This is a genomic window from Duganella sp. AC237 (assembly GCF_979254035.1).
The window spans coordinates 6237719-6468404 of sequence record NZ_CEEDEW010000003.1; the positions used below are offsets into that span (position 1 = coordinate 6237719).

The window sequence follows — 230686 nt, forward strand, 5'->3', positions numbered from 1 at the left end:
GCGATGAAGCGGCGCTCGCCAAGGCCGCCGGCATCGACCCGGACGAGGACGACGACGAACCGCCGTCGGCCTTCGCCATCATCTGGTCGCTGCTGCGCGATCCGGCCATCTGCCTGCTGGCGCTCGCCAACCTGCTGCTGGCCGGCGCCAGCTACGCGCTGGCGCACTGGGCGCCGGCGCTGATGCAGCGCTGGGGCGCGGGCGGCCCGCTGGAATCCGGCCTGCTGGCGGCGATACCCGGCATCGTCGGCATCGTCGGCATGATCGCCATCGGCTACGACTCGGACCGCCGGCGCGAACGGCGCGGCCACTTCATCGCTTGCATGGTGCTGGCCGCCGGCGGCCTCGGTCTGGCCATCGCCGCCGACAACGGCCTGGCGTGGTCGCTGGCCGGCATGTCGCTGGCGTCGCTGGGCATCTCGGCGGCGCTGCCGCTGCTGGCGGCCATCCTCACCGACCTGCTCAACCGCCAACGCGCCGCCATCGGCATCGCGCTGGTGGGCGGCCTGGCCATGATGGGCGGCGCCTTCGGCCCGGCCCTGAGCGCCCGCCTGCTGGCGTGGGGCGACAGCGCCGCCATGCTCGCCGCGCTGATCGGCATGTACCTGGCGACGGGGCTGCTCCTGATGCTGGCGCTGCGCATGGCGCCACGGCGCGGCGGCCCGGACGCCAAGGACGGCCTCAGAGACAAGATAGCCCGCAACTGACTGTTCGGCTAGCGTTGGGGTCCACTATAATCGTGGACGCGCCGCAATCCGGCGCTCCCGTTCACCCAACTTCAAAGCGAACTATCCATGCGTTTTGTCCTGCCTCTTTCCACCGCCATCGCCGCCGCGATCACCACCTTCGCGGCCCATGCGGCCAACGTAGCCACTCCCACACCGATCACGCTGGACCAGGCCATGGCCAATCCCGACTGGATCGGCAACCCGGTCGAATCGGCATGGTGGGGCTGGGACAGCCGCCAGGTCTACTTCAAGCAAAAACGCGCCGGCTCGCCGCTGCGCGACACTTTCCAGATCGCCGCCGGCGGTCCGAAGCTGGTGGACGACAAACAGCTGGCAAACCTCGACAGCGCCGACCCGGTCTACAACCGCGACCACACGCGCGCGATCTTGCTGCGCAACGGCGACCTGTTCGAACGTGACTTGAAAAGCGGCGCGCTGACACAAATCGTGCGCGGCACCTCCCCGGCCGCCGATCCGCAATACACCGCCGACGGCGCCGGCGTGCAGTTCCGCGTGGGCAGCGACTGGTTCAGCTGGAACCGCGCCGAGCGCCTGGTGTCGCCGGTGGCCGTGCTGCGCACCGCCAAGGACCCCGACGCCGCGCCGGAAGCCAGCGCGCGGCGCGACCTGCAACTGCGCCTGCTCTCGACCCTGGCGCGGCAAAAGGAGGAGCGCGACGCGTTGCGCGAGCGCCGCAACCAGGAACGCGGCGCCGACGCCACGCGCGCGCCGCAGCCGGTCTACCTGGGCGAGAAGGTCGTCATCGACACCAGCGCGCTGTCGCCGGACGGCCGCTACCTGCTGGTGGTCACCAGCGCCAAGGACGGCGACAAGCGCCGCGTCGGCAAGATGCCGAAGTACGTGACCGAATCGGGCTACGAGGAGACCGACGACGAGCGCAAACGTGTCAGCGACGAAGGCCCGCAGCCGCAGCAACTCAAACTGATCGAACTGGCCACGCGCAAGGTCACCGAGCTGTCGTTCGACGCCCTGCCCGGCATCAATGTCGATCCGCTGGCCGAAATGCGCGCCGCGCGCAAGCTCGATGCGCTCAAGGGCAATCGCGGCGTGCGCTTTGAAGGCCGCGACGAATCGATCCGCTGGAGCGACAACGGCAAGCAGGTGGCCGTGATGGCGCAGGCGATCGACAACAAGGACCGCTGGATCGCCACCGTCGACCTGGCGGGCGCCAAACTGCAACCGGTGCATCGTTTGAGCGACACGGCCTGGGTCAACAACCGCGGCAACGGCTTCGGCTGGCAACCGGACAACAGCACCTTGTGGTATCAGTCTGAGGAAAGCGGCTACGCCCACATCTACCTGCAGCCCGCCGCCGCGAACGGCGCAGCGCGCGCGCTGACCTCCGGCAAATGGGAAGCGAGCAACGTCGAATGGTCGGCCGACGGCAAGACCGCCTACTTCATGTGCAACCCCAAGCTGCCGGGCACCTACGAGGTGTGCTCCAGCGGCACCACGGGCGGCACAAGCAGCGGCGCGCCGAAGGAACTGACGTCGCTGGGCGGCGTGGAGAGCTTCACCTTGTCGCCGGACGGCCGCAAGCTGCTGGTGCGCTACTCGACCGCCTACATGCCGGCGCAAATCGCCACGGTGGACAGCAACGGCGGCGCCGCCAAACAACTGACCGACACCCGCAACGCCGACTACAAAGCGCGCCAGTGGATCACGCCGCAAATCGTCGCGGTGCCGTCGACGCACGGCGCCGATCCGGTATGGGCCAAGCTGTATCGCCCGGCCACCCTGGAGCCGGGCAAAAAATATCCGGTCGTGATGTTCGTGCACGGCGCCGGCTATCTGCAAAACGTCACGCAGCGCTTCCCGGTCTACTTCCGCGAGCAGATGTTCCACAACCTGCTGGTTGAAAAGGGCTACATCGTGCTGGACATGGACTACCGCGCATCGCTCGGCTACGGCCGCAACTGGCGCACCGCGATCTACCGCCAGATGGGCCATCCGGAACTGGAAGACTACATCGACGGCTTGAACTGGATGGTGGCCAACCACCAGGGCGACGCCAAAAATGTCGGCATCTACGGCGGCAGCTACGGCGGCTTCATGACCTTCATGGCGCTGCTGCGGGCGCCGGACCAGTTCAAGGCCGGCGCCGCGCTGCGTCCCGTCACCGACTGGACCACCTACAACCACGAGTACACCGCCAACATCCTCAATACGCCGGAGCTGGATCCGGAAGCGTACAAGGTGTCGTCGCCGATCGAATACGCCGACAAGCTCAAAGGCCACCTGCTGATCGCGCACGGCATGATCGACGATAACGTGTTTTATCAGGACTCGGTGCGCATGGCGCAGCGCTTCATCGAACTGAAAAAGGACAACTGGGAACTGGCTTCCTACCCGCTGGAGCGCCACGCCTACGTGCACGCCGAAAGCTGGTACGACCAATACCGCCGCATCTACCAGCTGTTTGAACGCACGCTTAAAAAGGAGTGACATTGAGCTAGCCGACGACGAAGGCCAGGCCGTCATCAAACCCCGGCGCTGGCGCATCATCGTCTCGCAGTAGTTCCCAACTTCAACTCCAGGGTCAGGTCCACCATTTCTACACGAGCTGAACGCTATCGGCTTTTACGGCCGAGGCCGTGTAGAAATGGTGGACCTGACCCCGGATTTTTACCACATCAAATCGTCGGGGATCTGGAACGCGGCGTATGGGTCGTCCTCGTCGACTTGCGTGCTGGATTTGTTCACCCGCACCACCAGCGAGGCGTCGCGCTCGGCGATCTTGTCGGCGATCACGCGCGGCACCAGCTCCACCGCGCCGTTCATCACCACGATCACCAGCCGGCCTGCGACCAGGTGCTCGCGCACCGCCGGCGAGACGAAGATGCGCTCGATCTTGGTGCCATGCGTGAAGTTGTAGGGGATGTCGCCCTTGCCCTTGTCCTGGCGGTTTTGCCGCACCATCTGCGCGATCTGCGCGACGATCGCCTTCTGGTTGGCGGCGGCGTCGCGCTGCGCGTTCGCTTCGCGCGCGCGCTCGGCGTTCTTGCGCTGCACTTCCAGCGCGGCGATGCGCGCTTCATCGACGGTCTGCTCGCCGGTGCGGCGTTCCACCTTCTTTTGCTTGCTCTTTTCCTGGTTGGCCAGTTTGACCTTGGTCTTGTCGACCAAACCGGCTTTCAAAAACTGCTCTTGTAACGAGACCATATCGGCTACTCCGTAAATAGGCTCCGCCGCCAGCGCTGCGGCACCGGAACGGGGAAAGACGCTAGCATAGCAAATATGCCGGGGCCACCGACCTTTTCGCCACGGCCCGATACGTCCTTCAGGAGAATCAGATGGTCAACCCCAAAAAAGTCGCCTTCGCGCTGGCCGGCCTGCTGGCCCTGCCCGGCGCGTCGGCCAAGGCGCCGCTGGAACACTATGGCATGTGCGACGCTTCGGCCGGCATCGCCGTCGACGACGAACATTTCGTCGTCGCCAACGACGAGGACAACATCCTGCGCATCTATCGCAGCGACCGCTCCGGCGCGCCGGTACAAACCTTCGACCTGTCGGACCAGCTGCGCGTCCCCGGCGCGAAACAAGGCGACAAGCAGCGCGAGGCCGACATCGAAGGCGCGGCCCTGATCGGCCGCCGGATCTACTGGATCGCCTCGCACGGCGCCAACAAGAAGGCGCGCGCGCGGCCGGAACGGCGCCAGCTCTTCGCCACCGACATCGGCGGCAAGGGCGACGACCTGACTTTGACGGTCGCCGGCAAACCCTTCACCGACCTGCTCGACGCCATCGCCGGGTATCGGCCGTTCGAAAAATACCGGCTGCACGAAGCGGCGCAAATCTCGCCCGAGGATGACGGCGGCCTGAATATCGAAGGCCTGGCGGCGACGCCCGAGGGCTATCTCTTGATCGGCCTGCGCAGCCCCGTGGTCGACGGCAAGGCGCTGATACTGACATTGAAAAATCCGAACGAGGTGCTGGCGATCGGCGCGGCGGCCAAGGCGCCGGTGTTCGGGCCGCCCATCGAACTGGCGCTCGACGGCCTGGGCATCCGCAGCATCGACTACGCCGACAAGCTCAAGGCGTTTCTGATCGTCGCCGGGCCGCAGGATTCCGAGGGCGTCTTCAAACTTTACAAGTGGTCGGCCGGCACGCTGCCAACCGCGCTGGCGACCAGCATCGGCAAAGGCCTGAGGCCCGAAGGCCTGTTCTCGCTGGCCGACGGCAAATCGTTCCAGCTGTTGAGCGACGACGGCGACGAAAAGACCGGCGGCGTGCCGTGCAAGGAGGCGCCGCCGGAAAAGCGCAAGTTCCGCAGCGTCACCGTCAGCCTCTAAACGCTACTCCGTGGCCAGCCGCTTGGCCAGGCGGTACAGGTATTCCTGGCCGTCGTACAGCGACTTGACGCGGATATGCTCATTGAGGCCATGCGCGCCCGAGCCCTCCGGCCCGTGGAACATGCCGCTGACGCCATAGGTCCAGATGCCGGCGTTGTTGAGGAAGCGGCCGTCGGTGCCGCCGGTCGCCATCGTCGGTATCACGGGCACGCCCGGCCACATGTCGTTGCTGATCTCCTCGACCGCCTTCATCAGGGCAGGCGTCAGCGGCGGCATCGGACTGGCCACGCCTTCGCCGATGCGGGTGATCTTGATCTTATCGTCGGCCAGCACGCGCTGCAGGGTGGCCTGCACCTCGTCGATCGGCTCGCCCGGCAGGATGCGGCAATTGACGGTTGCACGGGCGCGCTGTGGCAAGGCGTTGTCGGCGTGGCCGGCGTCGACCCGGGTCGCGACGCAGGTGGTGCGCACGGTGGAATTGTGGCCCGGATGCACCGCGTACAGGCGCTCCAGCGCCGCCGCGTCGGGCGGATCGCTCAGGATCGCCTTCATGTCGGCGCCGACCTGGCCCTTCTCGATGGTCGACATGCGTTCATAGTAAGCGCGCGTGACGTTGGACAGCTTGAACGGGAACGAGAATTGTCCCAGGCGCGACAAGCCGTCGGCCAAATGGTAGATGGCGTTGTCGCGGTACGGCGCCGAGCTGTGGCCGCCCGGATTGGTGACCTCCAGCTGGAAGCTCTGATACACCTTCTCGCCGGCCTGGATGCCGTGACGGACCGGCGTGCCGTCCTTGTCCAGCATGCCGCCACCGCCCTCGTTGAGCGCCAGCTCGGCGTCGATCAACGGGCGGTGGTGCGTGAGCAGGTATTCGACGCCGTCGAATTTGCTCGGCACCTTCTCCTCGTCGCAGGTCAGCGCCATGACCAGGTCGCGCTTGAAGGCCGGCTTTTCCTTTTTGTAGCGGATCATGTTGGCGACGAAGGCCGCCGCCATCGCCTTGTCGTCGGAGGCGCCGCGCGCGTAAAACATGCCATCCTCTTCGACCAGCTTGAACGGATCGCGGGTCCAGTCCTCGCGCTTGGCCTCGACCACGTCGACGTGGGCCAGCAACAGCAAGGGCCTGGCGCTGCCGTCGCCCTTCAGGCGCGCGACCAGGTTGCCCTTGGCCGGCCCGCCCGGCGGCACGACGATGCGCAGATCGGCGTCCTTGTAGCCGGCCGCCTTGAGGCGCTTGGCCACCTTCGTCACGGCCACGGTGCATGAGCCGACCGAGTCCGTGGTGTTGGTCTCGACCAGCTCCTGATAAATCTCGCGCAGTTGCTTTTGCACCGTCGACAGCTCCGCCGCCTGCGCCGCACCCGTTACCGTGATTGCTAATCCCGCCGTCGCCAACAACCATGCCGCTCGTCTCATACCGCTCCCGTCCAGTGGATTGCAAAATAGATAGCTCAGCAATGAAATTTATACCCCGACATTACTAGTGTCAAGAAAAGTATCCGACGTTCAAGGCTGCGCCGAGGTGCGATTTTCTTGTCCATACTTGTTGTCAGTTCGACTATTCACCAACGCTATGACTACCACCAACAACGCGCCTCCGTCCGGACACCTGGAGTTATGGGGAGGCCTGGAAGCGACCGTCAACCGGGTACGCGACAACTACTTCAGCCAGATGGAACAAAACGGCCACGACGCCAGAATTAGCGACCTCGACCGCTTCGCGTCGCTCGGCATCACCGCCCTGCGCTATCCGGTGCTGTGGGAGCTGGTCGCGCCGGACGGTCTCGACAAGGCCGACTGGTCGTGGACGGACGAGCGCCTGCCGGCGCTGCGCAGCCTCGGCATCGCTCCCATCGCCGGCCTGGTCCACCACGGCAGCGGCCCGCGCGACACCAGCCTGCTCGATCCGGCCTTCCCGGAGAAGCTGGCCGCCTACGCCGGCGCCGTCGCCCGCCGCTATCCGTGGCTTGAGCACTACACGCCCGTCAACGAACCGTGCACCACCGCGCGCTTCTGCGCCCTGTACGGGCTGTGGTATCCGCACGAACGCAGCGACCGCGCCTTCGTGCGTGCGCTGCTGAACCAATGCAAGGGCACGGTGCTGGCGATGCAGGCGATCCGCGCCGTCAACCCGCGCGCCCGGCTGATCCAGACCGACGACCTCGGCAAAACCTACAGCACGCCGGAGATGGCATGGCAGGCCGAGTTCTACAACGAGCGCCGCTGGCTGCCGTGGGACCTGCTGTGCGGCATGGTCGGACCGGAGCACGCACTGTGGGACTATCTGCGGGAAAGCGGCGCCTCCGCAGACGAGCTGCAATGGTTCCGGGACAACCAATGCCCGCCGGACGTCCTCGGCATCAATTACTACATCACCAGCGAGCGCTGGCTCGACCATCGGGCCGAGCACTACCCGCCGCAGGACGTCGGCCCGGACGGCTACGCCGACGTCGTCGCCGCCCGCGTGCTGGAAACGCCGCGACCCGGCATCGGCCCGCTGCTGCAGGAGGCGTGGGAGCGCTACGGCCTGCCGCTGGCCGTCACCGAGGCCCATATCGACGCCAACCGCGAAGACCAGCTGCGCTGGCTGCTGGAGATCTGGCAGGCCGCGCAGCAAGTGCGACGGGACGGCGTCGACATGCGCGCCGTCACCGTCTGGTCGCTGCTCGGCTCGTTCGACTGGAACTGCCTGGTCACTGAGCGCAAGGGCTATTACGAAAATGGCCCCTACGACCTGCGCGGCCCCGAACCGAGGCCGACCGCGCTAGCCACCTTGATGCGCGAGCTGGCGACCGGGCGCACACCGTCGAGCCCGGTGCTGCAGGGGCTGGGCTGGTGGCGCCGGCCGCAGCGCCTGGTGTGTCCGCCGATGCCGTTCGGGCCGGCGGTGGTGGCGGAACTGGTCACGCCCGCCGAGCCGGGACGGCCGATCCTCATCAGCGGCGCCAGCGGCACCCTGGGCGGCGCCTTCGCCCGCCTGTGCGCCGAGCGCCACCTGGCCTGCCACGTGCTCACGCGGCAGGAAATGGACATCGCCGACCCCGCCTCGGTGGACGCCGCCATCCGCCGCTACCGGCCGTGGGCCATCGTCAACGCCGGCGGCTATGTCCGCGTGCAGCGGGCCGAGCAGGACGCCGAACGCTGCCTGCGCGAAAACGCCCAGGGGCCGGTGATCCTGGCGACCGCCTGCGCCCGCCACGCGATCGAGCTGCTGAGTTTTTCCAGCGACCTGGTGTTCGACGGCAGCAAGGGCAGCCCGTACGTGGAAAGCGACCCGGTCGCCCCGCTCAACGTATACGGCCAGAGCAAGGCCGAGGCCGAGCAGCGCGTGCTGGCGGTCCACCCGCGCGCGCTGATGGTGCGTACCAGCGCCTTCTTCGGCCCGTGGGACCGGCACAATTTCGTCACGCGGGCGCTACGGACCTTGGCGGCCGGCCAGCCGTTCACCGCCGCGAGCGACCTGATCGTCTCGCCGACGTACGTGCCGGACCTGGTCGACACCTGCCTCGACCTGCTGATCGACGGCGAGGCCGGTATCTGGCATCTGAGCAGCGGCAGCGCGTTGAGCTGGGCGGAACTGGCGCAGCGGGCAGCCGCCTTGGCCGGGGTGTCGACCGAGCGGCTACTGGCGCGGCCCGCCACCGCGCTGGACATGGGCGCCGTCCAACCGCTGTTCAGTGCGCTGGGCAGCGAACGGGGCCAGCTGATGCCGCCGCTGGACGACGCGCTGGGGCGCTATCTGGCGGCGCTGGACGGGGGGCTTGGCGAATCCAGGCAGGACTGCTACAATAGCGCGCCTTGGCCTGGTAGCTCAGTTGGTAGAGCAGAGGATTGAAAATCCTTGTGTCGGTGGTTCGATTCCGCCCCGGGCCACCAAGAACATACCTCACGAAACGCCAACCCATACGGGTTGGCGTTTTTGTTTACGGCATCCACAGTCCTTGTGTCCGGTCTATTTCCGGATTGCGGACCACATCAAAATTCGCCCTCAATCCCCCCGCCTTTTCTCTCAACCGACCTCGTATATCGCCGATTTCTAGGATGGCCCCCTTCCAAATGTTGCCCCGAAACGCGAGATTTCCGACATTACCTTGCGCAATGCCAAGGCGACGACCAAGCCAAGCAATAGATAGCACCATCACATCGAACACTCGATTACCGCACGTCACGGTGATAAAATACAATCTTTACTATTTAAATCGACTTAATACGACTTGAACCCATTATGTCGAAATGCAACCATGACTTCTGAGCCTTGGGTGTCTGTCGAACAGATTGCCCAGCATCTGGGCGTGACGCGAGATTCAATCTACCGCTGGATTGACCGCAAGGGCCTACCCGCACACCGCGTCGGACGGTTGTGGAAGTTCCAGGTGTCTGAGGTGGATGACTGGGTACGGGTGGGTGGCGCTGACGAAGAAAAAGAGCATCAGTAACAGGGAGTGCACGGCATGGACAAATACCAGCTCAGTGAGCGCGATATCTGCACCAAGTTCATTACCCCTGCCATTGTGCAGGCGGGCTGGCAGCAGCATCAGTTTCGCGAGGAAGTAAATCTCACCGACGGTCGTGTCATGGTGCGAGGCAAGCTAGCTGCACGTATCAAGAATCCAGATGCCAAAGGCGGCCCCAAGCGTGCCGATTTTGTGCTCTACGCCAGACCGAATATTCCAATTGCGGTAGTCGAGGCCAAGCAAGCCAAGTTCTCCGTGGGGCATGGCATGCAGCAGGCCTTGGCCTATGCCGAAATGTTGGATGCCCCCTTTGCCATCAGCAGCAATGGCGATGGCTTCCTGATTCACGACCGCACGGGCATCACTCAACCTGTCGAGCGAGAGTTACAGCTCAGCGAATTTCCGTCATTGGACTATCTTTGGCCGCTTTACCAACAGTGGAAAGGTCTGGCGGCACCCGAAGCCGTCAAACTCATCGAGCAACCGTTCTACACTGACGGTAGTGGCCGTGAGCCGCGCTACTACCAGCGCGTGGCTATTAACCGGTCCGTCGAAGCTATCGCCAAAGGTCAGCAACGTGTGCTGTTGGTCATGGCCACTGGCACCGGCAAGACTTACACCGCCTTCCAGATCATCTGGCGTATGTGGAAAGCCAAGGCAAAAAAGCGCATTTTGTTTTTGGCCGACCGCAACATCCTCGTCGACCAAACCATGCAGCAAGACTTCGCCCCCTTCGGCGAGGTAATGCATAAGGTCAGCAATCGTGAAATCAAGAAGAACTACGAGATCTACCTGGCCCTTTATCAGGCAGTCACCGGCAACGAAGAATGGAAGCAAGTCTACAAACAGTTCCCAGCAGATTTCTTCGATCTGGTTGTCGTCGATGAGTGCCACCGAGGCAGTGCAGCAGATAATTCTGCCTGGCGCGACGTACTCGAATACTTCAGCAGCGCCACACACATTGGCCTGACAGCCACACCGAAAGAGACCAAAGAAGTCAGCAACGCCACTTACTTTGGCGATCCTATTTACACCTATTCGCTCAAACAAGGCATCGAAGACGGCTTCCTCGCCCCCTACAAGGTCATTCGCATCGCGACCGATGTCGATGCCGTGGGCTACACACCCGAAAAAGGCAAGGTCGACAAACTTGGCCAGACGATTGAGCAACGCCAGTACAACACCAAGGATTTCGACCGCAGCCTGGTGTTGGAAAAGCGCACCAAGCTCGTCGCCAGCAAGGTTTGGGAATACCTCCAAGCTACCGACCCGCTGGCCAAAACCATCGTCTTTTGCGACGATCAGGACCATGCAGAACGCATGCGGCAAGAGTTGGTGAAGCTCATCCCCGCCGCCGCCAGCAATCGCCGCTACGTGATGCGCATCACCGGCGACGACAATGAAGGCAAGGCGCAGCTCTCCTACTTCATTGACAACGACGAGCCGTACCCAGTAATTGCCACCACCTCCAAGCTGCTGACCACTGGGGTCGATGCCAAGACTTGCAAGCTCATCGTGTTAGACCAAAACATCAACTCGATGACTGAATTTAAGCAGATCATTGGCCGTGGCACGCGCCTGCGTGAGGATTATCAAAAGCTGTACTTCAGCATCATGGACTTCAAAGGAGCCACGCGCCTTTTCGCCGATCCTGATTTCGATGGCGAACCGGTGGTGATCTACGAACCCAAGCCAGATGAACCTGTGGTGCCTCCAGAAGACACGAACCCACCGGGTGTTAGCGAACCTGAGCCGCCACCGTATGGCCCTCGCGCGAACGGTGGCGAAGACGACGGTGGCAATACTGGCGGTGGAGGTGGCGGCGACGTCCGCACCAAATACGTGATCGACGACGTCAACGTGCGCGTGGCTGTTGAGCGCTCACAATACCTGGATGCCGACGGCAAGCTCATTACTGAGGACTACCGCGTTTTGCTTAAGGATGACATCAAGAAAGCGCTGCAAGCCGAGTTCGGCACTATGGTCGATTTCCTGCGCCGTTGGAATAGTGCTGAGCGCAAGCAGGCTGTACTGGAAGAACTCGCCGAGCACGGCGTGCCGCTCGAAATATTGCAGCAGGCCGTGGCCAACGGCAGCGAACTCGATGCCTTCGATCTTGTCGCCCACGTGGCCTTCGACCAGAAACCGCTCACCCGCCGCGAGCGCGCCAACAACGTCAAAAAGCGTGATGTGTTCGGCAAATACGGCGAGCAAGCCCGCGCCGTGCTTGAAGCCCTGCTAGACAAGTTCGCCGACCACGGCGTTCAAGACATTGAAGACGCCAAAGTGCTAGAACTACCGCCGTTTGATCAATTCGGCAGCAAAACCCAAATCCGGCGCGGCATCTTCGGCAGCGTCGAACAATACACCCAAGCTGTACACGAGCTTGAAAAAGCGCTCTACGATCTACCTGAACAGAAGCAGGCTTGAGCATCGCTCAAGCCGAACAATACGAGAAGAATTCAATGAATCTAAGCAGCACTATAAAATCCATCCAGGACATCATGCGCAAGGACGATGGCGTCGACGGTGATGCCCAACGCCTCGGCCAGCTTACCTGGATGCTCTTCCTCAAAGTATTCGACCAGCGCGAGGAAGAATGGGAAGACGACAACGCTGCCTATCAATCGCCTTTGCCCGAGCGCTTCCGCTGGCGCAACTGGGCGGCCTACAAGGCGGATGCCGAAGGCAAGAAGAAACCGCAAATCGCGGGCAGCGAGCTGGTCAGTTTCGTCAACAACGAACTATTCCCAACGCTCAAAGACCAGATCGACGCAAGCCAAAGCCCGCAGCACAAGGTCATCAAACAGGTTTTTGAGGACGCGAACAACTACATGAAATCCGGCCCACAGATGCTGGCCGTGATCGAAAAGCTGGAAGATGCCATCAACTTCCACGACTTCAAAACGCGCGCCAGCCTGGGCGATGTGTATGAGCAAATGCTTAACGACCTGCGGGGCGCAGGCAACGCCGGTGAGTTCTACACCCCACGCGCAATCACCGCCTTCATGGCAACCCAAGTTAACCCGCGCTTGGACAAGCGCGAAACCGTGATGGACCCGGCCTGCGGCACTGGCGGTTTCTTAACAGCCGCTATCGACCACTTCCGCAACCAACTCAGTACCAAATCCAGCGCTGAAGATAAGCGCGCCATTGAAGAGCTGATCCACGGCATCGAGAAAAAGCAGCTGCCTCATTTACTGTGCACCACCAACATGCTGTTGCACGGCATCGACGTACCGAGCCAGATCGAGCACCGCAACACCCTCGGCATCGGCTGGAACGAATGGAGCGCTAACGACAAGGTCGACTGCATCATCACCAACCCGCCGTTTGGTGGATATGAAGATGATGGCGTCGGCAGTGACTACCCAACCAATCTGCGCACCCGCGAAACCGCAGACATGTTCATGGCGCTCATCATTAAGAAGCTGCTGAAAGAAAACGGCCGCGCTGCCGTGGTGCTGCCCGATGGATTTTTGTTCGGTGATGGCATCAAGGGCACTTTGAAAGAACTGTTGCTGCGCGACTGCAAGCTGCACACCATCATCCGCCTGCCCAAGGGTGTGTTCGCACCGTACACCACCATCAAAACCAACCTGCTGTTCTTCACAAAAGGCACAACGGTGGGCGACGGCACCGAGCACTTCCACACCGATACCATTTGGTTTTACGAACACCCTTACCCGGCGAGCTACAAGAGCTACTCCAAAACCAAGCCCATCCGCCTTGAAGAGTTCAAGCAAGAGCAGGAATGGTGGGGCAGTGAAGCCAACGACTTTTCCGATCGTATCGAAAACAAATTCGCCTGGAAAGTCGATTTCAAAACTAAACGCGAGCAAGCCGATGCCGCCGCAAAACCACACTGGCAACGCGCCGAAGACCTGAACAATCAGGCGACCGCACTGGAAGGCGAGGCCGCTGATCTGCGCAAGAGCCTGGTTGGCACTACCAATGCCACCTATCGCGAAAAAATCGACACACGGATTATCGAACTGCGCACCAAAGCTGAACCGCTGCGCCTGCAAGCACGTGATGCCCAGGCGGCGGGCGACCGTATCTACTGGCCGATCTTTAACCTAGACATTAAGAACCCCAACGCACCGGAAGAGGAAACCCACGATCCGGATGTGCTGCTAGAGAAATACAAAAAGCTGCTGGGCGAAATCGAAGAAACCGAAAACCAGCTCAAAAGTGAACTGGCCACTGCATTGGCGCATCACTTTGTCGGCGAGGACGCCTGATGGACGCGCAGCAGTTTTTGGCCGAGTTTGGGCATATTGCGAACGCGCCGGGCGGCGTGGCGCGGTTGCGGGAACTAATTCTTCAATTGGCTATTAGGGGCGATCTGATAGCTACATCCGAGAATGCTACCAATGCCCGAGCTCTGCTCTTGGAAATTAACAGATTTCGCACGGAACTGGTTAGCGCTGGGAAACTTCGCAGATCAACGCCGCAGCCTGAGATTGAAGATTCTGAGCTTCTGTTCTCCATCCCGAAAAACTGGGCCTTTGAACGTTTAGGTAACGTTTGTGAAATTGTCCGAGGCGTCACATTTCCATCGTCTCGAAAGCAGACTAGTCGATCTTCCGGCACGGTAGCTTGTCTCCGCACTAGCAATGTTCAGGCTGAAATAGACTGGGATGATTTGATTTTCATCGAACCGGAAATGGTTGGCAGGGAAGATCAATGGGTCGAAAAGGGCGACACCATGATCTCAATGGCAAATAGCTATGAACTCGTTGGCAAAGTGGCGCTAGTGAGAGAAGTCAAAGAGCGTGCGACGTTCGGTGGATTCATCGCTGCGGTGCGTCCGCACGTCCTGGAGCCTAACTACCTCTATCTCGTGCTGCGCAGCCCATACATGCAGACGAGGATGCGCGCCACTGCTAGCCAGACAACAAATATTGCAAATATTTCACTCAGCGGAATGCGGCCAATCCCAACGCCGATTCCTCCGAAGGAGGAACAAATCCGCATTGTCGCTAAAGTTGATGAGCTGATGGCCTTGTGTGACGCGCTTGCGGCACAGCAACAGGCCCGCCGCAAACTGCAAAACAACCTGCGCCAATCCACCCTACAAGCCATCGCCAGCGCTACCAGCCCGCTTGAATTGCAAACCACTTGGGCACGCTTGTCCAACAACTTCGAGTGCCTGTTTCATGCGGGAGAGGATGTTATTGCGTTCAAGGGTTTGATTCTTGATTTAGCCGTGTCTGGCAAGTTACTGAACATCAAACATCGTCACGCTGAAACTGGTTCCGGTTTGCTCGAAGTAATTGCAGCGAAGCGCGTTGAATGGTCAAGGGAGTCAGTGGAGCAGGAGCAAAAAGAAGCATTGGCGATGCTGAAGAAGCTCCGTACTCAACAAGTACCTATTCCCGACGCCGTAATACCCGAACATTGGGCCTGGGCGTCACTGCTGCAAGTGTCACAAGCCGTTGTTGATTGTCACAATAAGACCGCGCCATACGTCAGCGAAGGCATCCATCTCGTTCGTACGACTGACATTCGTAATGGCCGGATGGATTTGTCCAGTACAAGGAAGATTACAGAAGAAACTTATGCCTATTGGGCTAGGCGTATGCCGCCGAAAGGAGGCGACATCTTCTTCACGCGTGAGGCCCCGATGGGAGAGGCTGCCATTGTCCCTGACGGCGAAAAAGTGTGCCTCGGACAACGCTCAATGCTGATCCGACTCTTTCCCGAGTTATTCAGTAATCGCTTTCTCCTATGCGTAATTCAGAGCCCAAGTTTTCAAGCCAGAATGATCGAAGTTGCCATTGGCATGACCGTCAAACATCTGCGGGTAGGTGGCGTCGAAGATCTGGCTATTCCGGTTCCTCCCAAGGCCGAGCAAGAACAAATTGTCACCATAGTTAACGAGCTTTTTCGCATATGCGACCACTACGCGGATCAACTTTCCCGAAAGCAGCGCATTGCAGCCAATCTTTCTGCCAGCGCCATGTCCAGCCTCACCGGCATCGCCATCGAACAAGAAGAGGAACTCATGAAAACCCCACAAACCGAACTAATTGCCCCAGTGCGCTTGGGTAGCGCACCCGATATCAAGGCCCAAGCTGCACTGGCCACTATCTTGGCTCGACACAACGGAGAAATGAGCGCCAAAGATTTGTGGCAACGTTTCGGTGGCGAAATCGACGCGTTTTACGCGCAGCTCAAAACCGAAGTGGCCCATGGTTGGATTCTGGAGCCTACTGTTGCCGAAATGCGCGAGCAGCCAACCAATGCGGTGAGCGCCTGATATGCAACTGCAGCGCATCCTCATCCCGGCCTTTCGCAATCTACGCGACCTTGACATTGCTTTCGATTCACACTTGCAGCTTGCGGCGGGCGCGCCAGCAGGTGCGCAGTCCAAGCCGATTCGCAGCCATGCGCTGATTGGTCAGAACGGCGCCGGCAAGTCCAACCTGATCGAAGCGCTGATCACGATCTTCCGCGATGTGGATTTGGACCGCGAAGCGGCATTTGATTACACGTTGGAATACAGCATTCGTGGCCACGTGGTGCGTATTGAGGCGGAGACCCGCAAACAGAAACGACCCTTTGTGTGGGTGGACGACAAAGTCGAATCGCAGGGCTATTTGCTTAAGAACCGCGAGCTGCTGCCCGCACACATTTTTGCCTATTACTCCGGCCGCAATGAGCGTATCGAGGCCTTATTTCAGGAGCATCAGCGCCGTTTCAATCAGCGCCAGGAAATCACCACCGACGAGGTGTTATCCGAGCGACTGTTGGAGAACTTCACGGGCTCTGAGACTGATATCCGTGCAGTGGAAGAGGCCAAACGCCGTCGCGAGTCGCGGCTGAAGCAAGCGGGCGACGACCGCTTGCGCCGCCTGTTCTATTGCCGTGGCGGGCACAGCCAGTTAGTTCTGCTGGCCTGTTTGCTGTCCGATGACCCGGTGTTCCAAAAGGTGCTGAAGAACCTGCACATTGAATCGCTGGAATCTGCGCTGTTTGTGTTGAAAGAACCGCACCGCCTGCGGGAAAAACGTCGTAGCGGAAAATTCGACGAGCAGGAACTGAACGAGGGCGACCCGCGCTTCTGGTATGCCCGAGGGAATGTGGTGAGCGAGTTTCTCGACAAGCTTTGGCAAGTGGCCTGGGCACCGATCGAGCAGGAAGCGACCAAACAAATAGACTTCCGTGGCCGCAGCGAGAAGCAGAAGCAGCTTTACTTGTTTGTGCCGAACCAGAACAAGCTCAAACAGCTGGGAGAGTTGGTGGGTGGCACCGACAGTTTCTTCCGCTATGCCGAAGGCGCTTATATCGGCGACCTGATCGACGAAGTGCGCATCACCGTCAAGAAGCGCGACGAACATGGTGGCAAAGTGATTTTCACCCTGCTGTCCGAAGGCGAGCTGCAAATGCTGACCGTGCTGGGCCTAATGCGCATTACCCGCGAAAATCATTGCCTGTTCTTGCTCGATGAGCCAGACACCCACCTGAACCCGATTTGGAAGCTGCGATATTTCGATGACATTGAAGGCGTGTTAGGAGATATCCACGACGGTGGATTCGACAGTGGCACATTTGATACAGGCTCCTTTGATACATCAGCCGGGCAATCTCAGATCCTAATCACCACCCACGACCCCATGATGGTGGGCAGCCTCAAGCGCGAGCAGGTGCATATCCTACGTCGCGATGGCAATCGCACGGTGGTGGATACTCCGGATGAACACCCGCAAGGCATGGGTGTGACCGGCCTGCTGAAAAGCGAGCTCTTCGGCTTGTCGTCCACGCTGGATATCGAAACCGAGCGTCGACTATTCAGGCGCAATGAGTTGTTTGTGAAAGCGCCGCGCTCGCCGGAGGAAGATGCCGAGTTGAGCCGCCTGTCTGCCGAGTTAGCCGATCTTGGTTTTTCAACCGCTGATTTTCGTGACCCTGATTACGCATTATTCGTACGCAAAATGGCGCAACACCGCCGCTTCCGAAAACCCGTTCTGACGCCCGAGGAGCAAGCCGAGCAGGACGCTATCGCCGACTCAGTCATCGACGAAATCCTGGGTGAGGAGGATGGCGAGTGATTTTCATCGATCTTGAAAACAAACTTCCCACCGATGCAAGCCTGCCTGCTCATATTCGCTGGTCCCAAGCAGATTGGGATGCATGGCTGGCTGAGACATCAAGCTTGGTTGCAGCACTTGCGAAGCTCAATGCAGCAGGGCAGATCAAAGAGCGCAATGAACTGATCGACAAGCGTAGCGACCATTGGGGAAAGCTGAAACCTTGGTTGCTGGCCTTATCTGGCGGCAAGTGCTGGTTCACCGAAGCTCGGGACATTGCATCGCATTTGGATGTTGAACACTTCCGCCCAAAGAAGACTGCTCGCAATGTCAAGGGACCCGAGCGAGACGGCTATTGGTGGCTGGCTTTCGACTTCATGAACTTCCGTATCGCCGGAACGGTACCCAATCGAAAAAAGGGGGTTTGGTTTCCGCTCCGATATGGATCTCAATGTTCGACGTACATCCGTCGTTGCGAAGGGGATGAAGTTCCTCACTTTCTCGATCCGACGAATGCCTATGACGTCACGCTGCTGGCGTTTGACGAAGAAGGCAAAGCCATTCCTGCACCAGGGATTACACGCTGGGAATACGTGCGGGTGAAGCGGACAGTGGAGCGGCTGAAACTCACTGAGCACCAAGCGTTGGCTGAGGAGCGCCGGAAGGTTTGGCAGAACACTACGAAGCTAATCAACAAGTATCTGCAGGCACTCTCAGAGTCACGAACTTCTGGTGCGGCACGAGAGCGACTAAAGGCAGCAGCGCGCGAAATAGTCTGCCTCACCAAGGCGGATGCCGAACTTTCGGCTGTCGCGAAATGGTGCGTCCGCTTGCGCAACAATTCGCAACTTTCGCGCCTGGTGGGATAAGGCAGTGATATGACCGAAATTCAAGCCCGCCTGCCTAGTGGGCTCCTGCTCTACGAAACAAATGATGCGTATGCCCGAGTGGAATGCCGACTCACGGAAGAAAGGGCTAGCGACGCCAAACGAAAGCAAGAAGAAGCCGCTTATTGGCAGGAATGAAAATCCCCGCGTTGGAATAGGCAGCTAACCGTCACAGTCGGGACCTGCCCGGTATCGACCGCGCTTTCCCGAATATATGATTTTATTGGTTGAACTCAACCAAAGCCCGAAGCCCTATACAGGCCTTCGGGCTTTTTCATTCCATCGAAAAAAAAGGCAATCATGAATCGTCTGAAATTTGGCATCATCTGTAGTAGTTCCTGTCAGCAGCGGTTGTAAACTGATACAAGCAGCGATTGAAAACTGATACACCGTTTTGAGATGATGGCTGCTTTGCGGAGCGGCCTTGAAACCCAACGAGGTATACGTGGAAATTCAGTTATTGAGTAAGCATGGGTTGAGTCTGCGGCGCATCGCCGCCGAGGTGGGCTGCGCGGTGAACACGGTGCGGCGGCACTTGGCACTAGAGGCAGTCCCGAAGTACGAGCGCAAGGTCAAGCGCCCTACGAAGCTGGCGGCGCACGAGAGCTATCTGCGCGAGCGCCAGACGGCAGCGCAGCCGAATTGGATACCGGCCAGCGTCTTGCACCGCGAGATTGTCGAGCGTGGCTACCAAGGTGGTCTCAGCCAGTTGCGTACGTTCATGCGCTCGTTGCGTCCGGCGCTGCCGGTCGAGCCCGAGGTGCGCTTCGAGACGGCGATGGGCGAGCAGTTGCAGGTCGACTGGGTCGAGTTCCGCAAAGGCAGCGCGCCGCTGCACGCGTTCTGCGCCACGATGGGCTACAGCCGCGCCAGCTACGTCGAATTCGTCAGCGACATGAAGGTGGCCACGCTGATCGGTTGCCACGAGCGCGCCTTTGCCGCGTTCGGCGGCGTGCCGCGCAAGGTCCTGTACGACAACATGAAGACGGTGGTGATCGAGCGCGACGTGTACGGCGACGGCCAGCACCGCTACCATGCCGGGTTCCTGGACTTTGCCAAGCACAGCGGCTTCATCATCAAGCTGTGCCAGCCGTACCGGGCCAAAACCAAGGGCAAGGTCGAGCGCTTCAACGGCTACCTGCGCCGTTCGTTTTACGTGCCGTTGGCGAGCCGCCTTGCCCAGAGCGGTTTGCAGCTCGACGTCGTGACGGCGAACGCCGAGGTGGCGCGGTGGCTGCGCGAGGTGGCCAACGCGCGGGTGCACGGCACGACGCAGGAGCAGCCGGTGGTGCGGATGGCGTTGGAAGTGCCGCACTTGCAGCAACTGGCGCCGCCGTGGCGTGGCGACGTGGCCGCCGCGCGGCCGCAGCTGGCCGAACCGGAGACGCCGCTACCGCGACCTGCCATCGTGGCCGAGCGGATCGCCGAAGCAGCGCCGGCGCAGCACCCGTTGGCGGTCTATGAGCAGTTGCTGATGAACGTCAAGCAAGGGGTGGCGGCATGAACCTGCAATATGAACGGATCGCCCAGATGTGCGAAGCGCTCAAGCTGTCTTTTGTCGCACAGGGCTACGGCGCAGCGGCCCAGCAGGCGGCCAAGGACGAGATAGCCTACAGCGACTTCCTGGAGGGACTGCTGCGCGAGGAAATGGCGGGACGGACGGTGCGCAAGCAGAGCATGATGACGCGCTTGGCCGGCTTCCCGGCGATCAAAACGCTGGAGCAGTTCAACTACGACTTCGCCAAGGGCGTCAAGCGCAGCCAGGTCGAGGAACTGGCCGGATTGGGCTTCATCGAGCGCAACGAAAACGTGGTGCTCGTCGGCCCCAGCGGCGTTGGCAAGACACACCTGGCGATGGCGTTGGGGTACAAGGCCACGCAGGCCGGCATCAAGACGCGCTTCATGACGGCGTCCGATTTGCTCCTGACGCTAACGACGGCGCACGCGCAAAACAGCTTGAAGACGGTGATGCACCGGGCCATCAAGACGTACAGGCTGCTGATTATTGACGAAATCGGCTACCTGCCGATGAACCGCGAACAAGCCAACCTGTTCTTCCAGGTGATCGCGGCGCTGTACGAAAAAGGCAGCCTGATCGTGACAAGCAATCTGCCGTTCGGGCAATGGGACGCGACGTTTGCGCAGGACGCAACGCTGACGGCAGCGCTGCTGGACCGCTTGCTGCACCACGCCCATATCGTGCCCATAGCTGGCGAAAGTTACCGGCTGAAGCATCAGCGACAAGCAGGAATTGTGCAGAGTATCAGGGGCGACCAGGCTGCTTGACCGGGCTACGAAAAGAGGAAAAATCCAGCGCGTGCTGGTGAAGGAGGTGTATCAGTTTTAAATCGCTGCGAGCGCCAAAACTGTATCAGTTTTCAATCGCTGTTGACAGTTCCGACTTGATCTGACAGTAAGGCCTTGCCAAGGGTGGGGTTACCCGGTTTGATAGAGGTGCGAATCTTTATTAAACCAGCGCGTAAGCGCCAAGGAGTAACCCCATGAGCAGTGTTCCTCAAAGCGTCATCAAACACAAGGTCGGTCTGTTAAATCTGGCAACCGGGCTTGGCAACGTCTCCCGCGCCTGCAAGGTGATGGGCTTTTCCCGCGACACTTTTTATCGCTACCAGTCGGCCGTCGAGGCCGGCGGAGTCGACGCCTTGATCGACGCGAATCGTAAGAAACCCAACCTCAAGAACCGCGTCGAAGAAGCCACGGAAACCGCCGTTGCAGCCTTCTCGCTGGAGCAGCCGGCCTTCGGGCAGGTTCGTGCGTCCAACGAGCTGCGCAAGCGTGGGATCTTCATTTCTCCGTCTGGTGTGCGCTCGGTTTGGCTTCGGCGCGATCTGGAGTCGTTCAAGAAGCGCCTGAAAGCGCTCGAAGCCCATGTGGCAGCGACCGGCGAAGTGCTGACCGAAGCCCAGGTCGTTGCGCTTGAACACAAGCAGGACGACGACGTCGCCCATGGCGAAATCGAGACTGCCCATCCCGGCTACCTTGGAAGCCAGGACACGTTTTACGTCGGCACGATTAAGGGTGCCGGCCGCATCTACCAGCAGACCTACGTTGACACTTATTCCAAGTGGGCTGCAGCCAAGCTGTACAACACGAAGACACCGATCACAGCGGCCGACCTCCTCAACGACCGTGTTCTTCCATTCATGGAAGAACACGGAATGGGTGTCATCCGCGTGCTGACCGATCGTGGTACGGAGTTTTGTGGCAAGGCCGAGTCGCACGACTATCAACTGTATCTGGCGCTAAACGACATCGAGCACACGAAGACCAAGGTAAGGCACCCGCAAACCAATGGCATTTGCGAGCGCTTCCACAAGACGATCTTGCAGGAGTTCTACCAAGTGGCGTTCCGTCGGAAAATCTATCGCAGCATCGAAGAACTCCAGGTCGACCTGGACGACTGGATCGCCTACTACAACAATGAGCGGACGCACCAGGGCAAGATGTGCTGTGGCCGGACGCCGGTGCAAACACTAATTGACGGAAAGGAGGTGTGGCACGATAAAATCACCACATTGAATAGCTGAATTTGACCTGACAGTCGCAGGCTTCAAACCGGGTAGCTGTCAGATCAGGTCGCGTTTACTACACATTACAGCTGCCGGCTAGCTGACATCATACGTCCCCTTCATCTTCCCAACCCGAGTCCGCTCGTTTCTTGATTTCGGAAAAGCCAAGATAATCCTTCAGACTCCATCGCTTTAGAGCGAACTTGGTCAGCCGCTCCTCAGCATAATCGTTTATTTTCCCATGAAGCTTGAGATAATAATTCTTGCTACGCGTCGCGTCTTTCATTTCCTTCAGAACTGATTCCGCGTCCCTCACCATCTTTCTAACCTGCTGCAAATCCGTCTGAGGCTCCTCGTCCTTACCCATATAATGGGCCAGCTTCTCTTCCAAGCTCGCATTGCTGGCCTGAATGTTAAGGCGCAACTCAAGTAGGACGAAATTACCAAGCCTGCGCTTTTCGAACCCATCGATCGCTCTGTTATTCTCCCCTTGCACGTTCCGGTTTTCGACTGCCCATACATGCTCGACTGAAAGATAATCTGCTGACTTACCTTCCTTACGAGATAAGGTTATCTTATCAATCTGAATCGTCTTATGTGGCTGCAACGCCTGCTCGTAGTTCATTAAGAAGTATCGCAACCCACCCCAATTATAGAAATCGTCTCTGGAATCCTGCTCCAGTTTCAATGAATTTTCCAACTTACTATCGGGACAGTACGCGAGCGCGAATTCTACCAATCTGTATTCCAAGGCCTGCTGGTCATCCTGTAGCACCTGCTTCTTAAGCTTGCGCTCCTCCACCGGAATACCGGCTAAAAGGTCACCGTGGTAATACGCTGCAGCGTAGCCATAGAGCCCACCCTGTCCCGTGTCATTTCGTACAGTCATGCCACGCGCCATATAGACACGGAAATTCATCCGCTCCAGGAGCTCTAACAAGCACTGAAGTGGGAGTCCCTGTCCTTCATGGCGAATTACTAGCGCCAAGAAGATCGGCATAATCGACGCATGCCTGTCCTGGCTGCGGATCTGATCTAATATCGGAATCAGGCCGTTGGGGACACCAGAGTGCTGCCGACCATATAAACGGGCATACCAAAGAGCCGCAAGTTTCATAAAATTCAAAAATGTGGCAATTTCCTGCACCTCTGCTTTGCTCTCAACGTCGTCTTTCATAACGCCATCTAAAATTATTCGCTTTTTCAGTTCGTCGTAACCATATTGACTATCAGTCTTATTGAGCCTGAAATGCACCACCATACAATAGCGCAGGAAGGCGCTTTCATCGTTGGGACTGGTCTTCTTGGCAGCGTTTAAATCGCGCAAAATAGACGACCAGTTCTCATCAATGCTTTCGCGCAAAGTAGGAGCGCCTAGCTTGACGCAACAATAGATGAGGTAATTCTTAACCTTCTCCAGCTCGCTGAGCGGTTTTCCACGGTTATTGATCACCTCGAACATGATGCCAGTTTCGGCATTTTCTCTTGGCGCATACACCAGAAAGCCAAGTTTATGCTCGATCACTCTACGCAGACTATCCGCAGCCGTACCTGCATCGAGCCGTTCTTGCATCCATTTTGCAATCAACTTCCTCGCTTTTAATAAGCGGTCGTGCGCCTCAAGATACATCGGTTCATTATTCGCGTTGCCCCCACCCATGATTACACGCTCGAAAAACTGCCGGGTATCCGAGTTGAGCCTCAAAACCGAACGATCCGCACCGACCGGCCCCCTGCGCAGGTACAACGAGTCGAAGTCTGCGCGATCGCTGGCCGGCAGATGCTCCGCCAGTACCCGCAAGAGAGTAATTAAGGTAGTAAGTCGCTGCTGGCCATCCACTACGTGATAGTCGGCCTCGCTATTCGACGGGTCTATCCGGCTTACTACCAGCGTACCGGCGTAATGGCGATGAGCCGCACTGTCGGCCATTAAGTGGTTCAGGTCTTTCAGCAGTTCTTCAACTTGCCTATCGTCCCACGCATATGCCCGTTGATAGTCTGGTACGGTAAATAACCGATTTTGAAAGATTTGTGGCAAACACATCAATTGGGCACCGAAAGCCGACTCGTCCGCAGGAGCCGGGTGAAGTTCTGTCAAATTACGAATCATGCTGGGCCACCAATTTCTATGTCAATACAGTCAAAGGCAAAGGTTGCAAGGGAGCTGCAAACTTCAGGTGATTTTACTCTGAAAAACATTTCACGATGAATGTAACCATGATGATTAGACAGGGCGACCTTGGTACGCATTCCTTACCTGGTATCTCTTCAGACATCAAGACTGAAAATCCTTGTTTCGGTCGTTCGATTTCGCCCTAAGCTACCAAGAATAAGCAATAGAATCATAGAGTTACGCGCATCAACCCGTAATTCTTTTTTACGTCCATGAAAAAATTAGCCCATAAGTAGGATACCTACCAATATGGTACGGTCAAGCGTAAATAAGGGCGTGTACGTCTGCCCTCACCCCGACCAAGAGACCGCTCCCTTCTATTTCTCGCACCGTCCGGCCGGCCGGTGACGTAAAATCCATGTGGCGTATTTGGGCTGAGAAGTTTTCCGCGTTCGAACATTTTGATTTCTCGTCATTGGGCGTTGCCATGCAAAATAAAAACCGGCCGGAGGAAGCACTTGCTCATCAAAATACCTGCTAGACATTGGATCGGACTCGTCATCCATTGCGCGGTGTTGTCGCCGTTGGCCGCCTCCGCCGCTCCCGCTGCAGCACCGCCGACGGCGCAAGAGCTGCTGGCCGCGCAAGACCAGGAACTCGTCAGCGGCATGCTTGTGTGGGCCAAGTCTATTTTCGCCTTGTCAAACGAGCTGGTGTTGGACCCGTCCTTGCGCCAGGCCGCAAACCAGATCGCACAGGAGCATTTGGCACGCATGCGAACGCTCGGGCCTGAGTGGATTGCGCACGAGCGGGCCGCGTCGGGGAATCCGAACCTGCCTGGCCGCGCGCTGACGCAGGCGCTCTACGCGCGTTCGATCAACGAATTAGCGATCTGGTCGGTGGAGAGCGGCGGGCCGGCGCAGGACGCGGCATGGCTGAAAGCCGCGCTGGCGCCGGCGTCTTGCTACACGCCTTCTTCGGCCTACTTTGCCCAGCGGATCGGGATGATCCAGGCCGCGCCCCTTGAGAGCCGACCGGCGCTCTTGGCGGGGGAACGGGAATTGCTGTCCCGTTGGGGAACCAGGCGCCAGCACTTGCCACCCCGTCCCACCCCGCAGGAGCTCAACGCTGCCGATCAAGCCATCGCGCGGATGCGCACCGGCATGCCGGTCGTCGCCGAGCCCATGGCGCCTGGCTTGGCGGGGTGGCTTTTCGACCTGGACCGCAAACCGGGCCAGTCGGACGGGGCGCAGCAGTGGGACAGGTGGAGCAGGTGCGTCAAAAGCCAATGGTGGCTCGCTTCTCAATTGGCAGAGGGCAAGGTCGACAAGACGACGGCACTCAGCATCTATCGCTATTCCACGATGGTCAACGCCGGTGAGTACGCGCCGGCGTCCGCGTCCCGCATGGCTGCCGTAGCGCGCCCAGGCGAAGGAACGCCGGCCTATCCACCCGTTGCCGCCTTTTTCGGCGCGCAAGGATCGACCACCGTCGAGGCGCTCACCGACGGGCAGGGCAAGTTCATCAAGGCCCATGTGGTGGCGCGCAAGATCGCGGTCCCGGGCGTGCACGACAACGCCCCCATCGCCTTCGATACGCTGTTGGACGCCGCCGCGTTGGACTACGCCGGGAAGCGGCAAAAATATGCGCCGGGCACCGACCCGGTTGTGCGCTTTGAACTGTTGTGGAAATTGAGCGAGGCTAACAATGAAGTTCCCTAATTTTTCGCGCGCGCTGTGCGCGATGACGCTCGCGGCGTTGGCCGTCATGCCGGCGAAGGCCCAGGATCGGGTCGCGCCCAACGTGGTCGAGCTGGTCGAGACGGCCTATCGGCAGGGCGACTTTGCCGAACTCGAGCGCTTGTACGCGATCTACGGCAAGGCGGGGGTGCGGTCCGAAGTCACTGGCACTCCGCGCGTAACCCATTTCTGGATGGGAATTGGCAAGATCAACGACGCCAGCCTCCGGGTCACCGACGCGCATTACCAGCAACTCGACGCGCTGACGAAGCAATGGGCCGGCAAATACCCGCAGTCGGTGCTGGCACAACTGCTCTACGCCAGCGCCCTGCTCACACATGCTTCGGCCCAGCGCGGCAGCGGGTATTCAAATACCGTCTCGCCGGCGGCGTGGGCCGGTTTTCAGAAATACCTCGACCTGGCCAACGAGCAATTACAAAAAACCGAGGCGCTCGCCGCCAAGGACAGCAGCTGGAACCGCAGCATGCTGGTGACCGGCCGCCTGCTGGGCTGGAACGGTGAAGGTCTGATGCGGATATTCGAGGCCGGCATTGCCAAAAATCCCGATGACGATGATCTCTACTTCCTGATGGAGGAGGCCCTGCTGCCGAAGTGGGGCGGCGATCTCAAATCGGCGCAACGCTTCATCGCGTGGGTGGACAAACACACCCGCGACCAGCGCGGCCTGGAAATGTATGCAAGGCTTTACGCGGGCCTGAGCTATAGCGAGTTGAACCAGACGCTGTTCACCAGCACCAACGCATCCTGGACCAGCATGAAGATCGGCTTTGAAGATCGGTTGAAGCGCTACCCGCATACCGACCATCGGAACATGTATGCCTATTTCGCCTGCATGGCCAATGACCGCCCTTCGTTGCAAGAACAGCTTGAACTGATTGGTGACAAGTTCAACCCCATCTTTTGGGGCACCAATCCCGAACGCACTTTCGAGGCATGCAAGAAGCTGGCGCAACAAGTATAGGCGCGGGTGGCCCGCTTCCTGGCGCAAAAAGTGGGAGCGGGACTGGGATCGGGTCACGTACTGCTCGGAACGCTGCCGGCGCACCGCCGCGCCGGCGAAAAGCCTTCCGGTATAAGATCAGCGCGCTAGCGCAGCACCACCAGCTTGGCTTTTTTGCCGGCGCGGTAGGTGGAAACGCTCAGCGCGCCATCGCGGATATCGCCGTTGGCGTCGAAGCGGATCGTGCCGGTCAGGCCGGGATACTGGATTTGGCGCAGCACCGGCAGGAACTTGACCGGGTCCGTGGAGCCGGCTTGCCGCATGGCCGCCGCCACCGTCATCGTGGCGTCGTAGGCATGCGGGGCATAGGTCTGGATGTCGCTGTGGAAGCGCGCATGGAAGCGGGCCACGAAATCGGCGACGGCTTTTTCGTGCGCCGCATCGATGCCGCCGGCCTCGGCGCAGTAGACCGCGCCGTCGCGCAAAGTCCCACCGGCGAGCGTGGGCAGCGCTTCGGTGCAGATGCCGTCGCCGCCCATGAAAGGCAGCGCCATGCCGAGCGCCTTCATCTGGCGCAGCACGCCCCCGGCGGTGGCGTCCATGCCGCCGAAGAACACCAGGTCCGGCTTCTTGGCGCGGATTCGGGTCAGGATGGCGCTGAAATCGCTGGCCTTGGCGGTGGTGAATTCGCGGCCGATGATTTTCAGACCCGGCACGCTAGCCTCTGCGCTTTTGATGAACTCGTCCGCCACGCCCTGCCCGTAGGCGGAGCGGTCGTCGATCACGGCGATCCGGCGCGCGCCCAGGTCGTTGACCGCGTAGCGGCCCAGCGAGCGTCCCAGCATGTTGTCGTTGGCAACCACGCGAAACGCGCCGGCGAATTTCTGCCGGGTGTACGCGGGGGTGGTGGCGGACGGCGAGATCTGCACCACGCCGGCGGCGTTGTAGATGCGCGAGGCCGGCACGGTGGTGCCGGAGTTGGCGTGGCCGATGACCGCCTTCACGCCCGCGTCGACCAGTTTCTGCGCCACGGCCGTGCCCTGTTTCGGATCGGCCGCGTCATCCTCGCTTTGCATGACAAAGACCGCCTTGCGCCCGCCGATGGTGACGCCGCGCGCATTCAAATCCTCGATCGCCAGCGCCACGCCATTTTCCATCGCCTTGCCCAGGTGCGCGATCTCGCCGGACAGCGGCCCGGCCACGCCGATCTTGACCACGTCCTGCGCCATGACGGCGCCGCTCCACAGGCCAGCCAGCAAAAGGGAAAGAATGCGCGTCATTGCGGCTCCAAAGGTTGAGTAATGCCGCATTCTAACAACCTGACAACCATCAGGCCGATCGTCTCCGACCGAAGTTATTCCCCGGCCTGGCCTTTGCTCTAGAATGATGACATTTCCATCACTATACGGGCGAGCTATGAAACGGGTGATCTTCAATCAAAAAGGTGGCGTGGGCAAATCGACGATCGCCGTCAACCTCGCCGCCATCGCGGCAAGCCAGGGAAAGCGGACGCTGCTGATCGACATCGACCCGCAGTGCAATGCCAGCCGCTACGTGCTGGGCGCGGCGGCGCGCGAGGTGTCGCCGACCTTGGGCGCCTACTTCGAACAAGTGCTCAGCTTCAGCCAGTTCGCCCAGCCGGCCGGCCATTACGTCCACCCGACGCCGTTCGACAACCTGTCCGTCATCGTGGCCCACCCCGAACTGGGCGACCTACAATCGAAGCTCGAATCGCGCAACAAAATCTACAAGCTGCGCGATTTGCTGCGCGAACTGGACAAGGAGTACGACGAAATCTTTGTCGACACGCCGCCCGCCTACAACTTCTTCAGCCAGTCCGCCCTGATCGGCGCCGACAGCTGCCTGATTCCCTTCGACTGCGACGATTTTTCGCGCCAGGCGCTGTACACCCTGATCAACAACATCAAGGAGATCAGGGCCGACCACAACGCCGACCTGGTCATCGAGGACATCGTCGTCAACCAGTTTCAACCACGGGCATTGCTGCCGCAGCGCATGGTCGAACAGTTGAAGGAGGAAGGCTTGCCCGTGTTCGACAACAAGCTGTCGAGCTCGATCCGCATCCGCGAATCGCACGAGCGCAATTTGCCGATGATCCACCTCGACCGCAACCACAAGCTCAGCCAGGAGTACCTGGCGCTGTATGGCGAGTTGCGGACCGCATAGGCGGGCCGACGGTGTCAGCGCCCGCGCCCATACGCGGCGGGCGTTTGGCCGAAGGTCCGCTTGAACAGGCTGATGAAGGCGCTCGCGCTGGAGTAGCCCAGATCGAACGCGACCGCCTGCACCGGCATGCCTTCGGCAAGCATTTGCAGCGACCGCATCAACCTGGCCCGTTGCCGCCATGCAGTGAAGTTGAATCCGGTCTCGGCGACAAAACGCCGGCTCAAGGTGCGCGCGCCGATGGCCGCCCAGCCGGCCCAGCTGTCCAGATCGCGATCGTCGGCCGGATCGGCGATCAGCGCCTGGGCGATCTTTTGCAGGCGGGCATCCGTTGGTAGCGGCAAGCCGAAGGGCTCGACGGGCAGGGTCCTGATCTCGTCGAGGATGACGTCGGCGATGCGCTGTTTTTGCTCGCTCCACTCCCCCTCCGGCCACGTACTCGCACGCAGCACCGCCTCCCGCAGCAGGCCGGAAGTACGGATAGTGCAGGGTTGCCGGGGCAAATCATGGCAAGCCTCCTCCGCAACGTAGGCGCTCCAGCCACGAAACGGTCCGTGCGACCGGCCCGAGTGCAGTTGATGCGGCGGCAGCCAGACCGCATGGATCGCCGGCACGATCCACACGCCGTCTTCCACGCCGACGGACAGCAGCCCTTGCATCGACGCGAACAACTGTCCCCGCGAATGCCGGTGCGCCGCGGTGACCAGCTCCTCCTCCTGGCTGCCCTCGGCGACGAACACCACCGGGCCTTCCGAGGAATTGCTGGCATGGCGATTGATGGATATTTTGCCCATGGCCGCATTTTGACATTGAATGGCGTGGATGGCGTACAGCCGCCACAAAAATCGCATTAATCTGAGGGCTTGAACAAGCAAGGAGCCAGACCATGCGCGCAACCCGCGATTTACCAGAGACCACAGACAAGACAGCCGCCAGCGAGGGAACCGTCGATCTCGACGCACTGTACGCCCCGCCCTCCGAGATGATCCAGAAAGCGGTGCTGGACCACCTGGTCGATTTCCACCTGGAGTATCTGCACGCGGCGACGTTCTTCTGTCTGGCGACGGGCAGCGAACAAGGGCTGGACGCGTCGCCGCGCGGCGGCCCCGCCGGCTTCGTGCAGGCGCTCGACGCGCACACGGTGGCCTTTGCCGATTGGCCGGGCAACAACCGCATCGAATCGCTGCGCAACCTCCAGCAGGACGGTCGCCTGGGCATGCTGTTCATCTTCCCCGGACTGGAGATCTTCATGCGCATCAACGGCCGCGGCGAGCTATCGACCGATCCGGCATTGCTGGCGCGGCTGGCCGAAGGCGATCGGCTGCCGAAGACGGCAACCGTGGTCCGCATCAATCAAGTGCTGCTCCACTGCGGCAAGGCCGTCAACCGCGCCAAGCTATGGCGCACCGAGTCGCAACTGGCGCCGGCCGCATTACCGAGTGTGGGCAAGATCATCGCCGCGCTCGGCAAACGCGAGCATCCCCAAGCGTCGATGGACGACGCGCAGATCGAACAGATCAACCAGCACTACGAGCATTCGGTACGGCACGATCTGTACTAGCAGCCGCTACGATATCCATTTCGATATCGGGTAGACAACAAACTTCATTGGACCGCCGCGCGGTATCGGCCTACCGTCGGCGGACAAACCCGTTCCCGACGAGAGAATAACAATGAAGAGACTACTCACCGCTCTGAGCCTCGCGGCCGGCGCGCAGCTGTGCATGGCGGCGCCGCCCGCCCCCTCCCCCGCTCCGGTCAAACTGACGGTCGACGCGGCCAAGGTCCAGGGGCCGATGACGCCGATCTGGGCCTGGTTCGGTTACGACGAACCCAACTACACCACCGCGCCCAACGGCAAGAAGCTGCTCAGCGATATCGCCGCGCTGAGCCCGGTCCCGGTGTATGTGCGCGCGCACAACCTGATGACCTCGGGCGACGGCAGCTACGCGCTCAAATGGGGTTCGACCGACATGTACAGCGAGGACAAGGACGGCAAGCCGGTCTACAACTGGACCATCGTCGACCAGATCTTCGACACCTATATTGAGCGCGGCATGAAACCGCTGGCGCAGATCGGCTTCATGCCGCAAGCGCTGTCTCAGCGCCCGCATCCCTACCAGCACCAATGGAAGCCGGGCACGCGCTACGAGGAGATCATGACCGGCTGGGCCACGCCGCCCAACGACTACGACAAGTGGGCCGAGCTGATCTACCAGTGGGTCCGGCACAGCGTGGCGCGCTACGGGCAAAAAGAAGTTGAGAGCTGGTACTGGGAAGTGTGGAACGAGCCCGACGGCCACTACCTGATCGCATCGGACACCAAGCTGGAGTATTTCAAGATGTACGACTACGCGGCCGACGCCGTCAAGCGCGCGCTGCCGACGGCGCGCATGGGCGGACCGCACACGGCCGGCGCTGGAAGCTTCATGGACGCCTTCCTCGAGCACGTCCTGCGCGGCAAGAATTATGCGACCGGCAAGACCGGCTCGCCGCTCGACTTCGTGGCCTTCCACGCCAAGGGCTTGCCCAAGCTGGTCGACGGCGTGGTGCGCATGGGCATGGATACCCATTTCAAACGGCTCGACGAAGGCTTCGCGCTGGTCGAGAAATATCCCGAGCTCAAGGGCGTTCCGGTGATCATCGGCGAATCCGATCCGGAAGGCTGCGCCGCCTGCGGCATGCAGACCAACCCGGAAAACGCCTACCGCAACGGCACCCTGTATTCGAGCTATACGGCGGCCTCGATCGCGCGCGAGTTCGAGCTGGCCGCCAAGCGCGGCGTCAACCTGATCGGCGCCGTCAACTGGTCGTTCGAGTTCGAGGACCAGCCCTGGTTCGCCGGTTTCCGCGACCTCGCCACCAACGGCGTCAACAAACCGGTGCTGAACGTGTTCCGCATGTTCGGCATGATGCAAGGCGACCGGGTGGCGGTCGGCGGCGACCAGGCCTACGACGCGGCGCGCATCATGGCCGACGGCGTGCGCGGCCCGCGCACCGACATCAACGCACTGGCGACCCGGGATAAAAACAGCATCGCGGTGATGGTGTGGAACTACCACGACGACGACGTCATCGACGCCGGCGCGCCGGTGGAACTGCGCATCGCCGGCATCCCGGCCAAACAGGTGCAACTGCGCCACTTCCGGGTCGACGACAACACCAGCAACTCGTACACCGCATGGAAGCGCATGGGCGCGCCGGCCAATCCGACCAGGGCGCAAATTGCCGCGCTCCAGAAAGCCAGCGAACTGGCACAAGTGGGGGCCACGTCGACGCTCAAAACGCAAAACGGCAACGCGCTGGTGAAGATGCAACTGCCGCGCCAGGCGGTATCACTTGTCATCCTGAGCTACAAGTAAGACCGCCTCGATGGAAGTCATACACTGATTGGCGCCCGCCACCCCAACGCGCGGCGAGCGCCACGATTTTTTAGCCGCGCCTATACTGGTTTTGCAGCGCCATGCATCAATTGACGATCGTTATTATTGAAAGGAGCCAGCATGCAAACCACGTGGATTCTCGCCGCCAATGCGGGCAGGGCAAGGTTGTTTGCCGAGTCGGACCCGGCCAAGCCCTTGCAGGAAATCGAAGACATGATCAACCCGGCCGTGCGCTTACGCGTGCTGGAGACGGAGTCGGACAAAATAGGCCCCACCGCCGCCACTAACAGCGGCCACAACATCGGAGGCACCCAGGGCGTCGGCTTCGCGCACAACGGCAAGGTCGGCGCGCCCAACAAGGCCTACCAGCCCGCGCATACGCCGGCCGAGCAGGAGGCCGAGCAGTTCGCCAAAGATATTTCCAACTACCTGTTGAAAGCGCATCAGGAAGGCCGCTTCGACCAACTGGTCGTGTCCGCCTCACCGCAGTTTCTCGGGGCGCTGCGGTCCTTTATGGACCCGCACGTCAAGGCGCTGATCAAGAACGAGTTCCACAAGGACTACACCCATTCGACCGCACACCAGCTGCGCGAGCAACTGCAAGCACAGCAGGCCAGCGCGGGATGAGTACGCGGCCGGCGCCGACCGTGGCGGCGGCCCGGCTTGCGGCCGCCGCCATCGTAACAAGTCAGCCCACCACTGCACCGCCTAATTCGCGATCACGAACGGCCACCCATCGGCCGTGAAGCCGAGCGGGTTGATGCCCAGCGTGGCCGCGCCGCCGTTGTTGCCATCGTAATAGTGATAAACGAACGTTGGCCGGTTGTTGTTGCCCGCATCGGTGAACACGCTGCCGCCGCCCGGGCCGATCACATTGCCATGGGTGCTGAGCAGGATCGTGCCGCCGCCGGAGGTCAGCGGCACGCCGCCGCGGTCCACATACGGCCCGGTCACGCTGGTCGAGCGGCCGACGATCGTACGGTACGGCGAGTCAGCCCTGCAGCAGGGATTGATCGGCGCGAAGAAATAGTAATAGCCGTTGTAGTAATAGATGAACGGTCCCTCGACGGCCGACGTCGGCGAGCCGCGCCGCGCGATCGTATAGACGGTGGTGTTGGTGGTCGATTGCAGGCCGGTGGCCGGATTCAGTTGCATCAGATGCAGGCCGTCGGTCCACGAGCCCCACGTCATCCACCAGTTGCCGCTGGCGTCGCGGAACGGCGCCGGATCGATCGCGTTGTCGGTGGTCTTCTTGAAACCGGCCGGCGGCGTGTCGTTGCTGGTCCAGGACCGGGTGACGACGCCCTTGTCGGTCCATGGTCCTTGCGGCGCGGAACTGGTGGCGACGCCGATCAGCGCCTTGGCCTCCGTGCTCGGCAAGTACGGGATCGAGTAGTACTGGTAATAGGTGCCGTTCACCACCATCAGGCTGGGCGCCCAGATGTCCGTGTTGGCGCCGTTGTTCCATCCCTTCGGCGTCTGCAGGCCGCTCCATGAAGGGAAATCCGGCCCGATCGACGGGCACGTCGCATAGCCGCCCTTTTGCGCCGTGGTGCAGTTGGTGTACGGCGTGAAGGTGTTGAGGTCGGTCGAAGTGGCCAGGGTCTGGTGGCTGCCGTAGAGCCAGTAAGTCCCGCCCGAATCCCTCAGCATGTAGGGATCATGGACGAAACGGCCGTTGCCGCTGACGGCGCGCGGCAGCGGGTACGGACGCACCTGCGTGTTCACCAGTTGCCATTCCTGGCAGGCGCAGCCGGTCAAGCCCCATTGGTCGATGGTGGCGGTGTTCAGGTTACTGGCCTGGAACACCTCCAGATACTTGCCGCTGTTGACGTTCTGGATCAGGAAGTTGCCGCTGGCGGCCTGAGTGACGGTCCACAAGTGATCGCGCGTGCCGCTGTCGGCCCACTGGACGATTTGCGCGCCGTCCGCCGTCGAGGCGCTGGATACCCCCAGCACCTGGTGCGTCAGCATGTTCTCGATGTTGTATTCGCCATTGCCCATCGGCATAAAGTGCCACAGGTGGTCGGTGGTGCCGTTGTCGGCCCACTGGACCACTTTGGCGCCGGCGGCCTGGCTGGCGCCGTCGATGCCCAGCACCAGCCCGCTGGCGGCGTTCTTGATCTTGTATTGCACGCTGGTGTTCATCGTGATCGCGGCGTGCGCGGAAAAGGCGGAGCCGGCCAAGCAGGCCAGCATCGCCAACCATAGAAGTATGCGTTTCATTATTGTCTCCAAGGATAGTGATCAGGTCGTCCGGAGCAATGCATGAACCGTTCTTATCGGGAGGACCCCGGCTCCGAACCGCGTGTGTCGATTTATTATTATTGCCAGCCCATGCTACTGGGCGCCCGCCTATCCCTCCAATCACATTTTTTCCGGCGCCGATACGGGTTTCGGTATGCGCGCCGCCGCCGCGCAGCGTCCAAGCGCCCGTATTACTCAGCAGCTGAAAACGCGTTTCACATCGCGGGATCGCGCCGCAATCAGCGCCGACACAGCCATATCATTTTTTGAAAGTTGGTTTCACATGCCAAAATTCATAAATCAAGTCATTGAAATTAAACGGATAAATTTATGTCCTATGTCTTATATAAGACCTTGATGCAACGCACCAAAATACCCTACTATTTAGTCATGGAGTTCGCCATTGAAAACCCAGCGGAACTCGACGATTTCCCTAACGCGCTTTTTTCTTTCAGGAGATTCACATGTCCCAATACCAAGACGACATCAAGGCAGTTGCCGGTTTAAAAGAACAACAAGGCAGCGCCTGGAACGCGATCAACCCCGAGTCGGCCGCCCGCATGCGCGCGCAGAACAAGTTCAAGACCGGCCTGGACATCGCTAAATACACCGCCAAGATCATGCGCGCCGACATGGCCGCCTACGACGCCGACTCGTCCAAGTACACCCAGTCGCTCGGTTGCTGGCACGGTTTCATCGGCCAGCAGAAGATGATCTCGATCAAGAAGCACTTCAACAGCACCGACCGCCGCTACCTCTACCTGTCGGGCTGGATGGTCGCCGCGCTGCGCTCCGAGTTCGGCCCGCTGCCGGACCAGTCGATGCACGAGAAAACCGCCGTCACCGCGCTGATCAAGGAGCTCTACACCTTCCTGCGCCAGGCCGATGCCCGCGAGCTGGGCGGCCTGTTCCGTGAACTGGACGCCGCCGAAGGTTCGGCCAAGGCCGCCATCCAGGAGAAAATCGACAACCACATCACCCACGTGGTGCCGATCATCGCCGACATCGACGCCGGCTTCGGCAACGCCGAGGCGACCTACCTGCTGGCCAAGCAATTCATCGAGGCGGGCGCCTGCTGCATCCAGATCGAAAACCAGGTGTCCGACGAGAAGCAATGCGGCCACCAGGACGGCAAGGTCACCGTGCCGCACGAGGACTTCCTGGCCAAGATCCGCGCCATCCGCTACGCCTTCCTGGAACTGGGCGTGGACGACGGCGTCATCGTCGCCCGCACCGACTCGCTCGGCGCCGGCCTGACCAAGCAGATCGCCGTGACCGCCAAGCCGGGCGACCTGGGCGACCAGTACAACGCCTTCCTCGACTGCGAGGAAGTGTCGGCCGACGCGCTGGGCAACGGCGACGTCATCATCAAGCGCGACGGCAAGTTGCTGCGTCCGAAGCGCCTGCCGAGCAACCTGTTCCAGTTCCGCGCCGGCACCGGCGAGGCGCGCTGCGTGCTCGACTGCATCACCTCGCTGCAGAACGGCGCCGACCTGCTGTGGATCGAAACCGAAAAACCGCACATCTCGCAGATCGGCGGCATGGTCAGCGAAATCCGCAAGGTCATCCCTAACGCCAAGCTGGTCTACAACAACAGCCCGTCGTTCAACTGGACCCTGAACTTCCGCCAGCAGGTGTACGACGCGATGAAGGAAGCGGGCAAGGATGTGTCGTCCTACGAGCGCAGCAAGCTGATGAGCGTGGAATACGACCAGAGCGAACTGGCGATCACCGCCGACGAAAAGATCCGCACCTTCCAGGCCGACGCGGCCCGCGAAGCCGGCATCTTCCACCACCTGATCACCTTGCCGACCTACCACACCGCCGCGCTGTCGACCGACAACCTGGCCAAGGAGTACTTCGGCGAGCAAGGCATGCTGGGCTACGTGGCCGGCGTGCAGCGCAAGGAAATCCGCCAGGGCATCGCCTGCGTCAAGCACCAGAACATGTCCGGCTCGGATATCGGCGACGACCACAAGGATTACTTCAGTGGCGAAGCGGCATTGAAGGCCGCCGGTAAAGACAACACCATGAACCAGTTCTAAGATCCACAAGATCCAATGACTACCTCAAAAGCTCGCTACGGCGGGCTTTTTTTTTCGCCGGGATGGCGGATAATCGGCAAGCGACCAGCAACCCCAACCAAGGAGCACATCATGGCACGCCACCGTTTCGATGACGCATGGGCCGCTTCGATATGGAGAAAAGTCCCGAGGCCGTCGAGGCGCTGGTGGACGAGTTTTTGGCGCGCGACTACACCAATCCGCTGGCGGAAGCGGAAGTCAAAGGCGGCCGCTTCGACTTCCTGAAGTGCATGGACCTGTACCACAGCAAGGCGCTCGACAAGCTGGTCAAGCGCCTGGTGATCCATCCGCAGCGCAGCTATCGGCAGGAAAGCCGCGCCCGCCGCTAGCGCGCATGCTGCTTTAAAACTCTTCCCACTCGTCGTTCTTGCCGGCCGTGGAGGCTGCGGGAATCTTCCTGGCCGGCGCGCCGATGCGTGCGGGCGTACGCGGCGCCGCCGCAGCGACTCGGCGCGCCGGCGCGGCCCGGACGGCGGGCGCCTTGGCCGGGCGCGCGAGGGCCGGAACCGCCGGTCCCGCCGCGCTCGCCGCCAGCTTGAACACGCTGACCACGTCGGCCAGCCGCGCCGCCTGCTCCTGCATCGCCTCCGACGCGGCGGCCGCCTCCTCCACCAGCGCGGCGTTTTGCTGCGTCACGTCGTCCATCTGCACGATCGCCTGGTTGATCTGCTCGATGCCGGAGGTCTGCTCGGCGCTGGCCGATGTGATCTCGGCCATGATGTCGGTGACGCGCCGCACGCTCTCGACCAGTTCGGTCATGGTGCCGCCGGCCTGGCGCACCAGCGCGCTGCCGGCGCTGACCTTCAGGCTCGAATCGTCGATCAGCGCCTTGATCTCCTTGGCCGCGCCCGCCGAGCGCTGCGCCAGGTTGCGCACCTCGGTGGCGACCACGGCAAAGCCGCGCCCCTGCTCGCCGGCACGGGCGGCCTCGACGGCGGCGTTCAGCGCCAGGATGTTGGTCTGGAAGGCGATGCCGTCGATGACGCCGATGATGTCGGAGATCTTGCTCGACGAATTGTCGATCTCGCCCATGGTGTCGACCACCTGGCCGATGACGTCGCCGCCGCGGCGGGCCACCGTCGATGCCGCCTCGGCCAGGGCGTTGGCCTGGCGCGCGTTGTCGGCGTTTTGCTTGACGGTCGAGGTCAACTCTTCCATCGACGATGCCGTCTCCTCCAGCGAGCTGGCCTGCTGCTCGGTGCGCGACGACAGGTCCTGGCTGCCGGCGGCGACCTGGGCCGAGGCCGAGGCGATGGTTTCCGTACCGCTGCGCACCGTGCTGACGGTCTCGACCAGGCTGTCGTTCATGGCCTTGAGCGCCTGCAGCAACTGGCCCAGCTCGTCGCGACGGTCGACCTCGATACGGCTGGTGAGGTCACCGGCGGCAACGGTGTTGGCCACGTGCAGCGCCTGCGCCACCGGGCGCGTGATCGAGACGGTGATCACATAGCCGAGCCAGCCGGCCAGTGCCAGGATCCCGACGCCCAGGGCGATCATGATGTTGCGCGTGCTCACATAGGCCGCCTGGGCGTCGGTCGCCACCTGCCTGGCCGATTGCGATTGCACCGCGATCTGGTCGGCAATCGCTTTCTTGTAGGCGCCCAGAACCGGCCTGAGCTGGTCCGACAGATACGCGCGCGACTCCTCGTGTTTGTTATCGGCAATCAGTTTGAGCAAATCGTCCTGGCCCTTGACGTACTTGGCGTTCGATTCGACCATCGTGGCCAGCACCGTGCGCGCCTGCGGCAGGCGCAGCGTGCGGTCCAGCTTGTCGAGGTTTTTCTGCGACTCCTGGCGCAGCGTCGCGATGCGCTCGGCCTGGCCCTGGCGGTCGGCCGCCACGTCGGTGAGCATCATGTTGCGCAGGGAAATGGCGATATTGCTGATGTTTTGATCGAGCGCGTTGGCCGTTTCGATCTTGGGCATCCGGTCGTTGGCGATCAGATCGGTGGTGTCGTTGACCTGGCTGAGCACCTTCAACCCGAAGACGGTCACCACCGCCAGCATCAAACAGATGGCGCCGAAGGCCAGCGCGAGCCGCTTGCCGATGTTGAGATTCGAGATTTTCATGAGTCACCTTGCGGAATTATGGACGTGGTCGGCGAAGATTTGTATTTCGGTACAGCAAGATACTATGTCCAATTTGGTGCATTTCCGATGGCTAAACGTTAAAGGCGCCGTGATTTTGTAAACTTTCGCACCGTTATGGTTCGAAAATACAACAATCACCGCGCCGTTCCGGGCTGCACGTTGAATTGCTGGATGGCCTTGATGTGCCGCATCGGCGGCGCGCCGAACATGCGGCGGTATTCGCGGCTGAACTGGGTGGGGCTTTCATAGCCGACGCGGAAGGCGGCGGTGGCCGCATCGGCCGCCTCGCTGAGCATCAACTCGCGCGCATGATGCAGGCGCAAGTGTTTTTGATACTGGAGCGGGCTCATCGCGGTCATGGCGCGGAAGTGGTGGTGCAACGTCGACACGCCCATGCGCGCGATCTCGGCCAGTTGCTCGACGCGCAGCGGCGCCATGTAATTTTCCTTGAGCCAGGCAATCGTCGCCGCCACCCGGTTGGTCTGCGTGCCCGACAGCGCGATGCGCCGCAGATAGGCGCCCTGCTCCCCGCTCAGCAGCCGGTACAGGATCTCCTCGTGGATATGCATGGCGAGAAAGGGGATATCGCGCGGCGTGTCCATCAGCCCGATCAGGCGCGCCAGCGCGTCGAACAGCCCGCTGGTGGCCGTCCCTACCGCGATGGCCATCTCCCCGCGCTGGGGCTCGTCGGCGCGCACATCGTGCTGCACGATGATGCGGCGCAGGCATTCCAGGTCCAGCCGCAGCAAGGCCGCGTAGTAGGGCTCGGCGTCGCTGGCGTCGAGAATCTGCACCGTCGTCGGCAGATCGATCGCCGTCAGCAGGAAGTTCGATTCGTCATAGTCCAGGACCGCCGCGCCGACCACCACCCGCTTGCGGCCACGAATGATCAAGGACACGCTGGGTTCATAGATGCTCGAAAACGGCGCCGACGGTTCGGTCAGGCGATACAGGGTCAGGCCAGGAATGCCGGTCTCCAACACTGAAGAGCACCAGTCCAGGCGCTCGCAATCGGCCAAGATGCGCTGTCGCACGGGCAAAGTGTGCTCGCTGGCCGGCCGGTCTTTCAACTCTGATGCTTTCACAGGCGCTCCCGAAATCTCACCCTGCCAGTCTAGCCGTTCGCGCGTGGATTTCACCAGCACATTACTTCACGGCGACAGGATTGGGCAAGAGTTGGACAGGATCGAGCTAGCGCATCGGCTATTTTTCCATCGGGGGAAACACCGAGAAGTCGGGCAGCGGATGGCGTTTGAGTTCAGCCTCGTTACCGATCCGCATCACCGACGCGTTGGTGCCATCGTAGGCGGGCCAGGCCGGCAAATCTTTGCCCTCCGGGCTGCCGGTGGCGGCGAAATTGACCCAGGTCCGGGCCAGCCGCCCGGCCAGCTCGCGGTCCGACGCCGTCCACCTACGACCATCCTTGTCGAGATTGTCGAACACGTACGGGATCTCGGCCCCATGCCCGGCGCCGCAGCCATAACCGCACGGCGTCGACGGCTCGGCCGGCTGGTGCGCAAAATAGTAGGCATACGATTTGGAACGGGCATGTCGCGCGTGCAAATCGGCCCAGGACAGGATGCCCCATGCCCACCAGTCGTTGGTCAGCTGATCGATCGACGCTTTCGCCTGTGCGTCGGTGGCCCCGCGATAACGGGCCAGCAATGTTGCCGACGGTGCGTAGCCGAGCAAGGTCGTGACCAGCTCGCGGTGCCTGGCGGCAGTGAACTCGGCGGTGTCCAGGATCTCAGGCGCCAGGTCCTTGCCCTCCTCCGCATTCCAGCCGACCAGCAGCGGGACGTCGTTGTGGCGGCGCTGGCGGTAGCTGGTGATCAAATCTTCGCGCAACACGTAGCCGTCGACAATCGCCCGCGCCGACCAGGCCGGCTTCTGCAATTGGGCGACGCCCATCGTCCGCAGCCGTGCCAGGTTGGTCGCGCCGAGGCCCTTTGCGAAGGCCAGTCCTTCGGCTTCTGCGCCGCGGCGGTCCAAGCGGGCCTGGTCGTCCGCGTTGAGCGGCAAGGCGTAGCCGCTTTCGGCGACGGCGCTGTGGAACAAGCCTTTGGCCAGTGGCGAGCCGATCAGCACGCCAACCGACGTACCGCCGGCCGACTCGCCGGCGATCATCACGCGGTTCGGATCGCCACCGAAGGCGGCGATATTGCTTTTGACCCAGCGCAGCGCCGCGATCTGGTCTTGCAAGCCCTGGTTGCCGGAGGCGCGCGCCGGCGACTCGGCCGACAGTTCCGGGTGAGAGAAGAAGCCGAAGATGCCGAGGCGGTAGTTCAGCGTCACGACGATGGCGCCGTGCCGGGCCAGGTTGGCGCCGTCGAAGCCGGCTTGCGCGGCGGTACCGCCGTAGTAGCCGCCGCCGTAGATCCACACGATCACCGGCAGCTTGTCGGCCTTCTCCGGCGCCCAGACGTTGAGGTACAGGCAGTCCTCGCTTTTCGGGTGGGTCACCCACACGGCGGTCTGCGCGCACGCGGCGGCAAAGCGGTCGGCCTGCTTGACGCCCTTCCACGGCACCACCGCCTGCGGCGACCGCCAGCGCAGCGCGCCGACCGGCGGCGCGGCAAATGGCACGCCCAGGTAAGTGCGCATCGCGCCGGCGCGGGTGCCGGCGATCTGGCCTCCGGTAACGTTGACGGTGGCGGTCGGCCCGGCGTGATCGGCCGCAACAGCCGTGCCGGCCGCCAGGCCCCCGAGGTGCAACGCGACCAGGGTGGCCGCACGTAAAAGTCTCATTATTATATTCTCCGATAATGGTCGGAATGCTACTCGCTTTATTGCTTGGCAATAGTGTGAATTTGCGCAGCACCGTTTTCGAAATTCACCAGCGGCTTGCCGCAAAAAAACGCGCCGGGGACCGAAGTCCGCGACGCGCAAATGAAATCGCCCCCTTGCGGCGACTACTACATCGTTACATCTTCCAGCGCAGGCCAACCGCGACCGAACGTCCGATCTGCAGCGTACCGAAACTGGTCGTCTGCGGATTACCCGCACTGCCGAAGTGGTAATACTGCTGCTGCATTTCGTTGGTCAGGTTGACACCGCTGATATCGACCGACATGTTGTCGTTGATCTTGTACGACACTTGCATGTCCACACTCTTTTCCGGACGACGCCAGATACCGAGCGGATTGGCAAACTGGGCGGCTTCGTTGGTGGACAGGAAGGCGGAGCGCCACACATACGACAAGCGCGCGCTGACCGGGCCCTTTTCGTAAGCCAACGTGGCATTGTAGGACCTGTTGGACACGCCGAAGAACGGTGTCTTGAGCTGGGCGACGATGTCGCCGGCATCATTGACTTCGGGCACGTTCTGCGACGACGTCAGTTTCGTAAAGCTGCCCTGGAACCCCAGGCCGTCCAGCACGCTAGGCAGCCATTTCGGGAAGTAGACCAGCCCGAGCTCGACGCCACTGATCGTGCCGTCGGAAGCGTTGACCGGCGAATTGATGACGTAGTCATAGCCATTCGTATGGTCGCCGCCCGAAGTCGAGTTGCGGAACGGGTCGTTGGCCGGATCGACGTGCACCCTGCGGCGCAAGTCGACCACCAGGCCTTCGATCTTGCGCTTGAACGCAGTACCGTAGAGCGCGCTGTCCTTCTGGAAATACCACTCGGCCGTCAGATCCAGGTTCTTCGAGCGCGTCGGTTCCAGGTCCGGATTGCCGCCGCTGCCATTGCCATAACCCACCCGGGTGACGTCGTCGCCGAGTTGCAGGACAGGATTCAAACTACCGAAGTTCGGGCGGCGCAGGGTTTGACCGTAGTTGGCGCGCAGCACGACGTCCTTGGCTGCATCGTAAATCAAGGTCGCGCTGGGCAGGAATTTGCTGGTCGACTTGCTGGCACTGGACGGCGTGACCGCCTTGGTGGTGGCGTCGACCTTGTAGAAGGTCATGTCGGTATCGACCTTGACGTAGCGCATACCGAAATTGCCGCGCAGGCGATTGCCAAACAGCTCGTTTTGGGTATTCCCCATCAGGAACAGGTTGCTGGTCTTTTCATCGACCTGGAAGGTCTTTTGCAGCCTTAGTTGGTCCGTTGTCAGGAAGTTCGCGTCGGTCGAGCTGAACATCTTGCGCCAGTCGTCGATATGGTCGCGGATGTAGTAGGCGTTGGGCTCGACCCATGCGCGCGGAACGTTCGAGATGTCCGTGCCGAAGTTCGAGTTGGTGGAGGAATACTCCGGACCCAGCGAGGCAAGGTTGCGGTTCAAGGTGCCCGACTGGTTGCGGTTGGCCTCCGACGCCTTGCGCTCGTCGAGGCGGGCGCCGAAGTGGATCGTCTGCAGCGGGCCCCAGTCGGCATCGTAGACGCCCGACAGATTGGCCGTCGCCGCGCTGCCCTTGTTGCGGTTGGCGGTATCGTAGAACTGCGCGACATTCCACTTGGTCGGGTCGGTCAGGTCGGCATTGTTGTTGTTGAAACCGAACGCCGTGTTGCCGCCGCCGGCATTGAAGTCGACGTTGATGGAGGGTGCGACGCGATCGATCCGGGTGGCGGTGAATTCCGAGTGGAAGCTGCTCGATTGGTAGGACAGATCGCCGTCCAGCCTCAGCCTGTCGCCGATATCCCACTTGCCGTTCAGGGCATACACGCGGGAATCGGTCGCCGAGGTGGTGTAGTCGCCGCTGTTGAAGCCGTAGACGTTATTGACATTGCGGCTCTTGATGATGTTCGTTCCCGGGAACGTCGTAATCGTCCCCGCAGGGTTGCTGCCGAGATCGCCCCACCAGTCGACAAAGCTGAACAGCAACTGGTTGAAGGCCTTGTCGCGATAACCGCTGTACATCGATTCGAAGGTGTAGACCGAACTGCTGTTCGGCTTCCACTGCAAGGCGAGATTGGCGGCCGGACGCTCGCGCTTGCCCTGCAGGTCGCTCTGGAAAACGGCGTCGCGCGCCAGGTAGTAAGGAAAGGCTTTGCCGTTGAAATCGAGCGTTGAACCGGCTGCCGTCGGCAAGCCGGTACGGGTGCCCGGCGTCCAGATGCTGGTGTCGGTGATGCGCTGCAAGGGCGTGTAACCGGCGGGGACTTCGGCGGCGTTGGGGCTGGTAAACGGCACCATCGCGCCCGGCGTCACGCTTTCATTACGGTACTTGGTCCGGCTGGCCGATAGATTGACCAGGGCGCCGACTTCGCCGATGCCGGTTTCCCAGCGGTTGCTGAACAAGGCGCTGACCTGGGGGTTGTATTTTTTCGCGGGATCGAGATAGGTCTCACGCGCCAAAAGCGACACTTTCGGCCCCTTGAAATCGAACGGCCGCAGCGACTTGACGTCAACCTGGCCGGCGATGCCGATCTCCAACTGGCTGGCGTCGCGCGTCTTGTAGACGTCGATCTGGCGCACCAGGTTCGAGGGAATGTCCTGCAGCGCGACCTGCGTGCCGGACGCGGTAAAAATAGTGCGGCCGTTCCAGGTGGTTTGGACGTCGGGCAGGCCACGGATGGACAAGGTGCCGACTTCGCCGCCCGAGCGGTTGGTGACCTGGATCCCCGTCACGCGCTGCAGCGCTTCGACGACGTTGTTATCAGGCAGCTTGCCGATGTCTTCGGCAACGATCGATTCCACGACCTGGTCGTTGGTGCGCTTGATCGCCAGGCTCTTGATCAGCGATGCCTTGACGCCGGTCACGACAACGGTGTCGATCGGCGCAGCCTGTTCGGCGGCCGCTTGTGCCCAGACCGAGGCGCTGGTCAGGATGCCGGCGCCGGCCAGGACCGCGACCGACAGCTTGATTTTCAGGTGGTGTGGGGATACCGCGCGGCTCCCGGTGGCAGGTACGCTCATGTCTGTCTCTCCGTAGTTATAGTTTTTTAGTGTGCGTGCACGAATTCTTGTGCTGCGAAACTATCTTAGGGACGGGACAACCAGCAAACCAATCAAATTTTTCCGGGTTGTGATATCGAAACCGTTATGACGGCCGCGCAAAAGTCACAATATTGATCCACGGCGTGGAGAGGCCGAACGGGGCCGCGCGGGGCGTGGCGGCTTGAAAAGCGACGTAATCGATGCAAGCCGCATGGACGGGCAAGGCTATCCTTGCGAAGAGCTCGCCAAGCGCCTGCGGACAACAAAAAAACCACGGGCGCCGCGTCAAAGCGTTGCGCCAATGACACGCCACGCCGGGCCCGCCCGCCGCTAGTCGGTCTTGCGCGACGCCAGCCGCGCCCGCAACTCCTTGATCTCGGCGGCGTAACTGTCGCGCGCCGTGACCGCGCCGACCAGCTCCATCTCGGCTTTGAGCCGGGCGTCGGACAACGCGGCGGCGGCCGCCACGTTGCGCTCGATCTGCGCGCGCAGGTCGGCCAGCTGGCTGTCCTTGCCCTCGATGGCCAACTGGTCCTTCGCCTTGCCCACCAGCGCGTCGGTGGCGATGTGGCGCGCGTTGCGCAGCTCGGCCTGCAACTGGTCGATCTCCTCGCCGCGCTCGACCAGCGTGGCCAGCGCCTCGTCGCGCGCCGCCGTCAGGTTGGCGATCTGGGCCAGCAGCTCCTCGCGCTCGGCCTCGAACTGCTCGCCGGACTTGAGCAGGACTTCCATATCCTCCTCGGACTGGGCCAGCGCGTCGCGCGCGCCGACGCCGGCCTCCTCGGCCAGCTGCTGCGCCCACTTGCCCAGCGCGATGGCGATCGGCTCCGGGATATCGAGCTTGGGCGCCTCGGCCGGCTTGGCGTTGCGGGCGCGCCACGCCGTCAGATGCTTGTGCACGGCGTTGACGGAGGCCCCGTCCAGCGCCGCGCTGACCGCCTCGATTGTCACCCGCTGGCCGTCGCGCTGTATCCCATCGGCCGCGGAGGCGACCTGTTCGGCTGTGACTTCTTGACGTGACATTGCGGGCTCCAGGGAAATTTAACAAATACGATCCCCACAAGATACAGATGTTGTTACGCGGCGGCAAGAGTATTCCGGAGAACGTGCGCGCCGCATACACCGTTGCTTAGTTGGTCACCACCTTGATTTGCTTGACGTCCAGGGTCGATTCGCCGAACGTTTCCTTGTCGAATTCACCGGTCAGCTCCACCAGGGTGTTCTGGTCGATCTTGGCGCCGTCCGGGAAGCGCTTGGCGTCGATCTCGACCGTCATCTTGCCGCTCTGGTCGGCGAACTCGTATTCCTCGCCGCCCTTGTGGTTGACCAGCTTGCCCTTGAGCTTGGCGTACTGGTCGTCCTTGCCCTTGGCCAGCAGATCCTTGGCGGTCATCAGCTGCACGGTCGACGGCCCGGAGTAGCCGGCCGGCGCGGCGTTGGAAGACGGTCCGGTGTAGCCGCCCGACTGCGCGACGGCAACGGCCGAACCGGCCAGCAAAGCGGTGACGAAGGAGAGTTGGAGTATGCGTTTCATGGTGTTGTCCTTTGTGGTGGTAAGTCGTTATCGGGACCTGCTGTTCGCTGCAGGCACAGACGCATTACACCGATTGGACATTAACCGTATCTTAAAGAACACACCGGCCCACCTTAGCGGGACGGCAGCTTCAGCGTGACACCCAAGCCCCGGCCGTCGAGGCCTGTGCCGAAGACGATATCGATCCCGTGCAAATCGGCGATGCGTTTGACGATCGACAAACCCAGTCCGCTGCCGCCCCGCCCCTGCCCCAGCACGCGGAAGAACCGCTCCGTCAGCCGCTGCCGGCTCGCATCGTCGACGCCGGGGCCGTCGTCGCGCACGACGATGCGGCCGCTGCCGGCGATGCGGTCCGCCGCGATCTCGACCCGGCTGCCGGCCGGGCAATAGCGCAGCGCATTGTCGATCAGGTTGCGCAGCATGATCTCCAGCATCTGCGGGTTGGCGTCCACCTGATCCAGCTCGCAGCGTGCGGCCAGGGTGATGCCGCGCTGTTCGGCCACGCCCGCATGCTCGTCGAGCAAGCGCTCGAACAGCGGCGCCAACGCCACCGGCTGGCGCACCAGTTGTTCGCGCGCCAGCGGATCGAGTCGCGCCAGCGCCAGCAGGCTGTCGACCAGCCCGGTCATGCGCGCGATATCCTGGCGCAGCTTCTGGAACGACGCGGCCAGCTCCGGATGCTGCCGCTGCAGCAACTGCACGTGCATGTGCAGCCCGGCCAGCGGCGTGCGCAGCTCGTGCGCGGCATCGGCGGTGAAGCGGCGCTCGGCTTGCAGCGCCGCGTCAAGGCGGCCCAGCACGCCGTTCAGCGCCAGCACGATCGGCAACAGCTCGCGCGGCTGACCGGCGCTCGGCACCAGCGCCAGATCGTCGGGCGTCTTGGCCGCGATGGCCGACGCGGTGCGGTGCAAGGGCTTGAGCACGCGCCCGGTCAAGACCCAGCACACCAGCGCCAGCAGCGCCAGGAAACCCAGCACCGGCAACCACAGCGACTCGGCAAGTTCCTCCAGGATATCGAAGCGCTTCTTGTATTTCTGCCCGACCTGCACCTCGAAGCGGCGCGCGTCGTCGCGCACCAGGAACACGCGCCAGCGGCGCTCGTCGACCTCGGGATCGGCAAAGCCGTGGCTGTCGTCGAAGCCGGTGACAAACGGCCGCGCCGGCGCCCCGCTGGTGCGCTGGATGACCCGGCCGTCGACGACGATCTGGTATTGCATGTCGACCTTGCGGCCGTTGGCGCCACCGGGCCGCGCCGACGCCAGCAAGCCGCGCTCGTTCCACTCGGTGGTGGCGGCCATGATCATGTAGCCGGACTCCTCCAGCGCGTCGTCGAACACCTCGTTGGTCTCGTGCCATGCGATGACGGTCACGATGCCCAGGCTGGCCAGCCACAGCACGGTGCTGGCCGCGACGATCACCGCCAGCAGGCGCCGCCGCAGCGACCACGGCGTGCGGTGCGCATCGGCCGGTTTAGTCGTCATTGTTTTTCAGCCGGTAGCCGAGGCCGCGCACGGTGACGATGCTGTCGGCGCCCAGTTTCTTGCGCAGGTTGTGGATGTACACCTCGATGGCGTTGCTTTCCACCTCGTCGCCCCAGCCGTAGAGGGTTTCCTCGATCTGGGCACGGGTGACAATGCTGTTCTTGCGCAGCAGCAGCGCGTACAGCACATGGTATTCGCGCGCGGTCAGCGCCACCGGCTGGCCGCCCAGGCTGGCCTGCTTGGTGTCGAGGTTGAGCGCGATGCCGGCGTGCACCAGATCATTGCTCACCTGATCGGCGCCGCGCCGCACCGCCGCCCGGATGCGCGCCGACATTTCCTCCAGCTCGAACGGCTTGACCAGGTAATCGTCGGCGCCAAGGTCCAGCCCCTCGACCCGGTCAGCCAGCGCGTTGAAGGCGGTGATCAGGATGACCGGCACGGCGTTGCCGGCGGCGCGCAGCTCGGCCAGCAAGGCGTCGCCAGACAGGCCGGGCAAGCCACGGTCGAGCAGCACGCAATCGTAGCGGTGGGTCATCAGCGCGGTCTGGGCCGAATCGCCGCGTTGGACCCAATCGACCGCGTGCTGGTCCAGCCGCAGCCAGGCGAGGATGGTTTCGCCCAGGGAGGTGTCGTCTTCGACTAACAGAATGCGCATAAGGGGACTCGGGCAGGAAATTGCCGCCAGTATGGCGGAAAAACGCTGTCGAGTTTGGCCCGGCAAGATGAAACGAATCTTAAAGCATGTCGTTTCTCCTCAATACGAGACGACCCCGCACGGAACCGTTGTTAGCACTGCGACGGGCAAATCGAAGGCGACAGGTTGTTACCTCTTTTAGGAATGAGTCTAATCCCGTCTAATTGAAGCCCTCCGAGTCTAATGGAGACTGAACTACGGTGGCCCGGGTCTAAAACAGGCCATGAAATCGGCAAGAGAATCTAATTTGATCTAGCCCGTCGATACAAAAATCTAAAACGAACGATATTTTTATTCCATGCTCTAATTTTTAGACCATTTTCGAAGGGGCTAATCATGGAATTTGAAGCGAAGCAAGCGATATACATCCCAGTGATTGATTACTTGAATCTAGAATTCTTTTTGATGGATACCCGTCCCGGCGTCAAGCCCGGTCCTTTTGTGGTTGAACTTGTGAAGCGCTGGCTGGCGACTGAAACTGCGCGACTAGCCCTGCGGAACGGGCAAGCGATACGCGGTTTTCAATGGAAAAATGTCTTCTTGCCGGAAGGGACGACGCTACGAACCAGCCATTGCGACGTCGTCGAATTCGCTAAAGTAGTGGGCGATCGGATCGTTTCCGAAGACGATATGTGGTTGACTCCATCCATGTTCGCCAACCGACACGCAAAAGGACGCAATGCCTGGCGCTTTGTATGGCTGCGCTTTCCCGGCAACGACCACTGGGTCCGTGCCGCAAATTACAGAAGGCATTCCGAGGATGTGGCACAAAGGCGGTCTAAAACGATGGTGGCGGCGGTCTAATGCGGTCCATTCCAACAAGGCGGTCGTCTAATCGCGTCCAGAGCTTTCAATGCAAAGACGATTTCGGTCTAATGAAGCGGACCCCGCAAGTTTTTTTGGACGCGATTAGACCGAACGAGTGCGACTTCGACCGAATTAGACTGCGTGCGCGAAGGCCCCCGGGGAGGCCCCCGGGCGAGGGCCCGGAATACCTTGTTAAAACGGCCTACTCGGAGGCGCTGTCCTCGCTCCACTTCTCAAGATTTAAGTTCGGATCCGCCTAGCGACCACCGGTCCCACAAGATCGACCATTCGTCGGATCAGCGTCGCCGAGGCGGCGGCAACAGCGTACGCTGCCCTCATCATTCAAACCAGGGAGCTCAGATGAAATTACCGACCGTCACCGCTTATGTGCTTACCTCGCTGCTTGCCACCGTTCTCGCCTCGCCCGTTATGGCCGCCGAACAGCCCGACCTGCGCGCCGAGATCCTGGCGGCGGACGCCCGCCTGTTCGGCGCCATCGACCAGCGCGATATCGCGGCCATGAAACAAGGCTTCAGCCCCCGGCTGGAGTTCTATCACGACCGCACCGGCTTGACGGGCTACGCCGACAACATCCGCATCTTCGAAAACAAATTCAAGGAACCGGGCACGTTGCGCCGCGAGGCGATGAACGACACGGCCGAGGTTTTCCCCGCTGGCCCGCACCGGGCGATGCACATCGGCAGCCACCGCTTCTGCTCAGCGGAGGCGCCCGGCGCGAAGGAAGGCTGCGGCGTCTACCGCTTCTCGATGGTCTGGGAAAAAGAAGCAGGCACCTGGAAACTGCTGCGCGTGCTGAGCTACGCCCACTGACCAAAAGCATACTAGATTGAACCGCTAGTGAACCGCATAATTCCGCGCACAGTACGACAACAAGCGGACAACATTGATATTCAGCTATATATTGTGTCCATGCCGGTTGCAAAAACGGTTCACTCAAAGGAGATCTACATGAAGAAGTTCTTGATGGCAGCAGCTTTCACCATGGCTTTCGGCGCAGCAAACGCGGCGGACATCGTCGATACCGCGAAATCGGCCGGCTCGTTCAACACACTGGTCACGGCGGTGCAAGCGGCCGGCCTGGTCGACACCCTCAAAGGTCCGGGCCCGTTCACCGTCTTCGCGCCCACCGACGAGGCCTTCGCGAAGATTCCAAAGGCCAAGCTCGACGCCCTGCTGAAGGACAAAGCCGCGCTGACCAAGGTGCTGACCTACCACGTAGTGCCGGGCAAAGTGATGGCCGCCGACGTCAAGCCGGGCAAGGTCAAGACCGTACAAGGTGAATCGCTGACCGTGACCGCCAAAGACGGCAAAGTCATGGTCGACAAGGCCCACGTCACCAAGACCGACATCGCCGCAGACAACGGCGTGATCCACGTCATCGACACGGTCGTCATGCCTAAATAAGCTTTAAAGTCTTAACGATTGCGACGGGCTGGGTTTTGCGGATGCGGAACCCAGCCCTTTTCCGTTGCGCGTTACGTGGACAAGGTCTCCAGCGCCGCCTGCTGGATCGCCTGCGTGGCCGGATGGCTGATGCGCCGCTCGGTCGTGATCGCATAGACCTGCTCGCGCAACGTAGGAATCGTGCCCACCAACACCACGCCATATTGCGAGCAAATGGTGTCGGCGATCGCCGCCGGCGCGAAGAACAGCCCGGCGCCCGACTGCCCGAACGCCTTGATCATGGCGCTGTCGTCGAACTCGCCGATCACGCGCAAACGCGGCACGTGCGTGTGCAGCCACTGCATCAGCCTGGCGTGCACGGCAAAATCCTCTCCCGGCAACAGCAGCGGCACGTTATTCAGACATTCCGGGAACGCCCCGCTCAATGTCGCCACCAAGGCCGGCGCGCCGAACACGCCCAACTCGCTTTCGCCCAGCAAGTGGTTATAGCCGCGCACGCTCAGATGACTGGGCATGGCGCGGTCGGTGATGATCAGGTCGAGCTTGTGCACGGCCATGTCTGCCAGCAACGCGGCCAGCCGCCCTTCCCTGCAGATCAGCCGCGTCGGCTCGGCCAGCGACAGCGCCGGCGCCACCAGCCGGCAGGCCACCGCCTTCGACACCGAATCGGAAACCCCGACCCGGAACGTGGTAGCTTGTGTAGCGGACTGGTCCTTAACGACTTCCAGCAAGGCGTCGCCGGCGCTGAAGATGTCCTCCGCGTGGCGCAACACGCGGTTGCCGGTCTCGGTCAGCTCCAGGCGCCGCCCGACCCGCCGGAACAGCTCGACGCCCAGGGTATCGGCGAATTCGGTGAGCTGGCCGGAGATCGATTGCGGCGTCAAATGCAGCTGCTCGGCGGCCTTGGCGATGCTGCCGCTGCGCGCCACCATCCAGAAGTAGCGCAGGTGTTTGTAGTTCAAAGTGGCCATTGGCTATCCCTCAATACATCGGTTAAATCGATGAATTAACCAAGTATATTCGAATTGTACGAATGATTGAGCGGCCCTATCATGAGTCTTGTCATCCACCAAGAAAGGAACTGATCATGAACATCGCAATCCAATCGAACGGCCTGGTCCTTACCGAGAGCCTGCGCGCCTATGTGTACCGCCGCCTGGAAACGTCGCTGGGCTGGGCACTGACCCGCCGCCTGGCCGTGTGGCTGTCGGACATCAACGGTCCGCGTGGCGGCCGCGACAAGCGCTGCAAGATTCAGATCAGCCTCGACAACGGCAAGACCGTCGTCATCGAGGACACCGAGGAAGACATGTACGCGGCGATCGACCGCGCCGCCGAACGCGCCGACCGCGCGCTGGCGCGCCAATTGTCGCGCAGCCGCGAATTCACCCACGACAAAGTGGCCACCCTGGCGCCGGCGGACGAGGACGCCGACGGCAAAGACGGGCGATAACGTAACAATCAAGCGGAGAGCGCTATATGACTGGAATCGAGAACATCGCCACCGCCCCCATGTGGGCGGGCTTCGTGGCCTTTGTGTTGCTGATGCTGGCCGTCGACCTGTGGGTCTTCGGCGGCAACAAGGCACACAAGGTCACGCTGCGCGAGGCGGGCGCATGGTCGCTGGGCTGGTTCAGCCTGGCGCTGGCGTTTAACGGCGGCCTGTGGTGGTATTTGAACGGCACCGTCGGCGCGGAAATCGCAGAACAAAAATCGCTGGAGTTCCTGTCCGGCTACCTGATCGAGAAAGCCCTGTCGGTCGACAACGTCTTCGTCTTCCTGCTGATCTTCACGGCGTTCCAGGTCAAGGCCGAGTACCAGCGGCGCGTGCTGATCTACGGCGTGCTGGGCGCGATCGTCATGCGTGCCGTCATGATTTTGGCCGGCGCGTGGGTGGTGAAGGAGTTCAGCTGGGTGCTGTACCTGTTCGGCGCGTTCCTGCTGTACACCGGCGTGCAGATGATCCGGGCCGTCGACGACGAACCGGACGTCAAGAACAACCCGGTGCTGAAGTTTGCCCGCCGCCACCTGCCGGTGTCGGAAGGCGATCACGGCGAGAAGTTCTTCGTGAAGAAAGATGGCAAGCGCTATGTGACCATGCTGTTCCTGGTGCTGATCCTGATCGAGGTGACCGACCTGGTGTTCGCGGTCGATTCGATCCCGGCTATTTTCGCCATCACGTCGGACCCGTTCATCGTGTTCACCTCGAACATGTTCGCGATCCTTGGTTTGCGGGCGCTGTACTTCCTGCTGGCCGATATCGCAGACCGGTTCCACCTGCTCAAATATGGCCTCGCACTGGTGCTGTGCTTCATCGGCTTGAAGATGCTGTTGCTGCCGTGGATACACATCCCGGTCCACATCTCGCTGTCGGTGGTGGCTTTGCTGATCGCGGGTAGCGTCGTCGCCAGCCTGTATGCGACGCGCAAGAAATAAGTTAATTGGACTATTTGAAGGAGTAACGCAATGAGACATTACGACACCGATAGCGCCAGCGCCGCTGGCCGACTCGTGGCCCTGTGCATGGTGGTTGACGGCAACATGGCGCCGTCCGAGCTGCAGGCGCTGCAACGTTCGCGGCTGCTGGAATACATCGACATCGATATCGACAACTTCCACGACCTGGTCGACGACCTGTGCAAGGACATGCTGACCACCTCCGTCAAGCACGAGCACGTGGTGCTGGACGAGCCCACCATCGACGCCCTGCTCGGCGAGATCCAGGACCCGGCGTTGCGCCGCCAGCTGCTGCGCGCCATGTGGAACATCGCAGACGCCGACGGCGTGCTGGCCGACGCCGAGGCCAAGCTGCTGTCCCGGGCCTGCGCCGTCTGGTCGGCGGAGTCGCACTTCGTCAAGGAGGAAGTCAGGCAGCTGACGCTCCGCTAAGCTGAACTGACGAACCAGGGAGCCGCCACCGCCGAAAAGCAGTGGCGGCTTTTCTCATTTTGGGAGCGGCAGCACGCCGACCGACTTGAGCGCGCCGCCCGGCTGCGCCAGCGCGACCACCATCTCGCCCTGCGCCAGGCTCTCGCCGACCAGCACGCGGATGTTGATGTCGTGCGTCACCAGCACCAGGTTGCCCGCCTCTTTTTGCGTGGACAGATAGCTCCGCAGCGCGCGCACCTTGGTCTGGCGCGCGGCGTCATCGTCGTTGAACATCGAATCGACCATCGGCTCCGATTGCACGCGTCCGAACGCCAGCTGCGCCGTATCGATGCAGCGGCACCACCGGCTCGACAGCACCTGCGACACCGGCACCTGCCGCTCGCGGAAGGCCGCGCCGATGCGGCGCGCATCCTCCCGCCCGCGATCGGACAAATTACGTTGGGTAGCGCACGCTCCGAGCTTAAAGTTTTCCGGATCGCCAACGCCCGGCACCGTCGCCGCGTGCCGCATCAGCACCACGTACCCGCCTTCGCGCAGGCGGCGCCAAAGGGCCGCGCTATCCGTCTCGCCAGCACCGGCGGGGCTTGCGCCCAGCAGCGCCAGCATTCCCATAAATGAACGACGCAGCATGACACCTCCTGAATTAGCCGATTTGGACAGTATGAGGCACAGCTCGACCGTGTGACGCGCTCTTCGCATGTGGCGTATGCTGAATGTTCATCCAATCCACTTGAGGAGCCCTCCCATGTCAGGCACATCGAAGACCTTGCGCGCCGTCGCGGCAACCTTGATGCTCACCACCGCCTTCGCCGCCTCGGCCCAGGACAGCAAGGGCAACAAGACAGAAGTGCAATGGCTGGGGCAAGCGGCCTTCAAGATCACCACGCCGGGCGGCAAGGTCATCGTCGTCGATCCGTGGCTGACCTCCAATCCCAAAACGCCGCCGGCCTATAAAAACCTGGAAGCCCTGGGCAAGGTCGACCTGATCCTCGTCACGCACGGCCACAACGACCACTTCGCCGACGCCCCGGCGCTGGCCAAGTTGAACAACGTGCCCGTCTACGGCCCGGCCGGACTGATGCAATCGGTGGCGGCGCTGGAGATCCTGCCGGCCACGCAAGCGGTACGCTTCGGCAAGAGCGGCACCGTCACGCCGCTCGGCCCCGACATCAAGATCACCGCCGTGCACGCCGAGCACAGCTCGGAGCTGGGCTGGAAGAATCCGGCCACCGGCAAGGACGAAGTGCACGTCGGCGGCGAACCGGTCGGCTACATCATCGAGCTGGAAAACGGCTTCAAGATTTATCACATGGGCGACACCGGCCTGTTCGGCGACATGAAATTCATCGGCGACTACTACAAGCCGGACCTGGCGCTGATGCCGATCGGCGGCCACTTCGTCATGAGCCCGAAGGACGCGGCGATGGCGACACGCGAATGGCTGCATCCGCGCTACGTCATCCCGATGCACTACGGCACCACGCCGCAGCTGAAAGGCACGCCGGCCGAATACAGCGCGGCGCTGGGCCACAGCAAGATCAAGGTCATGGCCATCAATCCCGGCGACAAGCTGGACTTTTAATCCCTACAAAGGAAACACATGAACATTCTTATGGTACTGACTTCGCACGACCAACTGGGCGACACCGGCAAGAAAACCGGCTTCTGGCTGGAGGAATTCGCCGCGCCGTACTACAAGCTCAAGGAGGCGGGCGCCAAGCTGACCCTGGTGTCCCCAAAGGGCGGCCAGCCGCCGCTCGATCCGAAGAGCGACGAAGCCGACGCCCAAACCGAAGCCACCGCGCGCTTCAAGGCCGATCCGGAGGCTCAGGCGGCGCTGGCCAATACCGGAAAATTGTCCGACGTGTCGGCCAACGATTTCGACGCCGTCTTCTATCCGGGCGGCCACGGTCCGCTGTGGGACCTGGCCGAAGACCGCGACTCGATCGCGCTGATCGAAGCGATGATCGCCGCCGGCAAGCCGGTCGCGGCCGTCTGCCACGCCCCGGGCGTGCTGCGCCACGTGAACGGCCCGGACGGCAAGCCGCTGGTCAACAGCAAGAAGGTGACGGGCTTCACCAACACCGAGGAAGAGGCGGTCGGCCTGACCAAGGTGGTGCCGTTCCTGGTCGAGGACATGCTGCGCGAACGCGGCGGCATGTATTCCAAGCTGGGCGACTGGCAGCCGTACGCGGTCACGGACGGCTTGCTGGTCACCGGACAGAATCCGGCGTCGTCCGAAGTCGCCGCCGAAGAACTGCTGAAACTGCTGAAGTAACTGTTGAAATAGATAAAGGACCGCCCCATGGACAACACCGTCACTTCCCTCAGCGCGCAGCAATGGGCGTTCGGCTACGGCGCCGCGCTGCTGGCATTGCTTGCGATCGACGCGCTGTGGCTGACGTTCTACATGGGGCCGGCCTACAAGGCCGCGCTCGGCGACCTGCTGCTGGCGCAGCCCAGACTGGCGTCGGCCGCCGCCTTCTACCTGCTGTTCGCCGTCGGCGTGGTGGTCTTCGCGGTGGCGCCGGCCCTGCGCGCCCACAGCTGGCGAACCGCCGCCATATTCGGTGGCCTGCTCGGGCTGGTCGCCTACGGCACCTACGACCTGACCAATTACTCGGTCCTGAAAGCCTGGCCGCTGGGGCTGACGTTGATCGACATCGTCTGGGGTGGCCTGTTGTCGGCCGCTGCCGGCGTTGCCGGCTACGCGGCCGCCAACCGTTTCGGCTGATCGGAGCAGCTTGCGGTCGGCAGCTTCCTCGTGGAGAAACGTAGGGCGGATTAGCGTAGCGTAATCCGCCATGCACGCGCCGTCGGCGGCTCAAAGATGGCGGATTACGGAGTGCCGCCTAATCCGCCCTACGTATCTTCAGAAATAGATACCGTTGAGCGTCCGCGCTTAGCCGCCCGCCTTTGCCAATGACGCCCGCAACGTCATCGTCACCGGATACTGGTGGGTCACCGGCCGCGCCAGATCATAGCAACCGTTCAACAACGCGTTAAGCCCGTTCTGCGTCATTTCGCGCCACGGCATGTGCACCGTCGTCAGGCGCGGCGCCGAGAACTCCGCGCTCGGCGTATCGTCATACCCGATCACCGACAACTCGCTCGGCACATGTATCCCCGCCTCCTGGAAATACGACAGCGCCCCGACCGCCATCTCGTCATTGGCGCAAAACATCGCCGTGCATGCGTAGCCCGACTCCACCAGCTCCTTGGCCGCCGACCAGCCGCCGGCCGGCGAAAAGTCGCGCTCGACCAGCCACACCTTGCCGGTATCGATGCCATGGGCCGCCAGCTCGTACATGAAAGCGTCGATACGCACCACGTTATCCGGCAAGCTCGAGGGACCCGAGACCACGGCGATGCGCCGGTGCCCATGCTCGAGCAGGGTGCGCGCCGCCAGTCGGCCCCCCAGCTGATGGTCGACCGTGAAGCACTGCCCGGCAATGCTGTCGAAGTGATGATTGAGCACCACCACCTGGTGCTGCTTGGCGCCCAAGGCGGCGATGTCCTCCTCCAGCAACACGTTGGTCATCAGGATCAGGCCGTCGCAGCCCCGCTCGATGAGAAACTCGATGCCCTCGATCGCCTGCTGGCGCGCCCCGCCCAGCCCGACGCCGAACGCCACCACCATGTGCAGGCCGGCCGTGCGCAGCTCGGTGTCGATGATCTGCAGGATCGGCGTGTAAAACGTCCCGCTGAGCACGGGGATGTAGACGCCGATCATGCGGCTGCTGCCCGACAGCAGCGAGCGCGCCGCGTGCGACGGCCGGAAGTCGAGCGCCTCGATCGCCGCCCGCACCTTGGCCACCGTCGCCGGCGATACCGAACCCTTGCCGCTGACCACCCGCGAAGCGGTTCCCAATCCCACGCCGGCGAGGCGGGCTACGTCTTTGATGGTGGCCACGTGCGCGTCAATTTTGCTTGAAAAATAGGTGGATGGTCATCCCGAGTGTCTCATTTTGGAAACGTTCCCATATGGTGCACGCCTTGATTTGCCCTGTCAACGAAAACCTCCGGCGTTTACCCGCGATACCAAATTGACTTTAAAAAACGAACGATGCTATATTTGCCAGCATCGAATGGAAACCTTTCCAAGCTGTTTGGCATAATGGCGAAGGTTGGCGATGTGGAACAGCAGGGCGGCGCGCGAGCGGTTTATAAAAACAGAGGAGACAACATGCATTATCCAAACACACGACAAAAACTGATCACCCTGGCCGTGGCCGGCGCATTCGTGGCCACCGCCCTGCCGGCGCTGGCGCAAACCCCGGCGGCGGTGCAAGCGGCGCCGGTCGACATGGCCGGCGAGGCGCCGGTGGTGCAAAGCGTGGTGGTGACGGGCCTGCGCCAGGCGCTGATCTCGTCGATGAACCTGAAGCGCAATTCCGACGGCGTGGTCGACGGCATCGTCGCCGAGGACATCGGCAAGTTCCCCGACACCAACCTGGCCGAGTCGCTGCAGCGCATCTCCGGCGTGTCGATCGACCGCTCGATCGGCGAGGGTTCGAAGATCACCGTGCGCGGCGTCGGCCCCGACTTCAACATGGTGCTGCTCAACGGGCGCCAGATGCCGACCTCCAACCTTGGCGACCTCAACGGGCGCGCCTTCGACTTCGCCAACCTGGCGTCGGAAGCGATCTCGCAGCTGCAAGTGTATAAAACCAGCCGCGCCGACACCCCGACCGGCGGCATCGGCGCCACCGTCAACGTGATGACGGCGCGTCCGTTCGACCGGCCCGGCCTGCACGCCAGCTTCGGCGTCAAGGGCGTCTACGACACCTCGAACGACAACCTGCCGGCCGACGTCAAGGCCAGCAACTCGACCACGCCCGAACTGTCCGGCATCTACAGCAACACCTTCGCCGACGGCAAGTTCGGCATCGCCCTCACCGGCAGCTACCAGGAACGCAACCTGGGCTACAACAGCGCCGCCGTCTCCAGCGGCTGGCACGGCCCGGTGCGCGGCGACGAGAACAGCTGGGGTTCTATCCCGCAACCGGGCGCCGCCGGTTCGGAAAACATCACCAACCGTCCCGGCCCCAACGACGTCTACATGGTGCCGCAGAACCTGAACTACAACTTCAACGGCGTCAAGCGCCAGCGTACCAACGGCCAGTTGACCCTGCAGTTCAAGCCGGTCAAGGAACTGGTCACGACCCTGGACTACACCTACTCGGAAAACAAGATACAGACCAAGCGCAACGACATCAGCGCCTGGTTCAACTTCGGCCCGTCGGCCAGTTCGTGGACCAAGGGTCCGGTATCGAGCCCGCTGAGCTACACCGAAATCATCCCGCGCAACGCCAACGATCCGACCATCGGCACCTCGGACGTGGCCATGGGCGGCGCCGACTTCGCCACCAAAACGCAAAACAAGTCGCTCGGCTTCAACGCCGTCTGGAAGCCGACCAACGACCTGCGCCTTGAACTGGACGCGCACCGCTCGACGGCCACCTCCGGCGCCGACAGCCCGTTCGGCTCGAGCAACACGCTCGGCACGGCCAGCTTCAGCCGTGGCACCACCACGGCCAACTTCAGCCAGGACTTCCCGGTGCTGAGCATGGACGGCGTGGACTTCACCAAGGCCGGCCAGCAAGTGACCGGTTCGAACTTCACCAATTCGTACATGCGCGGCGAAGTCGAGCAGGCGCAGGTCAAGGGCGCGTTGAAAGTGTTCGAAGCGTCCGAACTGAAATTCGGCGCCGGCAGCACCAAGGTCGACAACCGCTCGGCCTTCTCCAACAACCAGCGCGACACCTGGGGCGGCGCCACCAAGGCGGCCGACTATCCAAGCAACGTCTGGCACAAGGACACCATCCGCCAGTACTTCGACAAGATCGACGGCAGCGACAACCCGGCGCTGTTCAACCAGTTCTACACCTTCAACTTCGACCAAGTGCGCAAACTGGCGGCCAGCGCCTCCGGCCTGCCGGCGCTGTACCTGCCGAAGACCACCTTCGACAACGACTCACGCGTCGAGGAAAAATCGAAGTCGGCCTACATCCAGTTCAACACGGATTGGGACACGGCGTTGCCGATCCGCACCGCGCTCGGCGTGCGCTACGAGAAGACCGACGTCGTCTCGACCGCGCTGGTGCCGGCCGCCACCAGCATCAGCTGGGTGTCGCAGAACGAGTTGCCGGTCGCCTTCGGCGCGCCGACCTTCACCACACTGACCGGCAAGTACCACAACATCCTGCCGAGCCTGGATTCCGACATCGAACTGACGCCGACCCAGAAGCTGCGCCTGAGCTACGGCCAAAGCATCGGCCGGCCGCGCTACGACCAGATCCAGGGCGGCACCACCCTCAACTCGCTGGCGCGGGTCGATGGCGGCAGCGGCAACCAGGGCAATCCAGCCCTGAAACCGGTCAAGTCGAAGAACCTGGACCTGTCCTACGAGTGGTATTACGGCCAGCAGAACTTCTTCTCGCTGGGCTACTTCCGCAAGGACCTGACCAACTACGCCGGCCAGTCGACCTTCAACGCCACACCGTTCAACCTGCACACGCCGGTCGGCGGCGCCCTGTGGAACGAGGCGCTTGCCAACGGTTGCGCCACGGCCGACACCACCTGCATCCGCAACTACATCTTCCGCAACCACCCGACCGCCCCGGGCGTGACGCGCGGACCGGACGACGCCGGCACAGGCAACGCCACCGGCACCATCGTCGGCCAGCCGAGCGATCCGATCGCGAACTTCAAGATCAACTCCTTCGCCAACCAGAAGAAGGCCAGCCTGGACGGCATCGAGGTGAACCTGCAGCACATGTTCGGCAGCAGCGGCTTCGGCATCTCGACCAATTACACGTATGTGAACTCGGGCCTGAAGTACGACAACGCCAGGCTGGGCGAGCAGTTCGCGCTGGTGGGGCTGAGCAACTCGTCCAACGTCGTCGGCATCTTCGAAAACGACAAGTGGACCGCGCGCCTGGCCTACAACTGGCGCGGCGAGTTCCTGTCGTCGACCTTCGACGCCTACGGCCCGAACCCGCAATACACCGAGGCCTACGGCCAGATCGACCTGAGCGTTGGCTGGAACTACAACAAAAACATCAGCCTGCAATTCGAGGTGATCAACGCCGGCAACTCGATCCAGCGGGTGCACGGGCGCACCAAACAGGCGGTGGAATCGGTCACCCAGGCCGGGCCGCGCTACATGCTGGGGGCGCGCTACAAGTTCTGATGTAGTGTAATTACAACCCCCGAAGGACAAGGCCGCTGCCCGACAGCGGCCTTGTCGGTTATACTTTCCGCAATAATCTGGGACATCGAATGGCCAATGAGCTGATCCGACGGATAGTGATAGTGGGTGGCGGATCGGCCGGTTGGCTCACCGCCGGCCTGATCGCGGCCGAACACCGCGCAACCTCGCCCGAGGGACTGCAGGTCACGCTGATCGAATCGCCCGATGTCGCCCCGATCGGCGTCGGCGAAGGCACCTGGCCGAGCATGCGCGACACCTTGCGCCGCATTGGCGTGTCCGAATCCGACTTTTTCCGCGAATGCGACGCCTCGTTCAAGCAGGGCTCGCGCTTCAACCGCTGGTGCACCGGCGCCGACAACGACTATTACTTCCACCCGTTCGTGTTGCCGCAAGGCTACGGCGAGGCGAACATGCCGGAACACTGGCTGGCGCAGCATCCGGGCGTGCCGTTCGCCGACCTGGTCAGCTACCAGCCGCACCTGTGCGCGCGCGGCAAGGCGCCCAAGCAGGCCGCCACGCCGGAATTTGCCGCCGTCGCCAACTACGGCTACCATCTGGACGCCGGCAAGTTCGGCCTGTTCCTGCGCAAGCATTGCCTGGAGAACCTGGGCGTGCGCTACGTGCCGGACCATGTCACCGGCATCCACTCCGCCGCCAACGGCGACATCGCCTCGCTGCAAACGCAGCGCCACGGCGTGCTCGAAGGCGACCTGTTCATCGACTGCACCGGCATGCAATCGCTGCTGCTGGGCAAGCACTACGACATCGACTTCATTTCGCAAAAGCACGTGCTGTACAACGACTCGGCGCTGGCGGTGCAAATCCCCTACCCCGCCGACAACTATCCGATCGCCTCGCAAACCTCGTCGACCGCGCAAAGCGCCGGCTGGATCTGGGACATCGGCCTGCCGACGCGGCGCGGCGTCGGCCACGTCTACTCCGGCGCGTACATCGGCGACGACCAGGCCGAGGCGGAATTGCGCGCCTATATCGTCGCGACCGGCGGACCGGCGGACATCCCGACGCCGCGCAAGCTGACCTTCGAGCCCGGCTACCGCGCCAAATTCTGGCATCGCAACTGCGTCGCCATCGGTTTGTCGGCCGGCTTCATCGAGCCGCTGGAAGCGTCGGCCCTGGCGCTGGTGGAAATGTCGGCAGCCATGGTCAGCGACGACATGCCGGCCACGCGCGCGGCGATGGACATCGTCGCCAAACGCTTCAACGAGCACTTCACCTACCGCTGGGAGCGGGTGATCGACTTCCTCAAGCTGCACTACGTGCTGAGCAAGCGCCGCGACAGCGCCTACTGGCGCGACAACACCTCGGCAGAAGGCGTGCCGGAGCGGCTGGGCGAGCTGCTGACCCTGTGGCGCCACCGCGCGCCCTCGCGCAGCGACTTCCACCGCATCGAGGAAGTGTTCCCGTCGGCCAGCTATCAGTACATCCTGTACGGCATGGGCCGCACCACCGAATTCACCAAGCAGCATCCGCACGAAGCGGCGATGGCCGACGGCTATTTCCGCGAAGCGGCCAACCTGACACAGAAGATGCTGGACGCACTTCCCACCAACCGCGAGCTGATAGAGCACATCAAACGCCACGGCCTTCGCACATAATTATCATTCGAGACAAGTCATGCCAAAACCAGTATTACTCAACAACGTCGAACACAAGAACCTGCGCGTGATCACCCGTCGCGGCGCGCGCTTCGGCGACGCCCAGATGGCAGCGCCCACCTTCCCCGCCGAATTCCGCAACATCCAGGCGTGCTACCCGATCGTGTTCCGCCAGACCACCGACGGCGTGGGCTTCGAGCCGATCGCGCTGCTCGGCTTCCAGGAAGGCGAGAACCTGTTCCTGCAGGGCGAACGCTGGGACGCGGTCTACATCCCCATGCTGGTCGAGCGCCAGCCCTTCCTGATCGGCATGGGCGGCCCCGATGGCCAGGACATGACGATCCACATCGATATCGAGAACCCGCGCGTCAGCGACAGCGAAGGCGAGGAAGTCTTCAAGCCGCACGGCGGCACCACCGATTACCTGGAGCGCGTCAACTCGCTGCTGGCGGCGATCCACAACGGCATGCAGGACATGCCGCTGTTCCTGGCCACCTTGGTGGAGCACGAGCTGCTGGAGAGCTTCGTGCTCGACGTGGGCCTGGACGACGGCTCGCAAAACCGCCTGGCCGGCTTCTACACGATCAACGAGGACCGGCTGGCAAGCTTGAGCGGCGACGTCATCGCCAAGCTGCACGCGGGCGGCCACCTGCATCCGATCTACATGGTGCTCGCGTCGCTGTCGAACTTCCGCGCGCTGATCGACCGCAAGAACGCGCTCCATGCCTAAAGCGATACGCGAAATCGCCGGCGTCGGCCCGAACGGGCTGACCGACGACATCCTGACCGCCACCCAGCCGATCGTGCTGCGCGGCGTGGCCGCCGGCTGGCCGATGGTGCGGGCGGCGCGCGAATCGCACGAACAGGGCGACGCCTACCTGCGCCGCTTCTACGGCGACGCCGCCAGCGGCGCCACGGTGGGCGCGATGCTGGGACCACCGGAGGCCGAGGGCCGCTTCTTCTACAACGAAGACATGAGCGGCTTCAATTTCTATCCGGTGCACGCCAAGCTGACCGGCGTGCTCGATGAAATCCGCGTCAAGCGCGACATGGAGAAGCCGCCGACCGTGTACGTGGGCTCGACCAGCGTCGAAACCTGCCTGCCCGGCTTCCGCGACCACAACGACCTCGATCTGGGCGGCCGCGACGCCTTGATGAGCATCTGGATCGGCAACCGCACCCGCATCGCCGCCCACTACGACGTGCCGGACAACCTGGCGGTGGTGGCGGCGGGCCACCGGCGCTTCATGCTGTTCCCGCCGGAGCAGTTGAAGAACCTGTATATCGGCCCGCTCGACTTCACGCCGGCCGGCCAGGCCATCAGCCTGGTGGACATGCTGAAGCCGGACTTCGTCAAATACCCGCGCTACGCCGAGGCGCTGGAACATGCGCAAAGCGCGGTGCTCGGGCCGGGCGACGCCCTGTTCATCCCCAGCATGTGGTGGCACCACATCGAAGCGCTCGACGCCTTCAATGTGCTGGTCAACTACTGGTGGCAGCGCACGCCGGAATTCATGGACACGCCGACCAACGCCCTGATGACGGCCTTCCTGACGATGCGCGGGCTGCCGCCGGAACAACGCAAGGCGTGGCAGGAAGTCTTCCGCCACTACATATTCGAAGCCGACGAAGAAACGGCGCAACATATACCCGAAGCGGCCCGCCACGTGCTGGCGCCACTGACGGCCGACGGCGCGCGCGCGTTGCGCGCCCAAATACAAAAAAAGCTGAACCGCTAAGGAGACCGGCAAATGCAAGACCAAAACAAAGAGTCGAACAAACGACAAGCGGTGCGCCGCGTCGTCATCTGCGGCGGCGGCACCGCCGGCTGGATGGTCGCCGCAGGCATCGCCAAGGTGCTGGGCAAGCGCCTCGACATCAAACTGATCGAGTCCGATGAAATCGGCACGGTCGGCGTGGGCGAAGCGACCATCCCGACCCTGATGAACTTCCACAATCTGCTGGAGATCAACGAGCAGGAATTCATGGCCGAGACCCAGGCCACCTTCAAGCTGGGCATCTCCTTCGAGGAATGGCGCAACGTCAAGGAGAACTACATCCACTCCTTCGGCTTCACCGGCGTCGATCACTGGACGGCCGGCTTCCAGCACTTCTGGCACAAGGGCGTCGAACGCGGGCTGGCCGGCGACTACGGCGACTACTGCCTGGAGCTCAAAGCGTCGCTGGAGCACCGCTTCGCGCACCTGCCCAACAACGGCATGAACTACGCCTACCACCTGGACGCGAGCCGCTACGCCAAATACCTGCGCCGCCTGAGCGAACCGCGCGGCGTGCAGCGGATCGAGGGCAAGATCGTCCGCTACACCAAACATGAGGAAGGCGAAAGGCGCGGCGACGTGCGCTCGATCGTGCTCGAATCGGGTCAGGAGATCGAAGGCGACTTGTTCATCGACTGCACCGGCTTCCGCGGCCTGCTGATCGGCGACGCGATGGAAGAACCGATGGAGGACTGGTCGCAATGGCTGTTCTGCGACCGCGCCATCGCCGTGCAAACGGAATCGGTGGACGACGCCATTCCACTGACGCGCTCCATGGCGCACCAGGCGGGCTGGCAATGGCGCATCCCGTTGCAGCACCGCGTCGGCAACGGCATCGTCTATTCGAGCCGCTACCTGGACGACGACACGGCGCGCAAGCAACTGCTGGCCAATGTCGAAGGCCGCACCCTGATCGAACCGCGCGTGATCAAGTTCAAGCCGTGCCAGCGCAAGCAAACCTGGAAAGGCAACGTCGTCGCCATCGGTCTGTCGAGCGGCTTCCTCGAACCGATCGAATCGACCAGCATCCACCTGATCCAGCGCAGCGTGGTGCGGTTGATGCAGATGTTCCCCTCGGACGGCGTGCGCCAGACCGACATCGAGGAATACAACGCCCAGTGCAACCACGAGATCGAGCACATACGCGACTTCATCATCCTGCACTACCACGTCAACAACCGCACCGACTCGCAGTTCTGGATCGACTGCCGCGAGATGAGCATCCCGGACTCGCTCAAGCACCGCATCGATCTTTTCCGCGAAACGGGCCGCGTGTTCCGCGTCCCGAACGAACTGTTCGCCGAAAACTCGTGGATCCAGGTGATGCTCGGCCAAGGCATCATGCCACGCTCGCACCACCAAACGGCCGACCTGATGGGCGACGAAGAGCTCCGGCAATTCCTCGGCAACATCAAATCCAACGTCGACCGCACGGTGGTGCAGCTGCCGACGCACCAGGCCTACGTCCAACGCTACTGCGGCCGCGCCGAATCGGTCAAAGCCGCCTAAAAGCAACTCCGGGGTCAGGTCCACTATTTCTACACGAGCTCAGGCCTATAGGGCTTTTAACGTACAGCCCGTGCAGCACTGGTGGACCTGACACCGGAGTTGTTGTTTTGGATCATTGCCCAAAAGCATCTTTGCGCGTATTATTGGAAATCTTGTTTTTCCTATAATCGCTCCTGATGGCTAACTCCTCCACCCTGCTCCGCTGGCTCTGCGTCGTTCTCACGATTTGCCTGGGCAGCGGCTTCGTCGCCTTTAAGTGGCTGGCGCCGGTCATGGCAATCGCCATGGCCGTCCTCATCTGCGCCGTGCTGTGGATCGTCAGCCCTGCGTTGGCGCCGCCCGGCGCCGGTGCGGTCAAGGTAAGGCTGGCGTCCATCTTTTGTTTTTTCGCACTTGCCATGCCCCGCAGTTGGATCGGGGACGTCCTGGGCCTAGCCGCCCAAGCCCTGAACGGCATCCCTGGCCTCGGCGACGCGGCCCCGTGGCTGGCCCAACTCGATTGGTCCAGCCAGGCGAGCGAATGGTCGTTGACGCTGGGCGCCGTCGTGGTGGTGATGGTAAGCTTGCATATGTCCGACAAACCATTGGCCGGCCGCGATCCGACAGCCTTGAGCAAGCAGTTCCCCGACCTGACGTTTGAAAGCCGCTTTAAACAGTTCTGCCGCATGCTGTCTCTCGACCTGGAAAATATGGAGCGAGAACTGAGCTGGAGCCAGGGTTACGCGGAACTGGACGCCGAGGTCGAGACCGCCGCGCGCATCGGACATCCCGGCGGCCGCGTGGTCAACCTTCAGGCCGCGCTGCGCGCCGAAAGCAAGGCCAAGGTGTTTTTGCTGCTGGGCGATCCGGGCGGTGGCAAAAGCTTCGCCCTGCGCAAGCTGGCCCGGGACATGCTTGCGGAGGTCAAGGGCAGCCGGCGCGTGCCGGTCTACATTAACCTGCGCGAATGGCTTCCGCCCAGCGACGGCCAGCCACGCTGGAGCGAACAGAACCCGCCCACATTGGAGCAGTTGGACGCCTTCGTCATCGACCGGCTGAAATCGCAGGGCAGCCTCCTCGACAAGGAGTTCATCGACAACCACTTTCACGAATTGAGAAAGCACGGAAGGCTGTTCTTCATTTTCGATTCCTTCGACGAGATTCCTGAATTGCTCGACGAGGATGAGAACTCCTGGCTCATCGGCCAGCTCTCCGAGCTGTTTTCCCGTTATATCCGCAGCCACGAGAACGCGCGCGGCCTGCTGGCGTCGCGCATGTTCCGCCGGCCCACCCACTTGTTCGCCGCCGAGAAAACACTGGAGATCCGGCCGCTGACGGAGGTCGGCATCCAGCAGGCCATGTCGCATCACATCGGATTCACCAAGGCGATACAGAAACAGCTGCTGCACGAGCGGCCAGACTGGCTGCCGGTGGTCCGCAACCCGTTCATGATGGCGCTGTTGGCCCAGTGGGTGCGCGCCCATGACAGGCTGCCGGACAATCAGGAGCAGCTCTACCGCCACTACTTCGCCGACCGCCTCAAGCGCGCCACCGATAGCACCGAACCGCATGGACTCAGCGTCGACCAAGTCCTGGCGTCGGCAAAGCAGATCGCCTGCTTCCTCTTCGACCACGGGGCCTACGGGCTGGAGGCGCCGCGCTCGTTGTTGGTGGCCGAGAGTACAATCCCGCGGGTCGACCACGTCATCGACATTCTGTGCGACGCGGTAATCGGACGGGTGGGCACGACCGAACCGCACACCTTCTCGTTCGTGCACAGGCGTTTCCTGGAATACCTGGTGACCACGCGCATGCTGGACCAGCCCGGCCCGCCGCCGTTCCAGACCATTTTGGACGACTCGCGCGGACGCGATGCGACCGTGCTGTACGCCCAGCTATGCGACGATGCCTCCGCCGCCCATCTGGCGCGGCGCTGCTGGAAGGAAATCGACATGCATCTGGGCAAACCAGATGACCGCCGCGGAATTCACAGCCTGCGCTTCCTGATCGATGCCTTCCGCTCACGGCGCGACGCGCTGGCGGAGTTCGCACCGGCGCTCAGCAAACTCGTCAGCGAGCAGGCGATCGCCGAGGATGACATCATCCGCAGCAATATCTGTCTCGAAGCAACCGGCTTGCTGGACAACGGCGACGCGGTCGTGGTGCTGCACCTCGCCATGGCCGGGCCGAATGACTGGCTGCGCACAACGGCGTTCCGCGCCTGCCGCCACCTGCCGGCGCTGTCCGACAAACTGCGGCAAAGCATCAACCACTACCTGATCAAAATGCCGGCGCTGCAGTTTTGGCGCGAGCGAAAGGCTTTACTGCTGTCGTTGGCCTTGTCCGAGCCACTGGACGGCGCCCACCGTCTGGCGCGATGGCGCCGGCGCGGCCTGATCGTCTCTGTCGCGGCGGTGCTGGCCGGCGCCGCGCTGGTACCGAAAATCGCGATTATCTTCATGTTGTCGGCGCTCTACCTGGCGGGTGTGGACCGGCTCAGCGTCCAGCTCGCGCTAACCTTCACATCAAAAAAATCGCGCAAGCCCAACGTGCCGACGGGTTCCCCGATGTTCGCGCCCGGCACATTGTTCCGGCTACATCAACAGCTGATGGCCTTGGCCTTGGTCGCGCTGGCGTCATGGACCTTGCTCACAGGAGAAACAGCAACACTGGCACGATTGGCGCCGGCAACGGCTCTGCTGCCCCCCCATCAGTGGCCAGCGCTGGCCACGTCGCTGCTAATACTTGGCTTGTTGTCTCTGGACTGGATATCCGCGATCCATATCGTCCACGCCTATCGTGGCTTCATGGCCCTGTCGGTAGAAGCAAAAATGAAACTGATGGTGAAGATTTCACTCATTTGCACGGCCGTTCCCGTCGGAGTCTTCATCCTGGCAACACTGATCAACCTTATGGCACCCGAGACGCAAAAACTGGTGACGGAGACGATGGGATATGCGATCGCCGCAGCGATGCTTGTTTTCGGTGGGTTTACCGTCGTCCAGCAGGTTCGCGAACGACGAGCCCTGCCCGCCTTACTGGCCACGCTCGGCGGCGATATCACCCGCGTGCAGATCGTCACCGCACTGAGCACAGTCAAACTCCCACGAAATCAAATGGCCGTGGTGGCGAAACTGGCGGAGCACAAAACCTCGCCCAGCGGCGCATGGCCGGACGGCTTCACGCTGAACCCGCGTTGCGGTGCTGTCCTCACAGAGTTGGCCAAGCTGGAAGCGCGCTGGCGCAAACTGGACCGCTGACGAAAGCGTGGAACTACGGCACCGTCGGCAACGACGCCCGCTTCGTGCAGTCGCGCCAAGCCAATATGTTTGTCGAAAAATAAGTGAGAATTACCGAGCCGTAATCTGGATGGCGACGGGAAACTGTCCTCGCGGCAGCATCTTCAGTTATAGTCTTCATGTGGCCCCAAGCCCAACCATTCGCATTTGACCGCAGAGGAAACCATGATGAAAAAACTGTTCGTTGCCAGCCTGATCCTGTCCCTGAGCGGCGCCGTGTTCGCCGCCGAGCCGACAGCCCAGCAAAGCAAGATGAAAACCTGTAACGCCGATGCGACGGGGAAAAAAGGCGATGAGCGTAAGGCCTTTATGAAGGAATGCCTGAGCGCGAAGCCTGCGGCGCCGGAAGCGAAAGTGACCCAGCAAGACAAGATGAAAAAATGTAATGCCGACGCCACCGGGAAAAAAGGCGACGAGCGCAAGGCATTCATGAAAACATGTCTCAGTAACAAGGCTTAACAGCGCGGTCGAACGCCATCCACACCGGGTGGCGTTTTTTTTTTGCGGCAGACTCTTTCCTGTCTGGCATAAAAATTGCAGTGGAAATACTTTTTTTGTGTCGAATCCAGGATATGAAAACGCCACTCGCCGCCAGCTCCGACACCTTTTTGCCTTATATGCCGGACGTCGCGCGCTGCGAATTGTCGCTGCGCGAACTGAATCAAATGTGGCAGCTCATCGAGTCGTCGGCCAAGATGAATTGTCCGGCCGAGGCGCGCCTGCTGCTGCCGGCGATGGTGGCCACGCGCACCGGTTTCGCGCAGCTGGAACGGGCGCTGATCGCCAATCTGGTGCAGGAAAAGGTGCGCCACGTGCTGGCCGACCTAGGCACCCAGGCGCGCTACGCGATCGATATCCTGGTCCGCAACCTGTTCGAACGCACCGCCGATGTCGGATTCCTGGCCACCGACGTCAATCTGTGCCGCTTTGTCGCGGCGATCGATGGCGATGAAGGTGACGAAAGTGCGGGCGACGGCGGCATCCAAGCGGCCCGCCAGCGCCTGTCCGACTACCGCGACAAATACACCGTCTACGACGAGATCCTGCTGCTGGACCTGGACGGGCGCGTGCTGGTGCAGGCCGATACCGCCACGCCGGTATCGCACAGCCGCGATCCGCTGCTGGCCGAAACGCTGGCCGCTTCCGGCTATGTGGAGACCTTCCGCGCCACCGACCTGCGGCCCGGTAAACCGCGCGCGCTGGTCTATTCGCACCGCATGCTGCACCCTGACAGCGGCGAGCCGGCCGGTGTGCTATGCCTTTGCTTCAATTTCGAGCAGGAGATGGATGCCATCTTCGCGTCCTACCGCGACCCGTCGCAGCGCGCCAACATGCTGCTGCTCGATGCGCAGGACCGCGTCATCAGCAGCGCCGATCAGCTGTGGATACCGGCCGGCGTCAAGGTGCCGACCAATGTCGACGGCGCGCCGCAACTGCTGATGTTCGGCGGCCGCGAATACCTGGTGCGCACCTTCCGCTCCGACGGCTATCAGGGCTATCCCGGCCCGCCGGGCTGGAAGGGGCAGTTGATGATGCCCGTCGATCTGGCCTTCCGAAACGCCGGCGCCGATGCGCTGGGCGGCGTCGATCCGCGGTTGATCGAGGGCCTGCTGTCGCACGCGCAGGCCTTCAGCCCCACCCTGCACGAGTTAATGAGCGCGGTGACGCGCACCACCCGCACCATCGAACGCATCGTCTGGAACGGCAAGGTCACCAGCGCCGCCAACGACCAGGTGGACGACCAAGGCCACGGACATCACAACGGCAATGTCAACAAGCTCAATACCGTGCTCGATCAGATCACCGAGACCGGTGGCCGCAGCGATGCGATTTTTTCGCGTTCGATCCAGGACCTGTACCAGACCGTCCTCACCGCCAGCATCAGCGAGGCCGAACTGACCTCGCGGCTGCTGGTCGATATGCTGGACCGCAATCTGTACGAACGCGCCAACGATTGCCGCTGGTGGGCGTTGACGGCGCAGCTGCGGCGCGGCCTGGCCTATCCTTCCGCCGACCAAGCGACCGCGATGAGCGAGGTCCTCGCCTACATCAACAGCCTGTACACCGTCTACGCGCGCCTGTTCGTCTACGACCGCACCGGCCGCATCGTCGCCAGCACCGGCGAAAGCGATGAAGAACCGACCAGCATCGGCACCCATATCGATGGCGCCACGCTGGGCCGCGTTTGCGCGCTGCGCGGCGAACTGGATCACTATCCCGAGCCGTTCATGCCATCGGCCTTGTACGGCGGCGAGCCGACTTTCATTTATCACGCCGCGATCCGTCATCCGGAACAAACCTCCACGGTGGTGGGCGGCATCGGCATCGTGTTCGATTCGCGTCCCGAGCTGCTCAACATGCTACACAGCGGCGTGGCCGGACGCCCGAACATGCACGCCTTCTTCATCACGCCGGAACGCCGCATCCTGTCGTCCACCGACCCGGCTTGCGCGCCCGGCGATACCCTGGCGCTGGACGCCGGCCTGTTGGCGGCGGCCTATAACGGCGAAGGCGACGGCGCCAGCGTCGCGCGCATCATGCTGCATGGCGGCCAATATGTGATCGCGGCGTGCACGCGCGCCTCGGGATATCGCGAGTTCCGTGCCGGCGCCAACGCGGACATCGAGCAACCGGTGCTATCGGTGCTGATCGAATCGTTCGGCCCGGAGCGCGATAAATCGGCGATGCCGGTGCCGTCCGCGCAGATCGAGCGCCGCAGCGACACCGGCCCGGATTTCGCCATCTTCTACGCCGGCCGCACCCTGATGGCGCTGAAGGCGGCGCGGATACAGGAGGCCGTGCCCTTCGCCAAGGTGAATAAGGCGGCCGGCAACAACCCGGCTCGCCTCGGCATGCTGGACGTGCCGCTGGCCGGCGGTAAAAAACATTTTGTGTGGGTGTTCGACCTCGCGCTGCTGGCGACCGGCAAAGCCGGTGTCGTGACCGACAACAGCCAGGTGATGCTGGTGCACCTGGGCGACAGCACCGTCGGCCTGCTGGTCGACGATCTGCATTCGGTGCAGCAGTTCGACGCCAGCGACATGACCGAATCGCCCCTGGGGTCTGGCGAGTCGACGCTGGCGCCACGCCTGATCAAGGCCAACCAGGGCAGTCTGCTGATACAGGAACTCGATATCGAGCGCCTGTTCGCGCGCCTGCGCACCTGACGGCGGCAGGCCGCGCGCGATTCTTCGTCTGCTTAAGCGGCCATCTTTCCGGCCGGGGTTTCAGCATCCTGCAGGCGCTGGCGGCGGTACAGGATCAGCGTGGCGCACAGGCCGCAGGCGGCGGCGAAGGTCATCCACCAACCCGGCGCGCTCTTGTCGCCCGTGTATTCGATCAGGCCCGTGGCGATCGCCGGCGTGAAGCCGCCGAATACCGCCGTCGCCAGGCTGTAGGCCAGCGAGAAACCGACCGTGCGCACTTCCACCGGCATCACTTCGGTCAGAGCCACCACCATCGCGCCGTTGTAGCTGGCGTACAGGAAGGACAGCCACAGTTCCACTTCCAGCATGTGGGCGAAGCTGGGGGAATTGACCAGCCAGTGCAGCGCCGGATACGCGGTCAGGATCGCCAGCGCCGAAAAGCACAGCAACAGCGGACGGCGGCCGACGCGGTCCGACAAGGCGCCCATCACCGGCAGCCAAATGAAGTTGGACACACCGACGCACAGGGTGACGATCAGCGCCGCGCTGGTGGTCAGGTGCAGCACGCTCTTGCCAAAGGTCGGCGTATAAACGGTGATCAGGTAGAACGACACGGTGGTCATCGCCACCAGCATCATGCCGGAGATGACCAGCGCCCAGTTGTTCAGCATCGAGCGGAAAATCTCCTTGACCTCGGGGCGGTGCTTGCGCGCCTTGAACTCCTCGGTTTCCTGCAGCGAGCGGCGGATCACGAACAGCACCGGCACGATCATGCAGCCGACGAAGAACGGAATGCGCCAGCCCCACTCGCCCACCTGCGCCGGCGTGAGCCACTTGTTCAAGCCGAAGCCCAGCGCGGCGGCGGCCACCACGGCGACCTGCTGGCTGGCCGACTGCCAGCTGACATAAAAGCCCTTGCGGCCCGGCGTCGCCATTTCGGCCAGGTAGACCGATACGCCGCCCAGTTCCACGCCGGCCGAGAAGCCTTGCAGCAGGCGACCGGTGAGCACCAGCAGCGGCGCCGCGTAACCGATGGTGGCGTAGCCCGGCACGCAGGCGATCAGCAAGGTGCCCATGGCCATCAGCGCCAAGGTGACGATCAACCCCTTGCGGCGGCCGACGCGGTCGACATAGGCGCCGAGGAAGATGGCGCCCAGTGGCCGCATCAGGAAGCCGGCGCCGAAGGTCATGAAGGTCATCATCAGCGACGCCAGCTCGTCGCCCGCCGGGAAGAAGGCGTTGGCGATGGCGGTGGCGTAGAACCCGAACAGGAAGAAGTCGAACATCTCCATGAAATTTCCGCTGACGACGCGGAAAACGGTGCCGGGGCGGGATTGCGCGTTTTTTTGTAAGGCGGTGGATGTCATGGGGTCCTCGGTGCGGTACGGTTTGTTCGGGATCATACGCGCTTTGGACCTGACTTGCTCGACGCTAGCGAGCTTGGGCCGGACGGCGCCGCGCGGCCAAATGTAGCCGCAGCGCAACACATCGCCACTTTTTTGCAGTTCGTCGCAAAGTTGTCGGCCCCGGCGGCCAAGTTCAGTAAAATCAACGTTATCAAAATAAGTAACCATTGAACAAACCATCAAGGATTCACCATGCGCCGCACCGCTTCCGCCGTCCTGACCACTGCCCTTGTCGCCGCCCTGGGCGCCACCCTGTACGCCGTGGGCGCCCCGGCGCTGGCGGCCGAATCGGTGCGCGTGCTGCCGCCGTTCATCGCCGTCAACGCCAAGGGCGCGTTCGCGATGACGGTCGAAGCGGGCAAGACGCAGTCGGTGGTGGTGCGCGGCGACGACAAGTTCATCGCCGAACTCAAAACCACGGTGGTCGACAATGAACTGCAGATCACCATGTCCGACAAGACTTACGACGGCGGCAAGGGCGCGCCGCGCATCACCATCACCGTGCCGACCCTGAGCCGGGTGAAGGTGGAAGGCGCCGGCGAAACCGTCATCAGCCACGTCAACACCGACCGCCTCGACATCGGCTACCTGGGCGCCGGCCTGCTGTCGGCCAGCGGCAAAGTCAAGTACCTGCGCCTGAACGCCAAGGGCGTCGGCCAGGTCGACACCAAGGCGCTGCACGCCGAGCGTGTCGACGTCAACTTCGAAGGCGTGGGCAGCGTCAGCGTCTACGCCAGCGATCTGCTCAACGCCGTGGCCAAGGGCATGGGCTCCCTGGATTATTTCGGCAAGCCGAAAACGGTCAACAAATCGGTGTCGGGCATCGGCAGCGTCAACGCCAGGGACTGAAACGGGGCCGCCGGCCCGGTGACACGCGTTGCGATTGCGGGTACCATCAGGATCACCATAGACCAATAACAATCGATCCATTGCACCGGGGAGACCGCTAACGTGGCTGCGCCGAACGACATCGCGCACTGGCGCGCGCGGATTTTCGCCAAGCTGCTGCTGATCGTCTTCCTGCTGGGACTGGCCACGGCCGTTCCCAGCATGCTGCTGGCCGTCAGCGAGGGCATGTGGTCCATCGTCGTCGTCGACGTCATCGCGCTGTCGTGGATCGGCGCCATCCTGCTGCTGCGCCAGGTCGCCTACACCGTCCGCGTGTTCAACTTCCTGGCCGTCGCCTTCGCGGTCGGTGTCGGCCTGCTGCTCAAGATCGGACCGGTCAGCCAGATCTATTTGTTGGCCATCCCGGTGCTCGCCGCGCTGCTGCTCGGACTGCGCCCGGCGCTGTGGATGCTGCTGCTGGCCGGACTGGCGGTGATGGTGCTCGGTTTCGAGGAAAACGCCAAGCTGCAGATCGAGGGCATGCCGGACCACGCCTTCCTCAAGTCGGCCATCATCTCGATCAATTTCATGTTCATCACGGCGGTGCTGACGTTGTCGTGCGCGGTGCTGCTGCAGCAGCTGGCGCGCTCGTTCGACGAGCTGCGCGACGGCGCCGATTCGCTGGAGCGGCTGGCGTTCTTCGACGTGCTCACCGGCCTGCCCAACCGCCGCCTGCTGATGGACCGCATCGACACGCTGCTGGCCAGCTCCGCGCGCAGCGCCACCTTCAGCGCGGTGATGTTCGTCGATCTCGATCGCTTCAAAACCATCAACGACGCGCGCGGCCACGCGATCGGCGACGCGCTGCTATGCAAGGCGGCCGGACGCTTGAGCCAGCTGGTGCGCAAGGCCGACACCGTGGCGCGCATCGGCGGCGACGAGTTCGTGGTGGTGCTGGCGCACCTGGCCGACGATCTGGAGAGCGCCACCCACGCCGCGCGCGCGGTGGCCGAAAAGGTCCGCGTCACCATCGGCCAGGAGTTCGAGATCGACGGCCAGCTGTACATTTCAACCGCCAGCATCGGCGTGACGATGCTCCCCAAGCCAGGCCAGGGGCGGCAGGAGGAACAAAGCGCGCACGACCTGCTGCGCGAGGCTGATACGGCGATGTACCGCGCCAAGGCCGAGGGCCGCAACGGCATCGCCTTCTTCGAGATGGCGATGCAGACGGCGGTCGAACAGCGCCTGTCGATGGAGCGCGACCTGGCCACCGCGCTGGCCAAGGGCGAATTGCAAATGCACGTGCAGCCGCAGGTCGACCGCGACGGCCGCGCCATCGGCGGCGAGCTGCTGATGCGCTGGCCGCTGGCCGACGGCGCGATGGTGCCGCCGTCCGTCTTCATCCCGGTGGCCGAGGAGTCGGGACTGATCCTGGCGCTGGGCGCTTGGGCGCTGCGCCAGGCCTGCGAAGCGGTGCTGCTGCTCGAGCGCGCCGGCCTGTCGATGCCGCTGTCGGTCAACGTCAGTCCCAGCCAGTTCCGCCAGCCCGATTTCGTCGCGCTGGTGCAGCGCACCCTGGCCGACACCGGCGCGCCCGCCGACCGGCTGATACTGGAGGTGACGGAGGGCCTGCTGATCGACAAACTGGATGAGACCATCGCACGCATGCATCAACTGGCGGCGCTGGGGCTGCGCTTTTCAATCGACGATTTCGGCACCGGCTATTCCAGCCTGGCGTACCTGAAAAAAATGCCGCTGTATGAGCTCAAGATAGACCGCAGCTTCATCATCGACGCGCCGGACGACGGCAGCAGCGCGGCGCTGGTGCAGTCGATCCTGGCGATGGCCGGTCATCTGGGGCTGCACGTGGTGGCCGAGGGCGTGGAGACGCGGGCGCAGGCCGATTTCCTGATCGGCCACGATTGCCCGTGTTTGCAGGGTTACCTGTACGGGCGGCCGATGCCGCTGGCGCAGATGATCGAGCTCCTTGGAGAAACCGTGGAAACACGTAGGGCGGATTAGGCGGAACGCCGTAATCCGCCATCTGTGAGCCGTCGACGGCGCATGCACTGGCGGATTACGCTACGCTAATCCGCCCTACGTGTTTCAGATGGATGCTTCATTCCGTGGGCGTGTCTCTCACTGCAGCACGCTCACCCGCTTGCCGCTGACGCTGCGCTGGGCCGGGTTGCCATACACCGTGACCCTGCCGGAGCCGTTGGCGTCGGCCACCAGCGATTGGCTGACGGCGGCCGAGATGCTGCCCGAACCGTGCGTGCTCAGTTCCGCGCTCTGGCTGGCCAGGCCGGCCAGGTCGGCGCTGCCGGAGCCGTACAGGCGCACGATCATGCTGCGCACGCTGCCGCTGGCGTTGACGCCGCCGGAGCCGTGCAATTCCAGATTCAAGGTCTCGCCCTGCAGGTTGCCCAGGTTGAGCCGCCCGGAGCCATTCAGGCTGGCCAGGGTCGAGCCGCTTTGCAGGCCGTTCGCATCGACACTGCCGGAACCGTTCAGACGCGCCTCCAGCCGGCTGACATTGCCGGCCAGTTGCACCGCGCGCGAACCGTTCTGGCTCAGGTTCAAGGTGCCGCCATTCAGTCCGGTGACCGACAGGCGCCCGGAGCCGTTCGATTGGATGCGGCGCAGCTGCGGCGTGGTGTAGACCACCCGCAGCGGGTTGGAAGCGCGCACGCTGCCCTCGACCCAGACGCGCAAGGTGCCGCCGCTGGCGTCGGTGCGCAGCAGCGGCAGCAGGTTGCTGTCGCCTTCGACCTGCAGCGAGGCCGCCTCGCCGACCCGCACCTCGACCTGCAGCGGACCATTGATGTCGATGCCGTCGACATTGGCGGCGACGACCGCGTCGCGCCGTTCGACGGCGCCCTGCCCGTTGCCCTCGACCGCGCTGCCGCCGAACGATTTGTACTGCATGCTGCCGTCCTCCGGGATGACGATGACGGCGCAGCCGGCGAGGGTGGCCAGGGTGGAGAAGGCGGCGATGGTGGCGAAGGCGATGGCGGAGCGGCGCATGATCGGTTATCCGTGAAGTTTTATAGTGTTGTCACTATAGCCAGCGGCCCGGGTCCGCGCCCGCGCCATGCGACAAACCGTCGAAAACGGGGAATGAAGCGCAAAACGGATGGTGCTACCATTGCGGCCATGGATACCAAACCCACCTCCCCTGCCGCCGATACCCTCTTAGCGCTGCGCGACCTGACCCGCGCCTTCGCCCAAGAGCGCGATTGGGAACAGTTCCACACCCCGAAAAACCTGGCGATGGCGCTGTCGGTCGAGGTGGCGGAGCTGGCCGAGCATTTCCAGTGGCTGCGCACCGGTGCCGACGACGAACTCGATGACGCCAAACGCGCCGGCATCCGCCACGAGCTGGCCGACGTGCTGCTCTACCTGGTCCAGCTGGCCGACAAGACCGGCGTCGACCTGCGCGCGGCGGCGCTGGAGAAAATAGCGCTCAACGCGGCCAAGTACCCGGCCGACCGGGTACGCGGCGACGCCCGCAAGTCGACCGAATACTAAAGGATTTAACGCGGCGCCGCAGCCGGGGGCTGGCCGATGCCGAGCGCCTTGCGGATTTGGGCCGAGACGATGGACCACGACGGCGACGTCGCCGCCACCTCGTCGTAGTGGCTCCCTCCCGGCAGCAGGACCACCTCCGCCGCGTCGCCGGCGGCGTTGGCGCGGCGCGCGTAATCGTGTCCGGCCCGGATCGGCGACACGGTGTCGAATTCACCGTGGATCAGCACCGTGCGCACGCCGGAGGGCAGCATCTCGGCCGGCGAGGTGTCGGCGAAGACGTCCGGCCGCTCGGCGCTTGGCGTGCCGGCCAGCTGCGCGGTGTCGCGCTCGCAGCTGGTCTTGATCAGGGCCGCCTCGTTGCGCAGGTCGGCCAGGCCGCCCAGGCTGATCACGGTGGGCACCGGCAGCGGATCGGCCACGTAAAGGGGGCTGCTGCGCGGCAGGCGCGCGCGCGCGCCGGCCCATTGGGCCAGGTGGCCGCCGGCCGAGTGCCCGACCAGCACGATGCGCGACAGGTCGAGCCGGTGGGCCGGCGCCAGCGCGCGCAGGCGGTCCATCGCGGTGGCGACGTCGAGGTACATGCCGGGATAGCCGCCGCCCTCCTCGTCGAAGCGGCGGTATTCGACGTTCCACACCGCCACGCCGTGGCGCAGCAGGTCGCCGGCGATGTTGCGCATCTGCGTGATGCCGCCGAATTCCTTGGTCCAGCAGCCGCCGTGGATGACCACCGCGACCGGGAACGGGCCGTCGCCGCCCGGCGCGAACAGTTCGGCGAACTGGGAAGGCGCGGCGCCGTAGGCCACGTGCAGGCTGGGGGCGGGACCGGCCAGGGCCAGGTAGTCCTGTAGAGTCATCGGCGCGGCGGCCGCGCCGCCCACGTGGCCTGCGATGGCGGCGGCCAGCAGGGTCCTGCCCATTGTTTTCAACATGCGACGCTCCGTGGTGTGAAGCCGCCATGCTACACCAACAAGGCGAAAGCTAAACCCGCACGGCGTGTACCACCGGGGTCGTACCCCACTGGGTACGACCCCTCTGGCGGGGGTGCGGGTTGCCGCGTCAGCGGATCACCACTTGTAGTTGGCCCGCACGTAGTAGTATCCGCCGTTGATGCCGAACGGCGAGAACGATGGCAGCACCGTCACCGCCGCGTTGTCCAGCGCGGCGCGCTGGTCGGCCAGCAGCGCCGGATTGACGCCGTTCGGGTAGGTGTTGAACAGATTGTTGGCCCCCACCGCCACCGACCACGCCGGATTGACCTTGTATCCCACCTCCAGATCGGTGATCGCCTTGGCCTTGATCTCGGTCTTGTGATAGACCGAGCCGTCCTCGCTGCCGTAGTCGTTCGATTTGCCGTAGATCGCTTCGCGCAGGTTGATGGTCCAGTCGCCGATCTTCCACAGCGCGCCCAGGTTCACGCGCATCTTCGGCGAGGCCGTCTCCAGGTTCGAGATGGCGGTCTTGTCGAGCAAGGTTTGCGGCAGCAGCTGCGTCGGCGCCTGGTTGATCTTGGTGACTTCGACCTTGTTGTAGTTGGCCGCGATCGACCAGTCCACGCGGCCGTAGGCGCCGTAGTTCTCGTTCAGCGTCGTGACGAACTCCAGTCCCCGGCTGCGGGTGTTGACCGCGTTCGAGAAGATGTTGATGCCGGTCTGGCTGACCGTGCTATCGAGCACGTTGCCGTTGGCGATGATGGCCGCCGTCACGGCCGGCGAGTTGACCGCGCCGCCCGAGCCGTACAAGGCGCCGGAACCGACGATGCGGTCGCGGATCTTGATCTGGTAGACGTCGAACGTGATATTCAAATTGCTGGCCGGGTTGAGCACCATGCCGACACTGAGGTTGGTCGACGCCTCCGGTTTGAGGCCGTTGACGCCGACCAGGCGCGCGCCCGGCGAATTGGGGGCCAGCTGCACGAAGGCGCTGGTCGGGCCGACGTTGGTGGCCGAGTAGTACGATTCGGCCAGGGTCGGCGCGCGGAAGCCGTTGCTGAAGGTGCCGCGCACGGCCGCCGTCGGCGTCAGTTCGTAGCGCGAGGTCAGCTTGCCGACCCTGGCGCTGCCGAAGTCGGAGAAGTGCTCGTAGCGCCCCGCCAGGTCGACCGTCAGATCCTTGATCGGATTGCCGGCGATGTCGATGTAGGCGGCCTTGTTGGTGCGGCGGTGGCTGCCGGCGTCGGTCAGCGAGAAGCCCGGATACGACTGCGAGCCCTCCTTGTAGCGGGAGGCGGCGTCGCCGGCCTGGATCTCGTACTTGTCGATGCGGTGTTCGACGCCGGCGGCGAAGGTCAGCGGCTTGCTCCAGCCGACGTCGAATTCGCGGCTCGACTCGAGCGTGGTGGTGAGCTGGCTGGCGATGAAGGCGCCGGCCTTGAAGGTCGTCGGCGAGAAGCCGGTGTCGGCGAACAGCGAGGCGTTGGCCGAGTCCTCGACGCCGATCTCGGACTTGTCACGCCCGTAGGTGGTGCTCAGGTCCAGGTTCCACTCGGCCAGCTTGCCCTTGACGCCGCCGGTCCAGCCGAAGTCCTTCTGGTTGATCTTTTCCTTCGGCGAGAAGCCCTGCGGGTACATTTTCGGAATACGGGTCGGCAGGCGGTAGTTCTCGTAGGCGCGCGCGACCTTCTCGCCGTAGGTGGCGATGCTGTAGATCTGCACGTCCTTGGTCACGTCCCAGCCGAAGTTGGCCGCCAACACCTGCAGGTGGTACTGGGCGTCGCCCTGGATCTTGTTCAGGTACGGGTAGCCGGGGATCGACGTCATGCCCGGCGCGGCGGCCAGGTTGCCGGCGTCGAGCAGGCGCGGGTCGATGCCGCCACGGTCGCTGAAGTCGTGGTACTTCGATTCGGCCGTCACGCTCAGGAAGGCGTCCTTGAAAGGCTCGAAGCCGACGTTGGCCGAGCCGCCGACGGTCTTGCCGCCGCCGTCCCAGTAGCCGCCGCCGGTGGCCGAGGCGGTGCCGCCATGGTCGTTCGATTTGAGGATGATGTTGATCACGCCGGCGATGGCGTCGGAGCCGTATTGGGCGGCCGCGCCGTCCTGCAGCACCTCGATATGGTCGATGGCCGACACCGGAATGAAGTTCAGGTCGGCCGCGGCGCCGCCCTGGTACGGGCCGCCCAGCACGGCCAGGTTGGCGGTGCCGTGGCGGCGCTTGCCGTTGATCAGCACCAGCGTGTTGTTCGGGCTCAGGCCGCGCAGGCGGGCCGACAAGGTCAGGTTGGCGGTGTCGCCGCCGAAGGCTTGCGCGGTGAACGACGGCAGGTTCTGCGCCAGCGCCTGGATCAGGTCCGGCTGGCCGGTGCGCATCAGCGAGGCCGAGTCGAGCACCTGGATCGGCGAGGCGCTGTTCTCGGCCTTCATGCCGCTCGAGCGGGTGCCGGTGACGATCACCGAGCCGGCCGACGTGGCGTCGGGCGCGGCGGCTGCCGCTTCGACGGCAGCATCGACCGCGTCGGCCGGATTGGCTGCCGCATTGGCTGCCGCATTGGCTGCAGAAGCGGCGCCGATCGCCAGGGTGGACAACACGGCTGCGACGCCGATCTTGAGTGTGGCCTTATGCATATTTTAAATCCCCAGTTGAATAATAATAAGAAAAGTAAGACCTGAACCCGAACCTGAACCTCATTCCAATACCGCTTATTTTTTGGCGGCGACCACCTCGATTTCGACCAACCAGCCAGGGTTGCTCAAGCCGGCCACCTGCACCACGGCGCGCGCCGGCAGGTTGGGCTGCGTGCCGCCGAAGTACTGGGTGTAGGCTTCCATGAAGCCCTTGGTGTCGCCCTTGCCGCCCTTGGCCGGATCGCCGACCAGGTAGACGGTCATCTTGACGACGTCCGACATCTCCAGCTTCATGCCCTCGAGGATCTCCTTGATCTTCTTGAGCACCGTCTCGGACTGCGCCTTGGTGTCGCCGAAGGCGGCCAGCGAGTCCGGCGCGGCGGCCTTGTCGATCACCGCCGGCACCTGGCCGCTGATGAAGTGGATGGTGGCGGTCGACGGGATCGTCACGGCCAGCGCGATCGGGAAGTCCGACCCCGGAATCTTGTGGCGCACGATCTCCGCCTTCTCCTCCACCTTCGGCGCCTTGGCGGCGGCCATCGCCGGCGACGCCGACAACAGGGCCACGGCGGCGGAGATCAACAGAGCGGTGGCGGATTTGGTGAGTGCTTTGGTCATGGTCTCGTCTTCCTTGGGTTGTATAGAGTGGTAATCAGTGTTTGTTCGACATTTCGGCGCTGCCGAAATGGGCCACGCCAAGCGTGTCGCGCAGTTTGAGCACCTCGGCCTCGGTCAACGCGTCGGCCTTGTTGCCCCAGCTGGCGCGCACATAGGTCAGAATCGCGGCCATATCGGCATCGCTGATGTTCTCGCTGAAGTCGGGCATGCCGCCGCGGCCCTTGAGCAGCACCGTGGCCACTTCGGCGTGGTCGCCGGTGACAAATTTGCTGCCGGCCAGCGCCGGGAACGCGCCGGGGATGCCCTTGCCGGTGGCCTGGTGGCAGGCCGCGCAGTTTTTCAGGAACAGCGCCTTGCCGTCCGGCGCCGTGGTGGAAGCCGGCGCCTGCGCCTGCGACGGCGCCGTGGCGGCGGCCGCGAAGGCGGCCACGATCACCATCGCGGCCTTCAGTAACGTGTCCCTCATGCGCTGGCCCTCGCGTGTATCCTGGCGATCTGCTGCCAGGCCGATTCGATGGCGCCGGCCTGCCAGCCGGTCAGGTAGCTCAGGTGCTCGCCGGCCAGCATGATGCGGCCCTCGCCTTCGAGCAGGGTCGGATAGGCGGCCGCGCGGGTCTTCTCGGTCCACTCGGCCCAGCCGCCCAGGTTGTACTGCACGCGGTGCCACGCCACCGAGAACGCGTTCTCGTATTCGTCGCGGTACTGCGGGAAGATCTTCTGGCCGGCGGCGACGGCGAATTCGGCGCGTTCGGCCGGCGTCAGCGCGCTGACCTCGATGGCGGCCGTCTGGTACTGGTAGTAACCGAGCAGCACGCCCTTCTTCTTCTGCCAGCCGTACGACGGCATCGAGATGGTGTTGATGCCTTTGAGGTCGGTGAGCACGTGGCCGCCGTAGATGTTGTCGTCCTCCTCCCAGAAGCGGCGCTTCATCTGCAGGCCGATCTTGCCGACCGGCGCGTAGGCCACCGTGGCGACGGCCTTCTTGAACGCGTCCGAGAAATCGGTGTCGATCTGGCGCAGCACCGACAGCGGGATGGTGCACAGGCAGTAGTCGGCCGTCACGCTGGAGGCCTTGCCGGTGGCGGTGTCCTTGAAGGCGATGGTCACGCCCTTGTCGTTCTGGCGGATGGTCTGCACCTCGGCACGGTAGCGGATGGTCTTGCCGACGCGCTTTTCAAACGCCTTCGGGATCGCGTCCATGCCGCCGACCGGCTGGAACATGGTCGCCTGCATCGGGAAGTCCTGCACCGCGCTGTAGACGTTGCCCAGTTTGGAGGCCAGCAGTTCCTTGAAGCCCAGCGGGTCGGACTGCTTGCCTGGTCCGGGCTCCATGCCGGCGCCCGGATAGACGGCGAAACCGCGTCCGGTGCGGCCCTTGTATTTCAGGTCGGCGCCGGCCAGCTGGCCCTCGTGCGCCAGGTAGTCGAGCAGCAGGCGCTTGTCGTCGGCGGTCAGCTCGGCGTCGAGCTGGTTGTTCTTGATCGACTTGGCCAGCATCTCGTCGACATGGCCGCGCATGTCGGCCTTGATCTCCTTGATGCGCAGGCGCTTGCCGGCGAAGGGGCCGGCGTTTTCGGAATACACATAGGAGTGGTCGTTCTCGTTGACCATCACCTCCAGCGGCACCTCGAACAGGCGCGTGTAGTGCAGGGTCGACTGGTGGTGCAGCGGGATGCGCCACGGGCCGTGGTTGATGTACTGGCCCTCGTCGAAGGCGCAGGTCTGTTTGTCGCCGCCCAATTCGGTCAGGCTGAAGCCCTTGCGGGCGGTCTGGCAACGGCCGCCGGCGAAATCGCGCGCCTCGAGGATCTGGCACTGGTAACCGAGCTTGCCCAGCTCGAAGGCGGCGGTCAGTCCGGCCAGGCCGGCGCCGAGGATCACCACCTTCTTGCCTTTGCCGCTGCCGCTCAGCGCGGGCGGCGCGGAAGACGTCGAGCCGATGCCCATGCCCCAGGCGTTCATGGTGTTTAACAGCAGGCCGGTGCCGCCGACGGCGGCGGCCCGGTACAGAAAGTCCCTACGGGTAAATGAACTAAACGGTTTAAACGGTTTTACTGTTTTGCTTTCCATCGGTTTCCTCACCAGTCTGCCTGAAATAACTTGGGTGACTTGCTTACCCATAGTTCCAATCTAGCAAGGCGCGTGCCACGCGCTGCACGCAAAACAAACATGCTTCACAACGAAGGCAAGCCTTGTGGCGCAAGGCCTCCTTTCATCGAACAATGTTTTTACATGGACCCCGCGTACGCTCCGGACACCCGCGACGGCAAGCGGCCGGCGACAAACTTTATTCGCGTAAAACGGACTTTATTCGCGGCGGCGCGCGACGCGCGCGGGTGGGACCGGCGGCCGGGTAGACGGCGCGCGGCGGCGCCGCGCACCAGCAAGAGGCACATAAAAAAGCGGGGATGGGAGGATGCACGACGCTGGACCGCGCCGCCGCCGGCGGCGCGGGTGACCGGCTGCGTCTCAGCCGGCGAAGCTGGCGAGGGCCGGTGCGCCGCTGCGCGCCAACGGCGCGGACGATGTTGACGATGTGGACGACCCGGGGGAGGCGGCCGCCTCGCGCGGCAGGCGGGCGATTTCCTCGGCCGACAGGTGGCGCTGGGCGGCGCAGGCGTCGTCCAGGTGGCAGGCGTGGAACTGCATCGGTGCGGCCGGATCGAGCAGGTAGATCATGTCCAGGTTGGACGGATCGTAGGCGACCTTGACGCTCCAGTGGCCGCGCAGGCGCGCGCGGTCGAACCAGCGCTCGTTGATGGCGCGCGCGCAGGTGTAAGTACTTTCGAACAGGCGGATGCCGTCGGCGCCGACCTGCGCCGACGCCACCGGCATCAGGCTGCAGCGGATCAGGTGCTCGGGATAGGTTTTGAGGCTGCCGCCCCGGTGGGCCACGCCCCAGTCCCACAGCTGGCGCGGGGTGGCGTTGCCGGCGTGGGACAGCGGGTGGCGGTTGTTGTAATAGAGGATGCAGTCGATGACGATGCGGGTGAACTGCTCCAGATCGAGCACGCCGTCGAGCCGGCACGGCGCGCCCTCGTCGTTCGGCGCCAGCAGGCGGAAACGCTTTTCCAGCACCGCCTTCCAGTCGCCCGGGCCGTCGTCGACGGCGACGCAGCGCAGGTTGAAGTTATTCAGCAAGGCCGGGTCCATGCCGCCCTCGCCGCCATCGCGGCCGGCCGTCAGCGCGGCGTTGGCGAACAGGGTTTCCGGCAGGTGGCGGCACGGCCACTGCGCCGCCTCGATGCGGCGGCCGAACTGCTGGCTGTAGCGCTGTTTGTCGGCGCCGCAGTTGGCCAGCGCCAGCATCGCCTGCGGCCAGCTGGCCGGCCCCAGGCCGATGTAGACGCCGGTGACCAGGCGGCTGAACGAATCGACGGCCAGATAGATGCGCGGGCGGCCGACCGCTTGCCGGCGGTCGGCGCGCGAGACCAGGCACACCTCGGCGCAGACGGCGTCGAGGTAGAAGCCGGCGCCGGGCCGGCCCGGCGGCAACGCTTGCGGCGCGAACGCCGCCGGCTGGCCGGCCAGGGAGGCCAGCGAGGCTGCCGTGGCGAACGGGGTGGGCGTGGCGGGGCCCCACGGCGCGGCCGCGCCGTCGCCCCGGCGCGCCACCTCGGGCGGACGGTCGTCGTCGTGGTCGAGCCAGTAGTTGAACTGGCCGAAGGTCGGCAGCACGGCGCTGCGCCCGGCCGGCGTGGTCAGCACGCGGCCCGATGCTTCGTCGATGCGGCGCTCGACGAAGAACTCGTCGAGCATCTGTTCATAGGCGCCCAGGCGCGAGAACTTGGCGTGGCCGGCGGCGTAGCGGGCGATGGCGACGCGGAAGGTGCGGCGGATTTCCTCGTCGGCGTTCAGGCCCGGCCCGGCGTCGGCGCCGTTCTTGCGCGGGCGTCCGCGCTTGACGCCGGCCGAGGCCTGGCGCACCTTGCCCTTGCCGCCCGAGTTGCAGTAATCGGGCAGCAGCGCGTTGGGGGTCTGGCCGCGCTGCCAGTAGCGGCGCAGGTAGCGGTAGATGGTGGGATGCGAGACGCCGTGGGCGCCGGTGGCGCGGGCGATCAGCTGGCCGCGCTGGCGGGCCTCGTAGATGCCCGGCTCCAGCGCCACCAGCGGCTCGATGATCTCCCAGGCGCGCGCCCGCAGTTGCAGGTGTTTGGCCGGCAGCAGGTCCTGGCTGACGACCATCAGATAGGGGTCGGCCGGCAGCACCGAAGCGCGGCCGGCCCGGATGTCGGCGTGCAGCACCGACAGTTGGACGAGTTCTACATCGGCCGAGCGGGCCGCCACGTCGAAGACATAGGCGTGGCTCTGCTCGGGAGCGATCCACAAGATGCGGACGGTGCGCGGAGACGGATGCGTATAGTGCAGCAGATCGTTCCGCAGTAGCATTAGCGCCCCTTGACGGTGAATGGCCGGCTGTCGACGATGATGGCGTACGGGCCGGCCTGATTATGCTCGCGCAGCATCTGCGGCTTGAGCGAATCGACAAAGATGTTCCACAGCTTCCTGAATGATGTCATCTCAATGCTCCGATCTAAACGACTTGTCTCCAGGTTGAGGCGCCTCGGCGGGCGCGCCTTTTATAGGGATGTGCTATCACATATGCAATAAGCGGGCCAGCCTTGCCGAAAGGCAGCTTCTCCTATGAGAGTGATTCATGCGGGGTTTTCGGGACGTGGTGTTTGCGGCACGTCAAGCTTTGTTTTGGTGCAACGCAACAGATGCGCGCACCTTGTCTGTGCAACAACACGCGATGGGATGAACAACGGAAAACGGGGCCTTTCGGCCCCGTTCTTGATGCGGAAGATGCTTAGTATTTCTTGCCGGCAGGCTTCTTCTTCGGCGGCGTCGACTTGCCCGATTCCGGCGGCATGCGGTCGGCATGACTGATTTTCAGCTGCGCGCCGCCGACCCAGACCTTGCCCAGGTGCTTGAACAGCTCGTCCGGCATGCCATCAGGCAACTCGACCATGCTGTAGGTATCGAAGATCTCGATGCGGCCGATATGCTTGGCCTCCAGTCCCGCCTCGTTGGCGATGGCGCCGACGATGTTGGACGGGGTGGCGGCGTTGTTGCTGCCCACTTCGATGCGGAAGGCGCTCATCGGCAATGTGACCTTGCCCGGCTTTTCCTTTTTCTTCTTCGGCGCGGCGTCGTCCAGTTCGGCGGCGTCGACGCGGGCGGCGCGCGCCAGCGGCGAGCCGGCCGGCTTGTCGGCGGCTTTATCGGCCGGCTGGTCGGCGGCGGGCGCCCTGGCCGGGGCGGTGGCCCTGGCCGGCGCCGGACGGGCCGGTGCCGATGGCGCCGGGGCCGATGCCGCCGGGGCGCCGTCGCCGTTATCGCGGCTGATGCGCAGCTGCTGGCCGGCGACCTTGATGCCGGCCAGGTGATCGAGCACGTCGCCGGTCAGGTTGTCGGGCATATCGAGCACGCTGTAGTCGTCGTAGATCTCGATGCGGCCGATGTGCTTGGAGTCGATGCCGCCCTCGTTGGCGATGGCGCCGACGATGTTGCCCGGCTTGACGCCGTGCTGGTAGCCCACCTCGATGCGGAAGGTCTGCATGCCGGGATCGGCGGCGCGCACCACGCGCTCCTTTTTCGGGAATTTATCGCTGCGGTCCGGACGCTCGGCGCGGTCGCCGCGCTCGAACCGGTCACCACGGTCGCCGCGGTCGCCACGATCATGGCGCTCGAAGCCGACCTGACGGCCCGGCCGTTCGTCCCAGGTGGCGGCGGCGGTCTGCTGCTTTTTGTCGAGCAGCAGCGGCACGTCGCCGCGCGCCATCTTGGCCAGCGCGGCGGCGATTTCGATCGCCGGGATGTTCTGTTCGCGCTCGAAGTCCTCGATCAGCGACTGGAACTGTTCCAGCTCCCCCTGGGCCAGGGTTTCGCTGATCTGCGACTTGAATTTGGCGATGCGCACGTCGTTGACCGCCTGGATGGTCGGCAGTTCGAGCATGCCGATCGGCTGGCGGGTGGCGCGCTCGATCGATTTGAGCAGGTTTTTCTCGCGCGGGGTAATGAACAGGATCGCCTCGCCGCTGCGGCCGGCGCGGCCGGTGCGGCCGATGCGGTGGGTGTAGCTTTCAGGATCGTGCGGCACGTCGTAGTTGACCACGTGGCTGATGCGCTCGACGTCCAGGCCGCGCGCGGCGACGTCGGTGGCCACCAGGATGTCGATCTTGCCGTCCTTGAGCTGCTGGATGGTGCGCTCGCGCTGCTGCTGCTGGACGTCGCCGTTGATGGCGGCGGCCGAGAAGCCGCGCGCCTGCAGCTTGCTGGCCAGTTCCTCGGTCCCGAGCTTGGTGCGCGAGAAGATGATCATGCCGTCGAAGTTCTCCGCCTCCAGGATGCGGGTGAGCGCGTCGAGCTTGTGCATGCCCGACACCAGCCAGTAGCGCTGGCGGATGTTTTCGGCGGTGCCGGTCTTGGCGGCGACGGTGATTTCCTTGGGGCTGCGCAGGTAGGTGTTGGCGATGCGGCGGATCGCCGACGGCATCGTCGCCGAGAACAGCGCGGTCTGGCGGCTGTCCGGGGTCTCCTGCAGGATGCGCTCGACGTCGTCGATAAAGCCCATGCGCAGCATCTCGTCGGCCTCGTCGAGCACCAGCGTTTTGAGCTTGGACAGGTCGAGCGAACCCTTGTCCAGGTGGTCGATGACGCGGCCCGGGGTGCCGACGACGACGTGCACGCCGCGGCGCAGCGCCGACAGCTGTGGGCCGTAGCTTTGGCCGCCGTAGATCGGCAGCACGTGGAAGCCGGGGATGTGCGCGGCGTAGGTCTGGAAGGCCTCGGCCACCTGGATCGCCAGTTCGCGGGTCGGCGCCAGCACCAGCGCCTGCGGGGAAGTCTGCTTGATGTCGATGCGCGACAGGATCGGCAGCGCGAAGGCGGCGGTTTTGCCGGTGCCGGTCTGCGCCTGGCCCAGCACGTCGAGATTATCGAGCAGCGACGGGATGGTGGCCGCCTGGATCGGCGATGGCGACTCGTAGCCGACGTCCTTGAGGGCCTTGATCAGCGGCGCGCTCAGATTCAGATCGGAGAAAAGGGTGATGGGGGAGGTTGGGGTGTCAGACATGGCGTCACTCACAAGTATGTTCGAATCGCCTAATTGCGAAAGAAATTTGGGCGTAGTTTACTCTGTCTCGCCGGTTTCAGCCTTTTTTGCGTGAAATCGCCCGTTTTAAGGGCAAATTAAGGGTCGTCACGGCGTTCCCGATTGCCGTCCTATCGTGCGCGCCCTATATTGGCCGCTCCCCCGCCCCTGGAGAATGCCATGCACCCGATCCGCTCCGCCATCCTGGCCGCCACCGTCGTTGCGAGCGCCCCCGCCCTCGCCGCCACCTATGGGCCGCAGCTCGAAGGCTTCGCCTATCCGCACAAGCTGCGGTACTACGCTTTCACATCGCAAGGCAAAGAGCTGCAAATGGCGTACATGGACGTGGCGCCAATGGCCAAGGCCAACGGCAAGACGGCGGTCCTCATGCACGGCAAGAACTTCTGCGGCGCGACCTGGGAGCAGACCATCACCGCCCTGAGCGCGGCCGGCTACCGCGTGGTGGCGCCCGACCAGATCGGATTCTGCGCCTCGACCAAGCCGGAACACTATCAATACACCTTCCAGCAGCTGGCCGCCAACACCGAGGCGCTATTAAAGAGCATCGGCGTCAAACAGGCCGCCATCATCGGCCACTCGACCGGCGGCATGCTGGCCACGCGCTACGCGCTGATGTATCCGGAGGCGGTGTCGCGGCTGGTGATGGTCAATCCGATCGGGTTGGAAGACTGGAAGGCGCTGGGCGTGCCGGCGCGCAGCGTCGATCAGTGGTACGAGCGCGAATTGAAGATGACGGCCGACAGCGTGCGCGCCTACGAGAAGTCGACCTACTACGTCGGCCGCTGGAAGCCGGAGTACGAGCGCTGGGTCGATATGCTGGCCGGGATGAACGCGGGACCGGGCAAGAAGATCGTGGCCTGGAACTCGGCGCTGATCTACGACATGATCTATACGCAGCCGGTGGTCTATGAATTCCCGCTGCTGAAGGTGCCGACGTCGCTGATGATCGGCGACGCCGACACCACCGCCATCGGCAGCGACATCGCGCCGCCGGCCGTCAAGGCCCAAATCGGCAAGTACGAGGTGTTGGGCAAGCAGGCGGTCAAGCAAATCCCGAACGGCCATCTGGTGGAATTCAAAGGCATGGGCCACGCGCCGCAGATGGAAGATCCGGCCGCGTTCCACCGCGCCTTGCTCGAAGAGCTTAACCGCTAAAAATGCCGTGGCGCGGCGGGGTGGGCTACCCTGTACGGCGCCCTGTGGTAAACCCTCTCTTTAGACTTCTCTTTTCTTCTCTATTTCTCTTCTTTGAACTCTTTTTAAGATTAGCGATCTAAATAGAGGAGAAGAGAAGAAAGAGAGGAGAAAAACGAATGTTTACCACAGTGGCCGCGCAGCTCTCTACCCCCACCCTGCTCCGACTGATCGAGTATTTGCGCACGCGCAGTGACTCGCATGACGTCTCGGAGGCGCTCAATATCGCGCTAGAGTTCTGGCTCGATTCCAAAAACGAACTGCCTCCCAATGCTGATCGGATCGGCATTCGAGGCTATCAATGGAAAACGCTTTTCCTGCCCGAAGGGACGATTCTGCGTTCGTGGAGCTATGGCGAGCATAACTACGCCCGCGTCGAAGGCGACAAAATCATTCACGACGGCCAGTCCGTCTCACCCAACCAGTTCGCGCGGCATTTCGCCCGCACTGCGCGCAACGCATGGTTCGATTTATCGGTACGCCGTCCCGGCGACAAGCAGTACAAGATGGCGGGACTACTACGCGAAGAACTGGCGCAAGAGAATATGAATCGAGACCTGGCGTCAACTGCGAAACCAAACATTCCCGAGTACGCTCCTACCGCTCTGCCGCCAGATGCCCCCGCTGCGAATCCAACTCGAACAGTTCCGGTAAAAAAAGAGGACTTCGATCCCGGATGGGATTTGCCGGAGCGGCGCAAATTTCGCTACCGTGTTGAGGACACTGCGTACTAACAAAAAAAGAGAGGCGGGTCGTATCCCGTCTCTCTTTTTCTTGCGCTGCCCAGGCCGAAGGTCCGGGGCGGCACGTCGTGCGCCAGCTAGTGAAGCTTACGACTGGATTACTTGGCTGGCGTTGCCGGGGTTGCCGGGGTCGCCGGCTCCGCAGCTGCAGGCTTGGCTTCTTTTTCAGCCTTGGCCTTCTTGTGATGCGTTTTCTTCGCGGCGGTGTGCTCATGCGGCGCCGCTGGTGCGGCCGGCGTCGCGGCGGTTGCCGTTGCCGGGCTAGCAGGCGTCGCCGGCGTGGCTGGCGTTGCAGGAGCCTGGGCGAAAGCAGCGCCGGCGAACAAGGTGACGGCCAGGGTAGCGATAATCTTCTTCATGATATAGATCCTTTTAAAACGATATAAATTATTTAAATTATTTTAGTAAAACTGACCCTTTTTTTACTTCTTCACTGCTACTTCTTTCGTTTCAACCTTGGTCACCGTCTCGGTGGCGGGGGCTGCGACTTTGGATTCTTTGGTTTCCTTGACCGTCTTAACCTTGTGGGCGCCGTGCTTGTCGGTTTTGACTTCGCTCTTCACTTCGGTCTTGGTCGTGGTCTTCGCTTCGGCGGCGACGGCTGGTTTGGTCTCAGGCGCGGCTGGCGCGGCGGCTGGCGTCTGGGCGAATGCTGCGGTGGCGAACAGGCCGGCGATCAGGGAAGCGATAATTTTGGTCATGATGTGTTTCCTTTTTCTGGTTTTGGGCAGCGGGACCATCCCGTGTCGCATGAGCAGAAAACGGCCGGCGCCACCGATGAGTTGACTGTCCTTACAACCTCTTACCGACTCTTACACTCGCTTACAAACGGTCGAAAATCCAGTAAGATGTCCCGCGTCAGCAAGATAACCACAACCTAGGAATCCACATGCGTCTCACAGTGTTAGCCCTCGCCGCCGGCATCGCCTTTCAGGCACACGCCCAACAACCCGTCGTCGCCGAGGCGCCGCTGCGCGCCCACCTGTCCTTCCTGGCCGACGACCTGTTCGAAGGGCGCGGCACCGGCCAGCGCGGCGGCGACCTGACGGTGCGCTACCTGGAGACGCAGGCCGCCATCATTGGCCTCAAACCGCTGGCCGGCGGCGGCTACCGCCAGTCCGTCAAGATCGAGGGCACCAAGCTGCTGCCCGGGAGCCTGGTGCGCTTCGACGCCGGCGGCAAGACCATCGTCCCCAAGACCGGCACCGAGATCGTCTTCGGCACCATGAGCGGCAAGCAGGACGTCACCGTCGACGCGCCGCTGGTGTTCGTCGGCTACGGCGCCAGCGCGCCGGAGGAAAACTGGGACGACTACAAGGGCGTCGACATGAAGGGCAAGATCCTGGTCATGATGGTCAACGACCCGCAGCCGACCGCCGAGGAGCCCAACCGCTTCGCCGGCAAGGCGTACACCTACTACGGCCGCTGGCTGTACAAGTTCGAGGAGGCGGTGCGGCGCGGCGCCGCAGGCGCGCTGCTGATCCACACCACGCCATCGGCCTCCTACCCGTGGAGCGTGCCGGCCAACGGCTTTGGCCACGAGCGCTTCCACCTGGCCGGCAAGGGCAACCCGGTCGAGGGCTGGCTGCAGGAGGACACCGCGCGGGCGCTGTTCGCCGCCGCCGGCTTCGACCTGGACGCGCTGCGCGCCAAGGCCGAGCGGCGCGACTTCACGCCGGTCGACCTCAACATCAAGGTCCACGCCGAGGTGCGCAGCGCCGTGCGCCAGATCGAGCAGTTCAACGTCGCCGGCATCGTACCGGGCACCGACGCCAAGCTGAAGGAACAGGCGGTGATCTATTCGGCCCACTGGGACCACCTGGGCATCGACGAGGGCGTGCGCCGCGACGACAAGACCGACCACACGTACAACGGCGCCATCGACAACGCGTCCGGCACCGCCGCGCTGCTGGTCATGGCCGCCGAGGCGGTCAAGCACCCGGCCAAGCGCACCCAGATCTTCCTGTGGCCGGCGGCCGAGGAACAGGGCCTGCTGGGCAGCGCCGCCTACGTGCAAAACCCGGCCTGGCCGCTCGACAAGACCACGGCCGACCTTAACCTCGACAGCATGAACTTCGTCGGCAAGACCAGCGATATCGGCGTCGCCGGCGCCGAGCGCAGCAGCCTGTACGGCGCCGCCGGCGCGGTTGCCAAAAAGATGGGCCTGACGCTGGCGCCGGCCATCCCGGACCTGTCGGGCGCCTTCTTCCGCGCCGACCATTTCAATTTTGCCAAGGCCGGCGTGCCGGCGTTCAACGTCGGCTCGGCCGTGTTCTCCGGCGACGGCCACTTCACCTTCGTCAAGGACCTCGAACCGTCGCGCGCCAAGCTGGTCGCTTTCAAGAAGGACTACCACCAGGTCACCGACGAGTACCGTCCGGAGTGGGATTTGTCGGGCATGGTGCAGCAGGCGCAGTTCACCCTCAACCTGGGCTACGCGGTGGCCAACGCCCCGGCCATGCAGACCTGGAAGGCCGGCGACGCCTTCGGCAAGGTCAAGCGCTAGCCGACGGGAGCGCGACAAACGCCGGCCAATCCGGCCGGCGTCTGATATATGCCACAGAGCAACACCCGAAACGCCCTATAATGCTGACAGGCATGTTCGGGTGGCGTATGACTTTCAATTTCTTCAGGCTTGTCGTTTTACTCACGACGCCCGCGCTGCGGCGCGCCGGCGCCGCCCTCGCGCGCCAGCCGCTTGCGCTGTTACCGTCCTTCTCGCTGATGCTGGCGCTGCTGCTAGGGGCCAATTCCGCACACGCCGCCACCGACGCCTTTGATGGCGGCCAAGTCACCGGTTGCAAGCGCGCCAACACCACCTACACCTGCGACACCCTGTCGCAAGCGAACGACATCACCATCGCCAGCGGCTACACGGTGGTGGTCGGCACCGACGTTGCCTTCACCTACTTCCAGGTACTGAAGATGAGCGGCAGCGCCGTGCTGCGCGCCACCGGCGACCTCGATCTGCGCGGCCTGCAGACCGCCAACACCCAGGTGGCCGGCGGCACGTTGCGCGCGGGCGACGCCTTCGTGCTCGGCGCCAACGACCAGACCGTGACCGCCAACGTCGTCGCCGCCACCATCACCACCGGCGGGCCGTCGACCCGCATCAACGGCAATGTCACCCTCAGCGGCGACGCCAACCTCGGCTCGAGCACCACCATCACCGGCACGCTGTCGGCGGCGACGGTGACGGCAGGCTCGAGCCTGCGCATCGACGGCGGCATCGACGCCAGCGGCACCGTCAGCCTGGGCTCGAGTTCCACCGTCAAGGGCGGCATCACCGGCATCCCCGGCATCAACGGCGGGCGCAGCGGCGCCGTCACCACCGGCTCGGGCTCGACCATCAGCGGCAACATCGCCGCCTCGGCCTTCACCTTGGCCTCGGGCAGCAGCCTGGCCGGCGACATCGACGCCCCCACGGTCGAACTGAGCGCGGCCAACGCCATTGTCGTCGGCAACATCACCGCCACCACCTCGCTGGTGGCCGGCAGCGGCGCCAGCGTCACCGGCAAGATCGACTCGCCCAAGGTCGACCTGAACGCCTCCGGCGTCACCATCAAGGGCGACATCAACGCCGGCACCTCGCTCACCATCGGCAGCGGCAACACCGTCAACGGCAACCTCACCGGCACCACCTTGACGATCGCCGCGTCCAACGTCGTCGTCAACGGCAACGTCACGATGAAGGGCGACATCGACATCGGCTCGGGCGCCACCATCAACGGCGACCTGTCGGCGCGCAACGTCACTACCCACGCCTCGGGCGACAACATCAACGGCAACGCCTCGGTCAACGCCATCTTCCTCGACTACGGCGCCACCGTCAGCAAGACCATCACCTGCACCGGCGCCGGCGCCTCGGGCTGCAGCTGCGTCACCCGGGCCGACAGCAACTACAAGCCCACCTGCGGCGCGCCGCCGCCGTCGGGCGTGCACCATTTCCGCATCACCCAACCGGGCAGCGCGCTCACCTGCCAGCCGCAGCCGGTCACCGTCACCGCCTGCGCCAACAGCGCCTGCGCGCTCCCCAACTACACCGGCACGGCCACCGTCACGCTGCAGCCGGGCGGCAAATCGTTCAGCTTCAGCGGCGGCGAGACCACCAGCGCCACGGTCGAGCAGACCACGGCCGGCACCGCCACCTTGTCGGCCACGGGCGCGCTCAACGCCGCCACCTGCGTCAACACCAGCACCAGCGACCCGTCGCTGCAGTGCCAGATGAAATTTGGCACCACCGGACTGGACATCTCGGCCAGCAACCACGTGTCGATGGCCGGCGGCGCCACCGTCACCATCCAGGCGAAGAAGGCCTCCGCGCAAAACCAGAGCTGCGTGCCGCTGGTGGCCAACCAGACGGTCAACATCGACCTGTCGTGCGCGTTCGACAGCCCGGCGGCCGACAAGGCCGCCGACGTCAACGTCAAGGTCGGCAGCGCCAGCCTGGACTGCCGCAAAGCCGCCGTCGCCGTGCCGTTCGCCTTCGACAAGGACGGCTACGCCACTGTGCCGCTGCAATACGCCGAGGTCGGCAGGATCAATCTCAACGGCAGCTTCGCCGGCGCCGGCTTCAACGCCATCGGCAGCAGCAGCTTCATCGCCGCGCCCAAGGAGTTCCTGATCGAGGCGGCCAGCGTGCTGACCAAAGCCAACACCGCGACCATGGCGGCCGACGGCGTGTTCGCCAGGGCCAGCGAAGGCTTCATCGTCAAGATCAGCGCCGTCAACGGCGACAAGAAGGTCACCACCAACTTCGGCAAGGAAACCTCGGCCGAAGGCATCACGATCACCTCCGGCATCGCCAACATCGATGCCAACGGCAACCTGGACGCCGCCCGCAAGAATGGCTTGATCACCGCCGGCAAGTTCAAGGCCGTCAGCGGCGGCGTCTACACCAGCTTGGACGACGCCACCGGGCTGTGGAGCTTCAGCGACACCGGCGCGATCAAACTGGACGTGACCTTGTTCAACTCCACCGGCTATTACATGGGCTTTGCCGACAAGGCCTTCAAAACGGCCGGCACGCTGACCGTGGCCCGCTTCGTTCCGGACCACTTCGACACGGTGCTGATGAGCAACCAGGAGGTCGACGGCTCCGCCGCCCCGCCAGCCATCCCGGCCGAGGGCCGCAGCATGAGCTGTGCCGGTCTGAGCGACGCCACCCGGCCGTGCGGCCCGGCCACGACCAGCTTCGTCCATTCCGGCCAGCCGTTCTTCGTCAAGGTGCTGGCCTACAACGGCGCGACGCCGCCGGCGCTCACGCTGAACCACTCGGGCGCCTACGCCAAGGCGGTGGCGCTGTCGGCGCTGACGGCCGCCGGCGGCAGCGTCGCCACGGCCGGCGGCCAGCTCGACTGGATACGCCCGGCCGACGGGGCCTTAACCACCGGCGTCAATTTCGCTTTCGACAAGGGCGTCGGCAAGTTCGCGGCGCCGGTCGACAACATGCCCCGCTTCCTCTTCAGCGCCAAGGACGTGCTGCCGGTGACGACCTATATCCGCGCCGTCGACAGCGACGGCGTCACCTCCAAACGCCCCACGCCGCCCGCCCCGGCGCCCCAGATCGTCTCGGTCGAGGCGCCGCTGACGGTGGTCAGCGGCCGTTTGCTGGTCGCCAATACCTACGGCTCGCCCAACGGCAGCGTGCCGGTCGACGCCAGCGCGCAGTACTACATGCCGGTCGGCTACGTGTTCAACCCGCAGGTGCAGGCGACCAGCGGGGCGATCGCCAACTTCATCAAATTCGACAATTGCGTCAAGGGCCTGGCCGGCCGCTGCCCGGCGATGAAGGCGGCCCCCGCGCCGTCCACGCTGGTGCTCAAGAACGGCAAGGGCACCTTCCGCGTGGCGCCGCCCACGCCGGTGACGACCGAGATCGGCTGGGCCGAGGTCTCGCTCGGATCGCTGATCTACTACCTGCCCAGCAGCGTCGGCCGCGCCACCTTCGGCATCTACCGTTCCGGCCCGGTGGTCTACCGGCGCGAGGTGTACTAACGCGCCCGCTCCGGCCGCGCGCGCTGCAAGGGCGCGCGAAACAAGGTAGGATGGCCGCTTTCTGCCCCTACAAGGAACGCCATGGAAACCAATTCGAAGTGGATCGACGTCGACACCGCCGACGGCAAGTTTGAAGCCTACCTGTCGCTGCCGCGCTCCGGCAAGGGCCCGGGCATCGTGTTGCTTCAGGAAATCTTCGGCGTCAACCAGCACATCCGCAACGTCGCCGACCAGTACGCCGCCGACGGCTACGTGGTGCTGGCGCCGGACCTGTTCTGGCGCGAGGGCGCCCACATCGAGCTGGCCTACGACGGCGACGGCTGGAAGCGCGCCGTCGAACTGATGAACGCCACCGACGTCGGCCGCGCCCAGGCCGACATCGCCGCCACCGTCAAGGTGCTGCGCGGGCTCGACGCCGTCGGCGCCCACAAGGTCGCCTCGGTCGGCTACTGCTTCGGCGGCAAGCTGTCCTACCACACCCTGGCCAACGGCCTGGTCGACGCCGGCGTGTGCTACTACGGCGGCGGCATCCAGAATGGGCTGGACCGCGCCGACCAGATCAAGGGACCGATGCTGATGCACTTCGGCGGCGCCGACAGCCACATCCCGGCAGACGCCGTCAAAAGCATCGCCGAACGCTTCGACAGCAACGACCAGGTCGAGATCCACGTCTACGAGGGCGCCGAGCACGGCTTCAACTGCAACCACCGCGACAGCTACCAGCAGCGCGCCGCCGCCCAGGCGCACGGCCACACGCTGGTGTTCCTCGGCGAACAACTGTAAAGGGGCGCCATGGCACGCCTGACCCTGGACTTCCCCGAAGACCAGTATTATTTCGAGACCCGGATGACGGTGCGCAGCACCGACATCAACGCCGCCAACCACCTGGGCAACGATTCGATGGTCTCCATGCTGTCGGAGGCGCGCGCGCTGTTCCTGGCGCACTTTGGCGCGCCGGAGATCGACGCCGACGGCCTGGGCACCATCGTCACCGACCTGGCGACGATGTTCAAGGCCGAGGCGCACGCGCGCGACCTGCTGCTGTTCGAGGTGGGGGTGATGGACGTCAACCGCTACGGCGGCGACCTGATCTTCCGCGTCACGCGCCCGGCCGACGGCAAGCTGATCGCCATGGCCAAGTACGGCTTCGTGTTCTTCAACTTCCAGAGCGGCCAGGTGGCGCCGATGCCGAAGGCCTTCCTGGCGCACTTCCCCAAGGCCGCCCAGCCGGGCTGACGGGCTGCCGTGGTCCGGCAGCGGTTCGGCGAATCAGCGGCTGGCCACCTTCGGCACGATGGTTTTGCCGAACCACTCGTCGATCATCTGCTTTTCATAGCGCAGCGGGTCGCTGTCCGAATGGCGGCCCATGCGCTGCTGGTAATTCATGTTCGACAGTTGCTCGTCGCCGCTGCGCAGCACCTGGCCGTTCTCCTCGAGCGTGTAGCGCAGGTGCATCCGCGGCCAATCGGCGCCGCCGCGCATGATGCGGATGTCCTCGCCGCCGCTGCGGCGCGGCCACAGCTGCCCGGCCAGGTCGATATCGAGCACCTCGATCTTGAGGTTCTGGCCGGCCGGCAATCGCTTGTTGAGCGAAGCAAAATACTCGGCGAAATCCTTCTGCAGGCGCTCGCGCTCGATCGGGCTGCGCGGCATGTCGATAAATTCGTCCGGCTTGACGAACGTCACGCTCACGTCGGCCCACGCGGCGCCGCTGGCCAGCAGCGCCAGGGCGGCGGCCAGCAAGGGTTTGGTCATCAGGCGCATTGTGCTACTCCTTCACGGGGTACATTCATAGTAAATAATATAGCCCTTTTCCGCCGTCCCCGCGCGGCCTGAATCGATTTGTTACCAATGCCCGCGCAACCGCAAAGCGCCGCCGTTCCGTCAAAATATTTCACTTCGGGATAGCAATATTGCCCGAATCAAAGTATTGTTCAGCTCATACGTAGTGTTACGTAAAACTAACACAACGCCGTCCCGCCCCGGAGTGTTGTGCAAAGCAGCAGGAAATTTTATTGCTTGTTGTTAATGGCGTGGGACACGATTACAATCAAATTTAATCCATACGTCATTTAGCGGAACGTTCCCCTATGTCCTTTTTGTCATCTGCTTCGCCCAAGTTAGCACCGTGGAAAGTTCTGTTGGTCGATGACGAACCGGACATCCACGACATCACCAAGCTCACCTTGAGCCGCTTCCGCCTCGACGGCCGGGCGCTGACCTTCGTGCACGCCTACAGCGGCGCCGAGGCCAAGGAAGTGCTGGCGCGCGAAAGCGACATCGCGCTGGTGTTCCTCGACGTGGTGATGGAAAAGGAAGACAGCGGCCTCGAAGTGGCGCGCTGGATGCGCCAGGACCTCGACAACCAGTTCACCCGCATCGTGCTGCGCACCGGCCAGCCCGGCCAGGCGCCCGAGGAACGGGTGATCGTCAACTACGACATCAACGACTACAAAGAGAAGACCGAACTCGACCGCACGAAGCTGTTCACCACCACCTTCGCCGCGCTGCGCGCCTACCGCGACATCATGAAGGTCGAGGAAGCCCGCCGCTCGCAGGCCAACTACCGCGAAGGCCTCGAGCGCGTGATCGCCGCCTCGGCCCACATTTTCCAGCAACGCAACCTCAAGGACTTCGCCAACGGCCTGCTGCAGCAAGTGGTCGCGCTGTTGCGCCTCGAGCACAGCATGCTGCTGCGCCTGCGCGGCGCCACCGCCTTCGGCGGCGAGCAGGAATACGAAGTGCTGGCCCAGATCGGCGACGACGAGGGCACCCTGCTCAACGACGCGGTGCTGGCCCAGCTCGACGCGGCCAAGAGCAACAAGATCTCGCGCGTGGAGGGCGACACCTACATCGGCTACTTCCCCAACAACAGCGGCAAGGCCTCGCTGCTGATCCTCAAGGGCGTCGAGGAAATCTCCGAGATCGACACCAAGCTGCTGGAAGTGTTCTGCTCGGGCGTCGCCATCGCCTTCGACAACATCCTGCTGACCCAGGAAATCACCGACACCCAGGCCGAGCTGATCCTGCGCCTGGGCGACGTCGTCGAATCGCGCTCCAACGAGGCCGGCAACCACGTGCGCCGCATGGCCGAGGTATGCCACCTGCTGGCCACCGCCGCCGGCATGCCGGAGGACGAGACGGCCGTGCTGCGCCACGCCGCGCCGATGCACGACATCGGCAAGATCGCCACGCCGGACGCGGTGCTGCTCAAGCCGGGCAAGCTCGATGCCGCCGAATGGGAAATCATGAAGCAACACCCGACGGTGGGCCTGTCGATCCTGGACGGCTCGCAGCGGCCGATCCTCAAGGCGGCGGCGGTCATCGCCCACCAGCACCACGAAAAATTCGACGGCAGCGGCTATCCGCAGGGATTGAAGGGCCATGACATCCACCTGTACGCGCGCATCGTCGCCGTCGCCGACGTCTTCGACGCGCTGATGCACAAGCGCTGCTACAAGGACGCCTGGCCGATCGAAAAAGTGGTCGAACACCTGCGGGAGGTGGCCGGCCAGCACTTGGACCCGGTGTACGTCGACCTCTTGGTGCAAAACATCGACAAAGCCGTCGCCATCAACGAGCGCTTCCCGGACTAGACGCGCATAAGCATATTTGCAATCGGTTGTTGTTAAACGGAATTCCTTGCTCGTAAGATACTGGTCCAGACCAAGCAAGGAATCCGTCATGCCGCGCCACACCCTCCCACGATTACCCCTGCGCCGCAGCGTCATCGCCTGCGCGCTGCTGTTGTCGTCGCTGCCAGCCGCCCGGGCGCAGCAAGCGTCCACCACCGACACCGCCGCCATCGACCAGGTCACCGTGGTCGGCTCGCGCGCCCGCAACCGCACCGTGTTCGACAGCGCCGTGCCGATCGACCGCTTCGGCCAGCGCGAGGTGGAAAACGCCCTCGCCAGCGGCGACCTCGGCGCCGCCCTGCAAAACCTGTCGCCGTCGATCAACTTTCCACGCATCGAATCGAGCGGCGCCGCCGACTCCGTGCGCGGCATCCAGCTGCGCGGCCTTGCGCCCGACCAGGTGCTGGTACTGATCAACGGCAAACGCCGCCACGCCAGCGCGGTGCTCGACACCGAAAGCAGCTTCGCCGGCACCGTGCCGGTCGACGTCAACGCCATTCCGCCGGGCGCCATCGACCACATCGAAATCCTGCGCGACGGCGCCGGCGCCCAATACGGCAGCGACGCCGTCGCCGGCGTCATCAACATCGTGCTGAAGAAAGCGCGCAGCGGCGGCTCGGCCTCGGTCAGCTACGGCGCCAACCACACCGACTTCAAGCCGACCAACGACACCAAGACCGACGGCCAGACCAAAATCGTCAGTGCCGACTACGGCGTGCCGGTCGGCGACGCCGGCTTCGTGCGCTTCGGCGCCGAAACGCGCGACCGCAACCCGACCAACCGCGCCGGCCGCAGCGACGCCGGCTGGACCTCGTGGAACTCCACCCCGCAAGACCTGGCGCTCGACGGCCAGGTGGTGTTCAAATCCGGCGACTCGCAGCAAAAAAACCACTACCTGTTCTACAACGCGCTGGTGCCGCTGGGGGCCGGCGTGGACGCCTATTCCTTCGCCACAGTCAACAAGCGAAAGTCCGACGGCAGCGCCTACTTCCGCTACCCCGGCGACCCGTCCAACGTACCGGCCATCTACCCCAACGGTTACCGCCCGAACACCAACGGCGACATGACCGACACCAGTGTCGTCGCCGGCCTGCGCCTGGCCAGCGGCGCCTGGAACTGGGACCTAAGCGCCCGCCACGGCGGCAACAAGTTCGACTACGACCTGTCCAACTCGGTCAACGCCTCGCTGGGCGCCGCCAGCCCGACCAGCTTCCACCTCGCCACCTTCGACTTCAAGCAAAACGCCGTCAACGCCGACGTCACGCGCGAACTCGATCTGGGCATTGGCGCGCCGGTCAACCTGGCGCTGGGCGCCGAGTACATGCGCGAGAGCTATCAAAGCTCGCCGGGCGACCCGGCCTCGTACGCCGCCGGCACCGTGCCAGGCGCGCCGCCCGGCGCCCAGGCCGGTCCCGGACTGCGCCCGCAGGATGCCTTCGACGGCAGCCGCTCGATCCGCTCGGTCTACGCGGACATCGAAAGCGACGTCACCAGCCGCCTGCTGCTGGGCGCGGCCGCCCGCTACTCGGACTACAGCGACTTCGGCACCGCCAGCACCGGCAAGCTGTCGGCGCGCTACAAACTGAGCGACGGCTTCCTGCTGCGCGGCTCGCTGTCGAACAGCTTCCGCGCGCCGGCGCTGGTGCAGACCGGCTTCCGCTTCTCGACCTTGAACTTCAACGAGGACGGCAGCGCGCTGCAAACGGCCTCGCTGCTGCCGGCCAGCGATCCGCTGGCGCGCGCCTTTGGCGCCGAGTCGCTCAAACCGGAGAAGTCCACCAACCTGTCGATCGGCGCCGCCTGGCGTCCGCAGCGCAACACCAGCGTCACCCTGGACGCCTACCGCATCAAAATCCGCGACCGCATCACCCGTACCAGCGACCTGCAAAGCGACGCCGCCACCGCCTATCTGGCCGGCATCGGCCGCACCGACATCCAGTCGGTGGCCTACCTGGCCAACCTGCTCGACACCACCACCACCGGCTTCGACGCGGTCGTCAACCACGACCTGCGCTTCGCCGGCGGCAAGCTCGATCTGAACGCCGCCCTCAACCTGAACAAGACCCGCATCGACAAGGCGCGCCAAAGTTCCACCGCGCTGTCGCAAATCGATCCGGATTTGACCTTGTTGACCGACATGAGCCTGTTCCGCATCCGCAACGCCTCGCCCAAGAACAAGCTGGTGCTGAGCGCCGACTGGCAGGCGGCGCAGTGGAGCCTGCAAGCCAAGGCCACCCGTTTCGGCCCGCTCAAGGACTTCTCCTACGACCAGGACGCCGAGGTCATCGACGGCGTCAACGCCCAGCGCTTCGGCGCCGTCTGGACCGTGGACCTGGAGGCGCAATACAAGCTGACCAAGCAGCTGACGGTGGCCGTCGGCGGCGACAACATCCTCGACCGCTACCCGCAACGCGTGCGCCAGACCAACAACGCCACCTATGGCGGCGCGCTGCCGTACAATTTTATTAATCCGATCGGTCTCAACGGCGCCTATTTCTATGGCCGCCTGCGCTACACTTTCTAAGCTCAAATTTAATCGGGAAAAAACATGAAGCTCTCCAAACTGCTCGCCACCGCCTGCCTCGGCGCTTTGATAACCGCGCAAGTTTATGCGGCGGACGCCAAGAACGCCCTGGTCCTGATGACCGACTTCGGCACCTCCGACGGCGCCGTCTCGGCGATGCACGGCGTCGCCTACGGCGTCGACCCAACGCTGCAGGTCTCCGACCTGACCCACAACATTCCCGACTACGACATCTGGCTCGGCGCCTACCGCCTGTACCAGACCGCCAACTACTGGCCCAAGGGCAGCGTGTTCGTCTCGGTGATCGACCCCGGCGTCGGCACGGCCCGCAAGTCGGTGGTGTTGAAGACCAAGGAAGGCCGCTACTTCGTTGGCCCCGACAACGGCCTGTTCACCCTGATCGCCGAGCGCGACGGCGTGGCCGAACTGCGCGAGATCGACGAAAAGGTCAACCGCCTGGCCGGCTCGGCCGAGTCGTACACTTTCCACGGCCGCGACGTCTACGCCTTCGTCGGCGCGCGCCTGGCCTCGGGCGCCATCACCTACGAGCAGGTCGGCCCGGTGCTGCCGAGCGAATCGGTGGTCAAGATCGCGTACCAAAAGGCGGTCCGCAACGGCAATACCATTCGCGGCATCATCCCGGTGCTCGACGTCAAATACGGCAACGTCTGGACCAACATCCCGAAATCGCTGTTCGACGAGCTGAAGGTCGGCGTGCATGAACAAGTGCAGGTGCGCATCCTGCACAACGGCAAACAGATCGACAAAGTGATCGCACCGTTCGAGCACACCTTCGGCGGCGTGGCCAAGGGCAAGCCGCTGGTCTACCTCAACAGCCTGCTGGACGTGGCCGTCGCCATCAGCCAGGGCAACTACGCCGCCAGGCACAAGATCGAATCGGGCGTGGACTGGGAAGTGGAAATCACCAAAGTGCCGTCGAAATGAAGAGCGGCCCGCTGGCACTGGCTTGGGCGTTGTCGCTGAGCGCGGCGGCGGCGCCCTGCCTGCCGACGGCCGAGCTGATCGAGCGCGATCGGCAGTACGAGGAAGCGCTGCGCGTCGGCGACGTCGCCTTCCTCGACCGGTTGCTGGCGGACGACTACGTGTGGGTGCACAACCTGGCGTCGCAGACGGAAGGCAAGGCGGTGCTGCTGGAGCGTTCGAAGAAGCCCGCCGTGGTGCACAAGTCGCGCACCACCAGCGACGTCCACGCCCATGTCGGCGGCGACACAGTGGTGCTGCGCGGCCTGAGCACGGTCGAGCAATGGAATGCCGACGGCAAGACCTGGCGCAGCAACCGCTATCAGTTCATGCGCACCTACGTCAACGTCGGCGGCCAGTGCAAGCTGCTGGCGGTGCAAACGATGAAGGTGTGGTCGAGTCCGGCTGGCGGCTGATCGCCGGATAACGCGGCGGCGTCAAGCCTCGGCGTGTTGCACGGTCTCTGACGCCTCGACCGGCGCGATCTGATCGATCACCCGCTGAATCATTCGACGTAACTGCGAATAATCTTCGGGCGCCACTGCGGCGTCGCTGCCGTCAACAATCCTATTGCGAAGCGCCAACAAAGCCCGCGCCTCTTCAAATTCCGCATTGGATATCAACCCGTTTGAGGCCGCACGGTCGAGGCGGTAAAGATCCGTATCGCCATCCCTGTCAAAGCCTTCCTGAATGGCGAACAGCCTCAACGCCGCGATGTAGACGATCCACAATCTGGTCAGCATACCCGGAGTGGCTTGAGACTCGCGAGCTAACAGATCGATCTCGCGTAAATGCTGCAGCAATCCGTCAACGTCAAGATCACCGAACTCACCCGAAGTGTTCACTTCGGGGTCTACATTCGGAACCGTGGCACAGGACATCTGCCAACCGGGATGCCGTTCAAACTCCTCCCACAGCCGCATGAAGGCGGCAACGTCCCTGACACCCTCCGTTTTAACGTCGATGAGCATGTTTTCGCTACCCTTGGTGGCCAAAATCTCCGGTTGATAGTTCCCTAAGAAAGAGGGAAGGGACTCGGCAGGCGGTTCGAATACGACAGTGTAGCCGCGACGCTGGTAAGCTTCGGCAATTCGCCGCAAAGCGCGAAGTTCCTGAATGGTTTTCATCTCATCTCCTCGGCCAGTTCGGACGAATCCGAAATCGCCACATAGACGCACGTATCGCCTGTTGCAATAGCTTGGGCCAGCTTGGCTGGCAAGCCATCCTTGTTATGATTCACATCCACGCCGCGCACATGCGCAGACACGTCCCGAATCATGGAATCATCGGCATAAATTAACGCACACAACGCATCTTGCACGGGTTTTACGAAATTATTAATGTCGCCAGGCCGTGGACTATGGGACAGGTAAACCATGGTGAATTTTAGCGGATAGTTCACCAAGGGGCGCGCCGGCCATGCAAGCCTTGCACGACCATAAACGTAATCGGTCCATGCCCTTCTATGCGACGCATCCTTTGTCTGATAAGAATACGCACGGCACGGCAGCACGAAGTCTACGATGAGCGGCATGTTACTTTCCTCGTTTGATCGCTTGAATAAGACTGATAGTCTGTCATCGCCACACACAGCGCGGCTGACGTACATCAAAGCGAATCACACCTATGCAGACCAGGCTGCTTGGCGTCGACCGGCTGGACATCGGTTACTATCTTGTCAACTCAACTTTTTCGATGCACCTATTCATGACCGTCCATAAGAAGCACCAGCTCAGCCTCCTCCCACTGGCGTTCGCCGCGTTCGCGGCGCCGTGCTTCGGCGCCACCGACTGGAATGCCATCGCCCGGGCCGACATGAAATTCGCCATCGACAAGGTACGCATCAGCCATGCGGGCAGCGTCAGCGGCCAGATCGATGTCGCCGCGCCGCTCGAGGCCGGCGCGCGCAGCGGCATGCTGGAAGCGGCCGACGCCAAAACCGAGCAGGACTACAAGCGCGCGCTGGTGCGCTTCATCGCCGGCTTCGGTGATCCGCACACCGGCATCCGGCTCGATCTGACGACCAAGGCCTGGACCGGCGTCGTGCTCGATCACATCGACGGCAAATTCCGCGTCGTCTGGTCGGAACCGGACTGGCCGCAGCCACTGCCGCCGCGCGGCGCCGTGGTGCAGAGCTGCGACAACGTCTGGATCGGCACCTACCTCAAAAGCAATGTCGCCCCGTTCAGCAACCACAGCCTGGAATACCCGACCACGCTCAGCGAACTGGCGCGCGTCGCCATGTTCGACACCGGCCTCGGCTGGACGCCGAAGCAATGCGCGGTCGAACAAGCCGACGGCTCCACCCGTCAGTACGCGTTGCCGCTGGCCGACGGCATCGGCGACGCCCGCATCGACGCGGTGCGCAAGCACTACAAGGCCAAGGCGCGGCCCGTCGGCCTGTACCGGCTGGCGGCCGACAAGCAATGGGTCGGCATGCCGACCTTCAACGGCGCCTTTGCCGGTGAAGCCTACACGGCGCTGTATCCACAACTGGCCGCGCTCAAGCACACCGGCTGGATCATCTTCGACCTGCGCGGCAACGGCGGCGGCGACTCCAGCTGGGGCAACCGCGCCTTGCAGGCGCTGTACGGCGAGGCCTATGGCGAGCAACTGGGCAACACCGCCTCCTATGTCAAATCACTGATCGCCGACCAGGCCACGATCGACCAATATCGGCAATTTGCCAGCAAGAAGGAATTCGCCGCCTCGAAAGCGGCATTTGACGAGGCCATCCTGAAGCTGGAGGCGTCGCTGACCAGAGGCGAACCGCTGGCACGGGTCGACGACACCAGCAAGGAGGACGCCGCCGCCCTCGCCGCCAAGGTGCGCCGGCGCCCGGGCGGCCCGCGCGTGGCCGCCATCATCGATCGCGGCTGCTTCAGCTCGTGCATGAACTTCGTGCAGCAGATCTCGTCCATGTCCGACACGGTGCTGCTGGGCGAACCGACGATCGGCTACTCGCCGTACGGCGAAATCGGCCGATACGAGCTCCCCAGCGGCCAAGGCGCGCTCTTCGTGCCGTCGGCGATCTACACCGCCTTCCAGGCCACGCGCGAACCGTTCGTGCCGGCGGTACGCTACGACGGCAACATGGCCGACGACGACAAGCTGATGAAATGGGTGGACGCCACGCTGACACGCATGAAGTCGAGCAAAACGAACTGACCGGCGCACTCCATGGAATTTCACCCCACCACCATGAAACTCAGAACATGAAGCAATTTTTAATACTTGTCCCAATTGTCTTCGGACTGCTACTCGGCGGATGCCAATCCAACCCAGGCCAGCGCACTGCTCCGGATGCGATTCGTCTGCAGACTGATGGCCTTTTCGAGAAACTTGTCGCGGTCAGGCGAGATATCCACCAGCACCCTGAAGTGGCGGGCAACGAATCTCGAACTGCAGCGACTATAGCCGCGCACTTGCGTGAAATGGGGCTGGAAGTTCAGACTGGCCAGTACGGCCACAGTGTTATCGGAATACTGCGGGGCGGGCACCCGGGGAAGACGGTTGCATGGCGAGCCGACCTTGATGCGCTTCCGGGCGAGTTCAGGGATCCCGCGCCCTTCAGGTCGCAGAATCCCGGTGTTCACCATGCCTGTGGACACGATATCCACATCGCCATCGCATTGGGAATCGCCGAGATCCTTGCCAGGCAGCGGGAGTTCTTGCACGGAACGGTCGTCTTCGTGTTTCAGCCGGAAGAGGAGACCTTCAAGGGAGCAAAGGCCCTCATTGACCGGGGCGCTTTCTCGTCCATCGCTCCGGATGAGATCTATGGCGTGCACGTGACGGCATTGCCCGTTGGGCAGATTTTAGTCCGGGCGAATGAGATGTTCGCATATCAACGGCGTGTCCGCATCCGGCTAAAAAACGAATTGTCGAAGGCAGAGATAATGCAGTTGACGAAGAATATGAGCCGTGAGCTGTCTCGGAGCCGGACTGGCGCAAAGCCTTGGGAAATTCAGAATATTGACGATCCTGTCATCGGATTGACGTCCCCGGGTACGTCGTTCCAGGACTACCTGATCATGGATGCAACCTTTGATACCCGCACAGAAAACGAAGCGCTTGTTCTTGAGTTCTATCTATATGAAACAACTGCATCTAAGCTGGGGGGCATCATTTCTCGCGTCGAGCGCGTGATTGAGGCCAGCGGCCACAAGAGCCAATTGGTCTCCGTGTCGTACGTACAAGAGAATCCGACCGTGCTCAACAACGCCTCACTGACTCGCTTTGCCATCCGAACACTGCAGGGTAGCTGCGGAGTAGACGCGGTCAGGCCAGTTTTTGGACAGGTACCGTTCTTCAATGATGACTTCGCCTACTTTCAACAGAAAATTCCGGGTGTGTACTTTTTCCTCGGCGGTTCAAATGCCGGGAAAGGTCTCATTGCAATGAACCATGCGCCGGATTTTCAAGTAGATGAAGAAAGCATCCGAGTCGGCGTCAGCAGCTTCTCGTCCTTGATTATCGCGCGGCTGGAAACGCCTGACCAGGCTGAGCGAGACTAGCGGGCAACGGCGTTCGCAGATGCATGGGCGTTTTCTGATGCTACGTTATTTCGCGTCCGCGTGCTCGTAGCTGAAGATGCGCGACACTTTCCACTCCTTGCCCTGCAAGACCCACAAGTGCGTGAACAGCGCGCGCCCGGCCAGGAACTCCGGTTTATCCTTCGGCAGGACGGTGAACTGATGTTCGCCGGTCGACAGATAGCCGTAGATAACATCGTCCTTGCGCATCGGGAAAAACTTCACCGTGCCAGGGATGGCGTCGCGGCGCAGCGTATGGTCGCCCGTGCCCATCTCGCTGTTGACGGCGGCCAGCGCCTTCTTGCCGATCAGCGTACCGCCACGATCATGGTAGAACTCGACATCGTCGGCCAGGAACGCGTTCATGGCGACCGGGTCGGCACGATTGTAGGCGGCCCAGTAAGCATTGTCGGCTTGGCGGACGGCAGCCTCCAGGTCGGCCGGTTTCGGCTCGGCCGCCACCACCTGGCCCTGCACCACAAAAAACATCACTGCTAGAAGAATCAGACGTAAGCCCATCATTCCCTTCTCCTTATTTGCGTTTGATCTTGGGGAAGCGCAGCTTGTAGTGCAATCCCATGCCCGGCGCGCTGGCCACCTTGACGGTGCCGCCCAGCGCGCCCGTCACCAGATTGAACAGGATGTGCGCGCCAAGGCCGCTGCCGCCCGAGCCGCGCTTGGTGGTGAAGAACGGATCGAACAATTGCGCCAGGGTGCCCGTGTCCATGCCGACGCCGTCGTCGCTGTACTCGAAGACAACGAAATCGCCATCGAGCTTGCCGGTGATCTTGATCTTGCCCGACTGCCCTTCCTCGTAGCCGTGCACCAGCGAGTTCATCACCATGTTGGTGACAATCTGCGACACCGCGCCGGGGAAGCTGGCCATTTCGATGCGCTCCTCGCAGTCGATCTCGATGACGATCGGCTTGCCCTTGAGCTTGGGCTGCAGCGACAGCAGCACCTCGTCGAGGTATTTGCGCAGGTTGAAGCTGCGGATATCGTCGGACGACTGGTCCACCGCCACCTGCTTGAAGCTGCGCACCAGCGCCGCCGCCCGCTGCGTGTTGGTGGTCATGATGCGCAGCGACTGGTCGATGATGTCGAAGAACTGGTTCAGGCCGTCCTCGTCGAGCACGCCCGCCGCCATGTCCTCGCGCGTGAGCTTGAGTTCCTCCACCAGATGGCTGGTGGCCGTCACGCAAATGCCCAGCGGCGTGTTGATCTCGTGCGCCACGCCGGCCACCAGGCGGCCCAGCGAGGCCAGCTTCTCCTGCCGTACCAGCTCGCCCTGCGCGTCCTTGAGCGACGTCAGCGCCCCTTCCAGCGCCGCGTTCTGCTCTTCCAGCGCATCCTTGGCGCGGCGGATCTCGCGCTCGGCCTGCATGCGCGCGATCGCCACCGCGACGTGGCTGGCCATGAAGGCCAGAATGTCCAGATCGCCCTGGCCGTAGATGACGGCCGGGTCGTAGCTTTGCACGATGATCACGCCATAGGCCTGGTCGCCCAGCAGCATCGGCGCGCCCATCCAGCTGGCGATCTCGACATTGCCCAGCGGCTGGGCGATCTCGCCGGCGGCCACCAGCGCGTTCAAGCCCTCCTTGTCGAGCATGGCCGCCTGCTTGCGCCGCAAAATATACGACGACATGCCGATACCGAAATCGAAGCGCTTGACCGGCGCCTGGTCGTCCTTTTCATCGACGAAATACGGGATGCTGATTTCCTCGGTGTCCGGATGGTAGATCGCGATCAGGAAGTTCTGCGCCGGCACCAGCTCGCTGATGATTTCGTGCAGCCGGGTGTTGAGCACATTGCCGCCGGTGGTCGTCGCCGACAGGTTGGCCAGCTCGTACAGCGCGCGCTGGATGGTCTCGGCGCGGCGCCGCTCGGCCACCTCGTGCGCCAGCAGCGCGGTGCGCTCCTGCACCGCGCGTTCGAGCCGGTCCATGCTTTGCAGCCCGCGCAGCGCGCTCGAGACGTGGTTGGCGATCAGCGCGAACAGGGCTTGGTCCTCCTGGCTGAAGGTGTGCTGCTTGTCGTAGCTTTGGATGACGATCGCGCCCAGCACCTGGTTGTTCTGGTCCAGCAGCGGGCAGCCCATCCAGTGTTCGGCGATGGTGCCGATGCCGAAGCCGGCGTTATCCTCGCGCTTGGAGACGTGTTCGGCCGCCGTCATGACCATCGGCTTGCCGCTGGTGATCACCGCCGCAGTAGGCGACTCGCCGGCCACCAGCTCGCACAATTCGCCCGGATCGGGCGGCTCGTCGACCTCGTCGACGAAATAGACGAAGCGCACCTGGTTGGCCGGGCCCTCGTGGTCGCTCAGCGCGACGAAGAAGTTGGCCGCGTACATGATGCGGCCCAGCGCCGCATGCACGGACTGCAAAAACTCGCTGATATCGGTGCAGGTGCTCGATTTCTGTCCGATTTCGAGCAATATTGCCTGAACGGCTTCAAGGCGGGTGAGACGACTTTCCATCGTGTTCCTAAGTGGGGTTGATGCACATAGGAAATACTATCAGGTCAATGCGGCCCGCGGCCAGCGCTTGTCGCAGAAAGCAACGTTCAGGCCGTCGTTTCGTTCCGTTCAGGGCTTTTTGTAGCCTTTTTCGATCCACGCCTCGGCGCTTGTCACACTCAGCTTGAACGTCGGCGGCACCCGCACCTGGGCGATCTGTTCGCCGTAGGGATCGAACGCGGTCAGGGTGGCGTAGGCGTCGTCCTCATCCGGCACGATGTCGAGCGCGACCTTGACCTGGCCGTCGTCGGTGCTGACGAACACGTTCTTGTGCAGCTGGGCGTGCAATTGCTGCTCGTGGCGGCGGATCACCTCGTTGGCGGTCTTGACCAGGGTGTTGAAGGCGTTGACATCGAGCGGCTTGGGATTTTTCTTGTCGCGGCCCATGGTCCAGGGGCCGACCAGCGCCGGCTCCGGCTCGCCGTCCTTGATCATCGCCACGGCCCAGCCTTCATCGTCGTCGTTCTTGATCACGCGCGCGGTCCAGCCATTGCCTTGCCACACGCGCGCCTCCTGGATCGGGGCGTCGTCGCCGGGCTGTTCGTCGAAATCGTCTGGGTAGTCGTTGCTCATGCTTGGGGCTCGTGTTGAATTGGGGTCGGGGGTGGAATCATAAGCGGCCAGCACCCGAACAACAATAGCAACTCGATATGGATGAGCAATCTCCCGCGCCGGATTAACGTCAGAAACGGTTCAGCACGCGGTCAGGCACGACATGCACGGCCGGGGCGGCGGCGCGATCGGCGGGCGCGGCGGCGTCACGCGCGGGTCGATGGCCGGTTGCGGCGTCCTGTAGCTGAACGGTGTGATGATGATGGGCGGTATGGTCGGCGGCGCCGATGGCGGACCCTTCGGGCCTCCGCCGGAGCGTTGCCGTGCGCTGCGTTGGCGCGTGGTCCGATTGAGTACCGAGGGTAGCGATTGACCCTCGCTTAATGCTAGCCATGCCATGGTAAAGCCCTCCCTGCGCAAGTCAGGTTATCAGTATAGGCAGGGATATCTTTAAATCAAGGAACAATCGCCCGTTTTGTTTGTCCCTTTGTTTCCCGATCGACCAGCGTTTTGACCTCCCTTGCACACCCCGCTCGTCGCCGCCCGGCGTCATTCCATCCCGCAAATCCGCCGGTCTGTCGCAATCCGGTGGCCGGCGGCGGTGCGCGCCGCTACAGTTCAACCATGCCGACCTAAAACGGCAAACGAACAACAAACCACCAGGGGATCGATCATGGACAGCAAACTCAGCAAAACCAGCCAAACCAGCAAAACCAAAAAAATCGTACTCGGCGTCTTCTTCCTGCTGCTGGCGGTGTCGGTGTGCGAGGCGGTGTTCGGCGACGGCATGACCGTCAACATCGACGGCGACGAAATGGGCGGTCCGTTCGGCGCCTTGCTCGGCATCGTGCTGGGCGCCGGCGGCCTGCTGATCGCGGCGCTGGCGATGACCTGCGCGGCGGTGTTCGTCGGCCTGGTGTTCGCCGGTGTCGGCATCGTCCTGGTCAGCGCGCTGGTGCTGGCGGGCGTGCTGCTGGCGGCGGCGATCTCGCCCCTGTTGCTGCCGCTGCTGATCCCGATCGGCCTGTACTGGTACTTCAGCCGCCGCTCGCGCAAGGAGCGCCTGCGCGCCACGATGGAACACGCCGTATGAAGCACTCGGAGACACGTAGGGCGGATTAGGCGGCACGCCGTAATCCGCCAGGCTCCGTCGTCGGCTCATATATGGCGGATTACGCTGCGCTAACCCGCCCTACGTATCACCGCTGCCAAGCGACTTCGCAGCTCCGTTTTACCCCTTTCAACCGGAAGCGGCCGGGATCTGAACTCCCGGCCGATCCGCCTCGACATCGATCAGCACCACCCGGTTGCGCCCGCCGCGCTTGGCCGTGTACAACGCCTGGTCGGCCCGCACCAGCGCCGCGTCGCCGCCCGGCTGCTTGCCGCCCATGACCGCGATCCCGATGCTGACCGTCACCGTCAACCGCGAACCATCGTCCAACACCATCGGCGTATCGGCGATGCGCTGGCGCAGGCGGTCCGCGAACACCGCCGCCTTGCCCAAGGTGGCCCCCGGCAGCAAGATCGCGAACTCCTCGCCGCCGATGCGCCCGCGCATGTCGATCTTGCGCTGATCCTGCCGCATCAACTCGCTCAGCTGGCGCAGCACCGCGTCGCCGGCCGCGTGGCCGTATTCATCGTTGATGCGCTTGAAGTGGTCCAGATCGAGCAGCAGCACCGCCGTGCAGGCGCCGATGTCGCGCTGCAGCCGCTCCTGCTCCTCGGCCAGCCGGTTCATGAACTCGCGCCGGTTCGGCAGTCCGGTGAGGAAATCGGTGGTCGCCAGCACCCGCAACTCGTCGTGCATGCGGCGCTTCTCGGTGGTGTCCAGGGTCGAGACGATAACAAAGTCCAGCGTGTCCGTGTGGCCCGGCATCACCAGCAAGGTCAGCTCGTTGAGCCGGGTGACGCCGTCGAGCCGCTCGAAGCTGCCCTCGCACGAGAAGAAGCGCTCGCCGCGCACCAGCGCCGTCACCGCGCGCGCGAAGCCGGGCATGGCGTCGGCGTCGAAGTTCTGCGCCAGGGTGATCGCCGACATGTCCTTGTGGCGCGGTTCGACGCCGATCTGCCGCAGCGCCGCCGCGTTGACGTCGAGGATGCGCACCAGCGACGCCAGGCGCCGCACCTGGCTCGGATTGGCGCCCAGGTAGCGCTCCATGTCGTCGACGCCGGACTGCGCCAGCTCGGACAGCGCCGCGCGCACGGCCGACCAGTCCTGCTCCCACAACGCCACCGGCGCGTGGTCGTACAGGCTGCGAAAGCGCGCCTCGCCGGCGCGCACCGCCTCGGCCGCCTGCGCCTGCTCGACGGCGATGCCGGCCAGCCGCGCGGCCTGCTCGATCAGCGCGATGTTGGCGATGCTGGGCAGGCGTGCCTCCGCATGGAACACGGCGAAAGTGCCCAGCACGTTGCCGCCGGCGCCGAAGATCGGATCGGACCAGCACGACCCGAGCCGCGCCTGCACCGCCAGGTCGCGGTGCTCCATCCACGCCGGCGCGTTGCGGATATCCTCGACGATCACGCGCGCGCGCGTGCGCACCGCCTCGCCGCAGGCGCTGTGGCGCGCGTGCACCGACATGCCGTGCACGGCGGCGATGAAGAAGGCCGGCAGGCTGGGCGCGGCCGTCACCAGCAGGTGCTCGCCCGGCTCGTCGAGCAGCATCACACAGCACATCAAGTCCTCGTTGTCGGTCTCGACGCCCTGGACCACGCTTTCGAGGATGGTGTGCAGCGGCGCCCCGGTGGCCAGCAGTTCGAGCACGTGGCGCCGGGTCTGTTCGCGCCGCTCGGTGTGGGTGCGCTCGGTGATGTCGCGGAACGACCAGATGCGCGCCGGCTCGCTGCCCAGCCGCAGGCCGCGCGTGTGCTGCTCGATCACGCGGCCGTCTTTCAGGCGCAGCACCTCGTGCTGGGCCTCGACCGGCATGCCGCGCTGCACGCCGGGCAGCAGCATCTGCTGCGCGTCGTCGAGCCGCAGGCCGCCGTCGGGATGGTACAGCTGCTCGCACATGTGGCGCATCAGCACGGCGCCATCGCTTTGCCAGTCGAGGCACTCGGGCACGTTCCACAGCTCGCGGAAGCGCCGGTTGGAATTGAGCACCGAGCCTTTCAGGTTGTCGACCAGGATGCCGTCGATGGTCGAATCGAGAATGCTGCGCAACATCGCCTGGCTGCTCTGGGCGCTGTCGGCCAGTACCATCAGCGCCGCCTGGCCGTCCTTGAGCTCCCCGGCCAGGATGCGGCTGCGGGCCAGCGCCCGGTGCGCGCGCACCCGCGCCCGCGTCAGCATCCATGCCACCCAGGCGGCCAGTGCGCTGAGCGGCACGCCGAAGCCGGCGATCATCAGCGCGCGGTCGGCGCGCGCCGGCGCCCCGGGCAGCGGCGCGATGCGCAAGGTCCAGCGATGGCCGGCGATGGAGATCTGCTGCACGCTCTCGCGCAAGGTGGCGCTGGCGGCCGGCGCGCTGTCGTACATGCGCGCCTCCGGCGTCACGCGGTCGCCGTCGTAGATCTCCACGTCCAGCGCGGCGGTGCGGGCGTTGCCCAGCCCCGCCATCAAATCGCCGACCCGGAACGGCGCGAACACCCAGCCCCTGATGGCGGCGCGGCGCTCGCTCCAGCTACTCACCGGCTGGCCGGGAGTGTACAAGGGCAGCATGACCAGGAAGCCGGCCTGCGGCGGCTTGCCCTCGTCCTGCACCAGCCTGATGCGGCCGGTCATCGCCGGCTGGCCGGAATCGCGCGCCTGCTCCAGCGCGGCGCGGCGCACCGGATCGGACGCGGAGTCGAAGCCGATCGCGCTGCGGTTGCTTTCATTGAAAGGTTCCATGTACATGGTGGGCGCGTACCACGCACGGTCGCCCGGCGGCACCAGCCGATAGTGCGGATAGTCGGTGCGCCGCACCAGCGCTTCATGCGCCTCGCGCTGTTCGGCGCCGATCAGGCGGATGTAGCCGATCGCCTGCACCCCGGGGAAGTGGCGGCTGAGCTCCTGGCCGGAGAGATAGGTGCGGAATTCCTCGCGGTCGACTTCAAGCGAACTGTAGAACAGGCCCTGCACGCCGTACAGCACCTGCACATAGGTTTGCATGCGCTGGTCGAGCTGGTTGACCAGTTCGCGCACGCGGCCGTCGAAGTCGGCCTGGGCCTCCTGCTCGGCGTCGGCGCTGGCGCCCTGCCACAGCACGGCGGTAACCCCGAGGCTACCTGCCAGCACCATGGCCGGCAGCACGCGTTGCGACAGCAGGACCTGCACCATCCGGCGCAGCTGTGCCTGGATATCGGCCATGTCCGGTTAACCCGTGACCTGCAACTGGTGTAAGTGCGACATCAAGGATTTATCCCCGGCTAAGTTGCATTCGCTAACGAACTTGGCCTTATCCTAACAGGGTCCAGGCCAAATTGACAACAAAGCGCTGTGTCAATTCGGCACATGGTTTTCACTCAATAATGGTTGCGTGACAAGCTCCCTAGGCGCCGGTGCCAACGAACTGCCGGTAGCCGCGCGCGCGCAGCTCGCACGCCGGGCAGGTGCCGCAGCCGTAGCCCCAGTCGTGCAGCGCGCCGCGCTCGCCCAGGTAGCAGGTGTGGGTGCCGTCGCGGATCAGGTCGACCAGCGGCTGGCCGCCCAGCTCCTGCGCCAGCTCCCAGGTCTGGCGCTTGTCGCGCCACATCAGCGGCGTCTCCAGCTTCATGCGCGTGTCCATGCCCAGGTTGAGCGCCACCTGCAGCGCCTTCATGGTGTCGTCGCGGCAGTCCGGATAGCCGGAGAAATCGGTCTCGCACATGCCGCCGACCAGCACCGTCAGGCCGCGCCGGTAGGCCACGGTGGCGGCCACCGTCATGAACAGTAGGTTGCGGCCCGGGACGAAGGTGTTCGGCAGGCCGTTGGCCTGGGTTTCGATGGCGATATCGTGGGTCATCGCCGTTTGCGATATCCTGGAGATCAGCGACAGGTCGATCATGTGGTCCTCGCCCAGCTTGGCGTCCCACCCGGGGTTCTGCGCGCGCAGGCGCGCGATGACGTCGGGACGGACGGTCAGCTCCACGGCGTGCCGCTGGCCGTAGTCGAAACCGATGGTTTCGACGCGCGCATAGTGGCTCAACGCCCAGGCCAGGCAGGTGGTGGAATCTTGTCCACCGCTAAAAAGGACCAGAGCGGAATCGGTAGGCAACATGACATTTTCTTTCAGGGGGTGACACGATGTTATATGTACGCCATCTCTAAGGGCAATCCGGTAACATGGCGCCTAGCGCACACCCTGATGGAGTCTCATGTTACCGGCATCGCCAGCAAAAAAATCGGCAAGATCACGAATTTTGGCACAACTCGCGCCAAAAGTATCTTGCCGCCACGCAGCATTCACTCTGTTACTGGCCTTCGCGACGGGCGCCGTGATGACTGCCGGGCCCGCTTTGGGCCAAACCACGGACCAAAACTCGGACCAAACACAGGACCAAACGCCGGCGACCGACACCGCTCCGGCGGCGGTTCCGGCCGCCCCGCAAGCGGAAGCGAAACCAGCCTCCCCCGCCCCGGTGGTGTCGGCCGGCATCAAATACACGGTCAACATCGACGCGCCCAAGGAGCTGGAAGAGCTGCTGGAGAAGAATCTCGATCTGATGCGTTTTCGCGGCAACGCCCGCATGACCCGCGAGCAACTGTTCAGGCTGGTACGCACGACGCCGGAACAGATCCGTACGCTGGTCGCCACCGCCGGCTATTACGCGCCCGAGGTCAGCGTCAAGCTCGACCGTGATGCGGCGCCGCTGGCGGTGCAGGTCACGGTCGCCCCCGGCGAGCCGGTACGCGTGGGCGAGGTCGAGATCGTGCTGCAAGGTTTCCCGCCCAACCCGGACCAACGCGCCAGCAACCAGTTCGACCCCGACGCCCTGAGGGGGACTTGGCCGCTGAAACGCGGCGAAGTCTTCCGCCAGGACGACTGGGAAGCCTCCAAGCGCGCGTTGCTGCGCCAGGTGGTGCAGACCCGCTATCCGCGCGCCCAGCTGCTCGAAAGCCAGGCCACCGTCGATCCGGAGAGCCGCCAGGCCAACCTGCGCGTCGTGCTCGACAGCGGCCCCGAGCTGCGCTTCGGCGAACTGCGCATCGAGGGCTTGAAGCGCTACCCGGAATCGGTGATCAGCAATCTGAACCCGATCGATCCGGGCGACTACTACAGCGAGGCGGCGCTGCAGTCGTATCAATCGCGCCTGCAGGACACCGGCTATTTCAGCAGCGTCGAAGTAAGCGCCGACATGAGCGCCATCCTCAACGAGCAGCTGGAGGCGGCCGCCGCGACCGCCCCGCCGCCGGGCGCCGACCCCGCCACCGTCGCCGCCGCCGCCGTGCCCATGCCGCGCTCGGACAACGCCGCGACGATGGCGCCGCTGCCGCTGCTGGTGCGCGTGACCGAGAACAAGCGCAAGAACGTCAGCGCCGGTGTCGGTTACAGCACCAACACCGGCAACCGCGCGTCGCTGACCTATGACGACCTGGCCATCTTCGGGCTGCGCCTGAAAAGCGCGCTGACCCTGGAAACCAAGCGCCAGACCGCGCGCGGCGACTTTTACTTCCCCGTCACGTCCGATGGCTACAACCACAGCATCGGCGCCTCGTACGAGCGCAGCGACATCGAGGGCGAAGTCACCGCCGTCACCAGCATCGCCGCCAAGCGCGCGTGGGGCACGCCGCTGCTCGAACGCAGCATCTCGCTTGAGCTGCTGTCCGAGACCAAGACCGTGCAGGGCCAGGAATCGGTGACCAGCAAAAGCTTGCCGCTGACGTACGCCACCACCTGGCGCAAGGTCGACAACCTGCTGATGCCGACCAAGGGCTACGCGCTCAACGCCCAGGTGGGCGGCGCGTTGCTGCCGATCCTGACCGACGAAGCCTTCGTGCGCGCCTACACGCGCGGCATCTACTACCTGCCGTTGAACACCACCTCCAACATCATCCTGCGCGCGGAAATCGGCGCGCTCGGCTCGCGCAGCAAGGTCGGCGTGCCGGCCGTGTACCTGTTCCGCGCCGGCGGCGACCAGTCGGTGCGCGGCTACGCCTACCAGGAGCTGGGCGTCAAACAGGGCGAAGCCACCGTCGGTGGCCGCTACCTGGCCACCGCCAGCGCCGAATATCAGTATTGGTTCAAGCCGCAGTACGGCGCGGCGGTGTTCTACGACGCCGGTAACGCCGGCGACAGCTTCAGCGCCCTGCATCCGAAGTCCGGCTACGGCATCGGCGCGCGCTGGAAAAGTCCTGTGGGTCCGATCAACGTCGATGTCGCGTACGGACACGCGGTTCAAAAATATCGTTTGCACTTCTCGCTGGGATTCACCTTCTGATGGCCGACAATAACAACACCGAGCAGCCGGGCGGTCCCGATTCCGCAGTCGCTCCCGCCAGTCCCCGCCCGCGCCGCTGGCCGCGCCGCGTTCTCATTTCACTGGTGGTGCTGGTCGCGCTGCTGGCCGGCGCCTTCTGGCTGCTGGGCCGCGAATCGACCTTGCAGCAGCTGGTCGCGCGCGTTTCCAAGGCCAGCGGCGGCAGCATTGCCGTCACCGACGTCAGCGGGTCGCTGTACCACCGCATGCATATCGGTAAGCTGGTCTATCGCGGCAAGGACAGCGTCATCACCGCGCAGAACATCGACATCAACTGGTCGCCTTTGCAGTATTTTTCGGAGGGCCTGGCCATCAGCGAGCTGCATGTCGCCGCGCTGACGGTGCAAAGCCTGGGACCATCCGAGCCGGCCAAGATGCCCGAATCGCTGGCCGCGCCGTTCCGCCTCAGTCTTTCCGACGCCCGCCTCGACAAACTGACCCTGGTCAGCGAAACCGGCACCAACGTTATCGAGAACGTGCGCTTCGAGCTCTATGGCGACAAAGCCAGCTGGCACTTGCAGGAGGCATCGGCCAAGACGCCGTTCGGCAACGCCAAGGCCGACCTGACCATCGCCGCCAACAAGCCGTTCGCGCTGCAAGGCAAGGCCTCGCTCACGCAGTCCATCGCCCCCGCCGCGAAGCCGCAAGTGTCCACCGACGGCGCCAAACCTGCGCTTCCTGCGGAGAGCGCAGCGGCGATTCCCGCGCAGTTGAATGTGACGGCCGGCGGCAGCCTGGCGCTACTGAACCTGAAGGCGCAGGGCGAAGCCGGTCCCGCCAGCGGCGACGCCACCCTGTCGCTTGCGCCGTTCGACCCGATCATCCTGCGCGCCATCGACCTGACCGCGCGCGACGTCAATCCGGCCGGCTTTGAAGCCGGCCTGCCGCCGGCGAAGTTCAACCTCAAGGTGACGGCGGCCATCACTGCGGACCAGAAGCTGTCCGGCCAGTTCGCGCTGGTGAACCAGGACAAGGCCGGCCCGATCGACCGCGAGGCGCTGCCGCTGCAAATCTTCAGCGGCCGCCTGGGCGGCACCCTGACCGCCTCGCTGCTGGAAAACGTGCTGCTCGACCTGGGCGCGGCCGGCCACTTCACCGGCGGCGGCGACGTCCAGCGCAAGGGTCCGGAGGCTGGCATCGACGCCGCCAACTTCAAGCTGCATACCGACCGCCTCGACCTGAGCCACCTGCACACCAGCGCCAACAAAACGACGGTGGCAGGCGACATCGCGCTTTCCAGCACGCCGACCAGGCAAACCCTGAACGCCAACCTGGCGCAGGCCGGGCTGAAACTGGACGTGCAGGCCACCTTGGCGGACGCGCTGCTGCAATTGCAGCAGGCGCGCCTGCAAGCGAAAAAAGGCACGATCAGCGCCACCGGCCAATTGAGCCTGAAGGACAAGCAGGCCTTCAGCGCCAAGCTGCGCGCCGATCATTTCGATCCTTCGGCGCTGGGTACGGGCTTCCCGGTCGCCGATCTGAACGCCGACGTCAACGCCAGCGGCGCCATCGCGCCGGCCTGGCAGGTGGCCGCCGACTTCCAGATCAAGCCGAGCAAACTGTTTGGCCAGCCGCTCACCGGCAACGGCAAACTGAATGCCGACGCCAAACATATCAGCGGCATCAACGCCAAGGTGACGATGGCGCAAAATAACGCCGAGATCACCGGCAGCTTCGGCGCGCCGGGCGAACAACTGCGCTGGAAGATCGACGCGCGCCAGCTGTCGGCCGTCAGCAGCGATCTGCTGGGCGCCATCAACGCCAGCGGCGTCGTCACCGGGACCATGGAAGCGCCGCGCAGCAGTTTCGAGGCCGACGCCAAGGGCCTGGGACTGGCCTCGGCCAAGCGCCCCGCGCCCGATAGCCTGATCCACGCCAGCGGCAACCTGGCGCTGGCCGGCGCCAGGAAAATCCCCGAAGTGAAAATGACCGGCACCGTGCAGCGCCTCAACCCGGCGGCCTTCGGCACGGCGCAAAGTGGCGCCATCAACGCCACCTTCACCGCCGACGCCCAACTGTCCGCCGACTGGCGCGCGGGCCTGAACCTGACCTTGCAGCCATCGACCCTGGCCAGCGCGCCGTTGTCGGGCTACGCCAAACTCACGGCCGGCAAGGACGTGATCCGCGACGCCGACATCGACCTGCGCCTGGCCACCAACCGCTTGCTCGCCAAGGGCAGCTTCGGCAGCGCGCTCGATAAACTCGAGTGGAAGCTGGAAGCGCCGCAGCTGGCCGCGCTCGGACCGCCGTTTGGCGGCGCGCTGCGCGCCAGCGGCACCCTGTCCGGCACCACCGCCCGTCCGGCGATCGCCCTCACGCTCGACGGCAGCGCCCTGCGCCTGCCGGGCCAGCAGCAGATCGCCGCCATCCGTGGCAGCGCCACGCTGGGCAACACGGTGGCGATGGCCGCGTCGGCGCCGGCCGCCGGCTCCACCAGCGCCCGCCGCGCCGCAAATCGTGACGCCACGGCCGACGTGCCGCTGGTGAGCGACATCGAAATCACGCTCTACGAGTCGCCATCGATCAAGATCGATAAGGCGCGCCTGCAAACCAGCGGCACCCGCAGCGGCCATACGATCGACGTCAGCGCCAGCAATCCGCGCTTCGACGCCTCGCTGCGCGTCAAGGGCGCCTGGGCCGACGACGCCTGGACCGGCACCATCGACTCGCTGCAAAACAAGGGCCGCTTCGCGCTCAACCTCGTCGCGCCGGCGCAACTGCGCCTGGTGGCGCCGGACGGCAGCGGCGTCGCCGGTTTGGCGCGTCCGGATAAAATCTCGCTGACCAACGCCACCATCAAGATCCGCGATGGCGCCATCCGCATCGACAGCGTCGAGAAAAACGGCGGCGCCTGGCGCAGCAAGGGCCAGGCCAACGCCGTGCCGGTCAACTACCTGGGCCAACTGTCCGACGCCTGGCGCGAGAACGTGCGCGGCAACCTGACCATCGGCGCCGATTGGGGCCTGAACCTGCAAGCGGGCACCAAGACCAGCGCCCCGGTGCTGGGCGGCTCGTTCCACGTGTTCCGCGAACAGGGCGACCTGACCATCATCGGTGCCGACCTGTCGCAGGCGCTCGGGCTGACCAAGCTCGATGCGCGCGTCGACGTCAACAACGGCACCCTGCGCACCCGGCTCGACGTGGACGGCACCCGCGTGGGCCAGGCCCGCATCGACGGCAGCGCGCAGTTGCGCGAAGGCCGCCTGGCCGACGACAGCCCGTTCACCCTCGAGGGCAACGCCAATATGGGTTCGCTGGCCTGGCTCGCGCCGCTGGCCGGCCAGCCGGGACTGGAGATCGACGGCACGCTGAAGCTGGCCATTTCCGGCAGCGGCACCCTGGGCGCGCCGCAACTGAACGGCGACATCAACGGCGACAAACTGGTGGTCAACCTGCCCGACGAAGGCATCAGGCTGCGCAACGGCGTGCTGCAGGCGCGCCTGGCCGGCGACCAGCTGCAACTGCAAAAACTCAGTTTTGACGGCGCCGAGGGCCGCGCGCTGGCCGACGGCTGGATACGTTACGCCGGCAACGAGGCGACGATGGCGCTCAAGCTCACCGCCGACAAGCTGGAAATCCTGTCGCGGCCCGACCGCATCCTGGTCGTCAGCGGCCAAAGCTCGCTGACGCGCGACGCCAAACGCTTCCAGCTCGACGGCAAATTCCGCGCCGACCGCGCCAACATCGAGCTGGCCGGCGAAGGCGGACCGACCATCAGCAACGACGTGGTCATCATCGGCAAGGGCGCGCCGGCAACGGCCAAGCCGGCGCAAGGCATGCCGCTCAACGTCGACGTCGAAGCCGACCTTGGCGACTCGTTCAAGCTGCAAGGCAAAGGTCTGGACGCCCGCCTGGCGGGCGCGGTGCGCATCCGCATCGCCGACCGCCGGCCGCCACGGGTCAACGGCAGCATCCGCGTGGTCGACGGCACCTATGCGGCCTACGGCCAGAAACTGGCGATCGAACGTGGCGTGATCAACTTCACCGGCGCCTACGACAACCCGGGCCTGAACATCCTGGCGGTGCGCCGCCGCCCGGAGGGCGAGCAGCTCAGCGAGACCAATGTGGAAGCGGGCGTGGAAGTGCGCGGAACGGCGCTGGCGCCGGCGGCCAAGCTGGTGTCGACGCCGACGGTGCCCGACAGCGACAAGCTGTCATGGCTGGTGCTGGGACACGGCATTGAGAACACGGCCGGCAACGACATGGCGCTGCTCAGCACCGCCGCCGGCGCGCTGTTCGGCGGCAGCGGCGGTGGCGGCACGGGCAAGCTGGCGGGCAAACTGGGATTGGACGAACTGGGTGTGGGACAGGCGTCCGGCACGTCGTCGGCCGGCGCGGCGACCGGGTTGCAGAACACCGTGGTCACGGTCGGCAAGCGCATCTCGTCGCGCGCCTACCTCAGTTTCGAGCAAGGCGCGGGAACGGCCACCAGTCTGGTCAAGCTGCGCTACAAGCTCAATCCGCGCATTACCTTGCAGTTCCAGACGGGGACCAACAACGCCTTGGACGTGCTGTATTCCTGGGCGTTCGATTGACGAATCAACTTTAAACCGTCAACTCGGATTGTGGTCCGGCACCGGGTCGTCCTGCGGCACCGGTTGCGGCACATGGGGTGGTGATGGCGGCGCCGTATCATCGTCCGGCAAGGGATCGGGCGCGCGGTGGGAGGTGACATATTCCATGATCTTCACTCCAGGGTAAGGGCGGGCGTCCATTCTACGACGCCCGCCGATTACACCGGTTTCGCCTGGCGCACGTATTTATCCAGCCAGGCGTTGGTCTCATACAGCATGTGCAGGATCGATTCGCGCGCCCGGTAGGCGTGCGATTCCTTCGGCAGCATCACCAGCCGCGCCGTCCCGCCCAGCCCTTTGATCGCCTGGAACATGCGCTCGCTCTGCAACGGGAAGGTACCGGAATTGCTGTCCTCCTCGCCGTGGATCAACAGCATCGCGTCCTTGATCTTGTCGGCGTTATTAAACGGCGACATCGCCTGGTACACGGCCTGCGCCTGCCAGAACGGCCGTTCCTCCGACTGGAAGCCGAACGGCGTCAACGTGCGGTTGTAGGCGCCGCTGCGCGCAATCCCGGCCCGGAACAGGCGCGTATGCGCCAGCAGGTTCCCGGTCATGAACGCCCCATACGAATGCCCGCCGATGGCGATGCGATGGCGGTCGGCCACGCCGCGCCGCACCACCTCGTCCACCGCCGCCTGCGCGTCCGCCACCAGCTGCGGCAGATAGGTGTCGTTGGGTTCCTCCTCGCCGCTGCCGACGATCGGGAATGACGGGTTGTCCAGCACCGCATACCCCATCGCCAGGAACGCCGCCGGCCCCCAGTAGCTGACCGAGTTGAAACGGTACGGCGAACCGGTGGTCTGGCTGGCCGCGCCGGCCGACTTGAACTCCTGCGGATAGGCCCACATCAGCAGCGGCAACGGGCCGTCGCGCTCCTGCTCGTAGCCCGGCGGCAGCATCAACGTCGCCGTCAATTCGACGCCGTCGTTGCGCGGATAGCGGATCTGCTCCTTGTGCACATCCTTTAACTGCGGCGTCGGATGCGGATAGTCGGTCAGCGCCCGCAACTGCTTGCCGGCCGGCTTGGTGAGGTCGCGCAGATAATAATTCGGCCGCTCGGTGGGCGACTCGCGCGTTGTCATCAACAAGGTGCCGTCGTCGTTGAGCACCGCCGCCACGTTCTCGAAGTACGGCGCCTCGCTCTGGAACAGCCGCGTTTTCTGCCTGGTCGTCAGGCTGAGGCGGTCGATGAACGGACGGTCGCCTTCCGGCGTGGCGCCGGCGCCATCGAGCAGGATGGTGGTGCCCGGCCCGATCAGCAGGCGCGGGAAGCCGGTGGAGTCGGCGCGCATCACCGGCGAACCCGGGCTGCTGTAGCGGTCCTCGTACGAGCCGGCGTAGATCAGTTCCGGCGGCGTCGACAAATGGCCGGGGGCGATCATCCACTGCTTGTAGTCGCGCGTCTTGTGCCAACGCTCGTTGATCAGCGCGACATCCTCCCTGCCCCAGGCGATTCCGGCGTAGCGCATCGTCAGCCGCGCCAGCACCTTGGGCGGTTCGGCAAACGGCGCCGCATGCAGGTACACCAGGTCGCGGATGCCGTCGACCACCGAACGCGCCGGATCGCCGCCGTCCTGCGCCTCGGCCCACACCAGCGACGCCGGCGCGTCGGCGCGCCACGACACGTGGCGCACGCCGTCGGACACCGCGTCGTTCCCCGGCGGCAGGCCTTCCTCCAGCGGCAAGGTTGCCACCGTGTGCAGCAATTCGCCATCGAGGTTGCGCACGTCGACACGCTCGCCGAAGCTGTTGGCCGGCACGATGTACGAATACGGCCGCGTGATGCTTTGCGTGAGCAGGTACTCGCCGCCGGGCGCGATCGAGGTGCGCGAATACTGGCCGGGCGCGCCGATCATGCGCCCCTTGCCGTGCAGGTCGAGCAGCACCATCTGCACCGTGACGTAATGCTCGAACAGGCGCGCGTCGTCCTCGTTCTTGAGCAAATCCTGATAGGTGCGCAGCTGGCGCATGGCGCCATCGGCCTCGCTGTCCTGCTGGATCGGGCCGGACGGAATGCCGGTCGACTGCGGCGCCTTGCCCATGCCGGTCGGCCGCCAGTGCACCAGCAAGCCGCTGCTGTCGGGCAGCCAGTTGAAGCCGCGCGTGAGCACCGCCGACAGCGGCTGCGCCGACAGGCGGCCGGCCTTGCGCGCGGCGATATCGACCAGCCACAGTTCGACCGCGCCGCGATCACCCTTGAAGGCCATGTGCGTAAAGGCCAGGTAGCGCTGGTCCGGCGACCAGGCCAGGTCCGACAGGCGCAGGCCGCGCGGCAGGCCGCGGATGCGGCTTTCCTTTTGCGTGGCGATATCGAGCAGCGCCAGATCGGTGCCGAACGAGAAGCGCGACGAGGAGCAGGTGCGCGGATTGATGCGCAGGCCGGCCAGTTTGAGTTCGGGCTGCGCCACTTCGGCGATGCCCGGCAACGGCGGCGTTTGCACCACGGCGGCCAAGTCGCGTTGGGGACTGAGGCTGAGCGCCGGAGCGCGCGGCGCGTCGACGATGGCCTGCAGGGCGGCCGGCGGCAAACGGTAGCCGCCTTCCTGCGCGCCCGTCTGCGGCGAGGCGGCCATCAAACCTAAATTCAGGGGCAGCATGGGGATCTGTTTGTTCATGGATGTCCTTTCGGTCCAGAATCGGTGGGGCTGCTGCGGTTCAGTGTGCTCATGCTAAACGCGAATGTCAATGCGCGCAGGAATTCTCGTGACAATCTGTAACGCATGCTGCAGCGCGGCATCCTGGGCGGTTCGCGGTGGGCTGCGCTGCCCGCCCTTCCCACTCTCGCGTACAATCGCAGTTCTTCGAATGACGCGGTTGGATAGACTATGGAAATGACAACGCTGACGTTGCTACTGCTGGTGCCACTGGCGGTGTGGCGTATTTACTCCCGGCTGAAAAAAATGATCGTGCGCACCAGGTCGGAACTGTGGCGCCACTATGCGATGGCGAGCGTGATGTCCCTGGTCATCCTGGTAATGTTGGGCCTGCTGATCGGCAAATGGATCGCCTTGGGCGCGCTGGTCGCCGGCGCCGTCGTCGGCGCGCTGCTGGGCCAGCGCAATTTCCGCCTGACCCGCCTGGAGAACAAACCGGACGGCTTCTTCTACACGCCGGACCGGCGCATCCCCCTGCTGGTGACGATGCTGTTCGTCAGCCGCCTGATCTACCGCCTGTTCGAAGCGTACCTGCATATGCACGACGGCCTGCCGCTGGACCCCGATTTCCTCGGCAACCCGGTGACGGCCGTGCTGTCCGGTCTTCTGGCCGGCTACTACGCCACCTACAGCCTGCTGCTGGTGCGCTGGCACAAAAGCCAGAAACCGCTGCCACGCCCGATCGACATCTTCGATATCAAATAATCCCGGATTAATTTCACGCCATTTAAACGACAGTGCTATCGTTATGCTGCGGGGCTGGATGCAAACGGTGATATCCTGAAGTATCCGCACAGCAATACTTCGCACGACTATGAACACGTCCATCTACGACAAGACCGCCAAGGGCAAGGAGGAGATTGCGACGCGCAAGTATCAGCTTGCGCCGCGTCTGCGCACCTTGCTGGTCCTGATCGATGGCCGGCGCACGGAGGAGGAACTGCTGCGCAATGTGGCGGGGCTGGGACTGGGCGCGAGCGCGCTGGCCGAATTGCTGGAGCATGGTTACATCGTGCCGGCCACTGGCTACGCGGCGCTGGTCGAAGAACCCGCGCCGGCCGAGCCGCCATTGCAATCGGCACAGACCGCGCAGATCGCGCAGTTCCAGTCGATTTATGACTTCTACAACAAGACCATCAAGAACACCATCGGCCTGCGTGGCTTCACCTTGCAGCTTAAGGTCGAAAAGGCCAGCAGCGTAGCCGAGCTGCGCGAACTGCGCCACGCTTACATCGAGGCGGTGCAAAAGGCGCGCGGCAGCGAGACCGCCGCCGCCCTCGCCCGCCAGCTCGATCAGCTGTTGGGCATCACGACCACTTAAGCCACCTTGGCGGCGGCGCCGTCGGTCCGGCGCTGCAGCACGAAGATCGGCTGCGCCCACTCGGTATCCTTCTTCTTTTTACTCGTGATGAGCGTCAGTTCGGAAGGATCGTAGACGTCCGTGTTGTGCGTCAGCGGAGTCGTCATCAGGTACTGGGCGTCGGTGTTCTTCAGGAACTCGCCGACCAGCTGGATGTTACGGATATCCAGGTGGGCGAACGGTTCGTCGATGAACACGAAGCCGCCGGAGCCGTCTTCGGACTTCAGCAAACCAATCAGCAGCACCAGCGATTTCATCACCTGCTGGCCGCCGGACGCTTCGCCGTCGTTCATGCCGATGATGCCCTTGCCGTCGAACTTGAAGCGCACGTGCAGGCCGGCCTGCGCCAATTGCACGTCGTCGTTCTCCAGGCGCACCGGATCGGAGTGCACCTCTATGCCCGCCAGCTCGCCCAGCTCCTTGATGTTCTTGGAGTAGGTCTTGATGGTGTAGCGCAGCCGCTCCATGTAGGCGCCCCGGGCGTTGCCGGTGGCCTCGATGGCGCGGTTGTTCTGATAGCGGCGCTCCTCGGTCTCGGACTGGCGGCCGCTGAGCTGATCGTTCAGACGCTGGTACTGGTCGATGACCGTCGCATCCAGTTCCCAGTCGCTGCGCGCCAGGCTGGCCTCGAGACTATGGATGCGCAGGTTGACCTGGTGCGCGTTCTGGTGGTCCTTGACGAGGCGCAGGCGGCGTTCCGGACGGCGCCAGCTTTTCGGCAGATGGCGCCACGACTTGCGCAACGCCAGCAAGGCGCGCGCGTGATCGGCGCGCTGCTCGATCTGGCGCTTGTTATTCAGTCGCATGCCGGCTTCCGCTTCCGACAGGGCGAAGCGCGCGTTCTGCCACGTCGTGTCGGCGCGGGTGCGCGTGACCACGGCGTTCTTGATCAGGTTTTGCAGCTCGCCCAGGCGGGTGCCGACTTCGGTGCGCTCTTCCTTCAACGGCACGGCGTTGCGCGCCGCCTCGTCGAATTCTTCCTGGCGCGCGGCCAGTTCCTTGGCGGCGTCGACGCCGGCCAAGCGGGTCTTCAGCGCGCTGATTTCAGACGCCAGCTTCGAGACGATCAGCGTCAGCGCGTCCTCCTGCGCCTCCAGCGCCGGCAGCGAGCGCTGGATCGCTTCCATACGCTGGGTGCGGCCGGCGGAACCGAAGCGGTAGCGCGACACTTCCACGAACAGCGAACGGCCGCCGCGACGTTCGCGGTGGTAGGCGTCCGGCGTGATCCACTCTTCGTGGTTGCCCAATTTGGCGCCGGCATCGACGGTGTCCACGCGTGTAATGCGCGACAGCTGTTCCACCAGCCAGGCCGGAACCTTGGCCGAGAACTTCACCACCGACATCAGGCTGTCGTCCTTGACGGTCGGCGCGTTGACCAGGTCCGGCACGATGAAGTGGCGATAGCGTTCTTTTTCCGCCAGGCGGTAGGCCGCCGAAGCGTCGCTGGATTTATCCAGCAGCACCACCGACGCATAGCCGCCGAGAACACCCTCGATCGCGCCCTGCCAGCGCGCATCCGTCACCTCGACGATGTCGGACAGCATGGCGTGGCCGATGCCGGCGTCGTTCAGCGCGCGGCGCATGGTGCGCTGGGCTTCCGGCTCCGGCATCGCGGTCTTGCCCTGCAACGCCGAGATAGTCGACAGTTCGCCGGCGATCTTGGCGGCGATGGCGTCGCGCGCGTTGCGCTGGCGCGCCAGCTCGATTTCCTTTTCCTGCAGCTGCTGCGCCACTTCGGCCAGGTCGGCGCCGGAATCTGCGGCCAGCTTTTGCAGGCGCACCTTCTGTTCCAGCAGGCTGTCGAGCGGCTTCAGTTTGCCGTTGATGTGCGTCAGGCGCGTTTGCAGGGACGTCGATTCCTGCTCGAGCACCGTCTCGTGCTGCTGCGCGTCGGTCAGCGCTTTCGCCTGCGCGGCCAGCTGGTTGCGCTTGTCGGTGATCTGCTGGTCGGCCTGCATCAGCGGCTTGCGCGCCTCGCGCAGCTGGCGGCTCACGTTGCCGTGCTTTTCACGCGCCTCGTGGTATTCCAGCGTTGGCAGCACTTCTTCCTGCAGGTTGCGGCGTTCCTTGTTCAGGTCTTCCCACTGGTGGTAATTGGCCACGCGCAGGCGCAGGCCTTCCAGGTTGGTCTTGGAAGCTTCCAGTTCGGTTTCAAAGCGTTTCAGTTCGACTTCGGTGTCGCGCTGGTGGCGCTTGGCCTCGTCGTACGCGTCCAGCACTTCCTTGTCGCCGAAGACCTGGAACACCAGGTCGAGCAACTGACGCGGCGCGTATTCGCACAGCTTGTCGGTCTCGCCCTGCTCGAGCGCCAGCACTTTGGCCATCGCCGGCGACAGGCCGGCGTTGGCGAGGCGCTTGCGGTAGTTCTCGACGCCGAGCCAGTCGTTGCCGGCTTCGCCGATGTCTTCGATCTGCACGTTACCGGGACGCATAAGGTACTGGCGCTTCCAGTCGCCGCCGTTCTTCTGGATCTGGCAGAACAGCGTGACTTCGTCGTCGCTGAAAAAACCGGAGCTGCGGAACGGACGGTTCGACAGCTGCTTGCCGACGTTCTTGTTGTCGACCACGGCGCGCAGCCAGGCGGTCTGCTGGCCGCTGTGGCGAGCGTAGTGCTTGTAGGTGCGGCCCATCGAGCAATCGAGGCCGAACAAGGTACGCAGCGCGTCGAGCAAGGTGGTCTTGCCGGAGCCGTTCTGGCCGGCGATGGTGATGATCTTGGCGTCCAGCGGGATGTTCTTGATGCGCTGCCAGTAATCCCAGTGGACCAGTTCTAACGATTTGATGTGAAACATGGTTTAGTCCTTGGTGGGCAGGTCGGTGTCGTCGGCTGGCGCGTCGGCTGGCGACGCGTCTGGCAGGCTTTCGACGGGGATGTCGAACGCCGGGACGTCGTCTTCAACTTCTTCGGCCGCCTGCTCCGCAGCCGGTTCGTCGTCGACGGCGATCGGCGGCGTGCGGCGCGGCACCGGAATGACCTGCGCCGGCGAGCGTTTGAAGACGTCGGCCAGCGCGCCGTTGATGATGCGCTCCTTCAGCTGGTCGGTGTCCATCATCAGGTCCAGCAGCGGGCCTTCGACGATGACATCGCCGCGACGCTCGATGAAGCCCAACTTGGCCAGGATGCCGAGGTTCATATCGAGGCGGGTTTTCTTGCCCAACTTGTCGCCGAAGTCGGCCAGCAGCGCCTTGTAGGCGATGCCGATCGAGGTGTCCTCGGCGCGCGGCAGCGGCTTCTCGATGCCGAACATGTCGTTCTGTTCATCGTCCGCGTGCTGGTGGGTCTCCTGGCGCTCGCGCTTGGGCAGGATGATCTGCGCCCACAGCACGACCAGCAGGGCCACGCCGTCGCGCGACAGGCCGAAGTTATTGTTTTGCCAGACGTCGCGCGCGCCGAAGATCTTCGGTTCGATGGCGCGGTGCAGTGCCAGGGTCACGTGGTCGGCGTACACGTTGTCGAGCAGTTTGAGGCCGGTGGCCAGCAGGCGCGCGTCCACTTCGGCGCGGAACAATTCGTCCGACAGCACGCGCTTGACCAGTTTGTCGTCGCGGCGCAGGTGTTGATGCGTCAGCAGGCGCGCGATCAGGATTTGGGAATCGTCATTCATCGGACTTGTCGCCTTCCGGTTTCAAAGAAAGTGAGAGGGAGGCCAGGGACATCGCCGCCACGTGCAAATCGGGCAGCTGCACCATTTCGTCGCAGGGGTTGAAGGTGACCGGCAGGCGCGCCAGGTCGCCGGTGGCGCCCTGTAGGCGCGCTTCGTCGGCGTCGCCCAGCAGCGGCAACAGCGAGGCGCGGTAGGACGCCACGGCGAAGGTCGCCGGCAGCAGCGAATCCTGCACCGGGATCGACGGCGGCGGTTCGCCGGCGGCGCCCGGGGCCGGGAATTTGGCCAAGGTCGCAAAGTCGGACAGGCGTGACAGCCATTCGTCGAGCTCCTGTTGCATCGCCGGGCCGTCGCTGATGGTGGTCGGCGCGTCCTCGCCGGACGGCAGGCCGCCGGAGACGGCGCTGACGGCGCGGTCGGCCAGCAGCTCGGTCTCGGCGACGTCGATCATCTCGGCCGGGGTGATAAACAGCGGCACCACCGGCTGGTCGATGGCGCCTTCGGCCAGCGACGCCAGGTCCTCGTGCAGCAGCAGCCAGCGCTTGATGTCGGTGGTCGACAGGCCGGACTGGCCCAGGTGCACGCGCTGGCGCTCGATCTGGTTCAGGGCGCGCGAGAACATGCCCTGCATATTAAGCAGCGCCGATTGCGCGCGGCCGATGGCCTGCGCCGCGCGGTGGGTGGCGCTGTCGGCATTTTCGTCGGCCAGGATGGCGCGCAGGATCTCGGAGCCCTTCTCGACCCAGTCGCAGGCCATGTGCCATTTGGCCTGCGAGGCGCGCAGGCGGAATTCGGAACCGGAAGCGATGGCGTCGGAGAACTCCTCGGTCAGTTCGACCAGTCGTCCCAGCAAATGCTGCAACTGGTCGACGGTGACGCCGCCCATCACCTGGGCGCCGGCCACCTGCGACAACAGATAGCCCATGTCGGCCGGGTCTTCTTCCTTGCCCATGGCCAGCAGCGCGTCGATGGCCGACAGCACGTTGCGCGCCATCGGCGTGACGCGGTAGACGGCATGCTGCGCGTCCCACGCCAGCAGCAGGTTGGTGCGCAGGCGCATCAGCACCGTCTCCAGGCTCTCGGGGAGCAGATAGGCCAGGCGGGTGTTGATGTCGGCGCGGCTAAAGCTGGCCGACGCGGTGTCGGAGGCCAGCTCGCGCAGCACCAGCAGGCGTACCAGCACGCCGTCGAAACCGCCGTGGAACAGCGCCGTGAACACCTGCAGCAGCGGCTGCGCGCGCTTCAGGTGGTAGACCTGCTCGATTTCGTCGGCCGAGATGTTCGGCTTGAAGTGCGCCTGGAGGCTGTTTTGCGTGTCTTGCTGGTCCAGCGCCGGATCGGACGCGGACTCACTTGTTATAGGTTCAATCATTCTCTGCCATTCTGGTCGCAACGCGATTGCAAATCGTGCAACAAAGCATCATCATCGCGGGGGCGTCAGTATAGCAGGCGGGCGGGGTCGGGGCCTCCTTTCTAAACGGTTTAGCCCGTGTAGAAATGGTGGACCTGACCCCGGAGTTTATTTCTTGGCAACCTTATCCAGCGTCTGGTCGACGAAGTCGCCGTCGGCGTCCTTGAACACTACCCGCACCGGGTACCAGTCCAGCGACGGCGCCAGCCACAGGTCGACCTGCGAGCCCTTGTCGTCGTCGAGCGGCTGGCGCACCAGGTGCACGGCGCTGACCTCGCCGTTGCCGGTCTGCACCGGCTCGACGTTGGCGACCTTGAAGCTCCATTGCTCGGCGTTGCGGCGCCCGGCGACGAAGTAGGCCCATTCGCTGCCCGGCTTGAACTTGTCCGGCATGGCCCGCGCCTGCGAGGCGATCTGCCACTGGATGCTGGCGCGATCCTGCTCGCCGCCCTTGATCGGGTAGGTCTCGTCGCCGACGCTGAAGCTGATGGTCTTGGTGTCGCGCTTGAAGCTGGTGGTATTGGCCTCCTTGCGGAAGCGCTTTTCATAGAACGCCACCGGCGCCAGGCCGTAGTCGTCGATCAGCCCTTCGCTGCGCGTTTCGAGGATCTTGCCGAAGATGGCGGCGCGGCTTTCGACCGACAGCGCGTACTTGCCGTCGCCGGCGCGCCATTGCACGGCGGCCGTGCCGTTGATCGTCAGCCCGTGCTGCTTGGCCGTGATGTTGTAGTTGAGGTCCGCCGACGGCGGCTCGCTGTGCGCCCGCTTGGCGCTCGGGTGGGGGCCGGCGGCGTCGCCGGCAGCGTGGGCGCCCGTCATGGCGCCTGCGCCGGCAAACAACGCCAGCAGCGCGGCGGCGCCCAGCAAGCGGATGGTAGGTTTTTTTTGCATGTTATTTTCCGGATTCTGTCATCGTAATATTGGAGACGGTCTGCGTGGTCAGCGCGCCGCTCGCCTCGGTGTTGCGCATCTGGACCGGGTACCAGTTCATCCCCGGCGCCAGCCATATGTCGAGCCGCGACGAATAGGTGCCCGGCTTGGGCGGGCGCGTCAGGTGCCAGGTGACCAGCTTGCCCATCTTCGTGTTCAGTTCCTCCTCGCCGACCAGCTGGAAGCGGAAGATCGTCGCCTCCTTCTCGTCGCCGACCTGCAGATCGATATCGCCGCCCAGCTGGTTGACGTCGGCGCGGCCGATGCCGCCCAATTGGAACGGCACTGTCGCCTTGTCCTGCGCGCCCGTCAGCAACGGATAGCTGCGCTCGGAAGCCGAGAACGTGATCGTGCCCTGCTCGCGGTTGAAGTGGGTCGCGGTCTCCGCCCGGCGCGTGCGCTTTTCGGTGACCCTGACCGGTGCGATGCCGTAGTCGTCGATGACGCCTTCGCTGCGCAGTACCAGCAGGTTGACGCGCGTCACCAACAGGCTGACGCCGGCTTCGACCGAGGCGTCGTAGCGGCTGCCGTCAGTATGCCATGTCATCGACGCGGAGCCCGTCCATTTGGTGCCGTCGGCGTCCACCCGCGCCACCGCCATGTCGAACCTGGCCGACGGCGGCAGATGCACTTTGTATCGCCGCGTGCCCTGCGGCGGCACCTCGGCCGGCACGGCCGGCGCCGGCGTCGGCGACTCGGCGGGCGCCGGCGGCGTGCCCGTTTGCGCCTTCGCCGCCCCGGCCCTGGCCTGGCCATCCTTGCCGCCGGCCGGCGCGCCCTCACCGACGCCGTCCGCCGACGTAGCGTCGCCGGCCGGCACCGGCATGGCGGCGATGGCGGCCAGCGCGTCGGTCGCCGGCGCCGGTTCCGTCGGTGGCGGCAGCTCGCGGGGCGGCGGCGGGCGCTTGACGCGGGGACGCGGCACTTCCTGCGGCGCCAGCGGCTTGACGTCCACCAGCGGCGCGCTCTCGACGCGCTTGGGCAAGGTCAGTCGCAATTGCGCCGTCATCACCGACGGCGGATGGGGCGAAGTGCGCGGCGCGGAGGAACCGAGGTGATTGCCCGCCCAGTCGATCGCCGCCAAATGCAGCGCCAGGGTGGCCGCGCATACGACCAGCAGGCGTCGGCGTTGAAAGAGGTAGGAAACAATCGTCATGCCGCTAGTTTAACGTGTTCGGGCAAAGCCATCGGTCCGCCGCCGCGCGGCGATGGAAATGTTGTCAAAATCTTTTTGAATGCGGCCCGGATATCTGCTACGCTGAAAGCTAAAATCCACAGGAGACAGTTATGGCCAATACGCAAATGCCGCACATCCCGGGCGCCGGAGTGATGACGGATACTTTAGACTTTGTCAAAAACCTGTGGGGCAGCATGAGCGTGCCCGGATTGACGGCGCCGACCTTGTCGGTCGAGGAACTGGATAAGAAGATCAACGACCTGAAGGCCGTCGAGGCTTGGCTGAACCTCAATATGAGTATGCTGCGCGGTAGCATCCAGGCGCTCGAAGTGCAGCGCGGGACCATCGCCACGCTCAAATCCGTCGGCGCCAGCCTGGCCGCCGCCGTCAACACGGGCGCCAACGACAAGTCGATTTTCGACGCCAATCCGTACGCGTCGGCCTTCTTCCACCACGCCCGCGAAGCCGACAAGGCGCCCGCCAGCAAGCCGTCATGGCCTCCGGCGCCATCGGCCGCGCCGGCACCGGCACCGGCTCCGGCGCAGCAAGCCGCGCCCAAGGCGCCGGACGCCGGGCCGCCGCCCAAGCCGGCCCCCGACGCCGCCACCGCCGCCCAGATGCCCAATCCGGCCGTGTGGTGGAATCTGCTGCAGGATCAATTCAAGCAGGCCGTGTCGACGGCGATGGCGTCCGAATCGATGATGGCCGATGCCGCCGCGCGCGCCACCGACACGGCGGTGAAATTCGCCACCGCCGCCACGGCCGGCGGCAAGGCCGCCGGTGCGGACGCCGGCACCGGTCCGGTCACCGCGAAGGCGGCCAGCGCCGCGCCGGCAGCTGATCAATCGGCCGATAAATCGGCGGACAAGCCGGCCGTCAAGCCGGCGGCGAAAAAGGCCCCGGCCAAAACCGCGCCGGCGAAAACCGGCAAGCCCGGCTCCGACAAGCTTTAGCGAGTAACGGGCCAGTACCCGGCGCCACTGCGGCCGGCGCCCGGCCTCAGGCCAGGCGCTGGATGCGGATGGCGTCGATCATGCCGTCTTCCTGGCGCTGCACTTTTTCGATATCGATCAGGCCTTCTTCCTCCAGCAGCTTGGCGCTGTCGTGGGCGGACTGAAAACTGTCGAGGGTATCTCCCTTGGCGGCGACCGGCCGTATCCAGGCCACGCTGCCTACTTTCATCTTCGTATACACTTCTTTTGCGATATCACGCATATGGTTTTGCCCTTTATTTCAAGGCGCAGACAGGGCTGCGCCGCGATTCAGTGTAATCATTTGGTGGCCCGGAAACAAGTTGGCTGTTGCGTCCATCCGTCACCACCAAATCAGTCGGGAACCGCGCCGTTGGCGGCCTCGTACTCGCTCGCCGCCGCCGCCGCCACCACGCCGGACACCGGCGCCAGCATCGCCAGCTGCTCCATCAACTGCGCAAAACGCAGCTGGCCCGGCGCGATCGCGTCGACATGCATCAACACGCCGATCGCCTCCTCCGCCAGCTCGCGCACATAGCCAGTTTGGTGCAGCTGCGAGATCAGGATCTGCGCTGAATTAAACAGGATGCGCATATTGTGCGGCAGCGCCTTGCGCGCCACGCGCATCCATTCGACCGCCTCGATCAACTTGCCGGTCTTCCACAGCAGCACGCCCTTGTTCATCATGTCGGCCGCCTCCTGGCGCGAGGCCTTGATCAACTCGGTGCCCTCGTCGCCCATGCGCGCCTTGTCGAAAATCTTCTGCACATCCTCGAGCAGCGCCGCGTTGTCATGGTTGTTGCGCGCCACGTAGCACAGCAAGGTCACCGGCGCGTCCTTGACGCCGACCGCGAACAGCAACGTCGCCATATCGAGGCAGGTGGTGCTGTCGGGACGCTGCTTGGTCTCGTCGGCCAGCATCGCCTCCAGTTCGTCGCCGGATTTGCGCGCGCGCCGGTAATCGCCGCTCTCGTGGTAGACCAGCCCCTCGGTGATCTTGGCGCGCAGGGTAACCTGGTCGCCGCCGAATTGATGGACCGCCGCGTTCAGCAAGCGTATCGCCTCCTTGGTGTCGTTCTTCTGGCCGCACACGCGCGCCAGGCCGAAATACGCGTCAACCGTCTTGGCCACCGAGTACTCGCCCATCTCTATGCATTTGCGGAAGGCTTTTTCGGCCACCGGGATATTTCCCAGCTTGAGCGCCGTCTGCCCGAACGCGCGCTGGCGCGGCACCGAATTGGGCGACAGCTTGGCGGCTTTTTCCAGCACGCCAAAGGCTTCCTCGTGCTTGCCCTGCTGCTGGAACGACAGCGCCAGCTGGTCGAACGCGTCGATGTAAAAGCGGTTGTCGGCGATCACCGCCTGGAACATCTGCTGCGCCGCCTCGACCTCGCCGGCGCTCATGCGGATCTTCCCCAGGCCGCAGCGCGCCCAGTTGTAGTCGCGCTCCTCGAGCACCTTCTCGTACACGGCGCGCGCCTGTTCCGGCACGCCGCTTTTGAGCAGCAAGGTCGCCTTCATCCGCTGCAGGTCGATCTCGTGCAGCGGATAGAGCGCGATCTGCTCCTCGCACAGGCGCGCCGCGCGCAGGTAGTCCTTGTCGGCGAAGGCCTGGTCGATCTCGCGGAAGATCTGCTTCTTGTTCCACACGCGGTTCAGGCGTGTCAACAGCACGCCCTCGGTGATCGGTTTGATGATGTAGGCGTCCGGCTGGTGCTCGGCCGCGCCCATCACCGACTCCACGCTTTTCTCGGCCGAGACCATCAGCCACACGCTGCTGGGCAGCATCAGGTTGCGCAGGCGCGCCTCCTCCAGCACCTGCTGGCCGTTCTTGCCGTCGCCAAGGTTGTAGTCGCACATGACGACGTCGTAGCGCGTCTTCGACAGCAGCACGATGGCCTCGCCGCCGCTGGCCGCCTGGTCGATGTGCTTGGCGCCGAGGTTGCGCAGCGACTCGCGCAGCAGCTGGCGGATGCCGACGAAATCGTCGACCAGCAGGTAGCGCTTCTCGGCCCAATCGATGTCGCCGCTGGCCTGGTTTTCCGCGCTCATGGAAGCCGCAGGATGAAGCAGCCGCCGCCCAGGGCGCCGCCGCTGCCGCCATTCTCCAAAGCGATGCCGCCGTGGCGCTGGCGATGCTTGTGCATCTTCGCCACTTCGCTGGAAAAGTACAGACCGAGGCCGCTGCTGTTGCTAAGGAAGTTGACCTTGCCGCCGCCGGTCTTCATGGCGTCTGCGCCGGCCTCCAGGATGGCAGGCGGGAAGCCGCCGCCGTTGTCCTCCACGCGCAGTTCCAGGTAGTCGCCGTCGACCTTGACGGCCAGGCGGATGCGGTCGCGCGTGTAGCGGATGGCGTTGTTGATGGCGTGGACCAGCACACCGATGATCAGGTCCTCGTCGAAGGTCCAGATGGCGTCCGCCGGAAAATCGACATCGAGCGTGACGCCGCGCGATTGCAGCAGGATGCGCGCCTGGCCCTTGACTTGGTCGACCAACTCGCTGATCCGGTGGGCGGCCGGATCGAAGGGGTAGCCGGGCTTGCCCACCTCCTTGTACAACGCTAGCAACTGGATCAGGTTGTCGTTGAGGCGGCGGGTCTGATACAGCATCTGGCCCAGCTGCTCGTAGTGGGGCTGCCCGGCGGCCGGAGCAGGCGGCGGCGCGGCGGTGGAGGCGGGGCCGGCGATCAGGTTCTCCAGCGTGCCGCTCAGGACACTGATCGAATTCTTCATGTCGTGCACCGTCGACGCCAGGAACATCAGCAGCTCTGGCGATCCCTCGTAGTGCTGCGCTTGGTCTTCGTCCATTGTTGTGCGGTGCTCGCGCCCGGTTCAAAGGGTGATTATATCCTGCGGGATATAGCCAAGCCAACGCCGGGATGGCTTGTGTGCGCAGGATATTTGCGTCAACGCAACGCCGGTGTGGCGGCGCGATCACGGACTGATCACTGGCTGATCACTGGCTGCGGCGGCGCTCCTTGAGCAGGAAGCGTCCCGGATCGAGCGCCGCCACCAGGCTCGCCTCCAGCGGTGGCGGCGTGTTCTCCAGTTGACTGACCAGCAACTCGGCCATCAGCGGCGCCCAGATCAGGCCCCGCGATGCGTAGCCCAGCAGCCCATACAGCCCGGGGTGGCGCGGCACGTCGCGCAGGCGTTCCAGGCGTCCGGCGGCGCCATGGTCGGGCAAGGCGCCGCACAGCGGCAGGCGGTCCGGCGCGGCGCAGCGGAAGCCCACCCTGCCCGCCAGCGGCGCGCTCGCCGCCAGTGCCGCGACGTCATCGCCCGGGACGATCTCCGCCAGCCGGGTAAGGTTCTCCAACTGGCTGCCCGCGCGCAGGTGCGGATCGTCGTCGTTGTCGTAGGTCGCGCCGGCGCAGACGATGCCGTTGGCGGCCGGCGTCACATACGCCTCGCGGCAGACCACCAGCGGCAGCCGGGGAGCGCCCGCCGAGCCGGGTTCGTCGAGCGCCAGGTGCGTGACCTGGCCGCGCAGCGCCGACAGCGGCAGCAGCGACGCCTGCGCGATGTCGACGGCGCCGGTGCCATTGGCCAGGATGACCGTCGGCGCCCGCGCGACCGTCGCGCCGTCGGCGCCGATCACGTGCCACTCGCCGTCGATACGCCGCAACTCGAGCGCCTGCGTGTGGAACGCGCGGCGCAAACGCGCGCCGCAAGCGTCGAGCATGGCCTCGCACAGCGACGCCGGCCGCGCCCAGCCGCCCTGCTCGAACAGCCAGCCGCCGTGCGGCGTGCCGCCACCGAGCAAACGGCCGGCGCCATCGGCCGCCAGCCAGCGCGCATACGCCGGCGGATAATTCCACGCCGCCAGCACGTCTTGCTGCACCTTCGCATGCGCGGCGTCGCGCGCCAGTTGCAGCACGCCGCAATCGGCGCCGTCGAACGCTTTGCCGACACCGCCCAGGCGCCGCCATTCGCGCAGCGCGAACAGGTAGCCGGCGCGGCTCAAGCGGGTCGGAATATTGTCGTCCTTAGACAGCAGCGGCATGAAGATGCCGGCCAGGTTGCCGGAAGCTTCCTGCGCCGGCTGCGGGTGCCGTTCGATCAGCGTCACTTCCCAACCGTTGGCGCACAGGCGATGGCAGGCGGAGGAACCGGCCAGGCCGGCGCCGACGACGATCGCGCGCCGCTCCGGCTGCGGCGGCGCGGGCGGCTGCGGCTTGCGGCTTTGGTAGACCGCGCCGACGTCGCGCGAGCCGGCGACGGCGTGGCAGGCGAAACCGGCCGCCGTCAGCGCCCACACCAGCGGCTCGTCCGGCGCATGCGCGTGCAGCGTCGCGCGCGGCGCGGCCAGCTTCGCCAGGCCGCGCGCAAAGGCGGAGGCAAAATCGGGCGCGCAGGACGAAACCTGGAAGTCGTCGACCCGCGCCTCGATCTGCGGCAGCACGGCGTCGAGCGCGCCGACCAGCAGATCGAGTGTCACGCGGCCGTCATCGAGCACGATGCGGTGCAAGCCCGGCACGTTCAGCGGCCAGTTGGCACGCAGCCGCGCATCGGCGATGCGTTCGGCGTCCGGCAGCGCCGGCGCGACGGCCAGGTAGTGCAGCGGCGAGGCCCCCGGCGCAGAGGACTGCGCCCATGCGGCCAGAAACCGCGCGCCATCGGCGAAGTCCGTGTCGAGCACCACGCGCCGTGACGCGCCAGCCGTCGTCACTTGCGCCGCTTCCGGCAGAAGCACGCCGGATCATGATCGTCGACCATGCCGATGCCCTGCATGTAGGCGTAAATGATCGTCGAGCCGACGAACTTGAATCCCAGCTTGGCCAGATCCTTCGAGATGCGGTCCGACAGTTCCGTCTTGCTGGCGCGCGGGCCGTCGCCCGACACTATCGGCTTACCGCCGACATAGGCCCACAGCAGTTGATCGAGGCTGCCGCCGCCGGCGCGCAGGCGCAGGTAGGCCTGCGCGTTGGTGATCGCCGCCGCCACCTTCAACTTGTTGCGCACGATGCCGGGATCGGCCAGCAGCGCGGCCACCTTGCCGGCGTCGTAGGCGGCGATCTTGTCCGCGTCCCACTGGTCGAAGGCGGCACGGTAGGTCTCGCGTTTATTGAGGATGGTTTCCCAACTCAGCCCCGCCTGCGCGCCCTCCAGATTGAGCATCTCGAACAGGCGCGTCTCGTCGTGGCAAGGCACGCCCCATTCGGTGTCGTGGTAGTGCAGATACAGGGGATTGGCCGGGTTAGCCCAGCCGCAGCGGGTCTTGGTCATGGGAGCGGGAAGAATGGTGGCGCGTCAGTATAAGGTATACCGCCCGGTATCGGGCATGTGCGGCGATTACCACAGTGGCGGAGGGAGCGCTTGCTTTTTGTCATTTTTATATCTATTCTTGATAACTATAAAAATCACAATATTATAAGTCGTCCAAAACCGGGAGTGAACCGCCATGCCGTTCCCCACAGAGCCTGCGTTTGACTTTTTTAACACCAGCCGCCAACCTGCGAAGGGTGTGCCGGTGCCAGTGTCCAGTGTGTTGGAATATGAATTACTGCTGCTCCACGGCGTGCGCCTGGAGTCCCTCGAGCCCATCGAGCCTGCCGATGCCGACAAGGAAAACGCGCGTCGCGAGCTTCAGTTCCGGGCCGCGGTACATGCGTTGCCCGACGGCGACGAGCGCACCGCCATCTGCCTGTCCGGCGGCGGCGTGCGCAGCGCCACCTTCTGCCTCGGCGTGCTGCAGGCGCTGGCCGAACGCAAGTGGCTCGACAAATTCCACTACATGTCGTCGGTCTCCGGCGGCGGCTACATCGCCAGTTGGCTGTCGAGCTGGATCGCGCGGGAAAATGGCAACGTCGACGGGGTGCTGAACAAGCTGGCGCCCGCGCGCACGGGCGCCGCGCCCGAGCACGAGAAGCCCGAGCCCGATCAAGTCCGGCAGTTGCGCGCCTATAGCAACTATATGAGTCCGGTCCACGGTTTCTCGATCGATCTGATCACGCTGATCGCCACCTTCATCCGCAACCTGACCTTGCACTGGTTGATGCTGCTGCCGCTGCTGGCGGCGCTGGTCATGCTGCCGCGACTGAATCTTGCGATGACTTTCCGCGCCGGACCATGGTTCTCCTCGTACACGGCCGGCGTGTGCTTTCTGGGCGTGATGATGGGATTGCTCCTGTGGGGACTCGGAGTGGCGCTGACGAGTCTGCCAAGCTACGCCCCGCAAGCAGGCAAAGAAAACACATTCATGAAGCGATGCTTCGGACCGATGTGCTGCGCGGCGATCGTGCAAAGCTGGGCCATTCCTCGCGTTGTCACGCCAGACTTTTTCACCACCAACATGCTCTGGATCGCGGTCTGCGTTGGCGCCGTGGTCACGACGACGGCCCAATTGCTTGCCTTGCGCCCGCAATCGAATACCCCTGACGCAAAGTCCGGCAAGAAGATGCTGGCCGCATTCGGCGTGGGCGCCATCGCCGGCGCGCTGATGTTCCACGTGATAAAAAAATTCTCACAGTTGGCACTCATGGAGCACTACGCGCCCAACGACATGCTGGCGGCGGGCCTGTATTCCGTATTTTGCGTGCCCGCGCTGCTGGCGGCCGGCTGGCTGACCATCACCATCTACGTCGGCCTCGCGCAGCGCTTCTCGGATGAAGATGACCGCGAATGGTGGGCGCGCGCCAGCGCCTGGATATTCTGGGCCTGCCTGGCCTGGATTTTCTCCAACGCGGTGGTGATCTTCGGCCCCTATCTGCTGCTGCAAAGCCCATGGACCAAATTATTGGGCGCGTCGGCCGGCGGCATGGGCGTGGTGACGGGGTTATACGGCTACTGGAGCAAAAGCGGCCAACGGCTGACGCGCAAAGTCAAGAGCGCGTTCGCCATCGCCGGTGAGCACGTACTGCAATTGGCCGCGGCGATCTTCATCACCGCGCTGTTGATCGTCACCAGCTTCGTGCTGGCCATGATCGGCGACCTGCAACACCTCACGCTGGGCGCCATCTTTGCAAACACGCGCCTGTGCGCCAATCTGGACACCTACTACGCCATCCAGACCACGCAAGCCGGCTTGGGAGGCCAGTTCTTCATATTTGCCGGCTCGGTCATCATCGGCCTGATCGCCTCGCGCTACTTCGGCACCAACACCTTTTCCCTGCACAGCATGTACGGCAACCGGCTGGTGCGCGCCTATCTGGGTGCCGCGCGTGACAAGCGCGAACCAGATCCGTTCACGGGATTCGATCCGAACGACAATTTGCAGATGAAGGAGCTGGACCCGCTAAAGACGCCGCCGCCACGTCCGCCACCGAGGCCACGGCTCTATCATGTGATCAATATCGCGCTCAACCTGGTCAAGCCCAGCAATGAGGATCTCGCTTGGCAGCAACGCAAGGCGGCCTCGTTCACCGTCACGCCGCACTTCACCGGCTCGAAGGGCACCGAGTATCAGCGTTCGGATTTTTATTCGTCCGAAAAAGGCATTTCGCTGGCGCGCGCCATGACGATCTCCGGCGCGGCCGCGTCATCGAGCATGGGATACCACACCTCGACGCTGATCGCCTTCGTGATGACCTTCTTTAACGTCCGGTTGGGATGGTGGCTGCCCAATCCCGCACTGAAGGACGTCAAGGCGCTGCAGCGTTCAGAGCCCCCGCTCGGCTCCATGTCCATCCTGACCGAGTCGCTGGGCGCGACGACCGCCAAGAGCGACTTCGTCTACCTGAGCGATGGCGGCCACTTCGAGAACCTGGGCCTATACGAAATGGTGCGCCGCCGCTGCCGGCGCATCGTCGTGGTCGACGCCAGCTGCGATCCGAAATACGAATTCGAAGACCTGGAAAACGCGATCCGCAAGATCCGCACCGACTTCGGCGTCTCCATCGTCTTCCCCGACGGCCTGCCGACGCCGGCCTGGACGCGCGGCGCGCAAAACAGGCATAAACATTCGGCGCACGGCGTGATCCGTTACTCCACCGTGGACGGATCGTGCCCCGACGGCAGCATCATTTATATCAAGCCGCTATTGTCGGGCAACGAGCCGCTCGACATCACCCGCTACGCCGCCAAGGCCGACAAGGCGCAGATGAACCCGTTCCCGCACCATTCGACGGCCGACCAGTTCTTCGACGAGGTCCAGTTCGAAAGCTACCGCGCGCTCGGCTACCACAGCGTGATGGCCGACTTCCCGCAGGGGGAGTACTGGAAGCGCTTCCCCGCCGGCGCGGTGGACGCCAGCGAGGAAAAGCTGGCCGCCGCCGAGCGGGCGGCCGACAACGCAGGTGCGGGTGCGCCACCGATGGCGGCGGCGGCCGACGCGGTGCGCGCGGCCGGCCAGGCGGGCCTGTTGTGGACCACCATCGCGGCGACGGGCGCGCTCGGCGCCGGCGTCGTCGGCACGCTCGCGCTCCAAAAAGGCGGCGAAGTGGCGCTCGCGAAGGGCGGCGAGGTCGCCTTCAGCAAAGAAACACTCGACGAGCTCAGGAAAATATTACAAGCGCGGGAGGCCGATCCGGCCGTCGCCACGCTGATCATGGAACTGACCGCGCAACTGAAAAAACTTCAGCAATCGATCATCGATAATTCAACCGTCAATAACCAGATCAGCAACGATATCGGCCAGTTGCTCAACAAGCAGATCACCCTGATCAATACTTTAGACAATACCAAAAGTGCGCAGACGCTGAGCGACATCAAGGGGACGCTGCTGACAATATCGGCGAAGCTGCCAGCGGAGAAAGACTACAGCGCCGCCATCGGCGCCATCTCCGCTCAGCTCGTCGTACTCGATCAAACGCTGAAGGCGCAGACCGACGAGATCCACAAGACCAATACCCGCGCCCATGTGCGCGGCGGCGATGGAGCGCGGCCATGAGGGCCGGCCCGTTCGTGGCGCTGGCCGCGCTGCTGTCCGGCTGCTGCTATCAAACCATCCGCCTGCAGTCGTCGTGGTACATACTGGAAGATAATAAAATAAAATCAACCACTTACGTCTCGGTGCTTAACACCGGCAACACCGCCGTCAATGTCAAAACGCTCATCATCAATCCGCTGCGGGACAAGGTCGCCTTCTTCAGCGATCCCCATCACGATGGCTGGACGCTCTCCATCGGTGAGCGCCTCGAACCGGGACAAATGCTCATCAAATCAACGGGGGCATTCTCGCGACTGGAAAAGAACCAGACGGTGTATTGGAATGGCTGCCGGGTGCCGATCGAAATCGACGCTGAGTTATCCGGAAAAAATTCGCTGGTCATCACCGACATGAAACCGGCCATGCCCGACTCGCTGCCGGCGATGTGGGATACTGAATGCCCCAAAGCCGCCAAATAGGAGCATCGCATGCAGTTCGAGGCAACACTGGAATGGAAACGCGACGGGCAGGATTTCCTCGGGCAGCGCTACAGCCGCGCGCACACCTGGCGCTTCGACGGCGGCGCGGTCGTGCCGGCGTCGTCGTCGCCGCTGTCGGTGCCGCTGCCGATGTCGGACGCCGCCGCCGTCGATCCCGAGGAGGCGCTGGTGGCCGCCGCGTCGAGCTGCCATATGCTGTTCTTCCTCTCGATCGCCGCCAAACGGGGGCATACGGTCGACAGCTACAACGACCACGCCATCGGCACGCTCGGCAAGAACGAGCAGGGCAAAATGGCGATGACGCGCATCGCGCTGCGCCCGGCCATCGTGTTCGCCGGCACCGCGCCGCCCGGCGAAGACGAACTGCACGCCATCCACCACGAGGCGCACGATAAATGCTACATCGCCAATTCGCTCAATGTCGAGGTGGTGGTCGAGCCGCCGGCCGCCTGATCGAACCGGATCAGGTTTCCAGGTCGCTCGACAAGCCGATGCGGCGGCGCTCGCCGCCCAGCGACAGCGGTCCTTCCAGATTGCTGACCAGCCGCACCTCGCCTTCCGACAGCGCCTCGTCGACTTGATGCATCAGGCGCGGGAACAGGCCGTCGGCGCGGGCGCGCTCGGTGCCGTACAACGCCGCCCAGGCGTTGCGGCCGGAGCGCTTGGCGATGTACAGGCCCTGGTCGGCCAGCTCCACCACCTGCGACCATGACAGCAGGCGCGGTTGCGCCGGCAGGAAGGGGAAACAGGCAAAGCCGATCGAGCAGGTCTTCGACAGCCGCACGCCGTCCGGCAGCACGAACTCGCGCTCGGCGACGACGCGGCGCATGCGCTCGGCCACCACGCGCGCGTCGTCGCGGTGGGTGGCGCGCGCCAGCACCAGGAACTCCTCGCCGCCCCAGCGGATCACATAGTCCGATTCGCGGAACACTTCGCGCAGGCGCTCGGTCATCTGCACCAGGATGGCGTCGCCGGCGGCGTGGCCATAGCGGTCGTTGACCTCCTTGAAGTGGTCGATGTCGACCATGAAAAACACCAGATCGTTGGCTGCCCGCAGCTCGGACTCGGTCAACTGGTGGCCGCGATGCTGGCCGCCGTCGTAGCCGCGCAAACTCATCGCCACATCGGCGTCGACGTTGCGCAGGAAGAAGCGGCGGTTGCGCAGGCCGGTCAGCTGGTCGGTCAGGCTGACCTCCTCGAGCGCCTGGTAGGCGCGTTCGAGCTCCAGGTTCTTTTCCAGCAGTTGCTCCTGGGTCGCGCTCAGCGTCTTCAAAGTCGCCGCCACCTGCCGGTAGGCGCTGGCGTTGTCGAGCGCGATGGCGCCGTACGCGCACAAGGTGCGGAAGATCAGCCGTTCGCGCTCGCCGTAGGCGTTGGCGTGCAGCGACTGCACCGTCATCGCCCCCAGCACCCGCTCGCCCACGCGTAGCGGCGCGAACAGCAACGTCAGGGTCGGCAAGGTGCCGGGGATCAGGTTCGGCGTCACATCCGCCGCCCCCAGCTCGATCAGGATCTCGCGCCGCTCGCGCACGCAGCGCGAGGTGTTGGCGCGCGGGTCCGCCAGCGAATAGCGCACCTCCGGCAGCGGATTGCCGGCCTCGACGCCGAAGGCGCACGACAGCCACACGCCGTTCGACTCGAGCAGGAAAATCGAGAAATGGGTGGCGTCGAGCAGGCCGTGCACGTGGCGGTCGAGGGCGCGGAACACCGCCGCCGCGTCCAGGTGCGCGGTGATCTCCTGGCCGATCGCGCTCAGGTGCGCCAGGGTGGCGCTGGTTTGCTGCAGCACCTCGGCGCGCTGCGCCTCGGCCGCCGCCAGCTGGCGGTGGTGCTCGGCCTCGGTCTGCGCGCGCTCGGTCTGGTACTGCACCTGCATGGCGATGGCGCGGTTGGTGGCCTGCTGGCTTTGGGTCTGGTCGCGCGCGGCGGAGGCCTGCAGCGCGATCGCGTAGGCGCGCGCGTGGTCGCCGATGGCGGCGTACTCGCGCGCGGTGGCGTCGAGCAGCGCGCCGGGCACCGTGTAGCCGTCGATGGTGGCGGCGATCTCCAGCGCCAGCAGCAGGTAGTGCAGCACCGGGTTGGGCGCCATCATCAGGTCCGGCTCGGGCAGCGCGTGGTGCGCGTGGATATCGGCCAGCACATTGAGGGCGGCGATCTGGCCCAGCGCGTCGCCATGCTCGCGCGCCAGCGCCAGCGCGCCGCACACGGCGGCCAGCGCCTCGTCCGGCCGGCCCAGGTGCGACAGCGCGTGCGCCTGGCCGCGCCGCGCGCTGCTCTGGAAATCGTTCTGCGCCAGCGCGTCGCCGCGCGCGGCCAGCCGCGTGAAGCTGTCGAGCGCGGCCGCGTGGTTGCCCAGGTCGAGCGCCAGGTCGCCCTGGTATTCCAGCGCCACCGCGTAGGCGCGCGACCCGGACAACGGCGCCAGCACGGCCAGCGCCTCGCGCAACAGGGTTTGCGCGGCCTCGCGCTGGCCCAGCTGGCGCAAGGTTTCGGCGGTCTGCATCAGGCACATGCCGATCGACAGCGGCCAGCCGGCCGGACGCGCCAGGTCGAGGCCGCGCTGCATCCATTCCAGCGCCGCCTCGTGCGCGTTGAGGCTGGTGAAGCCGTTGCCGATGTTGGTGGCGATGATGATGGCGCGGCGCACCTGGCCGCTCACCAGCGCCATCTCGAAGCTGAGCATCAGGTGGCCGATGGCGCGGCCGTACTCGCTGCGCTGGAAGGCGCAGGTGCCGAAGTAGTCGCTGACCCAGCCGGCGGCGATCGGGGCCAGGCCGCTTGGATCGGCATCGAAGCGGCCGTCCCAGTGCCGCTGCGCGGCCTGCCAGTCGCCAAAGGCGGCGCAAATGCCGGCGGCGGCGTCGATCACGTCCACCCGCACCGGGTCGCCGCCGGCGCGGGCGGCCGCGCCGGCCAGCGCCAGCCAGCGATCGCCGGCGGCGCTGTCGCCACGGTCGTTGGACACCCAGGCCAGCACCCAGCAGGCGTCGGCGCGGGCGCACGCGGCGTGTGCGTCGGGACGGATGGCGGCACCCTGCTCGAACAGCGACAGCGCCTGTTCCGCTTGGTACTGAGCGGTGTCGAGCTGGCCATTGAGCCATTCCGATTCTGCGGCGATCAGCAGCAGGCGGCCGCGCACCACCAGCGCGTCGGCCGCTGGCAGCGCACCCGTCAGGGCAGCGATGTCGGCGATGTCGGCAGACAGGGCGCGCGCACGCGCGGGCGCGCGCTGGCGCAAATGCCAGGCGAGCGCCACGAGCAGCGGCAAACGCGCCGTGCCGGAAACCTCCGGCAACACCGCCTCCCACCGCGCCAGCTCCTCATCGAGGGCGAACATGTCCACCAAATGACGTCCTTTGACTGTGTGCCGGGCGTAGTTGCCCGAACGCATTTAAACGCTGTTACCGCATTATTCCACAGTTTTCAGGAGCCCTCGCCGCCCCGCGCCAAGTGCCTGAATGCAAAGCGAATTCAGTTCCTCGCAGCAATTTATTTACTGTGTTTTAGGCGCGTCGCTTTTGCCCGCCGCCATCTGCGGCACGGTCTTCATGTGCTGGTCTATGGTCGGTTGCAACTTGGCCGCCAGCGCCTTGATGTCCGGGTCTTTGGCCTTTTGCTGGGCGTCGGTGACCAGCTTGTGGGCGGCCTTGTGGTCGTTGACTCCCGCGTTGGCGATGTAGCTCTTGTCGAACTCCTCGCCGCTGAGCGCGTTGAGCCGGTCAGCCATCTTCTTGTGCTTGGCGTCGGGTTCGGCGGGCAGGGTCACGTTCTTGGCCTGCGCCACCTGCTGCACCTCCTGCAAGCCCTTGGTGTGGTCGTCGACCATCTTCTGGGCGAAGGACTTGACCTCCGGCGACGTGGCTTTTTGCAGCGCGATGTTGCCGGCGGCGACCTCGTTGACGTTGGCCTGGGCCAGGCTGGTGAGGAGTCGCTGGTCGCTTTTGCTCAGATTTTGCGCGGTGGCGGCACCGGCGGCCAGCAAGCCCACACACGCGGCGACGGCGATCCTGATCTTGTTGTTCATGATGGGTGCTCCCAAAAGAATGACGAGGAATTAATTTTACAAAGCCTGGACAATGGCGGACGCACCTTACGGCTATGCAAGAACCAGAGGCGGGAGCATGGCCGCAACGAAAAAAAGCGCCGCAAGCGGCGCCTTCTTGTGTGGCTACGACAACGCTCAGGAAGCGTGCTTGCTGATCTCGATCAAACGGGTCCGCATGGTGTCGCTGGCGGCGGGCCCCGGTGCGAACATGTAGTCTTCGTCGTTGATGGCCAGGCCGCTGTTGGCGTCGACCAGCACCTGATCGGCCGGTTTACCGGTTTCGCGGCTCACCACCAGCAGGCTGGCGCCTTCCGGTGCCAGATGGTCGTTGCCCCAGGCGATGAAGGCCAGCAGCACAGGCTTGAAGTCGCGGCCGGCCTTGGTCAGCAGATATTCATAGCGCGGTGGACGGGCGCTGTACTGGCGCCGCTCCATCAGGCCGCCCTCGACCAGCCCGGCCAGGCGGCGGGTCAGCATGTTCGGAGCGATCTTCAGGCTTTTTTCAAATTCGTCGAAACGCGACAGGCCGTAGAAAGCGTCGCGCAGGATCAAAATGCTCCACCATTCGCCAACTTTACCCAGGCTGCGGGCGATAGGGCAAGGCATGCGGCCGAAATCGGTATGTTTCATGTGTAACTCCTTGGTTCAGGTGATCAGGAAAATTGATTGAGAATGCAGCGAGCGATGCGACTTACTTGCATGCTGGCTGTAACAATGTGTGACTTTTATGCGAGCAAACCCCTGTGACTATGTGTGATTTTTCTAGTGTCAATTTCGCCTCCCTTTTTTGCCCTGCGGTTAAGTACTTTCCCTGTGAAAAACAATATTTTTCAGCCTTTTTTCAGTGACCAACATAGGCTAAAAAACGACCTTGAAAACTCTCCAAATTCCACCGTTTTGCGAAAGTGAATTTCAGCGTGAAATGTGAACATTGGATAGAATGTTGATTCACGGTAAAATTCGTTCTATGGATGCAACTTACTTACCACTGCCTTTCGAATCGATCGTCATGAAAATCTTTGCCGCCCCACTTACCTTCGCGCTTGCCGCCGTCCTCTTCTGCTCGCCGCTGTCTGCCGTCGCGGGCAACAAGGCCGCCACCAGCGCCATGCAGGTGAGCTTCGTGGTCAAGGAGGCTTGCACCGTGCAGACCGCCAGCGAACCGCGCGCCACCGGCCGCACCGCCAGCGCCAGCACCACCCCGGCACCAGTGGTCGCCTGCGCACTGAAAACCCCTTACCTGCTCACGCGCGGCGACCAGCCTGCCGCCGCCAATTCCGCCACCACCGACCGCTCCGCCGCGCCCATCCGCACCGAATCGGGCGCGCAGAGCTGGGTCGTCTACTTCTAATGCCACCGGCCGCCACCCGCGCGCGCCGGCTCCTTCCCCGTTAAAACACCACCGTGGCCGTCACGGTGTCCTTGTAGTCACCCGGCGACGGCGTGCTCTGCGGTGGCACCAGTCCGTACACCGTCTGGGTCTGGGTGCCGCCGTTACCCGTGCCTGAAACGATCGTGGTGCCGCCGCTGCCGTCGCCCCAGCTGGCGCCGTCGAGCGTGTTCGATATCTGATAACTCAACAATTCCGTGGTCGAGACGTTGCGCATCCTGCGCGCCGTCGTGGCGGCGCCATAGGTGCCGGCCGACAGCGCCACCCGGTAGGGCGTGCTCTTGCTGCACTGGACCGACATCGTCGACGTCGTGCGTACATTGCTGTTAAGTAGCGAGCTGTTCGGGAACGCCAGGTTGCCGACGTTGATGTTGCAATCGTTGATCACGGCGGCCCGCACCTGGAACACGATCGGCAGGGTCGGCCCCAGCGCGCATCCGGTGGCCGGCAGCAGGAAGAAAATGTATTGCATCAGGCCGTTGCCTGCGCCGAAATCCGAGGTGAACGTCAGGTCGTTCGGCCCCACCGCCAGGCCGGCCAGCGTGGCGTCGGCCGCCAGCCTGCCGTACAGCGTGACGTTCTGCTCGAGCGTGCCCAGCCCGCCGCTCTTGGTCAGGGTGAAGGTGATCGGGGTCGGCGTGTCGGTGCCGACCCAGCCGCCCCAGATCCTGGCCGGGGCGTAGGTCGCGTCGGTATAAATGTTGTAGTTGGCGCGCATGGCGCCGTTGCCGACCTGGCGCGTGCTCGTCACCGTCGACGACGAGTTGCTGCCGGCGCCCAGGTACAGGCACACGGTCACGTTCGGCGTCAGCAGGTTGCCCAGGAAGTCGGTCCAGGTGCAGGTGACCTTGAACGTGGCCGAGGCGTAGACGGGGGCACTGGAGATGGAGCTGACGCTGGGGAAGACGATGTTTTGCGACGCGATGGTGCAGTTGTCGGCGCGCGCGTGGGCGCACAGCAGCGCCAGCGGCAGGCCTACCCAGGGCGCCAGCCGCCGCGCCGTCACTGCACACCCCGGCAAGTGAAGGGGCCCAGGGTCGGCATGGCCCGGCCCTTGACCGCCTCGTACGCGAACTCGACGATGCACGGCACGCCGTCGACGGTCAGCCGCAAATGGTTCAGCGGCGCCAGGTTGTCGATGAAGGCGACGCCGTCGAAGCCGACCAGGGTGGACGCGCCGCTCTCGACATGCAGCACCTGCGCGCCGGCGGCGACCGGCTTGCCGTCGGCGCCGTGCACGATCACGCTGGCCGCCGCGTAGGTCTCGACCGGGAAGCGCGCCAGCACGCCGGACTGGCGCGCCGGCACCACCTCGCGGCGGGAGACCGGAATGCGGGCGTCGAGCGGCAGCGCGCCGGTGTCGATGCCGACCTGGTTGATCAGGTAGGGATTGAGGTTGGGCACCAGCAAATAGCCGCCGGCGCCGGTGCGGCCGATCACCCGGTTCTCCTGCAGCACCGGCACGCCGCCGACGCCGTCGGTCGACACCAGCGCAAAGCCGGCGCCGACCTGGCGCGCCGCGTGCACGCCGCCGTCCATCACCACCAGCGAACCGGCCGCGCTGAGCGAGGCGCTGCGGTTGTCGCCGTTTTGCTGCACCAGCGCGCCGACCTGGCCGTAGCCGCCCAGATACGTCAGCTGGCCCTGGCGCAGCGGCGCGCCGTTGCTCTCGAGCGACTGCAGGCCCCAGCCGAAGCCGCCGGCGTAGTCGGCCGAGCGGCCCACCGTGACGATGCGGCTGCGCACGCCGTTCTGGCGACCGGCGCTGGCGTTGGCGGCGATGCGGTCGCCGAACGAGGCGCTCAGGCTGAAGAACAGGCCGCGCGCGGCGGCGTCGCGCAGGTCGCGGAAGGCGCTCACGCTCAGGAAGAAGCCGGCGCCCAGGGTGGCCGAATACGACAGCGCGACGATGCGCGCCGGCGGCAGCGACGGCGCGCGCAGGCTCACCAGGCTGACGCCGACGCTGTGGCCGGGGAACAGCGCCAGATTCAGGTTGATGCGGTCGTTGGCGCGCGCGCCGGCGCCGCTGTCGGCGGTGGCGAGGTCGCTGTAGCCGGCGCTGGCGCGCAGGGTCTCGGCGTCGATGCTGAAGCGCCCGCTCAAATATTGGTAGCCCAGGCCGGCCTGGAGGCCGCGTCCGCTGCCGCTGTCGTTGCGCCGCCCGCCGCTGGCGGCCAGCGAGGCGCGCACCACGCCGGCCTGGCCGAGGCGCAGCATGGCGCCGGCGCCGCCGTTGACGACATCGCGCCCCAGCTCGCCGTGGCCCTCGACGGTCAGGCTGTCGCTCACGCCGTGGCGCAGCGAGCCGCTGACGGCCGGCGCGCGCGCGTAGCCGAACGAGCGGGCGCTGTAGTCGCGCCGCAGCACGCCCAGCTCGACCGAATAATCGGTCAGGCCGGCCGCCAGCAGGCGCGTGTCGACATATAAAGGTACGGTGGTGGTGACCGCGCGCCCGGCGGTGTCGCGCGTGACCAGCGTGGCCTGGCCGGCGCCGTTGATGCCGGCCACCTGGTTGATCACGAACGGACCCGACGGCACGGCCGTCTCGACCTGGCGCACGCCGTTGACGTACAGGCTGACGGCGCTCGGCACCACGGCCGAGCCGGCCAAACTGGCAACCGGGAAGGTCAGCAGGTCGGGCCGCAGGTCGAAGCTCTTGCGCCATTGCACGCCGCCCATGCGCAGCGAACGGCTCCACGGCAGCGACGACGAGATCAGGTCGCCCACCTGCCAGGTTTCCAGGGTCACCGGATCGGAGCGCACCCAGGCGCTGTCGAGGCGGATGAAGCGCGGACCGGTGCCGGTGGCGCCGGCGTTGTAGACGCCGGTGCTGGTGAAGACGCCGCTGTCGTTGAAGTAGCGCAGTTCGTTGGCGACCGAGACGCCGCGCTCGCGGTCGAGCCGGCCGAAGGCGTCATAGTTGAGCACCAGCCCCGGCGTGACGGCGGCCGGGCCGGCCACGCGCACGGTGCGCCCGGACAGCGCCACCGGCGCGCGCAGCGTGTCGTCGACGCGCAGCGCGATCGACTGGCGCGCCGGGTCGTAGCTGTAGCGCAGGCCCTTGATGTCGTCGAGGTCGAACTGATCCCGGCCCTCGACCCCGAACAGGCGGGGGTCGAGCTCCAGGTCGCGCAGGTTCTGCACGCTGCTGCGCAAGCCCGTGGTGGTGCCACGGGTAAAGCGCAGTATCAGTCCGGTCGGTTCGCCGTTCAATTCCACCTCCAAAAAAAGTTCCTCTTCCACCGGCGGCGGCGGCGGTGCTTGCGCCAGCGCGGCCGTCGCCAGGTTCAGGGCCATCAGAGACAGGCAGATCAGCCGCCCCCACATGCCCGCTTAGTCCAGCCGTCCGGTAGCGCTATCGCTGACGGGCCGGGCGTTGATGTTGGCCTTGACGGCCAGCGTGCCGCGCAGGTCCGCGTCGGCCGGCGTCGGCAGGCGCCACTCGCGCTCGCGCCCTGCCAGCACATAGCCGAACAGGCCCGGCGCGATGACGAACTGGCCGCCGGCGGCGTTGCGCAGCTCCAGCGCGCCGATCTGCGCGCGCTGGTTGCCGCTGTTTTTCACTCGCAACATCCAATTGCCGTCCTTCTTGAACACGCTCCACGCCAGCGACGGCGCGGCGCGCTCGTCGGCCGGCAACACAAACATCGGCACCGAATAGCGCAGGCGGATATCCACGCCTGCCGCCGGGCCGCCGCCTTCGGGCGGAATCTCGTCAATCAAAATCCGGTAGCACAACTCGCTGCTTGGGAGTTGCTGGCTACGTCGCACGAGGCGAATGATCTGGCTGCTCTTGGGCCCGATCTGTAGAATTGGGGGACTCGCTACCACTTCCTGGGTCGGCGTCAGGAGGTCGTCGCCGTCCTTCTGCTCCCACTGATACACCCTGACCTGCCCATACACCGGGCTCTCGCCCAGGTTTTGCATGGTGATGCCGGTGGCACCCTGGCCGGCACGCAAAACAATCATCACGGGGGAAATCTGCAGATTCGCAGCGCCCGCCTGTACTCCCAGCATCGCGAGGACGCCGTACACCATCCAGCACAACAGTCGCGCCGGTAGTTTCATCGTTTAGAAATACACGGTAGCGGTAATCGTCGATTTATAGGTATCGGGCTGCGGCGTCGCCTGGGCCGGCACCACGCCATATACGGTGAGCACCTGCGCGCTGCCGGTGCCGGTGCCCGAACGGGTGTCGGTGCCCTGCGAGTTGCCCCAGTTGGTGGCGCCGGCCGCCTGGTACAGGTTGAAGGCGACGGTGCTGGTGTTGGCGCCGGTGCCGCTCATCACGCGCGCGGCGGTGGTCGAACCGGTGCCGGTGCCGGCGTTCAGGCCGACGTTGTACAGCGTGGTGTTGGTGCAGGTGACGCTGAGCGTGGTGTTGACCGACACCGACGTCGCCAGCACGCCCTGCGACTGGCCGAAGTCGAGCGCGTTGGAGGCGATGGTGCAGTCGGCGATGATTTTCATCGTCACGTCGAAGTTGCTGGTTTTGCTGCCGTTGACATAGACGGCCGCGTCGGCCACCGGCGTGGTGGCGGCCAGCGCCGCCGCCATCACCGCCACCACGCCCGCCAACCGGGATGTGCGCCTGTTTTTCATTTCTACCCCCATAATTAACAATTGAGCGACGGTGCGGAGGGGCGTTGTTCAGGACAATTGCCATCACTCAACACTTGAACCAATTATTGATGATAAAAAAAAACCGTGCTTTTGCTACAAGTGACTACGGTTTTGGGAGCGTAGAAAACTATTAAAAATTTTTAAAAGATAGGCATAATACGCAACAGGGCGTGAAGAATTTATCAACCAAGCAAGGTGAACCATGCCGACCAGTGACAGTACGCAGCGCAAAATCCTCATCGTGGATGACTCCGCGTTCGAGCAGCGCGTGCTGGTCGATCTCCTTAGCGAGCTGCCCTACAAGGTGTCGGTGGCCTTCAACGGGCTGCAGGGCTACCAGCTGGCGCTGGCCAATCTGCCCGACCTGATCCTGCTCGACGTGCGCATGCCCAATATGGACGGCTACACGGCGTGCAGGTTGCTCAAAGCCAACCCTGTGACGCAGGACATTCCGGTGATCTTCCTGAGCGGCGCCGACGCCGACGAGGAGCGCATCATGGGCCTGTCGATCGGCGGCGTGGACTATGTCTCCAAGCCGTTTTCGCCGGGCGAGCTGGCGGCCCGCATCCAGGTGCACCTGAACCTGGCGCGCCGGGTCAGCGACCGTGGCCAGCAAGCCTCCAACGATGCCGAAGCAGGCTCCGGCGACGCTGGAAGCGCCGCCGACAGCGATCCGGACGCGGTCATCGTGGCCGCCGTCAAGCGCCTGATCGACGACAACCTCGCCACCCTGCCGGGGCTGGCGGAGATCGCGCGCAGCGTCGGCACCTACCGTGAAAAATTGTCGCAAATCTTCCGCGAGCAAACCGGCATGACGGTGTTCGCCTTCATCCGCGAGGCGCGCATCCGGCGCGGCGAGGAATTGTTGCGCGATACCGACATGGATGTACAGGACATCGCGCTGCTGATCGGATTTAACAATGCGGGCAATTTCGCCACCGCCTTCCGCGAGCGCACCGGTATCACGCCGAGCGCCTTCCGCACCTCCAACCACCAAAGAAAAACGCCGCACTCCTGACGGGGCGCGGCGTTGTGCGGGGCGTGTGCGGCGGGCTTAGCGCAGCCGGAACACGCTGACCACCGCCGCCAGGTTGGCGGCCTGCTCCTGCAGGGACCCGGCGGCGGCGGCGGCCTCCTCCACCAGCGCGGCGTTCTGCTGGGTCACCTCGTCCATCTGCGTGATGGCGCGGTTGACCTCCTCGATGCCGGTGCTCTGCTCGTGGCTGGCGGCCGAGATCTCGGCCACCACGTCGCTGACGCGGCGCACGCTCGACACCACCTCGCTCATCGTCGTGCCGGCGCGCTGCACCAGCGCCGTGCCGCTGTCGACCTGGGTCACCGAATCGTCGATCAGCTGCTTGATCTCCTTGGCCGCCGCCGCGCTGCGCTGGGCCAGGTTGCGCACCTCGCTGGCGACCACCGCGAAGCCGCGCCCCTGCTCGCCGGCGCGCGCCGCCTCGACGGCGGCGTTGAGCGCCAAAATGTTGGTCTGGAAGGCGATGCCGTCAATGACGGAAATGATGTCGACGATCTTGCGCGAGGCCGCGCTGATGGCCTCCATGGTCGCGATCACCTCGCCCACCACCTGGCCGCCGTCGGTGGCCGTGCCGGACGCCGATTGCGCCAGCTGGTTGGCCTGGCGGGCGTTGTCGGCGTTCTGCTTGACGGTCGAGGTCAGCTCCTCCATCGCCGAGGCGGTCTCTTCCAGCGAGCTCGCCTGTTCCTCGGTGCGGCTCGACAGGTCGAGGTTGCCGCTGGCGATCTGCGCCGACGCGGTGGCGATGGTGTCGGTGCCGCCGCGCACCTCGCCCACCACCCGCAGCAGGCTGTCGTTCATGGCCTTGAGCGAGAGCATCAATTGCCCCGTCTCGTCCTTGCTGCTGCTGACGATGTGGCCGGTCAGGTCGCCCTCGGCCACGCGGCGGGCGATCACCACCGCCTCCTGCAGCGGCGCGGCGACGGCGCGGGACACGGTCGTCGCCAGCAGCAGGCTGATGACGATCAGCGCGCCCAGCGTGCCCAGGATCAGCTTGCGGGCCAGCGAGAACGTCTCCGCAGCCGAGTTGTCGGCCGCCATGCTGCCGTCGTCGTTGATCTTGACCAGCGCGTCAAGCTGCTCGTTGACCTGGCGGAACACCTTGTTGGAGGCGCCGCGGAACAGCACCCGCGCCTCGTCCTTCTGGCCGGCGCGCGACAGCGCCGTCAGCTTCTTGCTTTCGGCCTGGTAGGCCTCCAAGGTTTTCTGCAACTCGGCATAGATGCGTTTTTCCTCCGGCTCCGACACCAGCGCCGCGTACGAGGCCTGCTGCTTGCCCAGCGTCTCGAGGCGGGTCGCCATCGATTTCTCGGTGGCCGCCATGTCGGCCTCCTCGGACAGCAGGATGTGGGTCGATTCGGAGATGCGGTAGCGCGACATCGACGTTTGCATCTGGCCCAGGTAGCGCACCGCCGGCATCCAGTTGGTGGCGATATCGGTGGAAGCCTGGTTGACCTTGACCAGCTGGTTGATCGAGAACAGGCCCAGGAAGCAGGTCAGCGCGATCACCACGGCGAACGCCAGAATTAACTTCTTGCCTATCTTGAGATCATAGAACCATTGCATTTTGTGCTCCATATTTTTTCCACTTGGAAATGAATGATAGAGCGTGCTTAGAACAATGTCGATTTTTGTCGGTGTTTTCTACGCGTTTAGTTGCGCCGTTGCCTCTTGGCCGCGCATCTGCCGGCGCCAGAAAAACCAAGACGCCAGCGCGTTGAGCCAGTAGGCTGCGTACAGCGCGGCGGTCAGGTACAGGCCACGGCTGGCGTACAGCGGAACGGAGACGGTGTTGACCAACAGCCAGAACGGCCAGGTCTGCAACCGCCGCCCCATCAGCAGCAGTTGCGCGATGATGCTGAACATCAGGACGGCCGAGTCGATGAACGGCGCGTAGGCGTCGGTCCACGCTTGCAGCATCAGGCCATAGGCGGCGGTGGCGGCCAGGCCGGCCACCGCCATCGAGCCCACCAGCAAGGGACGCGCCCTGGAAATCGGCAGCGCGGCGCCGCCGCCGCCGGCCACCCACTGGCGCCAGCCGATCAGGCAGGTGACGATGAAAAATGCCTGCAGGGCGACGTCGGCGTACAGCCTGGAGGTATAGAACAACGCCGCGAACATCGAACAGCCGATCACGCCCAGCCACCACGAATGCACATTGTTGCGGCCGGCAAGTACGATGGAGAGCGCCATGACGGCATTGGCGGCGACTTCCAGCGGTGTGATCAAAACGGCGTCCTTCGAGGGATGGCGCCGAGGGTCGGCGGGGCCGGCGCGGGCCGGCCGGCTACTCGCGGCAGTCGGCCGGCAGCAGCCGGGCCGGGATGGCGTCGCTGCCGCAGCGCCAGGCCACGCGCTTATTCTCATCCAGGCTCGGCGTGAACGCAATAGCCTTGCCGCGATAATTCAAGTCGGCCGGGAACACGTGCACCGCGCCATTGGCGGCATCGACCGTGATGCTCTGCACCACGTGGTTGGGGTCGGCCATCGCGTAGCCGGCCTGCTCCAGGGTGGCCGGGCCGCTGCCGTGGGCGTAGAAGTAGCGCTCCACCGCCGCCGTCGCGTCCTGGCCGACGCCAACCACCTGCGCCATGCGCGCGCGCGTGGCGTAGTCCTGGTAGGCGGGCAGCGCCACCGCCGCCAGCACGCCGCCCAGCGCCAGCACCGCCAGCAGCGAACCGGCGCCGCCGACACCGAGCCGCGGCACGAACAGCGCCATCAAATAGGCCCAGCCGTGGCGGCCGGGCTGCTCGACCTCGTTGCCGCCGGCCAGCCCGCGCATCACCGCCATGCGCTTGACCAGCCACGGATAGTCGCCGACCAGTTCGTGGAACGACATCCAGAAGCCTGACGACTGCTGCGCCTGCGCGGCGTAACCGGCCGTGCTGAGCTGGCGCCAGCGCTTGCCGCCGGCCGCCAGCGCCGCCAGCCCTGCTTGTGCGCTGTCGAGGTCGTCGCAGGCATGGAACCCGTGGCGGTCGCACGTGTATTCGCGCGCGCGGGCGTAGGCCGCGCCCAGCAGCGGCACGCAGGACGCCGGCGCCAGCAACGCCGACCAGCGCAGGTGGTGGCGCTTGAGGTGGCCGATTTCGTGGCCGATGTAGAAGTTGATCGCGTCCGGGCGCTCCTCCAGCGCATCGACGATGTCCGAATACAGCACGATGAAGTTTTTGCCGAGAAAGCGCGTGGCGAAGGCGCTGAAGCTGCCGCCCATTTGCAGCAGGTACGCCTCCGGCGCGTTGTCCAATCCGAGGCGCCGGCAGCAGGCGTCGATGCGCTCGCGCAGGTCGGGGAATTGCTCGGGGGTGATGCGCACGCCCGTGCCCTTGAGCCAGGACACCAGCGCCGATTGCGCGAAACAGTAGGTCATGAAGAACAGCAGCAGGTAAATCAGTAAATATGCCAGCGCCACGCCCATGGTCGCCGCCAGCAGGCCGGTCCAGACGGCAAGCGAGACGGCCAGCATGATGCCGAACAGCGCTTTTTCGTTCTTATAAACCAATTCCATACGGCTCCCGGCCTGATAAAGTTTCCCGGGAGCTATTCTAGCGGCTTATTTAAGAAAAATACAACTCTTTATGATAACGTTGTCTGCAGGTCGGCAATATTGATCGGCTTGACCAGGTGGGCGGCGAAGCCCGCCTCGCGGCTGCGGTGCTTGTCGTTCTCCTGGCCGTAGCCGGACAACGCGATCAGTTTCAGGCCGTCGCCGCGCGGCAGGCGGCGCAGATGGGCGGCCAGCTTGAAGCCATCCATGCCGGGCAGGCCGATGTCGAGGATGGCCACCTGCGGCATCGCCCTGTCCGCCTCGGCGATGGCATGGGCCGGATCGTAGGCAACGGTGGCGTTGTAGCCGAGCGCGCCGAGCAGCTCGGCCAGCGAATCGGCGGCGTCCTGGTTGTCGTCGACCACCAGCACATGGGTGCCGCCGCCCTGCGCCGGCGCGCTGTCGCTCGACGGGGCGTGGCCGGAGTCGGCCTCCTCCACCACCGAGTCGGGCAAGGTCAGCGTGAAGGTGCTGCCGCGCCCTTCGCCGGCGCTGTAGGCGGCTACGTCGCCGCCGTGCATCTGCACCAGGTTGCGCACCAGCGCCAGCCCGATGCCCAGGCCGCCCTTGGCGCGGTCGACCAGGCGGTTGCCCTGCACGAACAGATCGAAGATATGCGGCAGCAGGTTGGGCGAGATGCCCGAGCCGTCGTCGGTGACCTGGATCGTCAGCGCGCGCTCCCGGACCCGGGTGGCCAGGGTCACGTGGCCGCCGGCCGGCGTGTAGCGCGCCGCGTTGCTCAGCAGGTTGGATACCACCTGCGCCAGCCGCGCCGGGTCGCCGTGCCAGCGCACCGGCGCCACGTCGACCAGCAGCCGGTGCTGCTTTTGCTCGAGCAGCGGACCGGCCATGTCGATCGCCTTGTCGAGCACGTCCGCCAGCGGCACCGTCTCCTTGCGCAGCTCGACCTTGCCGCTGGCGATGCGCGAGACGTCGAGCAAGTCGTCCACCAGCCGCACCAGATGGTCGACCTGGCGCTGGATCACCTCCTGCTCGTGGATGGTCTCGCTGTGCTCGCCGCCGCGCAGCCTCATCAGCTTGAGCGCGGTGACGATGGGCGCCAGCGGATTGCGCAGCTCATGGCCCAGCATGGCCAGGAATTCGTCCTTGGTGCGCGACGACGTGTTCAGGTCGGCGTTGAGGCGCTCGCTTTCGGCCATCGCCTGCGCCAGCGCGCGGTCGCTGTCGAGACGGCTCAACGTGGCGCACACGGTGGCGGTGTACTGTTCCAGGAACTGGCGGAACGACACGTCCATCGGCAAGCGCTGCGACACGCGGAACGCCAGCGCCAGCTCGTCGCACAGATGCAATTCGGCGCCACGGATGACGATGACGGCCGGATCGCCGACGGCCAGGTCGGCGCCGTTGGCGGCAGCGGCGCCCGGCCCGCGCAACAGGTCCACCGACAGCAGGTCGTCCGGCGCGTCGCCGGCGCTCAGCGCGATGCCGGCGCGCACGTCGGCCTCGCTGCGGCAGGCCAGCAGCCGGCGCGCCAGCAGGTCGAGCGCGTGGCGGCGGCGTTCGGCCAGCACCCTGGCGGTGGTCTCGGTGCACACCACCAGCACGCCGGCGATGCCGTCGTCCTCGCCGAACACCGGCGTGTAGGTGTAGCTCCAGTAGACATCCTCGATGCGGCCGTTGCGCCAGATCGGCACCAGGTTGTCGGCGTACCAGCGCGGCTCGCCGCCGTTGCGCACCGCGTCGATCTGCGGGCCGATGATGGGCCAGATCTCGGCCCAGCATTCGCGCCCGCCGTGCCCGAGCGCGGCCGGATGCTTGCCCTCGCCGAAGCACGGCACGTAGGCGTCGTTGTAGACCTGCGTCAGCCCGTCGCCCCACCACAGGAACATCGGGTGCACCGAATGCATGACGATGCCGACGCTGGTGCGCAGCGCGGCGGACCAGTCGTCGATGGCGCCCAGCGCCGTGTCCTGCCACGGGAAATCGCGCACCATGTCGCGCATGGGCGTGCCGCCGCCGATGAAGCGGGTCGACCGTGCGCCGACGGCGGCGGGGAAGGACAGCGTAGTAACGGAGTGGGCCGCCATGATGACTTTATGTGCCGAAAGCCAAAGTGTAGCAAGAGCACTGTACGGCGGCGCACAATAGGCGCGCGCGGGATCGAACCTTTCCCGGCAACGCGAATTGTAGTTAGCAAGCAACGCCAACGCCCGCAACCTCCCCCAATAAATCAACTCACTGATCGTTTCCGCGACGCCGATTTTTCGCGCGTTGAAGTCGCATATGATCGATTTTCCCAAGCAGGGAGAGACATCCACACAGCATCAAAAAATACAAAAGGATACGCATGAAGAACCGGAACCCAAGTCCGCTCAAACCGTCCGTGCTCGCCGTCGGCGGCGTGCTGGCCGCGATGGCCGCGATGGCCACCGTGGCCTCATCCGCGCACGCGCAAACCTCCCCCGCCGAACCGGCGCCGGCAACGACGCCCGCGGGCGCGCAATCCGCCGACTCTGTGGTGGTCGTGACCGGCTTCCGCGCCAGCCTCAACAGTGCGCTGAACACCAAGCGCGCCAGCGACGGCATCATCGACGTCATCAAGGCCGAGGACATCGCCAAGTTCCCCGACGCCAACTTGGCCGAATCGCTGCAGCGGGTGCCGGGCGTGTCGCTCACGCGCGGCGACGGCGGCGAGGGCAAGCAGATCACCGTGCGCGGCCTCAACGCCGGCTTCACGCGCGTGCGCATCAACGGCATCGAGGGCGTGACGGCCACCGGCGCCTCCGACATCAACGGCAGCACCAACCGTGGACGCGGCTTTGACTTTTCCGTGTTCGCTTCCGAACTGTTCAACAGCCTGGAGGTGCGCAAGACCTCCGAGGCCAGCGTCGAGGAAGGCTCGCTCGGCGCCACCGTCGACCTGCGCACGGCGCGCCCGTTCGACTTCAAGGGCCGCACCTTCAGCCTGGGCGCGCAGGAGATGCACAACTCGCTGTCGGAAAAATACAGCCCGCGCGTGACGGCGCTGCTGTCGGACCGCTGGAAAACGCCTTACGGCCAGTTCGGCGCGCTGATCTCGGCCGCCTATTCGAAACGCACGGTGCAGGAGGAAGGCTACGAGGCGGTCGAGCTGCTCAGCGCCAGCAACGACAGCGGCTTTTGCGCCCCGGCCGGCTACGCGCCGCAAAATCCCGCCAACAACGCCGTCAAGGGCATCAACGCGGCCAACTGCGGCTTCGGCGTGCCGCGCACGTCCAACCTGGCCGCGTACAACGACGTCATGTCGCGCACCGACAACTACGGCGGCACCGTCGCCAATCCGCTGCCCGGCTCGGGCGCGTTCGCGCCGCGCATCCCGCGCTACCGCCGCTCGATGACCCAGTACGAGCGCTCCGGCGTGACCGGCTCGCTGCAATGGCGCCCCAGCAGCAGCACCGAGCTCAATCTCGATCTGCTCGGCGGCAAGTTCAACAACAAGCGCTACGACAACTACATCTCGGCCATCTCGTTCGGCCGCAGCCTGGGGCAATCGAACGGCAAGCCGCAGACGTCGATCCTGGAGAGCCATTTCAACGACGCCGGCAGCTGGGACTACGGCAAGTTCAACGCGGTCGACATCCGCAGCGAAGGGCTGCTCGACGTCTACTCGACCTTGTTCCGGCAGCACGTGTTGTCGGGCCGCCACGATGTCACCGACCGGCTGAAGATCGATTTCCTGACCGGCCAGTCGCGCTCGGACCTGGACGAGCCGCAGCGCACGACGGTGCAGTTCGACTCGCCCAACGCCAACGGCTACTCCTTCGACTTCCGCAACAACCGCAACGTGCCGACGATGAACTTCGGCATCGACGTCACCAACCCGAACAACTTCAGCTTCGCGCCGCAGGAGGCGGACGGCACCTTCCACGGCCAGTTCGTCGGCCGCTATCTGCACACCCGCAACACGCTCAAGACCAACCAGGTCAACGCCAGCTACGAGCTTAACGACAACCTGACCTTGCGCACCGGCTTCTCCAAGCGCGACAACACCTGGACCAACGTCGAGATCGGCTCCGGCGGCAACGGCCTGACCTTGCCGGCCGGCGTCGGCATGGGCGACATCACGCGCCAGATCGGCGGCTTCGGCAAGGGTCTGGGCGGCGGCGGCGTGCCGAACGCGTGGGCGGCCGTCGACCTCGACAAGTTCCTCAAGGTCTACAACATCGAGTGCCATTGCACCGAGGTGCCGGGTTCGAGCTACAACTATTTGAATCAAGCCAACCGTGGCGTCGACGAGTCGATCAAGGCGCTATTCCTGGCGGCCGACTTCAAATACGACCTGTTCTCGATTCCGCTGCGCGGCAATGTCGGCGTGCGCCACGCCCGCACCAATGTCGACAGCTTCGCGCTGCTCAACGCCAATGGCGTGCTGGAACCGGCGCGATTCAAGAACAGCTACCGCGACACCCTGCCGGCGCTCAACGTCTCGGCCACCCTGCCGCACGACGTCATGCTGCGCTTCTCGGCCGGCAAGACCTTGGCGCGTCCGGAATACACCGACCTGGCGCCGTCGACCACGCTCAGCACGCAGGTGCAGACGGTCACGATCGGCAACCCCAATCTGGCGCCGATCCGCGCCAAGACCTACGACGTGCAGGCCGAGTGGTACTACGCCAAGAACGCGATGGTGTCGGTGGGCGCCTTCCACAAGGATATCGGCACCTTTATCCAGGGCGTGTCGGAGCGCGCGGTGTTCTCGTCGCTGGGCTTGCCGGAATCGATCCTGCTGGGCGGCGGTTGCAGCATCACCGGCGGCACGCCGGCCTGCGCCACCTTGCCCAACACCACGGTGGTGGTCAACCGCCAGGTCAACACGCCGGGCGGCCCGCTGACCGGGTACGAGTTCAACCTGCAGGCGCCGTTCAGCTTCCTGCCGGGGATCTGGGCCAATTTCGGCCTGCTGGCCAACTACACGCACGTCGATTCGAAGATCACGTACATCACGCGGGTGGACAACCCGAACACGGCCGCCAATGAGCTGCTGACGCGGCGCGCCAACTTCACCGGCCTGTCACCGAAGGCGCACAACCTGACCTTGTTCTATGAGGACAAGACGTTCAGCGCGCGGGTGTCGGCGGCGCACCGTTCGTCGTATCTGCTCAACGTGCTGGGCGATGTGCAGGGACACGACTTCACCGTGGTCGATGGCTCGACCAACATCGACTTCAGCATGTCGTACAACATCACCCCGCAGCTGCGCATTAGTCTGGAGGGGCAGAACCTGAACGACACGCCGCTGCGTTACGGGCGTGACAGCCAGCGCAACGACACCTTGCTGTACGTGCACTCGGGGCGGACCTTCGTGGTGGGGTTGAATTACAAGTATTGATCCTGTCAGTGCTCGCGCCAATGGTCGAGGTTGACCGGCTCGGCGATCGGCGTGCCGTTGCGCTCGGCGCGCAAGCGCGCCGACGCCGCGTACACGGCGCGCCGCACGCGCATGATGGAACCCAACGGACGGTGGGCGGCGATGCAGTGCCACGGACTGAACTGCATGCCGTCGTCCACCAGCACCGACAGCCCGTGCGTCCACCCCGCCTGCGGCCCGGCGCTGATGCGCGCCACCGCCACCCAAGGGCTGGTCCACTCGACCGTCGCGTCCTCGATCGGCATCGTCGCCAGATCGTTGCACAGCTGCACCCGCAACTCCCACTCGGCCGCGTGTTCGGTCATGAAATCGACCACCGCGCCGCGCAGGCCGTTGGGCTTGCCATCCAGATCGACCGGCTGGTCCTTCAGCGCGACCAGTTCCGGCGACACCGGCACCAGCGACAGCTTGGCCATGTAGCGCCCGAACAGCACCGGCACCTGCGTGAAAAATGTCTCGCCGAGGATATGGGTTTCCGGGTGGCCGCCGAGCCCCTTCAGCGCGGCGCTCTCGCCGCCGACCGCCTCGATCGCCTTCTCCGCGCCTTGCAGCGCCGCCGAAAAGGCCTTCTTCAACGCCGGCACCTTGTCGGTGGTCGCAGCCAGCAGCTTGGCGCTGTTCAGGAATTGCTTGGCGGTCGGCGACAGGAATACCGGACCGTTGACCATGACGAAGTCCTGCGTGGTGTCGCCCTCGCTGTCCGCCAGCCGTTCGCCGGGTACGCCGATGATCTTGATCGCCATGCCGCGCGGCGTCGACACCTTGTCGTCCAGCAGATCGCCGGGCGTGGTCGACAGGCGCATCACCACCGGATACTCGCCGGCGGTGGCGAACAGACCCTGCGAGTAGTCCGGCGGAATCCGGTCCAGCACCCGCAATTGGCCACGCAGCAAACCGTGGCTCTTGGCATGCACACCGCGCGGCGCGTGGCCGCTGTCCTTGTGGACGGTCTCGGCAACGTTGCGCATGGCATCCTGCAGGCCGGCGATGGTCTTGGCCTCGTCCTCCTCCTCGATTTCGTAGGACGGGTCATAGGGGAGCGGTTGGTTCAGATGGCGGGTGGGGAAATCCATTTTGTATCCTGCGGGCTAGTTGGCTGACTGGACGATGATGCCGTCATTGCTCTGCAATGTCTGTTGCGTGCCACACCCACAACCGTGCCACACCGGCAATAAGGCATTCCATTCCGTCAAACCCGCAGTTCGTCGCCCGCCGCTGGTCAACGCCACCGGCAGGCGCTACAGTCACACCATGATTTTCACCGATGGAAACCGATGACGCCCACCCTCCGCTTTGCCCGGCCGGCCTTGCTCGCCCTGATCGCTACCGCCACCTTGCTGGCCGCGCATTGCGCCCAGGCGCAAACGGCGCCCGTCTTCACGCCTGAACAGTTGCGCGCCGACCTGCGCTTCATCCAGGACGCCATCGCCAGCACCCATCCCGATCCCGGATTCTCGGTCGACGCCGAACAATTGCGGCAGACCTACCGGCGCATCGACGCGCAACTGGACAAACCGATGACACGCGACCAGGCCTGGCGGCTGCTGGCCACGCTCAACCCCGTCTTCGCGGACGCCCACATGGTCGTGACGCAGCCCGATGCCGGCGGCCAGAGCGAGGCGTTCATCGCGGGCGGCGGCGGCTTCTTCCCATATGAAGTGGTGGTGGACGCGCAAGGAGGCCTGACCGTCCGCGCCGAACTGGGCGGCGCGGCCTCCCCGCTGGCCGGCGCGCGCATCGAACAGATCAACGGCGTGCCCGCGCGGCGCGTGGTCGCCGAGCTGCTGGAACGCTGCCACGGCGACACGCCCGCCTTCCGCGCCGACCTGCTGTCGACCCGCTGGCCCTTCCTGTATTGGAAGATGTACGGCGACGCGGCCCGGTTCGATGTGCTGACCGCCGATGGCCGGCATCTGCGCGCCGAGGCCGGCCGCAGGCTGCCCGCCTACCTGGACGGACGATCGCAATTCGACCGGCAGTTCCGCTTAGAGCTGCTGCCCGATAGCGCCGCGCTCATGACGGTCAACACCTTTTACTGGCCGGACAAAAAACAGTTCACCGACTTCGCCGAGCGCGCCTTCACCCAGCTGCGCGACGCCAAGGTCAAGACGCTGCTGATCGACGTGCGCGCCAACGGCGGCGGCAACGACGACATGTGGATGGACGGCATCCTGCGCTACATCGCCGACAAGCCGTATCGCTGGGCGTCGACGTACAAGAAGAAGGTAATCAAGGGCCGCGAGAGCGCCACCGAAAAGCTGGGCGACGTGGTCGACGGCACGATAGAAAAATGGCTGCCGCCGCAAGCGGACGAGCCGCTGCGTTTCGGCGGCGCCACCTACGTGCTGGTGGGACGCAACACCTACTCGTCGGCCATCCTGTTCAGCAACGTGGTGCAGGACTTCGGCTTCGCCAAGGTGGCCGGCGCGCCCGGTTCGGCGCGCACGCGGCAAAGCGGCGGCACGCAGAACTTCGTGCTGCCCGCCAGCGGCCTGGGATTCAGCGTGCCGCGCCTGATCTTCCAGCGGCCTTCCGGCGCGGCCGAGCCTGCGCTCGTGCGGCCCGATCTTCCGCTGCCGGACAGCCCGTACGACAGCCGGCAATTGGTCGACGCATTGCTGGGCCAAGTCCACCGCTGAGCTCACCTCACTTGCATAACGCATGTGGCGCCTCCCAGTGGAAATCACCCTCCGGCAACAAGCTTTGCGGCTGCACAAGAACTGTGGGAGCATAGTCGACACGTTCACCGCTGTCGCGGCGGGATTGGGGGCTGCTTGAAGCTGTTACGGCTGTTGAAATTCTGCGCAGGTTTATTGCTGAGCATGCCGGCGCTCGGCGCCGAGCCGCCCGTCATGCGCTTCGCCACCGAGGAATGGCCGCCGTTTTTCAGCCGCACGCTGCCCGAGAACGGGCTGACGGGCGCGTTGATCGGCGCGGTGGTCAGGCGCATGGGCTACGAGATTCAGATCGACTATTTCCCATGGAAGCGCGCGATGGAAGTCGGCCTGCACGACCGCGACTACGCCGGCGCGGTGGCGCTGATCCGCAATCCTGAACGGGAGAAGGTATGCCATTTTTCCAGCGCCATCGGTAGCCGGCAGACGGTGCTGGCCTACCTGAAGGACAAGCCGGTGGCGGCTGGCGCGCTGAAGGATTTGGAAACGGTGCGCATCGGCACCGTGGGCGGCTACTCGTACGGCGAGCAATTCGACAGCCTCGCGCGGGCGGGCGTGCTAACGGCAGAACCAGCCATCAGCGATGAGATCAACGTGCGCAAGCTGCTGGCGCGCCGCTTCTCCGCCATCGTTATTGAGAAGCGCATACTGCGCTATCTGCTGGCCGCCGAGCGCTACACGCAAGGCGAGCGCGACCGGATCGAGACGGCCGACCATCTGTTCTCCACGCGCAGCGTGCACGTGTGCTTCCAGCACACGACGCAGGGCTTGATACACCAGCGGGCGTTCGACCAGGCCGCAAGGGACGTGGATTTATCCAGGATAGAGCGCGACTACTGGCGCGAGATGCAGCCGCCACCGGGCAAACCGTGAGCCGGCGGCGTGCCGCGCGTCATGCGGTTGCCACCGCCGGCGCTTTTTTATCGCTCGCGACGGCGGTCTTCGGCGCCGGCTTCGCTTTCTTCTTCCCAACCTGCTCCAACACCACCTTGTGAATGAAGTGCAGCTTTTCCTGGACCGGCGTCGGCAGCTTGAACGGATACGAGTCGGGCGTGCCGACGCTGCGGTTCAAGCTGTTGAGCACATAGGTCAGCGCGAACCAGTCCGCGATGATTTCGTCGAAGGAATCGATCTTCAGCGGCGGCGCGGTGATCACCATCTCCGGCTCCTCCTTCTTGCGCGGCTTGAGCGACAGTCCGCACGCATGCGCCGTCTCCAGCGTATCGATCATGTGCAGGTAGTGCGCCCACGTTTCGGCCCAGTCCTCCCACGGGTGCGAGCTGGCGTAGGTGCTGATGAAGTGCTGTTCCCAGTCGGCCGGGGCGCCGTTCTCGTAGTGTTTCTTCAGGCTCTCGCTGTAATCCTGGCGCTCGTCGCCGAACAGTTCGCGGTAGCCGTCGATCCACTCGCTGTCGGCGATCAGACGGTCAAAGTAATAGTGTCCGCTCTCGTGGCGGAAATGGCCCAGCAGGGTTCGGTAGTGTTCGTGCATCTGCTCGCGGGTGCGCTCGCGCTGGGCTGGGTCGGCCTCGGCGATATTGAGCGTGATCAGGCCGTTGTCGTGACCGGTCATCACCTTCTCGTCGTCGCCCGGGCCGTCCTCCAGGAACTGGAAGGCCAGGCCGGTTTCCTCGTCCTCCTCCTTCGAGACCGGGGTCAGGTGTAGCGAGTACAGGGAATACAGCAAGCGCCGCTTGGCCGATTCGAGGCGCTGCCAGAACAGGTGGTTCTTTTCCGAGCTGAGTGTGGGGATGACGACCGTCAACTGGCACGAAGCGCATAACTCGTTCGGATCGTTGGCATCGAGCATCCAATTGCAGACTTGATGGTTAACGTAGTTGCTGCATTGCTTGTAGAGGCGGCCGGCGTCGTTCTTGTTCAAGCTGCGCCACGTGCCCTCCTCCGCCGGCTCGAAGCTGCTGACGACGCGTTGCTCCGGCTGGTAGCCGAGCATGCTGTCGCAATTGAAGCACAGCGTGTTTTCGAAGAAGACTTGTTGGGCACACTTGTCGCAGTGAAAGGTTTTCATTTTGCCTGGAAGATGGGTGGGTGCGGTCGCCGGAAGGCACGCTTGCAAGCATCATAGCCACATGGGCCATGTTGTTCAGTTAGCCAGCGCGCATAGGGCTGGAAGTGCGTGGATTGACAACAGTGCGGCTTCAATGCGGGGCTACAACAATTCCAGCGGGGTGACCGTGACGTTGACCTGCAAGCCCTGCTCGCCGCCGCCGAGCACGATGCCGCGCATCGGCGTGACGTCGCTGAAGTCGCGCCCCCAGCCGGTGACGATGTGCTCGTGCTGCACCAGGCAGCGGTTGGTGGGGTCGAAGTCGATCCAGCCCAGCGCCGGGTCGTACACCGACACCCAGGCGTGCGAGGCGTCGGCGCCGATCATGCGCGGCTGCCCTTCCGGCGGATGCGTCAGCAAATAGCCGCTCATGTAGCGCGCCGGCAGGCCCAGCCCGCGCAGGCCGCCGATCATCAGTTGCGCGAAGTCCTGGCAGACGCCGCGCCGTCCACTCAGCACCTGCTCGAGCGGCGTCGAGATGTCGGTGGCGGTGCTGTCGAAGTCGAAGTCGTCGAAGATCCGTTGCGTCAGGTCCAGCGCGGCGTCGAGCAGCGGGCGCCCGGCACTGAAACTGGCGCGCGCGTAGTCGGCCAGCTCCGCGCTCAGGCTCACATGCGGCGACGCGTACAGGTATTGGCACGCCTCCAGCGTGGCGTCGCTGCGGTCGGTCAGCATCAGGTCGCGCACCAGCTCCCACGGCGCGCTGTCGGCGATCTGCTCCAAGGTGCGGCGCGGGGACAGCGCCAACGTCGATTCGACGTGCACCAGCAGCGCGCTGTGCGGGGCGGTGACGCTGAAATGGCGCGTCAGGTTGCCGAAATAATCGGCGCCGTCGGTGATGTCCTCGGCCGGCGGGTCGGTCACGATCCGGTGCGATTCGGTGCGCTGGTAGTCGAACGAGCGTGGCGTCATGTGCAGGTATTGCTGCGACAGCGACACCGCGCTTTGATAGCTGTAGCGGGTCTGGTGCACCACCAGATAGCGCGCGCACGCGGTCGGCGCGGATTGGCTGGGCGACGGCGTGTCGCTGGCGGTGTTCGGCAGCGGGCTGGCGGTTTGCTGGGTTTGCGTTTGCGTCATCGCGCATACCCCCGCGCGCACGGCGTTTCGAACTTGTTCTGCAGACTGCCCGTGTAGCTGAAGAACTGCAATCCGATTTGCTCGGCCATCACCTCGCTGGCGTTTTGCACGCGCGCCAGCAGGTCGATCAGCCGTGGATTGGCGCCGTACAGGTCCGCCTCCGGCGACAGCGACAGCAGCTCGTTCTGCAACGGGGCGAGATTGTGCTCGCCGCAAGGACCGTACACCTTGGCGATCTTGCGCAAGCCTTCGAGCACGCCATGCAGCTGATGGCTGATCGAACGCGGATTGCTGTCGTCGAGGATCAGCAGGTCGAGCACCGGCAGCCACTCGGGCTGGGCGCGGTAGCGCGCGCGGTAGGTGACGATGCTGTCGGACAGCTCCAGTACCCAATCCAGATTGCCCTCCGGGTCCATACCCAGCGCCGCCCGCAGCACCATGCTCTGGAATTGAAGGCGCTCCAGGCGCCGCCCCAGCGACAGGAAACGCCAGCCCATGTCGCGCGTCATGCCATCCAAGCCGAACCCGGTCAACGTCATCAGCGAGGCGGCGGCGTCGTCAAGGATCGTCATCGCTTCCGATTGCGACGGCAGCGCGGCGCCGCCGGCGCGTTCGACCAGCCGGTTCAGCGCGCGCCAGTTGTCGACCGACAGCCGCTCGCGCAACTGGCTGGCGGTGTTATAGAGCTGCTGCTGCTGGCGCGCCAGCCCCGGCACCTCCGGCGAGACCACCGCCAGCAGCAGTGCCGCTTCGATCTGCGCGTCGTGCGCGATGCGCGCAGGCGCCGGCGGCTCGGGCTCGTGCCCGGCTTCTGGCGCCTCGCCCTGGCTCTGACTTTGGCTTTGGCTCTGACTTTGACTTTGACTTTGGCTTTGGCTTTGGCTTTGGCTTTGGCTTTGGCTTTGGCTTTGATTTTGGCCCTGACTCTGGCTTTGGCTTTGGCTCTGGTCCTGGCTTTGGGTCTGGGTCTGCTGGTCCTGGCTCTGGGTTTGCTGATCCGGGCTTTGACTTTGCTGGCTCTGTCGCTGCGCCGGCTCCGGTTCGGGCATGGGGGTCAGCTGGAACCACGCGCACAGCGATTCGACGGTCGGCCATTCGGCGCCCGGATAGCCGGCGCGCACGTTGAAGACGATGTTGAGCGCCACCCGCAGCAGGCGTGCGATGTCGTCGCAGCGCTCGGTGTTACGGCCCAACCAGAACAGGTTCTCCGCCATGCGGCTCGACAGCTGGGTGTCGTCGCGCACCAGGTCTTGCGCGGTCATGCTGCGCGGGACGGGTTGCTGGTGGCGCGCCTGCGAACTGGCCTGCACCCACGTGTCCTTGCTGCCGCCGCCGTGCTGCATGGTGATGACGCGCGCATCCGGCCCGGTGGCGACGCGCGTCAGCCCGCCCGGCATGACGACGTAGCCGTCCGGCGTGGCGCAGGCGAACACGCGCAGGCCGATCGAGTGCGCGCTCAGGCGCCCGGTCTCCGGCTGGTACACCGGCCCCTGCGACAGCCGGACCAATTCGTGGGCGACGTAGTTGTTCGGGTTGGCGCGCATCTGCGCGATCAGCGTGGCGCGCGCGGCGTCTTTCAGATCGCGCCCGTAAACCGGCGCCTGGCGCAGCTGCGGGAAGGCCGGCATGATCACCAGCTGGTCCAGTTTTTCGATCGCCTCCTCCAGCGCGGCCGGCTCGCCGCACCACCAGGTGGCCACCGACGGCATGCGCAGCGGCTGGCCGAGCAGGCGTTCGCTGAGCGCCGGCAGGAAGCCGAGCAAGGCGCCCGATTCCAGCAGGTTCGATCCCAGGCTGTTGGTGACCAGTACATTCCCCCGGCGCGCCGCCTCGGTCAGGCCGGCCACGCCCAGCGCGGAGTCGGAGCGCAGCTCCAGCGGGTCGCAAAAGTCGTCGTCGACGCGGCGCATGATCACGTGCACCCGCCGCAGCCCGGACAAGGTCTTCATGAACACGATGCCGCCGCGTACTGTCAGGTCGCCCGCCTCCACCAGCGGCAGGCCGAGGTAGCGCGACAGGTAGGCTTGTTCGTAGTAGGTTTCGTTGTAGGGACCGGGCGTGAGCAGCACAATCAGCGGCGCCTCGCCGGCGCGCAGCGGATGGGCGTCGCCGTTGGCGGCGCAGCGGCGGCCCCAAACCGCCAGGCTATCGCGCATGGTGCCGAAGAAGCCTTCGAGCGGGCGCACCTTCATGTCGCGCAGCAGCGCCGGGAAGCTGCGGCCGATGATGGCGCGGTTCTCCAGCGCGTAGCCGGCGCCGGAAGGCGATTGCGTGCGGTCGGCGGTGGCCCACCAGCGGCCGTTGGGCGCGCGCGCCAGATCGACCGCGTAGAAATGCAGGGCGATGTCGTCGGGGTGGCGCATGCCGTGGGCGGCGCGCAGGAAGCCGGCGTGGCCGTGGATCAGCGCCGGCGGCAGCAAGCCCTCTTTGAGCATGTTTTGCGGGCCGTAGACGTCGCCCAGCACGCGGTTCAGCAGGGTGGCGCGCTGGATCACGGCCGCCTCGATGCCCTCCCATTCCTGGCGCGGCAGGATCAGCGGCAGCAGGTTCAGGTCCCACGGCCGGTGCGTGCCGGCGGTGTCGCCGTAGACGGTGTAGGTGACCCCGTTCTGGCGCACCTCGCGCTGCACCGTTTCGAGGCGTTGGCGCATCAAATCGGGCGCTTCGGCGCGCAGGCCGTCCAACATGGCGCGCCAATGCGGACGCGGCTCTTTCGAGGCGTCCAGCATTTCGTCGAAACTATCCGGTGCGGCCAGATATTTGGATAGCAGTTGCTTAGGCATCGCGGTCGATCGGTTTTTCTTCTAATTTTTCTCTATAGTGCGCTCAATCGGGCTGCCAGCGCAAATCGAGCGTCATCGGCAGGCTCGGATTCAGTGCTTCCTTGTACACATACATCTGCCCCGGCGTATGCCCGTGCGCCCAGAAACGGGCGAAGCGGCGCGCCTCGGCGGCATTGGCGTTGATCGGCGAACTGTCCTCGCTGCGTCCACCCGGGTGCACCACGTGGTAAGTGCAGCCGCCGATGGCGCGCCCGCTCCACGTGTCGACCAGGTCGAACACCAGCGGCGCCTGCACCTTGATGCTCGGGTGCAGCGCCGACCACGGGCTCCACGCGCGGAAGCGCACGCCGGCCACATATTCGCCCGGCACGCCGGTCGGATGCAGCGGCAGCATGCGGCCGTTGCAGGCGACCACGTGACGCCCGTCGGTCAGGCCGCGCACCAGCAACTGCATGCGCTCGACCGACGAATCGACATAGCGCGCGGTGCCGCCGCCGGTCATTTCCTCGCCCAGGACATTCCACGGCTCGATCGCCTGACGCAGCTCCATCTCCACGCCCTCGTACACCACGGTGCCGAAGCGCGGGAAGCGGAATTCGATGAACGGATCGAACCAGTGCTCCTCGAACTGGTAGCCGGCGGCGCGCAAATCGCGCGCGACGTCGCGGATATCCTGCGCCACGAAGTGCGGCAGCATCCAGCGGTCGTGCAGCGCCGTGCCCCAGTGGACCAACTTGGCCTGGTAGGGCTGGCGCCAGAAACGCGCGACCAGGGCCCGCAGCAGGAGCATCTGCAAAAGACTCATACGCTCGTGCGGCGGCATCTCGAAGGCACGGAATTCTACCAGACCGAGACGGCCGGTCGGCCCGTCGGGGAATACAGCTTATCGATCGAGAACTCGGAGCGGTGCGTGTTGCCGGTCAAATCGACCAGCAAATTGCGCAGCAGGCGGTCGACCATCCAGGGTTTGTCACCCTCGTGGAGGGTCGGCAGCACCTTGTCCATCTGCTGGAAGGCGATCGCCAGTTCGTACAGGTTGTCGTCGCGCGCCTCGTCCACGCGCGGGGCCTGGCTGGTCGGGCCGATGAAGGTGCCGGAGAACAGATACGACAACGCCGGATGGTTTTGCCAGTAGGTGATCAGGCTTTTGAGCAGGTCCGGACGGCGCAGCATCGGGCTGTCGGCGACCGTGGCGCCACCCAAGGTGGCGTGGTTGCCGCCGCCGGTGCCGGTGTGGCGGCCGTCGTTCATGAACTTTTCGGTGCCCAGGCGGGTCTTGCGCGCCTCTTCATACAAGGTGGTCATGTTGTGCACCAGCTCTTTCCAGCTGGCCGCCGGCTGCACGTTGACTTCGATGACGCCGGGGTCCGGGGTCACGCTCAGGAGCTTGACACGCGGGTCGCGCGGCGGCTGGTAGCCCTCGAGCCACAGCTTCATGTTCAGGTGGGCGGCGGTGGTTTCGATCGCGGTCACCAGCGCCAGGTAGTCCTCGATGCGTTTGAGCGGCGGCATGAACACATGCAGGCGGCCGCCGCGCACTTCGACGCACAGCGCGGTGTGGATAACCTCGCGCGGCGCCGGGGCCGGATCGACTTTTTTGGCGGCCGATTTGCGGGCGGCCAGGTCGACTTCCGCGTGGGAAGGCACGCCGTCGCCTTTCGCCGCCAGCGCCAGCGGGCCGCGCGGCTCGAATGGATCGCGGTCGAATTCCGGCTCCTCGTCCTCCGGCTGCACCCATGGCAACGCGTTGAGCGGCAGGCGCAGGCCGAGCGGCGATTCGCCCTCGATCAGGTACAGGTGTTCGCGCTTGAGCGGCCAGGCCGACGTGCGCCAGGTGGTCGGCAAGGCGATCGACAGGCGCGCCTTGGCGTCGTCGGTCAGTTCTTCCGGTTTGAGGGGCAGCACGTAGCCGGCCACCGCGCCCAAGCCGTTTTCCAGCAGGCGCGCCAGGCGGCGGCGTTCCTCCGAAGACTTCAAGTCTGCCTTGAGCGGATCGAGGTTGACCGGCAGGTTCTCCTCGCGGCGGGCTTGCACCAGCACGTCCTCGTAGGCCGGGATCGGGCTGTTGGACGGCAGGCCGAGGGTGCTGACCAGCGCCTCGGTGAAACGCTTGGCGTGTTCTGCGCCGTAGCCGTCAGCCTTCTTCTCGTCAGAGAACAGCGCCTTGTTGCGCCAGATCGGCTGGCCGTCGGTGCGCCAGAAGATGTTGAGCGCCCAGCGCGGCAGCGGTTCGCCCGGATACCATTTGCCCTGGCCGTAGTGCAGCATGCCACCGGGGGCGAAGTGGTTCTTCAATCGCAGCATCAACTCGCCGGCCAGTTCGCGTTTCTTGTCGCCGTGCGCCAATGTGTTCCACTCTGCGCCGTCCATGTCGTCGATCGACACGAAAGTCGGCTCGCCGCCCTGGGTCAGGCGTACGTCCATCGCTTGCAGGTCGTAGTCGACCTGCTGGCCGAGGGCGTCGATCTTGTGCCAATCGGCGTCGGCGTAGGGTTTGGTCACGCGCGGGTCTTCATGGATGCGCGTCACGGTCATCACGTGGTGGAATTCGACCTCGGCGACGTCGGTGAAGCCGCTCACCGGCGCGGCCGACGAGGGAATGGCGGTGCAGGCCAGCGGGATGTGGCCCTCGCCGGCCAGCATGCCGGAGGTCGGATCGAGGCCGATCCAGCCGGCGCCGGGGATGTAGACCTCGGCCCACGCGTGCAGGTCGGTAAAGTCGACGTCGGTGCCGCTTGGGCCGTCGAGCGCCTGCTGGTCGGCCTTCAATTGAATCAGGTAGCCCGACACGAAACGCGCCGCCAGTCCCATGCCGCGCAGGATTTGCACCAGCAGCCAGCCGCTGTCGCGGCACGAGCCGGAACGCTTCTCCAGCGTTTCGGCGGGGGTTTGCACGCCCGGTTCCATCCGCACCAGATAGCCGATGTCGCCCTGCAGGCGCTGGTTGATGGCGACCAGGAAGTCATTCGTCATCAAGTCTTCTTTGAGGATCTCGCGGCGCGCCATGGCGATCCACTCGACGACCTCTGGATCTTCCTCAAAGTGCAGATACGAGCCCAGTTCGAGCTTGAGCGCTTCCGGATAGGCGAACGGGAAGTGCTGGGCGTAATCCTCGAGGAAGAAGTCGAACGGGTTGATGACCGTCATGTCGGCAATCAGGTCGACGGTGAAATCGAGCTCCTTGGTCGCTTCCGGGAAAACGGCGCGGCCGATGTAGTTGCCGTACGGATCTTGCTGCCAGTTGAGGAAGTGCTGCGCCGGGGTGATGCTCAGCGAATACGACAGGATAGGCGTGCGCGCGTGTGGCGCCGGGCGCAGGCGCACTTCGTGCGGTGAAAGCGTGACCAAACGGTCGAATTTGTAGCTGGTTTTATGGTGCAGGGCGACGCGGATGGCCATTCGGTAGTGCCTTTCGGTAAGTATTGCACGGGACGAGGGCAGCAACACTGCCGAGGCGCCGGAGATATCTCTTGTCTTGATGATAAAGCAGGATCCGTACCCGCAGCGCAGGGTGTCAGCGGATCGGTCCGGAAGATGTCGGCAAGGAGTTTACTTGCGTAAGGTTAGTCATAGTAGCTGAAAACGCTTGAAATCCCGGCACCCCATGCGGGGGTCAGTGCCGACATTCGGACATTGTGGAACTTTTAACCATAGAAAAGTTCCCAATTATCTTAATTTGTCCGAATGTCGGCACTGACCCCCGGTGGTTTTATTGACGATTATCCCGCTGGGGATAACGTTATCGAAGCAGGGATAAAAAGAGATAAAAATGCTGACGGGCGCCAGACCACACCGTAGTCTGACGCCCGCTGCTGGCCTGCGCACTACCGGTCTATGGTTTAAACACCCGCCGCCGGCAGCGTCTGTGCAAACTGCGAGACGCCGTCGAGGTTGAACAGCTCGACCTTCATCGCCTTGGTCTTCGGGTCGATATTGACTTCTCCAAAGAACTGGTAGCCGGCAAACGGCGAGGAATTCTGGATCAACGGGCTTTTCGAGAATACCGCCGTGGGGCCGAAGGTCTTGTCGAGCACGCCTGGGCCGAAGGTACCGGCATTCATCGGGCCGGCGACGAATTCCCAGAATGGGGAAAAATTCGTGAACTTGGCCTGGGCGGGATCGTAATAGTGGGCGGCGCAGTAGTGAACGTCGGTGGTGATCCAGACCACGTTTGGCACTGCCTTGATGCTACTGAGCAGGCGAGCCATTTCGAGTTCGCGGCCGAGGGGAAGCCCGTCGTTGCCGTTGGCGAGTGCTTCCCACAACGCTTCACCCTGGGCGTTCTTGCCGTCGCCGACGTTCAAGCCGATGGGCATGTCGGCGGAGATGACTTTCCAGGTTGCGGTCGAGGCTTTCAGGCCGGCGATCAGCCATTCCACCTGCTCACGACCCAGGAATGCCGAACTGGCGTCTTCAGCGGTTTGCAGGTTGGTGCTGTTCGGACCACGGTAGCTGCGCATGTCGACGACGAACACGTCCAGCAGCGGACCGTGAGAGATGGTGCGATAAATGCGCTGCGGTTCGCTTTGCTTGTAATAGCGCATGGGCGCATATTCCAGGAAGGCGCGTCTGCCACGGGTGGTGAGGGTCGCGATGCTTTTTTCGGTGTAGCGCGCATCGGCCGATAAATCCTTGGAAGCGCTGTAGTTGTTCGTCACTTCGTGATCGTCCCATTGCCAGACCTGCGGCACCTGGGCGGCGAACTTGCGGAAGTTTGCATCCATCATATTGTAGGCATGACGGCCGCGATATTCCTTCAGCGTTTCGGCGACCTTGCTGACTTCTTCCGTGACCAGATTGCGCCAGACCTTGCCGTTTTCCGCCGTTACCTGGGCCAGGATCGGGCCGTCGGCATAAATCGTGTCGCCGTTGTGGATGAAGAAATCCGGGTCGCGCAAACGCATCGCTTCATAGATCTTCATGCCGCCAAACTCGGTGTTAATGCCCCAGCCTTGGCCGCACTGGTCGCCGCTCCAGTGAAAACGCACGGCCCGGGCGCCATCGGCAGCAGGAGTGGTCCGGAATTGGCCCGAGATGGTTTCGCTTTCGATTTTCGAATTGTTGGGATCCACATAGCGCACACGCACGAATACCGTTTGGCCGGCGGGCAAGCCGCCCAGGTCGACACGGGTTGTGAAATCGGTGGCGTCGCTGGCAGTGGGGCCGACGATGCGGCTAGCGTTGGTGAAACGGTCACTGGTATCGTATTCGACGATCATCTGCGCGTTGCGGTCGCTCCGGCTCCAGATGATCGCGCGGTTGTCGGTAATGTCGCCGAACTGTATTCCCGACGGCATCTTGGGCCGTTCGTTCTCGCTGACACCGATGGCGATAGGGGTGGCGCCGCCGCCGCAGCCCCCGAGCAACAGCGGGCCGCCCAAGGCCGAACTGCCCACCAATACCCCACCCTGGGCCAGGAAACTGCGACGCGAAATCGATGAAGTCATGCTTGCTCCGATCATTTAAAAGGGAACAAGCTTAGGTTTTTAATATGACAGGACGATGAAATCGTCAACGGAACGGACGGGGAAGGCGCAGAAGTACAAGGCGGAAAAAAGGGCCAATGGCCTCACCGAAAGAACGAGAGATTATGAAAGTTCTTATTGATATAAATCGTTTATATCATTAATTGATGCAAGCAAAAGTATTGAATCGACGCCAATACGTAGAGATATCACGCCGATGCGGGACTCCAAACCAAAGGCCTATCCCCTCCCTGCTTATCCTCGAGCTCCTGTTGCTTCTCTTTAAGAATCTCGGCAAGGGTACGGCGGCTTACAAGCATCGTCACTCCAGGCGCCAATCGCCTCGCCGCCTCTGGATCGATGGCTGATAGCTGAACGAACTTACTGGTCAATTTCATATTTGGCTCTCGCGTGTCTCATTACGGGCTCTACAGAGTGAAATGCCAAGACGTAGAACAACTTCCGATACATTATCCATCTCCAGAAGCTCGTTAGCAAGCGAAAAACTCGCCAAATCCTCATAGTCAGACGGCGGCGACTGCCCAACAATTCCAGTCGACTTTGTCTCAACTCCACCAGATTCATCGCTGTGCGCTACGACATTTTCTAAGACTGATGGCTCCATATTCTCGGGTTGAGCACCTGGAGCCTCTTTCTCAACCTTCTTCTCAGTTGTCGACTCCACGACAGGGGGCGCATTAGCGACTTGCGGAATATTAATAAGAGCGTCAACAACCAATACGCCTATTGCACGACTGACATCCTTACCATATGGGAGAGGCACAGAGATCGACCACGCAACATTGCGATTGAACGGAGACCCGCTTCCTAAACTGTCGCCGAGCTCAATAAGATCTTGTCGATTCTGCCGCACCTCGCGCATTTGCTTAAATGCAATCGTTGGCGCTGCCTCAATGCCGATCGCGTCCATAGAGATGGCCATTCGGGTTTCGGCCTCATTAATCTCACCAACCTGCAACCCCGGCAAAACTTTCAAACATTCGGTGTCCGGATCTTCGGCAAAAACAAAACAGCGCAATTGCTCCCGATCAACACCCAAGTCTTTCGATAACATCCCAATCAGGCCATGCAAATCGTCAACGATTTTCCTCTTGTGAAGCAAAAGTGTAGGAATCCAGTTATATCGAAAGTTTCCTAGCGAAAAATAGTCTGAATGACCATGATGCGGATGCTCTACCTGCCGGAGCGCACGATGCTTACTTGTGAATCCCACTGATCCGGAGCTACCAGCATTGGGAACTGCCCAACCCGCAAACCTTGGCCATATATCTTTCCCACCATAGTCATTCACCACCCATTTCGCGCGAGATTCAGATAACATCTGGGGCCATGGAAAATCACATGGCACGATGCTGGCAGCAAAAATAATCTTGTCAAAGACAACGTGGCGATGCTTTTGCAACATTCTGGCCACTTGTAAAGTACCAAAGCTATGTGCAATCACGCTAGGGCGCTTGCATCCCGTTTCAGCACGTATCCGATCATACTGGCTGGTCAGCCAATTGACTTGTTTATCTAAACTTGACGGCCACATCAGTTTGAGAAAATTGAAATAGCCGTAGTCCAGAACATAAGGAATAAATCCACCTTTCGCCAATTCTGGAACCAAATCTTTTTGCCAGACGCCACGAGTTCGTATGCCGTGCAAGCTAATTACAACGCGATTCTGGCTCATTGGATTCCTCGATTGCACACGTGACCTGACTAAAATAGCGCAGGGAATTTATGGTCGCCTACCAAGGCTCATAATATTTAAATATAATCGCTCGCGAGATTCCATCTGCACTGGGCGGCCAGGGGACTGTAGAGTAAGTATCTCAAATATGTTTAGCTAGAAACTCACCAATTATCACATTGTTTAATATTTATTTTTGGACGGGGGTTTTAGCACGGGAACACAATGAACAAAGCCCGCCGAGGCGGGCCTTCGCTCACGGGCTGCCGACTAAACAACCTCTGCAAGACTTGATAACGCATGGAAGAGGGACTTACCGGCACCAGAACGTATCGCACTAACGCAGTTCATCCTCAAAGTAGTACATATAAATATCTGTCGAACAACGCCGATCACTTCGGTGACACAATATTACTTATGTACATATTCTTGCTTTATGACACTTCATGTAACGAGTATGCCTCCGAAGGAAATCAAACGAACTGGCTGAAATCCGGCTTGCGCTTCTGGAAGAATGCGGTGAACGCCTCCTTGGCCTCCGGCGCCGTCAGCATCGCGCTGAACAGCTTGTTCTCGGCGGTGATGGTTTCGCTGACCAGCGCGTTGCGGCTGGCTTTCATCAGCTGCTTGGTGGCGCGGATCGAGCTGGCCGGCAAAGCCACCAGCTTGGCAGCCTGCCCTTGCGCGAACGCCAGCAGTTCGGCGGCCGGCAGCACGCGCGAGACCAGGCCCATTTCCAGCGCTTCCTGCGCGAGGAACGCTTCGCCCAGCATCAACTTTTCGGCGGCGCGCGGGTAGCCGGCGATTTGCGTCAGCAACACGCTGGAGGCAAACTCCGGGCACAGCCCCAGCTGCGAGAACGGCATCGAGAACTTGGCGCTGTCTGCGGCGTAGACCAGGTCGCAGTGCATCAGCAATGTGGTGCCGATGCCGACGGCGGCGCCGGCCACGGCGGCGACCACCGGCTTGGTCGTGCCGGTCAAGGCCATCATGAACTTGTATACCGAACGGTCTTCGAGGGAGCCGGTCGACGGCGACGTCTTCATGAAGTCTTCCAGATCGTTGCCGGCGGTGAAGATCTCCGATTTGCCGACGATCAAGATGGCGCGCACGGCGGTGTCCTGCTCCGCTGCGTTGATGGCGTCGGCCATGGTCTGATACATCGCGGCGGTGATCGCGTTCTTGCGTTCCGGGCGGTTGAATTCCAGGGTCAGGACGCCGTTTTCCTTGCTGCTCAAAATATCCATGCTATCTCCATATGACAAGGGCGCCGTGGTTGCCCGACAGCGCCCTCTTTTTAATTACCCGGTCAGATTTATACGCGTTCGATGATACCGGCCGCGCCCATGCCGGCGCCGACGCACATCGTCACCATGCCGTACTTCAGGTTGTTACGGCGCAGCGCGTGCACCACGGTCGCGGCGCGGATGGCGCCGGTCGCGCCCAGCGGGTGGCCCAGGGCGATCGCGCCGCCCATCGGGTTCACTTTCGCCGGATCGAGGCCCAGGTCGCCGATGACGGCCAGCGCCTGTGCGGCGAACGCTTCGTTCAGCTCGATCCAGTCCAGCTGGTCCTGGGTGATGCCGGCGGCCTTGCAGGCGTCCGGAATCGCGAACTTCGGACCGATGCCCATGATTTCCGGCGGCACGCCCTTGACGGCGAACGACGAGAACTTGGCCAGCGGCGTCAGGTTGTGCTCGCGCAGGAATTTCTCCGACACGACCAGCAACGCGCCGGCGCCGTCGGACATCTGCGAGCTGTTGGCGGCCGTGACCGAACCCTTGGCGGCAAACACGGGCTTCAGCTTGGCCAGCGATTCCATCGTCGAGTCGGCGCGCGCGCCTTCGTCGGTGTCGACGGTGCGGGTCTTGACCTTGATCTCGCCGGTGCTCAGGTCCGGCGTACGGGTGATGATTTCGACCGGCGTGGTCTCGTCCTTGAAGAAACCGGCCTGCTGCGCGGCGATGGCGCGGCGGTGCGATTCGACGGCGAACGCGTCCTGCGCTTCGCGCGACACTTTCCACTGCGTCGCCACTTTCTCGGCGGTCAGCCCCATGCCGTAAGCCATGCCGACGTTTTCGTCGGTGAACATGTTCAGGTTCATCGATGGGTGGTGACCCATCATCGGCACCATCGACATAGATTCGACGCCGCCGGCGATCATGGCATCGGCTTCACCGACGCGGATGCGGTCGGCGGCCATGGCCAGCGCCGTGATGCCCGAGGCGCAATAACGGTTGATGGTGACGCCGCCGACGGTCTTCGGCAGGCCGGCTAGCAACACGGCTTGGCGGGCGATGTTGAAGCCCTGCTCCGCTTCCGGGAACGAGCAGCCGATGATGGCGTCGGTGATCAGCGCCGGGTCCAGGCCGGGCGCCTGCGCCAGCGCCGACTGCAGCACGCGCACCAGCAGGTCGTCCGGGCGGGTCTTGTTGAACATGCCGCGCGGCGCCTTGCCGATCGGGGTGCGGGTGGCGGAGACGATGTATGCGTCTTGAATTTGTTTGCTCATTATGTTCTTCCTGTTCAGTATCGGTCGGCGGCTTAGTTGCGGACCGGCTTACCGGTTTGCATCATGCCCATGATCCGCTCTTGCGTCTTCGGATGGTTCAGCAGTTCCAGGAAGGCTTTCCGCTCCATGTCCAGGATCCACTGCTCGCTGACAAACGAACCCTGGTCGATGTCGCCGCCCGAGACGATCTCGGCGATCATGTCGCCCAGCTTGAAGTCGTGCGCGGAGATGAAGCCGCCATCGCGCATATTGACCAGTTGCGCCTTGATGGTGCCCCAGCCGTAACGGCCGGTGACCTGGATCTGCGTCTTCAGCGGCGGACGATAACCCTTGTCGAACATGGCGCGCGCTTCAACCTTGGCCACGTGCAGCAGCTCGTACGGGTTGAAGACGATGACGTCGTCTTCCTTCAGGTAGCCCATCGCCTGCGCTTCGAGCGCCGACTTCGACACGTTGGCCGTGGCCGCGTTGGTGAAGCCGGTTTTCAGGAATTGCAGGATGTCGTTGCCCTTGGCTTCCTTGAAGGCGCGCAATGCCGCTTCCTTCAGGCCGCCGCCGGCCGGGATCAGGCCGACGCCCACTTCGACCAGGCCGATGTACGACTCGATCGAGGCCACGCGCTTGGACGCGTGCAGCGCCATTTCGCAACCGCCGCCCAGCGCCAGCCCGGCCACAGCGGCCACCACCGGCACGTTCGAGTATTTCATCGCCATGAAGGTGTTTTGCAGTTCGCTGATGATCGGGTCGACCGCCTTGGCGCCGCCCTGCATGAATGCAGGCAGTGCGGATTGCAGGTCGGCCCCGGCCGAGAAGGCGCCGCCTTCGGCCGCGTCCGAATTCCAGATGACCAGGCCCTTGAAGTTCTTCTCCGCTTCGGCCAACGCCTTGCGATAGCCGGCGATGACGCCAGGGCTGATCACGTGCATCTTGGTCTTGAGCGAGATGATCAGTACGTCGTCGCCGGTGTGCCACAGGCGCACGTCGTCGTCTTCATGCACGGTAGTGCCGGCTTTCTTGCCGTCAATCTCGCCGCTGCCGAACACCGGCGCGCGGAACACCTGGCGGTCGTAGACCGACAAAGTCGAGCGCGGCACGAACGATTTCGACACGGCCGAGTACGAACCTTCCGGCGTATGCACGCCGCCTTTTTCAGCGACCGGGCCTTCGAACACCCAAGCCGGCAGCGGTGCGTTGCACAGCGCGTTGCCGGCGTCGATGTCTTCCTTGACCCACTGGGCGACTTGCGTCCAGCCTGCCGCCTGCCACGTCTCGAACGGACCGGTGGTCCAGCCGAAGCCCCAGCGCATGGCGAAGTCGATGTCGCGCGCGTTGTCGGCGACGGTGTCGAGGTGCACGGCGATGTAGTGGAAGGCGTCGCGGAAGATCGCCCACAGGAACTGGCCCTGTGGGTTGGTCGATTCGCGCAGCGCTTTCATTTTCTTGACCGGATCTTTTTCCTTCAGGATGCGGACGATGATGTCGGCGGCCTTGCCGCCGCCGGCGACGTATTCACCAGTTGCGAAGTCGAGGCGCTGGATATCCTTGCCGACCTTTTTATAGAAACCGGCGCCGGACTTCTGGCCCAGCGCCCCCTTCTCGACCAGCTTGGCCAGCACTTCCGGCGTCTTGTAGACGGCGGCGAACGGGTCGTTCGGCAGGTTGTCCTGCATGGTTTTGATCACATGGCCCATCGTGTCCAGACCGACGACGTCGGCGGTGCGGAAGGTGCCCGACTTGGCGCGGCCCAGCTTGGCGCCGGTCAGGTCGTCGACCACGTCCACGGACAGGCCGAACTTCTCGGCTTCGTGCACGATCGCCAGGATGCCGAACACGCCAACGCGGTTGGCGATGAAGTTAGGCGAGTCTTTCGCGCGCACAACACCCTTGCCCAGCGTGGTGGTCAGGAAGCCTTCGAGCTGGTCGGCGATTTCCGGCTTGGTCGCTGCGGTCGGGATGATCTCGACCAGATGCATGTAGCGCGGCGGGTTGAAGAAGTGCACGCCGCAATAGCGCGATTTCAGATCGGCGTCGAAGCCTTCGGACAACTTGGTGATCGACAGGCCCGAGGTGTTCGAGGCGAAAATGGCATTGGCGCCGATATGCGGCGCGACCTTCTTGTACAGGTCGTGCTTCCAGTCCATGCGCTCGGCGATGGCTTCGATGATCAGGTCGCACTCGGCCAGCTTGGCCAGGTCGTCCTCGTAGTTGGCCACTTCGATCAGCGCGGCGTGGTCCTTGTTGCCCAGCGGCGCAGGCGACAGTTTCTTCAGGTTCTCGATGGCTTTCAGAACGATGCCGTTCTTCGGGCCTTCCTTGGCCGGCAGGTCGAACAGGACGACGGGTACTTTGGCGTTGACGCAGTGGGCGGCGATTTGCGCGCCCATCACGCCGGCGCCCAGCACGGCTACTTTTTTAACGATGAAATTGGTCATGTCGTTTCCTCTAGTCTCTTAGAACAGGTCGGCGTCGAGTGCCATCAGGTTGGCGGAACCCGAACGTGCCTGGCGGATCAAGGTTGCGGTTTCAGGCTGCAGGCGGGCGAAGTAGAAGCGCGCGGTCGCCAGCTTGGCTTTGTAGAAATTGTCGCCGCTGTCCTCTTTGGCCAGCGCGATCTTCGCCATCTGAGCGAAGAAATAGCTGTATACCATATGGCCGACAACGCGCAGGTACGGTACGCAGGCGGCGCCGACTTCGTCCGGATTCTGGAAGGCTTTCATGCCGATTTCCATGGTCAGCTTGGTGACTTTGTCGCCCAGGTCGCCCAGCGGGGTGATGAATTCGCTCATCGCCTCGTCGGTGCCGTTGTCTTCGACAAACGCCTTGATCTTCTCGCCGAACTTGCGCAGCTTGGCGCCGTTGTCGCCCAGAATCTTACGACCCAGCAGGTCGAGCGACTGGATGGTGTTGGTGCCTTCGTAGATCAGGTTGATGCGGGCGTCGCGCACGTACTGCTCCATGCCCCATTCGGCGATGTAGCCGTGGCCGCCGAACACTTGCATCGCTTCCGAGGTGGCGATCCAGGCGTTGTCGGTGATGAAAGCCTTGACGATCGGCGTCAGCAGCGCGACTTCGTCGGCCGCTTCCTTGCGCACGTCTTCGTCCGGGTGGTGCAGTTCGCGGTCGATCTGCAGCGCAACGTAGGAGGTGAAGGCGCGCGCGCCCTCGGCGTAGGCCTTGCCGGTCAGCAGCATGCGGCGCACGTCCGGGTGCACGATGATGCGGTCGGCCGGCAGTTCCGGATTCTTCACGCCCGACAGCGAGCGCATTTGCGTGCGGTCCTTGGCGTAGATCAGCGCGTTCTGGTAAGCCACTTCGGTCAGGCCCAACGACTGCATGCCGACGCCCAGGCGGGCCGCGTTCATGAACACGAACATGGCGTTGAGGCCCTTGTTCGGCTGGCCGATGATCCAGCCCTTGGCGCCGTCCAGGTTCATCTGGCAGGTCGAGTTGCCGTGGATGCCCATTTTTTCTTCGATGGCGCCGCAGGTGATCGGGTTGCGTTCGCCAACCGAGCCGTCTTCCTTTGGCAGGAACTTCGGCACCAGGAACAGCGAGATGCCTTTCGAGCCTTCCGGCGCGTCCGGCACGCGGGCCAGCACCAGGTGCAGGATGTTTTCAGCCATGTCGTGCTCGCCGGCCGAGATGAAGATCTTGTTGCCGGTGATGGTCCAGGAACCGTCGGCCTGCGGCAGCGCCTTCGAGCGCAGCAGACCCAGGTCGGTGCCGCAGTGCGGCTCGGTCAGGCACATGGTGCCGGTCCACTCGCCCGACACCAGCTTCGGCAGGTAGGTTTTCTTTTGGTCGTCGGTGCCGTGTTCCTTCAGGCACTCGTAGGCGCCGTGCGACAGGCCCGGGTACATGGTCCAGGCCTGGTTGGCCGAGTTCAGCATTTCGTAGAACGAGTTGTTCAGCAGCACCGGCAGGCCCTGGCCGCCGTATTCAGGATCGCACGCCAGCGCGGCCCAGCCGCCGTCGACGTATTGCTTGTACGCTTCCTTGAAGCCTTTCGGCGTCGTCACGGAGTGGGTCGCGGCGTCGTGCTTGCAGCCTTCGCGGTCGCCCGAATGGTTCAGCGGGAACAGCACTTCCGACGTGAACTTGCCACCTTCTTCCAGCACCTGGTTGATGATGTCGGCATCGATTTCGGCGTAGTCCGGCAGTGCCTTCAGTTCTTCTTGCACATTGAGCAGCTCGTGCAGCACGAATTGCATATCCCGGATTGGCGCGACGTATTGACCCATGTTTATTCTCCTGATGACTACTAAAATTAGTTTAAATGCGTTGTTTGTTATTGAGGAACTGCCTGGGGGACCTCTGCATTATGGTAGGAAACGATCAAGCGTTCGAAGCCGACGCCGGCGCGCTCCAGGCTGCCCGGAATGCGCAGGAAACGCGCATCGTGGTGCAGGGCCAGGATCAGGCCGTACATCTCGTAGACCAGTTGCTGCGGATCGGTGTCCGCTTGCAGGTCGCCGCACTCGATGGCTTGCTTCACGCAGCGCAGCAACGCGCCCTGCCAGGCGCCGACCATCGCCATCAACTCCTCGCGAATCGGACCCGGACGGTCGTCGTACTCGACCGCGCCGCTGATGTAAATGCAGCCCGATGCCACTTCCACACTGACACGTTTGACCCAGCGCGCGAACATCGAGCGGAGACGCTGCAAACCGCGCGGCTCCTTCACGCTGGGGAAAAACACTTCCTGCTCAAAACGGTGGTGATACAGCTTCAGCACTTCCAACTGCAAATCTTCACGCGATCCGAAGTGCGCAAACACGCCGGATTTGCTCATGTTCATCTTATCCGCGAGCAATCCAATGGTGAGGCCTTCGAGGCCGTCCCGGCTGGCCAGGTCCAGCGCCACATCCAGGATCGCCGCGCGAGTCAGCTCGCCCTTGCGCATAAATTTAGTTGAGGTATTAATAACTTGCATCCCAAGGTGTAGTTACATGGAGAAAAGAACATTTTGCTCCACTTCGTTTACTCCGTGTGAAAAAATTGCGAACGCTCGTACTATTATCCACTCGTGGGTAAAAGTCAAACAGTTCATTTAGAGGTGGGGGTCTATTGCTGCGACGCAGCAATAGAGGATGCGGGAACGAACTGCAGGAAGCCGCTCACAGGCGGCTGACGCCTGTTATGAAAGCTTGCCCATTTGACGGCGGTCGCGCTTGGTTGGACGGCCTTTGAAATCGGCGGTTGGCTCGCGGAACATCTTGCGGTTCTCGGCCACGTTGGCGCGCCGCTCGACGCTCTCGTCGGTTTCTTCGTACAAATTGCGGGCGATCGGCGCTGCCTGCCGCACGTCGGACAGGTTCATCACGTCGATCTCCCAACGGTCCGAGCCGTTGTCAATGTCCAGCTTGTCGCCGATGCGCACGGTACGCGCCGGCTTGACCTTGTCGCCGTTGACCTTGACCTTGCCCGCGTCCACCGCGTCCGTGGCCAGCGAGCGCGTCTTGAAAAAGCGCGCCGCCCACAGCCATTTATCCAGTCTGACACTATCGCTCAAGCGTATTTCCCCACGGAGAACAACCGCATCACGGTCCGGTAAAACACGAACGCGATTTCGTAACCGATGCGGCGGAAGCGCCCGACGTGCTCGAAGTCGGCATAGCTGATGACCACGCCGTCGGCGACGGCCGCCTCGATGTGCTGGCGCAGGTTTTGCGCGAAGGCCGCATCCTTGATGATCACGTTCGCTTCCTGATTCAAAAACAGGCTCAAGCCGTCGACATTGCTCGAACCCACGGTCGCCCAGTCGTCGTCGATGACGGCCACCTTGGCGTGCAACTGGGTTTTGTGATATTCCACCACTTTGACGCCGGCCGCAAGCAGCTTCGGGTAGAACGAGTGCGCCACCGCGTCCTGCAGCCAGATCTCGCCCACGCCGATCAGCAACACCACCTCGACCCCGCGCTCGGCGGCGGCGGCCAGCGCGTGGCGGAATTTACGGCCCGGCGCGAAATACGGGTTGGCCAGCATCACGCTTTTGCGCGCGCGGCCCAGCGCCTGCAGATAGGCGCGCTGTATCGTCCGGCGGTTGCGCAGGTTGTCGCGCACCACGAAGCCGGCGTGCACCATGTTGGCGGCGGCAATCTTGTTGACCTTGCGGGCGTCGCGGTACAGGCTGATGCGCTTCATCAAGCCCATCTTGCCCAGGCGTTGCCACTGCGTCTGCGCCTCCAGATGGATCGACGCCACCAGCGGGCCGCGCACCTGCACCGCGAAGTCCCAGCGCGGCGCCGACAGGCTGATCGCGTGGTTGTAGTCGCAGAACATGTCGTCGTTGATGTTGATGCCGCCGACCAGCGCGATCTCGCGGTCGACCACGCAGATCTTGCGGTGCGTGCGCGTGATGCCGCGCGTAAACCACGGATTGAAGATGCGGTGGTGCACGCCGGCGGCCTCGAGCTTCTCGTGCATGCAGTTGATTTTGCGGCGTCCGGTGCCCCACCAGTCGGTGATCATGCGTACGTCGACACCGCGCCGGGCGGCGGCGGACAACGCGGCCAGGACTTTTTGGCCGGTCTCGTCGTCGGCGAAGATGTAGGTCTCGAAATAGACTTCGTACTGGGCCGCGTCGATCGCGCCGATCAGCGCCGGGAAAAACTCGGTGCCGGTGTACAGCAGCGTGACTTCGTTATCGGCAAGCAGTTTGACGGAGCCCATGGCGTGCCCTACCCCAGCGACAATGACGCCACGATGGGCGCGTGGTCGGACAGCTTGGCCCACAGGCTGCCATGCATGACCTCGGCTGACTCCACCTTGAAGCCGCGCACGTAAATGCGGTCGAGCCGGAAGAATGGCAGCGCCGACGGGAAGGTGCGCGCCGGGTTGATGGTGGCCTTCAGGCTGGCCTTGCGGCGCAAGGTGCGCAGGATGCCGTCGACCTGCGCGTTCGTGCCCAGCTCGTCAAAGGCCTCGACCACGCCCAGCGCGTTGCGCAGCTCGCCGCTGAGGGTATTGCGCCAGTCGTTGAAATCACCTGCGATAATGACCGGCTCGCCGTCCGGCGCCGACTCGCGCACGGCCGAAATCAGCGCCTGCGTCTGCCGGCGGCGGCCCGCCTCGAACAGGCCCAGGTGCACCACGTAGCAATGCACCAGCCCGTGCTCGGTGTTGAGCACGCAATGCAGGATGCCGCGCTGTTCGTAGGCGTGGTCGGAGACGTCGTGGTTGGCCATGTTGGCGATGGGGAAGGCGCTCAGCAGCGCGTTGCCGTGGTGGCCGTGGTCGTAGACCGCGTTCATGCCGTACGCGGCGTGCAAATGGCGCGACTCGCCCGCAAAATATTCATGCTGCGCCGCAGCGGGCCAATGCTTCTGGCCCAGTTGTTCGGCGCCGTACTTGGCGGCCTTGAGGTCATGCTTGCCTTGTACCTCTTGCAAAAAAACCACATCGGCATTGAACAGGCCAATCGCCTGTTTTAGCGCCAACACACGCGGCTCGGCGCGGATGGAGGACACTCCCTTGTGAATATTGTAGGTGGCAACTCGGATTTTCATACGGAACATTCTAACCCCGAGTGCGCCTGCGCGTGTGTTCGCCTACGCACACAGCGATTGGGGTTCGCTCCGCCACGAGAGGCGGTCAACCAAACTTGGTATTGGATGTGGGGCGGCTAATTGTGGTGTCGCCGTACCCCCTCAACAAATGTTCAACGTTGATATCTTCGTCGAGTGCTTCCCAGTGCAACCCTTGGCCACCGCCGCTCAACTCATAATCTTCGCGTTGTACCGGACTGGCTTGAGAGAGCCGCGGGAAAAAGTTGAGCGGGATGCCCAACGTACGGCCGTCGATAAGGTGCACCCACATATTCTCCTGATCAAAAGACAGTTTTTTTGCACGCGCTTCAATCATCAAAATACTCCTTCCAGATATCGATGAAATAATCTCGATGTTCAGCCACGAAACGCACGAGCTCACGCAAGGTCTTGGCGGGAAAAGAAAAAGAAGAACTTATAGCCTTTGTAGCGCAAGATGGCGGGCATGGCAAGCGGCAGGTGAACAGCGGTCCATGATGCTAGAACGGGATCGCCGACCTGCACTTGAGCCGACACAAAACCTCAATAGGTATCCGCTTCTGGAGATGGCGGAGCTGCTGAGGAGAAGCCACGCAACATTGCGCTGACGCTGAGATCTTCATCGAACTGCGCCCAGTGCAGCGCGTCGCCGGCGCCGACGATTTCCCATTCGCCCAACTGCTCGGAGGTGGCGCCCGCCAAACGTGGATACCATGCCAACGGCGTGCTGATGCGGCGCCCGTCCATCAGGCCCACCACCAGCGACTGTTCCTCGAACACCACGGTTTTGATACGCTCGTCAGGCGTAGTAGTCATTCCAGATCCTCAGAAAATCCAGCCGGTACTCGACGATGATGCGGGTGATCTCGCGCACTTCAAGCGGGCTGAAGCCCACGTTGCGCACCACCGTCGTGCTCTCGATCCAGAACTTGGCGGACTTGCGGTCCTTGTCCACATGCAGGTGCGGCGGTTCGCCCGTGACCTGGCTGTGAAAATAGAAACGGTAACCTCTGAGCCGCAACAGCGTCGCCACAACATCCCCCGGAAGGTGCTCCGAATTCCAAAGTATGCGCGGCACAGCCCGCCGCTATTTGATGCGGCACAATCCCGCGAAGCGCCTTCAGCGCCGCGCGCGGGCGGCGTCAGGCGAAGGCCAGGTCGTGGCTGTAGCTGTCCACGCCGACCAGCACCACCGCCGGCGCGCCGGCGTTCGCGCCGTTGGCCAGCATGTCGGTGGTGTTGAGCACCGTGCTCTGGTAGGCGATCACGCTGGTGTTTTGGTCCACGCCGTCGAGCATCGCGCGCGCCATGGCCGCGGCGGCGGCACCGGCATAGCCGGCCACCTCGCGCGGCTGGTCGAGGCTGGCGGTGAAGTTGGCGGCGACGGTGACGCGGTTGGCGATCAGCGCGGCGTCGATCAGTCCTTGGACGCTGGTGTTGGCTTCGGCGCCGGCCATGATATTGAGCGCGGCCAGCCCGCGCGCCAAGCCGTTGGGCGCATCCAGCGCGGCCGTCCAAAACTGCAGGCCGCCAGGGTCGGGCGCGCGGCCAAACAGGTGGGCGTAGATCGCCGTGACGAAATCGGCGGTGCTGCCGTGGTACAGCGCGAGCGACTCGGCGCTGTTGCCGAAACTGTCGACCAGCGCCTTGACGGTGGTGTTGGTCCGGTACGCATCGACGAACTGGGCGCTCGTGGTCGGCACGTTGGCGGCGCCGAACTGCCCCACCATGCCGGCCAGGCCGCCAGCGTCGGCCGGACGGCCAAAGTAGGCCACATAGAATTTTTGCGCCATGGCGACATAGCGGGCTTGCAGCGCATCGTCGGCCAGGTTGGCGATGCCCAGCGAAATGGTGCCGTCGGCCAGCGCCAGCCGTTCGATGCCGGTGAGCGTGTCGCTCTGGCCTGGATTGGCGCGCGACGTCACCGTGTAAGAGCCGTTGCCGCTGGCGGCGATGCTGTAGGCGCTGAAGTTGCCGCCATAGACGGCCGTGTCGATACCGGCGCCGCCATCGATGATGTTGCTGCCGCCATTGCCCTGCAGCCGGTTGGCGGCGCTGTTGCCGATCAACGTATCGTCGCCGCTGCCGCCGATGGCGTTCTCGATCACCGCGCCGAAGGCGATCGCCAGGTTGTCCGTGCCGTCGTAGGTGGCCGCCGGCGGCGGGCGCGTCCAGTTGATGCCGGCGCCGCTGTCGGACGGGATGTGGATCGACGAATAATGCCCCTGCTGCAAGTCGATCACGCTGCCGGCGCTGAAGTTGGCGATGGAAATGGTGTCGTTGCCGCCGGCGTCCCAGATCGTCCGCAGAAACGGTGTCGCGGTATCGAAGGTATAGGTGTCGTTGCCGGTCCGGTAGGTCGTGTTGGCACCGTATAGATATTGCATCGCGGCGATGTCATACAGCATAGGCGTATCGGGCACGACATTGTAGGCTTGCCACGACCAGGTCGTCGGCGTTTCGGTGACATCGACGAACAAGCCGTTGGCCGCGCCGGCATATGCCATGACCGAATACTGCTGGGTGGCGTGGGCGGCGTCGAGCACCTTGTCATCCTCGAACGGATGCTTGAGGCCCAGCGCGTGACCGAGCTCGTGAATCAACGACATGTAGTTGTAGCTGCCCACCGACCAGTCGGCGTCGGTGGCGCCGCTTGATCCGGTGTTGAGCCAGATGTCGCCGCCGCTCGGGTTGAGCACATCGGGATAGTACGCCCAGCCCCAGGCGGTCGTGCCGTCGCTGGCCGGCTCCGCCGCCGAGGTCCAGGCGAAACGGATGTCGCCGACGGAGGTGCTGCTTTCGGCAAGGGGGGTGGCGGTGATGTTGGCCACGCTGGTCCAGGCGCCGAAAGCTGCCCGCGCAGCGGCTTGCTCTATCGCATCCAGGCCGGAATGCTGGGCGCCGGCAGGCTCGTTCTGCTGGGAATAGGCGCCACCGGCGAAACCGCTAAAAGTGGCGTTGGTCGCGGTGGTCCATGGAAAGCTGTAGCTGACGGTGGCGGCGGTGCCCGCCATGCCGCCCCATTTAACGCCGGCCAGCAAGGCGTCGACGGTGAGAACGCCGGTGTCGACGACGAAACTGACGCGGCTGGATGTGGTTGGCGTGCTCATGAATGACTCCGGTGTGACGGGCCATCGCCCTGTCCCCAGAGTGTAGTGAATATATTGCTCAATGGCAATCTTAAGGCACGATATTCACCTCATCCCGCAACAACTTGTTGCGGCAATTGCAAGATCGCCTCGGCGTTGGAGAAAGAAAAACATTTATCGGCCGCTTCCAGGTGCGGCATCCACGCGTGATGGAGATGCTCTCGCGGACTGAGCGTGATGGCGATATCGCGCGGCACTTCCACGCTGAACACATGCTCGGTGTTTTCCGTCACTCCCGGCGCGTAGCGATGGCGCCAGACCGGGTAGATGGTGTAGATGTTGGACAAGTGCCAGTCGCGCAGCACGATGCGCTCGCCGTCGGCGACGATGCCGGTTTCCTCGAACAATTCGCGCGCGGCCGTCTCCAGCAGCGGCTCGTCGACGGCGTCGAGCGAACCGGTCACCGATTGCCAGTAACCTGGCTTGTCGGCGCGTTCGATCAGCAGCACTTGCAGGTCGGCGGTGTGGATCACCACCAGCACGGATTCGGGTATCTTGTATGGCATAAGCTTCAGGCAAAAGAAAAGGCGCCACGTGCGAACGTTGGCGCCTTTTCATTATGCCAGACTAATTAACTGGCGACTTTCGGCTCGACGGCACGCAAACGGATGTGCAGTTCCTTCAACTGCTTCTCGTCCACTTCCGACGGCGCCTGGGTCAGCAGATCCTGCGCGCGCTGGGTTTTCGGGAAGGCGATCACGTCGCGGATCGAATCGGACTTGGTCATCAGGGTCACAATACGGTCCAGGCCGAAGGCCAGGCCACCATGCGGCGGCGCGCCGTATTGCAGCGCGTCGAGCAGGAAGCCGAACTTCAGGCGCGCTTCGTCGGCGTCGATCTTCAACGCGCGGAACACTTTCGACTGCACTTCCTCGCGGTGGATACGGATCGAACCGCCACCCAGTTCCCAGCCGTTCAAGACCATGTCGTAGGCCTTGGCGATGCAGGCGCCCGGATTGGTTTCCAGCATGTCCTCGTGGCCGTCCTTCGGCGCGGTGAACGGATGGTGGGTCGCGGTCCAGCGGTCGTTCTCTTCGTCGTGTTCGAACATCGGGAAGTCGACCACCCACAGCGGCGACCAGACGTCGTCGAACAGGCCGGCGTTCTTGCCGAACTCGCTGTGGCCGATCTTCACGCGCAGCGCGCCGATGGCGTCGTTGACGACCTTGGCCTTGTCGGCGCCGAAGAAGATCAGGTCGCCGTCTTCGGCGCCGGTCATTTCGATCACTTGGGCCAGGGCTGCGTCGTGCAGGTTCTTGACGATCGGCGATTGCAGGCCGTCGCGGCCCTTGGCCTTTTCGTTGACCTTGATGTACGCCAGGCCGCGCGCGCCGTAGATGGCCACGAACTGCGTGTAGGCATCGATTTCCGAACGCGGCATGTCGGCGCCCTTCGGCACGCGCAGGCCGACCACACGGCCGTTGGGCATGTTGGCGGCGCCCGAGAAGACCTTGAAGTCGACGTCCTTCATCACGTCGGTCAGGTCGGTGAACGACAGCTTGACGCGCATGTCCGGCTTGTCCGAACCGTATTTGCCCATGGCCTCGGAGAAGTCCATCACCGGGAACGGGTTCGGCAGGTCGACGTCCATCGTATTCTTGAAGACGATGCGGATCATTTCCTCGAACAGGTCGCGGATTTCCTGTTCGGTCAGGAACGAGGTTTCGCAGTCGATCTGGGTGAATTCAGGCTGGCGGTCGGCGCGCAAGTCTTCATCGCGGAAGCACTTGGTGATCTGGTAGTAACGGTCGAAGTTGGCGACCATCAGCAACTGCTTGAACAGCTGCGGCGACTGCGGCAGCGCGAAGAAGCTGCCGGCGTTCACACGCGACGGCACCAGGTAGTCGCGCGCGCCTTCCGGGGTCGACTTGGTCAGCATCGGCGTTTCGATATCGATGAAGCCCAGGTTATCCAGATACTTGCGCACTTCCATCGTCACCTTGTAGCGCAGGCGCAGGTTGTTTTGCATCTGCGGACGGCGCAGGTCCAGCACGCGGTGGGTCAGGCGGGTGGTTTCGGACAGGTTGTCGTCGTCCAGCTGGAACGGCACGGCAACGGAAGGGTTCAGCACTTCCAGCTGCGAGCAGACGACTTCGATCTTGCCCGACTTCAGGTTGGCGTTGACGGTGCCGGCCAGGCGGTCCTTGACCACGCCGGTCACGCGCAGGCAGAACTCGTTGCGGACGTGTTCGGCGGCCTTGAAGACTTCGGCCTGTTCCGGATTGCAAACGATCTGCACCAGGCCTTCGCGGTCGCGCAGGTCGATGAAGATCACGCCGCCGTGGTCGCGGCGACGATGTACCCAGCCGCACAGGCTGACGGTTTGGCCAAGCAGCGCTTCAGTGGTGAGGCCGCAGTAGTGAGTACGCATTGAGGACATGTTATTTCTCGGTTCAGGTTAGATTGCTCGTGAATTCGGTGTGTTGCTGATGCTGCGTTATTTGCTGACGACTTGGATGGCTTGGGGCACGCTTTCCGGCGCCACCACACCCATCGAGACGATGTACTTCAGGGCGGCGTCGACCGACATGTCGAGTTCGACCACATCCTTGCGCGCCAGCATCAGGAAAAAGCCCGACGTCGGATTCGGCGTGGTCGGCACGTAGACGCTGACATAGTCGCCCACCAGATGGTTCTTGACGTCGCCGCCGGGCGTACCGGTGAGGAAGGCGATGGTGTACGAGTTCTGGTGCGGATACGGGATCAGCACCGCCTTGCGGAAGGCGTTGCCCGACGACGAGAACAAGGTGTCCGACACTTGCTTGACGCTCGAATAGAGCGAGTTCACCAGCGGAATGCGCTTGAGCAGCTTTTCCCACATGCGCACCACGTAGTTGCCGACCAGGTTGTTGGTCAGCAGGCCGGTCAGGAACACGATCACGATCGTCAGCAGCGTGCCCAGGCCGGGGATGTCGAAGCCGATCAGCGTATGCGGCTGCCAGCGCTCCGGCACGAACAGCAGCGACTGGTCCATCGTGTTGATGACCAGGCTCAGCACCCAGGCGGTAATCGCCAGCGGCACCAGGATCAGCAGGCCGGTAATGAAATATTTACGCATCGAAGACTCTTATATGGGTGCTCATGTGGGTGGAATGACGGGCGGCAGCGGCCGGACCGCTGCCGTCGTTCAGGCCGTTCCCGTGCCGCTCGCCGGCTTGGCGGGCGCGCTCGCAGGCGCGTCCGCCTTGGGGGCGTCGGCCTTGGCCGCACCGTCCACCGGACCGGTGGACACGCCCGTCGCCGGCGGCGTGCCGCCACGGAAATCGGTCGCGTACCAGCCGGTACCCTTCAGCTGGAAACCAGCTGCGGTCAATTGTTTCTTAAACGACTCCTTGCCGCACGACAGGCAAACAGTCAGCTGCGGGTCGGAAATCTTCTGCAAGACATCCTTGGCAAAACCACATGCCTCGCAGCGGTAAGCGTAGATCGGCATCTATTACTCCGCAAAAATCATCAAAACCCTGAATTATAAAGCTTTTTACACCGCCCTAGCCTGTTTCCTGCGGTCAAGTCCGTCGGCGCCAGATCATCCAGCGCTCCTTGCCTTCGAATACCGGGATGGAATCGCTGACCGGGTCGTCGGCGATGCAGTCGAAATCTTGCCGCAGCAATGCATCCAGTTGCTCGCGGGCGATGCCGAAAGGCGGCCCCTTGAGCGCGTCATCGAAGAAGAAGTAGCCGGCCAGCAGCGCTCCGGCGGGCAACAACTCGGCCCAGCGCGTCGCCACCCTGGGCCACATCGCGCGCGGCATGGCGCACAGGAAGGCGCGCTCATATATCAGCTGCAACGGCTTTGCCGGCTGCCACGCAAAGAAATCCGCTTCGACCACGCGATTCGCATGCTCGCCAACAGCAAGCTTACCTGCCCGCACCGCCTGCGGCGAAAAATCGATCGCCGTCGCGTCCCACCCCGCCCCCGCCAGAAACGCCAGCTCGTAGGCCGAGCCGCAGCCGGGTATCAAGGTAGCCATTGGCGCGTTGGCGGCGACAAAGTCGCGCAGCGCCAGCGGCACCCCGCCGCGATCCCATGGCGTGAAGTTGCGCGCGAAGCGTTCATCCCAGAACGCCGGCGACATCGGATCGCGCTGCTGGAACTCGGCCATGGTCAGAGCAGATGGTGCCAGCGCAGATAAAGCTGGAAGCCGGCAACGCCCAGCCCGAACGCGCCGCCAACATAAATCACCAGGCTGAGCAGGCGGTTGGTGCGCTGCTGTTCGTGGATCAGCACTTTGATCAGCTCGCCGTTGTCGGCCGGCCTCTCGCCCTGCTGCTCCAGCGCCCGGTGCACCAGGCGCGGCAACTGCGGCAATATCTGCGTGTAGCGCGGCGCCTCGGCCTTCAAACGCTGCAACAAGCCCTGCCAGCCGACCTGCTCGGCCATCCAGTTTTCCAGATATGGCTTGGCGGTCTTCCACAGGTCGAGGTCGGGGTCGAGCTGGCGACCCAGGCCTTCGATGTTGAGCAGCGTCTTTTGCAGCAGCACCAGTTGCGGTTGCACTTCGACATTGAAGCGGCGCGAGGTCTGGAACAGCCGCAGCAGGATCTGGCCGAAGGAAATATCCTTCAGCGGGCGGTCGAAGATCGGTTCGCAGCAGGCGCGCACGGCCGATTCGAGTTCGTCGACGCGGGTTTCCTTCGGCGCCCAGCCCGATTCGATGTGGGCTTCGGCCACGCGCTTGTAGTCGCGGCGGAAGAAGGCCAGGAAATTCTGCGACAGGTAATCCTTGTCGTAGTCGTTGAGCGTGCCGACGATGCCGAAGTCGAGCGCGATGTAGCGGCCCAGGGTTTCAGGCTCGATCGACACCAGGATGTTCCCCGGATGCATATCGGCGTGGAAAAAGCCGTCGCGGAACACTTGCGTGAAGAAAATCTCGACGCCGTCGCTGGAGAGTTTTTTCAGGTCCACGCCGGCCCCTTCCAGCTTGTCGATCTGCGACACCGGCAAGCCGTGCATGCGCTCCATGACGATCACGCTGTTGGAACAATAGTCCCAGTACATTTCCGGCACCATCAGCAGCTTGGAGTCGGCGAAATTGCGCCGCAGCTGGCTGGCGTTGGCCGCCTCGCGCATCAGGTCCAGCTCGTCGTGCAGGTATTTGTCGAACTCGGCGACGACTTCCTTCGGCTTCAGCCGCTTGCTGTCGGCCCACACGCGGCCGACCCACTCGGCGGCGATGTGCATCAGCGCGACGTCCTCGTCGATGGATTTCTTCATGCCCGGACGCAGCACCTTGACCGCGACCTGCTTGCCGTCCTTCAAGGTGGCAAAGTGCACCTGCGCGATCGACGCCGACGCCACCGGGGTGCGCTCGAACGAGGCGAACAGCTGGTCCGGATGGGCGCCCAGCGATTTGCGGATCTGCGCGATGGCCAGGTCGGAGTCGAACGGCGGCACCCGGTCCTGCAGGCGCGACAGCTCGATCACCAGATCGGCCGGTATCAGGTCGCTGCGGGTCGACAGCACCTGGCCGAACTTGACGAAGATCGGCCCCAGGTCCTCCAGCGCCATGCGCAGGCGCACGCCGCGCGGCGCGGAGATATCGCGCCAGAAGATGATGGTATCGATGAGTTTGGCGGTGCGCGGCACTTTGAGGCCGGAGATGGCGATTTCGTCGAGACCGTAACGAATGGCGACCCGCAGGATTTTCAGCAGGCGTAAAAATTTCAAAATCATTGGGTTCCCAGTTTCTGTTCCAGTTTGGCCAGGCGCTTGGCGGCCCGTTCCACGTCATCGCGCAGGCGCACCACGTCGGCCGAGAATTCCTCGACCGCCTGTGGGCGTATCAGCACCTGTTTTTCATCGAGCAGGAACTCGGCGACGTTTTCGGCCAGCTTCTGGTGGCCCGTCTTGACTGCCTCGAACGCGGCCTTGGCGCCCGAGACCATGCGCACAGCCGCCACCGGGCCGACCACTTTTTCCAGGTCGGACTCCACTTCCCAGCGCAGCGACGTGCTCAGGCTGGAGATGGCGTTGGCGAAATCGGCGTCGCCCTCGATGCGCACGTAGGAAAACGCGCGCTCGCGGTTTTGCGCGATCAGCGGCAAGTCCGACAACTTGACCCTGATGGTAACCCGGGCCGGTTCGTCCGCCGGTGCGGCCTCGAACATACCGTCGGCCGTCACGCGCAGGCGCAGCGCGACGGTGCCGGCATCGATGCAGGCCACTTTGCCGGCGTGACGGCGCAACTGCTCGCGCGCCCACGGCTCCTGCGCCAGCAAATGGTTGACGGCCGCGCTGGCAGGCGCTGCGGCCGATAACAGGGCGGATAAGTGGCTGAAATTCAGTGGGGTCATCGGTAGGTCGTCGCTCAACAAGTTCTTTACGCCAGAAAAACAAAACCGCCCGGAAAGCGGGCGGTCTTGATCTTACCAGTTCGCCGGGATTTCCCGGTGATTAGGCCAACTGTTGAATACCAGCAAGCAACCAGCCCGAGGCGCCGGAGACCGGCTTGGTCAGGTTCCACACCTCGTTGAACGGCTCGGCCAGCGCGTCCGGCGCCGGCTTGATCATGCCGGTGAACTTGACGCTGGCCAGGTATTCGGTTTCGCTGGTCTCGATGCCCAGCAGCTCGGCGTCGATGCTGACGACGTCGGTGTAATCCTTTTGCGCGCCGCGCTCGTTGATTTGCATTTTCATTTCAGCAAACACTTCAGGCGTCGTGAACTCGCGGATATCGGCGGTGTCGCCCTTGTCCCAGGCCGCTTGCAGGCGGATGAAGTTACTCTTGGCAACGCGCAGGAACGACACGGCGTCGAAATCGCCCGGCACGCCCCACGGGGTGTGCGGCACCGGCGCGGCTTGCACCGGCTGGTATTGCTGTTCCGGCAGGCGCGAACCGATTTCCGGCGTGCCGCCGCTCGCCGGCGCGGTATAGGCGTTCGCGTTGTTATACGCATTGCTGTTGCCGTTGAAGTTGCCGCCGAAATTGCCACCTGCCGGGGCCACGGTCGGCTGCGACTTGCGGCGGAACATGCGGAAGATGAAGTACGCGGCGCCGGCCAGCAACGCCAGCATCAGCATCGTGCTCAGGATGCCGGCCATCGCGCCGCCGATACCCAAGTGCGAGAACAAGGCGCCCAGGCCCAGCCCCAGCAGCGCGCCGCCGAGGATACCTTTCCACATGCTTGGGCGCTTGGCCGGCATGGCGTTCGGTGCGTTTTGTGCGTTTGGTGCCGGCGCAGGAGCGGCCTGGCGCGGTGCCGGGGTCGGCGCGGCGGCCGGCGGCATGCGGTTGACGTTTTGCGACTGGCGGCCGATCGAACGGTTGCCGCCGGCGGGACGCGCGGTCGCCTCGGCCAGCATCGTGAAGGCGGACAGCGCGACAACCGCGCTGATCATCAGTTTTTTCATGTTCATGGTCATTCCTACAGTATTTACAGTTTGATACCGGTGTGTAAAGCGGCCACACCTGCCGTCAAGTTGTAATACGTTACCCGTTCCAGACCCGCCTCTTCCATCATGGTCTTGAGCGTGTCCTGGTCCGGGTGCATGCGGATCGACTCGGCCAGATAGCGATAGCTTTCAGCGTCGCCGGCAATCTTCTGGCCCATCCAAGGCAGCACCTTGAAGGAATAAATATCGTAAGGCTTCTGCAACGGCGTTGCTACTTTCGAGAACTCCAGCACCAGCAACTTGCCGCCGGGCTTCAATACGCGGCGCATTTCCGCCAGCGCCTGATCCTTGTGGGTCATATTGCGCAGCCCGAAAGCGACGCTGACGCGGTCGAAATAGTTGTCCGGGAAGGGCAATTTCTCCGCGTCACACAATAAGGTGGGGGTCAACAGGCCGCGATTCAAGAGGCGGTCGCGGCCGACGCGCAACATCGACTCGTTGATGTCGGTCAGCCAGACTTCGCCGGTCGGGCCGGCCTGCTTGGCGAACACCTTGGCCAGGTCGCCCGTGCCGCCGGCGATGTCGAGGCACTTGAAACCGGGGCGCACGGCCGCGTTGGCGATGGTGAACGTCTTCCACAGACGGTGCAGGCCACCCGACATGACGTCGTTCATGATGTCGTACTTGGCGGCGACGGAGTGGAAAACCTTGGCAACTTCGCGGACTTTGTCGTCTTCCGCGACGGTTTTGTAACCGAAATGAGTGGTATTTGTCATGGTGGCAGGCCTGTTAGTTTGCCTGCATTATACAAGCGCACGGGGTTTTTTCCCTTCCGCGCGCCCTTGGACGCCTATCGGGCCGATTGTGGGGGCAGATGGCGCCGCTCGAGCCCTAACGCGGCGCGCTTGCGGAAGCCCTTCCACAGGCCAGGATCGGGCTTGATGGTGCCGTCGGCGGCCAGCGGCGGTAGCTCTAGATAAGGCTGCAACGGCTGCGCCTTGAGGTGGATGCCCAAGAAGGCCGTGACGAAATGCTGATTGATGTTGTTGATGCGGCGGCTGTCCCACACCGGCTCGGCATAGGACTGGAAATCGTCGAAACTGGACCACATCGCCGGCGACGGCGGGTTTGGCGCCGAGTTGTGGCGAGCGCCCTGGTAGGTTAGCAGGTAGCGGTCCGCATTGACGGCGCCCTCGAAGATGCGCACCACGCCATCCTTGTAGCCGGCCACGTCGTCCTGGTCGCCTGTGATGAACAAGGTTGGCGTGCGCACGCCGGCCAGCCCTTCGGCATCCCATACCTTGTGCGCGCCGCCCCAGGGCGCGAACGCCACCACCGCCTTGATGCGGGCGTCGCGGTGCGATGCGTAGTCCGCGTTGCCGTGTTGGTTCACGGCCAGCTTGCCGCCGGGGACAAACGCGGCGGCGGCGGCACTCACGCCCGCGCCCACCGTGTTCAGCGCGCCATACGCGCCCATCGAATAGCCGATCAGCGCGGTGTTGCCGGCATCGACCACGCCGGCGAGGAAGTTGCCGCTGCCCGGCTTGGCCCAAGCCGCCACGCTGTCGAGCACAAACAGGTCGTCCAGGCGGCGGTTCAGCAGGGTGCTGGCGAAACCGGCCTTGTCGGCGCGGGTGGATTCGGGATGGTCGATCGCCACCACGACGTAGCCCTTCGACGCCAGGTTCTCGGTCAGGTAGCTCATTTGCAGGCGCGAACCGGGATAGCCGTGCGAGACGATCACCAGCGGATAGCGTCCGGCGACCGGCGCCACGTCGCGCGCCGCGCGGCCGTTGAACTGGAATGGCGTGTTGGGCCGGGCGGGATCGTTCGGGCCGGAGCCCAACACATCGTTATAAACCGTATGTTCCTTTTGTCCGGGCGCCAGGGTGGCGGGATACCAGACTTCCAGCGTGAGCTTGCGGGTGTAGCGGGGGTTTTGATTCGCTTCGCTGTACCGCAGCACATCCGATTGGTCCGCGTGCCCGGCGACCAGCGTGCGCACGCCGACCGGCAAGGAGCCGCGCGCGGCCAGTTCAGGCGCGTCGGGACGGAAGTCGCCGAAGTATTCTTGTGCGTGCAATGGCGCGATCCACGCCGACACGGCCAACGCCGCGATCACAATCCTGCTAGCTACCTTCATCTCACATCCTATTCTAAACATAGCTTAACCACGGAGACACGTAGGGCGGATTAGCGAAGCGTAATCCGCCAATGCGTGCGTTTCGACGGCGGACGCATTGGCGGATTACGGCGTTTCGCTTAATCCGCCCTACGTGTTACCCGAATTATTTGAGGCATCGAGCCCCAAATGCTCCCGCAACGTCGTGCCACGGTACTCGGTGCGGAACAAACCGCGCAGCTGCAATTCCGGCACCACCAGCGACAGAAAATCGTCCAACCCTCCCGGCAGCGCCGGCGCCATGAAATTGAAACCGTCCGCTGCCTCCTGCTCGAACCACGCCTGCATCTGATCGGCCACCGCCTGCGCCGTGCCGACGACGGTGAAGTGTCCGCGCCCGCCGGCGATGCGATCGTACAGCTGGCGTATCGTCAAATTCTCGCCCTGCGCCAGATCGGTCAGCAACTGCTGGCGGCTGCGCTGCCCGTCCTGCGTCTGCGGCAGATCCGGCAGCGGCCCGTCCAGCGGATAGCCCGACAAATCGAAGTTGCCGATCATGCGTCCCAGCAGCGCCAGACCGGCCTTGGGCTCGATCAAACGCTGCAACTGACCGAACTTGTCGTCCGCCTCGCCCTGCGAACGCCCCACCACGGCGAACAAGCCGGGCATCACCTTCAACGACTCCGGCCTGCGGCCGTGCCCCGCCACGCGGCGCTTCATGTCGCGGTAAAAATCCTGCGCCTTCGCCAGCGAGGGCTGCGCCGTGAACACCACCTCCGCCGTGGCGGCGGCCAGATCGCGCCCCGCCTCGGAACCGCCGGCCTGCACCACCACCGGCCGCCCCTGCGGGCTGCGCGACACGTTCAGCGGTCCGGCGACAGCGAAATGCGGGCCGCGATGATCCAGCTTGCGCAGCTTGGCGGGATCGATCAGCCGGCCGCCATCCTTGTCGTTAATAAGCGCCCCATCTTCCCAACTATCCCACAATCCCGTGACAACCTGATGAAATTCTCGCGCGCGCTCATAACGCGCCGCGTGCGCCACGTGCTGGTCGCGGCCAAAATTGGCCGCCTCCGCCGCGTTGTCGGACGTGACCAGGTTCCACCCCGCCCTGCCTTCCGATATCTGATCGAGCGACGCGAACTGGCGCGCCACCGTGTAAGGCTCGTTGTAGGTGGTGGTGGCGGTGCCGATCAAACCGATCTTTTCGGTCGATGCGGCCAGCGCCGACAATAAGGTCAACGGCTCCAGCGCCGGTACGCCGCCGGTCAGCGCCAGGCTGTCGGCGAAGAACACCGCGTCAAGGCAGGCCCGCTCCGCGCTTTGCACCTGCTGCCGGAATACCTTGAACGGATTCGACTCCAGGTCCGTTTGCGGATGGCGCCACGCGGCCACGTGGTGCCCGTGCCGCATCATGAAGGCGGCGATGCTCAATTGACGCGTCATCAGAACTCCTTGCGCGCGGTGATGCCGAAGTAACGCTCGTCGTCCCTTGGCACGGCGCGCGTGACGTAGCCGGTCGAAGTGACCAGATTGGTGGCGTAGGATTTGTTGGCCAGGTTTTTACCCACCAGCGCGACGCGCCAGCCGCCCGGCGTCGACGACAACGCGATGCCGGCGTTGATGACGCCATACGCGCCCTGGATCGCATCCGGCGACTGGAACAGGTCGAACTGCGTCTTGGCCTGATACGTATAGTCTGCCGAGAAGTCGACGATCAAGCCGTTTTGCAGCGGCAGCGCGTAGTTGGCGCGGTTGAAGGACTTCCACTTCGGCGAAAACGGCAACGGCTGGCCATTCAGGTTGCACGACGCCGTGGCGGCCGGCGGGCAGTTGAAGCTGTCTATACGCGCATCGGTGTAGGCCAGCGAGGCGGTCAACGTTAGCTGGCGGGTTGGCCGCGCATTGATATCCAGCTCGACGCCCTTGGTCGAGACGTCGCCCGCGTTGATGAGGCGCGTGATCACGGTGCCGGCGACGGTATCGAAGAAGTTGGCTTGATAGTTGGAGTACTTGGTGTTGAAGACTGCCACATTGGCGGTCAGGCGGCGATCAAAGGCGCTCGCCTTCAGTCCCAGTTCGAACGAATCGGACGTTTCAGGCTTCAGCGCCAAAGTGTCGCGGCCAAGCATGTTGAAGAAGACGTTATAGGCCGGCCCCTTGTAGCCGCGCGAGTAGGTCGCGTAGGCGTTCACGTCGCGCGACAGCTGGTACTGCAGGCCCAAACGCCCGGAGTAGCCGTCATCGCTGGTCGAACCGATGTTGCTCACGCCGGGCTGAACGCCGGGGAAAGCCGCCGTCGATGTCGAACTGCGGACATGGTCGTAGGAGAGTTCGTCCTTGGTCCAGCGCGCGCCGGCGATGGCGCGCCACTCGGGCGTCAGATTGAGCGTGCTCTCGCCGAACAGCGAGTAACTGTCGTTCTTGACGCCATAGTCGGCGCGGCCGGCGTTCGACGCAGTGGTGATGGCGACGATGCGCTGGTACATTTCGCGGTCCTTGCCATCCAAGTAGAACGCGCCGACGACGTATTCGAGAAACTGATCCTTCGGCGATGCCAGCCGCAGCTCCTGAGACACCTGGCGGAAATCGACGGTGCCGATATCGCGCGTCGCAGGATAAGCGGCCGAGATGCGCGCCACCTCCGCCGCGTTGCCGACGGCCGAGGTGCTGGTGTACTGCTGATTGTCCCAGTCACGCACGGCGGTGATCGAGGTCAGTGTGTAGCCGCCGTTGTGCCAGTCGACCTGCGCCGACAAGCCTTTGTTGGTATCGCGGATATCGCTTGGGATATCGGTGTTGATACTGCGGTTTTCGGTGGACGCGACCACCGGCGCGATCGCCTGCGAGAACGGCGCGCTGGTGGATTTGTAGGCGGTGAAGGAAGGTGACGCGTTCGAACGCAGATAGTCGGCGATCAGACTCACATCCAGATCCTTGTTCGGCGTGATGTCGACGCGGGCGCGCACGCCCTTGCGGTCGTAGCCATTCACCTTGCCGCCGCCGGCATGCACGTTATCGACGTTGCCGTCGTAGTCCGCATACAGCGCGGTGACGGCGGCGCTGACCACGCCTGGCTGGATCGTGCCGGACAGGCCGGCGCGCACGCGCTTCTCGTTGCCCTCGTACCAGGAAGCGTCGACAAAGCCGCTGGTTTGTTCCGATGGTTTGCGGCCGATCACATTCAGCACGCCGGACGACGCGTTTTTGCCGAACAAGGTTCCCTGCGGACCGCGCAGGATTTCAATATGCTCGATGTCCAGCAAATCCAGCGTCGCTTGGCCCGGGCGCGCATACACCACGCCGTCGATCACCGTCGACACAGTCGGTTCCACGCCGGGGGAAGTCGAGATGGTACCGATACCGCGCACAAAGATCGTCGAATCCTTGTTGCCGCCCTGCTGGCGGAACGTTACGCTCGGCACTTCCTGGACGATCGTGTCGATGCTGGTGCGGTTGGCCTGTGCCAGGTCGTCACCGTTCAACACCGACACAGCCACCGGAACCGATTGCAGCGAGGCGTTGCGGCGCGTCGCGCTGACCGTCACGCTGGGAACGGCGGCGCTGTCGGCGCGATCCAGAATGGGTGCGCTGGCCGCGTCCAAGGCATCAGCCGCATCCAACCCGCCCGCCCACGCCGAGCTGACAAGCAAAGCGCCCAACGTCAGCGCACCGATATTTTTACTGTTGTTCTTCATTGCCGATCCCTTGATTTGAAAGCGCCCTTTGCGCCATATGCGGAAAATCCACTTTCATCATCGAAGAACCAACTTAGTTCCCCGCCTGACGTTTGCTAGACTTTGAATGGTACCGATACCCTTTTTTTAGTGTCGGTGCGGGCCGATTTGAAGTCAAAGAATTAAAAAACTCATCGATATGTCTTTTTTAAATATGCGCGAACCAAGCAAATGAGCGATCCGGAAATCACACGCAAGCGCCGTGGCTCCGGCCGCGCGACCATCCACGACGTGGCACGGCTGGCGGAAGTCGGCTCGATCACGGTGTCGCGCTACTTCACGGAGCCGGGGCGGGTAGCGGCCACGCGCAGCGCGCGCATCGCCGCCGCCGTCAAGCAGTTGGGCTATGTGCCGAACCTGATGGCGGGCAGTCTGGCGTCGTCGCACAGCCGCATCATCGGCATGGTGATCCCGAATATCTCCGGCCCGATCTTCGCCAGCACGATCCAGAGTTTCAGCGACACGTTAAGCCGACACGGTTATCAACTGCTGCTGGCGTCAAGTTACTTCTCGGCCAAGCAGGAGGAGAACGCGGTGCGCGCCTTCCTCGGCTGGAAGCCGGCGGCGCTGGTGGTGACAGGGCGGTTCCACAACCGCGCAACGGAAAAGCTGCTATCGGAGGCAGGGATCCCGGTGGTCGAAACATGGGACTACGAACCGCGCCGCAAGCCGATCCAAGTCGGCTACTCCAATCACGCGGTTGGGGAGCAGGCGGCGCGCTATCTGTACGCCACAGGCTACCGCCGCATCGCCTTCGTGCAAAACAGCCTGGCGGGCGACCTCAGTGCCGTGGACCGCAGCGACGGCTACGCGGCCGTGATGCACGAGCATGGGCTGCAACCGAACATCTACGTACCGACGGCCGAGGCGCCGTTCGACGCCGGGAAACAGGCCATTGAGGCGCTGGCGCTCAAGCCTGCAAAGCGCAGCGGCCGGAATGCTGAAGCGATCATCTTCGCCAACGACAATCTGGCGGCGGGCGCCTTGCTGGCGGGCCAGCGCGCCGGGCTGGAGATACCCAAACAGTGCGCCATCGTCGGCTTCGGCGACTATCCGTTCTCGCCGCTGCTGCTTCCCAGCTTGACCACCATACGGCCGCCGGGACGCGAGATCGGCGAGATCGCCGCGCTGCGCATCCTCGAACAATTGGGCGTGCTGCCGGCGTCCGGCCAGGACACGCGCCTCAACCTGCTGGCCTGCGAACTTATCGAGCGCGAAAGCGCATAAAGGAAAACCATGAAGAACATCGCCGCCGGCTTGCTGCTGGCCCTTCCCCTGCTGGCGCACAGCGCGCAGGCCATCACCATCGGCTTCCAGAAAAGCAGCGGCTTGCTGGGCATCTTGAAGAATCAGGGCACGCTGGAGAAGGCCTTCGCCGGCCAGCAGATCAAGTGGATCGAATTCCCGGCCGGTCCGCAGATGCTGGAGGCGCTCAACGCCGGCAGCATCGATTTCGGCAGCACGGGGGCGCCGCCGCCGGTGTTCGGGCAGGCGGCCGGCATCGACCTGCTGTACGTCGCGGCCGAGCCGGCGCCGGTCAACAGCGAGGCGATCTTCGTGCCAAAAGAATCGACGGCGCGCACGGTGGCGGATTTGAAGGGCAAGAAGGTGGCGTTCCAGAAGGGATCGGGGTCGCACTTCCTGCTGGCGTCGGCGTTGCAGAAGGCGGGCTTGAAGCTCAGCGACATCAAGCCGGTGTACCTGTCGCCATCGGATGCGCGGGCGGCGTTTGTCAGCGGCGGCATCGATGCGTGGGTGGTGTGGGACCCGTACTTCGCGTCGGCGCAGAAGTCTTATCAGGTGCGGGTGCTGAGCGACTATACGGGCCTGCCGCAGGCGAACGGATTCTATCTGGCGTCGCGCAAGTTCGCGACACAGTCGCCGAAGATGTTGTCGGCGCTATTGGAACAGGTGGCGCTGACCGGCCAGTGGGCCAACGGGCACACGAAGGAAGTGAGCGCGATGCTGGCGCCGCAAATGGGACTGCCAGCGGATATCGTGGCGACCTGGCAGCGCCGCACGCTTTATGGCGCGGTGCCGGTCAGCGCCGCCATCGCCGCCAATCAGCAGCGCGTGGCGGACGTGTTCTATCAGCAGAAATTGATACCGAAGCCGATCAATGTGGCAGGAAGCGTCTGGCCGTGGCAACCGACCGGCGGCAGGTAAAGTCTAACGGAGACACGTAGGGCGGATTAGGCGGAACGCCGTAATCCGCCATCTTTGAGCCGCCGGCGGAGCATGCATGGCGGATTACGCTTCGCTAATCCGCCCTACGTATCTCGCCGTGACGCTAGTGTTTGTGGCCGCAGGATGGACCATGCACGTGCGGCGCCGGCGCCGGGGTGTTGGCGGGATCGCGGCCGCTGTCGCCCTCAAGTCCGGAAGCATGCAGGCGGTCCATATAATCCTGCCACAGCTTGTCCTTCTCGTTACCGAGCTTGTACAGGTAATCCCACGTGAACAATCCTGTATTGTGTCCGTCGGTAAAGGTCGGCTGCACCGCGTAGTTGCCGACCGGGTCCATCGCCGCGATGCCCACTTCGCGCTTGCCGACTTGCAGCACTTCCTGGCCGGGGCCGTGGCCCATGACCTCGGCCGACGGCGAATACACGCGCATCAGCTCGAACGGAATCGTGAACGAGGCGCCGTCGTCGAAGGCGATGTCGAGCACCTTGGACTTGTTGTGGACGGTGATGGCGGTTGGATTCTTGGTGCTCATAGGTGGACTTTCAATCAGGCGTTTAAACGTTCGACAATCGCGGCGTGCAGCGCCGGCACCAGCGCGCGGCGCGCGGCCAGCACTTCCGGCGCGCCGGACCGCACGGCCGTGGCAAAGCTCGCGTTGGGAAAATGCGCATCGTCCAGATAGCGCGGGATCACATGCCAGTGCACGTGCGGCGTCATGTTGCCGAAGCTGGCGAGGTTGATCTTCTCCGGCGCCATCACGGCGCGCTGCGCCGACTCCACCGCGAACACGACCTCCATCACATGGCCGCGCCCGGCCGCATCCAGATCCGTCATTTCCTTGACGTGGGCGTTCCACACCACGCGCGTGAAGCCCGGATACTCGCCATCCTCGACGGCGATCACCGACAGCTGATCGTCGCTCCAGATGACGACGCCCTCGGCGGGCGCCGCCAATAGCCGGCAGAGATCACAGGCCGCCGTCACACCAGCACCCGTTCGATACCACCGTCGTTGGCGCGCTTGACGTAATCGGCCATCCAGTTCTCGCCCAGCAGGTGCTTGGCGATCTCGACGACGATGTAGTCGGCCGTGGTGCCGGCGTCCTCGCCGTAGCGCGACACGCCGCCCAGGCAGGCCGGGCAGCTGGTCAGGATCTTGACCTCACCCTCGAAGCCGTCCGCGCGCAGCTTGTCGGCGCCTTTGATGACTTCCTCTTCCTTGCGGAAGCGCACCTGCGTCGAGATGTCCGGACGCGCGATCATCAACGTGCCCGAGTCGCCGCAGCAACGGTCGTTCTTCTCGATCTTGACGTTGTCGTGGGTGGCGATCAGGCCGTTGACGGTCTTGGTCGCCTCCTGCAACTTCATCGGCGTGTGGCACGGCTCGTGATACATATAGCGCGTGCCGGTCACGCCTTCCAGGCGCACCTGCTTCTCAAGCAAATACTCGTGGATGTCCATGATGCGGCAGCCCGGGAAAATCTTGTCGAACTCGTAGGTCGCCAGCTGGTCGTAGCAGGTGCCGCACGACACCAGCACCGTCTTGATGTCCAGATAATTGAGCGTGTTGGCCATGCGATGGAACAGCACGCGGTTATCGGTCATCATCTTCTCGGCCTTGTCGTACTCGCCCGAGCCGCGCTGCGGATAACCGCAGCACAGGTAACCCGGCGGCAGCACGGTTTGCACGCCCACTTCCCACAGCATCGCCTGGGTCGCCAGGCCCACCTGCGAGAACAGCCGCTCCGAGCCGCAACCCGGGAAGTAGAACACCGCCTCGGTATCGGCCGTGGTCTTCTTCGGATTGCGGATGATCGGGATGACTTTGTCGTCCTCGATGTCGAGCAGTGCGCGCGCGGTCTTCTTCGGCAGGCCGCCCGGCATTTTCTTATTGATGAAGTGAATCACCTGCTCGCGCACCGGCGGCTTGCCGGTGGTCGGCGGCGGCGCCTTGGTCTGCTTCCTGGCGAATTTCTTCAGCAAGTCGTTCCCCAGGCGCTGCGCCTTGTAGCCGATCCCGACCATCGCCGCGCGGGTGGCGTTGATGGTGGCCGGATCGGTGGCGTTGAGGAAGAACATCGCCGCCGATTTGCCCGGATTGAACGATTTTTTGTCCATCTTGCGCAGCAGATTGCGCATGTTCATCGAGACGTCGCCGAAGTCGATGTTGACCGGGCATGGCGTTACGCATTTATGGCAGACGGTGCAGTGGTCGGCCACGTCCTCGAACTCTTCCCAGTGCTTGATCGAGATGCCGCGGCGGGTTTGCTCTTCGTACAGGAAGGCCTCGATCAGCGACGACGTCGCCAGGATCTTGTCGCGCGGCGAGTACAGCAGGTTGGCGCGCGGCACGTGGGTCGAGCACACGGGTTTGCACTTGCCGCAGCGCAGGCAGTCCTTGATGCTGTTGGCGATCTCGCCGATATCGCTTTGCTGCATGATCAGCGATTCGTGGCCCATCAAGCCGAACGACGGCGTATAGGCATTGGACAGGTCCGCCTCCATGCCAGGCAGGTTCAGCAGCTTACCTTTGTTGAAGCGCCCTTCCGGATCGACGCGCAGCTTGTAGTCGCGGAACGGGCCGATTTCTTCCTCGGTCAGGAACTCCAGCTTGGTGATGCCGATGCCGTGCTCGCCCGAAATGACGCCGTTGAGCGAACGGGCCAGCACCATGATGCGCGCGACGGCCGAATGCGCCAGTTGCAGCATCTCGTAGTGGTCGGAGTTGACCGGCAAGTTGGTGTGGACGTTGCCGTCGCCGGCGTGCATGTGCAGCGCCACGAACACGCGCCCGCGCAGCACGCGCTTGTGGATCGCGGTGGCCTCGTCGAGAATCAGCTTGTAGGCCGCGCCGCTGAAGATCTGGCGCAGCTGGGCGCGGATTTCCTGCTTCCACGTCACGCGGATAGTGCGGTCCTGGACGATGTCGAACAGGGTCGCGTCCGGCTGTGTTTTCAGGCGCTCGTCGAACACGGCCAGCAGGCGCTCCAGGCCCAGCGCGGCCAGCTCGCCGGTGACAGTGCTCAACGGCTTGTCGAGCTCGGCCAGCAGGAAGGTCCAGCGGTCGCGCACTTGCGCCAGCAAGGCCTCGGCCTGCTGCACGCGATCGCCCAGCATTTCCGCGTCGCCCACGCCGTCGTCGGCGTCGTCGCTCTTGCCGATCGGCAGATTGCCGGCGGCGAAGAAGTCGCGCAGCTCATCGACCAGCTGCAGCTTGTTCTTGATCGACAGCTCGATGTTGATGCGCTCGATGCCGTCGGTGTACTCGCCCATGCGGTTCAACGGGATCACGACGTCTTCGTTGATCTTGAAGGCGTTGGTGTGCTTGGCGATGGCGGCCGTGCGGGCGCGGTCGAGCCAGAACTTCTTGCGCGCCTCGGGGCTGACGGCGACAAAGCCCTCGCCCACGCGGGTATTGGCGATGCGCACCACTTCCGACGCGGCCATGGCCACGGCGTTCTCGTCGTCGCCGACGATGTCGCCGAACAGCGCCATCTTCGGCAGCACGCCGCGCTTCGACTTGGTGGCATAGCCGACCGCGCGCAGGTAGCGCTCGTCCAGATGCTCCAGGCCGGCCAGGCGCAGGGTGGCGAACTGCTCGCCCTTGGCCGGCAGGCCGTCGAGGTAATCCTTTATTTCAACGATGGACGGGATGGCGTCGCGTGCCTGGCCGAAGAACTCCAGGCAGACGGTGCGGGCGAACTTCGGCATCTTGTGCAAAATCCAGCGGCCGGACGTGATGAGGCCGTCCGTGCCCTCCTTCTGGATGCCCGGCAGGCCGGACAGGAACTTGTCGGTCACGTCCTTGCCCAGGCCTTCCTTGCGGAAGGTGCGGCCGGCGATCTCCAGGATTTCGGTCTTGAACGGCGCGCCCTTGGCTTCGCCGCGCGCGCTTGGATGGGTCCATTCCAGCTTGAAGCGGGCCAACGGCGTGTCGTGGATCTTCGACAGATTGTGGTCCAGGCGCGTCACTTCGAGCCAGTCGCCGTTCGGGTCGACCATGCGCCACGAGGCCAGGTTGTCGAGCGCGGTGCCCCACAGCACGGCCTTCTTGCCGCCGGCGTTCATGGCGATGTTGCCGCCGATGCAGGAGGCGTGTGCCGAGGTCGGGTCGACCGCGAACACGAAGCCGGCCTTCTCGGCCGCCTCGGACACCTTGTTGGTGATCACGCCGGCGCCGGTGTAGATGGTGGCGTATTCCTTGTCCAGGCCGGGCAGCACCTTCATCTCGACCGGGCCCATGTTGAGCAGCTTCTCGGTGTTGATGACGGCCGACATCGGCGTCAGCGGAATGGCGCCGCCGGTGTAGCCGGTGCCGCCGCCGCGCGGGATGATGGTCAGGCCCAGCTCGATACAGCCCTTGACCAGGCCGGCCATTTCCTCTTCGCTGTCGGGCGTGAGCACGACGAACGGATACTCGACGCGCCAGTCGGTGGCGTCGGTCACGTGCGAGATGCGCTTCATGCCGTCGAAGCAGATGTTGTGCTTGTCGGTGTAGCGGCCCAGCACCTTGTTGGTGCGCTTGCGCAGGTCGTAGACCTGCTTGAATTCCTCGCCGAAGTCGGCCACGGCCTTGCCGGCCGCGCGCAGCAGCTTGATGACATTGACGCTGCGCTGCTTGGACGCTTCCGATTCGCTGCCGTCGTCGTCGACGGTCAGGCGGCGCTTGTCGACCTCGGCCAAGCGGTGGTGCAGCGCGTTGATCAGCTCCTGGCGCCGCTTCGGATTGTCCAGCATGTCGTCCTGCAGGTACGGATTGCGGCGGACGGCCCAGATATCGCCGAGCACCTCGTACAGCATGCGGGCCGAGCGGCCGGTCTGGCGCGCGCCGCGCAAGGCATCGAGCAAGCTCCACGATTCCTCGCCCAGCAGCCGGATGACGATCTCGCGATCGGAAAACGACGTGTAGTTGTAAGGAATTTCGCGGAGACGCTGGGCCTCCGGTCCGTGGGGCGTTTCCGCCAGCAGAGCTTGGATTTGAGCAGGGGCATTCATTATGCGATTGGACTTGTAAACTGGAACCCGGGAGGGCCATTCTAGCGTATTGCGACGCACCATGTCGGAACAGCCTTAGACGGCGGGGACTCTCGCGCCGGCCATCCTGCGCTATTAATTTGCGGATGAGCCCGTTTACCGGCGTTAAAATTCAACTTTTCCGTCCAAAACTGAACGAAATTCCGAATCCTGCGCTTCCGGCAATACGATCAATTGCACCAGATTAGCCCAGCATTTGCCCGATCCGGTGCCAGACGCCGTCCGGCACATACAACAGCAGGGTGGTCATGGTCAGGTAGCGCAACAGTTTTCCGACCGCCATATATGCCAAGCTGGGCCAGAAAGGCAGCTTGAGCCAGCCGCCAAGCGTGCACAGCGGATCGCCGATGCCCGGCAGCCAGGCCAGCAGCATGGTCTTGGCGCCGTAGCGCTCCAGCCAATGGAACCAGCGGCTCTTGCGCTCCTTGGCGAAGGTGGTCTTGGCCTGGTAGCCGATCCAGTAATCGACGGCGCCGCCGAGGGTATTGCCGACGGTGGCGACGCCGATGGCGCTCCAGAACAGCTCCGGATTGGCCTTGATCACCGCAAACACCGCCGGTTCCGAGCCCAGCGGCACCAGAGTGGCGGAAACGAAACTGATGACGAAGACCGATGTCAGGCCCACTTCCGGCGCCGCGAGCACGTTGAGCAGCCAGGCGATTGCAGATTCGATCATCGGTTTCTTTAGCGGGACGAGAGGTGTCCATTATAATGATCAGCACACCGCACGATTGAACAGCCCGGTCCTTGCCCACAGGCACAGTACCCGCGCCCCTGCCCGACCCGGTCACCCGCCGGATAGTTAGCATCGAACAACTGCGGAACCCCGCGGGGTCAAGTCTGTCATTCGGACACGAGCTGTGCCGTAGCCGCAGTTACGACACAGCTCGTGTCCGAATGACAGACTTGACCCCGGGGTTCTGGCCCTCTGGAATCACTGTTTGCAGACTATGACTATCGACTATCTGAAGAAAATCCTGACCGCGCGCGTCTACGACGTCGCTGATGAAACCCCGCTGGAACTCGCGCCGACCTTGTCGCAGCGCTACGAGAACCGAATTTATTTCAAGCGCGAGGACATGCAGAGCGTGTTCAGCTTCAAGATTCGCGGCGCCTACAACAAGATGGCCCACCTGAGCGACGCCCAGCGCAAGCGCGGCGTCATTTGCGCCTCGGCAGGCAACCACGCCCAGGGCGTGGCGCTGTCGGCGGCCAAGCTGGGCTGCCGCGCGCTGATCGTCATGCCAACCACCACCCCGCAAGTGAAGATCGACGCCGTCAAGGCGCGCGGCGGTTCGGACGTGGAAGTGGTGCTGCACGGCGAGTCCTATACCGATGCTTACAACCACGCGCTGACCCTGGAGCAGGAACAGAAGCTGACCTTCGTCCATCCGTTCGACGATCCGGACGTCATCGCCGGCCAGGGCACCATCGGCATGGAGATCCTGCGCCAGCACTCCGGCCCGATCCACGCCATCTTCGTCGCCATCGGCGGCGGCGGCCTGATCGCCGGCGTGGCCTCGTACGTCAAGGCGATCCGCCCGGACATCAAAATCATCGGCGTGCAGACCATCGATTCGGATGCCATGGCACGCAGCATCAAGGCCGGCGAGCGCGTCACCCTGGCCGACGTCGGCCTGTTCTCCGACGGCACCGCCGTGCGCCTGGTCGGCGAAGAAACCTTCCGCATCGCGCGCGAGCTGGTCGACGACATCATCATCGTCGACACCGACGCCATCAGCGCTGCCATCAAGGACGTGTTCACCGATACCCGCAGCATCCTGGAGCCGGCCGGCGCGCTGGCCATCGCCGGTGCCAAGGCCTACATCGAGCGCGCGGCCATGACCAAGGACCCGATCAAGAACGAGACCTTGATCACCATCGCCTGCGGCGCCAACATGAATTTCGACCGCCTGCGCTTTGTTGCCGAGCGCGCCGAATTGGGCGAGGCGCGCGAGGCCGTGTTTGCCGTCACCCTGCCCGAGCAACGCGGCAGCTTCAAGCGCTTCTGCTCGCTGGTGGGCCCGCGCAATGTGACCGAGTTCAACTACCGCATCAGCGACAAGGACGAGGCGCATGTGTTTGTCGGCGTGCAGATCGCCGACCGTGGCGAGTCGGGCGCTCTGGCGCGCAAGTTCGAGGAGCACGATTTCAAGACCCTGGACCTGACCCACGACGAGCTGGCCAAGGCCCACATCCGCCACCTGGTCGGCGGCAAGAGCGGGCTGGCCAAGGACGAGCTGCTGTACCGCTTCGAGTTCCCGGAGCGCCCGGGCGCGCTGATGCGCTTCCTCGACAGCATGGCGCCGAACTGGAACATCTCGCTGTGCCATTACCGCAGCCAGGGCGGCGACGTCGGCCGCATCCTGATCGGCTTGCAGGTGCCGTCCGAGGAGATGGCCGCGTTCGCGCAGTTCCTGACCACGCTCGGCTACCGTTACTGGGACGAGAGCGCCAATCCGGTGTACAAGCTGTTCCTGGGTTGAACCCACCCCGCCTTGTGTGACGGACCACGCTCCGTCGCTTAGGGTCGTACCCGTCGGGTACGACCCCATCACGCCCTGCGGGTTGACGGCGCTAAAGCCACCGCAACGCTCCGCATCACCGATTAACTCCGCTTCCGCAATAGCGCGGCACCTATGAAAAAGATCGCCCGCAACATCTCGCCCATTCTGTTGTTTGTTCTACTGATCCCATGCCTGCGCGCGGCAGAATTACCGCTGTCGATCAATACAATCATTTTGGGCATGGGTTCGGCGATTGCCATCCTGTCCTCGTATTTCCTGTTCGGGAAGCGGGATCTTCGGTTTGCATGGTTTGGGTTAGGCTCCTCGCTGCTGCTGGCCGTGCTATCCACCTTTATCGTATTTCAGCTAAGGAACGGCGAGGCCTTCAAGCCCGAGCTGTCGCTATACCATCTCTCAGCCGTTGCGGCGGTCGCGCTGATGGCGGCCGTTGGAGAGGAGTTCATCTTCAGAGGCGTCATCCTCGGCCTGCTGACGAAATATTTCCGCAAATTCCCGTTGGTTGTCGTGCTGGCACTTCAGGCCGTGCTTTTTGCGGCGTCACACCCCTCCCAGAATTATGTTTTTCACTTCTCCGCCTTCGTGTTCGGACTATTTTCAGGCTGGGCAGTAGTGAAGACAAAATCCCTATGGTTTTCCACGGCATTCCACTTCGGATGGGATTTCGCCACCGTGTTTGCAACTGGCTATCACAGCCGCAATTTAGGGCATATCAAGGGCATGGTGCTGTACGAAAGCCAATACGCCTGGGCGAGTAATGTCATGCTCTTGCTGGCGACCCTGGTGGCCCTGTGGTGGTTCGAGAAATTCGTTCGATACTCCGAGCGGCGCGCGTTGGGGAAGCCCGCCCGGTCAAAGTACGCTACCATTTCACCTTTACCGATTCAAAGCCCGCCATGACCAACTCCGTCGACCTGTCCCCGCTGGGAAAAACTTCCGCCTACCGCACCGATTACGCGCCGGAGCTGCTGTTCCCCATCCCGCGCCAGGGCAAGCGCGACGAGCTGGGCCTGGCCGGCACCTTGCCCTTCTTCGGGGTCGATATCTGGAACGCCTATGAGATCTCCTGGCTCAACCAGCGCGGCAAGCCGCAGGTGGCGATCGCCCGCGTGACCTTCCCGGCCGATTCGCCCAACATCATCGAGTCGAAATCGTTCAAGCTCTACCTCAACTCGTTCAACCAGACGCGCCTGGAAAACGTGGTGGCGCTCAAATCGCTGCTGCAACAGGACCTGACCGAGGCGGCCGGCGCCAACGTCCACATCACCATCACCCAGCCGGAGGAATTCGGCATGATTTCGATGGGCGAACTCGACGGCCTGCTGCTGGACCGCCTCGACATCGAGGTCGATAACTACAGCCCGTCGCCGGAGATCCTCAAGGCCGCGCACGACGAAGAGCCGGTCGAGGAAAAGCTGGTGTCGCACCTGCTCAAGTCGAACTGCCTGGTCACCGGCCAGCCTGACTGGGCCAGCGTGCAAATCCATTACGCCGGCCCGCAAATCGACCAGGAAAGTTTATTGAAATACCTGATCGGTTTCCGCGAGCACAACGAATTCCACGAGCAATGCGTCGAACGCATCTTCGTCGACATCCTGCGCCAGTGCGCGCCGCAGCAACTGGCGGTGTACGCGCGCTACACCCGGCGCGGCGGCCTCGACATCAATCCGTGGCGCAGCAATTTCAGCACGGCACAGAAACCACCGAACCTGCGCGGCGCGCGTCAATAGCAAAAATCAGGCGTATGATGTGATCAACGATGCGACTTTCGTAAGAAATGGGCGCCTCGCTGGAAAAACGCGAAAAATCGGAAAAGCGGGCCGCTTTGCGGCGAAAAACCGGCGCTTTCGCGGTTTTTTACGCATAAATAGCAAATGCTTTCTGCGGTGCATTTTCAGTAGGACCGTTGGCGGCCCGGCGCGTTGGCTGCCTGATCATTAAGCAACGCCGGCGCGCGCGAATTCATGTTACATGGCGCACAAACAAGCCTATAATTCGGCGGCGGCACGCCTTGTGCGTCGTAACATTCTTATCGTCTTATGAATAACCTGAGCAAAATACTCTCACTCGAAAATGTCCTGCTTGACCTGGAGGTCTCCAGCAAGAAGCGCGCATTCGAGCAAGCTGGCCTGATCTTCGAAAACAATTGCGGGATCGCCCGCTCCACCGTCTCGGACAACCTGTTCGCGCGCGAGCGCCTCGGTTCCACCGGGTTGGGTCATGGCGTGGCCGTGCCGCACGGCCGCATCAAAGGCATGAAGAGCCTGAAATCGCCGCTGGCGGCGTTCGTCCGCCTGGCCGAGCCGATTCCGTTCGAGTCACCCGACGGCAAGCCGGTCAACCTGCTGTTCTTCCTGCTGATCCCGGACCACGTCACCCAGCAGCACCTGGAAATCCTGTCGGAAATCGCCGAGATGTTCTCCGACGACGCCTTCCGCACCGCGCTCTCGACCGACCCGGACCCGAAATCGGTGCACTCGCGCATCATCAACTGGATGCCTAGCCTGCAGGCCGCCGGCTGACAGGTCAGCGGGAAATAGCTTGCAAGCATGGGGAGCGGGACAATAGGTTAAACTACGGGGCAGGCCCACCTTAGTTCAACCTTGAGATAAAGACGCCCCATGCTGCAAACGCCGCTGACGATACAAAGGCTTTACGACGACAATCGCGAGAGTTTGCAGCTCGGCTGGTTCGCCGGCTTTCCCGGCGGCGAGCGCCTGATCTCCGGCGACGTCGCCTCCGCCGCCGACCAGGTCGGCCACCTGAACACCATCCACCCGGGCCGCATCCAGGTCTTCGGGCACCAGGAAATCAATTACTACCAGCGCTTGAAGGCGCTCACGCGCGCCCACGTCATCGGCGAGCTGATTGCTGGCGGCCCGCCGGCGCTGATCATCGCCCAGGGCCTGGAAACGCCGCCCGACATCCTCGCCATCTGCGACGAAAAAAACATCCCGTTGTTCTCCACTCCGTTACCTGCCGCACAGGTGATCGACTTCCTGCGCGTGTATCTTTCCAAGAAACTGGCGCAACGCATCATCATGCACGGCGTCTTCATGGACGTGCTGGGCGTGGGCGTGCTGATCACCGGCGACTCTGGCCTGGGCAAGAGCGAGCTGGGCCTTGAACTGATTTCGCGCTCGCACGGCCTGGTGGCCGACGACGCGGTGGAGTTTTCGCGCATTGCGCCGAACATGATCGAGGGGCGCTGCCCGGCCCTGCTGCAGAATCTGCTGGAAGTGCGCGGGCTGGGCCTGCTGGACATCAAGGCGATCTTCGGCGAGACCGCGGTGCGCCGCAAGATGCGCCTGAAGCTGATCGTGCATCTGGTGCGCCGTGGCGCGGCGGAGGAGGAAGTGGAGCGGCTGCCATTCCAGTTCCCGACCGAGGACGTGCTGGGACTGCCGATCCGCAAGGTCGTCATTCCCGTCGCGGCCGGCCGCAACATCGCGGTGCTGCTGGAGGCCGCCGTACGCAACACCATTCTGCAATTGCGCGGTATCGACACCTTACAAGAGTTCATGGAGCGTCAGCGACAAGCCATGAGCGGAGATTAAAACCATCATGCGTATCGTCCTCATCACAGGCATCTCCGGCTCCGGCAAATCGGTGGCCTTGAACGTGCTGGAAGACACCGGCCACTATTGCGTCGACAACCTGCCGCCGGCCTTGCTGTCGAACCTGGTCTCGACGTTGGCCGAGGAAGGCTTGCAGGCGTTGGCGGTTGCCGTCGACGCCCGCAGCGCCGAATCGCTGGCCTCGTTGCCGGCCGACGTCAAGCGCCTGCGCGAAGAGGGGCACGACGTCAAGGTCATGTTCCTGACCGCCAACACGCACTCGCTGGTGGCGCGCTTTTCGGAGACGCGCCGCAGCCATCCGCTGTCGCACGAGTTGCGTCCGGGCCAGAATCCTGCCGCGCGCCGCACCTTGATCGAATGCATCATGGAAGAGCGCGAGCGGCTGTCGGCCATCGAGCAGCTGGGCCATGTGGTCGATACGTCGGAGCTGAGCGCCAACAAGCTGCGCGCCTGGGTCAAGGACCTGGTCGCCAGCGAGGGGGCGCCGCTGACCTTGTTCTTCGAGTCGTTCGCCTTCAAGCTGGGGGTGCCGATGGATGCGGACTTCGTGTTCGATGTGCGCGCGCTGCCGAATCCCTACTATGATTTGACGCTGCGCCCGCTGACGGGCCGCGACGCGCCGGTGATCGATTTTCTCGACGCGCAACCGAGCGCGGTGGAAATGATGAACGATATCCGCGGCTTCGTCGAGAAGTGGCTGCCGTTCTTCAAGACCGATAACCGCAGTTATCTGACGGTGGCGCTGGGATGCACCGGCGGGCAGCACCGGTCGGTGTATATGGCGGAGAAACTGGCGGCGTATTTCCACCCGAATGAACGGGTGGTGTTGCGGCACCGCGAGCAGTAGCCTCCAGCTCACAGATGCCGCAGCGGGTGTGCGTGTTCCGGCCACACCGGCTCGAATAGCTGCCGCACCATTTCCTCGGTCACCTCTTCCAACGACGGCGGATTCCATTTCGGCGCGTTGTCCTTGTCGATGACCAGCGCGCGCACGCCTTCGATGACTTCGCCGCGGTCGAACACGCGCCGCACCAGCGCGCGCTCCATGCGCAGACAGCCGGTCATGTCCAGCGCCGCGCCACGTCGGATCAACTCATGCGTCGCGCGCATCATCAACGGCGACCGCCCGGCCATCGCGCGCACCGTTTCGAGCGCGAATGGCGTGGTGTCCGCCTCCAGCGACTTGACGATGGCCGGCACCGGGCCGGCGCCGAAGTGGCGGTCGATGTCGGCGCGGTTCGCCTCCAGCCTGGATACCCCGGCCGCGTCCTTGAACGACTCCGCAAAGGCCGCGATCGCCTCAACCAGCTCGGCGCCCGGCGTGGACTCCAGAATCGCGTCCAGCACCTCCAGTTCATCCGCAGGCACATAGTGATCCGCCAGGCCCGCGTACAGCGCATCGGCCGCCCCTATCGTGACGCCGGTGACGCCGAGGTAACGCCCCAGCCCGCCCGGCGCGCGCGACAGGAAATAGCTGCCGCCCACATCCGGGAACAGGCCGATGTTCACCTCCGGCATCGCCATCCGGGTGCGCTCGGTGACGATGCGCACCCGGCTGTCCGGCCCGGCCTGCGCGATGCCCATGCCCCCGCCCATGACCACGCCGTCCATCAGCGCGATGTACGGTTTCGGATAGCTGTGCACCAGGTGGTTGAGCGAATACTCCTCGGTGAAGAAATCCTCGATCAGCGCGCTGCCGGTTTGCGGCGTGGCGCGGCCGGCGTCGTGGAAGAAGCGGATGTCGCCGCCAGCGCAGAAGGCCTTTTCACTGCTGGAGCGGATGACCACGGCGGCGACGTCGGAATCGTCGCGCCACGCCAGCAACGCCGCCGTGATATCGCGCAGCATCGGCAGGGACAGCGAGTTCAACGCCTTGGGCCGGTCCAAGGTGATGAAGCCGGTGCCGTTGACGATAGCGGTGTGGACCAATTCGCTCATGATGTCGCAACCCGTGAAAAAAAATCTATTCTACCGTCGAAACGGGATAAATGATTTTCATCGAATCGAGAGGAAGTAAAACGCGGGACCGAAAAACGCGGACACAAAAAAGGGCGCCCTTGCGCCCTTTGTTGGATGGTGCCGGAGGCCGTTGTTATAGGGCGGCGGCAGCGGGTTCGTAGCTATCCGGGAGATGCTTGATCGCATCGTGGCCGTGCTGCTGAACTTTGGATTTGTATTTCATGACCTGCCGGTCAAGCTTGTCGACCAGGGTGTCGATCGCGGCGTACAGGTCTTGGGACAGGCTTTCCACGTACACGGTTTTACCCGACATGCGCAGATTGATTTCCGCCTTTTGGCGCTTGGATTTCTCTTTAAGGTTATCTACAGTCAGAATGACAGCAATATCAATAACTTGATCGAAGTGACGAGTGACACGTTCCAGTTTGTTCTGTACGTATTCGCGGATGGCCGCGGTCACTTCGAGATGATGTCCACTGATGGTCAGATTCATACACGCTCCTAAAGATAGATGTCGCTTACGGTCAGTGCCGCGCCCATTGCGGCCGGGCGCACAGTGACCAAGTAACTACAAAGACTTGCGGAGACTGACGGGAGGGATTTTCAACGCTTCGCGATATTTGGCAACAGTGCGTCGCGCAATCACCATGCCTTGTTCCCCCAGCATGTCCGCAATCTTACTGTCGGATAATGGATTTTTAGGGTCTTCAGCTCCTGTCAATTGCACAATGAGTGCCCGTATCGCCGTCGAACTTGCTTCACCGCCCGCTTCGGTGGCGACGTGGCTACCAAAGAAATATTTCAACTCAAACATGCCGTGCGGCGTCAGCATGTACTTTTGAGTCGTCACCCGAGAAATAGTGCTCTCGTGTAAACCCAGTGTATCAGCAATTTCGCGAAGCACAAGGGGGCGCATGGCAACGGCGCCGTGCGAGAAAAAGTTCTTTTGTCTTTCTACTATCGCCTGGGCCACGCGCAGAATGGTGTCGAAGCGCTGGCGCATATTCTTGATCAGCCACTTGGCCTCCTGCAGCTGCGCGCCCATCTGGCCCTCGCCCTTTCCCTGCTTGAGCAGGTTGGCGTACATCGCGTTGACCCGCAGGCGCGGCATGACGTCGTTGTTCAGGCTCACCTGCCAGCCGTTGCGCGCCTTCTTGACGATCACGTCCGGCACCACGTAGTCGGACACGTCGGACGCGAACGCCGAGCCCGGATGCGGATTGCACAGGCGGATGACGGCCTGCGCCTCGCGCAAATCCTCGTCGTCGCACACCAGCGCCTTTTTCAGCTTGTTGAAGTCGCGCTGGGCGAACCACGTCAAATGGTTCTCGACGATGGTCAGCGCCATGCGCCGCGTCACCAGGGCGATGCCCGGCAGGCGCTTGATCTGCAGCGCCAGGCATTCGGAGGCGTTGCGCGCGCCCACGCCCATCGGGTCGAAGCTTTGCAGCATCGACAACGCGGTGCGCAGCTCGTCGATGTCGACTTCCAGTTCCTCCGGCAGGCGCGCGTGGATTTCCTCCAGCGGCTCCTCCAGGTAGCCGTTCTCGTCGAGCGCGTCGATGATCAGCTCGACCAGCGCGCGGTCGCGCATCTCCAGCACCGTCACGCGCATCTGTTCCATCAGGTGCTCGCGCAGGGTGCAGTGGTTCGCTTCCAGTTGCGGACGCGCGTCCTCGTCGTCGGGGGCCTTGCTGCGGCCGGCGTCGCTCCAGTCGACATCGGCCTCGCTGCTGGTACTTTCGGTATCGGCGGCCGGGCCGTCGTAGGTGTCGGCGTCGGCCGGCGCGGGCGCATCCTGCTGGTTCGGCGGGCCTTCGGCGGGCGCTTCGCCGGCCGGCGCCTGCTGGCTGATGGCGCCGTCGGACAGCAGCCGCAGCGAACGGTCGAGCGGGTCGTCCAGGCGCTCGAGCAGGGGATTGTCGGTGAGCAGTTGCTCGAGCTCCTGGTGCAGCTCCAGCGTGGACAGCTGCAGCAGCCGGATCGACTGCTGCAGCTGGGGTGTCAGCGCGAGGTGCTGCGACGTGCGCAGTTGCAATGACTGTTTCATGGGGCGCGATTACATTCTGAAGTGTTCACCCAGGTACACGCGGCGGACCGACTCGTCGGCGATGATATCGTCCGGCCGGCCTGAAGCCAGAACCGAGCCCTGGTTGATGATATATGCGCGGTCGCAGATGCCCAGCGTCTCGCGCACATTGTGATCGGTAATGAGGACGCCGATATTGCGTTCCTTGAGGAAGCGCACGATGCGCTGGATCTCAATGACGGCAATCGGGTCGACCCCGGCGAAAGGTTCGTCCAGCAGCACGAAGCGCGGGTTGGTGGCCAGCGCGCGGGCGATCTCCACGCGGCGGCGCTCGCCGCCGGACAGCGACAGCGCCTGGTTTTCGCGCAGCTTTTCGATTTGCAGATCGGCCAGCAGGGTATTGAGCCGTTCATCGATGGCAGCCTTGGATAAAGGCTTGCCGTCCACTTTCTGGATTTCGAGGACGGCGCGGATATTCTCTTCCACGGTCAGCTTGCGGAACACCGAAGCCTCCTGTGGCAGGTACGACAGGCCGAGCGAGGCGCGGCGGTGGATCGGCAGCGAGGAGATGTCGACGCCGCTGATATCGATGGTGCCGGCGTCCGACGGCACCAGGCCGACGATCATGTAAAAGGAAGTGGTCTTGCCGGCGCCGTTGGGGCCGAGCAGGCCGACCACTTCGCCGCATTCGACCTGCAAGGACACGTCATGCACGACCTGGCGCTTGCCGTAGGTCTTCTGCAGGCCGCGTACGATCAGGGTGCTACCGCATGTTGGCTCCATGCTTATTTCCCCGCCGCTGGATTGGTGGCCGAAGCGGGCTGGGGAGTCTGCTTGGCCGACGGCTGGATCACCATCGTGCTGCGGCCGGCGCCGGGCTTGCTCTCGCCGCTGGCGGTATTTTTCACGGCGAAGAATTCGCGCCGGCTGTCATAGGAGATGAATTCGCCATCGACCTGGCTGGCGGTCTTGCTGCCTTCCAGTTTCTTGATCTGCGCCTTCGAGAACAGCTTGACCAGCTCGGTCTTGCCGTCGTATTCGATGCGGTCGGCGCGGCCATCGACCCACTGGTCGCCGGCGCCGTCGAGCTTCTGGCGGAACGTCGCCTGCACGCCCGGCGCGCCGGTCAGCACCACCAGCTGGTAGCCCTCGGGATCCTCGGTGACGACCGCCTTGGGCGACTTCATCAGCAAAGTGCCGCGGGTCAGCACGACGTTGCCGGTGAAGGTTTTGATCTGCTTGACGTCGTCGGCGTCGAGGTTGTCGAAGGAGATCTCGGTCGGCTTGTTGGAGTCGGCTTTTTCAGCGTGGGCCGCGCCCATCGCGGCCAGCAGCAGCGCGGCCGACAGTATCAGTTTTTTCATCATGGTGTCCTTCATATCTGTCTCTTGTCGTATCTTGTATTGATTTAGCGCGGCGCCTTGGGCGGCATCGTGATCGTTCCGCGTCCGCCCAGTTGCAGCTGGCGCGTGGCGTTATTGGTTTTCATGCCGGTGCCGCTGGAGGTCGTGCTGCCCAGCTTCATCTGCACCGGCGCCTTGGTTTCCATCCGTTCCTCGTCCGGGAACACGGTCAAGGTGCTGGTTTGCAGGCGCATCGCCTCGGCCTTGGGCGAAGCCGGCCGCACCACGTCGACGTTGCCGTTGAGCGTGACACGTGTGTTGTTCTGGTCGACCCGCGCGGTCTCGGCGTGAATCGTCATCGGCGGCTGCTGGCCCGACAGGCTGTTGAGGAACGGCTTGTCGATGTCGGACGAGTCGTCGATCGGGCGGTGCGTCAGCTTGTCGCCGGAGATGATGTAGGCCGGCTTGCCCTCCTTCGTCATGCGCACCAGGCTGAAGCGGTCGATGATGTAGTCCGGTTCGTTGAGGAACTGGTCCGCCTGCTGCTCCTGGCCGGACTGGTTGACAACCTGCACCAGCCAAAAGCTGCCGACGGCGACAAACACGCCGATGATCATCGTCAGCGTGAGCTGCCAGCGATGTGCTGTTCTTTTACGCATGATTACACTCCGTCACACCATGAACTGCGCCAGCACGCGCTCGTACGTGCCCTGCGCGTGCAGCAGCAGTTCGCACACTTCGCGCACCGCGCCGCGGCCGCCCTGCGCCACCGTCACGTGGTGGGCGCGCTCGAGCACTTCCTTGCGTCCGCCCGGCACCGCCACCGCGAAGCCGACCCGCGTCAGGATCGGCAGGTCGACGATGTCGTCGCCGATGAAGCCGACCTGTTCGGCCGTCAGGCCGGTCTTTTCCAGCAGCGCGTTGAACGGCGTCAGCTTGTCGTGGCCGCCCTGGTGCACAAAGCCGATGCCCAGGTCGGCGGCGCGCCTGGCCACCTGCGGGGAGATGCGCGCGCTGATGATGGCGGTCTGCACGCCGGACTCCTGCAGCAACTTGATGCCCAGGCCGTCATATACGTTAAAGGTCTTCAACGCTTCGCCCTCGGCGCCGTAGTGCAGGCTGCCGTCGGTGAGCACGCCGTCGACGTCGAAAATCATCAGTTTGACGCGCGCGGCGCGTTCCACATAAGTCAGCTCGGTCATCAAATCACCTTTGCTCGGGTCAGGTCGTGGATGTGCAGCGCGCCGACCAGCTTGCCGTCGGCGTCGGTCACCAGCATCTGGTTGATGCGGTACTGCTCCATCACGGCCACGGCGTCGACCGCCAGTTTTTCCGGCGAGATGCTGCGCGGATTCGGGTGCATCACGTCGCGGATCACCACCTTGGTGAAGTCCTGGACCTTCTCGATCATGCGGCGCAGGTCGCCGTCGGTGAACACACCGACCGGCTTGCCGTCGGCGTCGACGATGGCGGTCATGCCCATGCCTTTTTGCGTGATCTCCAGCAGCGCGTCGGTCAGTTTGACGTCGGCGCCGACCTTCGGCACGTCGTCGCCGCTGCGCATGACGTCGCGCACGTGCGTCAACAGGCGCCGGCCCAGCGCGCCGCCCGGATGGGAGCGCGCGAAATCTTCTTCGCGGAAGCCGCGCAGGTCCAGCAGCGCGACGGCCAGGGCGTCGCCCAGCGCCAGGGTGACCGTGGTCGACGTCGTCGGCGCCAGATTCATCGGGCAGGCTTCCTTGGCCACGGCCACGTTCAGGTGCACGTCGGCGATGCCGGCCAGGCTCGAGCCGGGCTTGCCGGTCATCGCGATGACCTTGCTGCCCATGCGTTTCACCACCGGCAGGATGGTCATCAGTTCGGCGCTCTCGCCGGAATACGAAATGGCGATGAAGGCGTCGTCGGCGGTGACCATGCCGAGGTCGCCGTGGGCCGCCTCGGCAGGATGCACGAACAGCGCCGGCGTGCCGGTCGAGGCCAGGGTCGCGGCGATCTTGCGGGCGATGTGGCCGGACTTGCCGATGCCCGACACCACCACCCTGCCCTTGCAGTTCAGCAACAGCTCGATGGCCCGCACGACGCTGTCGTCGTCGCCCAGGCGGGCGTTGAGCGCGGCGATGGCGTCGGCCTCGTTTTGCAACGTTTCACTTGCCAACCGCAACGCGTGCCCGGCCGTTTTTGCGTCAAAAGCTTTCAGCATTGTTTTTTCATGGGTTACACTCATACCCAAGTATAGCCGAATTGAGAAAGCAAAAAACTTGCCAGTCAAAACATAACGCCGGGCCTTGGCGACAAACAACTAAATATTATTTTACCGGCTATGTTGAAATGACGTTTTCACCCCTGGAATTGACCCTGATACTGCTCGGCAGCGCCGTATTGGGCGTGGTCGCTTTCCGCATGATGCACCTGCCGCCGATGCTCGGCTACCTGGCCGTCGGCATCCTGATCGGCCCCCACGCGCTGGGCTGGGCGGAGCAAAGCGAGGCGACCCACGGACTGGCCGAGTTCGGCGTGGTGTTCCTGATGTTCTCCATCGGCCTCGAGTTCTCGCTGCCCAAGCTGATGGCCATGCGCGGCATCGTCTTCGGGCTCGGCATGGCGCAGGTGGTGTGCACCATCGGCGCCACCATGCTGTTCGGCTGGACTATCGCCACCCAATTGCCCCCCTCCCTACAAATCAGCTGGCAAGCCTCGTTCGCGCTCGGTGGCGCGCTGGCGATGTCCTCGACCGCCATCGTGGTCAAGATGCTGACCGAGCGGCTTGAGCTTGAAAGCGAACACGGCCGCAAGATCATCGGTATCCTGCTGTTCCAGGATCTGGCCGTGGTGCCGCTGCTGATCCTGATCCCGTCGCTGGGCCAGCGCCCCGACGCGCTGGTCGAGACCCTGGCCTGGGCCGGCGTCAAGGCGGTCATCGTGCTGGCGCTGCTGTTGTTCGTCGGCCACCGGCTCATGCGCGGCTGGTTCACCATCGTCGTCAAGCGCCGCTCGCAGGAGCTGTTCATGCTCAACCTGCTCTTGATCACCTTGGGCGCGGCCTGGATCACCGAGCGCGCCGGGCTGTCGCTCGCGCTGGGCGCCTTCGTGGCCGGCATGCTCATTTCCGAGACCGAATACCGGCACCAGGTGGAGGAGGACATCAAGCCCTTCCGCGACGTGCTGCTGGGGCTGTTCTTCATCACGATCGGCATGCTGTTGAACGTGCGCCTGGTGCTGGAGAACTGGTGGCTGGTGCTGGTGTTGCTGGGCGGCCCGGTGCTGCTCAAGTTCGCGCTGATCGCCGGCCTGGCCAAGCTGTTCGGCTCGTCGGACGGCGTCTCGATGCGCACCGGCCTGGCGCTGGCGCAGGCCGGCGAGTTCGGCTTCGTGCTGCTCAACCTGGCCGGCGGCAGCAAGCTGATGGACCCGTTCATCATCCAGGTGGTGCTGGCGTCGATGGTGCTGTCGATGCTGGTGGCGCCGTTGATCATCGCCAAATCGGACCAGATCGTCATGAAGGTGTCGAGCAACGAATGGATGATGCAATCCCTGGCGCTGACCAAGATCGCCAGCCGCACCATGTCCACCAGCAAGCACGTGATCGTGGCCGGCTTCGGGCGCAGCGGCCAGAGCCTGGCAACCCTGCTGAGCGAGGAAAACATCGAATACCACGCGCTCGACCTCGACCCCGAGCGGGTGCAGGAGGCGCAGGCGGCCGGACGGCAAGTGTCGTACGGCGACGCCGCGCGGCGCGAGAGCCTGATCGCGGCCGGCATCTACCGCGCCAGCGCGGTGGTGATCACCTACGCCAGCACGCCGTCGGCGCTCAAGGTGCTGCACCTGGTGCACGAGCTGGCGCCGACGTTGCCGGTGATCGTGCGCGCGCACGACGACACCGACCTCGACCGGCTCAAGGCGGCCGGCGCGGCCGAGGTGGTGCCGGAATTGATGGAGGGCAGCCTGATGCTGGCCTCGCACGCGCTGGTGATGCTGGGTGTGCCGCTGCGGCGCGTGGTGCACCGGGTGCAGGCCGCGCGCGAGGAACGCTACGCGTCGCTGCGCGGCTACTTCCGCGGCGTCAGCGACGCCGGCGAGGACGCCGACCTGGAGCGGCTACACTCGGTCACGCTGGACGGCGGCGCCACCGCAGTCGGCCGCGCGCTCGGCGAGCTCGACGTCGCCGGCTCGGGCGCCGAGGTGACCACCATCCGGCGCGGCAAGGCCCAGCTCGACGCGGGGCCGGACACGGTGCTGGAGGCGGGCGATGTGGTGGTGGTGCGCGGCGTGGCCGACGCCGTCGCGCGGGCGGAGAGCCGGTTGCTGCGCTAGCGCCGCCCTAGGCACTGCCGCGCTTACGATCCCGTTGGCGTGCTTGATCTTATCGATAGACCTCGCGCCGGTTGCCAAGGCTCAGGACAGTGATCACGATCTGCTTGTCCTGTATTTCGCATATGACGCGCCAGTCGCCGACCCGGTATTTCCAGAACTCCCCCAATGCCCCTCCCCGGAGCGCTTCGCCGATGGCACGTGGATCGTCCAGAACGGCCACCCGCTCGCGCAAGAAGTTAAGGATGCGTTGCGCGACCGGGCGATCAAGTTTTCCGAGCTGTTTCTCGGCGGTGGCCGAAATGTCAATCCGCCAGACCAAGCCGCGCCTCGACCTCGGTGAGCGTAGCGGTCTGCTCTTCTCCGGTACGGATGCGCTGGGAGACCTGCTCGGCCAGATACCGATCCTCTAAATCGCCGAGATACTCCAAGATCGCTTCACGGGCGTAAAAGGACTTACTGCGCCCGGTACGCTTGGCCAGATCGTCGAGCCGGGCCTCGATATCTTGCGGTAGGCGAATT

At 63.8% G+C, this 230686-nt stretch carries 181 protein-coding genes, 1 tRNA gene and 1 pseudogene (2 of these 183 cut by a window edge); 78 read left to right on the forward strand and 105 right to left on the reverse strand.

Translation table 11 applies throughout. The annotated features are described in order from the left end of the window. Positions 1–707, forward strand: partial view of an MFS transporter gene (locus AC0IYS_RS27625; protein WP_471708174.1) — the 3' portion only. It extends 649 nt beyond the left edge of the window; the window shows 707 of its 1356 coding nt (coding positions 650–1356); the start codon falls outside the window, past its left edge; it ends in the stop codon at positions 705–707. Positions 708–794: 87 nt separating this feature from the next. Beyond that, a complete protein-coding gene (locus AC0IYS_RS27630; protein WP_471708175.1) occupies positions 795–3194 on the forward strand; it encodes a S9 family peptidase in 2400 nt (799 codons plus the stop codon). A 180-nt stretch (positions 3195–3374) separates the two neighbouring features. Here AC0IYS_RS27630 and AC0IYS_RS27635 read toward each other — a convergent pair whose 3' ends face one another. Then, on the reverse strand, positions 3375–3911 hold the full coding sequence (locus AC0IYS_RS27635; protein ID WP_471708176.1) for a DUF2058 domain-containing protein: 537 nt from the start codon (positions 3909–3911) through the stop codon (positions 3375–3377). 131 nt (positions 3912–4042) lie between these two features. Here AC0IYS_RS27635 and AC0IYS_RS27640 point away from each other — a divergent pair, with 131 nt between their 5' ends. Beyond that, a complete protein-coding gene (locus tag AC0IYS_RS27640) occupies positions 4043–5041 on the forward strand; it encodes a DUF3616 domain-containing protein (protein ID WP_471708177.1) in 999 nt (332 codons plus the stop codon). Between the two features lie 3 nt (positions 5042–5044). Here the strand turns inward: AC0IYS_RS27640 and AC0IYS_RS27645 are convergent, their stop codons facing one another. Then, positions 5045–6457 carry a M20/M25/M40 family metallo-hydrolase gene (locus AC0IYS_RS27645; RefSeq protein ID WP_471708178.1) on the reverse strand — a complete coding sequence of 471 codons (1413 nt, stop codon included), beginning with the start codon at positions 6455–6457 and terminating at the stop codon, positions 5045–5047. A gap of 157 nt (positions 6458–6614) precedes the next feature. Here AC0IYS_RS27645 and AC0IYS_RS27650 point away from each other — a divergent pair, with 157 nt between their 5' ends. The 11 genes from AC0IYS_RS27650 to AC0IYS_RS27700 all read left to right on the forward strand — a co-directional run bounded on the left by AC0IYS_RS27650 (position 6615) and on the right by AC0IYS_RS27700 (position 21963). Further along, positions 6615–8876: a family 1 glycosylhydrolase gene (locus tag AC0IYS_RS27650; protein WP_471708179.1), complete on the forward strand. Its 2262-nt coding sequence runs from the start codon at positions 6615–6617 to the stop codon at positions 8874–8876. Beyond that, positions 8842–8917, forward strand: a tRNA-Phe gene (locus AC0IYS_RS27655). The genes AC0IYS_RS27650 and AC0IYS_RS27655 overlap by 35 nt, the downstream gene beginning before the upstream one ends. A 338-nt stretch (positions 8918–9255) precedes the next feature. Beyond that, on the forward strand, positions 9256–9477 hold the full coding sequence (locus tag AC0IYS_RS27660; protein ID WP_471708180.1) for a helix-turn-helix domain-containing protein: 222 nt from the start codon (positions 9256–9258) through the stop codon (positions 9475–9477). Positions 9478–9492: 15 nt separating this feature from the next. Next, on the forward strand, positions 9493–11925 hold the full coding sequence (hsdR, locus tag AC0IYS_RS27665) for an EcoAI/FtnUII family type I restriction enzme subunit R (protein ID WP_471708181.1): 2433 nt from the start codon (positions 9493–9495) through the stop codon (positions 11923–11925). Next, a complete protein-coding gene (locus AC0IYS_RS27670) occupies positions 11922–13739 on the forward strand; it encodes a class I SAM-dependent DNA methyltransferase (RefSeq protein ID WP_471708182.1) in 1818 nt (605 codons plus the stop codon). Before hsdR ends, AC0IYS_RS27670 begins: the two co-directional genes overlap by 4 nt. Next, positions 13739–15760, forward strand: a complete 2022-nt coding sequence (locus tag AC0IYS_RS27675) for a restriction endonuclease subunit S (protein ID WP_471708183.1) — start codon at positions 13739–13741, stop codon at positions 15758–15760. Before AC0IYS_RS27670 ends, AC0IYS_RS27675 begins: the two co-directional genes overlap by 1 nt. A gap of 1 nt (position 15761) precedes the next feature. Continuing rightward, positions 15762–17552 (forward strand): AAA family ATPase, encoded by a 1791-nt coding sequence (locus AC0IYS_RS27680; protein WP_471708184.1) that lies wholly within the window; start codon positions 15762–15764, stop codon positions 17550–17552. Continuing rightward, positions 17549–18400, forward strand: coding sequence for a hypothetical protein (locus AC0IYS_RS27685; protein ID WP_471708185.1), 852 nt, complete (start codon positions 17549–17551; stop codon positions 18398–18400). Before AC0IYS_RS27680 ends, AC0IYS_RS27685 begins: the two co-directional genes overlap by 4 nt. 442 nt (positions 18401–18842) lie before the next feature. Further along, a complete protein-coding gene (gene istA, locus AC0IYS_RS27690) occupies positions 18843–19922 on the forward strand; it encodes an IS21 family transposase (RefSeq protein WP_471703273.1) in 1080 nt (359 codons plus the stop codon). Then, complete coding sequence (istB, locus tag AC0IYS_RS27695; RefSeq protein ID WP_471703272.1) at positions 19919–20704, forward strand: IS21-like element helper ATPase IstB; 786 nt, start codon at positions 19919–19921, stop codon at positions 20702–20704. The genes istA and istB overlap by 4 nt, the downstream gene beginning before the upstream one ends. Positions 20705–20919: 215 nt before the next feature. Next, complete coding sequence (locus AC0IYS_RS27700; RefSeq protein ID WP_471708186.1) at positions 20920–21963, forward strand: IS481 family transposase; 1044 nt, start codon at positions 20920–20922, stop codon at positions 21961–21963. A gap of 88 nt (positions 21964–22051) precedes the next feature. Here AC0IYS_RS27700 and AC0IYS_RS27705 read toward each other — a convergent pair whose 3' ends face one another. Continuing rightward, positions 22052–24055, reverse strand: a complete 2004-nt coding sequence (locus tag AC0IYS_RS27705; protein WP_471708187.1) for a DUF262 domain-containing protein — start codon at positions 24053–24055, stop codon at positions 22052–22054. A 521-nt stretch (positions 24056–24576) separates the two neighbouring features. Between AC0IYS_RS27705 and AC0IYS_RS27710 the strand changes: the two genes are divergently transcribed. The 3 genes from AC0IYS_RS27710 to AC0IYS_RS27720 are packed head-to-tail and all read left to right on the forward strand — an operon-like array spanning position 24577 to position 26894. Continuing rightward, positions 24577–25779 (forward strand): energy transducer TonB, encoded by a 1203-nt coding sequence (locus AC0IYS_RS27710; RefSeq protein WP_471708188.1) that lies wholly within the window; start codon positions 24577–24579, stop codon positions 25777–25779. Then, the gene (locus tag AC0IYS_RS27715) at positions 25766–26779 is read left to right on the forward strand and encodes a DUF4034 domain-containing protein (protein WP_471708189.1); all 1014 of its coding nucleotides are present in this window, start codon (positions 25766–25768) and stop codon (positions 26777–26779) included. Before AC0IYS_RS27710 ends, AC0IYS_RS27715 begins: the two co-directional genes overlap by 14 nt. Continuing rightward, a complete protein-coding gene (locus tag AC0IYS_RS27720) occupies positions 26697–26894 on the forward strand; it encodes a DUF2256 domain-containing protein (RefSeq protein WP_471708190.1) in 198 nt (65 codons plus the stop codon). The genes AC0IYS_RS27715 and AC0IYS_RS27720 overlap by 83 nt, the downstream gene beginning before the upstream one ends. Positions 26895–26904: 10 nt before the next feature. On the opposite strand, the gene AC0IYS_RS27725 is transcribed toward AC0IYS_RS27720, so the two are convergent. Then, positions 26905–28038, reverse strand: a complete 1134-nt coding sequence (locus AC0IYS_RS27725; protein WP_471708191.1) for a branched-chain amino acid ABC transporter substrate-binding protein — start codon at positions 28036–28038, stop codon at positions 26905–26907. 136 nt (positions 28039–28174) lie between these two features. On the opposite strand from AC0IYS_RS27725, the gene AC0IYS_RS27730 reads away from it, so the two are divergent. Next, positions 28175–28945, forward strand: a complete 771-nt coding sequence (locus AC0IYS_RS27730) for a ParA family protein (RefSeq protein WP_471708192.1) — start codon at positions 28175–28177, stop codon at positions 28943–28945. 14 nt (positions 28946–28959) lie between these two features. Here AC0IYS_RS27730 and AC0IYS_RS27735 read toward each other — a convergent pair whose 3' ends face one another. Next, on the reverse strand, positions 28960–29736 hold the full coding sequence (locus AC0IYS_RS27735; RefSeq protein ID WP_471708193.1) for an AraC family transcriptional regulator: 777 nt from the start codon (positions 29734–29736) through the stop codon (positions 28960–28962). Positions 29737–29828: 92 nt separating this feature from the next. On the opposite strand from AC0IYS_RS27735, the gene AC0IYS_RS27740 reads away from it, so the two are divergent. From AC0IYS_RS27740 to AC0IYS_RS27750, 3 genes are all read left to right on the forward strand, one after another. Next, complete coding sequence (locus AC0IYS_RS27740; RefSeq protein ID WP_471708194.1) at positions 29829–30503, forward strand: pyridoxamine 5'-phosphate oxidase family protein; 675 nt, start codon at positions 29829–29831, stop codon at positions 30501–30503. A gap of 112 nt (positions 30504–30615) precedes the next feature. Beyond that, positions 30616–32304: a GH39 family glycosyl hydrolase gene (locus AC0IYS_RS27745; RefSeq protein ID WP_471708195.1), complete on the forward strand. Its 1689-nt coding sequence runs from the start codon at positions 30616–30618 to the stop codon at positions 32302–32304. Between the two features lie 141 nt (positions 32305–32445). Next, the gene (locus AC0IYS_RS27750) at positions 32446–32952 is read left to right on the forward strand and encodes a host attachment protein (RefSeq protein WP_471708196.1); all 507 of its coding nucleotides are present in this window, start codon (positions 32446–32448) and stop codon (positions 32950–32952) included. 81 nt (positions 32953–33033) lie between these two features. Here the strand turns inward: AC0IYS_RS27750 and AC0IYS_RS27755 are convergent, their stop codons facing one another. Continuing rightward, positions 33034–34551, reverse strand: coding sequence for a family 43 glycosylhydrolase (locus tag AC0IYS_RS27755; protein WP_471708197.1), 1518 nt, complete (start codon positions 34549–34551; stop codon positions 33034–33036). A gap of 485 nt (positions 34552–35036) precedes the next feature. On the opposite strand from AC0IYS_RS27755, the gene AC0IYS_RS27760 reads away from it, so the two are divergent. After that, a complete protein-coding gene (locus tag AC0IYS_RS27760; protein ID WP_471708198.1) occupies positions 35037–36617 on the forward strand; it encodes an isocitrate lyase in 1581 nt (526 codons plus the stop codon). A gap of 137 nt (positions 36618–36754) precedes the next feature. Further along, entirely contained in the window at positions 36755–36985 is a 231-nt protein-coding gene (locus AC0IYS_RS27765) for a T6SS amidase immunity protein Tai4 family protein (protein WP_471708199.1), read from the forward strand. 13 nt (positions 36986–36998) lie between these two features. Here AC0IYS_RS27765 and AC0IYS_RS27770 read toward each other — a convergent pair whose 3' ends face one another. From AC0IYS_RS27770 to AC0IYS_RS27805, 8 genes are all read right to left on the reverse strand, one after another. Continuing rightward, positions 36999–38726: a methyl-accepting chemotaxis protein gene (locus tag AC0IYS_RS27770; protein ID WP_471708200.1), complete on the reverse strand. Its 1728-nt coding sequence runs from the start codon at positions 38724–38726 to the stop codon at positions 36999–37001. Positions 38727–38881: 155 nt separating this feature from the next. Beyond that, positions 38882–39832, reverse strand: coding sequence for an AraC family transcriptional regulator (locus tag AC0IYS_RS27775; protein ID WP_471708201.1), 951 nt, complete (start codon positions 39830–39832; stop codon positions 38882–38884). A gap of 118 nt (positions 39833–39950) precedes the next feature. Continuing rightward, positions 39951–41495, reverse strand: a complete 1545-nt coding sequence (locus tag AC0IYS_RS27780) for a carboxylesterase/lipase family protein (RefSeq protein WP_471708202.1) — start codon at positions 41493–41495, stop codon at positions 39951–39953. 175 nt (positions 41496–41670) lie between these two features. Beyond that, entirely contained in the window at positions 41671–44550 is a 2880-nt protein-coding gene (locus AC0IYS_RS27785; RefSeq protein ID WP_471708203.1) for a TonB-dependent receptor, read from the reverse strand. Between the two features lie 351 nt (positions 44551–44901). Next, a complete protein-coding gene (locus AC0IYS_RS27790; RefSeq protein WP_471708204.1) occupies positions 44902–45594 on the reverse strand; it encodes a DNA-binding protein in 693 nt (230 codons plus the stop codon). A gap of 106 nt (positions 45595–45700) precedes the next feature. After that, positions 45701–46105 (reverse strand): YgiW/YdeI family stress tolerance OB fold protein, encoded by a 405-nt coding sequence (locus tag AC0IYS_RS27795; RefSeq protein WP_471708205.1) that lies wholly within the window; start codon positions 46103–46105, stop codon positions 45701–45703. A 113-nt stretch (positions 46106–46218) separates the two neighbouring features. Next, complete coding sequence (locus AC0IYS_RS27800; RefSeq protein ID WP_471708206.1) at positions 46219–47586, reverse strand: ATP-binding protein; 1368 nt, start codon at positions 47584–47586, stop codon at positions 46219–46221. Beyond that, positions 47576–48241 carry a response regulator gene (locus tag AC0IYS_RS27805; RefSeq protein ID WP_471708207.1) on the reverse strand — a complete coding sequence of 222 codons (666 nt, stop codon included), beginning with the start codon at positions 48239–48241 and terminating at the stop codon, positions 47576–47578. The genes AC0IYS_RS27800 and AC0IYS_RS27805 overlap by 11 nt, the downstream gene beginning before the upstream one ends. Before the next feature lie 375 nt (positions 48242–48616). Between AC0IYS_RS27805 and AC0IYS_RS27810 the strand changes: the two genes are divergently transcribed. The 3 genes from AC0IYS_RS27810 to AC0IYS_RS27820 all read left to right on the forward strand — a co-directional run bounded on the left by AC0IYS_RS27810 (position 48617) and on the right by AC0IYS_RS27820 (position 50512). Beyond that, positions 48617–49084: a hypothetical protein gene (locus AC0IYS_RS27810; protein ID WP_471708209.1), complete on the forward strand. Its 468-nt coding sequence runs from the start codon at positions 48617–48619 to the stop codon at positions 49082–49084. Between the two features lie 363 nt (positions 49085–49447). Further along, positions 49448–49918: a nuclear transport factor 2 family protein gene (locus tag AC0IYS_RS27815; RefSeq protein ID WP_471708210.1), complete on the forward strand. Its 471-nt coding sequence runs from the start codon at positions 49448–49450 to the stop codon at positions 49916–49918. Between the two features lie 138 nt (positions 49919–50056). Further along, positions 50057–50512 carry a fasciclin domain-containing protein gene (locus AC0IYS_RS27820; RefSeq protein ID WP_090326724.1) on the forward strand — a complete coding sequence of 152 codons (456 nt, stop codon included), beginning with the start codon at positions 50057–50059 and terminating at the stop codon, positions 50510–50512. A gap of 71 nt (positions 50513–50583) precedes the next feature. Here the strand turns inward: AC0IYS_RS27820 and nhaR are convergent, their stop codons facing one another. After that, complete coding sequence (gene nhaR / locus AC0IYS_RS27825; RefSeq protein WP_471708212.1) at positions 50584–51483, reverse strand: transcriptional activator NhaR; 900 nt, start codon at positions 51481–51483, stop codon at positions 50584–50586. A 116-nt stretch (positions 51484–51599) separates the two neighbouring features. Here nhaR and AC0IYS_RS27830 point away from each other — a divergent pair, with 116 nt between their 5' ends. From AC0IYS_RS27830 to AC0IYS_RS27840, 3 genes are read left to right on the forward strand one after another with little or no spacing between them, the layout of a single operon-like run. After that, the gene (locus AC0IYS_RS27830) at positions 51600–51965 is read left to right on the forward strand and encodes an HPF/RaiA family ribosome-associated protein (protein ID WP_471708214.1); all 366 of its coding nucleotides are present in this window, start codon (positions 51600–51602) and stop codon (positions 51963–51965) included. Between the two features lie 26 nt (positions 51966–51991). Then, positions 51992–52948, forward strand: coding sequence for a TerC family protein (locus AC0IYS_RS27835; protein WP_471708215.1), 957 nt, complete (start codon positions 51992–51994; stop codon positions 52946–52948). Positions 52949–52978: 30 nt separating this feature from the next. Next, positions 52979–53401, forward strand: a complete 423-nt coding sequence (locus AC0IYS_RS27840; protein WP_471708217.1) for a tellurite resistance TerB family protein — start codon at positions 52979–52981, stop codon at positions 53399–53401. Positions 53402–53455: 54 nt separating this feature from the next. Here the strand turns inward: AC0IYS_RS27840 and AC0IYS_RS27845 are convergent, their stop codons facing one another. After that, positions 53456–54031 (reverse strand): histidine phosphatase family protein, encoded by a 576-nt coding sequence (locus AC0IYS_RS27845; RefSeq protein WP_471708218.1) that lies wholly within the window; start codon positions 54029–54031, stop codon positions 53456–53458. A gap of 160 nt (positions 54032–54191) precedes the next feature. Here AC0IYS_RS27845 and AC0IYS_RS27850 point away from each other — a divergent pair, with 160 nt between their 5' ends. Genes AC0IYS_RS27850 through AC0IYS_RS27860 form a run of 3 tightly spaced genes read left to right on the forward strand, consistent with a single transcriptional unit; the run spans position 54192 to position 56135 of the window. After that, positions 54192–54983, forward strand: a complete 792-nt coding sequence (locus AC0IYS_RS27850) for a metal-dependent hydrolase (RefSeq protein WP_471708948.1) — start codon at positions 54192–54194, stop codon at positions 54981–54983. An 18-nt stretch (positions 54984–55001) separates the two neighbouring features. Further along, positions 55002–55679 carry a type 1 glutamine amidotransferase domain-containing protein gene (locus AC0IYS_RS27855; RefSeq protein WP_471708219.1) on the forward strand — a complete coding sequence of 226 codons (678 nt, stop codon included), beginning with the start codon at positions 55002–55004 and terminating at the stop codon, positions 55677–55679. Between the two features lie 27 nt (positions 55680–55706). Further along, positions 55707–56135, forward strand: coding sequence for a DUF2177 family protein (locus AC0IYS_RS27860; RefSeq protein WP_471708220.1), 429 nt, complete (start codon positions 55707–55709; stop codon positions 56133–56135). A gap of 168 nt (positions 56136–56303) precedes the next feature. On the opposite strand, the gene AC0IYS_RS27865 is transcribed toward AC0IYS_RS27860, so the two are convergent. Beyond that, positions 56304–57314: a LacI family DNA-binding transcriptional regulator gene (locus AC0IYS_RS27865; protein WP_471708222.1), complete on the reverse strand. Its 1011-nt coding sequence runs from the start codon at positions 57312–57314 to the stop codon at positions 56304–56306. 273 nt (positions 57315–57587) lie between these two features. On the opposite strand from AC0IYS_RS27865, the gene AC0IYS_RS27870 reads away from it, so the two are divergent. The 8 genes from AC0IYS_RS27870 (at position 57588) to AC0IYS_RS27905 (ending at position 71965) form a co-directional block, all read left to right on the forward strand. Beyond that, a complete protein-coding gene (locus AC0IYS_RS27870; protein WP_471708224.1) occupies positions 57588–60596 on the forward strand; it encodes a TonB-dependent receptor in 3009 nt (1002 codons plus the stop codon). A gap of 122 nt (positions 60597–60718) precedes the next feature. Further along, positions 60719–62233: a tryptophan halogenase family protein gene (locus AC0IYS_RS27875; protein WP_471708225.1), complete on the forward strand. Its 1515-nt coding sequence runs from the start codon at positions 60719–60721 to the stop codon at positions 62231–62233. 19 nt (positions 62234–62252) lie between these two features. Further along, positions 62253–62963, forward strand: coding sequence for a SapC family protein (locus tag AC0IYS_RS27880; protein WP_471708227.1), 711 nt, complete (start codon positions 62253–62255; stop codon positions 62961–62963). Next, entirely contained in the window at positions 62956–63972 is a 1017-nt protein-coding gene (locus AC0IYS_RS27885) for a cupin-like domain-containing protein (RefSeq protein WP_471708228.1), read from the forward strand. Before AC0IYS_RS27880 ends, AC0IYS_RS27885 begins: the two co-directional genes overlap by 8 nt. A 12-nt stretch (positions 63973–63984) precedes the next feature. Further along, positions 63985–65520 (forward strand): tryptophan halogenase family protein, encoded by a 1536-nt coding sequence (locus tag AC0IYS_RS27890; protein ID WP_471708229.1) that lies wholly within the window; start codon positions 63985–63987, stop codon positions 65518–65520. Between the two features lie 176 nt (positions 65521–65696). Beyond that, entirely contained in the window at positions 65697–68759 is a 3063-nt protein-coding gene (locus AC0IYS_RS27895) for an NACHT domain-containing protein (protein WP_471708230.1), read from the forward strand. A 207-nt stretch (positions 68760–68966) separates the two neighbouring features. Beyond that, positions 68967–69257 carry a PsiF family protein gene (locus AC0IYS_RS27900; protein WP_471708232.1) on the forward strand — a complete coding sequence of 97 codons (291 nt, stop codon included), beginning with the start codon at positions 68967–68969 and terminating at the stop codon, positions 69255–69257. A gap of 113 nt (positions 69258–69370) precedes the next feature. Beyond that, positions 69371–71965 carry a chemotaxis protein CheW gene (locus AC0IYS_RS27905; protein WP_471708233.1) on the forward strand — a complete coding sequence of 865 codons (2595 nt, stop codon included), beginning with the start codon at positions 69371–69373 and terminating at the stop codon, positions 71963–71965. Between the two features lie 32 nt (positions 71966–71997). Here AC0IYS_RS27905 and tcuC read toward each other — a convergent pair whose 3' ends face one another. Then, positions 71998–73311: a tricarballylate/proton symporter TcuC gene (gene tcuC / locus AC0IYS_RS27910; protein ID WP_471708234.1), complete on the reverse strand. Its 1314-nt coding sequence runs from the start codon at positions 73309–73311 to the stop codon at positions 71998–72000. Between the two features lie 231 nt (positions 73312–73542). Between tcuC and AC0IYS_RS27915 the strand changes: the two genes are divergently transcribed. Both AC0IYS_RS27915 and AC0IYS_RS27920 read left to right on the forward strand, forming a co-directional pair. Next, positions 73543–74199, forward strand: a complete 657-nt coding sequence (locus tag AC0IYS_RS27915; protein WP_471708235.1) for a GIN domain-containing protein — start codon at positions 73543–73545, stop codon at positions 74197–74199. Positions 74200–74301: 102 nt separating this feature from the next. After that, a complete protein-coding gene (locus tag AC0IYS_RS27920; protein ID WP_471708237.1) occupies positions 74302–76200 on the forward strand; it encodes a putative bifunctional diguanylate cyclase/phosphodiesterase in 1899 nt (632 codons plus the stop codon). Positions 76201–76317: 117 nt separating this feature from the next. Here AC0IYS_RS27920 and AC0IYS_RS27925 read toward each other — a convergent pair whose 3' ends face one another. Beyond that, complete coding sequence (locus AC0IYS_RS27925; RefSeq protein WP_471708239.1) at positions 76318–77205, reverse strand: head GIN domain-containing protein; 888 nt, start codon at positions 77203–77205, stop codon at positions 76318–76320. A gap of 129 nt (positions 77206–77334) precedes the next feature. On the opposite strand from AC0IYS_RS27925, the gene AC0IYS_RS27930 reads away from it, so the two are divergent. After that, entirely contained in the window at positions 77335–77709 is a 375-nt protein-coding gene (locus AC0IYS_RS27930; protein WP_471708240.1) for a nucleotide pyrophosphohydrolase, read from the forward strand. Positions 77710–77714: 5 nt separating this feature from the next. On the opposite strand, the gene AC0IYS_RS27935 is transcribed toward AC0IYS_RS27930, so the two are convergent. The 8 genes from AC0IYS_RS27935 to AC0IYS_RS27970 all read right to left on the reverse strand — a co-directional run bounded on the left by AC0IYS_RS27935 (position 77715) and on the right by AC0IYS_RS27970 (position 88962). After that, positions 77715–78638, reverse strand: coding sequence for an alpha/beta hydrolase (locus AC0IYS_RS27935; protein WP_471708241.1), 924 nt, complete (start codon positions 78636–78638; stop codon positions 77715–77717). Between the two features lie 135 nt (positions 78639–78773). Continuing rightward, positions 78774–81266 carry a TonB-dependent receptor plug domain-containing protein gene (locus AC0IYS_RS27940; protein ID WP_471708243.1) on the reverse strand — a complete coding sequence of 831 codons (2493 nt, stop codon included), beginning with the start codon at positions 81264–81266 and terminating at the stop codon, positions 78774–78776. Between the two features lie 75 nt (positions 81267–81341). Continuing rightward, complete coding sequence (locus AC0IYS_RS27945; RefSeq protein WP_471708244.1) at positions 81342–81884, reverse strand: RidA family protein; 543 nt, start codon at positions 81882–81884, stop codon at positions 81342–81344. A gap of 34 nt (positions 81885–81918) precedes the next feature. Then, positions 81919–82350, reverse strand: coding sequence for a c-type cytochrome (locus tag AC0IYS_RS27950; protein ID WP_471708245.1), 432 nt, complete (start codon positions 82348–82350; stop codon positions 81919–81921). Next, the gene (locus tag AC0IYS_RS27955) at positions 82347–83954 is read right to left on the reverse strand and encodes a flavin monoamine oxidase family protein (protein ID WP_471708246.1); all 1608 of its coding nucleotides are present in this window, start codon (positions 83952–83954) and stop codon (positions 82347–82349) included. Before AC0IYS_RS27955 ends, AC0IYS_RS27950 begins: the two co-directional genes overlap by 4 nt. A 399-nt stretch (positions 83955–84353) precedes the next feature. Beyond that, positions 84354–86273: a Mu transposase C-terminal domain-containing protein gene (locus tag AC0IYS_RS27960; protein ID WP_471708247.1), complete on the reverse strand. Its 1920-nt coding sequence runs from the start codon at positions 86271–86273 to the stop codon at positions 84354–84356. Continuing rightward, the gene (locus AC0IYS_RS27965; RefSeq protein ID WP_471708248.1) at positions 86273–86404 is read right to left on the reverse strand and encodes a hypothetical protein; all 132 of its coding nucleotides are present in this window, start codon (positions 86402–86404) and stop codon (positions 86273–86275) included. The genes AC0IYS_RS27960 and AC0IYS_RS27965 overlap by 1 nt, the downstream gene beginning before the upstream one ends. A 290-nt stretch (positions 86405–86694) precedes the next feature. Next, positions 86695–88962: a DEAD/DEAH box helicase gene (locus AC0IYS_RS27970; RefSeq protein WP_471708249.1), complete on the reverse strand. Its 2268-nt coding sequence runs from the start codon at positions 88960–88962 to the stop codon at positions 86695–86697. A 198-nt stretch (positions 88963–89160) separates the two neighbouring features. Between AC0IYS_RS27970 and AC0IYS_RS27975 the strand changes: the two genes are divergently transcribed. Together AC0IYS_RS27975 and AC0IYS_RS27980 are read left to right on the forward strand one after the other, a co-directional pair. Then, entirely contained in the window at positions 89161–90156 is a 996-nt protein-coding gene (locus tag AC0IYS_RS27975) for an alpha/beta fold hydrolase (protein ID WP_471708250.1), read from the forward strand. 158 nt (positions 90157–90314) lie between these two features. Beyond that, positions 90315–90929, forward strand: coding sequence for a hypothetical protein (locus AC0IYS_RS27980; RefSeq protein WP_471708251.1), 615 nt, complete (start codon positions 90315–90317; stop codon positions 90927–90929). Positions 90930–91036: 107 nt separating this feature from the next. Here AC0IYS_RS27980 and AC0IYS_RS27985 read toward each other — a convergent pair whose 3' ends face one another. Beyond that, on the reverse strand, positions 91037–91297 hold the full coding sequence (locus tag AC0IYS_RS27985; RefSeq protein ID WP_471708252.1) for a hypothetical protein: 261 nt from the start codon (positions 91295–91297) through the stop codon (positions 91037–91039). Between the two features lie 63 nt (positions 91298–91360). Continuing rightward, a complete protein-coding gene (locus tag AC0IYS_RS27990) occupies positions 91361–91639 on the reverse strand; it encodes a hypothetical protein (RefSeq protein WP_471708253.1) in 279 nt (92 codons plus the stop codon). 188 nt (positions 91640–91827) lie between these two features. On the opposite strand from AC0IYS_RS27990, the gene AC0IYS_RS27995 reads away from it, so the two are divergent. From AC0IYS_RS27995 to AC0IYS_RS28010, 4 genes are all read left to right on the forward strand, one after another. After that, the gene (locus AC0IYS_RS27995; protein ID WP_471708254.1) at positions 91828–93444 is read left to right on the forward strand and encodes a M28 family peptidase; all 1617 of its coding nucleotides are present in this window, start codon (positions 91828–91830) and stop codon (positions 93442–93444) included. A 107-nt stretch (positions 93445–93551) separates the two neighbouring features. Beyond that, positions 93552–96935, forward strand: a complete 3384-nt coding sequence (locus AC0IYS_RS28000) for a DUF6701 domain-containing protein (RefSeq protein ID WP_471708255.1) — start codon at positions 93552–93554, stop codon at positions 96933–96935. Between the two features lie 81 nt (positions 96936–97016). Beyond that, positions 97017–97718: a dienelactone hydrolase family protein gene (locus AC0IYS_RS28005; RefSeq protein WP_471708256.1), complete on the forward strand. Its 702-nt coding sequence runs from the start codon at positions 97017–97019 to the stop codon at positions 97716–97718. Between the two features lie 9 nt (positions 97719–97727). Further along, positions 97728–98171 carry an acyl-CoA thioesterase gene (locus tag AC0IYS_RS28010; RefSeq protein WP_471708257.1) on the forward strand — a complete coding sequence of 148 codons (444 nt, stop codon included), beginning with the start codon at positions 97728–97730 and terminating at the stop codon, positions 98169–98171. Between the two features lie 33 nt (positions 98172–98204). On the opposite strand, the gene AC0IYS_RS28015 is transcribed toward AC0IYS_RS28010, so the two are convergent. After that, on the reverse strand, positions 98205–98699 hold the full coding sequence (locus AC0IYS_RS28015) for a DUF3016 domain-containing protein (protein ID WP_471708258.1): 495 nt from the start codon (positions 98697–98699) through the stop codon (positions 98205–98207). 326 nt (positions 98700–99025) lie between these two features. On the opposite strand from AC0IYS_RS28015, the gene AC0IYS_RS28020 reads away from it, so the two are divergent. From AC0IYS_RS28020 to AC0IYS_RS28035, 4 genes are all read left to right on the forward strand, one after another. Then, positions 99026–100531, forward strand: a complete 1506-nt coding sequence (locus AC0IYS_RS28020; protein ID WP_471708259.1) for a DUF3369 domain-containing protein — start codon at positions 99026–99028, stop codon at positions 100529–100531. Positions 100532–100619: 88 nt separating this feature from the next. Beyond that, positions 100620–103094 carry a TonB-dependent receptor plug domain-containing protein gene (locus tag AC0IYS_RS28025; RefSeq protein WP_471708260.1) on the forward strand — a complete coding sequence of 825 codons (2475 nt, stop codon included), beginning with the start codon at positions 100620–100622 and terminating at the stop codon, positions 103092–103094. A 24-nt stretch (positions 103095–103118) separates the two neighbouring features. Beyond that, the gene (locus tag AC0IYS_RS28030) at positions 103119–104039 is read left to right on the forward strand and encodes an SAM hydrolase/SAM-dependent halogenase family protein (protein WP_471708261.1); all 921 of its coding nucleotides are present in this window, start codon (positions 103119–103121) and stop codon (positions 104037–104039) included. Continuing rightward, complete coding sequence (locus AC0IYS_RS28035; protein WP_471708262.1) at positions 104036–104491, forward strand: nuclear transport factor 2 family protein; 456 nt, start codon at positions 104036–104038, stop codon at positions 104489–104491. The genes AC0IYS_RS28030 and AC0IYS_RS28035 overlap by 4 nt, the downstream gene beginning before the upstream one ends. A 21-nt stretch (positions 104492–104512) precedes the next feature. Here AC0IYS_RS28035 and AC0IYS_RS28040 read toward each other — a convergent pair whose 3' ends face one another. Next, a complete protein-coding gene (locus AC0IYS_RS28040; RefSeq protein WP_471708263.1) occupies positions 104513–105202 on the reverse strand; it encodes a hypothetical protein in 690 nt (229 codons plus the stop codon). Continuing rightward, entirely contained in the window at positions 105199–105609 is a 411-nt protein-coding gene (locus tag AC0IYS_RS28045) for a RusA family crossover junction endodeoxyribonuclease (protein ID WP_471708264.1), read from the reverse strand. Before AC0IYS_RS28045 ends, AC0IYS_RS28040 begins: the two co-directional genes overlap by 4 nt. Before the next feature lie 173 nt (positions 105610–105782). On the opposite strand from AC0IYS_RS28045, the gene AC0IYS_RS28050 reads away from it, so the two are divergent. Both AC0IYS_RS28050 and AC0IYS_RS28055 read left to right on the forward strand, forming a co-directional pair. After that, on the forward strand, positions 105783–107243 hold the full coding sequence (locus tag AC0IYS_RS28050; RefSeq protein WP_471708265.1) for a hypothetical protein: 1461 nt from the start codon (positions 105783–105785) through the stop codon (positions 107241–107243). A gap of 47 nt (positions 107244–107290) precedes the next feature. Beyond that, positions 107291–108592 (forward strand): M20 metallopeptidase family protein, encoded by a 1302-nt coding sequence (locus tag AC0IYS_RS28055; protein WP_471708266.1) that lies wholly within the window; start codon positions 107291–107293, stop codon positions 108590–108592. A gap of 45 nt (positions 108593–108637) precedes the next feature. On the opposite strand, the gene AC0IYS_RS28060 is transcribed toward AC0IYS_RS28055, so the two are convergent. The 3 genes from AC0IYS_RS28060 to AC0IYS_RS28070 form a co-directional block, all read right to left on the reverse strand. Beyond that, the gene (locus AC0IYS_RS28060) at positions 108638–109132 is read right to left on the reverse strand and encodes a nuclear transport factor 2 family protein (RefSeq protein WP_471708267.1); all 495 of its coding nucleotides are present in this window, start codon (positions 109130–109132) and stop codon (positions 108638–108640) included. Between the two features lie 10 nt (positions 109133–109142). Beyond that, the gene (locus AC0IYS_RS28065) at positions 109143–111086 is read right to left on the reverse strand and encodes a GAF domain-containing sensor histidine kinase (RefSeq protein ID WP_471708268.1); all 1944 of its coding nucleotides are present in this window, start codon (positions 111084–111086) and stop codon (positions 109143–109145) included. Between the two features lie 108 nt (positions 111087–111194). Further along, a complete protein-coding gene (locus AC0IYS_RS28070) occupies positions 111195–111698 on the reverse strand; it encodes a hypothetical protein (RefSeq protein ID WP_471708270.1) in 504 nt (167 codons plus the stop codon). 652 nt (positions 111699–112350) lie between these two features. Here AC0IYS_RS28070 and AC0IYS_RS28075 point away from each other — a divergent pair. Then, positions 112351–112770, forward strand: a complete 420-nt coding sequence (locus tag AC0IYS_RS28075; RefSeq protein ID WP_471708271.1) for a hypothetical protein — start codon at positions 112351–112353, stop codon at positions 112768–112770. 147 nt (positions 112771–112917) lie between these two features. Here the strand turns inward: AC0IYS_RS28075 and AC0IYS_RS28080 are convergent, their stop codons facing one another. Together AC0IYS_RS28080 and queC are read right to left on the reverse strand one after the other, a co-directional pair. Further along, positions 112918–115965: a CHASE domain-containing protein gene (locus tag AC0IYS_RS28080; RefSeq protein ID WP_471708272.1), complete on the reverse strand. Its 3048-nt coding sequence runs from the start codon at positions 115963–115965 to the stop codon at positions 112918–112920. 181 nt (positions 115966–116146) lie between these two features. After that, a complete protein-coding gene (gene queC / locus AC0IYS_RS28085) occupies positions 116147–116854 on the reverse strand; it encodes a 7-cyano-7-deazaguanine synthase QueC (protein ID WP_471708273.1) in 708 nt (235 codons plus the stop codon). 220 nt (positions 116855–117074) lie between these two features. Between queC and AC0IYS_RS28090 the strand changes: the two genes are divergently transcribed. Together AC0IYS_RS28090 and AC0IYS_RS28095 are read left to right on the forward strand one after the other, a co-directional pair. Beyond that, complete coding sequence (locus AC0IYS_RS28090) at positions 117075–119015, forward strand: autotransporter assembly complex protein TamA (protein WP_471708274.1); 1941 nt, start codon at positions 117075–117077, stop codon at positions 119013–119015. After that, the gene (locus tag AC0IYS_RS28095) at positions 119015–123589 is read left to right on the forward strand and encodes a translocation/assembly module TamB domain-containing protein (RefSeq protein WP_471708275.1); all 4575 of its coding nucleotides are present in this window, start codon (positions 119015–119017) and stop codon (positions 123587–123589) included. Before AC0IYS_RS28090 ends, AC0IYS_RS28095 begins: the two co-directional genes overlap by 1 nt. An 18-nt stretch (positions 123590–123607) precedes the next feature. On the opposite strand, the gene AC0IYS_RS28100 is transcribed toward AC0IYS_RS28095, so the two are convergent. Both AC0IYS_RS28100 and AC0IYS_RS28105 read right to left on the reverse strand, forming a co-directional pair. Continuing rightward, positions 123608–123736 carry a hypothetical protein gene (locus AC0IYS_RS28100; protein ID WP_471708276.1) on the reverse strand — a complete coding sequence of 43 codons (129 nt, stop codon included), beginning with the start codon at positions 123734–123736 and terminating at the stop codon, positions 123608–123610. Positions 123737–123786: 50 nt separating this feature from the next. Beyond that, positions 123787–126246, reverse strand: a complete 2460-nt coding sequence (locus AC0IYS_RS28105; protein ID WP_471708277.1) for an alpha/beta hydrolase family protein — start codon at positions 126244–126246, stop codon at positions 123787–123789. Positions 126247–126456: 210 nt separating this feature from the next. Here AC0IYS_RS28105 and AC0IYS_RS28110 point away from each other — a divergent pair, with 210 nt between their 5' ends. Continuing rightward, on the forward strand, positions 126457–126990 hold the full coding sequence (locus tag AC0IYS_RS28110) for a CcdC protein domain-containing protein (protein ID WP_471708278.1): 534 nt from the start codon (positions 126457–126459) through the stop codon (positions 126988–126990). A gap of 109 nt (positions 126991–127099) precedes the next feature. After that, complete coding sequence (locus AC0IYS_RS28115) at positions 127100–127606, forward strand: hypothetical protein (protein ID WP_471708279.1); 507 nt, start codon at positions 127100–127102, stop codon at positions 127604–127606. On the opposite strand, the gene AC0IYS_RS28120 is transcribed toward AC0IYS_RS28115, so the two are convergent. From AC0IYS_RS28120 to AC0IYS_RS28140, 5 genes are all read right to left on the reverse strand, one after another. Beyond that, positions 127603–130437 carry an ATP-binding protein gene (locus AC0IYS_RS28120; protein ID WP_315215560.1) on the reverse strand — a complete coding sequence of 945 codons (2835 nt, stop codon included), beginning with the start codon at positions 130435–130437 and terminating at the stop codon, positions 127603–127605. The two genes, AC0IYS_RS28115 and AC0IYS_RS28120, sit on opposite strands and share 4 nt — an antisense overlap. Before the next feature lie 3 nt (positions 130438–130440). Continuing rightward, positions 130441–131250 carry a hypothetical protein gene (locus AC0IYS_RS28125; RefSeq protein ID WP_471708280.1) on the reverse strand — a complete coding sequence of 270 codons (810 nt, stop codon included), beginning with the start codon at positions 131248–131250 and terminating at the stop codon, positions 130441–130443. Continuing rightward, positions 131243–132622, reverse strand: coding sequence for a hypothetical protein (locus AC0IYS_RS28130; protein WP_471708281.1), 1380 nt, complete (start codon positions 132620–132622; stop codon positions 131243–131245). The genes AC0IYS_RS28125 and AC0IYS_RS28130 overlap by 8 nt, the downstream gene beginning before the upstream one ends. A 147-nt stretch (positions 132623–132769) precedes the next feature. Then, on the reverse strand, positions 132770–133552 hold the full coding sequence (locus AC0IYS_RS28135) for a DUF3108 domain-containing protein (protein WP_471708282.1): 783 nt from the start codon (positions 133550–133552) through the stop codon (positions 132770–132772). 1 nt (position 133553) lies between these two features. After that, complete coding sequence (locus tag AC0IYS_RS28140; protein WP_471708283.1) at positions 133554–134747, reverse strand: DUF3108 domain-containing protein; 1194 nt, start codon at positions 134745–134747, stop codon at positions 133554–133556. A gap of 131 nt (positions 134748–134878) precedes the next feature. On the opposite strand from AC0IYS_RS28140, the gene AC0IYS_RS28145 reads away from it, so the two are divergent. Further along, entirely contained in the window at positions 134879–135721 is an 843-nt protein-coding gene (locus AC0IYS_RS28145; protein WP_471708284.1) for a PhaM family polyhydroxyalkanoate granule multifunctional regulatory protein, read from the forward strand. Positions 135722–135767: 46 nt separating this feature from the next. Here AC0IYS_RS28145 and AC0IYS_RS28150 read toward each other — a convergent pair whose 3' ends face one another. From AC0IYS_RS28150 to AC0IYS_RS28170, 5 genes are all read right to left on the reverse strand, one after another. Beyond that, complete coding sequence (locus AC0IYS_RS28150; protein ID WP_471708285.1) at positions 135768–135950, reverse strand: hypothetical protein; 183 nt, start codon at positions 135948–135950, stop codon at positions 135768–135770. A 143-nt stretch (positions 135951–136093) separates the two neighbouring features. Beyond that, positions 136094–137791 (reverse strand): response regulator, encoded by a 1698-nt coding sequence (locus AC0IYS_RS28155; protein ID WP_471708286.1) that lies wholly within the window; start codon positions 137789–137791, stop codon positions 136094–136096. Continuing rightward, complete coding sequence (locus tag AC0IYS_RS28160; protein ID WP_471708288.1) at positions 137788–138546, reverse strand: sensor histidine kinase; 759 nt, start codon at positions 138544–138546, stop codon at positions 137788–137790. The genes AC0IYS_RS28155 and AC0IYS_RS28160 overlap by 4 nt, the downstream gene beginning before the upstream one ends. Positions 138547–138694: 148 nt before the next feature. After that, a complete protein-coding gene (gene mnmC1, locus AC0IYS_RS28165; protein ID WP_471708289.1) occupies positions 138695–140434 on the reverse strand; it encodes an FAD-dependent 5-carboxymethylaminomethyl-2-thiouridine(34) oxidoreductase MnmC1 in 1740 nt (579 codons plus the stop codon). Then, positions 140407–140967 carry a DNA-3-methyladenine glycosylase I gene (locus AC0IYS_RS28170; RefSeq protein ID WP_471708291.1) on the reverse strand — a complete coding sequence of 187 codons (561 nt, stop codon included), beginning with the start codon at positions 140965–140967 and terminating at the stop codon, positions 140407–140409. The genes mnmC1 and AC0IYS_RS28170 overlap by 28 nt, the downstream gene beginning before the upstream one ends. A gap of 262 nt (positions 140968–141229) precedes the next feature. On the opposite strand from AC0IYS_RS28170, the gene AC0IYS_RS28175 reads away from it, so the two are divergent. Genes AC0IYS_RS28175 through AC0IYS_RS28185 form a run of 3 tightly spaced genes read left to right on the forward strand, consistent with a single transcriptional unit; the run spans position 141230 to position 145500 of the window. Further along, positions 141230–144568 (forward strand): patatin-like phospholipase family protein, encoded by a 3339-nt coding sequence (locus AC0IYS_RS28175; RefSeq protein WP_471708292.1) that lies wholly within the window; start codon positions 141230–141232, stop codon positions 144566–144568. Further along, the gene (locus tag AC0IYS_RS28180) at positions 144565–145026 is read left to right on the forward strand and encodes a hypothetical protein (protein WP_471708293.1); all 462 of its coding nucleotides are present in this window, start codon (positions 144565–144567) and stop codon (positions 145024–145026) included. The genes AC0IYS_RS28175 and AC0IYS_RS28180 overlap by 4 nt, the downstream gene beginning before the upstream one ends. Positions 145027–145035: 9 nt before the next feature. Continuing rightward, positions 145036–145500: an OsmC family protein gene (locus AC0IYS_RS28185; protein ID WP_471708294.1), complete on the forward strand. Its 465-nt coding sequence runs from the start codon at positions 145036–145038 to the stop codon at positions 145498–145500. A 10-nt stretch (positions 145501–145510) separates the two neighbouring features. Here AC0IYS_RS28185 and AC0IYS_RS28190 read toward each other — a convergent pair whose 3' ends face one another. From AC0IYS_RS28190 to AC0IYS_RS28200, 3 genes are all read right to left on the reverse strand, one after another. Further along, positions 145511–148384 (reverse strand): diguanylate cyclase, encoded by a 2874-nt coding sequence (locus AC0IYS_RS28190; protein ID WP_471708949.1) that lies wholly within the window; start codon positions 148382–148384, stop codon positions 145511–145513. Positions 148385–148540: 156 nt separating this feature from the next. Next, positions 148541–149071, reverse strand: a complete 531-nt coding sequence (locus AC0IYS_RS28195; RefSeq protein WP_471708295.1) for a DUF4142 domain-containing protein — start codon at positions 149069–149071, stop codon at positions 148541–148543. Positions 149072–149227: 156 nt separating this feature from the next. Further along, the gene (locus AC0IYS_RS28200) at positions 149228–149722 is read right to left on the reverse strand and encodes a winged helix-turn-helix transcriptional regulator (RefSeq protein WP_090326449.1); all 495 of its coding nucleotides are present in this window, start codon (positions 149720–149722) and stop codon (positions 149228–149230) included. A 379-nt stretch (positions 149723–150101) separates the two neighbouring features. Here AC0IYS_RS28200 and AC0IYS_RS28205 point away from each other — a divergent pair, with 379 nt between their 5' ends. Beyond that, the gene (locus AC0IYS_RS28205) at positions 150102–150443 is read left to right on the forward strand and encodes a hypothetical protein (RefSeq protein ID WP_471708296.1); all 342 of its coding nucleotides are present in this window, start codon (positions 150102–150104) and stop codon (positions 150441–150443) included. 40 nt (positions 150444–150483) lie between these two features. Here the strand turns inward: AC0IYS_RS28205 and AC0IYS_RS28210 are convergent, their stop codons facing one another. Genes AC0IYS_RS28210 through AC0IYS_RS28225 form a run of 4 tightly spaced genes read right to left on the reverse strand, consistent with a single transcriptional unit; the run spans position 150484 to position 155084 of the window. Further along, positions 150484–151488, reverse strand: a complete 1005-nt coding sequence (locus tag AC0IYS_RS28210) for a Csu type fimbrial protein (protein WP_471708297.1) — start codon at positions 151486–151488, stop codon at positions 150484–150486. Then, entirely contained in the window at positions 151485–153809 is a 2325-nt protein-coding gene (locus AC0IYS_RS28215; RefSeq protein WP_471708298.1) for a fimbria/pilus outer membrane usher protein, read from the reverse strand. The genes AC0IYS_RS28210 and AC0IYS_RS28215 overlap by 4 nt, the downstream gene beginning before the upstream one ends. A gap of 6 nt (positions 153810–153815) precedes the next feature. Continuing rightward, positions 153816–154550, reverse strand: coding sequence for a fimbrial biogenesis chaperone (locus AC0IYS_RS28220; protein ID WP_471708299.1), 735 nt, complete (start codon positions 154548–154550; stop codon positions 153816–153818). A 3-nt stretch (positions 154551–154553) separates the two neighbouring features. After that, positions 154554–155084, reverse strand: coding sequence for a Csu type fimbrial protein (locus tag AC0IYS_RS28225; protein WP_471708300.1), 531 nt, complete (start codon positions 155082–155084; stop codon positions 154554–154556). A gap of 223 nt (positions 155085–155307) precedes the next feature. On the opposite strand from AC0IYS_RS28225, the gene AC0IYS_RS28230 reads away from it, so the two are divergent. Further along, positions 155308–156123, forward strand: coding sequence for a response regulator transcription factor (locus AC0IYS_RS28230; RefSeq protein WP_471708301.1), 816 nt, complete (start codon positions 155308–155310; stop codon positions 156121–156123). 36 nt (positions 156124–156159) lie between these two features. On the opposite strand, the gene AC0IYS_RS28235 is transcribed toward AC0IYS_RS28230, so the two are convergent. The 4 genes from AC0IYS_RS28235 to AC0IYS_RS28250 all read right to left on the reverse strand — a co-directional run bounded on the left by AC0IYS_RS28235 (position 156160) and on the right by AC0IYS_RS28250 (position 161736). Beyond that, entirely contained in the window at positions 156160–157707 is a 1548-nt protein-coding gene (locus tag AC0IYS_RS28235; RefSeq protein WP_471708302.1) for a methyl-accepting chemotaxis protein, read from the reverse strand. A 78-nt stretch (positions 157708–157785) separates the two neighbouring features. After that, positions 157786–158370, reverse strand: a complete 585-nt coding sequence (gene pnuC / locus AC0IYS_RS28240) for a nicotinamide riboside transporter PnuC (RefSeq protein ID WP_471708303.1) — start codon at positions 158368–158370, stop codon at positions 157786–157788. A 58-nt stretch (positions 158371–158428) separates the two neighbouring features. Beyond that, positions 158429–159649, reverse strand: a complete 1221-nt coding sequence (locus tag AC0IYS_RS28245) for a M48 family metalloprotease (protein ID WP_471708304.1) — start codon at positions 159647–159649, stop codon at positions 158429–158431. A gap of 68 nt (positions 159650–159717) precedes the next feature. Further along, on the reverse strand, positions 159718–161736 hold the full coding sequence (locus AC0IYS_RS28250) for a hybrid sensor histidine kinase/response regulator (RefSeq protein WP_471708305.1): 2019 nt from the start codon (positions 161734–161736) through the stop codon (positions 159718–159720). 260 nt (positions 161737–161996) lie between these two features. Here AC0IYS_RS28250 and AC0IYS_RS28255 point away from each other — a divergent pair, with 260 nt between their 5' ends. Then, positions 161997–165017, forward strand: a complete 3021-nt coding sequence (locus tag AC0IYS_RS28255; RefSeq protein WP_471708306.1) for a TonB-dependent receptor — start codon at positions 161997–161999, stop codon at positions 165015–165017. 5 nt (positions 165018–165022) lie between these two features. On the opposite strand, the gene AC0IYS_RS28260 is transcribed toward AC0IYS_RS28255, so the two are convergent. Beyond that, on the reverse strand, positions 165023–166129 hold the full coding sequence (locus AC0IYS_RS28260) for a catalase family protein (RefSeq protein ID WP_471708307.1): 1107 nt from the start codon (positions 166127–166129) through the stop codon (positions 165023–165025). A 201-nt stretch (positions 166130–166330) separates the two neighbouring features. Between AC0IYS_RS28260 and AC0IYS_RS28265 the strand changes: the two genes are divergently transcribed. Beyond that, positions 166331–167695, forward strand: coding sequence for a S41 family peptidase (locus AC0IYS_RS28265; RefSeq protein WP_471708308.1), 1365 nt, complete (start codon positions 166331–166333; stop codon positions 167693–167695). A gap of 135 nt (positions 167696–167830) precedes the next feature. Beyond that, complete coding sequence (locus tag AC0IYS_RS28270; protein ID WP_471708310.1) at positions 167831–168604, forward strand: substrate-binding periplasmic protein; 774 nt, start codon at positions 167831–167833, stop codon at positions 168602–168604. 19 nt (positions 168605–168623) lie between these two features. Here the strand turns inward: AC0IYS_RS28270 and AC0IYS_RS28275 are convergent, their stop codons facing one another. The 30 genes and pseudogenes from AC0IYS_RS28275 to AC0IYS_RS28420 form a co-directional block, all read right to left on the reverse strand. Next, complete coding sequence (locus AC0IYS_RS28275; RefSeq protein ID WP_471708311.1) at positions 168624–169760, reverse strand: zinc-binding metallopeptidase family protein; 1137 nt, start codon at positions 169758–169760, stop codon at positions 168624–168626. A 141-nt stretch (positions 169761–169901) separates the two neighbouring features. Further along, complete coding sequence (locus AC0IYS_RS28280) at positions 169902–170879, reverse strand: transglutaminase family protein (protein WP_471708312.1); 978 nt, start codon at positions 170877–170879, stop codon at positions 169902–169904. Further along, on the reverse strand, positions 170876–173662 hold the full coding sequence (locus AC0IYS_RS28285; protein WP_471708313.1) for a circularly permuted type 2 ATP-grasp protein: 2787 nt from the start codon (positions 173660–173662) through the stop codon (positions 170876–170878). The genes AC0IYS_RS28280 and AC0IYS_RS28285 overlap by 4 nt, the downstream gene beginning before the upstream one ends. Positions 173663–173705: 43 nt before the next feature. After that, positions 173706–177061, reverse strand: a pseudogene (locus AC0IYS_RS28290) (transglutaminase family protein). A 440-nt stretch (positions 177062–177501) separates the two neighbouring features. Further along, positions 177502–179109 carry an alkaline phosphatase D family protein gene (locus tag AC0IYS_RS28295; RefSeq protein ID WP_471708314.1) on the reverse strand — a complete coding sequence of 536 codons (1608 nt, stop codon included), beginning with the start codon at positions 179107–179109 and terminating at the stop codon, positions 177502–177504. Positions 179110–179521: 412 nt separating this feature from the next. Beyond that, a complete protein-coding gene (locus tag AC0IYS_RS28300; RefSeq protein WP_471708315.1) occupies positions 179522–180823 on the reverse strand; it encodes a lipase family alpha/beta hydrolase in 1302 nt (433 codons plus the stop codon). A 473-nt stretch (positions 180824–181296) separates the two neighbouring features. Next, positions 181297–182070, reverse strand: a complete 774-nt coding sequence (locus AC0IYS_RS28305) for an enoyl-CoA hydratase (protein ID WP_471708316.1) — start codon at positions 182068–182070, stop codon at positions 181297–181299. 68 nt (positions 182071–182138) lie between these two features. Beyond that, a complete protein-coding gene (locus tag AC0IYS_RS28310; RefSeq protein ID WP_315397862.1) occupies positions 182139–183335 on the reverse strand; it encodes an acetyl-CoA C-acyltransferase in 1197 nt (398 codons plus the stop codon). A gap of 32 nt (positions 183336–183367) precedes the next feature. Continuing rightward, positions 183368–185767 (reverse strand): 3-hydroxyacyl-CoA dehydrogenase/enoyl-CoA hydratase family protein, encoded by a 2400-nt coding sequence (locus tag AC0IYS_RS28315; RefSeq protein ID WP_471708317.1) that lies wholly within the window; start codon positions 185765–185767, stop codon positions 183368–183370. An 18-nt stretch (positions 185768–185785) separates the two neighbouring features. Continuing rightward, on the reverse strand, positions 185786–187576 hold the full coding sequence (locus tag AC0IYS_RS28320) for an acyl-CoA dehydrogenase C-terminal domain-containing protein (protein ID WP_471708319.1): 1791 nt from the start codon (positions 187574–187576) through the stop codon (positions 185786–185788). 47 nt (positions 187577–187623) lie between these two features. Continuing rightward, positions 187624–188238, reverse strand: coding sequence for a TetR/AcrR family transcriptional regulator (locus tag AC0IYS_RS28325; RefSeq protein ID WP_471708320.1), 615 nt, complete (start codon positions 188236–188238; stop codon positions 187624–187626). 234 nt (positions 188239–188472) lie between these two features. Continuing rightward, entirely contained in the window at positions 188473–188847 is a 375-nt protein-coding gene (locus AC0IYS_RS28330) for an RNA-binding S4 domain-containing protein (protein WP_090326349.1), read from the reverse strand. After that, positions 188844–190007 (reverse strand): cardiolipin synthase ClsB, encoded by a 1164-nt coding sequence (gene clsB / locus AC0IYS_RS28335; protein WP_471708321.1) that lies wholly within the window; start codon positions 190005–190007, stop codon positions 188844–188846. Before clsB ends, AC0IYS_RS28330 begins: the two co-directional genes overlap by 4 nt. Positions 190008–190015: 8 nt before the next feature. After that, on the reverse strand, positions 190016–190843 hold the full coding sequence (locus tag AC0IYS_RS28340) for an endonuclease/exonuclease/phosphatase family protein (protein ID WP_471708322.1): 828 nt from the start codon (positions 190841–190843) through the stop codon (positions 190016–190018). Positions 190844–190928: 85 nt separating this feature from the next. Then, positions 190929–191198: a DUF2442 domain-containing protein gene (locus tag AC0IYS_RS28345; RefSeq protein WP_471708323.1), complete on the reverse strand. Its 270-nt coding sequence runs from the start codon at positions 191196–191198 to the stop codon at positions 190929–190931. 206 nt (positions 191199–191404) lie between these two features. Then, a complete protein-coding gene (locus tag AC0IYS_RS28350; RefSeq protein WP_471708324.1) occupies positions 191405–191677 on the reverse strand; it encodes a DUF2442 domain-containing protein in 273 nt (90 codons plus the stop codon). Beyond that, positions 191661–191882, reverse strand: coding sequence for a DUF4160 domain-containing protein (locus AC0IYS_RS28355; protein ID WP_471708325.1), 222 nt, complete (start codon positions 191880–191882; stop codon positions 191661–191663). The genes AC0IYS_RS28350 and AC0IYS_RS28355 overlap by 17 nt, the downstream gene beginning before the upstream one ends. 121 nt (positions 191883–192003) lie before the next feature. Further along, a complete protein-coding gene (locus AC0IYS_RS28360; RefSeq protein ID WP_471708326.1) occupies positions 192004–193971 on the reverse strand; it encodes a M10 family metallopeptidase C-terminal domain-containing protein in 1968 nt (655 codons plus the stop codon). An 89-nt stretch (positions 193972–194060) separates the two neighbouring features. Continuing rightward, on the reverse strand, positions 194061–194516 hold the full coding sequence (nudB, locus tag AC0IYS_RS28365) for a dihydroneopterin triphosphate diphosphatase (protein WP_471708327.1): 456 nt from the start codon (positions 194514–194516) through the stop codon (positions 194061–194063). A 65-nt stretch (positions 194517–194581) separates the two neighbouring features. Next, positions 194582–196381 carry an aspartate--tRNA ligase gene (gene aspS / locus AC0IYS_RS28370; RefSeq protein ID WP_471708950.1) on the reverse strand — a complete coding sequence of 600 codons (1800 nt, stop codon included), beginning with the start codon at positions 196379–196381 and terminating at the stop codon, positions 194582–194584. Positions 196382–196447: 66 nt separating this feature from the next. After that, positions 196448–197068 carry a DUF502 domain-containing protein gene (locus tag AC0IYS_RS28375; RefSeq protein WP_471708328.1) on the reverse strand — a complete coding sequence of 207 codons (621 nt, stop codon included), beginning with the start codon at positions 197066–197068 and terminating at the stop codon, positions 196448–196450. Positions 197069–197137: 69 nt separating this feature from the next. Beyond that, positions 197138–197443, reverse strand: coding sequence for an FmdB family zinc ribbon protein (locus AC0IYS_RS28380; RefSeq protein ID WP_471708329.1), 306 nt, complete (start codon positions 197441–197443; stop codon positions 197138–197140). Positions 197444–197516: 73 nt separating this feature from the next. After that, positions 197517–198113, reverse strand: coding sequence for a class I SAM-dependent methyltransferase (locus AC0IYS_RS28385; protein WP_471708330.1), 597 nt, complete (start codon positions 198111–198113; stop codon positions 197517–197519). Between the two features lie 2 nt (positions 198114–198115). After that, positions 198116–199684, reverse strand: coding sequence for a ubiquinone biosynthesis regulatory protein kinase UbiB (gene ubiB / locus AC0IYS_RS28390; RefSeq protein ID WP_471708331.1), 1569 nt, complete (start codon positions 199682–199684; stop codon positions 198116–198118). Beyond that, complete coding sequence (locus tag AC0IYS_RS28395) at positions 199681–200304, reverse strand: ubiquinone biosynthesis accessory factor UbiJ (protein ID WP_471708332.1); 624 nt, start codon at positions 200302–200304, stop codon at positions 199681–199683. The genes ubiB and AC0IYS_RS28395 overlap by 4 nt, the downstream gene beginning before the upstream one ends. 100 nt (positions 200305–200404) lie before the next feature. Next, on the reverse strand, positions 200405–201367 hold the full coding sequence (locus AC0IYS_RS28400; RefSeq protein ID WP_471708333.1) for a Tim44 domain-containing protein: 963 nt from the start codon (positions 201365–201367) through the stop codon (positions 200405–200407). Positions 201368–201384: 17 nt separating this feature from the next. After that, positions 201385–202119 carry a bifunctional demethylmenaquinone methyltransferase/2-methoxy-6-polyprenyl-1,4-benzoquinol methylase UbiE gene (gene ubiE / locus AC0IYS_RS28405; protein ID WP_090326281.1) on the reverse strand — a complete coding sequence of 245 codons (735 nt, stop codon included), beginning with the start codon at positions 202117–202119 and terminating at the stop codon, positions 201385–201387. Positions 202120–202193: 74 nt separating this feature from the next. Then, complete coding sequence (locus AC0IYS_RS28410; RefSeq protein WP_471708334.1) at positions 202194–203486, reverse strand: alpha/beta hydrolase family protein; 1293 nt, start codon at positions 203484–203486, stop codon at positions 202194–202196. Positions 203487–203615: 129 nt separating this feature from the next. Beyond that, positions 203616–204911, reverse strand: coding sequence for an LLM class flavin-dependent oxidoreductase (locus tag AC0IYS_RS28415; RefSeq protein WP_471708335.1), 1296 nt, complete (start codon positions 204909–204911; stop codon positions 203616–203618). Next, positions 204911–207163, reverse strand: a complete 2253-nt coding sequence (locus AC0IYS_RS28420; RefSeq protein WP_471708336.1) for a TonB-dependent receptor — start codon at positions 207161–207163, stop codon at positions 204911–204913. Before AC0IYS_RS28420 ends, AC0IYS_RS28415 begins: the two co-directional genes overlap by 1 nt. A 210-nt stretch (positions 207164–207373) precedes the next feature. Between AC0IYS_RS28420 and AC0IYS_RS28425 the strand changes: the two genes are divergently transcribed. Then, on the forward strand, positions 207374–208429 hold the full coding sequence (locus tag AC0IYS_RS28425; RefSeq protein ID WP_471708337.1) for a LacI family DNA-binding transcriptional regulator: 1056 nt from the start codon (positions 207374–207376) through the stop codon (positions 208427–208429). Positions 208430–208438: 9 nt separating this feature from the next. Next, the gene (locus AC0IYS_RS28430; RefSeq protein WP_471708338.1) at positions 208439–209368 is read left to right on the forward strand and encodes an aliphatic sulfonate ABC transporter substrate-binding protein; all 930 of its coding nucleotides are present in this window, start codon (positions 208439–208441) and stop codon (positions 209366–209368) included. 124 nt (positions 209369–209492) lie between these two features. Here AC0IYS_RS28430 and AC0IYS_RS28435 read toward each other — a convergent pair whose 3' ends face one another. The 4 genes from AC0IYS_RS28435 to AC0IYS_RS28450 all read right to left on the reverse strand — a co-directional run bounded on the left by AC0IYS_RS28435 (position 209493) and on the right by AC0IYS_RS28450 (position 215098). Then, complete coding sequence (locus AC0IYS_RS28435; RefSeq protein WP_471708339.1) at positions 209493–209921, reverse strand: gamma-butyrobetaine hydroxylase family protein; 429 nt, start codon at positions 209919–209921, stop codon at positions 209493–209495. Between the two features lie 14 nt (positions 209922–209935). Beyond that, positions 209936–210373, reverse strand: coding sequence for an HIT family protein (locus AC0IYS_RS28440; protein ID WP_471708340.1), 438 nt, complete (start codon positions 210371–210373; stop codon positions 209936–209938). Next, on the reverse strand, positions 210370–214383 hold the full coding sequence (locus tag AC0IYS_RS28445) for a DUF3683 domain-containing protein (protein ID WP_471708341.1): 4014 nt from the start codon (positions 214381–214383) through the stop codon (positions 210370–210372). The genes AC0IYS_RS28440 and AC0IYS_RS28445 overlap by 4 nt, the downstream gene beginning before the upstream one ends. A gap of 223 nt (positions 214384–214606) precedes the next feature. Next, positions 214607–215098 carry a YqaA family protein gene (locus AC0IYS_RS28450; protein ID WP_471708342.1) on the reverse strand — a complete coding sequence of 164 codons (492 nt, stop codon included), beginning with the start codon at positions 215096–215098 and terminating at the stop codon, positions 214607–214609. A 274-nt stretch (positions 215099–215372) separates the two neighbouring features. Here AC0IYS_RS28450 and ilvA point away from each other — a divergent pair, with 274 nt between their 5' ends. The 6 genes from ilvA to rapZ all read left to right on the forward strand — a co-directional run bounded on the left by ilvA (position 215373) and on the right by rapZ (position 221372). Continuing rightward, entirely contained in the window at positions 215373–216908 is a 1536-nt protein-coding gene (ilvA, locus tag AC0IYS_RS28455) for a threonine ammonia-lyase, biosynthetic (RefSeq protein ID WP_471708951.1), read from the forward strand. Positions 216909–217061: 153 nt separating this feature from the next. Further along, a complete protein-coding gene (locus tag AC0IYS_RS28460) occupies positions 217062–217847 on the forward strand; it encodes a lysostaphin resistance A-like protein (protein WP_471708343.1) in 786 nt (261 codons plus the stop codon). Continuing rightward, complete coding sequence (gene queF / locus AC0IYS_RS28465; RefSeq protein WP_471708344.1) at positions 217844–218677, forward strand: NADPH-dependent 7-cyano-7-deazaguanine reductase QueF; 834 nt, start codon at positions 217844–217846, stop codon at positions 218675–218677. Before AC0IYS_RS28460 ends, queF begins: the two co-directional genes overlap by 4 nt. A gap of 309 nt (positions 218678–218986) precedes the next feature. Continuing rightward, positions 218987–219469: a PTS sugar transporter subunit IIA gene (locus AC0IYS_RS28470; protein WP_090326235.1), complete on the forward strand. Its 483-nt coding sequence runs from the start codon at positions 218987–218989 to the stop codon at positions 219467–219469. A 99-nt stretch (positions 219470–219568) separates the two neighbouring features. After that, a complete protein-coding gene (gene hprK / locus AC0IYS_RS28475; protein ID WP_315223117.1) occupies positions 219569–220504 on the forward strand; it encodes an HPr(Ser) kinase/phosphatase in 936 nt (311 codons plus the stop codon). 7 nt (positions 220505–220511) lie between these two features. Then, the gene (gene rapZ, locus AC0IYS_RS28480; RefSeq protein WP_471708345.1) at positions 220512–221372 is read left to right on the forward strand and encodes an RNase adapter RapZ; all 861 of its coding nucleotides are present in this window, start codon (positions 220512–220514) and stop codon (positions 221370–221372) included. A gap of 8 nt (positions 221373–221380) precedes the next feature. Here rapZ and AC0IYS_RS28485 read toward each other — a convergent pair whose 3' ends face one another. The 8 genes from AC0IYS_RS28485 to AC0IYS_RS28520 form a co-directional block, all read right to left on the reverse strand. After that, a complete protein-coding gene (locus AC0IYS_RS28485) occupies positions 221381–222463 on the reverse strand; it encodes an enoyl-CoA hydratase/isomerase family protein (RefSeq protein ID WP_471708346.1) in 1083 nt (360 codons plus the stop codon). Between the two features lie 154 nt (positions 222464–222617). After that, entirely contained in the window at positions 222618–222977 is a 360-nt protein-coding gene (gene hpf, locus AC0IYS_RS28490) for a ribosome hibernation-promoting factor, HPF/YfiA family (protein WP_090326216.1), read from the reverse strand. 75 nt (positions 222978–223052) lie between these two features. Next, positions 223053–224534: an RNA polymerase factor sigma-54 gene (locus tag AC0IYS_RS28495; RefSeq protein WP_471708347.1), complete on the reverse strand. Its 1482-nt coding sequence runs from the start codon at positions 224532–224534 to the stop codon at positions 223053–223055. A 9-nt stretch (positions 224535–224543) separates the two neighbouring features. Beyond that, positions 224544–225296 (reverse strand): LPS export ABC transporter ATP-binding protein, encoded by a 753-nt coding sequence (lptB, locus tag AC0IYS_RS28500; RefSeq protein ID WP_315219209.1) that lies wholly within the window; start codon positions 225294–225296, stop codon positions 224544–224546. A 2-nt stretch (positions 225297–225298) separates the two neighbouring features. Further along, entirely contained in the window at positions 225299–225892 is a 594-nt protein-coding gene (gene lptA, locus AC0IYS_RS28505; RefSeq protein WP_471708348.1) for a lipopolysaccharide transport periplasmic protein LptA, read from the reverse strand. 29 nt (positions 225893–225921) lie between these two features. Further along, positions 225922–226515, reverse strand: a complete 594-nt coding sequence (gene lptC, locus AC0IYS_RS28510) for an LPS export ABC transporter periplasmic protein LptC (RefSeq protein ID WP_471708349.1) — start codon at positions 226513–226515, stop codon at positions 225922–225924. Positions 226516–226527: 12 nt separating this feature from the next. Further along, positions 226528–227058, reverse strand: coding sequence for a KdsC family phosphatase (locus AC0IYS_RS28515; protein WP_471708350.1), 531 nt, complete (start codon positions 227056–227058; stop codon positions 226528–226530). After that, on the reverse strand, positions 227058–228056 hold the full coding sequence (locus tag AC0IYS_RS28520; RefSeq protein ID WP_471708351.1) for a KpsF/GutQ family sugar-phosphate isomerase: 999 nt from the start codon (positions 228054–228056) through the stop codon (positions 227058–227060). Before AC0IYS_RS28520 ends, AC0IYS_RS28515 begins: the two co-directional genes overlap by 1 nt. 128 nt (positions 228057–228184) lie before the next feature. On the opposite strand from AC0IYS_RS28520, the gene AC0IYS_RS28525 reads away from it, so the two are divergent. Beyond that, a complete protein-coding gene (locus AC0IYS_RS28525) occupies positions 228185–230167 on the forward strand; it encodes a monovalent cation:proton antiporter family protein (protein WP_471708352.1) in 1983 nt (660 codons plus the stop codon). Between the two features lie 49 nt (positions 230168–230216). On the opposite strand, the gene AC0IYS_RS28530 is transcribed toward AC0IYS_RS28525, so the two are convergent. Continuing rightward, positions 230217–230486 carry a type II toxin-antitoxin system RelE family toxin gene (locus AC0IYS_RS28530; protein ID WP_471708353.1) on the reverse strand — a complete coding sequence of 90 codons (270 nt, stop codon included), beginning with the start codon at positions 230484–230486 and terminating at the stop codon, positions 230217–230219. Beyond that, a protein-coding gene (gene relB / locus AC0IYS_RS28535; RefSeq protein ID WP_471708354.1) for a type II toxin-antitoxin system RelB family antitoxin crosses the window boundary here: on the reverse strand, positions 230470–230686 show its 3' portion. 8 nt of this gene lie beyond the right edge of the window; 217 of the gene's 225 nt are visible here — the last part of the coding sequence; its start codon lies beyond the right edge, outside the window — the gene reads right to left on this strand; the stop codon is at positions 230470–230472. The genes AC0IYS_RS28530 and relB overlap by 17 nt, the downstream gene beginning before the upstream one ends.

Excerpts from the sequence above, each read along its gene's own strand:
- AC0IYS_RS27630 (WP_471708175.1), top strand. The coding sequence starts at position 795 with ATGCGTTTTGTCCTGCCTCTTTCCACCGCCATCGCCGCCGCGATCACC.
- AC0IYS_RS27635 (WP_471708176.1), bottom strand. The coding sequence starts at position 3,911 with ATGGTCTCGTTACAAGAGCAGTTTTTGAAAGCCGGTTTGGTCGACAAG.
- AC0IYS_RS27640 (WP_471708177.1), top strand. The coding sequence starts at position 4,043 with ATGGTCAACCCCAAAAAAGTCGCCTTCGCGCTGGCCGGCCTGCTGGCC.
- AC0IYS_RS27645 (WP_471708178.1), bottom strand. The coding sequence starts at position 6,457 with ATGAGACGAGCGGCATGGTTGTTGGCGACGGCGGGATTAGCAATCACG.
- AC0IYS_RS27650 (WP_471708179.1), top strand. The coding sequence starts at position 6,615 with ATGACTACCACCAACAACGCGCCTCCGTCCGGACACCTGGAGTTATGG.
- hsdR (WP_471708181.1), top strand. The coding sequence starts at position 9,493 with ATGGACAAATACCAGCTCAGTGAGCGCGATATCTGCACCAAGTTCATT.
- AC0IYS_RS27675 (WP_471708183.1), top strand. The coding sequence starts at position 13,739 with ATGGACGCGCAGCAGTTTTTGGCCGAGTTTGGGCATATTGCGAACGCG.
- AC0IYS_RS27680 (WP_471708184.1), top strand. The coding sequence starts at position 15,762 with ATGCAACTGCAGCGCATCCTCATCCCGGCCTTTCGCAATCTACGCGAC.
- istB (WP_471703272.1), top strand. The coding sequence starts at position 19,919 with ATGAACCTGCAATATGAACGGATCGCCCAGATGTGCGAAGCGCTCAAG.
- AC0IYS_RS27700 (WP_471708186.1), top strand. The coding sequence starts at position 20,920 with ATGAGCAGTGTTCCTCAAAGCGTCATCAAACACAAGGTCGGTCTGTTA.
- AC0IYS_RS27705 (WP_471708187.1), bottom strand. The coding sequence starts at position 24,055 with ATGATTCGTAATTTGACAGAACTTCACCCGGCTCCTGCGGACGAGTCG.
- AC0IYS_RS27715 (WP_471708189.1), top strand. The coding sequence starts at position 25,766 with ATGAAGTTCCCTAATTTTTCGCGCGCGCTGTGCGCGATGACGCTCGCG.
- AC0IYS_RS27725 (WP_471708191.1), bottom strand. The coding sequence starts at position 28,038 with ATGACGCGCATTCTTTCCCTTTTGCTGGCTGGCCTGTGGAGCGGCGCC.
- AC0IYS_RS27730 (WP_471708192.1), top strand. The coding sequence starts at position 28,175 with ATGAAACGGGTGATCTTCAATCAAAAAGGTGGCGTGGGCAAATCGACG.
- AC0IYS_RS27735 (WP_471708193.1), bottom strand. The coding sequence starts at position 29,736 with ATGGGCAAAATATCCATCAATCGCCATGCCAGCAATTCCTCGGAAGGC.
- AC0IYS_RS27740 (WP_471708194.1), top strand. The coding sequence starts at position 29,829 with ATGCGCGCAACCCGCGATTTACCAGAGACCACAGACAAGACAGCCGCC.
- AC0IYS_RS27745 (WP_471708195.1), top strand. The coding sequence starts at position 30,616 with ATGAAGAGACTACTCACCGCTCTGAGCCTCGCGGCCGGCGCGCAGCTG.
- AC0IYS_RS27750 (WP_471708196.1), top strand. The coding sequence starts at position 32,446 with ATGCAAACCACGTGGATTCTCGCCGCCAATGCGGGCAGGGCAAGGTTG.
- AC0IYS_RS27755 (WP_471708197.1), bottom strand. The coding sequence starts at position 34,551 with ATGAAACGCATACTTCTATGGTTGGCGATGCTGGCCTGCTTGGCCGGC.
- AC0IYS_RS27760 (WP_471708198.1), top strand. The coding sequence starts at position 35,037 with ATGTCCCAATACCAAGACGACATCAAGGCAGTTGCCGGTTTAAAAGAA.
- AC0IYS_RS27765 (WP_471708199.1), top strand. The coding sequence starts at position 36,755 with ATGGGCCGCTTCGATATGGAGAAAAGTCCCGAGGCCGTCGAGGCGCTG.
- AC0IYS_RS27770 (WP_471708200.1), bottom strand. The coding sequence starts at position 38,726 with ATGAAAATCTCGAATCTCAACATCGGCAAGCGGCTCGCGCTGGCCTTC.
- AC0IYS_RS27780 (WP_471708202.1), bottom strand. The coding sequence starts at position 41,495 with ATGAGACTTTTACGTGCGGCCACCCTGGTCGCGTTGCACCTCGGGGGC.
- AC0IYS_RS27785 (WP_471708203.1), bottom strand. The coding sequence starts at position 44,550 with ATGAGCGTACCTGCCACCGGGAGCCGCGCGGTATCCCCACACCACCTG.
- AC0IYS_RS27790 (WP_471708204.1), bottom strand. The coding sequence starts at position 45,594 with ATGTCACGTCAAGAAGTCACAGCCGAACAGGTCGCCTCCGCGGCCGAT.
- AC0IYS_RS27795 (WP_471708205.1), bottom strand. The coding sequence starts at position 46,105 with ATGAAACGCATACTCCAACTCTCCTTCGTCACCGCTTTGCTGGCCGGT.
- AC0IYS_RS27800 (WP_471708206.1), bottom strand. The coding sequence starts at position 47,586 with ATGACGACTAAACCGGCCGATGCGCACCGCACGCCGTGGTCGCTGCGG.
- AC0IYS_RS27805 (WP_471708207.1), bottom strand. The coding sequence starts at position 48,241 with ATGCGCATTCTGTTAGTCGAAGACGACACCTCCCTGGGCGAAACCATC.
- AC0IYS_RS27810 (WP_471708209.1), top strand. The coding sequence starts at position 48,617 with ATGGAATTTGAAGCGAAGCAAGCGATATACATCCCAGTGATTGATTAC.
- AC0IYS_RS27815 (WP_471708210.1), top strand. The coding sequence starts at position 49,448 with ATGAAATTACCGACCGTCACCGCTTATGTGCTTACCTCGCTGCTTGCC.
- AC0IYS_RS27820 (WP_090326724.1), top strand. The coding sequence starts at position 50,057 with ATGAAGAAGTTCTTGATGGCAGCAGCTTTCACCATGGCTTTCGGCGCA.
- nhaR (WP_471708212.1), bottom strand. The coding sequence starts at position 51,483 with ATGGCCACTTTGAACTACAAACACCTGCGCTACTTCTGGATGGTGGCG.
- AC0IYS_RS27830 (WP_471708214.1), top strand. The coding sequence starts at position 51,600 with ATGAACATCGCAATCCAATCGAACGGCCTGGTCCTTACCGAGAGCCTG.
- AC0IYS_RS27835 (WP_471708215.1), top strand. The coding sequence starts at position 51,992 with ATGACTGGAATCGAGAACATCGCCACCGCCCCCATGTGGGCGGGCTTC.
- AC0IYS_RS27840 (WP_471708217.1), top strand. The coding sequence starts at position 52,979 with ATGAGACATTACGACACCGATAGCGCCAGCGCCGCTGGCCGACTCGTG.
- AC0IYS_RS27845 (WP_471708218.1), bottom strand. The coding sequence starts at position 54,031 with ATGCTGCGTCGTTCATTTATGGGAATGCTGGCGCTGCTGGGCGCAAGC.
- AC0IYS_RS27850 (WP_471708948.1), top strand. The coding sequence starts at position 54,192 with ATGCTCACCACCGCCTTCGCCGCCTCGGCCCAGGACAGCAAGGGCAAC.
- AC0IYS_RS27855 (WP_471708219.1), top strand. The coding sequence starts at position 55,002 with ATGAACATTCTTATGGTACTGACTTCGCACGACCAACTGGGCGACACC.
- AC0IYS_RS27860 (WP_471708220.1), top strand. The coding sequence starts at position 55,707 with ATGGACAACACCGTCACTTCCCTCAGCGCGCAGCAATGGGCGTTCGGC.
- AC0IYS_RS27870 (WP_471708224.1), top strand. The coding sequence starts at position 57,588 with ATGCATTATCCAAACACACGACAAAAACTGATCACCCTGGCCGTGGCC.
- AC0IYS_RS27880 (WP_471708227.1), top strand. The coding sequence starts at position 62,253 with ATGCCAAAACCAGTATTACTCAACAACGTCGAACACAAGAACCTGCGC.
- AC0IYS_RS27885 (WP_471708228.1), top strand. The coding sequence starts at position 62,956 with ATGCCTAAAGCGATACGCGAAATCGCCGGCGTCGGCCCGAACGGGCTG.
- AC0IYS_RS27890 (WP_471708229.1), top strand. The coding sequence starts at position 63,985 with ATGCAAGACCAAAACAAAGAGTCGAACAAACGACAAGCGGTGCGCCGC.
- AC0IYS_RS27895 (WP_471708230.1), top strand. The coding sequence starts at position 65,697 with ATGGCTAACTCCTCCACCCTGCTCCGCTGGCTCTGCGTCGTTCTCACG.
- AC0IYS_RS27900 (WP_471708232.1), top strand. The coding sequence starts at position 68,967 with ATGAAAAAACTGTTCGTTGCCAGCCTGATCCTGTCCCTGAGCGGCGCC.
- AC0IYS_RS27905 (WP_471708233.1), top strand. The coding sequence starts at position 69,371 with ATGAAAACGCCACTCGCCGCCAGCTCCGACACCTTTTTGCCTTATATG.
- tcuC (WP_471708234.1), bottom strand. The coding sequence starts at position 73,311 with ATGACATCCACCGCCTTACAAAAAAACGCGCAATCCCGCCCCGGCACC.
- AC0IYS_RS27915 (WP_471708235.1), top strand. The coding sequence starts at position 73,543 with ATGCGCCGCACCGCTTCCGCCGTCCTGACCACTGCCCTTGTCGCCGCC.
- AC0IYS_RS27925 (WP_471708239.1), bottom strand. The coding sequence starts at position 77,205 with ATGCGCCGCTCCGCCATCGCCTTCGCCACCATCGCCGCCTTCTCCACC.
- AC0IYS_RS27930 (WP_471708240.1), top strand. The coding sequence starts at position 77,335 with ATGGATACCAAACCCACCTCCCCTGCCGCCGATACCCTCTTAGCGCTG.
- AC0IYS_RS27935 (WP_471708241.1), bottom strand. The coding sequence starts at position 78,638 with ATGTTGAAAACAATGGGCAGGACCCTGCTGGCCGCCGCCATCGCAGGC.
- AC0IYS_RS27940 (WP_471708243.1), bottom strand. The coding sequence starts at position 81,266 with ATGCATAAGGCCACACTCAAGATCGGCGTCGCAGCCGTGTTGTCCACC.
- AC0IYS_RS27945 (WP_471708244.1), bottom strand. The coding sequence starts at position 81,884 with ATGACCAAAGCACTCACCAAATCCGCCACCGCTCTGTTGATCTCCGCC.
- AC0IYS_RS27950 (WP_471708245.1), bottom strand. The coding sequence starts at position 82,350 with ATGAGGGACACGTTACTGAAGGCCGCGATGGTGATCGTGGCCGCCTTC.
- AC0IYS_RS27955 (WP_471708246.1), bottom strand. The coding sequence starts at position 83,954 with ATGGAAAGCAAAACAGTAAAACCGTTTAAACCGTTTAGTTCATTTACC.
- AC0IYS_RS27960 (WP_471708247.1), bottom strand. The coding sequence starts at position 86,273 with ATGCTACTGCGGAACGATCTGCTGCACTATACGCATCCGTCTCCGCGC.
- AC0IYS_RS27965 (WP_471708248.1), bottom strand. The coding sequence starts at position 86,404 with ATGACATCATTCAGGAAGCTGTGGAACATCTTTGTCGATTCGCTCAAG.
- AC0IYS_RS27970 (WP_471708249.1), bottom strand. The coding sequence starts at position 88,962 with ATGTCTGACACCCCAACCTCCCCCATCACCCTTTTCTCCGATCTGAAT.
- AC0IYS_RS27975 (WP_471708250.1), top strand. The coding sequence starts at position 89,161 with ATGCACCCGATCCGCTCCGCCATCCTGGCCGCCACCGTCGTTGCGAGC.
- AC0IYS_RS27980 (WP_471708251.1), top strand. The coding sequence starts at position 90,315 with ATGTTTACCACAGTGGCCGCGCAGCTCTCTACCCCCACCCTGCTCCGA.
- AC0IYS_RS27985 (WP_471708252.1), bottom strand. The coding sequence starts at position 91,297 with ATGAAGAAGATTATCGCTACCCTGGCCGTCACCTTGTTCGCCGGCGCT.
- AC0IYS_RS27990 (WP_471708253.1), bottom strand. The coding sequence starts at position 91,639 with ATGACCAAAATTATCGCTTCCCTGATCGCCGGCCTGTTCGCCACCGCA.
- AC0IYS_RS27995 (WP_471708254.1), top strand. The coding sequence starts at position 91,828 with ATGCGTCTCACAGTGTTAGCCCTCGCCGCCGGCATCGCCTTTCAGGCA.
- AC0IYS_RS28000 (WP_471708255.1), top strand. The coding sequence starts at position 93,552 with ATGACTTTCAATTTCTTCAGGCTTGTCGTTTTACTCACGACGCCCGCG.
- AC0IYS_RS28005 (WP_471708256.1), top strand. The coding sequence starts at position 97,017 with ATGGAAACCAATTCGAAGTGGATCGACGTCGACACCGCCGACGGCAAG.
- AC0IYS_RS28010 (WP_471708257.1), top strand. The coding sequence starts at position 97,728 with ATGGCACGCCTGACCCTGGACTTCCCCGAAGACCAGTATTATTTCGAG.
- AC0IYS_RS28015 (WP_471708258.1), bottom strand. The coding sequence starts at position 98,699 with ATGCGCCTGATGACCAAACCCTTGCTGGCCGCCGCCCTGGCGCTGCTG.
- AC0IYS_RS28020 (WP_471708259.1), top strand. The coding sequence starts at position 99,026 with ATGTCCTTTTTGTCATCTGCTTCGCCCAAGTTAGCACCGTGGAAAGTT.
- AC0IYS_RS28025 (WP_471708260.1), top strand. The coding sequence starts at position 100,620 with ATGCCGCGCCACACCCTCCCACGATTACCCCTGCGCCGCAGCGTCATC.
- AC0IYS_RS28030 (WP_471708261.1), top strand. The coding sequence starts at position 103,119 with ATGAAGCTCTCCAAACTGCTCGCCACCGCCTGCCTCGGCGCTTTGATA.
- AC0IYS_RS28035 (WP_471708262.1), top strand. The coding sequence starts at position 104,036 with ATGAAGAGCGGCCCGCTGGCACTGGCTTGGGCGTTGTCGCTGAGCGCG.
- AC0IYS_RS28040 (WP_471708263.1), bottom strand. The coding sequence starts at position 105,202 with ATGAAAACCATTCAGGAACTTCGCGCTTTGCGGCGAATTGCCGAAGCT.
- AC0IYS_RS28045 (WP_471708264.1), bottom strand. The coding sequence starts at position 105,609 with ATGCCGCTCATCGTAGACTTCGTGCTGCCGTGCCGTGCGTATTCTTAT.
- AC0IYS_RS28050 (WP_471708265.1), top strand. The coding sequence starts at position 105,783 with ATGACCGTCCATAAGAAGCACCAGCTCAGCCTCCTCCCACTGGCGTTC.
- AC0IYS_RS28055 (WP_471708266.1), top strand. The coding sequence starts at position 107,291 with ATGAAGCAATTTTTAATACTTGTCCCAATTGTCTTCGGACTGCTACTC.
- AC0IYS_RS28060 (WP_471708267.1), bottom strand. The coding sequence starts at position 109,132 with ATGATGGGCTTACGTCTGATTCTTCTAGCAGTGATGTTTTTTGTGGTG.
- AC0IYS_RS28065 (WP_471708268.1), bottom strand. The coding sequence starts at position 111,086 with ATGGAAAGTCGTCTCACCCGCCTTGAAGCCGTTCAGGCAATATTGCTC.
- AC0IYS_RS28070 (WP_471708270.1), bottom strand. The coding sequence starts at position 111,698 with ATGAGCAACGACTACCCAGACGATTTCGACGAACAGCCCGGCGACGAC.
- AC0IYS_RS28075 (WP_471708271.1), top strand. The coding sequence starts at position 112,351 with ATGGACAGCAAACTCAGCAAAACCAGCCAAACCAGCAAAACCAAAAAA.
- AC0IYS_RS28080 (WP_471708272.1), bottom strand. The coding sequence starts at position 115,965 with ATGGCCGATATCCAGGCACAGCTGCGCCGGATGGTGCAGGTCCTGCTG.
- queC (WP_471708273.1), bottom strand. The coding sequence starts at position 116,854 with ATGTTGCCTACCGATTCCGCTCTGGTCCTTTTTAGCGGTGGACAAGAT.
- AC0IYS_RS28090 (WP_471708274.1), top strand. The coding sequence starts at position 117,075 with ATGACTGCCGGGCCCGCTTTGGGCCAAACCACGGACCAAAACTCGGAC.
- AC0IYS_RS28095 (WP_471708275.1), top strand. The coding sequence starts at position 119,015 with ATGGCCGACAATAACAACACCGAGCAGCCGGGCGGTCCCGATTCCGCA.
- AC0IYS_RS28100 (WP_471708276.1), bottom strand. The coding sequence starts at position 123,736 with ATGGAATATGTCACCTCCCACCGCGCGCCCGATCCCTTGCCGGACGAT.
- AC0IYS_RS28105 (WP_471708277.1), bottom strand. The coding sequence starts at position 126,246 with ATGAACAAACAGATCCCCATGCTGCCCCTGAATTTAGGTTTGATGGCC.
- AC0IYS_RS28110 (WP_471708278.1), top strand. The coding sequence starts at position 126,457 with ATGGAAATGACAACGCTGACGTTGCTACTGCTGGTGCCACTGGCGGTG.
- AC0IYS_RS28115 (WP_471708279.1), top strand. The coding sequence starts at position 127,100 with ATGAACACGTCCATCTACGACAAGACCGCCAAGGGCAAGGAGGAGATT.
- AC0IYS_RS28120 (WP_315215560.1), bottom strand. The coding sequence starts at position 130,437 with ATGTTTCACATCAAATCGTTAGAACTGGTCCACTGGGATTACTGGCAG.
- AC0IYS_RS28125 (WP_471708280.1), bottom strand. The coding sequence starts at position 131,250 with ATGAATGACGATTCCCAAATCCTGATCGCGCGCCTGCTGACGCATCAA.
- AC0IYS_RS28130 (WP_471708281.1), bottom strand. The coding sequence starts at position 132,622 with ATGATTGAACCTATAACAAGTGAGTCCGCGTCCGATCCGGCGCTGGAC.
- AC0IYS_RS28135 (WP_471708282.1), bottom strand. The coding sequence starts at position 133,552 with ATGCAAAAAAAACCTACCATCCGCTTGCTGGGCGCCGCCGCGCTGCTG.
- AC0IYS_RS28140 (WP_471708283.1), bottom strand. The coding sequence starts at position 134,747 with ATGACGATTGTTTCCTACCTCTTTCAACGCCGACGCCTGCTGGTCGTA.
- AC0IYS_RS28145 (WP_471708284.1), top strand. The coding sequence starts at position 134,879 with ATGGCCAATACGCAAATGCCGCACATCCCGGGCGCCGGAGTGATGACG.
- AC0IYS_RS28150 (WP_471708285.1), bottom strand. The coding sequence starts at position 135,950 with ATGAAAGTAGGCAGCGTGGCCTGGATACGGCCGGTCGCCGCCAAGGGA.
- AC0IYS_RS28155 (WP_471708286.1), bottom strand. The coding sequence starts at position 137,791 with ATGAGCGCGGAAAACCAGGCCAGCGGCGACATCGATTGGGCCGAGAAG.
- AC0IYS_RS28160 (WP_471708288.1), bottom strand. The coding sequence starts at position 138,546 with ATGGACGAAGACCAAGCGCAGCACTACGAGGGATCGCCAGAGCTGCTG.
- AC0IYS_RS28170 (WP_471708291.1), bottom strand. The coding sequence starts at position 140,967 with ATGACCAAGACCCGCTGCGGCTGGGCTAACCCGGCCAATCCCCTGTAT.
- AC0IYS_RS28180 (WP_471708293.1), top strand. The coding sequence starts at position 144,565 with ATGAGGGCCGGCCCGTTCGTGGCGCTGGCCGCGCTGCTGTCCGGCTGC.
- AC0IYS_RS28185 (WP_471708294.1), top strand. The coding sequence starts at position 145,036 with ATGCAGTTCGAGGCAACACTGGAATGGAAACGCGACGGGCAGGATTTC.
- AC0IYS_RS28190 (WP_471708949.1), bottom strand. The coding sequence starts at position 148,384 with ATGTTCGCCCTCGATGAGGAGCTGGCGCGGTGGGAGGCGGTGTTGCCG.
- AC0IYS_RS28195 (WP_471708295.1), bottom strand. The coding sequence starts at position 149,071 with ATGAACAACAAGATCAGGATCGCCGTCGCCGCGTGTGTGGGCTTGCTG.
- AC0IYS_RS28200 (WP_090326449.1), bottom strand. The coding sequence starts at position 149,722 with ATGAAACATACCGATTTCGGCCGCATGCCTTGCCCTATCGCCCGCAGC.
- AC0IYS_RS28205 (WP_471708296.1), top strand. The coding sequence starts at position 150,102 with ATGAAAATCTTTGCCGCCCCACTTACCTTCGCGCTTGCCGCCGTCCTC.
- AC0IYS_RS28215 (WP_471708298.1), bottom strand. The coding sequence starts at position 153,809 with ATGTGGGGGCGGCTGATCTGCCTGTCTCTGATGGCCCTGAACCTGGCG.
- AC0IYS_RS28220 (WP_471708299.1), bottom strand. The coding sequence starts at position 154,550 with ATGAAACTACCGGCGCGACTGTTGTGCTGGATGGTGTACGGCGTCCTC.
- AC0IYS_RS28225 (WP_471708300.1), bottom strand. The coding sequence starts at position 155,084 with ATGAAAAACAGGCGCACATCCCGGTTGGCGGGCGTGGTGGCGGTGATG.
- AC0IYS_RS28230 (WP_471708301.1), top strand. The coding sequence starts at position 155,308 with ATGCCGACCAGTGACAGTACGCAGCGCAAAATCCTCATCGTGGATGAC.
- AC0IYS_RS28235 (WP_471708302.1), bottom strand. The coding sequence starts at position 157,707 with ATGCAATGGTTCTATGATCTCAAGATAGGCAAGAAGTTAATTCTGGCG.
- AC0IYS_RS28245 (WP_471708304.1), bottom strand. The coding sequence starts at position 159,649 with ATGGAATTGGTTTATAAGAACGAAAAAGCGCTGTTCGGCATCATGCTG.
- AC0IYS_RS28250 (WP_471708305.1), bottom strand. The coding sequence starts at position 161,736 with ATGGCGGCCCACTCCGTTACTACGCTGTCCTTCCCCGCCGCCGTCGGC.
- AC0IYS_RS28255 (WP_471708306.1), top strand. The coding sequence starts at position 161,997 with ATGAAGAACCGGAACCCAAGTCCGCTCAAACCGTCCGTGCTCGCCGTC.
- AC0IYS_RS28260 (WP_471708307.1), bottom strand. The coding sequence starts at position 166,129 with ATGGATTTCCCCACCCGCCATCTGAACCAACCGCTCCCCTATGACCCG.
- AC0IYS_RS28265 (WP_471708308.1), top strand. The coding sequence starts at position 166,331 with ATGACGCCCACCCTCCGCTTTGCCCGGCCGGCCTTGCTCGCCCTGATC.
- AC0IYS_RS28275 (WP_471708311.1), bottom strand. The coding sequence starts at position 169,760 with ATGAAAACCTTTCACTGCGACAAGTGTGCCCAACAAGTCTTCTTCGAA.
- AC0IYS_RS28280 (WP_471708312.1), bottom strand. The coding sequence starts at position 170,879 with ATGACGCAAACGCAAACCCAGCAAACCGCCAGCCCGCTGCCGAACACC.
- AC0IYS_RS28285 (WP_471708313.1), bottom strand. The coding sequence starts at position 173,662 with ATGCCTAAGCAACTGCTATCCAAATATCTGGCCGCACCGGATAGTTTC.
- AC0IYS_RS28295 (WP_471708314.1), bottom strand. The coding sequence starts at position 179,109 with ATGACTTCATCGATTTCGCGTCGCAGTTTCCTGGCCCAGGGTGGGGTA.
- AC0IYS_RS28300 (WP_471708315.1), bottom strand. The coding sequence starts at position 180,823 with ATGAGCCAGAATCGCGTTGTAATTAGCTTGCACGGCATACGAACTCGT.
- AC0IYS_RS28305 (WP_471708316.1), bottom strand. The coding sequence starts at position 182,070 with ATGGATATTTTGAGCAGCAAGGAAAACGGCGTCCTGACCCTGGAATTC.
- AC0IYS_RS28310 (WP_315397862.1), bottom strand. The coding sequence starts at position 183,335 with ATGAGCAAACAAATTCAAGACGCATACATCGTCTCCGCCACCCGCACC.
- AC0IYS_RS28315 (WP_471708317.1), bottom strand. The coding sequence starts at position 185,767 with ATGACCAATTTCATCGTTAAAAAAGTAGCCGTGCTGGGCGCCGGCGTG.
- AC0IYS_RS28320 (WP_471708319.1), bottom strand. The coding sequence starts at position 187,576 with ATGGGTCAATACGTCGCGCCAATCCGGGATATGCAATTCGTGCTGCAC.
- AC0IYS_RS28325 (WP_471708320.1), bottom strand. The coding sequence starts at position 188,238 with ATGCGCAAGGGCGAGCTGACTCGCGCGGCGATCCTGGATGTGGCGCTG.
- clsB (WP_471708321.1), bottom strand. The coding sequence starts at position 190,007 with ATGGGCTCCGTCAAACTGCTTGCCGATAACGAAGTCACGCTGCTGTAC.
- AC0IYS_RS28340 (WP_471708322.1), bottom strand. The coding sequence starts at position 190,843 with ATGAAAATCCGAGTTGCCACCTACAATATTCACAAGGGAGTGTCCTCC.
- AC0IYS_RS28345 (WP_471708323.1), bottom strand. The coding sequence starts at position 191,198 with ATGATTGAAGCGCGTGCAAAAAAACTGTCTTTTGATCAGGAGAATATG.
- AC0IYS_RS28350 (WP_471708324.1), bottom strand. The coding sequence starts at position 191,677 with ATGACTACTACGCCTGACGAGCGTATCAAAACCGTGGTGTTCGAGGAA.
- AC0IYS_RS28360 (WP_471708326.1), bottom strand. The coding sequence starts at position 193,971 with ATGAGCACGCCAACCACATCCAGCCGCGTCAGTTTCGTCGTCGACACC.
- nudB (WP_471708327.1), bottom strand. The coding sequence starts at position 194,516 with ATGCCATACAAGATACCCGAATCCGTGCTGGTGGTGATCCACACCGCC.
- aspS (WP_471708950.1), bottom strand. The coding sequence starts at position 196,381 with ATGCGTACTCACTACTGCGGCCTCACCACTGAAGCGCTGCTTGGCCAA.
- AC0IYS_RS28375 (WP_471708328.1), bottom strand. The coding sequence starts at position 197,068 with ATGCGTAAATATTTCATTACCGGCCTGCTGATCCTGGTGCCGCTGGCG.
- AC0IYS_RS28380 (WP_471708329.1), bottom strand. The coding sequence starts at position 197,443 with ATGCCGATCTACGCTTACCGCTGCGAGGCATGTGGTTTTGCCAAGGAT.
- AC0IYS_RS28385 (WP_471708330.1), bottom strand. The coding sequence starts at position 198,113 with ATGGCCGAGTTCCAGCAGCGCGATCCGATGTCGCCGGCGTTCTGGGAT.
- ubiB (WP_471708331.1), bottom strand. The coding sequence starts at position 199,684 with ATGATTTTGAAATTTTTACGCCTGCTGAAAATCCTGCGGGTCGCCATT.
- AC0IYS_RS28395 (WP_471708332.1), bottom strand. The coding sequence starts at position 200,304 with ATGACCCCACTGAATTTCAGCCACTTATCCGCCCTGTTATCGGCCGCA.
- AC0IYS_RS28400 (WP_471708333.1), bottom strand. The coding sequence starts at position 201,367 with ATGAACATGAAAAAACTGATGATCAGCGCGGTTGTCGCGCTGTCCGCC.
- ubiE (WP_090326281.1), bottom strand. The coding sequence starts at position 202,119 with ATGACAAATACCACTCATTTCGGTTACAAAACCGTCGCGGAAGACGAC.
- AC0IYS_RS28410 (WP_471708334.1), bottom strand. The coding sequence starts at position 203,486 with ATGAAGGTAGCTAGCAGGATTGTGATCGCGGCGTTGGCCGTGTCGGCG.
- AC0IYS_RS28415 (WP_471708335.1), bottom strand. The coding sequence starts at position 204,911 with ATGACGCGTCAATTGAGCATCGCCGCCTTCATGATGCGGCACGGGCAC.
- AC0IYS_RS28420 (WP_471708336.1), bottom strand. The coding sequence starts at position 207,163 with ATGAAGAACAACAGTAAAAATATCGGTGCGCTGACGTTGGGCGCTTTG.
- AC0IYS_RS28425 (WP_471708337.1), top strand. The coding sequence starts at position 207,374 with ATGAGCGATCCGGAAATCACACGCAAGCGCCGTGGCTCCGGCCGCGCG.
- AC0IYS_RS28430 (WP_471708338.1), top strand. The coding sequence starts at position 208,439 with ATGAAGAACATCGCCGCCGGCTTGCTGCTGGCCCTTCCCCTGCTGGCG.
- AC0IYS_RS28435 (WP_471708339.1), bottom strand. The coding sequence starts at position 209,921 with ATGAGCACCAAGAATCCAACCGCCATCACCGTCCACAACAAGTCCAAG.
- AC0IYS_RS28445 (WP_471708341.1), bottom strand. The coding sequence starts at position 214,383 with ATGAATGCCCCTGCTCAAATCCAAGCTCTGCTGGCGGAAACGCCCCAC.
- AC0IYS_RS28450 (WP_471708342.1), bottom strand. The coding sequence starts at position 215,098 with ATGATCGAATCTGCAATCGCCTGGCTGCTCAACGTGCTCGCGGCGCCG.
- ilvA (WP_471708951.1), top strand. The coding sequence starts at position 215,373 with ATGACTATCGACTATCTGAAGAAAATCCTGACCGCGCGCGTCTACGAC.
- AC0IYS_RS28460 (WP_471708343.1), top strand. The coding sequence starts at position 217,062 with ATGAAAAAGATCGCCCGCAACATCTCGCCCATTCTGTTGTTTGTTCTA.
- queF (WP_471708344.1), top strand. The coding sequence starts at position 217,844 with ATGACCAACTCCGTCGACCTGTCCCCGCTGGGAAAAACTTCCGCCTAC.
- AC0IYS_RS28470 (WP_090326235.1), top strand. The coding sequence starts at position 218,987 with ATGAATAACCTGAGCAAAATACTCTCACTCGAAAATGTCCTGCTTGAC.
- hprK (WP_315223117.1), top strand. The coding sequence starts at position 219,569 with ATGCTGCAAACGCCGCTGACGATACAAAGGCTTTACGACGACAATCGC.
- rapZ (WP_471708345.1), top strand. The coding sequence starts at position 220,512 with ATGCGTATCGTCCTCATCACAGGCATCTCCGGCTCCGGCAAATCGGTG.
- AC0IYS_RS28485 (WP_471708346.1), bottom strand. The coding sequence starts at position 222,463 with ATGAGCGAATTGGTCCACACCGCTATCGTCAACGGCACCGGCTTCATC.
- hpf (WP_090326216.1), bottom strand. The coding sequence starts at position 222,977 with ATGAATCTGACCATCAGTGGACATCATCTCGAAGTGACCGCGGCCATC.
- AC0IYS_RS28495 (WP_471708347.1), bottom strand. The coding sequence starts at position 224,534 with ATGAAACAGTCATTGCAACTGCGCACGTCGCAGCACCTCGCGCTGACA.
- lptB (WP_315219209.1), bottom strand. The coding sequence starts at position 225,296 with ATGGAGCCAACATGCGGTAGCACCCTGATCGTACGCGGCCTGCAGAAG.
- lptA (WP_471708348.1), bottom strand. The coding sequence starts at position 225,892 with ATGAAGGACACCATGATGAAAAAACTGATACTGTCGGCCGCGCTGCTG.
- lptC (WP_471708349.1), bottom strand. The coding sequence starts at position 226,515 with ATGCGTAAAAGAACAGCACATCGCTGGCAGCTCACGCTGACGATGATC.
- AC0IYS_RS28515 (WP_471708350.1), bottom strand. The coding sequence starts at position 227,058 with ATGACCGAGCTGACTTATGTGGAACGCGCCGCGCGCGTCAAACTGATG.
- AC0IYS_RS28520 (WP_471708351.1), bottom strand. The coding sequence starts at position 228,056 with ATGCTGAAAGCTTTTGACGCAAAAACGGCCGGGCACGCGTTGCGGTTG.
- AC0IYS_RS28525 (WP_471708352.1), top strand. The coding sequence starts at position 228,185 with ATGACGTTTTCACCCCTGGAATTGACCCTGATACTGCTCGGCAGCGCC.